At 65.9% G+C, this 224,032-nt stretch carries 223 protein-coding genes, 1 tRNA gene and 1 pseudogene (2 of these 225 only partly in view); 100 read left to right on the top strand and 125 right to left on the bottom strand.

The features are described 5' to 3' along the window. The 5 genes from AC07TU_RS12920 to AC07TU_RS12900 form a co-directional block, all read right to left on the bottom strand. Nucleotides 1-533 carry the beginning of an MFS transporter gene (locus tag AC07TU_RS12920; RefSeq protein WP_495188297.1) on the bottom strand. Its footprint begins 616 nt before the window's first position, so the window shows 533 of its 1,149 coding nt (coding positions 1-533); the start codon lies at nt 531-533; its stop codon lies beyond the left edge, outside the window. Next, nucleotides 523-1,980: an aldehyde dehydrogenase family protein gene (locus AC07TU_RS12915; RefSeq protein WP_495188296.1), complete on the bottom strand. Its 1,458-nt coding sequence runs from the start codon at nt 1,978-1,980 to the stop codon at nt 523-525. The genes AC07TU_RS12920 and AC07TU_RS12915 overlap by 11 nt, the downstream gene beginning before the upstream one ends. Further along, complete coding sequence (locus AC07TU_RS12910) at nt 1,977-3,572, bottom strand: GMC family oxidoreductase (protein WP_495188295.1); 1,596 nt, start codon at nt 3,570-3,572, stop codon at nt 1,977-1,979. The genes AC07TU_RS12915 and AC07TU_RS12910 overlap by 4 nt, the downstream gene beginning before the upstream one ends. Beyond that, nucleotides 3,569-4,753, bottom strand: coding sequence for an amidohydrolase (locus AC07TU_RS12905; RefSeq protein ID WP_495188294.1), 1,185 nt, complete (start codon nt 4,751-4,753; stop codon nt 3,569-3,571). The genes AC07TU_RS12910 and AC07TU_RS12905 overlap by 4 nt, the downstream gene beginning before the upstream one ends. A gap of 106 nt (nt 4,754-4,859) precedes the next feature. Further along, complete coding sequence (locus AC07TU_RS12900; protein ID WP_495188293.1) at nt 4,860-5,795, bottom strand: helix-turn-helix transcriptional regulator; 936 nt, start codon at nt 5,793-5,795, stop codon at nt 4,860-4,862. Between the two features lie 263 nt (nt 5,796-6,058). On the opposite strand from AC07TU_RS12900, the gene AC07TU_RS12895 reads away from it, so the two are divergent. The 4 genes from AC07TU_RS12895 (at nt 6,059) to AC07TU_RS12880 (ending at nt 11,240) form a co-directional block, all read left to right on the top strand. After that, a complete protein-coding gene (locus AC07TU_RS12895) occupies nt 6,059-8,380 on the top strand; it encodes a TonB-dependent receptor (RefSeq protein ID WP_495188292.1) in 2,322 nt (773 codons plus the stop codon). Further along, the gene (locus AC07TU_RS12890) at nt 8,381-9,574 is read left to right on the top strand and encodes a DUF3089 domain-containing protein (RefSeq protein WP_495188291.1); all 1,194 of its coding nucleotides are present in this window, start codon (nt 8,381-8,383) and stop codon (nt 9,572-9,574) included. 88 nt (nt 9,575-9,662) lie between these two features. Further along, nucleotides 9,663-10,808 carry a DUF3089 domain-containing protein gene (locus tag AC07TU_RS12885; RefSeq protein WP_495188290.1) on the top strand — a complete coding sequence of 382 codons (1,146 nt, stop codon included), beginning with the start codon at nt 9,663-9,665 and terminating at the stop codon, nt 10,806-10,808. A gap of 30 nt (nt 10,809-10,838) precedes the next feature. Then, nucleotides 10,839-11,240: a hypothetical protein gene (locus AC07TU_RS12880; protein ID WP_495188289.1), complete on the top strand. Its 402-nt coding sequence runs from the start codon at nt 10,839-10,841 to the stop codon at nt 11,238-11,240. A gap of 8 nt (nt 11,241-11,248) precedes the next feature. Here AC07TU_RS12880 and AC07TU_RS12875 read toward each other — a convergent pair whose 3' ends face one another. The 3 genes from AC07TU_RS12875 to AC07TU_RS12865 are packed head-to-tail and all read right to left on the bottom strand — an operon-like array spanning nt 11,249 to nt 15,403. Continuing rightward, entirely contained in the window at nt 11,249-12,778 is a 1,530-nt protein-coding gene (locus AC07TU_RS12875; protein ID WP_495188288.1) for a DHA2 family efflux MFS transporter permease subunit, read from the bottom strand. Nucleotides 12,779-12,789: 11 nt separating this feature from the next. Beyond that, the gene (locus AC07TU_RS12870; RefSeq protein ID WP_495188287.1) at nt 12,790-13,938 is read right to left on the bottom strand and encodes an HlyD family secretion protein; all 1,149 of its coding nucleotides are present in this window, start codon (nt 13,936-13,938) and stop codon (nt 12,790-12,792) included. Further along, nucleotides 13,931-15,403, bottom strand: a complete 1,473-nt coding sequence (locus AC07TU_RS12865; protein ID WP_495188286.1) for an efflux transporter outer membrane subunit — start codon at nt 15,401-15,403, stop codon at nt 13,931-13,933. Before AC07TU_RS12865 ends, AC07TU_RS12870 begins: the two co-directional genes overlap by 8 nt. A gap of 89 nt (nt 15,404-15,492) precedes the next feature. Here AC07TU_RS12865 and AC07TU_RS12860 point away from each other — a divergent pair, with 89 nt between their 5' ends. Continuing rightward, on the top strand, nt 15,493-16,122 hold the full coding sequence (locus AC07TU_RS12860; protein ID WP_495188285.1) for a TetR/AcrR family transcriptional regulator: 630 nt from the start codon (nt 15,493-15,495) through the stop codon (nt 16,120-16,122). Between the two features lie 34 nt (nt 16,123-16,156). Here the strand turns inward: AC07TU_RS12860 and AC07TU_RS12855 are convergent, their stop codons facing one another. From AC07TU_RS12855 to AC07TU_RS12845, 3 genes are all read right to left on the bottom strand, one after another. After that, nucleotides 16,157-17,461 (bottom strand): choice-of-anchor tandem repeat GloVer-containing protein, encoded by a 1,305-nt coding sequence (locus AC07TU_RS12855; protein ID WP_495188399.1) that lies wholly within the window; start codon nt 17,459-17,461, stop codon nt 16,157-16,159. A gap of 212 nt (nt 17,462-17,673) precedes the next feature. Further along, nucleotides 17,674-18,117: an Lrp/AsnC family transcriptional regulator gene (locus tag AC07TU_RS12850; protein WP_495188284.1), complete on the bottom strand. Its 444-nt coding sequence runs from the start codon at nt 18,115-18,117 to the stop codon at nt 17,674-17,676. Then, entirely contained in the window at nt 18,117-20,036 is a 1,920-nt protein-coding gene (locus AC07TU_RS12845; protein ID WP_495188283.1) for an isoaspartyl peptidase/L-asparaginase, read from the bottom strand. The genes AC07TU_RS12850 and AC07TU_RS12845 overlap by 1 nt, the downstream gene beginning before the upstream one ends. 153 nt (nt 20,037-20,189) lie before the next feature. Here AC07TU_RS12845 and AC07TU_RS12840 point away from each other — a divergent pair, with 153 nt between their 5' ends. Further along, complete coding sequence (locus AC07TU_RS12840; RefSeq protein WP_495188282.1) at nt 20,190-22,931, top strand: TonB-dependent receptor domain-containing protein; 2,742 nt, start codon at nt 20,190-20,192, stop codon at nt 22,929-22,931. Nucleotides 22,932-22,973: 42 nt separating this feature from the next. On the opposite strand, the gene AC07TU_RS12835 is transcribed toward AC07TU_RS12840, so the two are convergent. From AC07TU_RS12835 to AC07TU_RS12825, 3 genes are all read right to left on the bottom strand, one after another. Then, nucleotides 22,974-24,209, bottom strand: coding sequence for a serine hydrolase domain-containing protein (locus tag AC07TU_RS12835; protein WP_495188281.1), 1,236 nt, complete (start codon nt 24,207-24,209; stop codon nt 22,974-22,976). A gap of 745 nt (nt 24,210-24,954) precedes the next feature. Further along, entirely contained in the window at nt 24,955-26,172 is a 1,218-nt protein-coding gene (locus AC07TU_RS12830; RefSeq protein WP_495188280.1) for an ATP-binding protein, read from the bottom strand. Continuing rightward, complete coding sequence (locus tag AC07TU_RS12825; protein ID WP_495188279.1) at nt 26,169-26,864, bottom strand: response regulator; 696 nt, start codon at nt 26,862-26,864, stop codon at nt 26,169-26,171. The genes AC07TU_RS12830 and AC07TU_RS12825 overlap by 4 nt, the downstream gene beginning before the upstream one ends. Nucleotides 26,865-27,075: 211 nt before the next feature. Here AC07TU_RS12825 and AC07TU_RS12820 point away from each other — a divergent pair, with 211 nt between their 5' ends. The 6 genes from AC07TU_RS12820 (at nt 27,076) to AC07TU_RS12795 (ending at nt 33,188) form a co-directional block, all read left to right on the top strand. Then, the gene (locus AC07TU_RS12820) at nt 27,076-28,962 is read left to right on the top strand and encodes an autotransporter domain-containing protein (protein ID WP_495188278.1); all 1,887 of its coding nucleotides are present in this window, start codon (nt 27,076-27,078) and stop codon (nt 28,960-28,962) included. 1,412 nt (nt 28,963-30,374) lie between these two features. Beyond that, nucleotides 30,375-30,506 (top strand): hypothetical protein, encoded by a 132-nt coding sequence (locus AC07TU_RS12815; RefSeq protein WP_495188277.1) that lies wholly within the window; start codon nt 30,375-30,377, stop codon nt 30,504-30,506. 1 nt (nt 30,507) lies between these two features. Beyond that, entirely contained in the window at nt 30,508-30,768 is a 261-nt protein-coding gene (gene infA / locus AC07TU_RS12810) for a translation initiation factor IF-1 (RefSeq protein ID WP_495188276.1), read from the top strand. Then, the gene (locus tag AC07TU_RS12805) at nt 30,765-31,043 is read left to right on the top strand and encodes a hypothetical protein (protein WP_495188275.1); all 279 of its coding nucleotides are present in this window, start codon (nt 30,765-30,767) and stop codon (nt 31,041-31,043) included. The genes infA (AC07TU_RS12810) and AC07TU_RS12805 overlap by 4 nt, the downstream gene beginning before the upstream one ends. Before the next feature lie 701 nt (nt 31,044-31,744). After that, nucleotides 31,745-31,936 (top strand): hypothetical protein, encoded by a 192-nt coding sequence (locus AC07TU_RS12800; RefSeq protein ID WP_495188274.1) that lies wholly within the window; start codon nt 31,745-31,747, stop codon nt 31,934-31,936. A gap of 508 nt (nt 31,937-32,444) precedes the next feature. Then, nucleotides 32,445-33,188, top strand: a complete 744-nt coding sequence (locus tag AC07TU_RS12795; protein WP_495188273.1) for a LuxR C-terminal-related transcriptional regulator — start codon at nt 32,445-32,447, stop codon at nt 33,186-33,188. 124 nt (nt 33,189-33,312) lie between these two features. On the opposite strand, the gene AC07TU_RS12790 is transcribed toward AC07TU_RS12795, so the two are convergent. From AC07TU_RS12790 to AC07TU_RS12780, 3 genes are all read right to left on the bottom strand, one after another. Beyond that, the gene (locus AC07TU_RS12790) at nt 33,313-34,416 is read right to left on the bottom strand and encodes a calcium:cation antiporter (protein ID WP_495188272.1); all 1,104 of its coding nucleotides are present in this window, start codon (nt 34,414-34,416) and stop codon (nt 33,313-33,315) included. Nucleotides 34,417-34,475: 59 nt separating this feature from the next. After that, on the bottom strand, nt 34,476-34,631 hold the full coding sequence (locus tag AC07TU_RS12785; RefSeq protein WP_495188271.1) for a hypothetical protein: 156 nt from the start codon (nt 34,629-34,631) through the stop codon (nt 34,476-34,478). A 314-nt stretch (nt 34,632-34,945) separates the two neighbouring features. Next, nucleotides 34,946-35,245, bottom strand: a complete 300-nt coding sequence (locus tag AC07TU_RS12780; RefSeq protein ID WP_495188270.1) for a YegP family protein — start codon at nt 35,243-35,245, stop codon at nt 34,946-34,948. A 220-nt stretch (nt 35,246-35,465) separates the two neighbouring features. Between AC07TU_RS12780 and AC07TU_RS12775 the strand changes: the two genes are divergently transcribed. Together AC07TU_RS12775 and groL are read left to right on the top strand one after the other, a co-directional pair. Then, the gene (locus AC07TU_RS12775; protein WP_495188269.1) at nt 35,466-35,711 is read left to right on the top strand and encodes a hypothetical protein; all 246 of its coding nucleotides are present in this window, start codon (nt 35,466-35,468) and stop codon (nt 35,709-35,711) included. Nucleotides 35,712-35,860: 149 nt separating this feature from the next. Next, nucleotides 35,861-37,438 carry a chaperonin GroEL gene (gene groL / locus AC07TU_RS12770; protein ID WP_495188268.1) on the top strand — a complete coding sequence of 526 codons (1,578 nt, stop codon included), beginning with the start codon at nt 35,861-35,863 and terminating at the stop codon, nt 37,436-37,438. A gap of 35 nt (nt 37,439-37,473) precedes the next feature. On the opposite strand, the gene infA (AC07TU_RS12765) is transcribed toward groL, so the two are convergent. From infA (AC07TU_RS12765) to AC07TU_RS12755, 3 genes are all read right to left on the bottom strand, one after another. Continuing rightward, complete coding sequence (gene infA / locus AC07TU_RS12765) at nt 37,474-37,737, bottom strand: translation initiation factor IF-1 (RefSeq protein WP_495188267.1); 264 nt, start codon at nt 37,735-37,737, stop codon at nt 37,474-37,476. A gap of 5 nt (nt 37,738-37,742) precedes the next feature. Further along, complete coding sequence (locus AC07TU_RS12760) at nt 37,743-37,997, bottom strand: hypothetical protein (protein ID WP_495188266.1); 255 nt, start codon at nt 37,995-37,997, stop codon at nt 37,743-37,745. A gap of 364 nt (nt 37,998-38,361) precedes the next feature. Beyond that, nucleotides 38,362-38,583 carry a hypothetical protein gene (locus AC07TU_RS12755; protein WP_495188265.1) on the bottom strand — a complete coding sequence of 74 codons (222 nt, stop codon included), beginning with the start codon at nt 38,581-38,583 and terminating at the stop codon, nt 38,362-38,364. Between the two features lie 492 nt (nt 38,584-39,075). Between AC07TU_RS12755 and AC07TU_RS12750 the strand changes: the two genes are divergently transcribed. After that, nucleotides 39,076-40,266, top strand: coding sequence for a tyrosine-type recombinase/integrase (locus tag AC07TU_RS12750; protein WP_495188264.1), 1,191 nt, complete (start codon nt 39,076-39,078; stop codon nt 40,264-40,266). Nucleotides 40,267-40,427: 161 nt separating this feature from the next. Here the strand turns inward: AC07TU_RS12750 and AC07TU_RS12745 are convergent. The 6 genes from AC07TU_RS12745 to AC07TU_RS12720 form a co-directional block, all read right to left on the bottom strand. Continuing rightward, nucleotides 40,428-40,503: transfer RNA gene (locus AC07TU_RS12745), tRNA-Lys, on the bottom strand. A gap of 102 nt (nt 40,504-40,605) precedes the next feature. Beyond that, nucleotides 40,606-41,727, bottom strand: a complete 1,122-nt coding sequence (gene rodA, locus AC07TU_RS12740; protein WP_495188263.1) for a rod shape-determining protein RodA — start codon at nt 41,725-41,727, stop codon at nt 40,606-40,608. Beyond that, the gene (mrdA, locus tag AC07TU_RS12735) at nt 41,724-43,748 is read right to left on the bottom strand and encodes a penicillin-binding protein 2 (protein WP_495188262.1); all 2,025 of its coding nucleotides are present in this window, start codon (nt 43,746-43,748) and stop codon (nt 41,724-41,726) included. Before mrdA ends, rodA begins: the two co-directional genes overlap by 4 nt. Continuing rightward, on the bottom strand, nt 43,745-44,257 hold the full coding sequence (locus AC07TU_RS12730) for a rod shape-determining protein MreD (RefSeq protein ID WP_495188261.1): 513 nt from the start codon (nt 44,255-44,257) through the stop codon (nt 43,745-43,747). Before AC07TU_RS12730 ends, mrdA begins: the two co-directional genes overlap by 4 nt. Next, a complete protein-coding gene (gene mreC / locus AC07TU_RS12725; protein ID WP_495188260.1) occupies nt 44,254-45,135 on the bottom strand; it encodes a rod shape-determining protein MreC in 882 nt (293 codons plus the stop codon). The genes AC07TU_RS12730 and mreC overlap by 4 nt, the downstream gene beginning before the upstream one ends. A 15-nt stretch (nt 45,136-45,150) precedes the next feature. Next, entirely contained in the window at nt 45,151-46,194 is a 1,044-nt protein-coding gene (locus AC07TU_RS12720) for a rod shape-determining protein (RefSeq protein ID WP_495188259.1), read from the bottom strand. 159 nt (nt 46,195-46,353) lie between these two features. On the opposite strand from AC07TU_RS12720, the gene mutL reads away from it, so the two are divergent. Continuing rightward, on the top strand, nt 46,354-48,138 hold the full coding sequence (mutL, locus tag AC07TU_RS12715) for a DNA mismatch repair endonuclease MutL (protein ID WP_495188258.1): 1,785 nt from the start codon (nt 46,354-46,356) through the stop codon (nt 48,136-48,138). Between the two features lie 23 nt (nt 48,139-48,161). Here the strand turns inward: mutL and AC07TU_RS12710 are convergent, their stop codons facing one another. The 5 genes from AC07TU_RS12710 to AC07TU_RS12690 form a co-directional block, all read right to left on the bottom strand. Beyond that, a complete protein-coding gene (locus AC07TU_RS12710) occupies nt 48,162-49,712 on the bottom strand; it encodes a phospholipase D family protein (protein ID WP_495188257.1) in 1,551 nt (516 codons plus the stop codon). A 132-nt stretch (nt 49,713-49,844) separates the two neighbouring features. Next, entirely contained in the window at nt 49,845-50,444 is a 600-nt protein-coding gene (rplI, locus tag AC07TU_RS12705; protein WP_495188256.1) for a 50S ribosomal protein L9, read from the bottom strand. Between the two features lie 12 nt (nt 50,445-50,456). Beyond that, nucleotides 50,457-50,681, bottom strand: coding sequence for a 30S ribosomal protein S18 (gene rpsR, locus AC07TU_RS12700; RefSeq protein WP_069321915.1), 225 nt, complete (start codon nt 50,679-50,681; stop codon nt 50,457-50,459). A gap of 11 nt (nt 50,682-50,692) precedes the next feature. Next, nucleotides 50,693-51,094 carry a 30S ribosomal protein S6 gene (rpsF, locus tag AC07TU_RS12695; protein ID WP_495188255.1) on the bottom strand — a complete coding sequence of 134 codons (402 nt, stop codon included), beginning with the start codon at nt 51,092-51,094 and terminating at the stop codon, nt 50,693-50,695. A 339-nt stretch (nt 51,095-51,433) separates the two neighbouring features. Continuing rightward, entirely contained in the window at nt 51,434-51,799 is a 366-nt protein-coding gene (locus AC07TU_RS12690; RefSeq protein WP_495188254.1) for an RcnB family protein, read from the bottom strand. 304 nt (nt 51,800-52,103) lie between these two features. Here AC07TU_RS12690 and fabD point away from each other — a divergent pair, with 304 nt between their 5' ends. The 6 genes from fabD to AC07TU_RS12660 all read left to right on the top strand — a co-directional run bounded on the left by fabD (nt 52,104) and on the right by AC07TU_RS12660 (nt 58,513). Next, a complete protein-coding gene (fabD, locus tag AC07TU_RS12685) occupies nt 52,104-53,039 on the top strand; it encodes an ACP S-malonyltransferase (protein ID WP_495188253.1) in 936 nt (311 codons plus the stop codon). A gap of 133 nt (nt 53,040-53,172) precedes the next feature. Continuing rightward, complete coding sequence (fabG, locus tag AC07TU_RS12680) at nt 53,173-53,910, top strand: 3-oxoacyl-[acyl-carrier-protein] reductase (protein ID WP_075151899.1); 738 nt, start codon at nt 53,173-53,175, stop codon at nt 53,908-53,910. A 102-nt stretch (nt 53,911-54,012) separates the two neighbouring features. Next, the gene (locus tag AC07TU_RS12675; protein WP_066575645.1) at nt 54,013-54,249 is read left to right on the top strand and encodes an acyl carrier protein; all 237 of its coding nucleotides are present in this window, start codon (nt 54,013-54,015) and stop codon (nt 54,247-54,249) included. Between the two features lie 169 nt (nt 54,250-54,418). Beyond that, nucleotides 54,419-55,678, top strand: a complete 1,260-nt coding sequence (gene fabF / locus AC07TU_RS12670) for a beta-ketoacyl-ACP synthase II (protein ID WP_495188252.1) — start codon at nt 54,419-54,421, stop codon at nt 55,676-55,678. A gap of 25 nt (nt 55,679-55,703) precedes the next feature. After that, on the top strand, nt 55,704-56,672 hold the full coding sequence (mltG, locus tag AC07TU_RS12665) for an endolytic transglycosylase MltG (RefSeq protein ID WP_495188398.1): 969 nt from the start codon (nt 55,704-55,706) through the stop codon (nt 56,670-56,672). 92 nt (nt 56,673-56,764) lie between these two features. Further along, nucleotides 56,765-58,513 (top strand): cellulase family glycosylhydrolase, encoded by a 1,749-nt coding sequence (locus AC07TU_RS12660; RefSeq protein WP_495188251.1) that lies wholly within the window; start codon nt 56,765-56,767, stop codon nt 58,511-58,513. 42 nt (nt 58,514-58,555) lie between these two features. On the opposite strand, the gene AC07TU_RS12655 is transcribed toward AC07TU_RS12660, so the two are convergent. Beyond that, on the bottom strand, nt 58,556-59,164 hold the full coding sequence (locus AC07TU_RS12655; protein WP_495188250.1) for an NAD(P)-dependent oxidoreductase: 609 nt from the start codon (nt 59,162-59,164) through the stop codon (nt 58,556-58,558). A 55-nt stretch (nt 59,165-59,219) separates the two neighbouring features. On the opposite strand from AC07TU_RS12655, the gene AC07TU_RS12650 reads away from it, so the two are divergent. Together AC07TU_RS12650 and AC07TU_RS12645 are read left to right on the top strand one after the other, a co-directional pair. Continuing rightward, nucleotides 59,220-59,630, top strand: a complete 411-nt coding sequence (locus AC07TU_RS12650; RefSeq protein WP_495188249.1) for a winged helix-turn-helix transcriptional regulator — start codon at nt 59,220-59,222, stop codon at nt 59,628-59,630. A 77-nt stretch (nt 59,631-59,707) separates the two neighbouring features. Further along, complete coding sequence (locus AC07TU_RS12645) at nt 59,708-60,775, top strand: alpha/beta hydrolase family protein (protein WP_495188248.1); 1,068 nt, start codon at nt 59,708-59,710, stop codon at nt 60,773-60,775. 172 nt (nt 60,776-60,947) lie between these two features. Here the strand turns inward: AC07TU_RS12645 and AC07TU_RS12640 are convergent, their stop codons facing one another. The 9 genes from AC07TU_RS12640 to AC07TU_RS12600 form a co-directional block, all read right to left on the bottom strand. After that, nucleotides 60,948-61,472, bottom strand: coding sequence for a putative immunity protein (locus AC07TU_RS12640; protein WP_495188247.1), 525 nt, complete (start codon nt 61,470-61,472; stop codon nt 60,948-60,950). Between the two features lie 20 nt (nt 61,473-61,492). After that, entirely contained in the window at nt 61,493-62,101 is a 609-nt protein-coding gene (gene eda, locus AC07TU_RS12635) for a bifunctional 4-hydroxy-2-oxoglutarate aldolase/2-dehydro-3-deoxy-phosphogluconate aldolase (RefSeq protein WP_495188246.1), read from the bottom strand. Further along, entirely contained in the window at nt 62,098-63,069 is a 972-nt protein-coding gene (gene glk / locus AC07TU_RS12630; protein ID WP_495188397.1) for a glucokinase, read from the bottom strand. The genes eda and glk overlap by 4 nt, the downstream gene beginning before the upstream one ends. 132 nt (nt 63,070-63,201) lie before the next feature. After that, nucleotides 63,202-65,028 carry a phosphogluconate dehydratase gene (gene edd, locus AC07TU_RS12625; RefSeq protein WP_495188245.1) on the bottom strand — a complete coding sequence of 609 codons (1,827 nt, stop codon included), beginning with the start codon at nt 65,026-65,028 and terminating at the stop codon, nt 63,202-63,204. 7 nt (nt 65,029-65,035) lie between these two features. Beyond that, nucleotides 65,036-65,743: a 6-phosphogluconolactonase gene (pgl, locus tag AC07TU_RS12620; RefSeq protein ID WP_495188244.1), complete on the bottom strand. Its 708-nt coding sequence runs from the start codon at nt 65,741-65,743 to the stop codon at nt 65,036-65,038. 42 nt (nt 65,744-65,785) lie between these two features. Further along, nucleotides 65,786-67,243: a glucose-6-phosphate dehydrogenase gene (gene zwf, locus AC07TU_RS12615; RefSeq protein ID WP_495188243.1), complete on the bottom strand. Its 1,458-nt coding sequence runs from the start codon at nt 67,241-67,243 to the stop codon at nt 65,786-65,788. 190 nt (nt 67,244-67,433) lie between these two features. Then, nucleotides 67,434-68,366 (bottom strand): N-acetyl-gamma-glutamyl-phosphate reductase, encoded by a 933-nt coding sequence (gene argC / locus AC07TU_RS12610; RefSeq protein ID WP_495188242.1) that lies wholly within the window; start codon nt 68,364-68,366, stop codon nt 67,434-67,436. Continuing rightward, nucleotides 68,363-68,647 (bottom strand): SH3 domain-containing protein, encoded by a 285-nt coding sequence (locus AC07TU_RS12605; RefSeq protein WP_495188241.1) that lies wholly within the window; start codon nt 68,645-68,647, stop codon nt 68,363-68,365. Before AC07TU_RS12605 ends, argC begins: the two co-directional genes overlap by 4 nt. A 25-nt stretch (nt 68,648-68,672) precedes the next feature. Then, nucleotides 68,673-69,032 carry a MarR family transcriptional regulator gene (locus AC07TU_RS12600; RefSeq protein WP_066575589.1) on the bottom strand — a complete coding sequence of 120 codons (360 nt, stop codon included), beginning with the start codon at nt 69,030-69,032 and terminating at the stop codon, nt 68,673-68,675. A 309-nt stretch (nt 69,033-69,341) separates the two neighbouring features. On the opposite strand from AC07TU_RS12600, the gene secG reads away from it, so the two are divergent. Next, entirely contained in the window at nt 69,342-69,713 is a 372-nt protein-coding gene (gene secG / locus AC07TU_RS12595; protein WP_495188396.1) for a preprotein translocase subunit SecG, read from the top strand. Between the two features lie 83 nt (nt 69,714-69,796). Further along, on the top strand, nt 69,797-71,434 hold the full coding sequence (pyrG, locus tag AC07TU_RS12590) for a CTP synthase (protein WP_495188240.1): 1,638 nt from the start codon (nt 69,797-69,799) through the stop codon (nt 71,432-71,434). Between the two features lie 18 nt (nt 71,435-71,452). Here the strand turns inward: pyrG and AC07TU_RS12585 are convergent, their stop codons facing one another. Then, entirely contained in the window at nt 71,453-72,532 is a 1,080-nt protein-coding gene (locus tag AC07TU_RS12585) for a winged helix-turn-helix domain-containing protein (RefSeq protein WP_495188239.1), read from the bottom strand. A gap of 269 nt (nt 72,533-72,801) precedes the next feature. On the opposite strand from AC07TU_RS12585, the gene AC07TU_RS12580 reads away from it, so the two are divergent. Next, on the top strand, nt 72,802-73,638 hold the full coding sequence (locus tag AC07TU_RS12580; protein WP_495188238.1) for an alpha/beta hydrolase: 837 nt from the start codon (nt 72,802-72,804) through the stop codon (nt 73,636-73,638). Between the two features lie 87 nt (nt 73,639-73,725). Here AC07TU_RS12580 and AC07TU_RS12575 read toward each other — a convergent pair whose 3' ends face one another. Further along, a complete protein-coding gene (locus tag AC07TU_RS12575; protein WP_495188237.1) occupies nt 73,726-74,199 on the bottom strand; it encodes an Hsp20 family protein in 474 nt (157 codons plus the stop codon). A 251-nt stretch (nt 74,200-74,450) separates the two neighbouring features. Here AC07TU_RS12575 and AC07TU_RS12570 point away from each other — a divergent pair, with 251 nt between their 5' ends. The 9 genes from AC07TU_RS12570 to AC07TU_RS12530 all read left to right on the top strand — a co-directional run bounded on the left by AC07TU_RS12570 (nt 74,451) and on the right by AC07TU_RS12530 (nt 88,984). After that, on the top strand, nt 74,451-76,922 hold the full coding sequence (locus AC07TU_RS12570) for a TonB-dependent receptor (protein WP_495188236.1): 2,472 nt from the start codon (nt 74,451-74,453) through the stop codon (nt 76,920-76,922). A 636-nt stretch (nt 76,923-77,558) separates the two neighbouring features. Next, a complete protein-coding gene (locus AC07TU_RS12565) occupies nt 77,559-78,809 on the top strand; it encodes a lipoprotein-releasing ABC transporter permease subunit (protein ID WP_495188235.1) in 1,251 nt (416 codons plus the stop codon). Beyond that, nucleotides 78,802-79,476 carry an ABC transporter ATP-binding protein gene (locus tag AC07TU_RS12560; protein WP_495188234.1) on the top strand — a complete coding sequence of 225 codons (675 nt, stop codon included), beginning with the start codon at nt 78,802-78,804 and terminating at the stop codon, nt 79,474-79,476. The genes AC07TU_RS12565 and AC07TU_RS12560 overlap by 8 nt, the downstream gene beginning before the upstream one ends. A gap of 86 nt (nt 79,477-79,562) precedes the next feature. Further along, nucleotides 79,563-80,195 carry a DUF937 domain-containing protein gene (locus AC07TU_RS12555; RefSeq protein ID WP_495188233.1) on the top strand — a complete coding sequence of 211 codons (633 nt, stop codon included), beginning with the start codon at nt 79,563-79,565 and terminating at the stop codon, nt 80,193-80,195. A gap of 21 nt (nt 80,196-80,216) precedes the next feature. Beyond that, the gene (locus tag AC07TU_RS12550) at nt 80,217-80,696 is read left to right on the top strand and encodes a glutathione peroxidase (RefSeq protein WP_495188232.1); all 480 of its coding nucleotides are present in this window, start codon (nt 80,217-80,219) and stop codon (nt 80,694-80,696) included. Then, nucleotides 80,693-81,379 (top strand): hypothetical protein, encoded by a 687-nt coding sequence (locus AC07TU_RS12545; RefSeq protein ID WP_495188231.1) that lies wholly within the window; start codon nt 80,693-80,695, stop codon nt 81,377-81,379. The genes AC07TU_RS12550 and AC07TU_RS12545 overlap by 4 nt, the downstream gene beginning before the upstream one ends. A gap of 80 nt (nt 81,380-81,459) precedes the next feature. Continuing rightward, nucleotides 81,460-84,942, top strand: coding sequence for a DNA polymerase III subunit alpha (dnaE, locus tag AC07TU_RS12540; RefSeq protein WP_495188230.1), 3,483 nt, complete (start codon nt 81,460-81,462; stop codon nt 84,940-84,942). 240 nt (nt 84,943-85,182) lie between these two features. Next, complete coding sequence (locus AC07TU_RS12535; protein ID WP_495188229.1) at nt 85,183-86,778, top strand: long-chain fatty acid--CoA ligase; 1,596 nt, start codon at nt 85,183-85,185, stop codon at nt 86,776-86,778. Nucleotides 86,779-87,034: 256 nt separating this feature from the next. Then, nucleotides 87,035-88,984, top strand: coding sequence for an AAA family ATPase (locus AC07TU_RS12530; RefSeq protein WP_495188228.1), 1,950 nt, complete (start codon nt 87,035-87,037; stop codon nt 88,982-88,984). A 17-nt stretch (nt 88,985-89,001) separates the two neighbouring features. Here the strand turns inward: AC07TU_RS12530 and AC07TU_RS12525 are convergent, their stop codons facing one another. From AC07TU_RS12525 to AC07TU_RS12500, 6 genes are all read right to left on the bottom strand, one after another. Further along, a complete protein-coding gene (locus tag AC07TU_RS12525; protein ID WP_495188227.1) occupies nt 89,002-89,538 on the bottom strand; it encodes a DUF4199 domain-containing protein in 537 nt (178 codons plus the stop codon). 101 nt (nt 89,539-89,639) lie between these two features. After that, the gene (locus tag AC07TU_RS12520) at nt 89,640-90,095 is read right to left on the bottom strand and encodes a helix-turn-helix transcriptional regulator (protein ID WP_495188226.1); all 456 of its coding nucleotides are present in this window, start codon (nt 90,093-90,095) and stop codon (nt 89,640-89,642) included. A 133-nt stretch (nt 90,096-90,228) separates the two neighbouring features. Continuing rightward, on the bottom strand, nt 90,229-90,666 hold the full coding sequence (locus tag AC07TU_RS12515) for a hypothetical protein (RefSeq protein WP_495188225.1): 438 nt from the start codon (nt 90,664-90,666) through the stop codon (nt 90,229-90,231). Between the two features lie 69 nt (nt 90,667-90,735). Further along, nucleotides 90,736-91,806 (bottom strand): PA0069 family radical SAM protein, encoded by a 1,071-nt coding sequence (locus AC07TU_RS12510; protein ID WP_495188224.1) that lies wholly within the window; start codon nt 91,804-91,806, stop codon nt 90,736-90,738. Between the two features lie 62 nt (nt 91,807-91,868). Next, nucleotides 91,869-92,285 carry a hypothetical protein gene (locus AC07TU_RS12505; protein ID WP_495188223.1) on the bottom strand — a complete coding sequence of 139 codons (417 nt, stop codon included), beginning with the start codon at nt 92,283-92,285 and terminating at the stop codon, nt 91,869-91,871. Nucleotides 92,286-92,300: 15 nt separating this feature from the next. After that, nucleotides 92,301-93,290: an alpha/beta hydrolase gene (locus AC07TU_RS12500; protein ID WP_495188222.1), complete on the bottom strand. Its 990-nt coding sequence runs from the start codon at nt 93,288-93,290 to the stop codon at nt 92,301-92,303. 152 nt (nt 93,291-93,442) lie between these two features. On the opposite strand from AC07TU_RS12500, the gene AC07TU_RS12495 reads away from it, so the two are divergent. Genes AC07TU_RS12495 through AC07TU_RS12480 form a run of 4 tightly spaced genes read left to right on the top strand, consistent with a single transcriptional unit; the run spans nt 93,443 to nt 98,660 of the window. Continuing rightward, complete coding sequence (locus AC07TU_RS12495) at nt 93,443-94,648, top strand: saccharopine dehydrogenase family protein (RefSeq protein WP_495188221.1); 1,206 nt, start codon at nt 93,443-93,445, stop codon at nt 94,646-94,648. Nucleotides 94,649-94,685: 37 nt separating this feature from the next. Beyond that, nucleotides 94,686-95,867: a carboxynorspermidine decarboxylase gene (locus tag AC07TU_RS12490; protein ID WP_495188395.1), complete on the top strand. Its 1,182-nt coding sequence runs from the start codon at nt 94,686-94,688 to the stop codon at nt 95,865-95,867. 28 nt (nt 95,868-95,895) lie between these two features. Further along, nucleotides 95,896-97,767: an ABC-F family ATP-binding cassette domain-containing protein gene (locus AC07TU_RS12485; protein ID WP_495188220.1), complete on the top strand. Its 1,872-nt coding sequence runs from the start codon at nt 95,896-95,898 to the stop codon at nt 97,765-97,767. Further along, the gene (locus AC07TU_RS12480; RefSeq protein WP_495188219.1) at nt 97,764-98,660 is read left to right on the top strand and encodes a histone deacetylase family protein; all 897 of its coding nucleotides are present in this window, start codon (nt 97,764-97,766) and stop codon (nt 98,658-98,660) included. The genes AC07TU_RS12485 and AC07TU_RS12480 overlap by 4 nt, the downstream gene beginning before the upstream one ends. Here the strand turns inward: AC07TU_RS12480 and AC07TU_RS12475 are convergent. Then, the gene (locus tag AC07TU_RS12475) at nt 98,657-100,528 is read right to left on the bottom strand and encodes a hypothetical protein (RefSeq protein WP_495188218.1); all 1,872 of its coding nucleotides are present in this window, start codon (nt 100,526-100,528) and stop codon (nt 98,657-98,659) included. The genes AC07TU_RS12480 and AC07TU_RS12475 overlap by 4 nt on opposite strands. Beyond that, nucleotides 100,521-101,213 (bottom strand): GNAT family N-acetyltransferase, encoded by a 693-nt coding sequence (locus AC07TU_RS12470; RefSeq protein WP_495188217.1) that lies wholly within the window; start codon nt 101,211-101,213, stop codon nt 100,521-100,523. The genes AC07TU_RS12475 and AC07TU_RS12470 overlap by 8 nt, the downstream gene beginning before the upstream one ends. A 202-nt stretch (nt 101,214-101,415) precedes the next feature. Between AC07TU_RS12470 and AC07TU_RS12465 the strand changes: the two genes are divergently transcribed. The 6 genes from AC07TU_RS12465 (at nt 101,416) to AC07TU_RS12440 (ending at nt 107,661) form a co-directional block, all read left to right on the top strand. After that, nucleotides 101,416-103,293 (top strand): 2-oxoacid:acceptor oxidoreductase subunit alpha, encoded by a 1,878-nt coding sequence (locus AC07TU_RS12465; RefSeq protein ID WP_495188216.1) that lies wholly within the window; start codon nt 101,416-101,418, stop codon nt 103,291-103,293. Next, nucleotides 103,293-103,616: a DUF6572 domain-containing protein gene (locus AC07TU_RS12460; protein ID WP_495188215.1), complete on the top strand. Its 324-nt coding sequence runs from the start codon at nt 103,293-103,295 to the stop codon at nt 103,614-103,616. The genes AC07TU_RS12465 and AC07TU_RS12460 overlap by 1 nt, the downstream gene beginning before the upstream one ends. A 15-nt stretch (nt 103,617-103,631) precedes the next feature. Next, the gene (locus tag AC07TU_RS12455; protein ID WP_495188214.1) at nt 103,632-104,663 is read left to right on the top strand and encodes a 2-oxoacid:ferredoxin oxidoreductase subunit beta; all 1,032 of its coding nucleotides are present in this window, start codon (nt 103,632-103,634) and stop codon (nt 104,661-104,663) included. Further along, nucleotides 104,663-105,160, top strand: a complete 498-nt coding sequence (locus tag AC07TU_RS12450) for a hypothetical protein (protein WP_495188213.1) — start codon at nt 104,663-104,665, stop codon at nt 105,158-105,160. Before AC07TU_RS12455 ends, AC07TU_RS12450 begins: the two co-directional genes overlap by 1 nt. 74 nt (nt 105,161-105,234) lie before the next feature. Further along, nucleotides 105,235-106,488 (top strand): class I SAM-dependent methyltransferase, encoded by a 1,254-nt coding sequence (locus tag AC07TU_RS12445; RefSeq protein ID WP_495188212.1) that lies wholly within the window; start codon nt 105,235-105,237, stop codon nt 106,486-106,488. A 12-nt stretch (nt 106,489-106,500) separates the two neighbouring features. Further along, nucleotides 106,501-107,661 (top strand): serine hydrolase domain-containing protein, encoded by a 1,161-nt coding sequence (locus AC07TU_RS12440; RefSeq protein ID WP_495188211.1) that lies wholly within the window; start codon nt 106,501-106,503, stop codon nt 107,659-107,661. 3 nt (nt 107,662-107,664) lie between these two features. Here the strand turns inward: AC07TU_RS12440 and AC07TU_RS12435 are convergent, their stop codons facing one another. Further along, on the bottom strand, nt 107,665-109,968 hold the full coding sequence (locus tag AC07TU_RS12435) for a hypothetical protein (RefSeq protein WP_495188210.1): 2,304 nt from the start codon (nt 109,966-109,968) through the stop codon (nt 107,665-107,667). A gap of 81 nt (nt 109,969-110,049) precedes the next feature. Between AC07TU_RS12435 and AC07TU_RS12430 the strand changes: the two genes are divergently transcribed. Continuing rightward, on the top strand, nt 110,050-110,343 hold the full coding sequence (locus AC07TU_RS12430; RefSeq protein WP_495188209.1) for an Hpt domain-containing protein: 294 nt from the start codon (nt 110,050-110,052) through the stop codon (nt 110,341-110,343). A gap of 189 nt (nt 110,344-110,532) precedes the next feature. Here the strand turns inward: AC07TU_RS12430 and AC07TU_RS12425 are convergent, their stop codons facing one another. Both AC07TU_RS12425 and AC07TU_RS12420 read right to left on the bottom strand, forming a co-directional pair. Next, complete coding sequence (locus tag AC07TU_RS12425) at nt 110,533-111,045, bottom strand: hypothetical protein (RefSeq protein ID WP_495188208.1); 513 nt, start codon at nt 111,043-111,045, stop codon at nt 110,533-110,535. 81 nt (nt 111,046-111,126) lie between these two features. Next, nucleotides 111,127-111,663: a nuclear transport factor 2 family protein gene (locus AC07TU_RS12420; RefSeq protein WP_495188207.1), complete on the bottom strand. Its 537-nt coding sequence runs from the start codon at nt 111,661-111,663 to the stop codon at nt 111,127-111,129. An 85-nt stretch (nt 111,664-111,748) separates the two neighbouring features. Here AC07TU_RS12420 and AC07TU_RS12415 point away from each other — a divergent pair, with 85 nt between their 5' ends. After that, nucleotides 111,749-112,588 (top strand): hypothetical protein, encoded by an 840-nt coding sequence (locus AC07TU_RS12415; protein ID WP_495188206.1) that lies wholly within the window; start codon nt 111,749-111,751, stop codon nt 112,586-112,588. Between the two features lie 26 nt (nt 112,589-112,614). On the opposite strand, the gene AC07TU_RS12410 is transcribed toward AC07TU_RS12415, so the two are convergent. Together AC07TU_RS12410 and AC07TU_RS12405 are read right to left on the bottom strand one after the other, a co-directional pair. After that, on the bottom strand, nt 112,615-113,793 hold the full coding sequence (locus tag AC07TU_RS12410) for a vWA domain-containing protein (RefSeq protein ID WP_495188205.1): 1,179 nt from the start codon (nt 113,791-113,793) through the stop codon (nt 112,615-112,617). A gap of 177 nt (nt 113,794-113,970) precedes the next feature. Then, nucleotides 113,971-114,549 (bottom strand): CHAP domain-containing protein, encoded by a 579-nt coding sequence (locus tag AC07TU_RS12405; RefSeq protein ID WP_495188204.1) that lies wholly within the window; start codon nt 114,547-114,549, stop codon nt 113,971-113,973. Nucleotides 114,550-114,670: 121 nt separating this feature from the next. Here AC07TU_RS12405 and guaA point away from each other — a divergent pair, with 121 nt between their 5' ends. From guaA to AC07TU_RS12385, 4 genes are all read left to right on the top strand, one after another. Further along, a complete protein-coding gene (guaA, locus tag AC07TU_RS12400; RefSeq protein ID WP_495188203.1) occupies nt 114,671-116,227 on the top strand; it encodes a glutamine-hydrolyzing GMP synthase in 1,557 nt (518 codons plus the stop codon). Between the two features lie 24 nt (nt 116,228-116,251). Next, entirely contained in the window at nt 116,252-116,857 is a 606-nt protein-coding gene (locus AC07TU_RS12395) for a hypothetical protein (protein WP_495188202.1), read from the top strand. Next, a complete protein-coding gene (locus tag AC07TU_RS12390; RefSeq protein WP_495188201.1) occupies nt 116,854-117,201 on the top strand; it encodes an arsenate reductase in 348 nt (115 codons plus the stop codon). The genes AC07TU_RS12395 and AC07TU_RS12390 overlap by 4 nt, the downstream gene beginning before the upstream one ends. 71 nt (nt 117,202-117,272) lie before the next feature. Then, nucleotides 117,273-117,710, top strand: a complete 438-nt coding sequence (locus AC07TU_RS12385; protein ID WP_495188200.1) for a hypothetical protein — start codon at nt 117,273-117,275, stop codon at nt 117,708-117,710. A 66-nt stretch (nt 117,711-117,776) separates the two neighbouring features. On the opposite strand, the gene AC07TU_RS12380 is transcribed toward AC07TU_RS12385, so the two are convergent. Together AC07TU_RS12380 and AC07TU_RS12375 are read right to left on the bottom strand one after the other, a co-directional pair. Beyond that, the gene (locus AC07TU_RS12380; protein WP_495188199.1) at nt 117,777-117,992 is read right to left on the bottom strand and encodes a helix-turn-helix transcriptional regulator; all 216 of its coding nucleotides are present in this window, start codon (nt 117,990-117,992) and stop codon (nt 117,777-117,779) included. Between the two features lie 7 nt (nt 117,993-117,999). Next, nucleotides 118,000-118,464, bottom strand: coding sequence for a hypothetical protein (locus AC07TU_RS12375; protein WP_495188198.1), 465 nt, complete (start codon nt 118,462-118,464; stop codon nt 118,000-118,002). A 126-nt stretch (nt 118,465-118,590) separates the two neighbouring features. Between AC07TU_RS12375 and panB the strand changes: the two genes are divergently transcribed. From panB to AC07TU_RS12345, 6 genes are all read left to right on the top strand, one after another. Then, entirely contained in the window at nt 118,591-119,451 is an 861-nt protein-coding gene (gene panB, locus AC07TU_RS12370) for a 3-methyl-2-oxobutanoate hydroxymethyltransferase (RefSeq protein ID WP_495188394.1), read from the top strand. 70 nt (nt 119,452-119,521) lie between these two features. Continuing rightward, nucleotides 119,522-120,226, top strand: coding sequence for a tetratricopeptide repeat protein (locus AC07TU_RS12365; protein ID WP_495188197.1), 705 nt, complete (start codon nt 119,522-119,524; stop codon nt 120,224-120,226). Then, a complete protein-coding gene (locus AC07TU_RS12360; protein WP_495188196.1) occupies nt 120,223-121,545 on the top strand; it encodes an outer membrane protein assembly factor BamB family protein in 1,323 nt (440 codons plus the stop codon). Before AC07TU_RS12365 ends, AC07TU_RS12360 begins: the two co-directional genes overlap by 4 nt. 26 nt (nt 121,546-121,571) lie before the next feature. After that, the gene (gene der, locus AC07TU_RS12355; RefSeq protein ID WP_495188195.1) at nt 121,572-122,933 is read left to right on the top strand and encodes a ribosome biogenesis GTPase Der; all 1,362 of its coding nucleotides are present in this window, start codon (nt 121,572-121,574) and stop codon (nt 122,931-122,933) included. After that, a complete protein-coding gene (locus tag AC07TU_RS12350) occupies nt 122,929-123,138 on the top strand; it encodes a sulfurtransferase TusA family protein (protein ID WP_495188393.1) in 210 nt (69 codons plus the stop codon). The genes der and AC07TU_RS12350 overlap by 5 nt, the downstream gene beginning before the upstream one ends. A gap of 104 nt (nt 123,139-123,242) precedes the next feature. Beyond that, on the top strand, nt 123,243-123,638 hold the full coding sequence (locus AC07TU_RS12345) for an Hpt domain-containing protein (protein WP_495188392.1): 396 nt from the start codon (nt 123,243-123,245) through the stop codon (nt 123,636-123,638). A 57-nt stretch (nt 123,639-123,695) separates the two neighbouring features. On the opposite strand, the gene bfr is transcribed toward AC07TU_RS12345, so the two are convergent. From bfr to AC07TU_RS12320, 5 genes are all read right to left on the bottom strand, one after another. Continuing rightward, nucleotides 123,696-124,178, bottom strand: coding sequence for a bacterioferritin (gene bfr / locus AC07TU_RS12340; RefSeq protein WP_495188194.1), 483 nt, complete (start codon nt 124,176-124,178; stop codon nt 123,696-123,698). A 111-nt stretch (nt 124,179-124,289) separates the two neighbouring features. Further along, nucleotides 124,290-124,460, bottom strand: coding sequence for a (2Fe-2S)-binding protein (locus AC07TU_RS12335; RefSeq protein ID WP_254292333.1), 171 nt, complete (start codon nt 124,458-124,460; stop codon nt 124,290-124,292). A gap of 55 nt (nt 124,461-124,515) precedes the next feature. Continuing rightward, entirely contained in the window at nt 124,516-125,793 is a 1,278-nt protein-coding gene (locus AC07TU_RS12330) for a DUF418 domain-containing protein (RefSeq protein ID WP_495188193.1), read from the bottom strand. Between the two features lie 48 nt (nt 125,794-125,841). After that, the gene (locus AC07TU_RS12325) at nt 125,842-126,279 is read right to left on the bottom strand and encodes a hypothetical protein (protein ID WP_495188192.1); all 438 of its coding nucleotides are present in this window, start codon (nt 126,277-126,279) and stop codon (nt 125,842-125,844) included. A gap of 22 nt (nt 126,280-126,301) precedes the next feature. Next, complete coding sequence (locus AC07TU_RS12320) at nt 126,302-126,709, bottom strand: hypothetical protein (protein WP_495188191.1); 408 nt, start codon at nt 126,707-126,709, stop codon at nt 126,302-126,304. Between the two features lie 185 nt (nt 126,710-126,894). Here AC07TU_RS12320 and AC07TU_RS12315 point away from each other — a divergent pair, with 185 nt between their 5' ends. Beyond that, the gene (locus tag AC07TU_RS12315) at nt 126,895-128,427 is read left to right on the top strand and encodes a GGDEF domain-containing protein (protein ID WP_495188190.1); all 1,533 of its coding nucleotides are present in this window, start codon (nt 126,895-126,897) and stop codon (nt 128,425-128,427) included. 4 nt (nt 128,428-128,431) lie between these two features. Here AC07TU_RS12315 and purL read toward each other — a convergent pair whose 3' ends face one another. Next, a complete protein-coding gene (gene purL / locus AC07TU_RS12310; RefSeq protein ID WP_495188189.1) occupies nt 128,432-130,651 on the bottom strand; it encodes a phosphoribosylformylglycinamidine synthase subunit PurL in 2,220 nt (739 codons plus the stop codon). A gap of 91 nt (nt 130,652-130,742) precedes the next feature. On the opposite strand from purL, the gene AC07TU_RS12305 reads away from it, so the two are divergent. Then, the gene (locus AC07TU_RS12305) at nt 130,743-131,489 is read left to right on the top strand and encodes an energy transducer TonB (RefSeq protein WP_495188188.1); all 747 of its coding nucleotides are present in this window, start codon (nt 130,743-130,745) and stop codon (nt 131,487-131,489) included. A 43-nt stretch (nt 131,490-131,532) separates the two neighbouring features. Then, nucleotides 131,533-131,904 carry a PAS domain-containing protein gene (locus AC07TU_RS12300; RefSeq protein ID WP_495188187.1) on the top strand — a complete coding sequence of 124 codons (372 nt, stop codon included), beginning with the start codon at nt 131,533-131,535 and terminating at the stop codon, nt 131,902-131,904. On the opposite strand, the gene arsC is transcribed toward AC07TU_RS12300, so the two are convergent. Next, a complete protein-coding gene (gene arsC / locus AC07TU_RS12295; RefSeq protein WP_495188186.1) occupies nt 131,901-132,236 on the bottom strand; it encodes an arsenate reductase (glutaredoxin) in 336 nt (111 codons plus the stop codon). The two genes, AC07TU_RS12300 and arsC, sit on opposite strands and share 4 nt — an antisense overlap. Continuing rightward, entirely contained in the window at nt 132,233-133,342 is a 1,110-nt protein-coding gene (locus AC07TU_RS12290) for a radical SAM/SPASM domain-containing protein (protein ID WP_495188185.1), read from the bottom strand. Before AC07TU_RS12290 ends, arsC begins: the two co-directional genes overlap by 4 nt. A 103-nt stretch (nt 133,343-133,445) precedes the next feature. Between AC07TU_RS12290 and AC07TU_RS12285 the strand changes: the two genes are divergently transcribed. Next, nucleotides 133,446-134,357, top strand: a complete 912-nt coding sequence (locus tag AC07TU_RS12285; RefSeq protein WP_495188184.1) for a cyclase family protein — start codon at nt 133,446-133,448, stop codon at nt 134,355-134,357. Between the two features lie 14 nt (nt 134,358-134,371). Here AC07TU_RS12285 and AC07TU_RS12280 read toward each other — a convergent pair whose 3' ends face one another. The 4 genes from AC07TU_RS12280 to aroQ form a co-directional block, all read right to left on the bottom strand. Then, the gene (locus AC07TU_RS12280) at nt 134,372-134,917 is read right to left on the bottom strand and encodes a hypothetical protein (protein WP_495188183.1); all 546 of its coding nucleotides are present in this window, start codon (nt 134,915-134,917) and stop codon (nt 134,372-134,374) included. After that, nucleotides 134,914-136,278, bottom strand: a complete 1,365-nt coding sequence (accC, locus tag AC07TU_RS12275) for an acetyl-CoA carboxylase biotin carboxylase subunit (RefSeq protein WP_495188182.1) — start codon at nt 136,276-136,278, stop codon at nt 134,914-134,916. The genes AC07TU_RS12280 and accC overlap by 4 nt, the downstream gene beginning before the upstream one ends. Before the next feature lie 6 nt (nt 136,279-136,284). Beyond that, nucleotides 136,285-136,764: an acetyl-CoA carboxylase biotin carboxyl carrier protein gene (accB, locus tag AC07TU_RS12270; protein ID WP_495188181.1), complete on the bottom strand. Its 480-nt coding sequence runs from the start codon at nt 136,762-136,764 to the stop codon at nt 136,285-136,287. A gap of 99 nt (nt 136,765-136,863) precedes the next feature. Continuing rightward, on the bottom strand, nt 136,864-137,298 hold the full coding sequence (aroQ, locus tag AC07TU_RS12265; protein ID WP_495188180.1) for a type II 3-dehydroquinate dehydratase: 435 nt from the start codon (nt 137,296-137,298) through the stop codon (nt 136,864-136,866). 63 nt (nt 137,299-137,361) lie between these two features. Here aroQ and thiS point away from each other — a divergent pair, with 63 nt between their 5' ends. After that, nucleotides 137,362-138,372 (top strand): sulfur carrier protein ThiS, encoded by a 1,011-nt coding sequence (thiS, locus tag AC07TU_RS12260; RefSeq protein WP_495188179.1) that lies wholly within the window; start codon nt 137,362-137,364, stop codon nt 138,370-138,372. A 13-nt stretch (nt 138,373-138,385) separates the two neighbouring features. Then, nucleotides 138,386-139,084 (top strand): ankyrin repeat domain-containing protein, encoded by a 699-nt coding sequence (locus AC07TU_RS12255; protein WP_495188178.1) that lies wholly within the window; start codon nt 138,386-138,388, stop codon nt 139,082-139,084. Nucleotides 139,085-139,088: 4 nt separating this feature from the next. Here the strand turns inward: AC07TU_RS12255 and AC07TU_RS12250 are convergent, their stop codons facing one another. After that, the gene (locus AC07TU_RS12250) at nt 139,089-139,685 is read right to left on the bottom strand and encodes a class I SAM-dependent DNA methyltransferase (RefSeq protein WP_495188177.1); all 597 of its coding nucleotides are present in this window, start codon (nt 139,683-139,685) and stop codon (nt 139,089-139,091) included. A gap of 282 nt (nt 139,686-139,967) precedes the next feature. On the opposite strand from AC07TU_RS12250, the gene AC07TU_RS12245 reads away from it, so the two are divergent. Next, on the top strand, nt 139,968-140,291 hold the full coding sequence (locus AC07TU_RS12245; protein ID WP_495188176.1) for a helix-turn-helix domain-containing protein: 324 nt from the start codon (nt 139,968-139,970) through the stop codon (nt 140,289-140,291). A gap of 6 nt (nt 140,292-140,297) precedes the next feature. Here the strand turns inward: AC07TU_RS12245 and AC07TU_RS12240 are convergent, their stop codons facing one another. Further along, a complete protein-coding gene (locus tag AC07TU_RS12240; RefSeq protein ID WP_495188175.1) occupies nt 140,298-141,956 on the bottom strand; it encodes a thiamine pyrophosphate-binding protein in 1,659 nt (552 codons plus the stop codon). 99 nt (nt 141,957-142,055) lie between these two features. On the opposite strand from AC07TU_RS12240, the gene AC07TU_RS12235 reads away from it, so the two are divergent. Further along, complete coding sequence (locus AC07TU_RS12235) at nt 142,056-142,451, top strand: GFA family protein (protein WP_495188174.1); 396 nt, start codon at nt 142,056-142,058, stop codon at nt 142,449-142,451. Here the strand turns inward: AC07TU_RS12235 and AC07TU_RS12230 are convergent. The 3 genes from AC07TU_RS12230 to rimO are packed head-to-tail and all read right to left on the bottom strand — an operon-like array spanning nt 142,448 to nt 146,103. Further along, nucleotides 142,448-143,836: a leucyl aminopeptidase family protein gene (locus AC07TU_RS12230; RefSeq protein ID WP_495188173.1), complete on the bottom strand. Its 1,389-nt coding sequence runs from the start codon at nt 143,834-143,836 to the stop codon at nt 142,448-142,450. The two genes, AC07TU_RS12235 and AC07TU_RS12230, sit on opposite strands and share 4 nt — an antisense overlap. A gap of 39 nt (nt 143,837-143,875) precedes the next feature. Then, nucleotides 143,876-144,775 carry a hypothetical protein gene (locus AC07TU_RS12225; protein WP_495188172.1) on the bottom strand — a complete coding sequence of 300 codons (900 nt, stop codon included), beginning with the start codon at nt 144,773-144,775 and terminating at the stop codon, nt 143,876-143,878. Beyond that, nucleotides 144,775-146,103 carry a 30S ribosomal protein S12 methylthiotransferase RimO gene (gene rimO / locus AC07TU_RS12220; RefSeq protein WP_495188171.1) on the bottom strand — a complete coding sequence of 443 codons (1,329 nt, stop codon included), beginning with the start codon at nt 146,101-146,103 and terminating at the stop codon, nt 144,775-144,777. Before rimO ends, AC07TU_RS12225 begins: the two co-directional genes overlap by 1 nt. Before the next feature lie 251 nt (nt 146,104-146,354). Here rimO and AC07TU_RS12215 point away from each other — a divergent pair, with 251 nt between their 5' ends. Together AC07TU_RS12215 and AC07TU_RS12210 are read left to right on the top strand one after the other, a co-directional pair. Continuing rightward, complete coding sequence (locus AC07TU_RS12215; RefSeq protein ID WP_495188170.1) at nt 146,355-147,626, top strand: sulfotransferase domain-containing protein; 1,272 nt, start codon at nt 146,355-146,357, stop codon at nt 147,624-147,626. Between the two features lie 18 nt (nt 147,627-147,644). Continuing rightward, a complete protein-coding gene (locus AC07TU_RS12210) occupies nt 147,645-149,018 on the top strand; it encodes a lipopolysaccharide biosynthesis protein (RefSeq protein WP_495188169.1) in 1,374 nt (457 codons plus the stop codon). Here the strand turns inward: AC07TU_RS12210 and AC07TU_RS12205 are convergent. The 3 genes from AC07TU_RS12205 to AC07TU_RS12195 are packed head-to-tail and all read right to left on the bottom strand — an operon-like array spanning nt 148,970 to nt 150,777. Then, a complete protein-coding gene (locus AC07TU_RS12205) occupies nt 148,970-149,473 on the bottom strand; it encodes a nuclear transport factor 2 family protein (RefSeq protein ID WP_495188168.1) in 504 nt (167 codons plus the stop codon). The two genes, AC07TU_RS12210 and AC07TU_RS12205, sit on opposite strands and share 49 nt — an antisense overlap. A gap of 55 nt (nt 149,474-149,528) precedes the next feature. Continuing rightward, on the bottom strand, nt 149,529-150,335 hold the full coding sequence (locus AC07TU_RS12200) for an SDR family oxidoreductase (RefSeq protein ID WP_495188167.1): 807 nt from the start codon (nt 150,333-150,335) through the stop codon (nt 149,529-149,531). A 37-nt stretch (nt 150,336-150,372) separates the two neighbouring features. After that, on the bottom strand, nt 150,373-150,777 hold the full coding sequence (locus tag AC07TU_RS12195; RefSeq protein ID WP_495188166.1) for a GlcG/HbpS family heme-binding protein: 405 nt from the start codon (nt 150,775-150,777) through the stop codon (nt 150,373-150,375). Nucleotides 150,778-150,894: 117 nt separating this feature from the next. On the opposite strand from AC07TU_RS12195, the gene AC07TU_RS12190 reads away from it, so the two are divergent. Further along, nucleotides 150,895-151,785: a LysR family transcriptional regulator gene (locus AC07TU_RS12190; RefSeq protein WP_495188165.1), complete on the top strand. Its 891-nt coding sequence runs from the start codon at nt 150,895-150,897 to the stop codon at nt 151,783-151,785. Between the two features lie 17 nt (nt 151,786-151,802). Here the strand turns inward: AC07TU_RS12190 and AC07TU_RS12185 are convergent, their stop codons facing one another. Both AC07TU_RS12185 and AC07TU_RS12180 read right to left on the bottom strand, forming a co-directional pair. Then, nucleotides 151,803-153,029 (bottom strand): NAD(P)/FAD-dependent oxidoreductase, encoded by a 1,227-nt coding sequence (locus AC07TU_RS12185; RefSeq protein WP_495188164.1) that lies wholly within the window; start codon nt 153,027-153,029, stop codon nt 151,803-151,805. Nucleotides 153,030-153,084: 55 nt separating this feature from the next. Next, the gene (locus AC07TU_RS12180; protein WP_495188163.1) at nt 153,085-153,345 is read right to left on the bottom strand and encodes a hypothetical protein; all 261 of its coding nucleotides are present in this window, start codon (nt 153,343-153,345) and stop codon (nt 153,085-153,087) included. A 125-nt stretch (nt 153,346-153,470) separates the two neighbouring features. Between AC07TU_RS12180 and AC07TU_RS12175 the strand changes: the two genes are divergently transcribed. Further along, a complete protein-coding gene (locus AC07TU_RS12175; protein ID WP_495188162.1) occupies nt 153,471-153,875 on the top strand; it encodes a DUF1761 domain-containing protein in 405 nt (134 codons plus the stop codon). A gap of 22 nt (nt 153,876-153,897) precedes the next feature. On the opposite strand, the gene AC07TU_RS12170 is transcribed toward AC07TU_RS12175, so the two are convergent. From AC07TU_RS12170 to serS, 6 genes are read right to left on the bottom strand one after another with little or no spacing between them, the layout of a single operon-like run. After that, the gene (locus tag AC07TU_RS12170; protein WP_495188161.1) at nt 153,898-154,953 is read right to left on the bottom strand and encodes an alpha/beta hydrolase; all 1,056 of its coding nucleotides are present in this window, start codon (nt 154,951-154,953) and stop codon (nt 153,898-153,900) included. A 37-nt stretch (nt 154,954-154,990) separates the two neighbouring features. Beyond that, nucleotides 154,991-156,010, bottom strand: coding sequence for an NADP-dependent oxidoreductase (locus AC07TU_RS12165; RefSeq protein WP_495188160.1), 1,020 nt, complete (start codon nt 156,008-156,010; stop codon nt 154,991-154,993). Next, entirely contained in the window at nt 156,007-157,032 is a 1,026-nt protein-coding gene (locus AC07TU_RS12160; RefSeq protein WP_495188159.1) for a potassium channel family protein, read from the bottom strand. The genes AC07TU_RS12165 and AC07TU_RS12160 overlap by 4 nt, the downstream gene beginning before the upstream one ends. 43 nt (nt 157,033-157,075) lie before the next feature. Further along, nucleotides 157,076-158,146 carry a peptidoglycan DD-metalloendopeptidase family protein gene (locus tag AC07TU_RS12155; RefSeq protein ID WP_495188158.1) on the bottom strand — a complete coding sequence of 357 codons (1,071 nt, stop codon included), beginning with the start codon at nt 158,144-158,146 and terminating at the stop codon, nt 157,076-157,078. A gap of 16 nt (nt 158,147-158,162) precedes the next feature. Then, on the bottom strand, nt 158,163-158,927 hold the full coding sequence (gene surE, locus AC07TU_RS12150) for a 5'/3'-nucleotidase SurE (protein ID WP_495188157.1): 765 nt from the start codon (nt 158,925-158,927) through the stop codon (nt 158,163-158,165). Continuing rightward, nucleotides 158,924-160,201 carry a serine--tRNA ligase gene (gene serS, locus AC07TU_RS12145; RefSeq protein ID WP_495188156.1) on the bottom strand — a complete coding sequence of 426 codons (1,278 nt, stop codon included), beginning with the start codon at nt 160,199-160,201 and terminating at the stop codon, nt 158,924-158,926. Before serS ends, surE begins: the two co-directional genes overlap by 4 nt. An 86-nt stretch (nt 160,202-160,287) precedes the next feature. Here serS and AC07TU_RS12140 point away from each other — a divergent pair, with 86 nt between their 5' ends. The 4 genes from AC07TU_RS12140 to AC07TU_RS12125 all read left to right on the top strand — a co-directional run bounded on the left by AC07TU_RS12140 (nt 160,288) and on the right by AC07TU_RS12125 (nt 163,048). Continuing rightward, nucleotides 160,288-160,749 carry a host attachment family protein gene (locus AC07TU_RS12140; protein ID WP_495188155.1) on the top strand — a complete coding sequence of 154 codons (462 nt, stop codon included), beginning with the start codon at nt 160,288-160,290 and terminating at the stop codon, nt 160,747-160,749. Nucleotides 160,750-160,795: 46 nt separating this feature from the next. Beyond that, nucleotides 160,796-161,458, top strand: a complete 663-nt coding sequence (locus tag AC07TU_RS12135) for a hypothetical protein (RefSeq protein WP_495188154.1) — start codon at nt 160,796-160,798, stop codon at nt 161,456-161,458. Between the two features lie 629 nt (nt 161,459-162,087). Then, complete coding sequence (gene dksA, locus AC07TU_RS12130; RefSeq protein WP_495188153.1) at nt 162,088-162,552, top strand: RNA polymerase-binding protein DksA; 465 nt, start codon at nt 162,088-162,090, stop codon at nt 162,550-162,552. Nucleotides 162,553-162,646: 94 nt separating this feature from the next. Continuing rightward, nucleotides 162,647-163,048 carry a PilZ domain-containing protein gene (locus tag AC07TU_RS12125; RefSeq protein ID WP_495188152.1) on the top strand — a complete coding sequence of 134 codons (402 nt, stop codon included), beginning with the start codon at nt 162,647-162,649 and terminating at the stop codon, nt 163,046-163,048. 103 nt (nt 163,049-163,151) lie between these two features. On the opposite strand, the gene AC07TU_RS12120 is transcribed toward AC07TU_RS12125, so the two are convergent. Further along, a complete protein-coding gene (locus tag AC07TU_RS12120; RefSeq protein ID WP_075152121.1) occupies nt 163,152-163,307 on the bottom strand; it encodes a YdcH family protein in 156 nt (51 codons plus the stop codon). A gap of 151 nt (nt 163,308-163,458) precedes the next feature. Between AC07TU_RS12120 and AC07TU_RS12115 the strand changes: the two genes are divergently transcribed. Continuing rightward, entirely contained in the window at nt 163,459-163,656 is a 198-nt protein-coding gene (locus AC07TU_RS12115) for a DUF465 domain-containing protein (RefSeq protein WP_495188151.1), read from the top strand. Between the two features lie 103 nt (nt 163,657-163,759). Continuing rightward, nucleotides 163,760-164,224 (top strand): DUF1465 family protein, encoded by a 465-nt coding sequence (locus tag AC07TU_RS12110; protein WP_495188150.1) that lies wholly within the window; start codon nt 163,760-163,762, stop codon nt 164,222-164,224. Between the two features lie 3 nt (nt 164,225-164,227). Here AC07TU_RS12110 and AC07TU_RS12105 read toward each other — a convergent pair whose 3' ends face one another. Both AC07TU_RS12105 and AC07TU_RS12100 read right to left on the bottom strand, forming a co-directional pair. Beyond that, on the bottom strand, nt 164,228-165,211 hold the full coding sequence (locus tag AC07TU_RS12105; RefSeq protein WP_495188149.1) for an NAD(P)H-dependent flavin oxidoreductase: 984 nt from the start codon (nt 165,209-165,211) through the stop codon (nt 164,228-164,230). Between the two features lie 83 nt (nt 165,212-165,294). Continuing rightward, the gene (locus AC07TU_RS12100; protein ID WP_495188148.1) at nt 165,295-165,819 is read right to left on the bottom strand and encodes a gamma carbonic anhydrase family protein; all 525 of its coding nucleotides are present in this window, start codon (nt 165,817-165,819) and stop codon (nt 165,295-165,297) included. Nucleotides 165,820-165,935: 116 nt separating this feature from the next. Between AC07TU_RS12100 and AC07TU_RS12095 the strand changes: the two genes are divergently transcribed. After that, nucleotides 165,936-166,202: a GlsB/YeaQ/YmgE family stress response membrane protein gene (locus tag AC07TU_RS12095; RefSeq protein WP_495188391.1), complete on the top strand. Its 267-nt coding sequence runs from the start codon at nt 165,936-165,938 to the stop codon at nt 166,200-166,202. A gap of 102 nt (nt 166,203-166,304) precedes the next feature. On the opposite strand, the gene AC07TU_RS12090 is transcribed toward AC07TU_RS12095, so the two are convergent. Beyond that, the gene (locus AC07TU_RS12090; protein ID WP_495188147.1) at nt 166,305-166,529 is read right to left on the bottom strand and encodes a hypothetical protein; all 225 of its coding nucleotides are present in this window, start codon (nt 166,527-166,529) and stop codon (nt 166,305-166,307) included. Nucleotides 166,530-166,731: 202 nt separating this feature from the next. Between AC07TU_RS12090 and AC07TU_RS12085 the strand changes: the two genes are divergently transcribed. The 5 genes from AC07TU_RS12085 to AC07TU_RS12065 all read left to right on the top strand — a co-directional run bounded on the left by AC07TU_RS12085 (nt 166,732) and on the right by AC07TU_RS12065 (nt 172,638). Then, nucleotides 166,732-167,451: a CoA transferase subunit A gene (locus AC07TU_RS12085; protein ID WP_495188146.1), complete on the top strand. Its 720-nt coding sequence runs from the start codon at nt 166,732-166,734 to the stop codon at nt 167,449-167,451. Further along, on the top strand, nt 167,448-168,395 hold the full coding sequence (locus AC07TU_RS12080; RefSeq protein ID WP_495188145.1) for an HAD family acid phosphatase: 948 nt from the start codon (nt 167,448-167,450) through the stop codon (nt 168,393-168,395). The genes AC07TU_RS12085 and AC07TU_RS12080 overlap by 4 nt, the downstream gene beginning before the upstream one ends. Nucleotides 168,396-168,414: 19 nt before the next feature. Continuing rightward, the gene (locus AC07TU_RS12075; RefSeq protein WP_495188144.1) at nt 168,415-169,065 is read left to right on the top strand and encodes a CoA transferase subunit B; all 651 of its coding nucleotides are present in this window, start codon (nt 168,415-168,417) and stop codon (nt 169,063-169,065) included. A gap of 91 nt (nt 169,066-169,156) precedes the next feature. Next, nucleotides 169,157-170,863: an Hsp70 family protein gene (locus AC07TU_RS12070; protein ID WP_495188143.1), complete on the top strand. Its 1,707-nt coding sequence runs from the start codon at nt 169,157-169,159 to the stop codon at nt 170,861-170,863. After that, the gene (locus AC07TU_RS12065) at nt 170,860-172,638 is read left to right on the top strand and encodes a hypothetical protein (protein WP_495188142.1); all 1,779 of its coding nucleotides are present in this window, start codon (nt 170,860-170,862) and stop codon (nt 172,636-172,638) included. Before AC07TU_RS12070 ends, AC07TU_RS12065 begins: the two co-directional genes overlap by 4 nt. A 51-nt stretch (nt 172,639-172,689) precedes the next feature. Here AC07TU_RS12065 and AC07TU_RS12060 read toward each other — a convergent pair whose 3' ends face one another. Continuing rightward, entirely contained in the window at nt 172,690-174,054 is a 1,365-nt protein-coding gene (locus AC07TU_RS12060; protein ID WP_495188390.1) for a class II 3-deoxy-7-phosphoheptulonate synthase, read from the bottom strand. Between the two features lie 331 nt (nt 174,055-174,385). Here AC07TU_RS12060 and AC07TU_RS12055 point away from each other — a divergent pair, with 331 nt between their 5' ends. Both AC07TU_RS12055 and AC07TU_RS12050 read left to right on the top strand, forming a co-directional pair. After that, nucleotides 174,386-175,030, top strand: coding sequence for an HD domain-containing protein (locus AC07TU_RS12055; protein ID WP_495188141.1), 645 nt, complete (start codon nt 174,386-174,388; stop codon nt 175,028-175,030). 83 nt (nt 175,031-175,113) lie between these two features. Then, on the top strand, nt 175,114-175,524 hold the full coding sequence (locus tag AC07TU_RS12050; protein ID WP_495188140.1) for a hypothetical protein: 411 nt from the start codon (nt 175,114-175,116) through the stop codon (nt 175,522-175,524). 1 nt (nt 175,525) lies between these two features. Here AC07TU_RS12050 and trpE read toward each other — a convergent pair whose 3' ends face one another. Further along, nucleotides 175,526-177,052: an anthranilate synthase component I gene (gene trpE, locus AC07TU_RS12045; protein WP_495188139.1), complete on the bottom strand. Its 1,527-nt coding sequence runs from the start codon at nt 177,050-177,052 to the stop codon at nt 175,526-175,528. A 5-nt stretch (nt 177,053-177,057) separates the two neighbouring features. Beyond that, the gene (locus AC07TU_RS12040; RefSeq protein WP_495188138.1) at nt 177,058-179,031 is read right to left on the bottom strand and encodes a SurA N-terminal domain-containing protein; all 1,974 of its coding nucleotides are present in this window, start codon (nt 179,029-179,031) and stop codon (nt 177,058-177,060) included. A 134-nt stretch (nt 179,032-179,165) separates the two neighbouring features. On the opposite strand from AC07TU_RS12040, the gene tpiA reads away from it, so the two are divergent. Then, nucleotides 179,166-179,912 (top strand): triose-phosphate isomerase, encoded by a 747-nt coding sequence (gene tpiA, locus AC07TU_RS12035; RefSeq protein WP_495188137.1) that lies wholly within the window; start codon nt 179,166-179,168, stop codon nt 179,910-179,912. A 39-nt stretch (nt 179,913-179,951) separates the two neighbouring features. On the opposite strand, the gene AC07TU_RS12030 is transcribed toward tpiA, so the two are convergent. From AC07TU_RS12030 to AC07TU_RS12010, 5 genes are all read right to left on the bottom strand, one after another. Continuing rightward, on the bottom strand, nt 179,952-180,380 hold the full coding sequence (locus AC07TU_RS12030; RefSeq protein WP_495188136.1) for a hypothetical protein: 429 nt from the start codon (nt 180,378-180,380) through the stop codon (nt 179,952-179,954). 64 nt (nt 180,381-180,444) lie between these two features. After that, a complete protein-coding gene (locus AC07TU_RS12025; protein ID WP_495188135.1) occupies nt 180,445-180,573 on the bottom strand; it encodes a hypothetical protein in 129 nt (42 codons plus the stop codon). Nucleotides 180,574-180,617: 44 nt separating this feature from the next. Beyond that, on the bottom strand, nt 180,618-180,833 hold the full coding sequence (locus AC07TU_RS12020; protein WP_495188134.1) for a SpoIIAA family protein: 216 nt from the start codon (nt 180,831-180,833) through the stop codon (nt 180,618-180,620). A 193-nt stretch (nt 180,834-181,026) separates the two neighbouring features. Further along, nucleotides 181,027-182,379, bottom strand: a complete 1,353-nt coding sequence (locus tag AC07TU_RS12015; protein ID WP_495188133.1) for a hypothetical protein — start codon at nt 182,377-182,379, stop codon at nt 181,027-181,029. A gap of 27 nt (nt 182,380-182,406) precedes the next feature. After that, entirely contained in the window at nt 182,407-184,758 is a 2,352-nt protein-coding gene (locus AC07TU_RS12010) for an ATP-dependent helicase (protein ID WP_495188132.1), read from the bottom strand. A gap of 123 nt (nt 184,759-184,881) precedes the next feature. Here AC07TU_RS12010 and AC07TU_RS12005 point away from each other — a divergent pair, with 123 nt between their 5' ends. Further along, nucleotides 184,882-185,094, top strand: a complete 213-nt coding sequence (locus AC07TU_RS12005; protein WP_495188131.1) for a hypothetical protein — start codon at nt 184,882-184,884, stop codon at nt 185,092-185,094. A gap of 36 nt (nt 185,095-185,130) precedes the next feature. After that, nucleotides 185,131-186,396, top strand: coding sequence for an MFS transporter (locus tag AC07TU_RS12000; protein ID WP_495188130.1), 1,266 nt, complete (start codon nt 185,131-185,133; stop codon nt 186,394-186,396). Here AC07TU_RS12000 and AC07TU_RS11995 read toward each other — a convergent pair. The 3 genes from AC07TU_RS11995 to AC07TU_RS11985 form a co-directional block, all read right to left on the bottom strand. Then, nucleotides 186,393-186,701 carry a hypothetical protein gene (locus AC07TU_RS11995; RefSeq protein WP_495188129.1) on the bottom strand — a complete coding sequence of 103 codons (309 nt, stop codon included), beginning with the start codon at nt 186,699-186,701 and terminating at the stop codon, nt 186,393-186,395. The genes AC07TU_RS12000 and AC07TU_RS11995 overlap by 4 nt on opposite strands. 68 nt (nt 186,702-186,769) lie before the next feature. Beyond that, complete coding sequence (gene rsmD, locus AC07TU_RS11990) at nt 186,770-187,306, bottom strand: 16S rRNA (guanine(966)-N(2))-methyltransferase RsmD (protein ID WP_495188128.1); 537 nt, start codon at nt 187,304-187,306, stop codon at nt 186,770-186,772. After that, on the bottom strand, nt 187,303-188,643 hold the full coding sequence (locus AC07TU_RS11985; RefSeq protein WP_495188127.1) for a pseudouridine synthase: 1,341 nt from the start codon (nt 188,641-188,643) through the stop codon (nt 187,303-187,305). The genes rsmD and AC07TU_RS11985 overlap by 4 nt, the downstream gene beginning before the upstream one ends. Before the next feature lie 122 nt (nt 188,644-188,765). Here AC07TU_RS11985 and AC07TU_RS11980 point away from each other — a divergent pair, with 122 nt between their 5' ends. Together AC07TU_RS11980 and AC07TU_RS11975 are read left to right on the top strand one after the other, a co-directional pair. Further along, complete coding sequence (locus AC07TU_RS11980) at nt 188,766-189,197, top strand: response regulator (protein ID WP_495188126.1); 432 nt, start codon at nt 188,766-188,768, stop codon at nt 189,195-189,197. Between the two features lie 526 nt (nt 189,198-189,723). Continuing rightward, on the top strand, nt 189,724-191,028 hold the full coding sequence (locus tag AC07TU_RS11975) for an AmpG family muropeptide MFS transporter (RefSeq protein ID WP_495188389.1): 1,305 nt from the start codon (nt 189,724-189,726) through the stop codon (nt 191,026-191,028). Here the strand turns inward: AC07TU_RS11975 and AC07TU_RS11970 are convergent. The 8 genes from AC07TU_RS11970 to AC07TU_RS11935 all read right to left on the bottom strand — a co-directional run bounded on the left by AC07TU_RS11970 (nt 191,025) and on the right by AC07TU_RS11935 (nt 197,198). Beyond that, on the bottom strand, nt 191,025-191,453 hold the full coding sequence (locus AC07TU_RS11970; protein ID WP_495188125.1) for a DUF6628 family protein: 429 nt from the start codon (nt 191,451-191,453) through the stop codon (nt 191,025-191,027). The two genes, AC07TU_RS11975 and AC07TU_RS11970, sit on opposite strands and share 4 nt — an antisense overlap. A 71-nt stretch (nt 191,454-191,524) precedes the next feature. Continuing rightward, nucleotides 191,525-192,856: a bifunctional folylpolyglutamate synthase/dihydrofolate synthase gene (locus tag AC07TU_RS11965; protein WP_495188124.1), complete on the bottom strand. Its 1,332-nt coding sequence runs from the start codon at nt 192,854-192,856 to the stop codon at nt 191,525-191,527. A 2-nt stretch (nt 192,857-192,858) separates the two neighbouring features. Then, entirely contained in the window at nt 192,859-193,242 is a 384-nt protein-coding gene (locus AC07TU_RS11960; RefSeq protein ID WP_495188123.1) for an endonuclease domain-containing protein, read from the bottom strand. A gap of 46 nt (nt 193,243-193,288) precedes the next feature. Then, nucleotides 193,289-194,149 carry an acetyl-CoA carboxylase, carboxyltransferase subunit beta gene (gene accD / locus AC07TU_RS11955; RefSeq protein ID WP_495188122.1) on the bottom strand — a complete coding sequence of 287 codons (861 nt, stop codon included), beginning with the start codon at nt 194,147-194,149 and terminating at the stop codon, nt 193,289-193,291. After that, nucleotides 194,146-194,946, bottom strand: a complete 801-nt coding sequence (gene trpA / locus AC07TU_RS11950) for a tryptophan synthase subunit alpha (RefSeq protein WP_495188121.1) — start codon at nt 194,944-194,946, stop codon at nt 194,146-194,148. The genes accD and trpA overlap by 4 nt, the downstream gene beginning before the upstream one ends. Then, nucleotides 194,943-195,275, bottom strand: a complete 333-nt coding sequence (locus AC07TU_RS11945; RefSeq protein WP_495188120.1) for a hypothetical protein — start codon at nt 195,273-195,275, stop codon at nt 194,943-194,945. The genes trpA and AC07TU_RS11945 overlap by 4 nt, the downstream gene beginning before the upstream one ends. Then, nucleotides 195,272-196,504, bottom strand: a complete 1,233-nt coding sequence (gene trpB / locus AC07TU_RS11940; protein ID WP_495188119.1) for a tryptophan synthase subunit beta — start codon at nt 196,502-196,504, stop codon at nt 195,272-195,274. The genes AC07TU_RS11945 and trpB overlap by 4 nt, the downstream gene beginning before the upstream one ends. Nucleotides 196,505-196,562: 58 nt before the next feature. After that, complete coding sequence (locus tag AC07TU_RS11935; protein ID WP_495188118.1) at nt 196,563-197,198, bottom strand: phosphoribosylanthranilate isomerase; 636 nt, start codon at nt 197,196-197,198, stop codon at nt 196,563-196,565. Nucleotides 197,199-197,308: 110 nt separating this feature from the next. Between AC07TU_RS11935 and AC07TU_RS11930 the strand changes: the two genes are divergently transcribed. Beyond that, entirely contained in the window at nt 197,309-198,013 is a 705-nt protein-coding gene (locus AC07TU_RS11930; RefSeq protein ID WP_495188117.1) for a hypothetical protein, read from the top strand. A 12-nt stretch (nt 198,014-198,025) separates the two neighbouring features. Here AC07TU_RS11930 and AC07TU_RS11925 read toward each other — a convergent pair whose 3' ends face one another. The 10 genes from AC07TU_RS11925 to purM form a co-directional block, all read right to left on the bottom strand. After that, complete coding sequence (locus AC07TU_RS11925; RefSeq protein WP_495188116.1) at nt 198,026-199,585, bottom strand: leucyl aminopeptidase family protein; 1,560 nt, start codon at nt 199,583-199,585, stop codon at nt 198,026-198,028. Between the two features lie 72 nt (nt 199,586-199,657). Next, nucleotides 199,658-200,164 carry a GNAT family N-acetyltransferase gene (locus AC07TU_RS11920; protein WP_495188115.1) on the bottom strand — a complete coding sequence of 169 codons (507 nt, stop codon included), beginning with the start codon at nt 200,162-200,164 and terminating at the stop codon, nt 199,658-199,660. After that, nucleotides 200,161-200,496 carry a hypothetical protein gene (locus AC07TU_RS11915; protein ID WP_495188114.1) on the bottom strand — a complete coding sequence of 112 codons (336 nt, stop codon included), beginning with the start codon at nt 200,494-200,496 and terminating at the stop codon, nt 200,161-200,163. The genes AC07TU_RS11920 and AC07TU_RS11915 overlap by 4 nt, the downstream gene beginning before the upstream one ends. 86 nt (nt 200,497-200,582) lie before the next feature. Then, complete coding sequence (gene pyrF / locus AC07TU_RS11910) at nt 200,583-201,257, bottom strand: orotidine-5'-phosphate decarboxylase (RefSeq protein ID WP_495188113.1); 675 nt, start codon at nt 201,255-201,257, stop codon at nt 200,583-200,585. Further along, nucleotides 201,254-201,598, bottom strand: coding sequence for a lipopolysaccharide assembly protein LapA domain-containing protein (locus AC07TU_RS11905; protein WP_495188112.1), 345 nt, complete (start codon nt 201,596-201,598; stop codon nt 201,254-201,256). The genes pyrF and AC07TU_RS11905 overlap by 4 nt, the downstream gene beginning before the upstream one ends. A 63-nt stretch (nt 201,599-201,661) precedes the next feature. Further along, on the bottom strand, nt 201,662-203,965 hold the full coding sequence (locus tag AC07TU_RS11900; RefSeq protein WP_495188111.1) for a patatin-like protein: 2,304 nt from the start codon (nt 203,963-203,965) through the stop codon (nt 201,662-201,664). Then, nucleotides 203,962-204,657: an endonuclease/exonuclease/phosphatase family protein gene (locus AC07TU_RS11895; protein ID WP_495188110.1), complete on the bottom strand. Its 696-nt coding sequence runs from the start codon at nt 204,655-204,657 to the stop codon at nt 203,962-203,964. Before AC07TU_RS11895 ends, AC07TU_RS11900 begins: the two co-directional genes overlap by 4 nt. Before the next feature lie 40 nt (nt 204,658-204,697). Next, nucleotides 204,698-205,087 carry an MmcQ/YjbR family DNA-binding protein gene (locus tag AC07TU_RS11890; protein WP_495188109.1) on the bottom strand — a complete coding sequence of 130 codons (390 nt, stop codon included), beginning with the start codon at nt 205,085-205,087 and terminating at the stop codon, nt 204,698-204,700. Then, nucleotides 205,072-205,593: a phosphoribosylglycinamide formyltransferase gene (gene purN, locus AC07TU_RS11885; protein WP_495188388.1), complete on the bottom strand. Its 522-nt coding sequence runs from the start codon at nt 205,591-205,593 to the stop codon at nt 205,072-205,074. The genes AC07TU_RS11890 and purN overlap by 16 nt, the downstream gene beginning before the upstream one ends. Before the next feature lie 126 nt (nt 205,594-205,719). Beyond that, nucleotides 205,720-206,820 (bottom strand): phosphoribosylformylglycinamidine cyclo-ligase, encoded by a 1,101-nt coding sequence (purM, locus tag AC07TU_RS11880; RefSeq protein WP_495188108.1) that lies wholly within the window; start codon nt 206,818-206,820, stop codon nt 205,720-205,722. Nucleotides 206,821-206,949: 129 nt separating this feature from the next. Between purM and AC07TU_RS11875 the strand changes: the two genes are divergently transcribed. From AC07TU_RS11875 to AC07TU_RS11855, 5 genes are all read left to right on the top strand, one after another. Further along, a complete protein-coding gene (locus tag AC07TU_RS11875; RefSeq protein WP_495188107.1) occupies nt 206,950-208,212 on the top strand; it encodes a heavy-metal-associated domain-containing protein in 1,263 nt (420 codons plus the stop codon). Continuing rightward, nucleotides 208,209-208,832 carry a P-loop NTPase family protein gene (locus AC07TU_RS11870; protein WP_495188106.1) on the top strand — a complete coding sequence of 208 codons (624 nt, stop codon included), beginning with the start codon at nt 208,209-208,211 and terminating at the stop codon, nt 208,830-208,832. The genes AC07TU_RS11875 and AC07TU_RS11870 overlap by 4 nt, the downstream gene beginning before the upstream one ends. Before the next feature lie 9 nt (nt 208,833-208,841). Beyond that, a complete protein-coding gene (locus AC07TU_RS11865) occupies nt 208,842-211,016 on the top strand; it encodes an RNA degradosome polyphosphate kinase (protein ID WP_495188105.1) in 2,175 nt (724 codons plus the stop codon). A gap of 2 nt (nt 211,017-211,018) precedes the next feature. Next, nucleotides 211,019-212,515 carry a Ppx/GppA phosphatase family protein gene (locus AC07TU_RS11860; protein WP_495188104.1) on the top strand — a complete coding sequence of 499 codons (1,497 nt, stop codon included), beginning with the start codon at nt 211,019-211,021 and terminating at the stop codon, nt 212,513-212,515. A gap of 78 nt (nt 212,516-212,593) precedes the next feature. Beyond that, on the top strand, nt 212,594-213,664 hold the full coding sequence (locus tag AC07TU_RS11855; protein ID WP_495188103.1) for a serine hydrolase domain-containing protein: 1,071 nt from the start codon (nt 212,594-212,596) through the stop codon (nt 213,662-213,664). A 3-nt stretch (nt 213,665-213,667) separates the two neighbouring features. Here the strand turns inward: AC07TU_RS11855 and AC07TU_RS11850 are convergent, their stop codons facing one another. Both AC07TU_RS11850 and rnd read right to left on the bottom strand, forming a co-directional pair. After that, the gene (locus AC07TU_RS11850; RefSeq protein WP_495188102.1) at nt 213,668-213,949 is read right to left on the bottom strand and encodes an I78 family peptidase inhibitor; all 282 of its coding nucleotides are present in this window, start codon (nt 213,947-213,949) and stop codon (nt 213,668-213,670) included. A gap of 11 nt (nt 213,950-213,960) precedes the next feature. Then, nucleotides 213,961-215,139, bottom strand: coding sequence for a ribonuclease D (rnd, locus tag AC07TU_RS11845; protein WP_495188101.1), 1,179 nt, complete (start codon nt 215,137-215,139; stop codon nt 213,961-213,963). Between the two features lie 111 nt (nt 215,140-215,250). Here rnd and aspS point away from each other — a divergent pair, with 111 nt between their 5' ends. From aspS to AC07TU_RS11825, 4 genes are read left to right on the top strand one after another with little or no spacing between them, the layout of a single operon-like run. Beyond that, nucleotides 215,251-217,047, top strand: coding sequence for an aspartate--tRNA ligase (aspS, locus tag AC07TU_RS11840; protein ID WP_495188100.1), 1,797 nt, complete (start codon nt 215,251-215,253; stop codon nt 217,045-217,047). A 52-nt stretch (nt 217,048-217,099) separates the two neighbouring features. Further along, entirely contained in the window at nt 217,100-218,491 is a 1,392-nt protein-coding gene (locus AC07TU_RS11835; RefSeq protein WP_495188099.1) for an L-serine ammonia-lyase, read from the top strand. Between the two features lie 27 nt (nt 218,492-218,518). Beyond that, nucleotides 218,519-219,529 (top strand): 2-hydroxyacid dehydrogenase, encoded by a 1,011-nt coding sequence (locus AC07TU_RS11830; protein WP_495188098.1) that lies wholly within the window; start codon nt 218,519-218,521, stop codon nt 219,527-219,529. Then, nucleotides 219,529-220,173, top strand: coding sequence for a hypothetical protein (locus tag AC07TU_RS11825; protein WP_495188097.1), 645 nt, complete (start codon nt 219,529-219,531; stop codon nt 220,171-220,173). The genes AC07TU_RS11830 and AC07TU_RS11825 overlap by 1 nt, the downstream gene beginning before the upstream one ends. Here the strand turns inward: AC07TU_RS11825 and AC07TU_RS11820 are convergent. Beyond that, nucleotides 220,124-220,843: a DUF2306 domain-containing protein gene (locus tag AC07TU_RS11820; protein ID WP_495188096.1), complete on the bottom strand. Its 720-nt coding sequence runs from the start codon at nt 220,841-220,843 to the stop codon at nt 220,124-220,126. The two genes, AC07TU_RS11825 and AC07TU_RS11820, sit on opposite strands and share 50 nt — an antisense overlap. Between AC07TU_RS11820 and AC07TU_RS11815 the strand changes: the two genes are divergently transcribed. Continuing rightward, nucleotides 220,830-221,369 carry a helix-turn-helix domain-containing protein gene (locus AC07TU_RS11815; protein WP_495188095.1) on the top strand — a complete coding sequence of 180 codons (540 nt, stop codon included), beginning with the start codon at nt 220,830-220,832 and terminating at the stop codon, nt 221,367-221,369. The two genes, AC07TU_RS11820 and AC07TU_RS11815, sit on opposite strands and share 14 nt — an antisense overlap. A gap of 6 nt (nt 221,370-221,375) precedes the next feature. Here the strand turns inward: AC07TU_RS11815 and AC07TU_RS11810 are convergent, their stop codons facing one another. The 3 genes and pseudogenes from AC07TU_RS11810 to AC07TU_RS11800 all read right to left on the bottom strand — a co-directional run. Further along, the gene (locus tag AC07TU_RS11810) at nt 221,376-222,608 is read right to left on the bottom strand and encodes a TonB-dependent siderophore receptor (protein WP_495188387.1); all 1,233 of its coding nucleotides are present in this window, start codon (nt 222,606-222,608) and stop codon (nt 221,376-221,378) included. A 454-nt stretch (nt 222,609-223,062) separates the two neighbouring features. After that, a pseudogene (locus AC07TU_RS11805) lies at nt 223,063-223,509 on the bottom strand (TonB-dependent receptor plug domain-containing protein); the annotation flags it as partial. A 146-nt stretch (nt 223,510-223,655) separates the two neighbouring features. Next, nucleotides 223,656-224,032 carry the final stretch of a TonB-dependent siderophore receptor gene (locus tag AC07TU_RS11800; RefSeq protein WP_495188094.1) on the bottom strand. 1,768 nt of this gene lie beyond the right edge of the window, so the window shows 377 of its 2,145 coding nt (coding positions 1,769-2,145); the start codon falls outside the window, past its right edge; it ends in the stop codon at nt 223,656-223,658.

Here is a 224,032-nt window from a genome sequence, read left to right as displayed (position 1 = left end):
CAGGCAAGGCCGATCAGCGCGACACCGGCCAGCACCGCTACGATCCCCGCCAGCCCGAAAGTCTGGGCGATCCACCCCGACAGGGTCAGCAGCAGCGCGGCATAGGTGAGGTTGACGAAGGTCGCGATCGCCCAGACGCGCTGCGGATCGGCGCGGCCGGCATAGGCGGCGAACACGGTCGACGCGGTGAAGCCCATTGCGAGGCCGAATGCAGCGCGGATCGCCAGCAGCGGCACGAAGCCGCCCGCTTTGGCGGTCAACAGGCTGGTGACGATCATGACCGCCAGGCCGATCGCGGCCAGCATCGGCCGCCGGGCCCGGTGCAGCACGAGGTAGAAGAGCAGCAGCCCTAGCGCATAGGCGCCGTTCTCGGCGGCGAGCGCGAGGCTCGCCTGCGAGGCGGTGAGACGCAACTCGTCGATGAACAGGCCGAGCATCACCGGGCTGAGCGTGGCGCTGGTCATCGCGCCGGTGCCGATGACGATCAGCGCGGCCAGCGTCGTCCGGGATTCCTTCTGCACTTCAGCCTGCATGATTGATCGCCTGTGGGGTGGTGAAGGCGGCGATGCCGGCAAGCCCCCCCTCGATCCCGAAGCCGGATTGCTTGCGCGGTTCGAACGGCGTGCCGAGCGCCAGGCCCGGCCGGGCCGCGGGCGCGGTGATCACGTCGACCGATCCGGTGGACAGGCCGGCGGCGATCCGCCCGGCGGCGTCCCGGTCCGCGCCCCAGATGGTCGCGCCAAGGCCATAGGCGCTGTCGTCCGCCAGCCTGACCGCCTCGTCCAGATCGGCATATTCCTGCACCGCCAGCAGCGGACCGAAAATCTCCTGCTGCACCAAGGCGCCATCCTGTGGCGCGCCGAGCGCCAGCTCCGGTGCGGCGTAGAAACCGTCCGCATCGGGCGCAGCGGACAGCGGCACGACTTGCGCGGTTTGCCGGGCGATCTCACGATAGCCCTGCACAGTCTCATACTGCCTGCCGCTGGCGAGCGGCCCGAGCCGCGTCGCCGGATCGCGCGGATCGCCGATCGGCCAGTCCGCTGCGGCTGCCCGCAACCCTTCGACGGCTGCGTCGAGCCCGCCTTTGGGCACCAGCAACCGGGTGCGTGCCGCACACCATTGCCCGGTGTTCCAGAAGGCGGCGTGAAAGACGCCGGGCCAGATCTCGGGCTGATCGATCATGTCGGGCAGCACCAGCTGCGGCGACTTGCCGCCGCATTCCATCGTCAGCGGCTTGATCGATCGCGACGCGGAGGCCTGGATGATCGCCTGGCCGGTCCGGGTCGAGCCGGTGAAGGCGAGCATATCGACGCCCGGATGCGCCGCGAGTGCGGCGCCGGTCGCGGGCCCGCTACCCGGCACCACGTTGAACACGCCGGGCGGCAGGCCCGCTGCGCTCGCCAACTGCGCGAGCAGGACCGCGGATCGCGGCGACAGCTCCGACGGCTTGAGCACGAGCGTATTGCCCGCCGCCAGGATCGGCACCGCGCGGATCAGCACATTGGCGGTGGGGAAGTTCCATGGCGTGATCGCGCCGACCACGCCGCGTGCACGCCGCGCAGCGCCGTCCGCGGGCTCTTCGAGTGCCGAGATCAGGCTGGCATAATAGCCGATCAGCAATGGGCCCTGCGCGATCAGCGCACGCGCATCGGCGATCGGGCGGCCGACCTCCAGCGTCTCGAGCCAGGCCAGCTGTTCGACCTCCTCGGCGATGCGCGCGGCCCAGACCAGCAGCAGCGCGGCGCGGCCGTCGCCGCCGATCCGCCCCCACTCGCCACGAAAGGCCGAGCGCGCGCTGGCCACCGCGGCGTCCACCGCCGCGGCGCCGCCGTCGCCGAACTCGCCCCAGATTTCGCCGGTCGCCGGATTGACGCTGGCGATCGGGGCATCGCCGGACCTGCGGGTCTCGCCGTGAATCCAGCCATGGTCGAGCGCCTCCGGCAAAGGGGCATCCCATGCGGGAAGGGCCGGGGAATTCATGAATGTGTTCCGATCAGGTCTGCGGCCCTGTCGCCAATCATCATGGCGGCGGCCTGGGTGTTCCCGCTGATGTGGCGGGGCATGATGGAGGCGTCGGCGACGAACAGCCCGTCGACGCCGCGAACCTTGAGCGCGGGATCGACCACCGACGCGGCATCCGATCCCATCCGGCAGGTACCGACGGGGTGATAGATCGGCGCCGCGAGGCTGCGGATCTGGCGATCGGCCTCGTCACCCCCGGCGTTCAGATCCGGCCAGCCGATCCGTTCGACGACATAGTCGCGGAAGGCCGGTGCATCGGCGATGCGGCCGCACAATTCGACGCCGCGGCGCAGCGCCGCCACGTCCTCTGGCGCTTCGAGTAGTCTGGGAAAGATCAGCGGCGCGGCGGCGGGGTCGGCGCTCGCCAGATCGATCTGGCCCCGGCTCAGCGGATGGTTGACGCTGGCGACCACGCTGACCATCGGAAACGGCGCCAGCTTGCCGCCGTCGCCGCGGCCGAACGGGGTGAGGTGAATCTGGATGTCGGGCGAGGACAGCCCGGGCAGGGTTCTCGCAAAGCCGACGGCCTGCGCGGTCGGGTTGGCGGCGGGGCCCCTGCCAACCAGCCATTGCAGCATCGCGCGCGCCATCCCGGCGAGATTGACCTGCTGGTTGAGCGTCGGGACGGTGACCTTGAGTCCCATCCAGAGACCGGCATGCTCCATCAGGTTTCGGCCGACCTCGGGCGCGTCGACCACCACCGGAATGCCGAGTTCGCGCAGCCGCGCGGCGGGGCCGATGCCCGACAGCATCAGCAGCTGCGGCGAATGGATCGCCCCGCCTGACAGGATCACGCCCCTGCGCGCGGTCACGGTGCGGACCACGCCATCCTGCTCGAACTCGACGCCGGTCGCCCGGCCATCCGCGACGATCACCCGCCGCACGCGTGCGCCCTGCAGCATCCTGGCCGAGCCGTTGGCGATCGCGGGTTTCAGAAAGGCGGTGAAGCTGTCGTGCCGGCGGCCGTTGCGCGCGGAACTCTGCACATAGCCGATGCCGTCCTGCCGCTCGCCGTTGATGTCGGGGTTGAACGGCAGCCCGGCTTCCGCCGCCGCCGCGATGAAGCGGGGCGTCAGCGGATGGACATAGGGCAGGGGGGAGACGTGCAGCGGGCCGGTGGCGCCGCGAAGCTGGGATTCGCCGTCGGTGCTGGTCTCGATCCGCCGGAAATAGGGCAGCACGTCGCGATAGCCCCATCCCGTGGCGCCGAGATCGCGCCACGCGTCGTAATCCTCCGGCGCGCCGCGCACGAAGATCATCCCGTTGATCCGCGTGCTGCCGCCTGGGCCTAGTCCGCGCGGCCAATCCTCGGTCCGGTTTAGCCGGGTGGGATCCGGCTGCGACACCAGCTTCCAGTCGTAAAAGGGGTGGCCGTTGGTGTGGATCGTCGCGGCGGGAATCGCCTCGATCCGCAGCCGGCCCGCGCGCCCGGCTTCGAGCACCGCGACCCGTACGCCGGGCATCGCCGCCAGCCGCCCGGCGACCGCGCAGCCGCTCGCGCCTGCACCGACCACGATATAGTCGAACTCCCCTGTGGCGCCGTCACTCATGCCGGGCCGGACCCCGAACCGAGCTTGAGCTCGACCATCTTGAGAAAGAAGCTCGCCCCGATCGGCAGCAGCCGGTCCTCGAAATCATAGTCGGGGCTGTGCAGCATCGGGGTGTCGTCGGCGACGCGGGTGCCGAGCAGCACATAGGCGCCGGGCAGCCGTTCCAGCATATAGGCGAAATCCTCCGATCCGGTGACCGGCGGCATGTCGCGGATCACCGCATCGATGCCCAGGATCGCCTCCAGTGCGCCGGCTGCGATCCCGGCTTCGCCTGCATGGTTGACGGTGGGCGGGAACAGGATCTCGAAGCGCGCGTCGCAGGTTACGCCATGCGCCGCGTCGACCCCCGCGCAGCAGCGGCGAAGTTCCGCTTCCAGTGCCTGCATCGTGGGTGCGTCGAACGCGCGTGCGGTCCCGGTCAGCATGACGCTGTCGGGCACGACGTTGAACGCGTCGCCGCCGTTGATCGACGCGACGCTCATCACCGCCATGCGGCTGGCCTGCACCCGCCGTGCCGGGATCGCTTCGATCAGCGCGACGAGCGCTGCGGCGGCAGAGACCGGGCTGGCGGTGAGGTGGGGCGTCGCGGCGTGGCCACCATGTCCGCGCACCTCGACCTCGAAGCGTGCCGCGCCGGCGCAGGCCGGGCCGGAATGAACCGCGGCAGTGCCGAGGCGCAGCGGCGGGGCATTATGCAGCGCGAACACCGTGTCGCAGGGGAAACGTTCGAACAGGCCGTCGGCGATCATCGTCCGCGCGCCGCCGAGCCCTTCTTCCGCGGGCTGGAAGATCAGATTGACCGTCCCCGCGAAATCGCGCCGCTCCGCCAGCACCCGGGCAGCACCGAGCAGCATCGCGGTATGGCCATCATGGCCGCAGGCATGCATCAGCCCCGGCCGGACCGAACGGTGCGCGGCGTGCCCCTGTTCCGCGATCGGCAGCGCGTCCATATCGGCGCGCAGGCCGATCGCCGGGCCGGATCCACGGTCGCCGCGGATCACGCCGACCAGGCCGGTGCCGCCCAGCCCGTCATGCGTTTCGATGCCCCATTCGCGCAGCCGCTCGGCGACGAAGGCGGCTGTCTCGACCTCCTCGAACCCCAGCTCGGGATGCTGGTGAAAGTGCCGCCTCCATCCGGTCATCTCCGCGACGAGCGGGTCAATCTCTCGATCCAGGTTCATGGCCGGGTTCATCATGGCTCCAGTAATCGGACGCCCGCCTGCGCGAACGAACCCCATGATCCTAGGCGGTTATGCCGGCGCGGTGCTTATGCGGGCGGCGGAAGGATTATGCCGGGCGCACTATTTGCGTGGCCGCGCCGCGCGCGATCGACGGGCTCATGCCGAAATAGGCCTTGTAGGCGAGCGAGAAGTTGCTGAGGTGGCCATAGCCGCAGCGTTCGGCGATCTCGCTGATCGACAGCATGTCCTCTCCAAGCAGAAGGCGGGCGCATTCCATCCGCTCCTTCTGCAGCGCCTGTCCGATGGTCTCGCCATAATAAGCGCGGAAGGCGGTGTTGAGCCGGGTGCGGTTGGTGCCGACCGCCCGGGCCAGCTCCGCGACGCCGAGTGGCTGGTCGAGATGCTCGGCGATGATCGCGCGGACCTGACGCACCCGGCGCACCTCGCGTTCGGTCAGCCCGTGATCGTCGGCGCGCTTGAACTGGCTGATGAAGAAATCGAGCAGCAGACAGGTCAGCTCGTCGATCTTCGCGCGCTTGAACCGTTCCTGCGTCCAGGGCGAGCGGCGCGGGTCGAGGATGTCGGCGGCGCAGAGCGCGGCGGCGCGCGGCAGCTGGTAGCGGCGGAACACCAGCCGCTGGGCGAGGAAGTCGCTCGCCGCGCGGACTTCTTGCCCGTCATCCTCGAAGCCGGCGATGCGGCCGTTGCCGAGGCGCGGGAAGAACAGCGTCACCGAACGCTCCTCGGTGTCGTCGAGGATGATCTGGCGCTTGATCACGCCCGGCGGCTGGTGCGCGATGACGAGGCACTCGCCGGCGATCTCGGAAGTCGGCGCATCGTTGAACTGATACTCGCCGGCGCCGGTCAGCTGCACCTTGAAGGTCAGCCGGTCGTCGCCGACCATCTGCTCGTCGATCCGGCCGCGCGAACGCCCGTCGATCACCACGCCGCTGATCGCGTCGTCATGCAGGAACGGCTCGAAGCGTCCGTTCACGTAGAGCGGGACCTTGCCTTGCGGCCCCTGCAGGTCTGCGGTCGCCATGGATATTGCCTCGGCTAGCAATGTGCGAAAGCGCAGCTTCGCACGGAAGCGGTGCCATGCCAAATCGCTCCGCCGGCGCATTCATGCCGCCGCGGTCGATTTTCTGCGTGCGGCATAAGCAGGCGATGCCCGCGCATAATGATGTCACGACAAAAGACGTGAATGAGTGATTCCATTGCATTCCCATGACGGCGGCGTGACCCCCAATCGGGCGCGGCGGATGATGCTGACGGCATCCGCATGGGACGGGAGGACAGGTTAGAATGCGACATTATCTCTGCGGCACTGCGCTGACTGCACTCGCACTCGCAACGGCGGGCACGGCGCTGGCTCAGACCCAGGCCCCGGCAGCCGAACCGCTTCAGGCAGAAGAGGATACGACCTCGAACGAGATCGTGGTCACCGCCCGCAAGCGCAACGAGCGTTTGCAGGATGCGCCGCTCTCGATCTCCGCTTTCTCCGAGGACGATCTGCGCGAGGGTAATGCCCGCGACTTCAAGGACGTGTTGCGCAAGGTGCCGGGCGTGTCCTTCTCGGGCGCCGAGCTGGGGCAGAGCCGGTACAGCATTCGCGGCGTCAGCACGACTTCGCCCAGCCCGACCGTCGGCATCTATCTCGACGACATCTCGCTGCTCGGCGCGACCAACGCCTTCAGCGGCGCCGCGGACCCGGTGTTCTTCGACTTCAGCCGGGTCGAGATCCTCAAAGGGCCGCAGGGCACACTCTATGGCGGCAGCGCGATGGGCGGCGCGATCAAATATGTGAGCCACGCGCCCGAACCGGGCACGACCACGCTCGACACCGCGGCGGGGATCGCCACCACTGCGCATGGCGGCATTTCCTACAATGGCGAGGCGGTGCTGAACCTGCCGCTGTCGGACAAGCTCACGGTGCGGACCGGGGTGCTGTATCGCAGCAATGCCGGTTACGTCGACAATGTCGCCAACGCGCCTGTCGTCGATGTGCGGACCAGCACGACGGCGCCGCCCGCAGCGCTGACTCCGCTCGTGCGCCCGTCGGGCAGCACGCGGGCCGACGACAATCAGAATTCGGACCGCGTCGCCGTCGTCAAGGCGGCGTTGCTCTGGCAGCCCGACGCCACGCTCGACATCACCCCGTCCATGTTCCGGCAGGTCTACCGCCAGAAGAACACCGGTGCCTTCTTCACCAATCTTCCCGGCCTGCAGAGTTCGTTCCGGCTCGCGCAGCCGACCGACGATGAACTGGGGGTCTATTCGCTGAACATCGTCAAGCGGTTCGGCGACGTCGAGGTCACCTCGCTGACCGCCTATGCCGATCGCTCGGTCGCGTTCGACCGTGACTATTCCTTCTACATCGCGACGCTGGTGCCGCCGTTGTTCGGCGTCAACTCGCCCAATTCTTCCAACAGCAGCACCCGGACGTTCAGCCAGGAACTGCGCGCGGGATCGGCAAATCCCGCTGCGCCGCTGCGCTGGACCGCCGGCCTCTATTATGCGCACCAGCGTGACGAGCTCGACCAGACCGTCAACTCGATCGGGGTCGGCACGCTGCTCGGGCTCGGCACCGACACGGTCTATCACGGCAACAGCGTGAGCAAGCTGCGGCAATATGCCGCCTTTGCCGCGCTGACGTACGAGATCCTGCCGCGCCTCGAAGCCACCGCCGGGCTGCGCTATTTCAGCATCAAGCAGACGATCGACACCCGGGGCGACGGTGTGCTCAACGGCGGCAACACCAAGGGCAGCGCCGAAACCCGTGAGAGCGGCGTCAATCCCAAGCTCGAACTCGCCTATCGCGCCACCCGCGACAATCTGGTCTATGCCAGCGCGGCCAAGGGCTTTCGGCCGGGCGGCGGCAATCCCTTCGCGGTGGCGCCGGGGCTCTGCCAGGCCGATCTCGCCAATCTCGGCCTCAACGCGGTCCCGGTCGCCTTCAAGTCGGACCGGCTATGGACCTACGAGATCGGCAGCAAGAACCAGTTCCTCGGCCGCCGCCTGACCGTCAACGGCGCAGCCTTCTACACCGACTGGAAGAACATCCAGCAGAACGTCTTCCTGCCTGGGTGCGGCTTCTCGTTCAGCGGCAATGTCGGCGGCGCCGAGATCAAGGGCGCTGAGCTGAGCGCGCAATTCGCCACCGGCGGCCTCACGCTCGGCGCGGCAGCGAGCTACACCGATGCCAAGATTTCGAAGAGCGCGCCCGGGGTGTCGGCCGCGGTCGGGCAGCCGGTGCTCGACACGCCGAAATGGATCGCGAACGCCAACATCGCCTATCGCATCGCGCTTGGCGGTGACGCGAGCCTGACGGCGCGGGCCGATTACCAGTATCGCAGCTCGAGCCTCAGGATGTTCGAGGACAGCTTCACCGTCGCCACACCGGCGGGGCCGGTGTCCGCGCCCAATGTCACCCAGCGGCAGCAGGCCTATGACATCGTCAATCTCGGCCTGACGGTCGATACCGGGACGTCGTGGCAGGTCGATCTCTACGTCAACAACCTGACCGATGCGCAGCCGCTGCTCGACCACAATGTCGTCAGCGGGATGCAGGCCGCGGTCACGCTGCGGCCACGGACGATCGGTCTCGGCCTGCGCCGGCAATTCTAGATGCGCCGCCGGGGGATCTGGAAGAAGGCCGGGCTGGTCGCCCTGACCGGGATCGGTGCGCTCGGCCTGCTGGGGATGCTCGGTGTCGGCCCGGTCGCGACGCTCATTGCGACCTTCGGATCTCCCTCCCAGCCCTTCGATCCTGCGCTGGTGCCGCCTGCGCCCGACTATGGCCGGGCGGACGCCTGGCTGGCCTTTCCCGGGCGCAACGGGCTCGAGCGCTCAACGCCCCCCGGCATGGCGGCGATCGATGAGGCAAAGGCGCCGGTCGACGTCTTCTTCATCCATCCCACGACCTATCAGCAAAGCGATGTCTGGAACGTCGCCTATGACCATGCGTCCGAGTTCGATCCGGCGGTGCTGCTCGGCCAGGCCAGCGTGTTCAACGGCTGTTGCCGCATCTTCGCGCCGCACTACCGTCAGGCCTCGCTGCGTGCGCTCGATCGCAGCCGGGAAGCGGTGGCGCTGGCCTATGGCGATGTCGCGCGCGCGTTCCGGCATTTCATCGCGCATGAGAATCGGGGCCGCCCGTTCCTGATCGCCGCGCATAGCCAGGGCGCGATGCACGCGGTGCGGCTGCTCCAGGCGGAGATCCTCGGGACGCCGCTCCAGCCGCGGCTGGTCGCTGCCTATGTCATCGGCGCCTATGCGCCATCGGACTTCGGGACGATCGGCCTCCCGGTCTGCGACGACGCCCGCCAGACCGGCTGCATCCTTTCCTGGAATACCAGCCAGACCGGCCGCACCGGCGCGCTCCAGCTGATCCGCGACAAGGCCTATTGGTGGCAGGGCGGCGAGAAGAATAGCGGCCAGCCGCCGGCGATCTGCGTCAATCCGCTGACCTGGCGCCGCGAGGGCGCCGCACCGGCGACCGCCAATCCGGGCAGCCTGCCGTTTCCCACGGGCAAGGCCGATGAGCCGGGCAGGACGCTTGCCGCGCTGACGCCGAACCTCACCGGCGCGGTGTGCCAGGAGGGGCTGCTGAACGTCGATATCCCGCGGTCCGCGCCAAGCGGTTTCCGCGACATGCTCAGCCTCATCTACGGCAGCTATCACCTGGGCGACTACGGCATTTTCTACGCTGCGATCCGGCACAACGCGAATGAGCGCGTGAAGGCCTGGGCAGCGCAATCCAGTGAAGGTGCGGCCGGAAGGCCCGCCGTCACCGAGCAAGCGATCCCGAGCATGAATTGAAACGACACAGAGCGGGAGGGGAGGTTTTATGTTGAAGCAATCCAAGCGGCCCAACTGGTTCCGACGCATTCTTACGGCCATTGCCTGCGTGACAGCCACGGCGGGGATCAGCCCGGCAACTGCCCAGACCCCGCCGCCCGCTACAGCCAAATATGCCGATACCAATCGATGGGTGTGCCTGCCGGGGCGCGACGATGTCTGTTCGCGCGACCTGCAGGCGAAGCAACTGCTCGCGGATGGATCGGCGGTGCCGGTTCCGGCATGGCCGCCGGCCACGTCGAGCCAGGTCGACTGCTTCTACATCTATCCGACGGTGACGCTGAACCTGATCCCGGGCAACGCCGACCCCTATAATGGCGACACCAGCACGATCGAGGCGGCAACCGCAGCACAGGCGGCGTCCTTCGGCAGCACATGCCGCGTCTTCGCGCCTCAATATCGCCAGGCGACCATCGGCGCCTACGCGCTGCCGGAGTTCGTCCGGCAGATGTATATCCAGGTGGCGGCGTCCGATGTCCTGGCGGCCTTCGACTATTATCTGGCGAACTATAATCAGGGGCGGAAGATCGTCCTGATCGGTCATTCGCAGGGCGGCGAGATGCTGATCAAGCTGCTTCAGGCGCGGTTCGAGACTTCGTCCGAGCTGCGTGGAAAGCTGCTGATCGGGATCCTTGCCGGCATTCCGGTCAATGTGCCGGTCGGCCAGAAGGTCGGGGGGACGTTCGGCAACGTTCCGGTCTGCACCCTGCCCGGTGAAGTGGGCTGCTTCATCGCCTTCGGCAGCTATGCCGAAGGGGCCAACCCCGGAACGGATTCCCGTATCCCGACGCCGGCGGGGCAGGAGCGGGTGTGCATCAACCCGGCCACGCTTGATGATCCGGCACTGTCGCCCGAGGCGCGCCGGAGCGGGCGCAAGCTGCTGCAGGGGACGCTGTTGATGCCGGCAAAGGACTCCTCGGGCTTTGTCCGCGACGACGCCCAGACCAAGTCCTTCACGCGCCTGACCGGAGCGTATAGCGGCGCCTGCACGACGGCGTCCGACCCGCGCATGCGCTTCTTCTCGATCCGGGAGGAACTGCCGGTCGGCGATCCGCGCCGCGGCATCGTCAAACTGTCCGATACGCCGCTCGATCTGATCCTCCAGCTCCTGATCGGCGACAATGGGCTTCATGTCCTCGATATGCAGTTTTCGATGCAGGAGATGGTCTCGCTCGTCGCAGCGCGCAGCAGCTGAGATTGCGGCATGCGGGATGAGCGTCATCGCATGAAGACGGCGAGCAGGATGCCACGCATTATGCTCGCCACTGCCGCCCTGCTTGCCGCAACCGGCCTGGCATGGTGGCTCGCCGGCGGGGATCCGGAGCCGGGAGGGGGCGTCGTACGGGCTGCGGAGAGCCTGGCGGCCCTGCACGGCTCACCGCAAGCAAGAATCCCAGCCTCAATGGAAAATCAGATCCTGGAGGCCATCGGCAAGCCGGGCGTGCGCATTCGCGACGTGCGCATCGTCGATCAGGAACGGCAGATCGCGTGCGGGGAGCGGATCGACCCGGGTTCTGAAACTCCCCGCCGCTTCGTATGGCTGAGCCAGCTGCGCCAGCTGGTGACGGACGATGGCGGTCAAGACTTCGCGATCCTGATCAATGTCTGCACACCGCCGCCGGCCTGAAGGACAGCCTAGTGCGCTGCACCGGGTCCGACTGCGCGGCGGGGTCTCGGCGTAAGCCAGATGATCATTGCCGCGCCGACGAAGACGAAAGCCGAAAGGAGGAAGATATGGCTTGTCGCCAGCGCAAACGCCTCCTTGTCGACCAGCTGCGCGATCACGCCCCGTGCCTGGTCGAGTGAGAAGCCCTGCGCCGCCAGTGCGTTGACCGTGCCGTCGGTATTGAGCTTGGAGACAAGCTCGTTGCGCGCGACGCGGGCGCTGTCGTCCCAGGCGGTGGTCGAGATCGACGTGCCGATCGCGCCCGCCATGGTCCGCAGGAACGCCATCACACCGGCCGCCGACGCGGTTTCCTTCGGTTCGACCGAGCCGAGCGCAAGCGTGGTCAGCGGGATGAAGAAGAAGGGCATGCCGAAGCCCTGAAGCATCTGCGGGAGGGCGAGGCTCCAGAAATCGGCCTGGCTGTTCCAATGCACGCGCAGCAGCGAGGTGAAGCCGAGCCAGAGGATGCCGAAGCAAACCAGCGCGCGCGGATCGACCCGGGTGCTCATCTTGGCCACGATCGGTGACATGATCACCGCCGCCACGCCGGTGAAGGCGGTGGCATAGCCGGCATAGGTCGCGGTGTAGCCCATGCTGGTCTGCAGCCATTGCGGGATGATCACCGCGGACGCGAAGAAGGTGCCGAAGGCGAAGGATAGCGACAGGACGGACACGGTGAAGCCGCGATGGCGGAACACCCTGAGGTCGACGATCGGCTGGTCCTCGGTCACTTCCCAGGCGAGGAAGACGAGGAAGCCGATCAGCGCGATCACGCCGAGCATCACGATCGTGCGGTCGTTGAACCAGTCATGCTCGCGGCCGAGGTCGAGCATGATCTGCAGCGCGCCGATCCACAGCAGCATCAGCATCAATCCGATCCGGTCGACACGCAGCCTTTCGGTGGGCGTCTCGACCTTGGAGAGCAGCCGCATCGCGCCGAACGCACAGAGTCCGGCGACGGGGATGTTGATGAAGAAGATCCAATGCCACGACCAGCTGTCGGAAATGGTGCCGCCCAGGATCGGACCCAGGATCGGGGCAACGACGGTGGTCATTGCCCAGACGCCCATCGCCTGGGCGCGTTGCTCGGGCGGGAAAATCCGCATCAGCAGGGTCTGCGAAAGCGGCATCAGCGGGCCGCCGCAGAGTCCCTGGCCGATGCGGCAGGCGACGAGCATGCCGAGCGAGGTCGACAGGCCGCACAGTGTCGAGAAGACACCGAAGCCGATCATCCCGAAGGTGAAGGTACGCACCGTCCCGAAGCGGCTGGCGAGCCAGCCGGTGAGCGGCACGCACACCGCTTCCGCCACGGCATAGGAGGTGATGATCCACGTCCCCTGGCTGCCCGAGATGCCCAGGCTGCCGGCGATGTGCGGGACCGAAACGTTGGCGATGGTGGTGTCGAGCACCACCATGAAGTTGGTGAGCGCGAGCACCACGCCCGCAAGGATCAGCGGCAGGCCTTTCAGCGGCGCCATTTCCTCGGCCTTGCCGTTCATGGCGTTGATCCTCAGCTGTTCGAGACGTCGATCTCGGCGTCCATGGAGAGCCCGACCCGCAGCGGGTGCTCGGCAAGTTCCTTCGGGTCGAGTGCAACGCGCACCGGCAGGCGCTGGACCACCTTGATCCAGTTGCCCGTGGCGTTCTGCGCCGGGATCAGCGCGAAGGATGAGCCGGTACCGCCCGACAGGCCGACGACCTTGCCGTGATATTCGACGCTGCCGCCGTAGAGATCGGACTTGAGCGTCACCGGCTGGCCCACCTTCACGCGGGTCAGCTGGCCTTCCTTGAAGTTGGCGTCGACATAGAGCTGGCCGACCGGGACGACCAACATCAGCTGGGCGCCGGGCGCGACGCGCTGACCGACCTGGACCGCGCGGCGTGTGACCACCCCGTCGATCGGCGCGCGGATCACGGTGCGATTGAGGTCGAGCCGCGCCTGCGCGACCTTGGCCTGCGCCGCGAGCACTTCGGGCGCCGAATTGGCGGTGGTGCCGCTGATCAGCGCATTGTTCGCTGCGAGCTCGCCGCTGGCCGCGCCACGGGTCGAACTGGCCTGAGCGACGCCGGCGCGCGCCAGCTCGAGATTGGCCCGGGCCGAGGAGAAGGCGTTGGTCGCCGAGGTGAGCTCCTCGCCCGACACCGCGCCGTTGGGGGCGAGGCGCTGGCGCCGGGCGAGGTCCACCCGTGCCTTCTCGTAATCTGCCTGGGCGGCGACGAGCTGGGCGCGGGCTCGGGAAATATCGGCGCTGCGGGCCTGGACCTGTGCGGCGAGCGCTGCGCTGGTGGCCGATGTCTGGCCATATTGGCGGCGGGCCCGGGCAAGATCCGCTTCGGCCTGGGCGAGCGTGATCCTGGCGTCGCTGTCGTCGAGCTGCACGAGTATGTCGCCCTTCTTGACGGCCTGGGTATCCGAGACCGCGACGCCTGCGACCTGCGCCGCGATCATCGGTGTCACGCTGGCGGTGTCGGCGCCGACATAGGCGTTGTCGGTACTGATATAATGGCTGCCGACCAGCACGTACCAGCTGCCATAGCCGACGCCGGCGAACAGCACCGCGCCAGCGATGCCGCTCAGCAGCCGCTTGCGCAGATTGGGCCTGGCGGGGGTGTCCTTCGCGGCGTTCGCGACATGGATATTGGGTTCGGCGTCAGCCATGGGTCGGATCCTTGCGGGCGGCATTCGCGGCCGCGGTGTCGGTGGAAAAGCCGCCGCCCAGCGCGCGGACCAGCTGGACGTCGAGCGTGAACGCCCGGGCCTGCAGGTCGGCGACGATCTGGCGGTTCTGCAGCACGCCCTGTTCGGCGGTCAGCACGTCGAGGAAGGTCGACAGGCCGCCTTCATAGCGCTGGCGGGCGATCGCATAGGCGGCTTCGGAATCGGCGAGGGCCTGGCGGCTCTCGGACAGGCGGGTGACCAGCGCATTCTTGCTGGTTACGGCGTCGGCGACTTCGCGGAAGGCGGTGGTGACGGTCGAGTCATAGGTCGCGACCGCCTCGTCATAGCCGGCGCGTGCGCCCCTGTACTGGCCCGCGAGCGCGCCGCCGCGGAAGATCGGCAGGCTCACCGCAGGGCCGACCGAGCCATAGGTCGATCCGCTCTTGAACAGATTGTCGAGACCGAAGGCCTGGAAGCCGATCAGCGCGCTGATGTTGATCGAGGGGTAGAAATCGGCGCGGGCGACCTTGATGCGGTTGGCCGCAGCCTTGACCCGGGCGCGCGCCGCGGCGATGTCGGGACGGCGGCCGATCAGGTCGGTGGTGACACCAGCCGGAAGCCCGTGCGTCTCCGCCGGGCCAGCGGGCAGTGCGATGGTGAGGCCTCTGTCCGGGCCCTTGCCGAGCAGTGCGGCGATGCGGTTTCGCGTAAGGCCGATCGCCTCGTCGGTTGCAGCGAGGTCGGCCCGTGCGGCCGGCACCGCGGCATCGGCCTGTTTCAGCTCGGCACGGGTATCGAGGCCGTTGACGACGCGGTCGCTCACCAGCTTCTGCGTCTGAGTGCGCAATTCGAGCGCCTTGCTCTGCACCGCGCGCTGGGCGGCAAGTCGGGCGAGATCGGCATAGGCAGCGGCAATGCTGGTCGAGAGGACGAGCCGCGACTGCTCCAGCTCGATCCGCGCCGCCTCGGCATCCGAGGTTGCGGCGGCGAGCGAGGCGCGGTTCTTGCCCCACAGATCGAGATCGAAGCTCAAATTCGCGGCAACCTGGCCGCTGTCGTTCCATCCTTTGGGCACGAAGGCGGGGGGGATGCCGTTGTTGTAGCTCTGCTTGCCCTCGGTCGCGCCGGCCTGAACGCCGATCGACGGGAGGAGGGCCGCGCCGGCCTGCTGGGCATAGGCCTGAGCCGAGCGCAGCCGCGCGGCCGCGGCGGCGAGATCGGGCGAGTCGGTCAACCCCTCTGCGATGAGGCCGCTCAGCTGGCTGTCGCCATAGGCGCTCCACCAGTCGTTCACCGGCCAGTTGGCGGCATCGGCCTTGCTGCCGAGCGACTGGTCGGCGGCATAGCCCGTCGCCGCGCGCACTTCAGGACGGGCGCCGAGCTGCGGGACCGGCGCGCAGGCGGAGAGAAGCGCGGTTCCGGCGGCCGCAACGGCGAGCAACGAACGGGGGGAGACTCGGATCATGATATATATACCGTACTGTCTGGTACGGCTCGCGAATTGGGCCTGACCTATCGCCTTGTCAACCAAAAATCGTACCCTATAGTACGATTATGAAAAATATCGTGGAGAAGGCGCCCGGCAAGCGAGAGGCACGCAAGGAGGAGCGGCGCGAGATGATCCTTGAGATCGCCAAGCGCGAGTTCCTCGATCACGGCTATTCGGGCGCATCGATGTCGGCGATCTCGGCCGAACTGGGCGGCTCCAAGGGAACCCTGTGGAGCTATTTTCCGTCAAAGGAAGACCTGTTCGCCGCGGTGCTCGACCATGCGACCAGGGAATATCGCAGCCGGCTCGCCGATGTGCTCAAGCCGGGCGAGGACCTGCGCGCCGCCGTGCTGCAATTCTGCCGCGGCTTCATCGCCAAGATTTCATCGTCCGACGGGGTTCGGCTGCACCGGCTGATCGCTTCCGAAGTCGGCCGCTTTCCCGAGGTTGGCGACATCTTCTATCGCCGCGCGCCCCAGCCGACTCAGCAACTGCTCTCCGGTTTTTTCGAGCGCGCGATGGAAGCGGGAACGATGCGCCGCGACGATCCGCTGTTCGCCGCGCGCATCCTCGCCTCGCTTTGCCTGGGCGTGCAGCAGCGCGTGATGTGGGGGCAGCAACTGTCCGCAGCCGAACTCGATAGCGAAGCCGAGCATGTTGCCGAGGTCTTCCTGCGTGCTTTCGCGCCGGAATGACGGGTTGGGACTGATCGCTTGGGGCGGAGCTGCTCTAGTATCCTGTCAATTTGAAGCCGCCCAGAGGCGTGCTGGAACTGGTCACCGGCCACTCGACCATGCCGTAGAGTGCGCCGTCCGCGCCTTCAGTCAGCCCCGTCGGCCTGGTGGATTGCTGAACCGCCGGCCCAAATGAATGAAGGATGGTCTTCACCCCGGCAGGGGTCAGCTTGAAGACCGTCCCGCACGAAGAACACTGACGGGCCCCGCCGGAATAGGTCGTGCCGTAGAGATTCCCGTCACGCCCCAACAAGAGTGACGACGGTCCGTCCCCATCGATCCGTCCGTCGAGCGCGAATCTGTAGATGATGCTTACGCTCCCGCTGGCTGCGATCTTGTAGATCGTGCCGCACCCATATGCCCAGCCGCACCGTCCGTCGCCGCCCGAAACGGTGGCACCGTAGAATTCGCCATTCCTTCCCTTGATGAGAACGCGCGATGGAGCGATTCCATCCTGGCGCGAGCTGCCGAAGGAGTAGAGAATTGAAACCGCGCCAGCCGTAGAGATTTTGAAGACCGTGCCGCAATCATGCGGATTGCTGGCGCACTGATTTGTGCCCCCCATCAACGTCGTTCCGTAGAGGTACCCGTCATCGCCTTCGAGCAATGTGGCCTGCGGCTGGATACCATCAGACGGAGTCGCTCCGAATGAGTGGAGAATTGTTTGCACGCCGGTGGGCGTCATCCTGAAGACGGTGCCGCAGTTCGTCCCAGCCTGAGGGATCATGGCACAAACGTTCGCACCGCCGGACCCGGTGGTTCCGTAGAAATTGCCGTCGCTGGCTTGCATGATCCCGGACGGCGTGTGGCCATCTGTCGGCGAACTCGCGAAGGAATATAAACTTGAGTACTGGCCGGACGTGGTGATCTTGAAGAACGTGCCGCCCCCGCCGAATTTCCCGCCGTTCGAGGTGAGCCCGTAGAGCGCGCCATCCTTGCCGGCGATCAACGCATTCGGCAGGTATCCGTCATTGGCTATCGAACCGAACGCGTAGAAGATCGACTCCGCACCGGCAGGCGTAACCTTGATGATCGCGCCGCAAGAAATAGGTGAGGTCGGCCTGCAGGTGTTCGGGCCACCTTGGGGTTTGATTCCGTAGAAATTGCCATCCGCGCCACGAACCAGGCCCAGCGCGGCGGCGCCGTTTGGAAGCATTTCGCTATAGGAGTTCAATTCGGAGAATGTTGCCGACGGTGTCGGCGTCGGCGGCGAGGTTGTTGGCGTCGGCGTTGGCTGGACAACCGATCCACCTCCGGCGGTGCTACCACCCCCACAGCCTGCAAGTGTCAAAGCTGCCATGCTGCTGAGCACAGCGCGAAATGCTACGCGTGACATAAATCCCCTTCTTGGAAGGGGTTATTGGCAGTCTGCAAGGTCTGTCGCAATGCCCCAATTCCGGCCGTTCAGCCCTCTTGCGTCCGTTACCGGACGCTGCCGTTCGCCCGTGGTGATCAACAGGCAGCCTTGTGAAGGGCAATCCATCATTCGGAGAAGGAGCAAGAGATCGTGGATCAGCGTTCAAGCTTGGTCGCCAGAATGACCGAACTCCTTGTGAACTCGACGCCGTCCAGCATGCCGATCTCGTCGATGAGCCGGTTCAGCTCGACACCGTCCTCGGCCTCCAGCATCGCGATGTAATCGAACTCGCCGCTGATGGCGTGGATCGCCGAGACCTGAACGATCTCGGAAAGAAGCGCTTCGAGCTCGCGGCGGGATCTCGGCGCGGTCTTGATCATGACATGCGCGCGCAGGCGGCTGCGAGCGAACGCGTCGCCCAGCCTGACGGTATAGCCGTCCACCACGCCGCTCTCTTCAAGGCGAGCGAGGCGCGAATAGAGCTGGCCACGGGATATTCCGAGTTCCTTGGCAAGCTGCGCGATCGGCTGACGCGCGTCGTCGCGCAGCAGGCCTAGCAGCCGGACGTCGATCTCGTCGAGGTTCGGCTGGCCCGACATCAGCGTTCCGGGAAGCGCTCGTCGGCGAAGATCGCCGTCTGTGGATCGCCGCCAGGTCCGATCCGGCCGCGATACATTCCCAGATCGTTGATCGCGAACGCCGGCTTTCCATTCGAACCCATCGCGATCAGCCCTCCGTCGCCCCCGATCGATCCCACCGCCATGATCGTCGCCTGAGCAGCATTTGCAAGGGTTTCACCGTTCCAGGCGACGCGGTCGCAGACCTGGCGCGCGGCGCTCTCACGAATGAAGAATTCGCCGGATCCGGTTGCCGAGACGGCGCACTGGCCGTTCTTGGCATAGGTGCCGGCGCCGATGATCGGGGAATCGCCCACGCGGCCCCAGCGCTTTCCGGTCATGCCTCCGGTCGAGGTCGCAGCGGCGAGATTGCCGTCGGCATCGAGAGCGACCGCGCCCACCGTCCCGAACAAATGGGTCCGGTCCACCGCGGCCGCCTGCCGGTTGCGCCACGCCTGCAACTGCTGCCAGCGCTCCTCGGTCCGGAACCATTCGGGAGCGACCTGCTCAAGGCCCTGTTCGACCGAGAAGCGGTCCGCACCCGCGCCGCTCAGCATGACATGGCGGGTCTTGTCCATCACCGCCCGGGCAAGGTCGATCGGATGCCGCGTCCGGGTAACCCCGGCAACGGCGCCCGCCTTTTGCGTAGCGCCGTCCATGATCGCCGCGTCGAGCTCGTTGCGGCCCTCGGCTGTGAACACCGCGCCGCGACCGGCATTGAACAGAGGATTGTCTTCCAGAACGCGGACCGCCGCGGCAACCGCGTCGAGGGCAGGGCCGCCGCGGTCGAGGACCGCACCGCCGGCACGCAGCGCTTCGGCGAGACCTGCCCGATAGGCAGCTTCCTTTGCCGGGGTGAGCGCACCGCGTTCGATGACTCCGGCCCCGCCATGGATTGCGAGCGACCAGCGCGGCATCTCCGAAACCTCGCCGCCGGCCGCCGAATAGCGACGGATTGAGGCGGGGTTGTCGACGCGGCCCGAGGGCAGGTGAAGAACCGATGCGGTGTTCATGATCGTCACCTTGATCCGGTCGGCGACGAGCGCGCCGCGCGACGGTGCGACACGAAGGGCCGATCCGTCGACGATCCATGCGCCGCCATCGGGTTCGGTCGCGTAGACCCGGCCCCGTCCGTCCGCCTCGACCGCGACCGCCGCGCTTTCATCGACACCGACGCCGATCATCGCCGGTGCATCCGACGGGTGCCCGACCTGAGCCTTGGCGACAAAGGCGAACAGGCGGCCGAGTCGGTCGCGCTCCTTGAAATGCGTGTCGGTCACCACGCCCTTGAGCAGCGCGATGTCGAGGAAGTCGCGTTCGATCGTGTTCGCCGGGCCGAACGGATCGGCCAGCGCTTCGGGCGATTTGATGCTGCCGCCGTCCGAGGCACCGTAGAGGGCTTCGCCGAGCATCGCGAGACCGGCGCTGGTGCCCGCGATCGGCTTGCCCGCCGCGACATGTGCGGTGAGCAGGCGCGCGACCTCCGTGCCCTTCCAGTAGCGCACATAGTTTGCCTGATCGCCACCGGCGAGGAAGATGCCGTCGGCACGCCGGAGCGCCGCGAGGATCCGGGGATCGGAGGCGGCGGCGCGGTCATGGAAGACGAAGGTCTCGGCCGAGGCGACCCCGCCAATCTCCTTCACGAATTCCTTGCCGATCTCGCCCGCATAGGAGGCGCGCAGGATGACGATATGGCCGTTCCCGGCTTTTGCGAAGAACCAGCGCATGGCGTCGTGGTTGCGGTCGCCGCCGCCCATCAGGAGGAGCCCGCCCGAGGGCTGCCCCGGCCTCGGTGCGGAAAGCTTGCCCTCGACATAGCGGTCGAACGTCTTGGTCTTGGCGCCTGCCGCGGCAGGGGCAAACCCGAGGGTCGCGATAACCAGAACAAGCAATGCGCGCATCGGGAAGGGCTCCATTGAACAGATTGTACGCAGTTTGATACAGTTTAGACGCTGTATGCAATAATTTGATTGCTAATTTGGACGATATGTTGAACTTTCCGGTCCGTCATCTCGACGGGTGGACGGTCGGCTGGCGTGCAAAAGGGGAGCGACATGACATATTCGATGCGCCGCGCGTTTCGGGTTCATCTGGCAATTGGCTGCTGTGCGAGTGCGCTCGCTGCGCCCGCCTTTGCGCAGGACGCGCCCGCCGAGGAACAGCCCCGCGAAGTGGTCGTGATCGGATCGCGCATTCCCACGATCAAGGAAGGCCCTGCCCCGGTCACTGTCATCGATGCCGACACCATCCGGTCGAACGGCTATACCAGCGTTCCCGAAATGCTGGCCGCCTTGCCGCAGAACAGCGGCGAGACGCAGAGCCCGCAATCGGGCAGCAGTTCCGATTTCACGCCGGGCGCGCAACAGGTCGATCTGCGCGGCCTGGGCCCGAACCATACGCTGGTGCTGATCAACGGCCGCCGCATCGCGGACTTTCCGCTTCCCTATATCGGGCGGAGCAACTTCACCGACATCTCGAACATCCCGGTCAGCCTGATCGAGCGGGTCGAGGTGCTGAGCGGCGCGGCATCCGCCATCTATGGTTCGGACGCGATTGCCGGCGTCATCAACTTCAAGATGAAGGAGAAGCTGGACGGCATCACGCTCGACTATCGCCATGGCCGCACCGAGCATGGCGGCGGCATGTCGCATCGCATCACCGCGACCGGCGGCTGGTCGTCCGGCCGGTTCAACATCGCGGGCGGTATCGAATATCTCGATCAGCGGCCGCTCTGGGCGTTCGACCGGGACATCCAGGACAGCACGCTGGACAATCCGGTGACCACGCTGGCGCGGCGCACCTTTTATCGCGCCAATGAGGATGTGGATTACCTTACGCCCCCGGCGGGCGCCTGCGCAGCGCTGGCGGGGCTCAACCGGGGCACCATCCGCCAGTATAATCGTCCGCGCTATGGCGAGTTCTGCGGCAGCCAGGAGTCGATCGCCTATGGGACGATCGTGTCCGGCCGCAAGGGCTTCAACAGCTTCGGCACCATGTCCTACGAGCTCTCGGACAATGCCAAGCTGTTCGCCGATTTCCAGCTGGGGATCAGCAAGGTCCGCCTGATGTACGACGTGACGAGCTGGTCGTTCGAGCAGGCGTCGAGCAGCGCCGACAATAATTTCTTCAACAGCTTTACCGGTCAGGTCGAGGATTGGGGGCGCCAGTTCACGCCGGAGGAAACCGGCGGCTTCCAGATGCAGCGGATCAAGCAGACCACCTACAGCATCACGCCGGGTATCCGCGGAACGGTCGGCGGTGTCTGGAATTACGAGCTGTCGTTCAACTACAGCCGCTACCAGTCGGTCGTGCGCTGGCCGCAGATCATCAACAGCAAGGCGCAGAAGCTGTTCCTCGGCGACCGGCTCGGCATCGACGCGGCGAGCGGCTATCCGATCTACAATGCCAATCCGGCGCGGCTCTACACGGCGCTGACCCCCGCCGAATACGCCAGCATCTCCGCCGACACCGTCTACCGCCCCTATAGCTGGACCAGCAACGCTCAGGCGACGCTGACCAATGGCGAGCTGTTCCAGCTGCCCGCCGGGCCGGTCGGGTTCGCGGCGGTCGCCGAATATGGCAAGCAGGGCTATGATCTGCGCCCCGATCCGCTGGCGCTGACCGACTATTATTTCAGCTGGAAGGACAGTGACGGGTCGGGAAGCCGTACGCATGGAGCGCTCGGCGGCGAGTTGCGCGTGCCGGTGCTCAATTTCCTCACGCTGACCGGCGCCGGGCGCTACGACACGTTCGGCTTTGCCGGCCGTAATGTCGGCAAGTTCACCTATAATGGCGGGGTCGAGGTGCGGCCGACCAACAGCCTGTTGTTCCGGGCCGCCTATGGCACTGCCTTCCGCGCGCCCGACCTTCATTATGTCTTCACTGGTCCGGGTAACGTCGAAAGCAGCGTGGTCGACTATTACACCTGCCGCCAGGATACCCCGGGGGCAGGGGTCAGCGATTGCGAAGACTATGAGACCGATATCGTCTCCAACCGCACCGGCAACCGCAACCTCAAGCCGGAAACGGCCAAGTCACTGACTGCCGGGCTCGTGTTCTCACCATCGCGCCGCCTGCATATCTCGGTCGATTATTTCCGCGTCACGCTCGACAATCAGGTCACCGATCTCAGCGTCAACCAGATCACCCGTGATGAGGCGGACTGCCGACCCGACGGTGCCGGGAGGACCACGCTCGACCCCAATTCACCGACCTGCCAGGACGCGATCGCCCGGATCCGGCGCTTTGCGAGCGGCGGTTCCGCAGGCGAGATCGAGGCGATCCGCGTCAACCCGATCAATATTTCGCGCGAAACGACGAGCGGGATCGACGTCGCCTTCCGCGGCACGCTGCCGACCGGGATCGGTGACTTCACCCTGTCGCTGGCGCACAGCCACGTGTTCAAGCACACCTATCAGCAATATCCGGGCGACCCGATCGAGAACAAGCTGGCGTACAGCAGCGGCTTCTACCTGCCGCGCGACAAGTCGAGCGGGAGCATCAGCTGGGACCATGACGGGCTGAAGCTCACCGTTTCCGGTACGCGGCTGGGCAGGCTGCCCAATTATGACGAGGACGCATTCCTCAAGGCCAGCACCCTGTTCAACGCGACCGTCCAGTACGACTTCACCGATCATCTGCGCGGATCGCTGACGGTGCGCAACCTGCTCGATACCAAGCCGGTCAAGGACGAAACCTGGTCGAGCTATCCCTATTACAACACCGCCTGGTTCGACAGCGTGGGCCGCAGCGTCTTCATGCAGCTGACCTACAAGATCGGCGGCAACCCGCTGTAAGTTGACTGGGGACGATCGGACGCGGTGCCGAGACCGCGCCGGTCAGACCAGCGACTTCAGCCGGTCGATCCCCGTTGCGTCCCGGACGATCCGGGCCGCGAGCGCATTTCCGTTCGCGGCATTGGTGAGGACGACGATCGCCCGCCCGCGCCGGGCATCGCCGATCCCCAGCGTCTTGAAGATGCCGTAGTTGCTGCCGCTATGCTGGAACAGCGTGCCTGACGGGGATTGCTCGAGCTCCCAACCCAGCGCGCGCGTAATATCGCGCCCGCGCAGTTCGAGCTGGGGCGTGAGCATCGCCTGCCGGGCTGCGTCGCTGATCTCCCACGCCGCCCGGTTCGACCGATCCATCATGAGCACCATGAACCTCGCATAGTCGGACGCGGTCGTCAGCAGCCCGCCCGCCGTATTGACCAGCAGGCCGTGTGTTGACGGCGGTGACTTGGGGTCCGTCTCGCGCATCGCCCTGACCGAATCCTCATAGGTCCAGGACGCGATCGGCTTGTGCCATGTCGAGGCGAGCGGAAGCAGCCGGTCGCCCATCTCGCGCGTGGGCTGACGGGGAAGTTTCTGTTCGCCCTCCGGCGGTTCGGAATGGCCGAAGACCAGCGACCTCGCGATCACCTCGTCCCAGCCGAAGCTGCTGCGGGACATGCCGGCCGGGTCGAACAGCTTCGCCTGCATCACGCTGCCGATGCCCGCTCCCATGATCTTCTCGACGACCATTTGGAGCCAGACGAACGCTTCGCCGGAATAGGTGAAACCGGATCCGGGCAGTTGACTGGTGACGAGCGGCTCGGAAGACCAGTTGGGCAAACCGGTCGAATGTTCCAGAACATGCCGGGCGGTAATGCGCTCAAGATTGGGGTCGTTGCCCGGATTCGCCGGCGGGCGATACGCGACGAGCGGCTTGTCGAGGTCGAGCCGCTTCTCGTCGACCAGCCGCATGACGACATAGGCGAAGACCGGCTTGGTCATCGATGCCGCTTCGAACAGCGTGTCCTCGCGCACGGGGTCGCGGGTTAGGGCGTTCTTCACGCCGAAGCTGCCGCTCCAGATGGGCTTCGCGCGGTCGACGACCGCGATGGCGACGCCGGGCACCCCGGCAATCCGCATCAGGCGCGGAAGTTCGCCGAGCTGGTCCGCGGACGGGATCCAACTGGTCTTACCGTCCGGAGTTCCCCCACGGGCGCGAACGGGCACCGCGCCGCTGGCAATGAGTGCCGCGGATCCGGCCAGCAAAGCTCGCCGCCCGATCACCGTTCCGGAACTGCTCATCAGTACTTGCCCAAGGGCCGGTTTATCGAAGGATCCGGCAAGGCGAAATTTCGAGACGGTTGCCTTCCAGCCGGGATGTCAGGAGTTGCGCGTGCAAAAGCGCCAGCCAAGGATGCCTGCGCGACGCGGGCGGGCGGTACCGAGATTCTCTCCACCATCGATTCCAACCCCTTTCCTCCGGAGCCAAACGATAGGGGTATCTTTTATAAAATCACAGGAAATCGGCTGACTTGACCGCTTCTGCAGGGTTCACGCTTGAAACGGAGAGTCTGCAAAGGGCTCAGTTGATGCTCTTCGTTCCTCGCTGCTCAAGCTTGAAAGCTGAACTCTTTCCGGATGCGATGCGGCCTGCATACACTTCGGCCGCGACCCTTGAAGTGATTACGCGGTGCTTCCGCGGAAATTCCTATCGGGAATCTGACCTAACTTTTGGAAAGGGGTGGTGGACGCACTAGGGCTCGAACCTAGGACCCGCTGATTAAGAGACGCTCCCAGCGTGGCATATTATTCAGCATTAACAGGTATTTGGCTGCATCCGCGTATGATCAGCTGCTCAATATGCCACAATGGGCGACAATTCGCGACAATTCGCAACGACACAAAATCACCTACATTGCATTTGGAGATCTTGGGCAGCTTTGCGCCCCACATTCTTCCCGCTCGGCGCACCCACTGGGAATCCCGAAAGCGGCTATTGGTTCAGGCGATAGCCTGGCGGCGGCTATTGGAAAGTCACTGAGCGTTGTTACCATCCAAAGGTCGGTTGGCGCTGAGACGAAGCCTCAGAATGCCGAGGCAGAGCCAGTTCAATAATCATCCCGCCACCGTGCCTAGGATGCGCAGTGACGGTACCGTTGTGCGCGGCAGCAATCGCCGCGACAACTGACAGACCAAGGCCCGATCCGGCTGAGCCGAGCCGGCGTGCGTCGTCTCCGGACCAGAAGCGTTCGAACAGTCGCTGTTGCGGCACATTGGGCAGGCCTGGCCCGCGATCCCCAACGCGCAAAATTGCCATTTCCGCGGCAGTCTCGACCTCGACTGACAGCGCGCGACCGGATGGCGCATGGCGACGCACATTGTCGATCAGAGCAAGCGCCGCCTGGCGGATTCGCAGCGGGTCGGCCTGAATGGATGTCGCAGGCAGGGAGAGGCTGAGGGCGAAGCCATCAGCCTCCAGTTCCGGGCGCAGCGTCTCGACTAGTTCGGCGACTTCGGTGGCGAGATCCATCCCGCGTGTGCGCAGGCGCAGCGAGCCGTTGGCGGCAAGGCTGACAATCTGCAGGTCGTCGACGAGATGGGATAGCGCATCGACTTGGCCAATCAGTCCATCGATCTCTGCTTCCGTCCGCTCGAACACGCCATCACGCAGGCCTTGCAGTCGCCCACGCAGCACCGTTAGCGGTGTCCGCAACTCATGCGCCACTGCTGCAGAGGCTTCACGCATTTCGCGCTCGTAACGCTCCAGCGAGGAGGCCATCTGGTTGAAGTCATGGACCAGTTGCCGGGCTTCGCCGGCCATCGCGGCATGCGCTGGCGTCGCGCGCGTGGACAGCCGGCCAGAGGCGATCTGGCGTGCGGCCTGAGCCACGGCTTCCATCGGCACGGTAATCCGCCGGGCGAGAAACAGGCTCGCGATGACGCCGACCGCCGCCGCGATCGCGGTGATCGTGACCAACAGCACGCCCTGGAGAATGTCGAACAGGGCCAGCAGCGGACGCTCGGCTTCCACCAGCATCTCATAATCGCGCCGGGAGGGAAGCTTGCCGGCATCGAGCATATGAACCGCGCGTTGCGCATCGGCGGGAAGCTGCGTCAGCAATCGTGCGCTCAGCCATTCGCCGACGGTCATTAGCCCGAGGACACTGCAAATGACGGTGAGGCAGATCGCCAGCACCAGTGCGATTGCGATCCAGGTCCGGATCCGTGTGGGGCGGGGCAGTTTGAATATCGGCTTGCCCGTCATGACGCGAGCAGCCTGTAGCCCACGCCGCGCACCGCGACGATCAGGTCGGGGCCTTCATCGGTAACCAGCTTGCGGCGCAGGTTGCTTACATGGCTGTCCACCGTCCGTTCGAGCGGGTCGCTGGTCGCGGGAAGACATGCATCGAGCAGATCTCCACGCGTGAAAACGCGGCGGGGGGCGGCGACCATATGCGACAGCAGGCGGAATTCGGTGGGGGTGAGGTCGAGGGTGGTCGGGTTACCGTCAGCGTCGATCAGCCGAACGACATGTCCCTCGCGATCGATCTCGAGTGGGCCAGCTCGAAGCGTGCGCAGAATGGGACGGCCTCGAGAACGGCGCAGCACCGACTTGGCGCGGGCGACGATCTCCAGCGGATTGAACGGCTTCACCACATAGTCGTCGGCACCGGCATGGAGCGCAGCGAGTTTCTCGACATCCTCACCCATGGCGGTCGCCATGATGATTGGCGTGTCGGCGTGACGACGGATTTCCGCGAGCACCGCATTGCCGTCTCTCCCCGGCAGTTTCACGTCCAGAATGACGATGTCGGGGCTGAGCCGGTGATGATGCTGGATGGCCGTGTCGCCATCGGACGCGGTCACCGTGCGAAAGCCGGCCCGCTCGAAATAGGCGAGCAGGATATCGGCGATCCGCGGTTCGTCCTCCGCAATCAGCACCAGCGCGTTGTCCATGGGGTTCCGTTCCACGCCGCGCCCACAGCACAGCATTATAGAGATTCGATGGAGAACACGCTCCACCGCCCGACTGGCAAGGGCTGCGAGCCAGCGCAAGCGTACGACGGCGGGACGTGACCTGATCCATCGAAGTTCCATCGATCTGCGAACCGGTCTCCATCCGCCGCGGTCAGCAGGCCGCCACCCAATCACAGAGAGGCATGAATTGATGGTGCGCATGATGATCACCGGCCTAGCCGGAGCAAGCCTGATCGCGTTGGCGGCGCCGGCGCAGGCGGGCTATGCTGGCCGCTGCGTCGCGGGCAGGGGGCTGGAGCGATCCCTGTCCAGTCTGCTCGAGCAGCGCCGCCAGGCCGCTGAATATATCCTGGCTCAGCAGCCGCTCTACGAGCCCGGCAGAGATTCCGCTTATTCCAACGCCAACTATGTCGTGCTCGGCGCGATCCTGGAGAAAGTGACAGGCGAGCGTCTGGAAAAGACGATCGTCGACGGCACGTTCGGCAAGGTCGGCGCGACGGCGGGTTGGGGCATTCCGCGCGATTTCGGCGCCGCCAACCCGTCGTTGCATATCCCCCAGCCCGACGGGTCAGTGCTGGTGGTCGACCGGCCCGAGGGTGCGAGCGACGTGTTTCGCGGCCGCATGCCCGTATCCACCGTATCGGCGGGCGGGATGGTCGCGACGATGCCGGCCTTCGCCAAGGTGGAAACGCAGCTCCTTCGTGCCGCGATGGGGCTGGACCAGGCGCTCGCCTCCAACCGGGCGTTGCAAGGTCTGTTCACGCCACATCTGGGCTATGGCGACGGCGCGATCCTGACGAGCGATATCCTGGGCGAGACCAGCCATTATTTCATCGGCAATACCGCCGGAAGCAGCGCCTATTCGTTCCTGCTGCCCGAATCCGGCGTCGGACTGGTGCTGGCGACCAATATGGGAACCGAGGCGATCCCCAATTTGGCGGGCAGCGAGGCTGCGACTTACCGCCTGCTGGCATCGCTCGCCCGCCGTGCGGCGTTGGGCGTTCCCACCGCCCGCAGCGCCGATCAGGCGGCGATCTTCAATGCCGTCGAGGCTCGCTGCGGCGAGGCGAGCGGCGGAGCTTCCGCGATCGTCGCTGCGTTCGGCGAGCTGAGCGCCGCGCAGGCCTCCGCCCTGGCCGAGGCGATCGCGCCCGATGATGCCCGTGCGCTGGAGCGGCTCGGCTCGGCGCCGCTGGAGGGCATGGCGGATCAGCTCGCGGTGCAGATGGCGCCGGGCGCATTGCGCGGCCGTGCACAGGGGGCAGGCGGCTGGCGCGCCTTCCTGGCCGGTGGCGATATCACCGGGCGCGTTGCGCTCGACGATGCGGGATCGGTCACCGACATGCGCGGCTGGCAGACCACCGCCGGGTTCGACCGGCAGCTCAGCCCGCACTGGAAGCTGGGCGCGGCTTATGGCTTTGCGCGCAATCGCGCGGCCGTCGCCTCGGGCCATGCGACGCTGCGTTCACATCAGATCGGCCTGAGCTTGGCCTATGATGGAGGCGCGGGGCTGTTCGTCGATCTGCGCACCGTGCTGGCATTGCAGCAGGCTGCCACGCAGCGCATGCTGGGCGACTTCGGCACCGCGGCGGCGACGCGTAGTCTGCGCGGCACGCTGATCGACGCCGATATCGGCTATGCGGTGGGCAGCGCGCTGCGCGTCGCGCCGGTCGCGGGGCTGCGCTACCAGTCCATCCATGTCGACGCCGCCAAGGAGCGCGGCTCAATCTTCGCACTGTCGCTCGACGGCCGCACCGCGCGGCGGCTCGATGCGCGGTTTGGCGTCTCGATCGCCGGCGACTTCGACTTGAGCGGCATGGCAATCCGGCCGAGCCTGGAAGCGCTGCACGTTCGTACGCTGACTGCACGCAACCCGGACGTGCTGGCCCGGTTTGTCGAGGGCGGAACCGGCTTCTCCTTTGCGCCGGGATCGCTCGACCGCCGCTGGACCGAGCTCCGCGGCGGTATTGCCATCGTCGGCGGCCCGGTCGGCGTCCAACTGGGCGTGACCGAGACGTTCGGTCGCTTCGGCAGGAACAGCCTGCGTTGGACGGCATCCACCAGTATTGGCTTCTAGAGCGGTTGGATCACAGACACGCCGGTCGTTTCGAAGAATGGCCGGCGTTCCGTGAAGGAGTTCGCTCGACTGGGCCGGCCACCACCTCCGGCTGTATCTGTTCCAAGGAAAAGACTGCAATGATGGCCCGACTGGCAATTGCGGGCTATTGCTCAACCCGCGACCTAGCGGCGCTGCTGGGACGGCCGACGCTCGTCGCCAGTGCCAGCGGAGCTTTGCCAGCGCTCCCCGGGCTGGCTCGGTGCATCCGGTAGCGTTGTTCCAGCCTTTCAGACGCTTACGGTGCAGTCGCACATGGGCCGCGCTAGTCGGCGCGCTCGCACCCGCACCACATTGTAGGGCTCCTCTCCCGTAAGGGAACGACAGTTGATGTCACCTGACAGGAAACCACGCGCCTGAAGTGAAAGCACTGGAGCGGCTGCGGTGACGAGCGCAGCGGGATCTTCCCGGCCATCAAGAGCATTCCCCATCGCTGTCCGTGACCGCATTTGTATCTAAACTGCTAAATGCTGTCAGACCGCTAACGGCCCATTTACCGTCGATCGAACCAACCGGCCGCTACGCGCCCTGATAGCGGTCACTCAGTCTTGTCGCTTCGGCACTCGAAAGCGGACGTTCGATAAATATAGATTGAGCGCGCCAGCAGGCGGCTTGTCGCGTAGGGCTGGCTAGCGCTCCGGGACGGAGCGGAGCGGACCGGACCGGACCGCAGGCGTGGTATCACCCACAGTCCGCCCGCTTTGATGTCGAGAGCAAGATCGCAGTCGGCAAGGAACCCGATACCCAGCCGCCCGTCGCCGTCGCCGCTTCCTCTGTCGGGAATCACCCGGACCTCCACATTCCTGCGTGCGAAGCGGCCCAGCGTGGCGGACGGCAGTACACCTTGTCGACGTTATAGGGTTGGCCGTCGGCGCCTATCTCCGCAGCTATTTCTGCCACCATATAAGCAGCCGCCGGCGGCTGCTGGCGGAATCGAGATGCAAGCGGCGGCGTTCGCGGGTGCGCTGGAAGGCTGTCGCTATGAAAGTCATACCAATGGCGACAAATGCGATCGCAACGGCATATGCAACACTGAGGTAGGGGTAGATGGCGCCTCTCCGACTGGTAAGCGGGAGCGCGCAGAGTCTCTCAGCCATCGGCGCTTACGATAAACGACAGCCGACGATGCCCCTCGATAGCATGAAATCAGCGTAAGCCATCCTTAAAAGGCGCCTCTCGGACGAAGCCCGCTATTTCAAACTATATTTGGATCAGGCTTTCGCCGCGGCGCTGGCGACCCCATATCAGGTGCATCGCTCGCAGGACGGTCACGTAGGCGCGAGCGGCTGAGAGACCATCGCGCTCCCGCTTACATTAGCTGGAGCTATGCGATGGATCTCAATTATCTGCTATCCCGACATCAGATTTCCCTGATGCAAGCCGATGCCGCTTCCTGTTCCGAGGCACGCATCGCCCATCGCGGACGTGCCGGGCATTATGCCGAGCGTATCCGCGAGCTTCAGGGCAAGCTTGGCGCAGCGCCAGCGTTGATCGGGCAGACCTGATTTGCCCAAGGAGGACCTCCTCACCCTTGATGGGCTGGTCGAAGAGATACTTCCAGACGCCCGCTTCCGCGTCCTTCTCGAAAATGGACATCGCATCATCGTCTACACGGCCGGCAAAATGCGCAAATACCGCATACGCACGCTCGTTGGTGACCGCGTCCAGATCGAGATGTCGCCCTATGACATGGAGAAGGGCCGGCTCGTCTACCGCGAACGGGTGGCAAATGCCGGATTAAACGCTCGCACGTCGAGACGCCGATGACCGGCAGCGCATCCATTCCTCCCAAGCCGTCCGCACCAAAGCTCAAGCTGTTTCGCAAGAAATTCGAAGCGCCGCGCCTCTCACCCGAAGCCGTAGAGCGTCAGAGTCGCGCGACACTGTTTGCCTGGAATATCCTTGGTGGCGATGCGGCTATCGCCTTTCTCAACAGATATCATGATGGCCTCGAAGGTCGCCCGCTGGATATCGCAGTTGCGAGTGCGGAAGGTTGCGAGGCGGTCGAGCTCGCCATCGCCGCCTATGCCAAAGGCGACTGACGCGCCGTATGTCGCTGATGATCTGTCACCACCATAGGGCTCGCGGTCGGCATGACGGATGAATTTGCGCGAGCGCATATGACGCTCTGCCGTAGTGCAGATTTCTGTTTCGCTGGCACGGCCCAGCGCGTCGACAAGCGCTTTGCGCCCTATTTCACACCAGCTGCGGTCGAGGGGCATCGGCAACGGCCTGCGTGAGCTGGACCGGTTCCTGAACCTCCTTGTCGACGAAGCCGCTTGCCGGCGGCACTTACCAACCGCTCCCGGCCAACGAAATACCGCGAACAAGCTTCAAGAGTTCTGGAGTAATATCGGAGTGCCGAGCGACGGTCACGTGCGGCTTCGGGCGCTTGGGAGGTCGCGGGATTGCCTGTTCCATTGCGACGGTATCGCCCGACGGGCAGATGTGGGCAGCGCCGGGGTCATGACCTTGGGTTGGCCCGATGAGAATGGCCTCCTTCAGGTAGCTCCCTTGGGAAGCCCGATAATCGTCAAGCCAGCAGATCTCCAAAACGTTCGCGCCTTCTATGGCCAGTTAGCCGACGATTTTCACCTTGCTGCAGGCTCATGTCCAACTGAACTATGCTAGTCGAGAATCTGTCACATAAGCGATCGTGGTCCCCGGCCTATATTTATTTAGGGGCCGCCAGAAACGAATGTGACTAATTGCGCAAGTGCTTGTTGATGCGGCGGAGGTGCCGATGGCCAACAATCGCATTGTCGCCGTCGGTTTACTAACCAGTGCCGACCTCAAGCTGTTGGGAGAGCACTTTGACCGTTATTTCCCAGTCGAGCATGAAGATGTGTTCACAGAGCTCATATCCGAACTCGACAAGATCCAGGCCACGTCTTTCGGGAAGGGTGTTAGCATACAACAGAAATCGCCTGCCTGACGTCGCTCTCTCTGCAGTGCGGTGTCGCCAGGTGCCCGCATTCCCGTCGTTCAGCGCCATGGGTAAAGAGCCGAAAAAGCGGATATTCGCTCACGAAGGCAGCTAATGGCGACCTATGTCTCAATCCTAGCCGCGTTTGTTAAGCAGCCCCGACTAATCCCGCGCATATGTCTGGGTATCGATTCTGCGCCAGCGGCTTCCGAGCATAGACGCCTTGCGCGTTAAAAGAGCATCTCTGATGTGGCCGCGACTCCAAAATGAAAATCGCTGGATTTGTATCGCGAATCACGAAGGTGTAAATTATTTCGCGGAAATAGATCAGAGCGACGCCTGGCCGGGTGAATATCAATGATAAATTATAGAGATACTTTTAGAAAGCTAAACTGAGATGTATTTTCATAGATATTTGAGGCGTAACCCAGAATTGGGTCGATCCTAGAAATATATGTAGCCGCAGCATCCGAGAGACGAGTCGCGTAGGCTGCCACAACTCAACAGGAGGCGGCCTATGGTGAGCCAAGCCATTCGCGTGAACATCGTTAGTAGGAATGAAATCGTCCGCGAAGGTCTGAGGCGCATTCTTGCCGATCAGGATTTTTGCGTGGATCGCGCCGTATCCTGCATCGATGACCTCGAGGCGGAAAGTAGCGCAGCCGTTGTGATTATCGACGCCGACGACATCGACGACGGCCTGCGCACATGCGCCAATGTCCGTGAGCGCTGGCCCGAGCCGCGTATCGCAATCATGACCGATGGATACAGCATTGAGGACGTTTCACGCGCCTTCGCGACAGGATCTGTCGACGGATATCTCGTGAAGGAACTTTCCTGCGACCGGCTTGCCGGCGCCCTGCGCCTCACTGCGCTCGGCGAGAAAGTCCTGCCCTCGCAAATCGCTGGCTTGCTCGCGCGTGCGCCTGCGATCTCACGCTGCTGGGACGGTGCCACGAACGGGTCCAACCTCACTACTCGCGAGGTCGACATTCTGCGATGTCTCGCCGAGGGGGAGGCGAACAAAGTCATTTCGCGTCGCCTGAGCATCGCTGACGCGACGGTCAAGGTCCACATCAAGGCGATCTTGCGAAAGCTGCGTGTCCGCAACCGCACCCAGGCCGCGATCTGGGCGGTCGGCCGTGGCTTGGCGGGTGAAGCGCCGCCGCAACCAATATCGCTCGCCCTTGAGCAGTTGCCGCAGAAGCTTCTCGGCGAGCCTCCCCTCCAAGCCGCGCCGGCAGCGCTACTTGCCATGTAAGGTGCCACGGCTTCGATATGCCCCGATTGGACTATTCCCACTCTCAAGCTGGCCGAACCGCTTCGGGGCGATACCACGGTAAACTGGCAGGCTGGTTTGAGAGAGCGCCGGGCTTTGGAACACTTCAGGGGCTGAAGATCAGCACCAGGAAGACAAAGAACAGGGAGAGGTGTACTGCGCCCTCGAGCATCGTCGTACGCGTGCCGGAGAAGGTCAGCGTATTGAGTATGAGTGTCACGGCGAGCAGGACCATGTTCGCCGGAGACACACCCAGGATGACAGGCTGTCCGGTGACCAAACCGATGAAGAGAACGACGGGCACCGTCAGACCGAGCGTCGAGGTGGCAGCGCCGAGGCACAGGTTGATCGCCCGCGTTAACTGATTGGCGGCGACGGCCTTCAATGCCGAGATGCCCTCAGGTGTGAAAACGATCAGAGCAATCAGAATGCCGCCAAGGGCGGGCGGTGCGCCGAGGACGGCGATGCCATGGTCGAGCAGCTTTGCAAGATGCTTGGAAAGCAGCACGATCGGCAGGATGTTGATTACCAGTATGGCGATCCTCAGCCTGGTTGTACCCGGAGCACGTTCCTGACGCGGCAGCGGCGTGGCTACTGCGTCTTGTGCGTTTCCGCCGGCCGGAAGGAAGAACCCGCGGTGCCTGCCGGTCTGGAGCCAAAGGAAACCGCCATAGAGCGCGATCGTGAAGGCGGAGAAGCTCAAGGCCTGCGGCAGTGAAAGCGCTCCCACGGCGCTCGATATCGTGAAGTTGGGCAGCACGAGCGCGATCACGCTCAGCGGAATGATGACCGCAAGATAGGCGCTTGCGCCCTGTAGATTATAGGCTTGCTGATGGAACCGCAGCCCGCCGACAAGCAGGCAAAGGCCAACGACACCATTGAGGACGATCATCAGCACGGCGAACATCGTGTCGCGGCCGAGTGTTGGCACATGCTGCGCGCTCAGCATCACCGCGGCGATCAGCGCGACCTCGATGATGACGATGGAAAGAGTAAGAACCAGCGTTCCAAGCGGCTCGCCGAGCCGTTCCGCCACTTCCTCCGCTTCGTGAACCACGCCGAACGCCGCCCACAGGATCACGCCCAAAAGCCAGATGAAGAGAAGGGCGGTAATTGCGGGATGCGCGCCGATCAGCCGGACGGGATCGCCAGCATACATGGCCGCAACCGTTGCCCATGCCGCCGCCAGCCGAAGAAACGAGGATTTCATCAGCCTTTCAACGACCACCGTAAGTGAGAGTTGCCAATTGCTGCTGGGGTCTGATGGGTTCAGCCGGGTGGCGCCTGTTCGCGTTCCGCAGCGCGACGCGCCTCACGTTTCAAGTGCCGGGCGTAGCTGTGAGCATGCGTGTGATAACGTAGATAGCCGATGACCGCAGCGACGAAGGCCACAAGCAGGAACATCAGCAGATAGGCGGCGATCAATCTTGGTTCCATGGCGAACCTCTCCGGCCGCAGATCGCGGCCTGGTGTTAGATGGTGAGTGACATGTCGGCGCCTCTTGTCGCCCCAGCACGATCAAAGCGCCGGATATGCGCTCAGCATCACCCGGATCCGGAGCGGAGCCGGGCTTGCAGGATACTCAGACGCGCTTGTCGCGATTGACGACCGGGATGCCCTTTAGCGAGGGATTTGCCACAGGGGCGCTCTCCTCCTTCGCGTTCGAGCCTTTCGGCCAACGCTCTGACCCGGATTGGAGCAGCCACCTGATCTACACCCCGGTCGCTGAAGGCACCAGCTTAATCGTATTCAGCAGGGCCCCGGCTACGGATTGTTGCTGCGCTGGCGCCGACGCGTAGCGCTGCAACGGCATTTGCGCATTCGCGCTCACTGCCATAGCCAACGCTGTTCGCAATCGACCGGCCGTTGGGTGCGCAGAATCGCCAGCGCCAGTCTCCGCCCGAGAACAGGATCGAGGTAAGGCTCACGCGATCGGCGCGATAGATCTCGAAATAGGCTTCGGCGGCCGGTTCGTTGACACTCAGTAAACTGGCCGGTTCCGCAAATGCCGCGAGCGCGCCGGAAATGTCGTCAGGCAAGTTCGTTGCGATGCACCGAGGCTCGTCGAACCCATGATATGCAAAGCTGTTCGTCACATGATTCCTCCCATGAGCAAGCGGGAGCAAATCAGTTTCTCTCGGGCATCGCGTGCTTGCGGAGCGAAGGGCGATGATGATTCCGTCGTACACGCATTCGTGGCGACTGACCATCCCATGCTATAGCGTTGCTGCGGCAAATCGCCGTTTCGGGAGAGTAGCGATGACGATCCGAACGACACGCACAACCGTCACGTTCGGATCGTCGTTCCGGCTCAAGGGCGTTGGAGAAGAGCTCCCGCCCGGTCGCTACGATGTCGAGACCGACGAGGAGGTACTGGAGGGCCGCGACCATAATGCGTTCCGGCGCGTGGCGACCTTGTTGTTCGTACCAACGGCGTCCGGGATGCGCATGTGTACTGTGGATGGCGACGAACTCGATGCGGCGGTTGCAGCCGACGCGCGATAGCCAGCGGCACTTGTCGGCGGGCGCGGCAACGCCCACATGCGAGGGACTGGCGTGTCGTTCCGGCGTGCCCATTCGCATAGGCGGCGCTGGCTTCCGATTGTGAAGGCGACGTATGCGTCGCGGTCCAGCGACCCGAACGGCTCACTTTCATGACAGCAAGAGACATCAGGTTTGCGCGTGACGCACGCGAACGCATCATGCGCGGCGTCGACAGGCTTGCCGACGCGGTACGAGTGACGCTGGGACCCAAGGGCCGCAACGTCCTGATCGATCGCGGCTATGGCGCTCCGCACATCACCAAGGATGGCGTTACCGTCGCCAAGGAGATGCAGTTCAGCGACAAGTTCGAAAATCTGGGCGCGCAACTTCTGCTCGCGGTGGCATCGCGAACCCAGGACCATGCCGGCGACGGCACCACTACGGCGACCGTGCTGGCACAGGCGATCGCATGTGAGGGCATGAAGTCAGTGGCCGCTGGCGCAAGTCCGATCGACCTCAAGCGCGGCATCGACCTCGGGGTTGCACGAGTAATAGCGGACCTGATGGCACGGTCACGGGCGGTAGCCGGCGCCGACGAGATCGCCCAGGTCGGCACCGTCTCCGCCAATGGTGATGCCGAGATTGGCCGGATGATTGCAGCCGCGATGGACAAGGTCGGCAAGGAAGGCATCATCTCGATCGAGGACGCCCGCGGCACCGAGTTCGAGCTTGAGATCGTCGAGGGCATGCAGTTCGGGCAAGGCTATCTCAGCCCCTATTTCATCACCGATACGCACAAGATGGTCGTCGCGCTCGATGATCCCTTTTTCCTGCTTCACGAAAAGAAGCTGTCCAACCTTCATCCGCTGCTACCAGTGCTGGAAGCGGTAGCCCAGTCGGGCCGGCCATTGCTGATCATCGCCGAGGACATTGATGGGGAAGCATTGACCACGCTGGTCGTCAACAAGCTACGCGGCGGGCTCAAAGTAGCGGCCGTCAAGGCGCCCGGCTTCGGCGACCGCCGCAAGGCGATCCTCAAGGACATCGCCATCCTGACCGGCGGAATCATCATATCCCCGGACCTCGGCACCAAATTAGAGCATATCGCGCTCGAAGAGCTTGGTACTGCCCGGCGCGTGACGATCGATCGCAACGACACGACGATCATCGATGGCGCAGGCGACGCCGCGGCGATTGCCGGTCGGGTCGGCGCGATCAAGCAACAGATCGACCTGAGTTCGAGCGAATATGACCAGGAGAAGCTGCAGGAGCGGCTGTCCAGGCTTTCCGGCGGCGTTGCGATCATCCGCGTCGGTGCATCGACCGAGGTCGAGATGCGCGAACGCAAGGACCGGATCGATGACGCGCTGCATGCAACGCGCGCCGCGGTCGAGGAAGGAATCGTCCCCGGTGGCGGCATCGCGCTGCTCTATGCATCTCACGCGCTGGATGGCGTGCCCGGCGCCAATGAGGATCAAACCCGCGGCATCGATATCGTCCGCAAGGCCTTGTCGGCTCCGCTGCGTCAGATCGCCGAGAATGCCGGGTACGACGGCGGCGTCGTTGCTGCGCGCCTGCTCGATGGCAACGACCGTGACATGGGATTCAACGCGCAGACCGAAATCTATGAGAACCTGATCGAAGCGGGGGTGATCGATCCGACATTGGTCGCCCGCTCCGCGCTTCAGGATGCGGCGTCGGTCGCGGGGCTGCTGCTGATGACCGAAGCCGCGATCGTCGAGTTTTAGGCAAGCTCGCCGAGGCTGGCGGCTCCTGCAAAGGGCTAGCGTCGACGGGCGCTGCGCGGCGTACCGAACCCCGATCCCGGTGCTCGTTCGCGATAGATGATGCGCCACTTGTCGAGGTCGTAGGGCGTCATTTTCACCTGGACGCGATCACCGACGACCGAGCGGATACGGTTTCGCCGCATCCGACCCGCCGTATAGGCGACGATCTGATGGTCATTTTCTAGCAGGACGCGAAAGCGGCCATCGGGCAGGATCTCGTCGATCGTGCCGTCGAAGGTCATCAGTTCTTCCTTCGCCATCGCCTTCAGGCCCCCGGGTCCGCGAAGCCGCGATCCGGGTTCTCGCTGAATATGCGATCCTCCAACAGCGGCGGAGAGTGGAGCAGCTCCTGATCCCTGCGCACGCGCCGTTGCTCACGGCGTTCGGCGGTGATCGCCTCCTTTGCCCATGCCGCCGCCGCAAGCATCGCCACGCCCTTGACGTTCGCGAGCGCTGCATCGGCGGCAAGGGTGCGCTGACGTGCTTCCTGTGCGCGGCACATGGCGAGGGTCGGGTTCATGCGATATCCTTTCAAAGAGCACGCCAGGGAAGGCCCGGCAGCCGTATCATGTTGCACCACAATGGACGCAGCAGCTCGCAAAATAGCCCCGATCCCAATGGTTGCGTGCGGGATCAGGAACATGCGTTCCGAACAGGTGGTGCAGGAGGTCCGGCACACGCACCGGCTCGTCCACGCCGCGCGGCGGCGATCGCGTCTTTCAGGCTGCCGTAGCGAAACCCGTTCCAGTGGAAATAGTCGACTGGGATGCACTCAATGCCATAGCTCTCCATCATTGTGGCGGGATCATCGGGAACAGTTGGAGACGGCTGAGAGATGACGGGCGGCATGATGACTCTTCCTTGGTTGCGACGATGTGCCGGCTCTAGTTGATGCGCTGTTGCGTCCACGGTTCGCGGACGACCGTGCCGTTCAGGACGCGACGGCCGAAGGCACGGGCGACAGTTGCTGCGGCTTCACTATTCATGAATACGACGCGCGTACCTTCCGGCAGGAGCGGTTCGATCGCGCTGACAATGGCGTTATGCCTCGCCGCCATCGCGATGACCTCGGCGACGGTCGCGTTGACGTTCACAGCCCGTGACATGACACGTGTTCTCCTTGAACTGCTTTCAGGTCAGGCATCGCGATGCCGGCGGGGAACAGCGAAAGCACAGGCCGATTGCGAACCTGCGCAATTGGAGTGATTCTCAGGGCCGTATGGGGAGGAAGATGCATGCGCAGCTCCACAGAAAGAGCGGGAGCGCACGTATCTCTCAGCCGCTCCGTGCTCGGAAAGAAGCGGAGCGATAGACGTCATATGGGTATGCGTCGCATGCATTGCCAGTGCGCGTCGCTAGCATGTCCCGTGTACACGGCACGATCTACGATCCGATCGTCCGCTTTCTCGGCAGCGCCATCCGAGAGCTGCTAGTCCGCTGTCGGCCCAAAACCCGTCTCGCGGTAGCGCATCGCGAATGGCGTCAGTACGAAACCTGCCATTGACCCGATCCCATAGGAACGACGTTCCTCTGCGCGCCGGTGATTTCCCGGTGCTTACGCGGAGAGAATGGTGTCAACTGACAAGGTGACCACACGAATGGTCGATATGGCGAGGCCGCAGCGCAAGGATGTGTTTCTGTGGGATAGCGAATTAGCTGGTTTCGGTGTCCGAGTGACGCCCGGCGGTACGAAATCCTATATTTTCCAGTATCGGCTTGGCGGCAGAGGGTCGGCTTCCAGGCGCTACACGATCGGCCGGCATCGATCGCCGTGGACAGCACAAACGGCACGGACAAAGGCGGGGCGGCTGGCTAAGCAGGTTGCCAAGGGGAGGGACCCGGTCGCAAAGCGTCGCGAGCGCCGGCGGAAGGAGGCCGAACTCCGTTTCGATGCTTACGTCGATACCTTCACGGAACGGTACCTCAAGCATCGTTGGAAAGACTGGGAACGCATTCGCGCCATGCTGGACAATTACGCCATTCCGGTCATCGGCAGCACGAAGCTCTCCGATATCAAACGAGCGGACTTGGCGGCGATCTACCGGCGCCTCGACAACACACCCTCGGTCGCCCGAGCGATGCACGCGACGCTTCGGAAAATGTTCAATTGGGCGATGAGCCAAGACGATCTCAAACACTCTCCGGCGAAGGGTGCAGAGGCTCCGGCGCCGCCAAAGCCGCGCACCAGATACCTCTCTGACTCTGAATTGGCCTGCGCCTGGACGAAGAGCTTCCGGCTACCGGGAAACTACGGCGCTTTGTTCCGGATAATGATGCTGACCGGCCAGAGGCGGGGCGAGGCCGTGGGCCTGGACTGGTCGGAACTCAGCCGGTCACGAAAGGAGTGGGTCCTCCCGGCGGAAAGGGCGAAGAATGGTTACATGCATGTTGTTCCGCTCAGCGAGTCGGCGATAGCTTTGCTCGACGGTGCAGTGGGTGGGGCGACATGGCCATCGTCCGGCTTGGTGTTTCCCTCGACGTGCGGGACACCGCTCAGCGGGTTCTCCAAGATCAAGCTGCTATGGGACCGCGAGATCGCCAACGCGTTGCGATCACGAGGCGAGGGAACTGCGGTTGCGCCTTGGCGGCTCCATGACCTGCGGCGCACGGTTGCAACTGGCATGCAGGCCAGAAAAGTGCCGAGAGAGGTTGTGGAAGCCGTTCTCAACCACGTCTCTGCGCTCAGAGGAACCATTGCCGGCGTCTATCAGTGCTACGAATATCGCGACGAGAAGCGTGCGGCGCTTAGGAAGTGGGGGCGGCACATCGCGACGATCACTGCGGCGTGACAAATTCGCAGTGATCGATGCGAGCGGGCTCTCGCACTAACTTTTGAGGTCGTGAGATGTAGCGCGCACTTTGTCGGATGCGCCGTGCTTACCCGGTGCTTACGTGGCGCCGAAAATCTTCGGAAACCTTCTGAGGATATATCGATAAGTCGTTGGAAAAATGGTGGACGCACTAGGGCTCGAACCTAGGACCCGCTGATTAAGAGTCAGCTGCTCTACCAACTGAGCTATGCGTCCATCCGGGCGATCAGGAGCGCTGTTGGAAGGGCGCTGCCTCGGTCGGGAGCGGGGCCACTAGCATCGGGTTTTCTGGTTGGCAACACCCGTTTTCGCAAAAAATCACTGCCAGCTGCGCGTGTTGCGATTCAGCCGGTTTTCGCGGTCGAGCGACATCAGGATTCCGACGCAGATCAGCGTCGTCATCTGCGCCGATCCGCCGAAGCTGATCAGCGGCAAGGGGATCCCCACCACGGGCGCCAGGCCGATCACCATCGCCATGTTGATGAAGACATAGAAGAAGAGGGTGGTCGAAATGCCCGCCGCGGTCAGCTTGGCGAAGCGGCTCTGGCTACGGACCCCGACCATGATCCCCCACCGGATCAGCAAGCCGAAGGCGATGATGACGAACAGGCCGCCCATCAGCCCCCATTCCTCCATCATCGTCGCCAGCGCGAAATCGGTATGTCCCTCCGGCAGATAGTCGAGGTGGCTCTGCGTGCCGTTCAGGAAACCTTTGCCGAACCAGCCGCCCGATCCGATCGCGATTTTCGACTGGCTGATATGGTAGCCGGTGCCGAGCGGATCATTCTCGGGGTTGAGGAAGGTGAGCACGCGGTTGCGCTGATAATCGTGCAGGACATAGTTGACGATGATCGGCACCGAGACCGCGAGTGCCAGCGTGCCGCCGATGAACAGGCGGAGCGGAACGCCGGCCAGGAACATGACCGTGAGGCCGCCTGCCGTGATCATCAATGCCGTGCCGAGATCGGGCTGAAGCATCACCAGCGCAGCCGGCAAGCCGATCATTACTGCTGCAGGCCATATCGCCCCGAAACGGCGAATGTCGCTTCCCGGGAGCAGGTCGTAGAATTTTGCGCAGGCGAGGACGATCGCAACCTTCATCATCTCGGAGGGCTGGATGCGGATGAAGCCGAGATCGAGCCATCGCTGGCTTCCGCCTGCGACCGCGCCGAGCAGTTCGACGCCGATCAGCATGACGAGGAAGATGGCGTAGAGCGGGAAGGCGATCATCGACCAGTGGTCGCCCCGCACGCGCGACAGTGCCAGCGCCATGACGAGGAAGACGCCGAAGCGGATGCCCTGTGGCATCGCCCATTTGGGGTCGCCGCCTGCCGCGGAGAACAGCACGATCACCCCGAACCCGCCGATCGCGCAGACGAGCAGAATGATCAGCCAGGGAAGCTGCGCCAGCGGGGCAGGGACGAAACCGGGGCGGCTCATTCGGTGGGTCCCTGAGGCGAGGCGGTGGGAGCGGATGCCGGGCTAGCGGGCGCTTGCGGTGTGGCGCGAGCGGTCGGTGCGGCTGTCGGCGTTGCGGACGGGGTGGCACCGGGTGTAGGTATGGCGGCGGGAAGGCCCTGCGCAGCGCGATAGGCCTTGTCCTTTGCGGCCATGCGGGCGCGGATGTCTCCACCCCATTCGGTCTCGAACCGGGCGAGCGTATCCAGGGCCTGCTGCCGGTCGAACAGATAGGTGAGCACGTCCTTCGCCACCGGCGCCGCGGCGCGGGCCCCCCCCATGCCATGCTCGATCACCACCGATGCGGCGTAGCGTGGATTGTCGACCGGGGCGAAGCACACGAACAGGCCGTGGTCGCGATACTTCCACTCCCCGCCCTGGCCGCGGTTGCGATCCATGATCCGTCGCACCTGCGCCGTGCCGGTCTTGCCGCCCATCCGGATGCCGTCGAGGCGCAGTTTCGATGCGCCGGCGGTACCGTGACCGTTCACCACCTCGTCCATTCCGGAACGGACGATGGCCAGATGCTCCTCGGGGAAGGCAAGGTGCGCAGGCGCGTCGCGCTTCGTCGCGAGCAGCGACGGGATCAGCTCGCGGCCCGACGCGATACGCGCTCCGGAGAGAGCCAGCTGGAACGGGCTGATGAGCACATAACCCTGGCCGATCGCGGCGTTAAGCGTGTCCGCCTGGGTCCATTCCTGCTTGTAGCGGCGCATCTTCCACGCGCTGTCGGGAATGGTGCCATAGCGTTGCGAGGGCAGGGGCAGGTCGAATTCGGCGCCAAAGCCCAGCTTGCGCGCGGCTGCGGCGATGGCCTCGATCCCGATCTCGCGGCCCATGGTGTAGAAATAGGTGTTACAGCTGCGCGCGATCGCGGTGTGCATCGTCATCGGGCCGTGGCGGCCGAGACAGCCGAACCGGCGGTTTCCCAGCTGGTAGCCGCCATTGCAGTAGACCACCCGCTTGGGATCGATACCGGCGCCGAGAATCGCGAGCGCGGTTGCCGGCTTGAAGGTCGATCCGGGCGGGTAGAGGCCCTGGAGCGTCTTGTTCATCAGCGGAAGATGGTCGTCCTCCGACAGCATCTTCCACTCGGTGCGACTGATCCCGTCCGAAAAGGCATTGGGATCATAGGCCGGCATCGACACCATCGCGAGAATGTCACCATTGGTGACGTCGAACACGGTGACGGAGCCGGATTCATTGCCCAGGCGTCGCGCGGTATATTCCTGAAGCCCCGCGTCGATCGTGAGCCGCACCGTCTTGCCCGGCTCGTCGGGGCGTGTGGCGAGCTCGCGGACCAGCCTGCCGCGCGCAGTGACCTCGACCCGCTTGGCGCCTGCTTTGCCGCGCAGTTCGCCTTCCAGCACCTTTTCAAGCCCGTCCTTGCCCAGCTTGAAGCCCGGCGTGACGAGCAGCGGATCCTTGCTCGCCTTGAACTGCTCGGCGGTCGCTGCGCCGACATAGCCGACCAGATGTGCGACCGCCGCACCGGCGGGATAGTTGCGTGCAAAACCGCGGGTTGGGGCCACGCCGGGAAGCTCGGGCAGCCGTACGCTGACCGCGGCGAAGCGCTCCCAGTCGAGATTCTCGGCAACCTGAACCGGCTGGAAGCCGGCGGCCCCCTTCAGATCCTCCTCGATCCGCGTAAGATCCTCGGCGGTGAGCGCCAGCAGGTTCTGCAGCGCTGCAAGCACACGGCCGCGGCTGTCCTTCTCCATGCGGTCCGGGATGATATCGACGCGGAAATCGGTCCGGTTGTTGGCGATCGGTACGCCCGCGCGATCGACGATCCAGCCGCGCCGCGGCGGGATCAGAGTCAGATTGACGCGATTGCTTTCGGCAAGCAGCCTGTATTTGTCATTCTCATAGACCGACAGCCAGGTCATCCGCGCAGCCAGGATCAGCCCACCCGTCACCTGGGCAGCGCCCAGAAACAATGCGCGGCGCGAGAAGCTGTAGCTTTGCTGCACCTCGCTGATCAGGCGTACCGGGCCGTTCACTGTACGCTCCGCTTGCCATCAAGCCGCGCGACGAGGCGCGAAAGGACCGGGAACAGTGCGATCGAGACCAGGATCTGGATCAGTAGCACCGTATCGACATGGGCGCCGAGCGGCGCCGCCACGAGGCGGCCGCCGATCAGGCACAGGCTGATCGCGCCCGCGGCCAGCAGCCAGTCCTGGAGGAAATCCCGCCACACGATGCGCGTATCTAGCACATCGATCGCGATGAACGACACCGTCCAGAACAGCATCGAACTGCCCATCGGCTGTCCGCTGATCAGATCATCGGCAAATCCCAGCAGCACTGGCGCCCAGGGTTTGAGCAGGTCGGGACGATGAAGTCGCCAGGCGAGCAGCATCATCAGCCCGAGCGGCGGAAGGATCGGAAAGGACGCCTTGAACGGCACGAGCACCGTCAACGATCCGATGATGATCGAAAGCGGGGCGAGCCAGCGGGCACGGGTCGAGATATCGACCTTGCCCAGGCCGGCATAGGGCGATCCGCTCACCGTGGTGCGGCCTCGGGTGCACGAACCGCACCGGCCTCGGGGAAATAGGCCTGCTGGACGACCGCATAATCGAGCGTGTCGGGGCTGGCGAAGATCACGCCTTCGGCGGTGTCGCGCGCCCGGGCACGTACGCGTGCAACCGGGGTATTGGGCGGGAAGATGCCGCCGGTGCCCGAGGTGACGAACGCGTCGCCCTGGTCGAAGAGGATCTGCGCCGCGCCCGCCGAGCGGATTTCGATCAGCCCGTCGCCACGTCCGGCGGCGATGGCAGGCAGGCCGTCGCGCACGCGGCGGACGGGGACGACACTTTCGGGATCGAGGATCAGCAGTACGCGCGCCGTGTTGGGGCTTACTTCGACTACACGGCCGATCAGTCCGTCGGCACTGCTGACCGGCTGTCCGGCGCGGACCCCCTGCCACGACCCGGCGTTGAGCGTCGCGAAGCGACGGGTGCTGGAGCCCGTCGAATAGACCAGCCGCGCGGTGACGACCGGCGCGGCGATCCGGTCACGCAGCTTGAGCAGCGCGCGCAGCCGCTTGTTGTCATAAGCGGCGATGCGCGCTTCCTCGACCAGCTTGCGGTTCGCTTCGACTTCGGCGCGCAAAGCCGCATTCTCGCTGCGCACCCCGAAATAGCTGCCGATCCCCGCCGGAATCCCGGAGAGGCCGCGACGCGTCCAGTCGAGCCCCGAAGCCACCGGCGTAACCAGCTCGGAGAAGGTCCCCCGCACCGCAGCGAAGGCGGGCGGGTGAAAGGTGGAGAGCAGCAGAAGGACCACGCCGACCAGCGCGCCGCCGGCAGCGATGACGTAGCTGATGAAGAGGCCGTATTGCGCCCGCCGCGAAAATCCGGGGCGCCGGTTGCGTGGCGGCGCCATCTCCCCTTGCCCTTATCAGACCGCGAGGAGCACGCCGCGGAACACCGGATCCTCCAGTGCGCGTCCGGTGCCGAGCGCGACGCAGGTAAGCGGGTCTTCTGCAACGGTGACCGGCAGGCCGGTCTCGTCGCGCAGCACCTCGTCAATCCCTTCCAGCAGCGCGCCGCCGCCGGTGAGAACGATGCCCTGATCGACGATGTCCGCCGCCAGTTCGGGCGCGGTGTTCTCGAGCGCGATGCGAACGCCCTCGACGATCGTGCCGACCGGCTCGCTCAGCGCTTCGGCGATCTGGCCCTGGTTGATCTGGATTTCCTTGGGCACGCCGTTGACGAGATCACGGCCCTTGATGTGGATCGTCTTGCCGACGCCGTCCGCCGGCGGCTTGGCGACGCCGACTTCCTGCTTGATCCGCTCGGCGGTGCTTTCGCCGATCAGCAGATTGTGGTTGCGGCGGACATAGCTGACGATCGCTTCGTCCATCTTGTCGCCGCCGACGCGGACCGACGTGGAGTAAGCGAGACCGCGCAGCGAGAGCACGGCGACTTCGGTGGTGCCGCCGCCGATATCGACGACCATCGATCCGATCGGTTCGGTCACCGGCATGTCGGCGCCGATCGCGGCGGCCATCGGCTCCTCGATCAGCCAGACCTGGCTGGCACCGGCGTTCGACGCGGCATCGCGGATCGCGCGGCGCTCAACGCTGGTCGAGCCGGAGGGGACGCAGATCACGATCTGCACGCCGAACGGGCGGCGGCGACGGCCGCCATGCACCTTGCGGATGAAGTGCTCGATCATCTTTTCGGCGACGTCGATGTCCGCGATCACGCCATCGCGCAGCGGACGAATCGCCTCGATCGAGCCGGGAGTCTTGCCCATCATCAGCTTGGCGTCGTCGCCGACGGCCTTCACCCTCTGGATACCGTTGAGCGTTTCGACCGCCACGACGGACGGCTCGTTCAGGACGACCCCGCGTCCGCGCAGGTACACAACCGTATTCGCGGTTCCCAGATCGATCGCCAGATCGTGGGACATGAACTTGAAAAGGCGGGAAAATAGCATTTGATCGCACCGTCCTGTTGCGGCTGGGCCCGAGCCGCTTATTCGCACTGAGACTAATCCCGGCCGATCCGGGCGGATCGACTCCGGCCCCGATCAGGCGGACTCAAATCTGGCGGATGCGGGTCGCGGAATGGCGCCGCTTGGGCTACACCGGCGTTCATGTCAATACGCCGTCTCCCAGAGCATCTTGTCAACCGAATTGCCGCCGGCGAAGTGGTGGAACGCCCTGCCAGCGCGCTCAAGGAACTTGTGGAAAATGCCATCGATTCCGGGGCCTCGCGGATCGCGGTCCGTCTCGCGGGAGGCGGTATCGACCTGATCGAGGTGACCGATGACGGATGCGGTATGGACCGCACCGAAATGGCGCTGGCATTGGAGCGTCATGCGACCTCCAAATTGCCTGACGATGCGATCGAAGCCGTCACGACGTTGGGTTTTCGCGGTGAGGCGTTACCCTCGATCGCGAGCGTCGCCCGCCTGACGATCGAAAGCCGGGTGCGCGGCGCCGAGGGCTGGGCGCGGACGGTCGATAACGGCGCGCTGACTGGCGAGGGACCGGCTGCACTGCCGCCGGGTACGCGCGTGCGGGTCGAAGGACTGTTCGAGAAGGTGCCGGCGCGGCGCAAGTTCCTGCGCTCGACCCGCGCTGAATATGCTGCCTGTCTCGATGTGGTGAAGCGGCTGGCGATGGCGCGGCCCGATCTGGGTTTCTCGGTCGAACATGACGGACGCCGGGTGTTGAGCGTGCAGGAAGGGATGACCCGGCCCGAACGCGTCGCCGCGCTGACCGACCGCGATCTGGCCGCCAACAGCGTCGGTGTCGATTTCGAGCGTGAGAGCCATGTGCTGGGCGGCGTGGCGAGCCTGCCAACCTTCAACCGCGGTATCGCCGACCACCAATATCTGTTCGTCAACGGACGCCCGGTGAAGGACCGGCTGCTCAACGGGGCTGTGCGCGGCGCCTATGCCGAGATGCTGGCGCGTGACCGGCATCCGGTGGTGGCGTTGTTCCTCGATGTGCCGGCCGATCAGGTCGATGTGAACGTCCATCCGGCCAAGACCGAGGTGCGCTTTCGCGATCCGCAGCTGGCACGGGGACTGATCGTGAGCGGATTGCGGCGTGCGCTGGATGAAGCGGGGCATCGCAGCGTGCAGCGCGCAGATACCGCCGTGATGGGCCTATGGCAGGCCGAGCAGCCCGCAGCACCCGCACCGGAGCCCCAGCAGAATCTCTGGGGAATCGGTCATGGCGGGGCCGAGACCCTGACCCGCCACAACGCGGTGTTCGACCGCCGCCCGAGCTTCATTGCGCCGCCCCAGGCCCGGGCCGAGCCCGCCGCTGAGCCAGTGCCGGGCGTCACCAGCTTCCCGCTGGGCGTCGCCCGGGGGCAGGTTGCGCGCACCTATATCGTCGCCGAGGCTGAGGACGGGCTGGTGCTGGTCGATCAGCACGCCGCGCATGAGCGGCTGGTGCTCGAACGGATGCGGCGGGCGATGAGCAACGGCGGGGTCGCGGCGCAAGCGCTGCTGCTTCCAGAGGTTGTCGAACTGGACGAACCGGCGTGCGACCGGTTGGAAGCGCGGCTGGCGGAACTGGCCGAGTTCGGGCTGGAGCTTGAGCGCTTCGGGCCTCGCGCCATGCTGGTGCGCGCGACCCCTGCGATGCTGGGCGGGGGCGATGTCACCGCGCTGGTCACCGATATCGCCGACGAGCTGGCCGCGTTCGACGAGGCGCTTTCGCTGAAGGAGCGGCTCGACCATGTCGCCGCGACCATGGCGTGCCACGGTTCCGTGCGCGCCGGGCGGGTGCTGTCGGTCGCGGAGATGAACGCGCTGCTCCGCGAGATGGAGATCACGCCGCATTCGGGCCAATGCAACCATGGCCGCCCGACTTGGGTGAAGCTGGCGCATGGCGATATCGAGAAACTGTTCGGGCGGAAGTGAGACGCGGCGGTGAGGCCCGCCCTCTAGAGCTGCGACTCCAGCGGAAGCCATCCGACGACCCGGGCGGTCAGGCGGCGCCAGAAGGAGGCCTCCGGGTCGCGTTCATAGGTTATGGGCTTTCCGCCATCGCTGGCGCGCCATTGCAGTGCGCCATCCGGGGTCAGGCTGACCGCGAAGCTGTGGTTCGGCGCGGTATCATGCTGCCAGACCGCTTCCATCTTCGCGGCGATCGTCGGGCAGTCGAAGAGCACGCCCATCTCGGTGTTGAGCGAGGCCGAGCGTGGATCGAAGTTCATCGATCCGATGAAGCCCGACGTCCCGTCGGTGGTGAACGCCTTGGTATGCAGGCTGGCGCTGCTCGACCCGCGCAGGGTGAGTTTCCGTCCCGTGGCTTCCGGGCGAAGCTCCCATAGTCTGACCCCGGCCTTGAGCAGCGGAACGCGATAGGGGGCATAGCCGCCATGGACCGCGGCGACATCGGTCGCGGCGAGCGAGTTGGTGAGGATCGAGACCGCGATTCCTTGCGCTGCCAGCCCGCCGAGCGCGGTGGTGCCTTCCACGCCCGGGATGAAATAGGGTGAGGTGATCTCGATCCGTTGCTTCGTTGCGACAAACACGGGCAACAACTCGCGCATCAGCCAGTTCTCGCCCTTCTTGCCGAGGGCCTTTTCCGGGGGGTCGGCGATGACGCGTGCGGTTGGCGTCCAGTCCGGTCGTGTCGCTTCGGGATCGAAGATCGCGATCCGGCTGGCGATGCGATCGAGATAGGCGTGTGCGTCGGTGCGAGCGGCGGTGGCGGCGAGCTCAGGTGTGATCTTCGCGAGCGCCGCATCGGGATTTCGGAGCGGCGAAAGCCGGTCTGCCGGCAGCGCGAGGCCGCTGTTCCAATAGTCGTCGAAGATCCGTTCGGTCTCGCCGACGGCTGCGCCGATCGCGAGGACATCCATGTCGCGGAAATTGGTGCTTTCGGCCGCGTCGAAATAGGCGTCACCAATATTGCGCCCGCCCAGGATCGCGATGCGCCCGTCGGCGATCCACGCCTTGTTGTGCATCCGCCGGGTGACGCTGAAGGTCCGCAGCGCCATCTCGATGCCGCGCCGGAGGCTGCCTGGCCGGGCGCGGGTGGGGTTGAAGATGCGGATCTCGATCAGCGGGTGATGCGCCATGGCGGACATGGCGTCCGAGCTGTGTCCGGTGCCGATATCATCGACCAGAAGGCGGACGCGAACGCCGCGCCCGGCCGCTTCAAGGATTTCGGCCATCAGCAGACGGCCGGTCAGATCGTCGTTCCAGATGTAATAGAGGAGGTCGAGCGAGCGTTCGGCTTGCCGTGCGGAGATGCCTCGCGCGGCAAAGGCGTCGAGATTCTCGTCGAGCAGCAGCAGGCCGGTCTCGCCCGGATGGGCGGCGGTCGCTGCGCCGATGCGGCGATCCAGCGCGGTCTGATCCTCCGCGATCGGCAGGGCGTGGGATGGCTTGCCCTGAACACCGGCTGCAAAGCGGCCGTAGAGCCAGGTCGCGAGCATCGAGGCTGCGATAAACCCCAGACCGGCCAGAACGAGAATCTTGATCATGATCCGGCTTCACCCCTGACAGTCGCGAGGTGAGCAGGCGAAATCCAACTTTGCAAGCGGCACTACAACGGAAAAGGGCCGCCCGGTTTCCCGCGCGGCCCTTCTCTTTGACTTGCCGGAACGGCGAGAGCGTCAGCCCTCGGCCTGCTCCTCGGCGGCCGGAGCCTCGTCCGCGGCGATTTCGCCCGGCTCGAGGTTCGGGTCGCGGTCTTCGACGAAGCCGGTCTCGTCCTTTTCGAACATCGCGGCCATGACGTCGACGCCCTGTGCCTGCATCTCGGCCTCTTCGGGCGAGCGGGCGACGTTGACCTTGACGGTCACGGCGACTTCGGCGTGAAGCGCGACGCGCACCTCGAACACGCCGATCGCCTTGATCGGCTTGTCGAGAACGACCTGCGACTTGGTGACCTTGTGGCCGTCGGCGACCAGCGCTTCGACGATGTCGCGAACCGCGACCGAGCCGTAGAGCTGGCCGGTGTTCGACGCCTGGCGGATCAGGGTGACCGAAACGCCCTCGAGGCCCTTCGATTCCTTCTCGGCCTCGCTGCGCTTCGCGGCGTTGTCGGCCACGATGCGTTCACGGTTGGCTTCGAAGACCTTGCGGTTGGCTTCGTTGGCGCGGAGCGCCTTCTTGTTCGGGAGAAGGAAGTTGCGGGCGAACCCGTCCTTCACCTTCACCACGTCGCCGATGTGGCCGAGCTTCTCGACGCGCTCAAGCAGGATGACTTCCATGAGCTGCGCTCCTTACTTCACGATGAAGGGCAGAAGGCCCAGATGACGCGCGCGCTTGATGGCGACAGCCAGCTCGCGCTGCTTCTTCGCGCTCACCGAAGTGATGCGCGACGGGACGATCTTGCCTCGCTCGGACACGAAGCCCTGCAGCAGACGTACGTCCTTATAGTCGATCCGGGGGGCGTCCTTCGCGGAGAAGGGGCAGCTTTTGCGGCGGCGGAAAAAGGGTCGTGCCATGGTCTTTCTCCTTACTCGCCCGCGTTGCTGAAGCCGGTGGTGTTGCCACCTTCTTCACGATCACGACGGCCGCGGCCGCGCTCGCGCTCCTGGCCCTTGCGCATCATCACGGTCGGACCCTGCTCCAGCTCGTCCACGCGGACGGTCATGTAGCGGATCACGTCTTCGTTGATCTGCGTCTGGCGCTCGAGCTCGGCGACGACACCCGCGGGGGCGTCGATTTCGAGCATCACATAGTGCGCCTTGCGGTTCTTCGCGATCTTGTAGGCGAGCGAACGAAGACCCCAGGTCTCGGTCTTCACGACCTTGCCCTGATTGTCCTCGACGATCTTGGTGGCGGTTTCCGCCAGTGCGTCCACTTGCGCCTGTGCCAGATCCTGGCGCGCAAGGAACACATGCTCGTACAGAGCCATGCGTCTTCTCACTGTTGGCCGATCGCTGACGCCGCCCCGTGCGGACGCCCCTCCGGCTGTCGTTCCAAATACGAAAAGCGGTCAGCCGAAGCTGCCGCTCAACGCCGCGCCTCTACGCGCGGTGGGGGCAAAAGGCAAGTCCGGCCTCGAAGTTGACAGGTTGCTTGACACAAACGCGCTGTTTTTCCGGCGCATATTTCCTCGCATACGTCCTTTGGAATCCTTACTAAGCATCTGAATTCCAACATTGGAAGCTAAGAAATCATGGGCAGGCGAGGGCGGCGGAGTGGTTGACACCCCGCCGCCCGGAGGAAGCTTGATTGACGCTTCTGTCGGACCTTACCGGATCATGTTGGCGAACACCGCGGCGACGATCCCGCTCGTGATGCCGACCAGCACCGCGTCATTGCCCGACTGGACATAGCGGTAGCCGCGCGGCGGCGCCTTGAGACCGCGATAGTGGCGATAGTCGATCTGCCGATAGTTGCGGGCGTAGCGGCTGTCGAACCGCTGGCCGCGCTTCCAGTTGCGATACTCGACCCGCGCCGGGCGGTAGGTCTGCTTCTTCACCACGACCTTGCCGTTGGGCTTGTGCTTCACGACCGTGGTGGTGTGATGCTGGGGCGCGGCGGCGGCCGGAGCGGCCATCAGCACCGGGCTGGCGATCATCGATGCGGCGACCGCCGCGAGCACGAACTTCTTCATATCCTGTCTCCTCGATCTACTGGCGGTCGCCTCAGCGGCCACAGCTGCAATCTGGAGACGGGGTGTCGCGGAAGTTTCGCCGGCAACCCGGAAAATGGTCACCGATTGTCGCAAGTGTGTCGCGTTCGTTCATCTTGCGGGATTGGCCCTGCGGGCATAGGGCGGCGGCTTGTTTGTTGTCAGCTTGCGCTGACGCGGCACCGGCCCGCTCCTCCACCCGGCCACCCATAGGATGCTGTCGCTGGGTGGCCGGGTGGGGGAGTGGGCCGGCGCGGGACCGAACGTAATATGAGGGAGCCATAACATGCGTGCGTTCATCTTTCCGGGCCAGGGGAGCCAGTCGGTGGGCATGGGCCTCGCGCTGTCGCAGGCGAGCGCCGTGGCGCGCGAGGTGTTTCAGGAGGTGGACGAGGCGCTCGGCCAGAACCTGTTCAAGCTGATGACCGAGGGGCCGGAAGGCGACCTGTTGCTGACCGAGAATGCCCAGCCGGCGATCATGGCGCATGCGATTGCGGTGCTGCGCGTGCTGGAGAAGGAGGGCGGCGTCTCGCTGGCCGACAAGGCCGATTTCGTCGCGGGCCATTCGCTGGGTGAATATACCGCGCTGTGCGCCGCGGGGGCGCTGGACCTGGGTGTGACGGCCAAGCTGCTCAAGCTGCGCGGGCAGGCGATGCAGGCGGCGGTGCCGGTGGGTGAGGGCGCGATGGCGGCCCTGCTCGGCGCCGATCTGGTCAAGGCGCAGGCGATTGCCGACGCCGCGGCCGAGGGCGAGGTCTGCACCGTCGCCAACGACAATGATCCGTCGCAGGTGGTGATCTCCGGCGCCAAGGGCGCAATCGACCGTGCGGTCGCCATCGCCAAGGATCACGGCGCCAAGCGCGCAGTGCTGCTGCCGGTGTCCGCGCCGTTCCACTGCCCGATGATGCAGCCGGCGGCGGACGCGATGGAGAAGGCGCTGGCCGACGTCGCGATTCGCGCGCCGCTGGTGCCGGTCTACGCCAATGTGACCGCTTCGCCGGTCCATGATCCCGACACGATCCGCACGCTGCTGGTCGAGCAGGTCACCGGCATGGTGCGCTGGCGCGAATCGGTGGCGGCGATGTTCGATGCCGGGGTGACGGACTATGTCGAACTGGGCGGCAAGGTGTTGGGGGCGATGGTCAAGCGCATCGCGCCCGACGCGGCCGTGACCAGCGTGGTGACGATGGACGATATCGAAGCGCTCGAGAAGGCGCTCTAGAACTGGCCAACAACACGCCGTCATGCTGAACTTGTTTCAGCATCCATCGTGCAACCAGTGGCTCAGTCGCCGGTGACGAACTGGACCCTGAAACAAGCTCAGGGTGACGGAAGAAAGAGGGAATAGAGGGAATATGTTCGACCTTACAGGCATGACCGCGCTGGTGACTGGCGCTTCGGGCGGGCTGGGGACCGCGATCGCGAAGGGGCTGGCGGCGCAGGGCGCGCGGCTGGCGATTTCGGGATCGAATGCCGAGAAGCTGGAGGCGTTCCGCGCCGAGCTGGGCGGGGATCATGTCGCTTTGGTGTGCAATTTGTCGGATGGTGCCGAGGTGGACGGCCTTGTCCCGCGTGCGGTCGAGGCGCTCGGCAAGCTCGATATCCTCGTTAACAATGCCGGCGTCACCCGCGACAACCTCGCCATGCGGATGAAGGACGAGGAATGGGATCAGGTGATCCGCGTCAACCTTGAGGCCGCGTTCCGCCTGATGCGCGCCGCCGCCAAGCCGATGATGAAGGCGCGCTATGGCCGGATGATCTCGATCACCTCGGTGGTCGGTCAGACCGGCAATCCGGGGCAGGCCAATTATGCCGCGTCGAAAGCCGGCCTGGTCGGCATGTCCAAGGCGCTGGCGCAGGAACTGGCGAGCCGCAACATCACCGTGAACTGCGTCGCGCCGGGCTTCATGCGCTCCGCGATGACTGACGTACTGCCCGAAGCGCAGAAGACCGCGTTGCTGACGAAGATTCCCGCAGGCGACCTTGGTACCGGTGAGGACATCGGCGCGGCGGTGGTGTATCTTGCGTCGAAGGAAGCAGGTTACGTCACCGGCCAGACGCTGCATGTGAATGGCGGCATGGCGATGATCTGACGCGGCGCGAACGCTTCGCGACCCCTTGCGCGGGGCCGGGCGGCGTTCTACGTGCGTTCAGGAATTATCAATCCAACGACCCAATTTAAGAAGGAACAGGGTATGAGCGAGACCGCCGATCGCGTGAAGAAGATCGTCGTCGAGCACCTCGGCGTTGAGGCCGAAAAGGTGACCGAGGACGCGAGCTTCATCGACGACCTGGGCGCGGACAGCCTCGACATCGTCGAGCTGGTGATGGCGTTCGAAGAGGAATTCGGCGTCGAGATCCCCGATGATGCCGCCGAGAAGATCACGACCGTCAAGGACGCGATCACCTATATCGACGAGAATCAGGGCTAAGCGGACCTACCGCATGGCCGCCCGCACGGGCAGGAATTGACGAACGGCTCCCGGTCCCGGAAAGGGGCGGGGAGCCGTTTCGTTTTTTGAGACCATTTGCTGCCGCATCGTTGTTCGCCAAAGGCCGGTTCCCGCTCTTTCGGCACGATGCTCTGAACGGAGAGATACTATGCGCCGCGTCGTCGTGACTGGCCTTGGCCTCGTGACCCCGCTGGGTGCGGATGTCGAAACCGCATGGAAGAACATCATCGCGTCGAAATCCGGCGCGGGGACGATCACCCGGTTCGACGCCACCGACTTCCAGAGCAACTATGCCTGCGAAGTGAAGCCCGCCGACCATGAATATGGCTTCGATCCCGCCAAGCGCGTCGATCACAAGATCCAGCGCCAGGTCGATCCGTTCATCATCTATGGCATCGATGCCGCCGGACAGGCGATCGAGGATGCCGGCCTCACCGACATGACCGAGGAGGAGCGCTATCGCGCCGGCTGCTCGATCGGGTCGGGCATCGGCGGCCTTCCAGGCATCGAGAGCGAATCGCTGGTGCTGGCCGAGAAGGGCCCGAAGCGCGTTTCGCCGCACTTCGTCCATGGCCGCCTGATCAACCTGATCTCGGGGCAGGTCTCGATCAAATACGGCCTGATGGGGCCGAACCATGCCGTTGTGACCGCCTGCTCGACCGGCGCGCACTCGATCGGCGACGCCGCGCGGATGATCGCGATGGACGACGCCGATGTGATGCTGGCCGGCGGCGCCGAGAGCACGGTGTGCCCGATCGGAATCGCCGGATTCGGCCAGGCGCGCGCGCTGTCCACCGGCTTCCGCGACGAGCCGTGGCGTGCGAGCCGCCCCTGGGACCAGGCCCGCGACGGTTTCGTGATGGGCGAGGGCGCGGGCATCGTCGTGCTCGAGGAATATGAGCGGGCCAAGGCGCGCGGCGCCAAGATCTATGCCGAAGTGGTCGGCTATGGTCTGTCGGGCGACGCCTATCACGTCACCGCACCGCATCCCGAGGGTTCGGGCGCGTTCCGTTCGATGCAGATGGCGATGAAGAAGTCGGGCCTCGACCTCAGCGACATCGACTACATCAACGCGCATGGCACCTCGACCCCGCTCGGCGACGAGCTGGAACTGGGTGCGGTCCGCAAGCTGTTCGGCAATGCGATCGGCGATCTGTCGATGAGCTCGACCAAGTCGGCGATCGGCCATCTTCTGGGCGGCGCGGGCGCGGTGGAGAGCATCTTCTGCATCCTTGCGATGCGCGACGGGATCGTGCCGCCGACGCTCAACCTCGACAATCCGAGCGAGAATTGCGCGGGCGTGGACCTGGTCCCGCACGTTGCCAAGGAGCGCAAGGTGAAGGCGGTGCTGAACAACTCGTTCGGCTTCGGCGGCACCAACGCATCGCTGGTGATGAAGGCGGTCTGATCTCCACAGGAGAAGCACGGCGATGTTGCGCAAGCTTGGGTGTTTGGGCGTCATCGCCGTTCTGATCATTGGCGCCGCCGCCTTCTGGGCGGCGAACCAATGGGGTGGCGCGGGGCCGGGCAAGGCCAATGTGACGGTCGAGGTGCCGGCGGGCGCCACAATGCGCTCGGCCGCCGAGGCGATGGAGAAGGCGGGCGCAATCAAGAGCGCCGACACCTTCCTGTGGATGGCTCGCCTCTTCGGCGACGATGCGCCGGTTCAGGCGGGCGAATATCGCGTTCCCGCCGGGATCAGCCAGGCCGATGTCCTCAAGATGCTGCAGGGCGGCCGCACGCTCCAGCGCTTCGTGATGATCCCCGAGGGGATGCCCTCTATCCTCGTCCACGAACGCTTGGCCGCGGCGCCGCAACTGGGCGGCAAGACAGTGGTACCCGAAGAGGGCAGCATCCTGCCCGACAGCTATTCCTACAATCGCGGCGACAGCCGGCAGGCGGTGCTCGACCGGATGCAGGCGGCGATGACGAAGTATCTTGAGCAAGCCTGGGCGAAGCGGAAGCCGGGGATTGCTGTGAGCACGCCGGAACAGGCGCTGATCCTCGCCTCGATCGTCGAGAAGGAGACGGGCAAGGCCGAGGAGCGGCGGATGGTGGCGGGGGTCTATTCCAACCGCCTCAAGCGCGGCATGCCGCTGCAGGCCGATCCGACGGTGATCTATCCGGTGACCAAGGGCAAGCCGCTGGGCCGCCGCATCCTGCGCTCCGAACTGCAGGACAAGAACGGCTACAACACCTATGCCAGCGCCGGGCTGCCGATCGGGCCGATCGCCAATCCCGGCCGCGCGAGTATCGACGCGGTGCTCGACCCGGCCGAGACCAACGCGCTCTATTTCGTCGCCGACGGCACCGGCGGGCATATCTTCGCCGACACGCTCGAGCAGCACAACGCCAACGTCCAGAAATGGTATGCGCTGCGCCGGGCGCGGGGAGAAATGTGACCCGCTGACGGCCAAGCCGTCAAACGGCCATTTACGCGGATTTCTGCGATTGATAACGTTCCCAACGATGCAGAATCGATGGGAGGGATGCGATGCGGATGCGCTGGATTGCGGTCGTGGCGGGGTTGCTGGCCGGGGCCGCGCCGGCCGGTGCGCAGGGCTTCGTGCATCGCGAGGGCAAGCAGATCGTCGATGGCGAGGGGCGCCCGTTGCTGCTGCGCGGCATGGGGCTGGGCGGCTGGATGCTGCAGGAAGGCTATATGCTCGAGCTCGGTGGGCTCGAGAAGGGCCAGCAGCATGTGATCCGGCGCCGGATTACCGAGCTGGTCGGCGAGGAGAAGGCGGCGCGTTTCTATAAGGCCTGGCTCGATAATTTCACGACCAAGGCCGACATCGACGCAATGGCGCGCTGGGGTTTCAACTCGGTGCGACTGCCGATGCACTATAACCTGTTCACGCTGCCGGCCGAGCGCGAGCCGGTGGCGGGGCAGGATACGTGGATCGAGGACGGCTTCGCACGGATCGACCGGCTGCTCGAATGGACGCGCGCCAACAACATGCATCTGATCCTGGATCTGCATGCCGCGCCGGGCGGGCAGGGCAACGACCTGCCGATCAGCGATCGCGATCCCGCCAAGCCCTCCCTGTGGGAAAGCGCGGAGAACCGGCGCAAGACGGTGGCGTTGTGGAAGAAGCTGGCCGAGCGCTACGCGAACGAACCGGGGATCGCGGCCTATGACATCCTCAACGAGCCCAACTGGGACTTCGACGGGCCGAAACAGGGCAATGGCTGTTCGTCCAAGGCGAATGCGCAATTATGGGACTTTTATCGCGAGGTGATCGCGGCGATCCGCTCGGTCGATCGCAACCACATGGTGATCCTCGAGGGGAATTGCTGGGGCAACAACTATGGCGGGCTCGACACGCCGCTCGACGCGAACTCCGCGCTGAGCTTCCACAAATACTGGAACCGGAACGACCGCGCCTCGATCGAAGGTCATCTGGCGCTGCGCGACAAGCTCCGCCTGCCGCTGTGGCTTGGCGAGACGGGGGAGAATTCGAACGTCTGGTTCCGTGATGCCATCGCGCTGGTCGAGGGCGAGGGGATCGGCTGGGCGTGGTGGCCGCTCAAGAAGATCCGCTACAACAACCCGCTTCAGCTGGTGCCCAATCCGGGGTGGAACGCGCTGGTCGCCTATTGGCTCGGCAAGGGGCCGAAGCCGAGCGCGGCGGATGCCGAGGCGGCGCTGATGCGGCTGGCGACGCACGACGCGCGGTATGAGAATAATATCCAGCATCCCGACGTGATCGACGCGATGTTCCGCCAGCCACATTCCACCGCGACGCGGGCATTCAAGCCGAACCGTATCGGCAAAAGCGAGGCGCGGATCCCGGCGGTCGACTTCGACCTTGGGCGGCCGGGCTTTGCCTATCGGGACCGGGAGGACGCGAACTATCATGTCGCGACCGGCGGCGAGCGGGTGACCTGGAATTCGGGCATGACCTATCGCAACGATGGTGTGGACATCGCCGCGGACGCCAGGGGCGCACCCTATGTGACGGGCGTACAGACCGGCGAATGGATGCAGTACACCGTGGATGCGGAGCAGGCCGGCGTGCGGAGCGTGAGCGTTCGCGTGCGAGGCGGCGGTGCGGGCGGTACGCTTTCGCTCGCCGCGAACGGGCGAGCACCGGTGTCGATCACGATTCCAGCCGGGCGCGACTGGACAGCGGTCCGCTTTGCTGAAATCGGGCTGGCACCGGGTCAGAACCGGCTGGTGCTGAAAGCCGATGCCTGTACCGATTGCGAGATCGAAAGTCTGATGTTCGCCGGCAAATGACCACGCTGCCCGACGCCAATCGGGCAGCGCGGTCATGCCGGATCAGTAGGCGGCGGTAAAGCGCGCGCGGCTGTGGCGGTGCTGTTCCAGTTCGTCGGCCATTGCGATTGCATAGTCCGCGAAGCTGATCTTGCTCTCGCCATCCGCATCGGTGAGGAGTTGGTCGGTGCCGGTGCGGTAGGTGCCGCGGCGGGGGCCTTCGAACAGCAAGGCAGCGGGGGAGAAATAGGTCCAGTCGACCTGCGTTTCGTCGCGCAGCGCGTCGAGGAAGGCGATGCCGCCCAAGGCCGCGTCCTTCCATTCCGCCGGGAAATCGGGCGTGTCGATGACGCGGACCCCGGGCGCGACCTCAAGGCTCGCCGCGCCGCCGGTGACGAGCAGGCGCGGAACGCCGGCCTGCTTGAGCGCGGACAACAGGGTGTCGGCTGACACATCGAAGTGCAGCGCGCTGATCACTGCATCGGCGGGGCGGATCAGATCGGCCAGCGCGGCGGGATCGGAGGCGTCACCGGCCTTCGCGATAACCCCCGGCAGCTGCGGGATCGCTTCGGGCTTGCGGGCGATGGCGAGCACCTGATGGCCGCGCGCCGAGAGTTCCTTCGTGATTTCCGATCCTGCGCGCCCGCTGGCGCCGAGAACTGCAACTTTCATGTCCGGTGTCCTATATAGTTTCTAATGGATACCAAGTCGGGTATGGATACCGATCATGCAAGAAGGCACTTTGAAGAACGATAGTCACCCCGAGGGAACCGCCGTGCAACGCGGCGATGTCTATGCGGCCGATTGTCCGACCCGGAAGCTGCTCGACCGGATCGCCGATAAATGGAGCGTGCTGATCCTCTTGCTGCTCGGGCAGGAGGACCTGCGCTTCAACGCGCTCAAGCGGCGGATCGAGGGCGTGTCGCAGAAGATGCTGAGCCAGACGCTGCGATCGCTGGAGCGCGACGGGCTGGTCAGCCGGACGGTGGTCGCGACGGTGCCGGTCACCGTCACCTATGCGATCACGCCGCTGGGGCAGGGGTTGATCGGGTCGCTGCAATCGATGATCGACTGGGCCGAGACGCATATGCCCGACGTGGCCGAGGCCCAACGCGGCTATGACGGCGGCTCGACCTGAAGTCGTTCGTCGAGACGGCGTTGACGAGGCGGCGTCGCTCGGCAACCCAACCTTTCCCTTCCGAGGAAAGGCCATCGATGCGCTCCACTGCCTTTTGCGCGCTCGCGCTGACCCTGGGTTTCGTCCAGCCTGGATTGGCGCAGGAGAAGCCCGCGAGCCCGCCGTGGAGCGCGCCTGCGACGCTTGAGATCATTACCGAGGCGCGGCGCTTTACCAGCGGCGGGGTCGAGCTGGGCGGCACGCTCTACCTGCCGCGCAGCCGCAAGCCGCTGGCGGCGGTGGTGGTGACGCACAGTGCATCCTCGCCGCTTGGCGATGCGTCGCTCTACGAGCATCTCAAGGTGATGCTGCCGGCAATGGGCATCGCGGTGTTCACCTATGACCGGCGCGGTTCGGGGCGGTCGGGGACCAAGGCGGCCGGTGGCGACTATACCGTGCTGGCCGACGACGCGATCGCGGCGGTGCGCAGCCTCAAGGCCGATCCGCGCATCGATGCGCGGCGGATCGGGACGTGGGGGTTGAGCCAGGGCGGGTGGATCTCGCCGCTCGCGGCATCGCGCAGCCCTGAGATCGCCTTCGTCATCGCGGTGTCGGCGCCGGTGGTCACCGCCGACGTCCAGATGATCTTCTCATCGATCAATCACCTGCGCGCCAATGGCCATTCGCAGGCCGAGATCGATGAGATGGTCGCGACGCGCAAGGCCGTGGACACCTATATGCGCGGGACCGGGACGCGCGAGGCCGCGCAGGCGATGATCGACGTCGCCAGGACCCGGCCGTGGTTCAAATATACCTATATGGGCGAGACGATCCGCGACCGCGCGGTCTCGGGATGGCGCAAGGAGATCGAGAATGATCCGCTGCGCAACCTGACCGGGGTGAAGGTGCCGATGCTGGTGCTGTTCGGTGCCTATGACGCGGTGGTGCCGGTCGCGACCTCGGTCGAGCGGCTCAGGGAAATCGCGCCGCGGATGCCGAAGATGAAGGTCCATGTCGTCGCCGGCGCCGACCATTCGATGCATATGGCGGCCGACCAGAGCATTACGCTCGACCCCAAGCATGACGGGACCGAGACGGCGGATTCAGCCGAGTATATCGCGGTGCTGTCGAGCTGGCTGGCTGCGCGGGGGTACACGGGGAACTAGGCGCGCGTTCCGATTCGCCGTGTCGGGGATTACTCCCTTCGTCACCCCGGCCTTGTGCCGGGGTCCACTCAACAGCACGAGCTGAGCTGGAGCCTCTTGTCCAGCCGCTGCCTCCCGGTGGACCCCGGCACAAGGCCGGGGTGACGGCTGGGTGCAGTGGATGCGGTTGGGTCTAGCGGCGCAAGCCGGTGTCGAGGCGGTGGAACAGCCGGCCGAGCGCGGTGCGGCTGGGAGCGCGCGGGGGGAGTTGGGCGATCAGGCGGCGCACGGCGGAGGGCGCGCCGGCGATGGCGCTGTCGATCTCCATGTCCCCGATACGTACCGGGTCTTCCGAGCGCAGGGCGAGCGCATGTGCGGCATAACCGGCGGGGGCGAGGATGTGGTTGAGCTGATGTACGGTCGCGATCGGGTGCAGATAGGCGGCACCGGCTGCCGCAGCAGCGGCGCGCGCGGCGGCGGTCGCAGCGGGGGCTGAGGTTTCGCGGGCAGCGGCCTGAGCAGCCCAGGCAGCCTTGCGCAGCGCTCCGGAGCGCTCGGCGCCGTCCGCGAACGCCAATGCTGCCATCAGGGCCTCGCGCGGGCGCGGGTCGTCCGAACAATGTGCTTCGAACACCGAAAGGGCGCGGCCCGCGCAACCCTCGGCCCAGCGAGCGAGGTGCCGCAGATCGTCCGGCGTCAACGGGAGCGCGCTCGTCATCGCCCGCTCCCGGTCAGATTTCAGCGTGCGAGGCCGGCCGCGTCGCGGGCGAGCTGCTCGACTTCGGCATAGCTCGCGCCCTTGGGCGTGACCCAGCTGCCGCCGACGCACAGGACAGGGTTGAAGCCGAGCCAGTCGGGCGCGGTCGCGGGGCTGATGCCGCCGGTGGGGCAGAACTTCGCCTCGTAGAATGGTCCGGCGAGCGCCTTGAGCGCCTTGAGGCCGCCCGAGGTTTCGGCCGGGAAGAATTTGAAGTGGCGCAGGCCGAGGTCGTAGCCGCGCATGATGTCGCCGGCATTGGCGACGCCGGGCAGGAAGGGGACGCCGCTCTGGACGATGACCTGACCCAGTCGCTCGGTCAGGCCCGGCGAGACGATGAATTCGGCGCCCGCGTCCATCACCTGAGCGAACTGGTCGGTGTTGACCACGGTGCCCGCGCCGACGATCGCGCCCGGGACCTTCTTCATCTCGCGGATCGCGTCGAGCGCGGCGGCGGTGCGCATCGTCACCTCGAGTACCTTGAGCCCGCCCGCGACCAGCGCCTCGGCCAGCGGCTTCGCGGTGGCGGCATCTTCGATCACCAGGACGGGAATGACCGCGCTGGTGCGCATGATGGTTTCGATGCTCACTGGGTATGCTCCTGGGCGTAGGCCGCCGCGGCGCCATAGAGGCCGGGCTGGGGGTGGGTGATGAGCTTGACCGGGATCGACGACATCAGCGCCTGGAACCGCCCCTTGGCGATGAAGCGCTGGCCGAAGCCCGAATTGACGAGATGGTCCTTGAGCTTGAGGCCAAGGCCGCCCGCGATGACCACGCCGGTCGGGCCATGGGCGAGGGCAAGATCGCCCGCGACCGCGCCGAGGCTGAGGCAGAAGCGGTCGAGCGCGGCGACGGCGAGGCTGTCCTTCCCCTCGAAGGCGAGGGTCCAGATTTCCTTGTCGTTGAGGCGATGCGTGCGCTTGCCCTCGATCTCCGCAAGCGTCTCGTAGATCGGGACGATTCCGGGGCCGGCGCAGATGCGCTCGGCCGAGACGCGGGTGTAGGTCGACCGCAGCCGCTTGACGATCGAATCCTCGATCCCGTCGAGCGGGGCGAAGTCCATATGACCGCCCTCGGTCGAGATGACGTGGTAGCTGAGCGGGCCGGTGCGGAAGACCTGCGCGACGCCAAGCCCGGTGCCGGGGCCGCAGACGGTGATCGAGCCCTTTTCCGCGAACGGTGCGTCGGGACCGCAGAGGTGCAGGAAATGCTCCGACGGCAGCTGCGCTACGGCATGGCCGACCGCGCCGAAATCGTTGATCAGCGAATAGCTGTCGACCTCGAGCCGTTCCTTGATCAGCGGCGGGCGGATGATCCACGGATTGTTGGTGAGCTTGATCAGTTCGTCATTGATCGGCGAAGCGATGGCGATCGCCGCGGCGCGCGGCATCTCGCGCCCGAGTGCGCGCGCCGAAGCCTGCCAGGCGAGCTGGAAGCTGCCATGCTCGGCGGTCTTCTGGGTAACCGGTTCGCCGATTGAGACGACCCGGCCCCCTTCCACTTCGGCGATGGCGAAACGCGCATGGGTTCCGCCGATATCGACCGCGACGACTTCCAAATTCATTCTCCTTCTCAAGCCCCTCCCCTTTAGGGGAGGGGTTGGGGGTGGGGACTGCAAGTCTCATCGAGACCATCGCCCGGGGCGACTGCCCCACCCCAACCCCTCCCCTAAAGGGGAGGGGCTATGACGTTACAGTTCCGCCGCGGCGAGCATCGCAGAGCCGCCGGCTTCGGCTTCGCTCGCGCCGGCGCGCATCATCGCGAACAGCTCGCGTCCCGTGCCGAGGTCCGGCGGCGGGGCGGCGGCGAGTTCGCGCGCTTCCCATTCGGCCGGCTCGACCAGCGCCTGGAGGATGCCCTCTTCGGCGCAGAGGCGGACGACATCGCCGTCGCGCAACTTGCCGATGGGACCGCCGCCGATCGCCTCGGGCGAGAGGTGGATCGCCGCGGGCACCTTGCCCGACGCGCCCGACATGCGGCCGTCGGTGACCAGCGCGACGCGGAAGCCCTTGTTCTGGAGCACGCCGAGCGGCGGGGTGAGCTTGTGAAGCTCGGGCATGCCGTTGGCGCGCGGCCCCTGGAAGCGGACGACGACGACCACGTCGCGGTCGAGCTCGCCTGCCTTGAACGCGTCCTGCACCGCCTGCTGGGTGCTGAACACGCGGCACGGGGCCTCGATCGTCCAGCGGTCACGCTCGACAGCGCTGACCTTGATGCAGGCGCGGCCGAGATTGCCCGAGAGGATGCGGAAGCCGCCCTCGTCGGAGAAGGGCGCGTCGATCGTGCGGAGGATCGTATCGTCGCCGCTCTTCTCGCCATGATCCTTCCAGACGAGCGTGTCGTCCTCCAGAACCGGGTGCTTCACATAGTCGGCGAGGCTGTCGCCCGCGACGGTGAGCGTGTCGCCGTGCATGACGCCGCCCTTGATCAACTCGCGGATCACGAAGGTGGGGCCGCCGGCATCCTCGAACCCGTTCACGTCGGCCGATCCGTTGGGATAGACGCGGGCGAGCAGGGGCACGACGCGCGAGAGGCGGTCGAAATCGTCCCAGTCGATCATCACCCCGGCGCAGCGCGCAATGGCGGGCAAATGGATGAGATGATTGGTCGAGCCGCCGGTGGCGAGCAGGACGATGGCAGCGTTGACGATGGCGCGCTCGTCGACGATCTCGCCGATCGGGCGATAGTCGTTGCTGTCCCAGCCGATCTGCGGAAGCCGCTGGACGGCAGCCTTGGTCAGCTCCTGGCGCAGCTTGGTGCCCGGGTGGATGAAGGCGGCGCCGGGCATATGCAGGCCCATCGCCTCGACCATCATCTGGTTCGAATTGGCGGTGCCGTAGAAGGTGCAGGTGCCCTTGCCGTGATAGGCGGCGATTTCGGAGTCGAGCAGCTCTTCGCGGCTCGCCTTGCCCTCGGCATAAAGCTCGCGGACTCGCGCCTTTTCCTTGTTGGCGATGCCGGTGGGCATCGCACCGCCCGGGATCAGCACCATCGGCAGATGGCCGAAACGCAGCGCGCCCATCAGCAGCCCCGGCACGATCTTGTCGCAGATGCCGAGCAGCGCCGCGCCCTCGAAGGTATTGTGGCTGAGCGCAACCGCGGTCGACATGGCGATCGTGTCGCGGCTGAACAGCGACAGCTCCATCCCGGCATAGCCCTGGGTCACGCCGTCGCACATCGCAGGCACGCCGCCCGCGACCTGCGCGGTGGCACCAGCCTCGAGCGCCCAGATCTTCATCTGCTCGGGATAGCGGTAATAGGGCGCGTGCGCCGAGAGCATGTCGTTATACGCGGTGACGATGCCGATGTTCATGCGGCGACCGTCCTTCATCAGGTCGCGCTGCTCGTCGGTGCCGGCATAGGCATGGGCGAGGTTGGCGCAGCCGAGGCGGCCACGGCTGCTGCTGCCCGCCTCGCGCTGGGCGATCATCAGCGCACGATAGGCGTCGCGGCGCTTTCTGGAGCGTTCGATGATGCGATCGGTGACCGCGGCGATCTCGGGGAGGAGGTTGGTCACGCCGGTTCTACTCCAGCCAGTGGACGTCGACCGGCAGCTCGGTCTCGGCGAGCACGCGGCCGATGGGATAGGCGCTCGACGCGCCCTGCTTGATCGCGGCTTCGAGCACCTTGCGCTTCTCGGCGCCGGTGATCGCGACCATCAGCGATTTGGCGTTGGCGATCGCCGCACCCGACAGGGTGACGCGGGCGACCGGAGCCTCGGGCGGGAGCGGATCAGGCAGCACACCGAGCGCGCGGCGCTCCTTGGGGCCGTTCAGCGCCTCGTCGAAATCCGGGCCGGGGAAGATCGAGGCGGTGTGCCCGTCTGCGCCCATGCCGAGCAGGACAAGGTCGAGCGGCCAGTGGAAATCGGCAAGCCGCGCATCGGCGGCGCGGCCGGCGGCCTTGTAGTCGTCGGCCTTCTCGCTGACGAGCGGGATCACGCGCGCGCCCTTGGGGATGAAGGTCTTGCCGAGGCCGGTGACGTTCGACAGCGCGTCGCCTAGCGGGACGATACGGTCGTCGGTGGGGACGATCGTCACACGTTTCCAGTCGATCTTGGCGGCGGCGAGCTTCTCATAGACCGGGGCAGGGGTGCGCCCGCCCGCCAGCGCGATCACCGCACCGCCGCGCGCATCGATCGCGCTTTCGATGATGAAGCCGATGTCGCCGGCGAGGGCGTCAACCCACTCCTCGGCTTCTTCGTACTCCCACCATTCGATTTCTTCGGCCATTTCAACAACTCCAGTGGGAAACTTCAATCTTAGAACAGGGTGTCATTCGTTCCAGGTGACGCCGTCGCGTTCGGTCAGCGCGATGGCGGCGCTCGGACCCCAGGTGCCGGCGGCATAGGGCTTTGGCTTGACGTCGGCGGTGTCCCAGCCGGCGCGGATCGCGTCGATCCAGGCCCATTGCGCCTCCACCTCGTCACGGCGCACGAACAAGGTAGGATCGCCCTCGAGCAAGTCCAGCAGCAGACGTTCATAGGCGATGCGGCGGCGGGTGCCTGCGAACTCATGCTCGAGGCTGAGGTTCAGCGGCACCTCGCGCAGGCGCACGCCTTCACGGTCGAGGCCCGGCTCCTTGGCCATCACCAGCAGGCGGACATATTCCTCCGGCTGGATGCGGATGATCAGCTTGTTCGACTGGAGCACACCGCCGCGCTCGGCGAAGATCGAGTGCGGGACGGGCTTGAATTGGACGACGATCTCGGAGCGCCGCTCGGTCATGCGCTTGCCGGTGCGCAGATAGAAGGGCACGCCCTGCCAGCGCCAATTGTCGACATGCGCCTTGATCGCGACGAAGGTTTCGGTCCGCGACCCCTTCTCCAGCTCCTCGGCATAGCCTGCGACGATCTTTCCGGTCGATGCGCCACCCGTATATTGTCCGGTAACGGTCAGGTTGGCGGCTTCGTGCCCCTCGACCGGGCGGAGCGAGCGGAGGACCTTGACCTTCTCGTCGCGGATCGAGGTACCATCGAAGCGGGCAGGAGGCTCCATCGCGATGAGCGCGAGCAGCTGCAGAATATGGTTCTGGACCATGTCGCGCAGCGCGCCGACATCGTCATAATAGCCGGCGCGCCCTTCAAGGCCCACAGTCTCGGAGACGGTGATCTCGACATGCTCGATCCCCGCGGCGTTCCAGACCGGCTCGAACAGCGAATTGCCGAAGCGCAGCGCAAGGATGTTCTGGACGGTTTCCTTGCCCAGATAGTGATCGATGCGGAAGGTTCGGTCCTCGGGGAAGACCGACGCGACGGCGTCGTTGATCTCGCGGCTGGTGGGCAGGTCGGTACCGAGCGGCTTTTCGAGGCCGATGCGGACGTTGTTGCCCGCCAAGCCCGCCGAAGCGAGGCCCTTGATCGTCGGCTCGAAGAATTTGGGCGCGGTCGACAGGAAGATGGCGAGGCCGTTCGAGATGTCGCCCAGCTTCTCGGCAAGCGTCGCATAACCCTCGATGTCCGCGGCATCGAGCGCCTGATATTGCAGCCGGTCGAGGAACGCGGCGATCGCGTCGGCATCCTTGCGGTCCGCAGGCAAATGCGTGTCGAGCGCCTTGGCGGCGAAATCCCGGAACTCGGCATCTGACAGCGTTGACCGTGCGGTTCCCGTGATCGTCAGATCCTTGGGGAGCAGACCATCGGCATGAAGGCCGTAAAGCGACGGTATCAGCATCCGCTGCGACAGATCCCCTGTCGCTCCGAACAGCAGCAGTTTGCCGAATGGCTGTCGCATCGATCCTCCCTAATCGCGTTGCGCGCCCGCCCTAGCAGCGGATTTCCGGGTTGCGAAGCACCTTGCGCTTTTGGCGACTAAAGTCTGGTTCGGCAAAGCCGAACTGGCTGCGGTACCGGCCCGGCCACCCATATCGTGCCACCGCTGGTGGCCGGGTGGGGGAGTGGGCCGGTACCGCGACAATAGCGATCTAAAGCACGAGCCCGGCGGTCTGATCGAACCCGGCCATGATGTTCAGGTTCTGCACTGCCGCGCCGCCCGCACCCTTGCCCAGATTGTCGAGCGTGGCGATGAGCCGCGCCTGACCGCGCTCGGCATTGCCGAACACGCGGATGGACAGACGATCGGTACCTGCATCGTCCTCGATCCGGACCAGCGAGACATCGTCCGACGGCAGCACGCGCACGATCGGCGAATCGCGATAGGTGTCGGCCAGCACCTGTTCGATCTGCGCAGGCGAGGGCTTGCGCGGCAGCGCCTGGAGCGGCAGCGGCACCTCGATCAGCATGCCGCGATAGGCGCGCGCGACCGCGGGCTGGAAGATCGGCGCATGATCGATACGGGCATGCTTCTGCATCTCGGGCAGATGCTTGTGCTCCAGCCCGAGACCATAGGCGCGGAAGCCGGTGGCCTCGTTGCCGCCTTCGAACTCGGCGATCATGCTCTTGCCGCCGCCCGAATAGCCCGATGCGCCGCTGATCGTGAGCACCCAGTCGGGCGGGATCAGGCCAGCGCGGACCAGCGGGCGCACCAGCGCAAGGAAGCCGGTCGGCCAGCAGCCGGGGTTGCTGACATAGCGCGCCTCGGCGATTGCGGCGGCATGCGCCGGCTCCAGTTCGGCAAAGCCATAGGTCCAGCCATCGGCCACACGATGCGCGGTCGATGCATCGATGACGCGTGTGGTGTCGTTGGTGATCAGCTCGACCGCTTCGCGCGCGGCGTCGTCGGGCAGGCACAGGATGACGAAATCGGCGCTGTTGAGCGCCTCGGCCCGCTTCCCGGCGTTCTTCCGGTCGGCATCGTCGAGCGCGATCAGCGCGATGTCGCTGCGTGTCGCGAGCCGTTCCCGAATCTCGAGACCCGTCGTGCCGGCGGCGCCGTCGATGAAGACCGTGATGCTCATGCCACCACCTTCAGCTGCGCCGCATCGACATAGCCGACCAGTCCCGAACCGGGCGCGCGGCCCCAGGCGTTGCCGGCAGACAGTTCCAGCACCTCGAACACATCGCCTTCGGCCAGCTGCGCGAGAATCTCGGCGTCGGCTTCCTTGGCCGCGCGCAGCGCTACGCGCGCCGTCACGACATGCGCGACCGGCGCGGCATAGTGCGGCGCGAAGACGCGGTCGGCGAGGCGGACGTCGGCAAGGTCACGGCGGGCGGCATCGGTCCGTGGATCGATCTGCACCGACCGGCCGGTCAGCGCGAATCGGCTACGCGCGATGCCTGGCTGGTTGTCCGACGTGGCTGTCGCCGGTGACGAATTGCCCGAATTCTGCAAGAAACTCCGCCCCTTCAGGTGTACGCGCGACAAAGATGTTCCGCTTGTCGGTTTCGTCGCGCTGGCGGCGCAGATAGCCGAGGGCACCCAGTCTATTCAAGGCGCGCGTCACGACCGGCTTCGAGACGTTGAGCGCCTTGGCCAATCCGCGCACCGTATGCGGGCCGGAATCGAGGTAGACGAGCAGCATCAGCGCCATCTGCCTGTTCGTGAGATCGGGTTCGCCTGACCGGACGTAATCGATCAGTGTGTTCTTCCAGTTATATAGCGACTGGTCGCTCACGGCGTTCATCGCATGGCACTCGTTTCTAGTTACAGGCGTTTTAGTTACAGGCCCGCAAGGAGCCGTGGTTTCCGGGGCATCAACGCCCCGAGATGCCTTCAGGTTTCAGTGCTGCGCCGAAATGTTCCGGATATGTGACATTCGTTTGGTTTGGCGGTTCCAGCCCGCTCCCCCACCCGGCCACCCATAGGATGCTGGCGCTGGGTGGCCGGGTGGGGGAGCGGGCTGGAACCGAACTTCCAATAAGGCGCACTTTGAGCGGTTGATCGCGGCGGCCACCTCCACTATGTCGCCGCTTTCCCGCGAAAGACCGACATGCTGTTCACCTTCCTCCTCGTCGTCCATGCCATCATCGCCGCGCTGCTCGTGGCGACGATTCTGATGCAGAAGTCCGAAGGCGGCGGCCTGACCACGGGCGGCAGCCCGTCGGGCCTGATGTCGGCGCGCGGCGCCGCGAACTTCCTGACGCGCGCGACGGCGATCCTGGCAGGCATGTTCATCGTGATGAGCATCGTGCTGGCAGTGCTGGCCGCCACGCGTGGCGGTGACACGATCGACACCAGCCGCGCGACCGCGCCCGCGCAGACGGCACCGGCTCCCGGGCCGGCTTCGGGACCGGCCCCGGTGGCGCAGCCCAGCGCCGCTCCGGTGGCGCCGGCGGACAACAGCGCCGTCCCGCTCGCCAAGTAAGCGGCTATCGACAGATTTTTTCGGCGGCGCCCGGAGTCGGGCGCTTGCCCCAACTCGTGCATAAAGGCTAAGCGGTGACTCCCATGACGCGGTATATTTTCATCACCGGCGGCGTGGTCTCCTCGCTTGGCAAAGGCCTGATGGCGGCAAGCCTTGCCGCGCTCCTCCAGGCGCGCGGCTACAAGGTCCGCATCCGGAAGTTCGATCCCTATCTCAATGTCGATCCGGGCACGATGAGTCCGTATCAGCATGGCGAGGTCTATGTGACCGACGACGGGGCCGAGACCGACCTGGACCTTGGCCATTACGAGCGCTTCACCGGCGTCGCTTCGCGCCAGTCGGACAACGTCACCTCGGGCCGGATCTACAAGACGATCATCGAGCGCGAGCGCCGCGGCGACTATCTGGGCGCGACGGTGCAGGTGATCCCGCACGTCACCGACGCGATCAAGGATTTCGCCCAGGCCGAGACCGACGACCTCGATTTCGTGCTGTGCGAGATTGGCGGCACCGTCGGCGACATCGAATCGCTGCCGTTCATCGAGGCGATCCGCCAGCTCAAGAACGAACTGGGCCGTGGCCGCTCGATCAGCGTACACGTGACTCTGGTGCCGTACATCGCGGCCGCGGGCGAGCTGAAGACCAAGCCGACCCAGCACAGCGTGCGCGAGCTTGCCTCGCTCGGGGTGCAGCCGGACGTGCTGGTGTGCCGCGCCGAAAAGCCGCTGCCCGCGGGCGAGCGCGCCAAGATCGCGCAATTCTGCAACGTCCCGGCCAGCGCGGTCATCCCCGCGCTCGACGCGCCGAGCATCTATGCAGTGCCGCTGCAATATCATGCCGAGGGGCTGGACAGCGAAGTGCTGCGCGCCTTCGGGATCGAACCCGGCCCGAACCCTGATCTCAGCCGCTGGACCGAGATCACCGATCGCCTGTTCAACCCCGAGGGGGAGGTGACGGTGGGCGTGGTCGGCAAATATGTCGGCCTGCCGGACGCGTACAAGTCGCTCAACGAAGCGCTGGTCCATGGCGGGATCGCCAACCGCGTGAAGGTCAACATCCGCTGGATCGACGCCGAGCTGTTCGAGAATGGCGACGATGCCGAAGTCGCGGCGAATCTGGAGGCGTGCCACGCCATCCTCGTCCCGGGCGCGTTCGGATCGCGCGGCGCCGAAGGCAAGATCGCCAGCGTCCGCTTCGCACGCGAGCGGAAAGTACCCTATTTCGGCATCTGCTTCGGCATGCAGATGGCGTGCGTCGAAGGCGCGCGTAACGTGGCGGGGATCGCGGACGCGTCCTCGACCGAATTCGGCCCGACCAGCGAGCCGGTCGTCGGCATCATCACCGAATGGATGAGCAAGGACGGGATCGAGACGCGCGAAGAGGGTGGCGACCTTGGCGGCACGATGCGGCTGGGTGCCTATCCGGCGAAGCTCACCGGCAATTCGGTGGTCGGTTCGATCTATGGCAGCGAGAATATCAGCGAGCGGCATCGTCACCGTTACGAGGTGAACACCGGCTATCGCGACGCACTCGAGCAGGGCGGGCTGGTCTTTTCGGGCATGTCGCCCGACGGGATGCTGCCCGAGATCGTCGAGCGGCCCGACCATCCCTGGTTCGTCGGTGTGCAGTTCCACCCGGAGCTCAAGTCCAAGCCGTTCGACCCGCACCCGCTGTTCGCGAGCTTCATCGAAGCGGCGGTGCGGCAGAGCCGGTTGGTCTGAAGAGCCGGCTGGTTTGCGCTAGCCCCGCCGCTCGCGGCGGGCGAGCGCAATCACGCCAGTCACGCAGGCGCCGAACAGCGCGCCTTCCAATGTCGCGGACACGGCCTGGCTGAGCGGGCCGAAGCCGGCTTCGCCCATCAGAGCGCCGATCTGATCGATGCGCAGGCGCGCGGCGGGGAATTGCCCGGCGAGCAGCGCGAGGCTGCCCGCGAGCAGCCGTCCGCCGAGCAGCGCGACGAGGAGTCCGGCAACGCCCCCGCTGAGCCCGCCCAGCAGTGCTGCATCGCGAAAACGGGGTGTGCCGCGGCGATGGGCGAACCAGACTCCCAGCCCCACCGCGGCACCGAGCGCCGCCCCCTCCGCGCCGCCGGTGATATTGCCCGGCGACTGGCCGAGCAGCAGCGAGAAGGCGTCCAGCCCGAGCATCTTGCCGAGCGCGCCGACGATAAGCCCCCCGGCCGCGCCGCCGGCGACGCTCCAGCGCCACGCCCGCTCCGACAGCGCGTTCGCCACGGCGATGCCCGCGCTGACCCCGGCGGCGCCGACGGTGGCGAGCAGGATTGCGACGCAGAGCAGCACCAGCAGCGTCGAGGCCGCGCCAGCCTGTGCCGGCTGCGACGCGGCTGCGAGCCCGTAGATCAGTCCGCCGATCAGCCCGGCGATGCTGCCGCCCAGAACGCCGAAACCGGCGGTCAGCGCAGCCTCATCCCAGCGCCCGGGCAGGCGCGGCAACGGTTCGGGCAGGGGGCTGGCCAGGGGTTCCGGTAAGGCGGTTTCCTCTGCCGGCTGGACGGGGGCGATGAAGCGGTAGCCATGCTTGGGCACGGTTTCGATGAAGCGCGGGTTGGTCGCATCGTCGCCGAGCTGGCGGCGCAGGGTGCGGATGCACTGGGTCAGCGCCTCGTCGGTGACGGGGATGCCGCGCCATACCTCGGCCATGAAGCGGTCCTTCGAGACCAGCTGGCCGGGCGCGCGCACCAGCAGCAGCAGCGCGTCGAGGTACCGCGCGTTAAGCTCGACCGGCATGCCGTCCTGCGTCAGCCGTCGGTTGGCGGGGTCGAGGTCGAAGCGTTCGAAGCGGAAGCCGGTGGCGGCCATGTTCTTTTGCGAAGCCCCAAGCTGGAATGCGACCCATCGATGCCCTAGCGTTCCGGTGGAGGCAAGGCGGCGATCCGTCGCGCCTGCGCAACGATCAGCCGGTTTGCATGCGCGGCGGCGTTGTCCGCCCTCGACGATGCGCTAGCGGCAGGAACAGCGAAAACACGGGGGGAAGCTTGAAACAGGCCTTATTCGGCGGCGCGATAGCCGCATTGACCTTGTCTGCGTGCGGAAATGCCGCTCCGCAGGCGATACCCACGGCGACGGGTGTGCCGGCGCAACGCGGTGAAGGGCAGGCCTATGAGCTGCTGGGCACAGAGGTGTGGGATGTGCCCGATCCGGCGACGGGGCGGACCTACCAGCTCTTCGTCAGCCTGCCACCCTCCTATGGCACGGAGCCGGCGCGCCGCTATCCGGTGCTCTACGTCACCGATGCCGACTATGCCTTTCCGGTCATCCGCCAGATCGCTCGGCGCCTGAATGTCGAGGGGCCGAAGGTCGAGGAGTTCATCCTGGTCGGAATCTCCTACGCCAAGGGCGGCGATCCGGTCGCCAGCCGGCGGCGGGACTATACGCCGACGCCGAACGGCCCGAGCGATACGCCGCCCGGCACCCGACATGGCGAGGGCGCGAAGCACCAGGCCTGGCTGCGCGATCGGGCGCTGCCCTTCGTCGCCGGCCGCTACCGTACCGCGCCAGGGCGCGGCATCCTGCTGGGGCACAGCTATGGCGCGCTGCTCGCCGCGCAGATCCTGTTCAGCGAGCCGGAGCTGTTCGGCGGCTATGTCCTGGGCAGCCCGTCGCTCTGGTACGACAAGCGCCACATGCTCGGCGTTGAGGCCGCCTATGCCGCGCGACATCGCGATCTGAAGGCGAAGGTCTTCATCTACACCGGCGAGTATGAGGCGCTGCGCAAGGGCGATCCGCGCTACAACCAGAGCGTGGACCTTGTCGCTGACAGCCGCGCGCTGGCGGACACGCTACGCAAACGGGGCTATCCCGGGCTGACGCTTGAGGCCGAGATATTGAACGGCGAGGACCATGTTTCGGTCGCGCCGCGCGGTTTTACCCGCGCACTCAGGTTCCTGCTTCCGGCGCAGAAATAGAAAAGGACGCCCGGACGGATATCCGGGCGCCCTCCGGGGGCGGTGCGCAAGGGGGTAGAACGCGCCGCCCTTTGGGACTTCGGCTGCTCAGCCGACCGAGCGATGCTCGATCGCGGTGCCGTCGTCGGACTCGTTGCCACTGCCGATGGCGATCTTCTTGGGCTTCATCGCCTCGGGCACCTCGCGGACCAGCTCGATCACGAGCAGACCGTCATTGAGGTTGGCGCTTTCGACCAGCACGAAGTCGGCCAGTTCGAAACGGCGCTCGAACCCGCGATTGGCGATGCCGAGATGCAGCATCTGCGCGGCGTTGTTGTCCTGCGACTCGATCTTCTTGCCGGCGACCAGCAGCAGGTTCTGCTGCGCGGTGATCTCGACCTCGTCAGGCTTGAAGCCGGCGACGGCGATCGTGATCCGGTAGCGGTCGTCGGAGATTCGCTCGAGGTTGAAAGGGGGGTAGTTCTCGCTGCCCGACTGGCGCGCGGTCGCTTCGAGCATATCGAAGAGCCGGTCGAAGCCGATCGTCGAACGGCGGAAGGGGGTGAGATCGATCTGACGCATAAAGCGAATCCTCTATTGAGCAATTTCAACGTCTTGTGGCATCCAGTTGAACTGCGATGCCAGGTCTGCGCGGCCCCGAAGGCACCGTGCAGCGTTGATTTGGGAAGCCGGTGACGGGTTTCAAGAGCGCGGTGAAATGTGTGGCAATTAAGGTGTAAAGCCTATTGATCAGGTAGGAATAGAATCGCTTTCTGGCTAAACCCTATCGACCTAGTGGAGTTTAACCCCGACACCACGAGGGGAGCCAACCAGTGAGCCTGAACACTTTATCATTCCTGCTGCTTGCCAGCGCGTCGCCCGCGGCGCTCGCGCAGGAAACGCCGCCGGCCGACGTCACCGTCCAAGAGCCCGCGCCGCCGACCGTGCCGGGCGAAACCGGGCGCGATGCCGAGGACGTGCAGCGCAGCTCGGCGGCCTCGGACATCGTCGTCACCGCGCGCCGCCGTGCCGAGCAGGTGCAGAACGTGCCGATTCCGATCAGCGTGGTGGGCGTGAAGGAGTTGGACAATACCGGCAGCTTCAACGTTTCGCGTCTGGCGCAGCTTCAGCCGACGCTGCAATTCTACTCGACCAACCCGCGCAACTCGTCGGTCAACATCCGCGGGCTCGGCGCGCCTCTGGGCCTCACCAATGACGGCATCGACCAGGGCGTCGGCGTCTATATCGACCAGGTCTATCTGAGCCGCGTCGCGGTCGCGACGCTCGACTTCCTCGACGTTTCGCAGATCGAGACGCTGCGCGGGCCGCAGGGCACGCTCTACGGCAAGAACACCGTCGCCGGCGCGATCAACATCACCAGCAAGGCGCCGAGCTTCAATTTCGAAGGCCGTGCCGAACTGTCGGTCGGCAATCTCGAGTTCAAGCAGGCCAAGGCGTCGATCAGCGGCCCGCTGAGCGAGGACGTCGCGGTCCGCATCGGCTTCGCGGCGACAAATCGCCGCGGTACCGTGTTCAATGTCGCCACCGGCAACTACGTCAACGAGCAGGACAATATCGGCCTGCGCGGCGCGCTGCTGTGGCGCGCGACCGACAATCTCAGCCTGACACTGAGCGCCGATTACAGCCGCCAGAACCCGGAATGCTGCGCGCAGATCTACATCAAATACGGTCCGACCCAGCGCGCCGCCAACCGGCAATATCCGGCGCTGACCGCGGCGCTGGGCTATGCGGTGCCGAGCACCAATCCGTTCGACCGGCTCACCGACCTCGACGCCGATCTCAATGCCAAGAATGTGCTGGGCGGCGTCTCGCTGCGCGCCGAATGGCAGCTTGGTTCGGGTACGCTGACCTCGGTCAGCGCCTGGCGCTTCTGGGACTGGCTGCCCGCGAATGATCGCGATTTCACCGGCCTGCCGATCACCACTTTGTCGCAGAACCCGACGCGGCAGGACCAGTTCACCCAGGAATTCCGCTATGCGGGCGAGGGGAGCGGCTTCGACTATGTCATCGGCGCCTTCGGCTTCTACCAGAAGATCCACACCACGGGGACGCAACGCCAGGGCCCGGCGGCGAGCCGCTGGCTGATCAACCCGTCGAGCGCGCTGGCCAACGATCCGACGGTGCTGGACGGGCTGACCGCGGCGAACGACATCCAGCTCAAGAACTTCAGCGGAGCGCTGTTCGGCAAGCTCAACTGGAAGGTGACCGATGCGATCACCCTCTCGCCGGGCGTGCGCGTCAACTATGACGACAAGGTCGGCAGCTATGTCAGCATCGTGCGCGACGGGCAGGGCAACCTCGTTCCGGCGACCGGCGGCACGCCGCGCCAGGTGGAGCAGCGCACCGCGCTGACGCCGCAGGCCTTCACCGACGAGGCGTATCGCGCGTGGAACGTCACCTATGACTTCACGGCATCGTACAAGCCGTCGCGCGATATCCTTCTCTATGCGACCTACGCCCACACCTTCAAATCGGGTGGTCTCAACCTGAACGGCGTGCCCGTCGCCAACGGCGTCGCCCAGACCCAGTTCGCTCAGGTCGATCCGGAGAAGGTCGATCATTTCGAGCTGGGCGTGAAGACCCAGTTCTGGGACCGCAAGGCGACGTTCAACGTCACCGGCTTCTGGACGGTGATCAAGGACTATCAGGCGCTGGTCAATGACGGCCAGAACTCGACCCTGCGCGGCTATCTCGCCAATGCCGGCGAAGTGCGGGTGCGTGGCGTCGAGGCCGATTTCTCGATCCGGCCGAGCGAGCGGTTCAATTTCTACGTCAACGGTGCCTATACCGACCACGAATATGTGAAGTTCACCAACGCGCCGTGCCCGCCAGAGCGCTCGGGCGGCCCCGCGGCCCCCGCGGGCAGCCCCGGCGGCGCGCCCGGCGTGCCGGGTGCACAGAGCCCGCTGGTCTGCGATATCTCCGGCCAGTGGCTGCCGGGCATCTCCAACTGGGCTTTCTCCTATGGCGCGGAATACAATGTACCCGCCAAGGTGTTCGGCAAGGACGGCGAGATCTATCTGGGCGCCGACGCCAACTCGCGGTCCAAATTCTCGTCCAACGCCTCGCGCTCCATCTACACCGACATCGACGGCTACACGCTGGCCAATTTCCGCCTCGGTTTCCGCACCGACGAGGGGCTGAACATCTTCGGCTGGGTGCGCAACGCGTTCGACAAGAAGTATTTCGACGTGCTGGCGACGACGCCGGGCAACACCGGGCTGATCTCAGGCAATGTCGGCGATCCGCGCACCTATGGCGTGACCGCGGGGCTGAGCTTCTAGCCCCGCACAACGAGACGTATCTGCCCCCGCGATTGACTTTAGGAACAGGCCGGCGCGGGCGGCAGATGCCAGGGGAGGGGCCGCAACCAGGCTCCTGCGGTTCCTCCCCGACCTGATGGGCCGCCAGCGGCGCCAGACAGGCCTGCAAAGCGCGATTTGCTCCGCTCCGGTGCTCACGTACTGAAGTACGCTGCGCTCCGGTGCTCGCAAATCACCCTTTTCGGCTCCATCTGGCGCCACTGGCGGCCCATCAGGCATTTACGGATCTAGGCGTCGCGGGGGAATCTGGTCCAGAAACGCGAAACGCCCGGGCCGTTTCCAGCCCGGGCGCCTGCGTGACGATGCCTCGTCAGCCCCCTTGTGGCTTTCCTGCCCACACATCCTTCCGAGAAAGAACGGGACGGGAGAGCCTCCCCGAACCACGGCCATTGCCTGCGCTTCGTGGGGACGTGCTAGGATGGCGGGTGCCGCTTGTCACGGGGCGATGACGTCACCGCAGCGCTTTGCATTCATCCTGTGTTTATTTGGCAACAGCGCGGGTTTGTGCCCATCCGTTACGAATGGGCTGCGGGGCGTCCCCGCCAACGAAATTCGCTTCTTTGCGAAACCGCAAACACCCCCTAACACCGCCGCCCTATGCTTCTTTCCCGATATGAGCGGATGATTGCCCGCCGCTACCTCCTGCCCGGGCGGGGGGAGGCGTTCATCTTCCTCGTCGCCTCGATCAGCCTGGTCGCGGTGATGCTCGGCGTTGCCGCGCTGGTGATCGTCATGAGCGTGATGAACGGTTTCCGCGCGGAGCTGTTCGACAAGATCACCGGCCTCAACGGCCATGCCGTGGTGCAGGGCTATGGCGGCCAGCTGCGCGACTGGCGCGAGATCGTTGCGCAGGCGAAGAAAACCCCGGGCGTGACCAGTGCCACCCCGCTGATCGAGCAGCCGTTGATGGCGAGCTTCCAGGGGCGGGTCGAGGGCGTGCTGGTGCGCGGCATGAACGTGTCCGACATCCGCATCAATCCGACGCTCAACAAGAATGTGCTGATCGGCGATCTGAAGCAGCTGACCCCGGGATGCGAGTGCATCGCGATCGGATCGCGACTGGCGCAATCGCTCGGCGCGACGCCGGGGAGCAGCGTCTCGCTCTTGAGCCCGCAGGGGCTGACCAGCCCGTTCGGTACGGTGCCGCGCATCGTGTCCTACCGCGTCGCCGCGATCTTCGAGATCGGGGTGTACGACTATGACAAGGCGTTCGTCGTGATGCCGATGGAGGATGCCCAGACGCTGTTGCTGATGGGCGATACGGTGGGGATGGTCGAGCTCGACACCAGCAATCCCGACAAGGTCGGCGAGATCCTGGCCCCGCTGGCACAGCAGGTCGCCGGCGTCGGCCAGCTGACCGACTGGCGCACGCTCAACGCGACCTTGTTCGAGGCGCTGGCGGTCGACCGGCTGGTGACCTTCACCGTGCTGTCGATCCTGATCCTGGTCGCTGTGTTCAACATCCTTTCCTCACTGATCATGCTGGTGCGCGCCAAGACGCGCGACATCGCGATCCTGCGTACGATGGGCGCGACGCGAAGCGGGCTCATCAAGATCTTCGTGACCGTGGGTACGGTGATCGGATCGCTGGGCATCCTCGCCGGGCTGATCTTCGGCTTCATCCTGCTCTATTTCCGCCAGGGCGTGCTGACCTTCCTCGGCTTCGTCACCGGGCAGGAGATTTGGGATCCGTCGATGCGTTACCTCACCGAATTGCCCGCCAAGACCGATCCGGTCGAGGTCGCGGGGATTGCGCTGATGGCCCTGGTGTTCAGCTTCCTCGCCACGCTCTACCCCGCCTTCAAGGCGGCGAGCACCGATCCCGTGCAGGTGCTGCGCTATGAGTGAGATGGTCCTTCAAACCACGGGCCTCAAGCGGACCTTCAGCCAGGGCGGCGCGGATATCCACGTCCTGCGTGGCATCGACCTGACCGTGGGGCAGGGCGAGATCGTCGCGCTGCTCGGCCCTTCGGGCTCGGGCAAATCGACGCTGCTTCAGGCGGTCGGCCTGCTCGAAGGCGGGTTCGAGGGTTCGATTCGCATTTCGGGCGAGGAAGTCGGCAAGCTCGAAAGCCATGCGCGCACCGTCACGCGGCGCGACAAGTTGGGCTTCGTCTACCAGTTCCACCATTTGCTGCCCGACTTCAACGCGCTCGAGAATGTCGAGCTGCCGCAGCTCATCCAGAACGCCACGCTTGCCGATGCGCGGGCGCGGGCAGAGGGGCTGCTCACCGCGCTCGGCCTCGGCGCACGGTTGACGCACCGGCCGAGCCAGCTGTCGGGCGGCGAGCAGCAGCGCGTCGCGGTGGCGCGGGCGCTGGCCAACCGGCCGGCGCTGGTGCTGGCGGACGAGCCGACCGGCAATCTCGACGAGAACACCGCCGATGTGGTGCTCGCCGAATTCCTGCGGCTGGTGCGCGGCGAGGGCGCGGCGGCGCTGATCGCGACACACAATGAGCGGCTGGCGGCGAAGATGGATCGCGTGGTGCGGCTGCATGAGGGCGTGCTGGAGTGAAGTAACTCGCATGCCATCTCCGCGCTGCTATAGTGCGCCGCACGCGGATGACCCTCATCCGGGAAATGCAGGCTCGGGAGAAGGCAATGAATCTGACCGACATCCTCGCACAGGCGGGCGGCATCGAATCGATGGCCCGCGATCTGGGCGTTTCGCCCGACACCGCGAAGGCGGGCGCCGACGCGCTGCTTCCGGCGATCCTGGGCGGCTTCAAGAAGCAGGCGCAGACCGGCGGCGGGGTTGAGGGACTAGGCGGACTGCTGGGCCAGCTGGGCGGTGGCGGGCTGCTCGACGCGGTGCTGGGTGCACAGCCGACGCCGGTCGATCAGGGCAATGACGTGCTCGGCCAGATCTTCGGATCGAAGGATGTGAGCCGCACGGTCGCGGGCCACGCCGCGGAGCAGACCGGCCTCGATTCCGGCCTGCTCAAGAAGATGCTGCCGATCCTGGCGATGCTGGTCGCGGGCTATCTGGCGAAACAGGGCGGCGGTCAGCAGGGCGAGGGCGGCGGGCTGGGCGGTCTGATCGGCGGAATGCTCGGCGGCGGCGGTTCGGGCGGACTGGGCGGCGTGCTCGGGAATGTGCTCGGCGGCGGAGCCAGCAGCGGCGCGCAGGCGCCTGCGGGCGGGCTGGGCGGCCTCGGCAAGCTCATCGATCTCAACGGCGACGGCAATCCGCTCGACGATATCATCGGTATGGCGGGCAAGCTGACCCGCTGACGCTTGCGGGAGGAGAAGGTCATGGCCGCGATCACCGATATTCCCGTCACCACGCCCGAAGGGACTCAGATCGACCTGTCGGACTATGCCGGCAAGGTGCTGCTGATCGTCAACGTGGCCTCCAAATGCGGCTTTACACCGCAATATGAGGGGCTGGAGGCGCTGCACCGGCGCTATGCCGATCGCGGGTTCGAGGTGCTGGGCTTTCCCTGCAACCAGTTCGGCGGGCAGGAGCCGGGCGACGCGGCTGAGATCGCGAATTTCTGTTCGCTGACCTATGACGTGACCTTCCCGGTGTTCGGCAAGATCGACGTCAACGGGCCGGACGCCGCGCCGCTCTATCGTCACCTGAAGAAGGCGGCGCCCGGGCTGCTCGGGACCGAGGGGATCAAGTGGAACTTCACCAAGTTCCTGATCGACCGCACCGGCAATGTAGTCGATCGCTACGCCCCGCAGACCAAGCCCGACGATATCGCTGCGGATATCGAGAAGCTGCTTTGATCCTCTGGCGCCGGATGGGTTCGGGCGTTCTTGCCGGCCTGTTTCTGGCGATGGCAGCGCCCGGCCATGCGCAAGAGACGGAGGAGCCTGCTCCTGCCGCGGCAAGCCTGGCCGGCGACTATGACGCTTCCGAAAGGGAGATGGTGGCCAGCCTGCGGCTGGGCAAGGACGGGCGGTTTCAATATGGTCTGACCGTCGGTTCGCTCGATCAGATGGCGCAGGGGCGATGGGAGGCGGATGGCAAGCGGGTTCGCCTGATCAGCGACCCGCGCCCCGTCGCGCCGACGATCAAGGCGGGACGGGTGGAAGCGACGTCGCCGGACAAGCCTTTCGCCATTCGCCTTGTAGGGCCGTCGGGGAACGACGTGCCGGGCGTCGACCTGCGGATCGAATTCGACGGCGGAGCACCGCTGGACAGCTACCTGCCCGGCAGCCCCTGGTCGCTGCCGGAGGACGAGAAACGCATTCCGCGCTTCGTCACCTTCAGCATCCCATCGCATCGGATCGAGTTTCCCCGCCTGCCGCTCGAGCCCCGGCCGGGTACGACGGCAGTCTTCGACCTTACGCCCAATGATTTCGGGGTGGCGGATATGACCGATGCCGTGGTGACGGTGGAGGGCGACACCCTGACGCTGACCTATACGCTTGGGACGCTGCGGATGAGGCGGCGCAAGGAGGACTAGGCGAGCGCTGGCCTGCGATTAGCTGTGGAAAACCCAGGTGCTTCCTTTGACCCTTCGGCACCCCCATTTATAACGATCCTATGCCCCATTCCGGCTTCGTCCCCCTCCGCATTTTTTCCGCCTACACGATGCTGGAAGGCGCGATCGAACCCAAGGCGATCGCCGGACGCGCGCGCGAGCTCGGGTTCCCGGCGGCCGCGCTCTGCGACCGCAACGGCCTCTATGCCGCCATGTCCTATGGCGACGCCGCCAAGAAGGCCGGCGTCCAGCCGATCGTCGGCGCCTTGCTGTGCGTCGAGCGGCCCGATGTGCCCGAAGGCGTCACCCCGCCGCTCGACTGGCTGGCGCTGCTCGCGCAGGACCAGCGCGGCTACGAGAATCTATGCGATCTCGTCTCGCGCGCGCATCTCGAGCGCCCGATCGAGAAGGATGCGCATGTCCTCTTCTCCGACCTTGAGGGCCGCACCGACGGCCTGATCGCGTTGACGGCGGGCAAGGAAGGCGGGCTTACCCGGCTGTTCGCCGAAGAGCAGGACACGGCCGCCTTCGCCTACGCGGACCGGCTTCAGGCGCTGTTCGGCGACCGGCTCTATATCGAGCTCATCCGCCGGCTGGACGAGGTCGAAGGCCGCGCCGAGCCGAAGCTGCTCGACCTTGCCTATGACCGCGGCATTCCGATCGTCGCGACCAACCCGGCCTGCTACGCCGAGCCCAATTTCCATCAGGCGCATGACGCGATGTTGTGCATCGCTGGATCGGCCTATGTCGCCAGCGACGAGCGTGCGCGTTCCTCGCCCGATACATGGATGAAGCCCGCGACCGAGATGAAGCGGCTGTTCGACGATCTGCCCGAGGCGATCGAGAACACGCTCGTCGTCGCGCAGCGCTGCGCCTATGCCGCGCCCAAGCGCAAGCCGATCCTGCCCAGCCTCGCCGGCGATCTGGAGGGCGAGGCCGCCCAGCTGCGCGACGATGCGCGCGCGGGGCTGGAGGCGCGGCTGGCGACCGCGGGGATTACCGACCCCGCCAGGCGCGAGGAATATTTCGCGCGGCTGGCGTTCGAGACCGACATCATCATCCAGATGGGATTCCCCGGCTATTTCCTGATCGTCGCCGACTTCATCAAATGGGCGAAGATCAACGGCATCCCGGTCGGGCCGGGCCGCGGATCGGGCGCGGGCTCGGTGGTCGCCTGGGCGCTGACCATCACCGATCTCGACCCGCTCGAACTGGGCCTGCTGTTCGAACGCTTCCTCAACCCGGAACGCGTGTCGATGCCCGACTTCGACATCGACTTCTGCGAAACCCGGCGTGGCGAGGTGATCCGCTACGTCCAGGCGAAGTATGGCCGCAACCAGGTCGCGCAGATCATCACCTTCGGAACGATGAAGGCGCGCGCGGTGCTCAAGGACACCGGCCGCGTGCTGCAGATGAGCTATGGCCAGGTCGACCGCCTCGCCAAGCTCGTCCCCAACCATCCGACCGATCCCTGGACGCTGCCGCGCTCGCTTAACGGCGTCAGCGAGTTCAAGGCCGAATATGACGGCGACGAGGGGGTGAAGCACCTCATCGATCTCGCCATGCAGCTCGAGGGGCTGCCGCGTCACTCGTCCACCCACGCCGCGGGCGTGGTGATCGGCGACCGCCCGCTCGCCGAGCTGGTGCCGCTCTACCGCGACCCGCGTTCGGACATGCCCGTCACCCAGTTCGACATGAAATATGTCGAGGGCGCGGGGCTGGTGAAGTTCGACTTTCTCGGCCTCAAGACGCTGTCGGTGCTGCAGAAGGGCGTCGAGCTGCTTGCCGCGCGCAACATCCAGATCGATCTCGCCGCGCTCGGCTGGGACGATCCGGCGGTCTATGAGCTCCTCCAGCGCGGCGACACGGTCGGCGTGTTCCAGCTGGAATCGGAAGGCATGCGGCGCACGCTGACCGCGGTGCGGCCGACCAATTTCGGCGACATCATCGCGCTCGTCTCGCTCTACCGCCCCGGTCCGATGGACAACATCCCGATGTTCGGGCGGCGCAAGCAGGGGCTGGAGCCGATCGAGTATCCGCACCCGGCGCTCGAGGGCATCCTGAAGGAGACCTACGGGATCTTCGTGTATCAGGAACAGGTGATGCAGGCCGCGCAGATCCTGGCCGGCTATTCGCTGGGCGGCGCCGATTTGCTGCGCCGCGCGATGGGCAAGAAGATCAAGGCGGAGATGGACGCCCAGCGCGCCTTGTTCGTCGAGGGCTGCGCCAAGGTGAACAACATCGCCGAGGGCAAGGCGAACGAACTGTTCGACTTGATCGACAAGTTCGCCGGCTATGGCTTCAACAAGTCGCACGCCGCCGCCTACGCGCTGCTCGCCTATCACACCGCCTGGCTCAAGGCGCATTACCCGCACGAATTCTACGCCGCCTCGATGTGCTTCGAACTCGGCCAGACCGAAAAGCTGGCGATCTTCGTTGAAGACATGAAGCGGCTGAGCATCGCGTGCCTGCCGCCCGACATCAATTCGAGCGAGGCCGAATTCTCGGTCGAGGCGGTCGATGACGGGTTCGCCGTCCGCTACGCGCTCGCCGGCCTCAAGGGCGTGGGCGAAAAGGCGATGGAGCTGCTGGTCGAGGAGCGCCACGCCAAGGGCCGCTTCCAGAGCCTCGACGATTTCGCGCGCCGCGTCGATCCGCGGCTGCTCAACAAGCGGCAGGTCGAGGCGCTGGCCGGGGCGGGGGGCTTTGACAGCATCGCGCCCGACCGGCCGGGTGTCTACGCCGCCGCCGAGACGATCCTGGCCGTTGCCCAGCGCACCCATGCCAATCGCGAAAGCGGGCAGGGCGGGTTGTTCGGCGAGGCCGAGCCGGTCGGTTCGGCGATCCAGCTGCCCAAGAGTGCGCGCTGGACGCTGGGCCAGAAGATCGAGGCCGAAAAGGATTCCTTCGGCTTCTTCTTCTCCGCCCATCCGCTCGACCGCTACCAGCACCTCGCCCGGCTCCACGCGGCGCGCAGCATCGTCAGCCTGAACGACATCGATATCGCCGAGGGCGGCCGCGCCGGTGCGACGATTGCCGCGCTGATCGAGGATGCGCGCTGGCGGACTTCGGCGCGTGGCAAGCGCTATCTGATGGCGACACTGTCCGACGCCAGCGGCACCGTGCCCTGCACCTGCTTCGACGACCATACGGCGAAGGAGATGGAGGACGCGTCGCGCGCCGGCGGCTGCGGCATCCTGACGCTCGAGCTCGACCGGCGTGCGGGCGAGGATTCTGCGCGGGTGACCGTGCGCAAGGTGCAGCCGTTCGAGGGGATGGCGAAGGACGTTCGTCTGACGCTGCGCCTGACGGCGACCGAGCCGTCCGCACTGGCGGTAATCGCCGCACAACTCGCGGATGCACGGGGCGGGCGGTGTGAAGTGGTGCTCGACGCGCCACTTCCTGGCGGCGGGGAGGCGGAACTTGTTCTGGGCCGCAACTTCCGCATCGACGGCGAGCTCGCCGCACGGATCGAGGGGCTGCCCGGAGTCTCCGCTTGCGAGCTCAAGCCGACCGAACTGCCAAGGCTCGCGCTGGCGAGCTGAAATTCCTCCCCTGAGCTTGCTCAGGGGAGGGGGACCGCGCCCGAAGGGCGTGGTGGAGGCGCCGCCGCGCAGACGGCGGTGCTCGATTGAAGCGTTTCCGCCCTCTTCGGGGCGGCCCCTCCGTCATCGCTGCGCGATGCCACCTCCCCCAGGGGGGATAGCCACCCCCTTGCATCCGCTCCTTCAAATCCGCAGGATGCCCTTACGGACACGGAAACCCGTGCGGATAAGGAGAGTGTGATGCTGGGCGCGATGCAGGATTTCGAGCTTCGGGTACCGCGGCTGATCGAGCACGCCGAGCGCGAATATGGCGATCGCGAGATTGTGAGCCGCTGGTTCGACGGCAGCGAGACCCGCACCAATTGGGCCGGGGTTGCGCGGGATTCGCGCAAGCTGGCTCAGGCACTTGAACGCATGGGGATCAAGCCCGGTGATCGTGTCGCGACGATGGCGATGAACCACAGCCGTCATCTCGTTGCCTGGCATGGCACGATCGGCATGGGCGGGGTGATCCACACCATCAACCCGCGCCTCTTCGAGGACCAGCTCGCTTTTATCGGCAACCATGCCGAGGATCGCGTGCTGATGTACGACCGGATGTTCCAGCCGATCATCGACAAGATGAAGCCGCAATGGAAGACGATCGAGCACTATATCGTCTTCGATGGCGACGGCCCCGACAGTTTCGAGGCGGTGATCGGCGCCGAGGACGGTGATTACCGCTGGGTCGAGGGCGACGAGCGCGAGCCGTGCATGCTCTGCTATACCAGCGGCACCACCGGCAATCCCAAGGGCGTGCTCTATACGCACCGCTCGTCGGTGATCCACGCGATGGCCGAGATCCAGCCGGCGGTGTTCGACCTGTCGACTCAGTCGGTGGTGTTGCCGGTCGTGCCGATGTTCCATGCCGTAGGCTGGGGTCTGCCTTTCGCCGCGCCGATGGTCGGGGTGAAGCTGGTCATGTCCGCGATCAACGAGGGCAAGGTGCTGTGCGGCCTCATGAACCGCGAGAAGGTGACGCACACTGCGGGCGTACCGACCGTGTGGTTCGCGATGTTCCAGCATATGGACGAGACCGGCGAGGTACCCGAGCATCTCAAGGTCGTGACGATCGGCGGATCGGCGGCGCCGCGCGCGATGATCGAGCGGATCATGAAGATGGGCGTGCGGGTCAACCATGCCTGGGGGATGACCGAGACCTCACCGATCGGAACGATGGGCGCGCCGAGCCCGGATTGGGACGAGCTCGATTTCGATGCGCGGGTCGACAAGATGGTGTTCCAGGGCCGCGCGCCGTTCGGCGTCGAGCTGCGCACGGTCGATGATGATGGCAATCTGCTTCCCCGCGACGGCGAGAGTTCGGGACGGCTGCAGATCCGCGGGCCGTGGATCATCAAGCAATATTTCCAGGATAGGGGCGGCTCTTGCCTGACCCCTGACGGCTGGTTCGATACCGGCGACGTCGCGGTGCTGCATCCCGACGGGATCATGCAGATCACCGATCGCGCCAAGGACGTGATCAAGTCGGGTGGCGAGTGGATCAGCTCGGTAGAGCTGGAGAATGCCGCGGTCGGCTGCCCCGGCGTGGCCGAGGCCGCGGCAATCGGCATCCACCACCCCAAATGGGACGAGCGCCCGCTGCTGCTGGTGGTTCGCAAGCCCGGGAGTGAGGTGACCGCCGATCAGGTCCAGCAGCACCTCGCCAGGCATGTCGCGAAATGGTGGCTGCCCGACGAGATCCACTTCGTCGAGGCGCTGCCGCATACCGCTACCGGCAAGCTGCTCAAGACCGCGCTGCGCGACCAGTATAAGGGGTTCCAGTTCGCGGCCGCGTGACGGCCGCGGACCCCTAACCTTGCGATAGCGCAACGAATCCGCTATTCGCCCGCGCACCCGGATTACGGTCCGGGGCGAACGGAGACATGAATTGCTGGACTTTAACTTCCTATCGGGGTCGAACCCCAGGATCGCCAGCACCCTTCCGTAACGCGCCTGCCCAGGCGCTGCGGGGGTGAAGGCGCCCCTGCGGAAATCCCAGAATTTTTGGACAAGACCCACGGGACCTTTGCGTCTGCCGCGGGCAGGGATGGGTATGTTGCACGAACATGATGTGGCCCGCGCGATGTTGCTGCGGGCCGGGCGGGAGGTGCCGGGCACCTCGCCGCTCGCAAAGGCGATGCTGGGCTGGGCGCGGACGAACGCGCTGTGGCTGTTCGGCGCGCCGGTGAAGACGCTCGGCTGGATCGAGCTCAAGCGGCGCGCGGCGGGGCTCGTCGCGCGGGGCGGGGACGCGCCTGCGCTGGGTCTCAGCGCGCGCCTCGCTGAGGCGCTGTGCCTTGGCGAGGCGGACATGCGCGTGTTGGTCGGTGCGGTCGCGATCGAATTCGGTTCGCGGGTGCGCACGCTCGCCAAGGTGATGCTCGAGCATGAAGCCGATCTCGGCGTGATGCTCGCGGAGGTCGCCGGGATCGAGACGCTGGCCCTGCGCCGCGCTCAGCCGTTGCGCCTCGGCCTGGTGCGCCTGCGCGACCGGCGCGGCGGCGGGGTGGAGATCGAGATCGGCTGGACGCTCGAACGGCTGTTCGACCGGCCCGCGAACGATGCCGACGAACTGCTCGAGATCGTCGTCGGCCCGCGCCAGCAGGCACGGCTCGCGGTGGGCGATTTCGCGGGCCGGGCGCAAGAGGTCGACTTCCTCGTACGCCTGCTGCGCGGGGCGCTCGATCAGCGCGCTACGGGCGTCAATATCCTGATCCACGGGCCGCCCGGAACCGGCAAGACCGAGCTTGCCCGGACGCTCGCGGCCGCGTCCGGCGCGACGCTGTTCAGCGTCGGCGAAGCGGACGAGGACGGCGAGGAACCCAATCGCTGGGAGCGGATGAGCGCGCTTCGCCTCGCCCATCGCATGCTCGCGAGCCGCGACGGTGCGCTGCTGCTGTTCGACGAGATGGAGGACGCGATCGGCGACGCCAGCGTGGCCGAGGGCGGCTGGATGAAGGGCCGGCAGGGATCGAAGCTGTGGATCAACCGGCTGATCGAAACCAATCCGGTTCCGGTGATCTGGACCACCAACGCGGTCGGCAACATCGATCCCGCGATCCTGCGGCGGATGAGCTTCATCCTGCGCCTCGATCCGCCCGCCGGGCGCGGCGCGGCGGCGATGATCGATCGCGTTGCCGAGGAGGAGCGGGTTGCGATGCCCGCGTCGGTCCATGCGCTGGCGCAGGCGGCGCCCGAGACGACCAGCGTCGCGCGCGTTGCGGCGCGGGCAGGGCAACTTGCCGGTGCGCCCGACGATATCGGGCTCGCCGCGGCGTCACTCGTCACCGCGCTGCGGCATGGCGAGCCGGCCCGCGCGGTCGAGGAAGCGATCGACCTCGACCTGTTCGAGGCGGATCGCGACATCCCCGCGCTGTTCGCCGCGATCACCGCTCGCGGTGCGCCCGTCGATGTGTCGCTGCTGCTCACTGGTCCGCCGGGCACGGGCAAGACCGGGCTTGCCACGCATCTTGCGCGCGGGCTGGGGCGGCAGTTGATCGTCAAGCGCGCCTCGGACCTGCTCTCAAAATGGGTTGGCCAGACCGAGGCGAACATCGCCGAGGCGTTTCGTGAGGCGGAGCAGCGCGAAGGGATGCTGTTCTTCGACGAGGTCGATTCGATCCTGTTCGATCGCGGCAACGCCAAAGCGAACTGGGAGGTCAGCCAGGTCAACGAGCTGCTGACCTGGCTCGATCGCCATCCGCTGCCCTTCGTTGCCGCGACCAATCATGGCGGCAAGCTCGACCCCGCGGCGCTGCGGCGCTTCGTGTTCAAGCTCGACCTGGGCCCGTTGGAACCGGCGCGGGCGGCGCGCGCGTTCGAGCGGTTCTTCGCGATGCCGGCGCCGGCCGGGCTCGCGCACATCGCAGGACTGACGCCGGGGGACTTTGCGGTGGTCAAGCGGCAGCTGCGTTTCAGCGGCGGCGATGCCGGCTGGATCCTCGATCGCCTGCGCGACGAGGTGGCGGCCAAGCCCGGCGGGATGGGGCGGATCGGGTTCTGATCCGCCCCGTCCGGGGTCTAGCGCCGCAACGGCATGAAGCGCGGGTTGCGCAGCAGCACGGCCGAGATCAGCGAGACGAGCAGTCCGACCGGGAAGATCTCGCTGAAAGTGATCGGCATGCGGATCAGCGGGTTGGCATAGCTTTTGAGGAAGTCCGCGATCCATGCCTGCAGTTCCGCCAGCTCCGCCGCACTGGCGCCTGCCGCGCGCTTCCGCTCGACCTCGACCGCCATCATCGTCTCGAGATAGCCGGTGCCGTGGATCGCGAGCAGCGCTTCCCAGGTCAGCACATACAGCAATCCCGCGACCGCCGAGATTGCGACCCCAAGGCCGAAGGCGGGCCAGAAGCGGATCGCGCCGCCCAGATCATGGTCGCGTCGCCGCTTGATCGCGACGAACACGGCGCTCAGCGCGATCAGCATGGTGAGGTAGCCGATCACCATGCCCAGCGGGCCGGTCGGCGGATTGTCGCCGAACAGCGTGACGATCAGGAAAAGCTGGATGCCCACCACCACGCCGGCGATGAGGCCATAGGTCAGGATCAGGCGCTGCATGTCATGTCCCCTTATGCGTTCGATGGCGGATTGATCGGTAGCGAACGGAGATGCGGCAATCGCCCAAAGGGGTGATTTGGGCGGTTTCGCCCGAAATCATGTCAGGGCAGCAGGCCGAGTTCGCGGGCCCGCGCCAGCGCATCGGTGCGGCGGCGCGCGCCCAGCTTCTCGAACAGCCGCGCGACATGGGTCTTCACCGTGTTGGGCGAGATGTCGAGGTTGCGCGCGATCTGCTTGTTGGCGTGCCCGGCGGCAAGTTCGCGCAGCACCGTCATCTCACGCTCGCTGATCCCGAGCGATTGCTGAGCCGCCGGATTGCCCTCCGGCCGCGGCTGTGCGGTCGGCCCCATCACCCGCGCGCCGATCAGCAGCCCGAGCGCAAGGAAGCCGCCTGCGACGAGCAACAGGTAGAATTCGGTCGAATGCGCCCGCATCAGCCAGCGATAGTCGAGCCATTGCAGCAGCGCAGTGCCCAGCGCGAGCAGGCCGCCATAGAGCAGCACCTGCCGCCACCAGCCGGATCGGGGAAAGCGCAACGCCCGCATGTCCGCGATCATCGCGCGGGCAGAAGCTACGTGCAACTATGCTGCGAACGCGTGAACGGCTGCGATTGTTAGAGCGGAATGTTTGGAATTGAGTGGGGAACGGTTGCTGCCTTGAGCCACCGTCGAGAGCGGCCGCTACGACTGCTTAATCACAGTGATACGGGAGCACCCCGAGGAAGATCGGATCATCGCTGATTGCGCGCGACACCCGAGAAGGGTCGTAAGCAAAGTCATACTGAACCACGACTCTCCGCGCTTTCTCAATGCCCGCAGCCTGGGCAAGCGCTATTGCCCGGCTTTGGAAGGAGGGGGCGTACGAAATTTGAGAGAGAAGTGAAGTGACATCCGCTGCGTCGGCAGAAGACACCGCCTCTTGGTTGTCTGGATCGTAGTACCCGACACCACACAAATCTTGAAGCGTGTCAGTCTCTGGATTCCCGCCGGGCTTCGCCAAGCTCACCCAAATCGACACGACTCCTTCCCTGTCAAAACCCTGCGAGTAGAAATCTTCCTCGCCTGAGTAATCTCGCAAAGCCATGAAGGTTTCACCCGTCAGAGAATCTCGCCGGGTAATATGTACCATATCCAACCTCGACGCTAAGCGACAGCCATGGGCTCGTTTCCAGCAAGCTCGCCATCTTGAGACTGCTTCCTAGAACAGCTCCCCCTGCGCCCCCGGCGGCGGCCGGAACAGGTCGCGGCGCAGCGGGATATACTCCTTGTCCAGCCCGAAGCGCCGCGCCGCGATCTTGAAGCGGGTGCGCAGCAGCTCCGCCCATGGGCCCTTGCCCCGGAACCGGCTGTGGAAATCGGGATCGTTGTCGCGCCCGCCGCGGATCGACTGGATCGTCGCCATCACTTTCCCCGCGCGATCCGGGAAATGTTCGTCGAGCCATGCACGGAACAGCGGCGCCACCTCATGCGGCAGCCGCACGGGCAGATAGAAGCAGCCCAGCGCCCCGGCCTCCGCCGCGCGCTCCATGATATGCTCGATCTCGTGATCGGTGATCTGCGGGATCACCGGCGAGAGCGAGACATAGGCCGGGATGCCGGCTTCGCGCAGCTTTGCCACCGCCGCCAGCCGCCGCTCGGGATGCGGCGCGCGCGGCTCGACCGTGCGGGCGATCTTCGGATCGAGCGAGGTGACGGACACCATCACCGCCGCCAGTCCGCGCTCCGCCATCGGGGCGAGCAGATCGATGTCGCGCGTCACCCGGTCTGACTTGGTGGTGATGGTGATCGGGTGATCGCATTCCGCCAGCACCTCGATGCAGCCGCGCGTGATCCGCCACTCGGCCTCAATCGGCTGATAGGGGTCGGTGTTGGTCCCGAACGCGATCGGCTGGCAGACATAGCCGCGCTTGCCCAGCGCCGCGCGCAGCAGGGCAGGGGCGTCGGGCTTGGCGAAGAGCTTCGTCTCGAAATCCAGCCCCGGCGACAGGTCGAGATAGGCGTGGGTCGGCCGCGCAAAGCAGTAGATGCAGCCATGCTCGCACCCGCGATAGGGGTTCACCGACCGGTCGAAGGCGATGTCCGGCGACTGGTTGCGCGTCAGGACCGTCTTTGCCTTGTCGATCGCGACAGTCGTGCGCAGCCGGGGCGGTTCCCCGTCGATCCCCTCGCGCGCGTCCAGCCAGTCGCCATCGGCCTCCCGCGCGGGCAGGTTGAAGCGGGCGCTTTCGCGATTATGCGTGGCCCCGCGCACGGGGCGGGTCTTAGCCATAAGCGAACGCTAGGCTCGTGAACGGAACATTTCAAGAACAAATGACCTCGCGGAATGAGGCGCTAAATTGCGAAGGCAGCCACTCCCGTGACATGAAACATGTTCGGACACGGTGGTTTGTTCCGGGCAAGAGGGTCGCCAACAAAGCCCAGGCATTTCAGCCGCAGGTCGACCGGATGACGGTTCTCCTTTTGCTCGAACAGGCGCTCCTTGAGCGTCGGGCGGAGAGGTTCGGCTTCCTGTGCATGATGGCAAACCGCGACCAGGTCGAGTTGACTAAGCCAACGGCATTCAGGGTTGGAGCAGCAGGAGAGGTCTTCGGCATGGCGTGCCGATACCCAGTCAATGATGACCCCACGAGCGAAATCGGGGAAGTCGTCGGCGTTTGTATTGATCTTCAGATCAAGGCGGACGAGGCCGGGAAACAAGCGCCGCATCTCCTCGCGTGACTGGGCCGCGAAAACCTCATCCATCGCCATCGCAACCTCCCGGGGCTATTTCACATGCGTTGCGGTCCACGCCGCATACCAGTCCATCCACTTCGCCGCGGGGTTGGTCTTGGGCAGGCTCGCCGCGCCGAAGCCATGGCCGCCGCGCTCGATGAAATGCGCCTCGACCGGCACCTTGTGGCGCCGCGCCGCCTCCATCAGGCCGATGCTCTGCGAGACGGGGACCGTCTCGTCGTCCATCGCGTGGAGCAGGAACAGCGGTGGCAACGCCGCGCTCGCTCGTGTAATCAGGTCGAACCGCGCGGCCGCGCCCGGCGCCGGGTTGGGGCCGAGCAGATTGGGGCCTGACCGGGCGTTGGGCCCGACGGTCGCGAATTGCGTGACCGGATAGATCAGCCCCGAATAGGCGGGCCGCGCCGACAGCCGGTCGGCGGCATCGATCGGGCGATAGACCGGATCGTCATGTCCCACGGTCAGCGTGCCGCCCAGATGTCCGCCGGCGGAAAAGCCGCAAATGCCGAGCTTCGCCGGATCGATGCCGAACTGCGCCGCGCGCGAGCGGATCAGCCGCATCGCGCGCTGCGCGTCCTGCAGCGGCACGTCGCTGCGGTTGAGCCAGCCTTCGGGCGGCAGGCGATAGGCGAGGACGAAGACGGTGATGCCCAGCGGGTTGAGCGCGCGGGCGACGTTGATCCCCTCATTGACCAGGCTGACGATGCCATAGCCGCCGCCCGGAATGACCAAAGCGGCGCGCCCGTCAGGGCGGGCCGCACGGAATACGCCGACATAGGGGTTGCGGATGCCCTTCTCCCATCGCTGCGGCGTGCCGGGCGGGAGCGGGACGGGGAAGCTGGATGGGGCGAACCCCGGCGGGGCACCGGGCGGCAGGCTGGGCCACAGCATGAAATACTCGTGCGGCGGCCAGGGTGGGGTAGGGGCGAAGACCTTGGGCCGGCTCTGCGCGCTCGCCGGTCCTGCGAATCCCAGCGCCGCTGCGCCCCCGATAAATGCCCTGCGGCCGATCGTCGTTACCATGTCACAATGCTAGGGCGGATTGTCGTTCGGGTTCAATCCTCTCCTTGGCGGGCCGGATTGATTGCAGCTGCTACCATCGCCCTTTGCATCCGGGGCGCTGCTCAAATATGGGGGCGCCATTCCCCATGGGGCATTAGAAGGAAGGACAAGGCGTGAAGGACGTTCTCGTAATCGGCGCAGGCGGCGTTTCGTCGGTCGCAGTGCACAAGATGGCGAAGAACCCGGATCTGTTCGGGAAGATCACGCTCGCCAGCCGCCGCAAGTTCAAGTGCGATGCGATCGCCGAATCGGTGAAGGCGCGCTTCGGCGTCACCATCGACACGGCCGAGGTCGACGCCGACGATGTCGCGGCGACGAGCAAGCTGATCGAGGCAGTGAAGCCCAATCTGCTGGTCAATCTGGCGCTGCCCTATCAGGACCTCAACCTGATGGACGCGTGCCTCAACACCGGCACCGACTATCTCGACACGGCCAATTACGAGCCGCGCGACGAGGCGCGGTTCCATTATGGCTGGCAGTGGGATTATCAGGAGCGCTTCAAGTCGGCTGGCCTGATGGCGCTGCTCGGCTCGGGCTTCGATCCGGGCGTCACCTCGGTCTTCGCGACGTACATCAAGAAGCACCTGCTCGACAGCATCCGCACGCTCGACATCCTCGACTGCAATGGCGGCGATCACGGCCAGCATTTCGCGACCAACTTCAACCCCGAGATCAATATTCGCGAGATCACCGCGCCCACGCGGCACTGGGAGAATGGCGACTGGGTTGAGACCCCGGCGCTGTCGTCGCGTCAGGTGTTCGAATTCGATCAGGTCGGCGCCAAGAACATGTACCTCATGTACCATGAGGAGCTGGAGAGCCTGGTCAAGTTCATCCCCGAGATCGAGCGCGCGCGCTTCTGGATGACCTTCGGTGAGCAGTATCTCACGCACCTGCGCGTGCTGCAGAATGTCGGCCTGACCTCGATCGAGCCGATCATCTACGAGGGCCGCGAGATCGTCCCGCTCCAGTTCCTCAAGGCCGTGCTGCCCGAGCCGTCGACGCTCGGCACCACCACTAAGGGCAAGACCAACATCGGCGATATCGCGACCGGGACGAAGGACGGCGAAGAGAAGACTTTCTACGTCTACAATGTCTGCGATCACGAAGACGCGTTCGAGGAGACCGGCAACCAGGCGGTGAGCTACACCACCGGCGTTCCGGCGATGATCGGCGCGGCGCTGATGCTGAACGGCACCTGGAAGGGTGAGGGCGTGTTCAACATGGAGCAGTTCGATCCCGATCCCTTCATGGACATGCTCAACCAGCACGGCCTGCCCTGGCAGGTCCATGAGCTCGCCGAACCGCTGAAGTTCTGATCGAATGAGCACGGACACGCGCGCAGCCCCGCCGGTCATGTCGACCAAGGCCGGCGATCCGGGTGCTTTCTCCCGGTTCGACCTGTCGCGCGTGCCGTCGCCCTGCTTCGTCGTCGATGCGGCGGCGGTCGAGCGCAACCTCGCGACCATCGCCGATGTCCGCGACCGCGCGGGGGTGAAGATCCTGCTCGCGCTCAAGGCCTTCTCGATGTGGTCGCTCGGCGATCTCGTCGGCAAATATCTCGATGGCGTCGCGACGTCGGGCCTTCACGAAGCCAAGCTCGCCGCCGATCACTATCACGGCGAAATCGCGACCTATTGCTCGGGCTACAAGGCCGCGGACATGGCGGAGGTCTGCCGGATCTCCGACCACGTGATCTTCAACACCCCCAGCCAGCACGCAGCCATGAAGGGTGAGCTCGCCGCGGCCCGTGCGCGTGGCGAGACCTTCGACGTCGGTCTGCGCCTCAACCCGATGCATTCGGAGGGCGAGGTCCAGAAATACGACCCCGCCCAGCCGCACAGCCGCCTCGGCTTTCCCGCCGACCAGCTTCGCCCCGAGCATTTCGAGGGCGTCGACGGCATCCATGTCCATTCGCTGTGCGAGCAGGATTTCCCGCCGCTGCGCCGCACCTGGGAAGCACTGCGCCCGCGTCTCGCGCCGTATCTCGGCCAGCTCAAATGGCTCAACTTCGGCGGCGGCCACCACATCACCCGCGCCGACTATCAGCGCGACGACCTCGTCGCCTTTCTCCAGGAAGTCCGCGCCGAAACCGGCCTTGAGGTGATCCTCGAGCCGGGCGAGGCGATCGCGCTCGACACCGGCATCCTCGTCGGCGAGTTTGTCGATATCTTCGACAACGGCATGCCGATCGGCGTGGTTGATATCTCCGCCACCTGCCACATGCCCGATGTGATCGAGGCGCCGTATCGTCCGGCGATGCTGGGGGAGGCCAAAGGAGACGATGCCGACGTGCTGGTCCGCCTCGGCGGCCCGTCGTGCCTCGCCGGCGACATCCTCGGCGATTTCCGCTTTCCCGAGCGTCCGGTGCCCGGCCAGCGCTTCGCCTTTCTCGATCAGGCGCATTACTCGATGGTCAAGACCACGACCTTCAACGGCGTGCCCTTGCCCACCATCGCGCTGTGGGACAGCCGCAGCGACGATCTGCGCATCGTGAAGTCGTTCGGCTACGCGGATTTCGAGGGCCGGTTGTCCTGAGGCACCCGGCGGTGCTAGGCGCCCCGCCATGCTGAACCTTTCTGCCATTACCGTCCGCCTCGGCGGTCGCGTCATCATCGACCGCGCCAGTGCCGCGCTGCCCCCGCGCGGGCGTATCGGGCTGGTCGGGCGCAACGGCGCGGGCAAATCGACTCTGGTCAAGGTGATCGCTGGCCAGATCGACCCGGACGAGGGCAGCGCCGACATGCCGCGCGGCGCGCGCATCGGCTATGTCGCGCAGGAAGCGCCCGCCGGAAAGACCACCCCGTTCGAGGCCGTGCTCGCCGCCGACATCGAACGCGCCGCGTTGATGGAGGAGGCCGAGGGTCTCGAAGATCCCGATCGCCTGGGGGAGATCCACGAACGCCTCGGCGCGATCGACGCCTATTCGGCGCCGTCTCGCGCCTCGCGCATCCTCGTCGGCCTCGGCTTCGACGAGGACGCGCAGCACCGCCCGCTCGACAGCTTCTCGGGCGGCTGGCGCATGCGCGTCGCGCTCGCCGCGCTGTTGTTCAGCCAGCCCGACCTGCTGCTCCTCGACGAGCCGTCGAACCATCTCGATCTCGAAGCGGTGCTGTGGCTGGAGGACTTCCTCCAGAGCTATCCGGCGACGATCGTCATCGTCAGCCACGAGCGCGATTTCCTCAACAACGTCGTGGACCACATCCTCCACCTCGATCGCGGCAAGCTCACCCTCTACCCGGGCGGCTATGACAGCTTCGAGCGCCAGCGCGCCGAGCGTCAGGCGCAGCAGGCCGCCGCGCGTGAGAAGCAGCTGGCCGAGCGCGCCAAGCTCCAGGACTATGTCGCGCGCAACTCCGCCCGCGCCTCGACCGCCAAGCAGGCGCAGTCGCGCGCCAAGGCGCTCGCCAGGATGCAGCCGATCGCCGCAGTGGTCGACGATCCCACGCTGGCGTTCGGCTTCCCCGATCCCGATCCGCTGCGCCCGCCGCTGATCACGCTCGATCACGCCAGCGTCGGCTATGACGGCAAGCCGATCCTTCAGCGCCTGAACCTGCGCATCGACCCGGACGATCGCATCGCGCTGCTCGGCCGCAACGGCAACGGCAAGACCACGCTTGCGCGCCTGCTCGCCGCCCAGCTCACCCCGATCGACGGCGACAAGGCCGCCTCGGCCAAGATGCGCGTCGGCTATTTCACCCAGTATCAGGTGGAGGAGCTGCACAGCGACGACACGCCGTTCGATCACATGCAGCGGCTGATGGAAGGTGAGAAGCCGTCCTTCGTCCGCGCTCAGCTCGGCCGCTTCGGCTTTGCCGGCGACAAGGCGATGACCAAGGTCGGCAAGCTGTCGGGCGGTGAGCGCGCTCGCCTCGCGCTGGCATTGATCACCCGCGACGCGCCGCACATGCTGATCCTCGACGAGCCGACCAACCACCTCGACGTCGATTCGCGTGAAGCGCTGATCCAGGCGCTGACCGCCTATACCGGCGCGGTGGTGATCGTCAGCCACGACCGCCACATGATCGAGATGACCGCCGACCGGCTCGTGCTGGTCGATCAGGGCACCGCAAAGCCGTTCGAGGGCAATCTCGACGACTATATCGCCTTCGTGCTGGCCAAGGAGCCCAAGGGCGCTTCGACGGCGGAGGCCAAGGCCAACCGCAAGGACGCGCGTCGCGAGGCGGCCGAGGCACGCGAGAAGGGCAATGCCCTGCGCAAATCGGCCAAGGCGGCAGAGGCCGAGATGGCCAAGCTCGGCGAGAAGCTCAGCGCGATCGACCGCGCGATGTTCGATCCCGCCAGCGCCGCGCCCGACCTCGCCAAGCTCACCATGACCGAGCTGATGAAGCAGCGCGGCGCCGTGGCGAAGGCGATCGAGGCCGCTGAAGCCGCGTGGGTGGAGGCGAGCGAGGCGCTGGAGGCATTGGCGGCGTGAACAGGCGGCCGGTCCCGGTCGTCCACCACCCGCTCTACGTCGCCCCCGCGCCTGCGCGCAGCCAGTATCAGTGGAACAAGAACGGGCTGGTTCGCGACCTGCTGCGCGACAGCGGCGCGGACCTCGACTGGCATGAGCCGGAGCCGATGCCGCGCGCGTGGATCGAGGCAGTGCACGACCCCGACTATGTCGCCGAGGTGATCGAGATACGGGTTCCGCACGAGAAGGAGCGGCGCATCGGATTTCCGGTGACCGAGGCGGTGGCGCTGCGTTCGGTCGCGGTGCCGGGCGGCACCTATCTCGCGGCGAAGCTGGCGCAGCGGCACGGTTTTGCGGCGAATACTGCGGGCGGGAGCCATCACGCGCTGCACGATACCGGCGCGGGCTATTGCGTGTTCAACGACCTGGCCATCGCCGCCAACCGGCTGGCGGCGGAGGGCGAGCGCGTACTGATCGTCGATTGCGACGTGCATCAGGGCGACGGCACCGCAGCGCTGATGGCGGGGCGGAGCGACGTGGCGACCTATTCGATCCATGCCGAGAAGAATTTTCCGGTGCGCAAGGCGCGTTCGACGCTGGATGTGGCCCTGCCCGACGGCACGGATGATGTGGCGTACATGGATGCGCTGACGACGAGCCTGCCGGCGCTGGTCGAGGATTTTGCGCCGACGCTGATTCTGTATCAGGCCGGAGTCGATCCGTGGGAGGGAGACCGGCTCGGCCGGCTGAAGCTCAGCCGCGAAGGACTGGTGGTACGCGACAAATGGATCGCCGCGCTGGCGAGGGTGCGAGGGCTGCCGCTCGCGAGCGCGCTGGGCGGCGGATATGGCGTCGATGCGATGGAGGTTTCAGCGCGGCACGTCGCGTCGATCCTGGCGCTGGGCGGTGCCTAGCGCTGGCGCGTGATACGCCTGCCGCTCCGCCAATGTGCCAGGAACCACCATAGCAGCGCGCCGAGCAGCACGACCGAGGTGCCGATGAACCAGCCCTTGTGAATCCCCGTCACGCCCAGCGTTTCGAGGAATTCCTTCACGCTCTTCGGAATGCCGATTACACCGACGATTGCGAGCAGGAGCAGCAGGCCGTTGGTCCGGCGCGAGGCATAGGCCGATTTGAGGTTTGCCACATCTTCGACCAGCGATTCCATGCGATCGATGGTGTTGTGCGCGCGATCGAACCGGGTTCCGGTTGCCATCGCTTTCTGGATCGCTTCAAGTGCACCGCGTTCCTTGGGATAACGGAAGATGTTGCCCGAGCGATGCACGCTGCTCCACCGGAACAGCTCAAGCCGCTGGTGGAGATTGGCCTGCAGGATGGCCTCCTGCCCGCCGAACATCGCCTTTGCGTGGATCAGGATGCGGTGCACATCCGACATCGGGTAGGAACGCGTGCGCTGATCTCCATGCGCGCCCGGGCGATAGATCAGGTCGTCGATCACGCGTTCCATCCTGGCGACCACCAGTTCGTCGTGCAGCGAGACGACGAACATCAGCAGCAGATAGGGACAGGTGCCGATCGCCGGGCGCGCCGCGTTGAACGAACGCCAGCTCTTTGCGACCTCGAGCACGAACCGGGGATGGGTGTAGATCGCGGATTCGACGGACATGAATGCCGGGCGGGTCGAGTCATGGACCTCCGATTCGTCCTGATAGGGGAAGTCGGGGATGCCCTGCGCCAGGCCGGCGAATACCAGAAAGTCGCGGTCGAACGCATTGTCCGGATTGTCGTGCGTGCGGCGCCCTTCGCGTGGGGGGGTATTGCCGAACATTCCTTCCCATCGGCCGCGTACATCCTCGATTTCCTGATCATGCGCGATCCAGCCCATCCGGCTGGCAGCCGCCTGATCGGGCGGGAGGAACTTGCGGTTCACGCGATCGGCCGTGTCGAGCAGGGTGTCGCTTTCGATCCCGATCGCAAGGCGCTGAAGCGAAGCCGCTGTCAGTGGCCGGCGGCCATAGTCGCTGCCGATCATGTCGCGTGCGCGCATCACATCGGCGACCCCGTTGGGGCGGGCGGCGTTCTTCGCCTCCAGCTCCTGCAGCCGCTGCTCGGCAAGTCCGATGAGCGAGAGAAAGCCGGTCGTATCCGCCGGGCGTTCCTTGTCACGGCAGAAGGCGAGATAGCCTGCGTCGTCGGCGTAATCGTCCGGATTCAGCGCGAGCTGCTGGAGCTGGAGGATCGTGTATTCGTCGATCGGCAGGCGCTGCGTGTTGCATGCCATGTCGGGATCGGCCGCGTCGCTTTCTCCTTTGCGCGTGGCCTCGTCGCCGGGTGCCTGCTGGGTCAGCGTGAGCAGATAGAAGATTCGCCCGCTTTCGAACGCAGCGAAGCTGTCGCGCAGCCGGAAGTGGTGAAAACGTTGCGTTGCCTCGACCGCGAGCTCGCTGACCTCATTCTCGTATTCGTACCGCCAGGTTTCCGGGCGGCAGAGCCAGACGCTCCGGCTCCGGGCATTGGGCCGCGCGCCCGATGCGGCGAACAGCGCCGGGCGCCCATTGGTGCCCGCCGGCCCCATGGTGACGTCGTCGAGGAACGAGCGGATCGGCTGGACCAGCGTCTTGAACGCCTCGTGCTCCTGTTCCGTGCCTTCGCGGCTGCGGCTCATCGCCTTGCTGATTCTGCGGAGCCGGAAGGCGCGTTCGACCGGATTTCCGGTCTCGCCGAGATAGGTCAGCTCGAACGCGAAGGTGAAGGCGGGATCGAGATCCCGGAAGGCCGGGGTCTCGAAAAAGAGACGATCGGGCGGCTGCGCCTCAGCCACGGCCGCTTGCGGGCAGGGGTTTGACCGCGAGCATGCCCGTGTCGGCGAGCCATGACGCCATCGCCCTGGTATCCTCGAACGCATCGAGCCGCGTGCCCAGCGCGCGCGCCAGTTCGTCGAGCAGTGCAAGGATGGTCGCGGCCGGCACGCGATCGGGGCCGCCGAACAGCATCAAATGGAGGCGGTGGGGCAGCGTGTCGGCCCGCAAGGGCGGCATGACATAGTCGAACTCGACCCAGCGTGCGCCCATGCCGGCGAGTTGGCGCTGGCGCAGGACGGTTGCGGTGCGCTCGGCTTCGTCCCGTGCATCCTCAAGCCGTTCGGTCTCTGCGAACATCAGCGTTGCGGCCGACCCCATCCGGTCGAGCGCCGTACGCGCCTCCGCGATCAGCCGCTTGCCGAGTCCCTGACCGCGGCGATTGGCATCGACCGAGATATAGGTGAGTAGGCCGGCGTCCGCCCCGCGGTAGAGCTCGATCGTGACGCCGCCGGCGACATCGCCCGTGGAATCGACGAGCAGCAGAACTTCGATCAGCGGCTGGGGCGGCGGCGGGTAGGGATCGGCGTCGAGCAAGCCGCGCCAATAGGCAGGGTCCTCACGAATCTCGGCGTCGGGGAAGGCAGGGCTATAGACCTGGACCTCGTAACGCCGCAGCAGTTCGGCGCGCGTTGCAGAGTCCACCATCGAGAGGCGCACCGCCTGCAACTTTGGTCTGTCCAAACGATCCGCCAAGACCGGCCCCCTTCGCTACAGCGGGTAGCACCGGTTCGGGACGCCGCCTAGATGCCCGCAAAAGAAGCGGTTGCAACCGCCTCCCATCATTCTACCTTCTGTCATGACCACCCCGAGGCGTAGAGGGTGGATAGACATTGCAGGAAGAGACTGAATGGCCACAGCCGTCCATCAGGTCACGCCCGAAGAGGCTTCCGCTAATCCGCCCCCCGAAGCGGTCGTCGTCCGCTTCGCCGGAGATTCGGGCGATGGCATGCAGCTTACCGGTGGCCAGTTCACGCTTTCGACCGCGCTGGCGGGCAACGACCTCGCCACTTTCCCCGATTTCCCCGCCGAGATCCGCGCCCCGCAGGGCACGTTGTTCGGGGTCTCCGCCTTCCAGATCAATTTCGGTTCGGCCGCGATCGAGACTGCCGGCGACGCGCCGGACGTGTTGGTCGCGATGAACCCCGCGGCGCTCAAGACCAATGTCGGCGACCTGAAGCCCGGCGGCCTGATCATCGCGGACGAGGGCGAGTTCAACAAACGCAACCTCGAAAAGGCCAAATACGCCGACAATCCGCTCGAGGATGGCAGCCTCGCCAAATGGCAGCTGCTCAAGCTCAACATTTCGCAGCTCACCCTCGATGCCGTGAAGCCCTTCGGCCTCGGCAACAAGGAGGCGCTGCGTTGCAAGAACATGTGGACGCTGGGTCTCGCGCTCTGGATGTTCGACCGCGAGCGTGGGCCGCTGATCGACTGGCTCAAGACCAAATTCGCCAAGGCGCCTGAACTGGCTGAAGCCAACATCGCCGCGCTCAACGCCGGCCATGCCTATGGCGAGACCGCCGAACTCGGCGCGCAGGGGGTAGGGCAGCTCCACGTCCCCGCCGCGCCGGTCGAGCCCGGCCTGTATCGCACCGTCACCGGCGCGGATTCGATCAGCCTCGGCCTCGTCGCGGGCGCGCAGCTCGCCGGGCTCAAGCTCTTCTATGGCGGCTATCCGATCACCCCGGCCTCGGCGATCCTCCACCATCTCGCGCGCCTCAAGGAATTCGGTGTCACCACCTTCCAGGCGGAGGATGAGATCGCGGCGGTCGCCTCGGCGCTCGGCGCTGCCTATGCGGGCAGTCTTGGCGTCACCTGCTCCTCCGGCCCCGGAATCGCGCTCAAGACCGAGGCGATCGGCCTTGCGATCATGACCGAATTGCCGCTGGTGATCGTCAACGCCCAGCGCGGCGGTCCTTCGACTGGTCTGCCGACCAAGACCGAGCAGTCGGACCTGTATCAGGCGGTCTATGGCCGCAACGGCGACGCCCCGGTTCCGGTGATCGCGACTCGCTCGGCCGCCGATTGCTTCGACTGCGCGATCGAGGCGGTGCGGATCGCCACCCAATATATGACGCCCGTGATGCTGCTCACCGACGGCTACCTCCAGAACGCGGCCGAGCCGTGGAAGGTGCCGGACATGAGCGACTACAAGCCGTTCCCGGTCGAGTTCCACACCGAGCTTCCGGCGGAGGGCGAAAAGTTCCTGCCCTATGCCCGTGACGACAAGCTCAAGCGCCCGTGGGTCAAGCCGGGCACGCCGGGCTTGCTCCACCGCATCGGCGGGATCGAGAAGGCGCTGGGCACCGGCAACATCGACTATGCCCCCGACACCCATCAGGCGATGACCAACATCCGCAGGGACAAGGTCAACGGCATCGCGGTGCCCGATCAGGAGCTCGAGCAAGGCGAGGCCGGCGGCAAGCTGGTGGTCGTGGGCTGGGGATCGACCTATGGCCCGATCACTCAGGCCGTGCGCCGCGCCCGCCGCAAGGGGCTCGACGTCAGCCATATCCATATCCGTCACATCTGGCCGATGCCGAAGAATCTTGGCGATCTGCTAAAGGGTTACGAACGTATCCTTGTACCCGAAATGAACACCGGCCAGCTCAAGACGGTGCTGCGCGACCAGTTCCTCGTCGATGCCCGCCCGCTCAACAAGGTCAGCGGCCAACCCTTCCGCATCCATGAGATCGAAGCCGCGATCGAGGAGGCATTGGCCTAATGGCGGTCGATGATCCCAATGTAGTGGACGGTTTGGGAACCGACAAAGTGACCGGGGAAACCGTGCTCACAATATCAGACCATCTAGATTGGTCTGATGAGCATGCTCACCTTGAAGCTCTCCAAGCCAAGCTCAACGCCTATCTGGAGTTTGTGGGGAGCGAGCAGGTTTTCGAACATGCGCCGCGAGCACCTGTCCGGATTGACGTCATTGGAAAGTTCCTCGCGCCTGAAGGTGTTCGTTGGTTTTTCGAGAAGGTCGATGATGTAGCCGAGCAGAGCGGCATCACATTCAGTTATCGACAGCTACCGGCTGGCTACTAGCCGAAGGACGATAAGATGAACGAGATCACCACCATCAAGCCCTCGACGCCCAAGGATTGGGAGACCGATCAGGAGGTCCGCTGGTGTCCGGGCTGCGGCGACTATGCGATCCTCAAGGCGGTTCAGCGGACGATGCCTGAGATCGGCGCGACGCCGGAGAACACCGTGTTCATCAGCGGCATCGGCTGCTCGTCGCGCTTCCCTTATTATATGGAAACCTATGGCTTCCACACCATCCACGGCCGCGCGCCGGCGGTGGCGACCGGGGTCAAGCTCGCCAATCCCGATCTCGACGTGTGGATCATCACCGGCGACGGCGATGGCCTGTCGATCGGCGGCAACCATACGATGCACCTGCTGCGGCGGAACCTGAACTGCCAGGTCCTGCTGTTCAACAACGAGATCTACGGCCTGACCAAGGGCCAATATTCCCCGACCAGCCGCGAGGGGACGCGTTCGCCCTCGACACCCTTCGGTTCGGTCGATCACCCGGCCAAGCCCTGCGCCTATGCGCTCGGCAGCGGCGCGCGCTTCATCGCCCGCGGGATCGACGTCCACAAGAATTTGCCGTCGGTGCTCAAGGCTGCCCACGCCCATCAGGGCGCGGCGTTCGTCGAGATCTTCCAGAACTGCATCGTCTACAATGCCGATGTCTTTGCGCCCTTCACCGAGAAGGCCAACGCCGGGCATCAGCTCTGGTTGGAGCACGGCCAGCCGATGGTGTTTGCGAGCGGGACCAGGGGGATCGCGCTCGATACCGAACGGCTGACGCTCAAGGTCGTCGATGTGGTGGAAGGTGACTGGCAGAGCGCCGGGGTGATCGTCCACAACGTCACCAACCGCGCCATCGCACATATGCTGGTCGAGATGCCCTTTGGCCCGTTCCCGATGGCGCTGGGTGTCCTCTACGACGATCCTGCACCGACCTTCGAGAGCGCGGTGGTGGCGCAGAATGCCGCGGCGAGCGAAGGCAAGGTGGCGGATCTCCAGAAGCTGGTCAGCAAGGGGCAGACCTGGATGGTCGACAAGGAGCCCCACGCGATCTGATGCCGGCCGGCGCTCTCCCGGCGGTGGCGATGCTGTTTGCCGCCCCGAGTGCGGAGCCCACGCCGGAGTTTGCCGTGATGGTCGTCGAGTTTCGCGAAGTCGCGAAGTTCGCGGGCTTTCCCAGAACTTGTCCCGGCACTGCCCCCGGCGAAGCCAGTGAGGACGATCTCTGCATCGCCGAACTCTATGATGTGCCGGTCCGGACGGTACGCCGGATTTCGGGATCGCCGAAGGTAACGGGCCGGATGCTCCGCTACACCGCGCACAACCTCTATGGTCCTGCAGGCAGGCGGCTGCTGGTACAGGCATTTTTGTGGAAGCGCGAATGGCTGGTCGCGGGCTGGTGGGCCATTCCCGATGAACGCGGCGAGGTATGCCTCGACGCGCAGGATGCCGAAAACCTTCAGATCAAGGCACGATGGTCGCGCTGGCGTGAGCGGGTGACGATCGGCAAAGGGGATGGCAAGTCCTATTCGAGCCGGTGTCTGCGACTATAGCCGTTCGACGAAAGTCGTTACGGGCACGCTAGTTGCCCCTTGCCCGACTCAACCGCGCGTGCATTGTTCGCGATATGCAAGCACCGGCTAAAAATCGAGGCCGCCGGGATGGCTGGGGGAGCGGCGCGCAGGCGGGCGGGATGCTCATCGCCCTTGCCACGCCGCTGCTGCACAAGTTGCTCGACCGGATCGATGCTGGGCTCGCTTACGGCGCAATCGAATTGACTTTGCCCGGCGGCAAGGGACGGCGGCTCGGCGGGCGTGCACCGGGGCCGGAGGCGCTGGTCGATATCCGAAACTGGCGCGCGTTGTGGCGGCTGGCCACCGGTGGGTCGATCGGCTGGTACGAGGCATGGCAGGCGCGCGAATGGACCAGCCCCGATCCCGTTCCGCTGTTCGACCTGTTCATGCGCAACCGCGCGACATTGGGCGATGCTGGCCGGGCGCAGGGAATTTCACGGCTCGCAAAGCGGGTCTGGCACTGGATGCGTCGCAACGATCGAGACGGCGCGCGGCGCAACATCGCCTATCACTATGATCTGGGGAATGATTTCTACGCGCCCTGGCTAGATGCCGGCATGACCTATTCCAGCGCGTTGTTCGGCGAACCCGGCATGTCGCTGGAAGACGCGCAGGCGGCGAAATTGGCGGCGATCCTCGAACGGACAGGTACCAAGCCGGGCGACTCGATCCTCGAAATCGGCTGTGGCTGGGGTTCGTTCGCGGAGATCGCGGCGCGGGGCGGCCGCAAGGTCCATGGTCTCACCCTTTCGACCGAGCAGAAGGCCTATGTCGATACGCGGATGAACGCAGCCGGGCTGAACGGCGTCGAAGTCTCGCTGACCGACTATCGCGATGTGGGCGGCCAATATGATGCGGTTGCGAGCATCGAGATGGTAGAGGCGGTGGGTGAAGCCTATTGGCCCGCCTATCTTCAGGCGATCGCCAAAGCCCTGAAACCCGGTGGCCGCGCCGCGATCCAGTATATCGCGATCGATGACGCGATCTTCGATGCCTATGCCCGCAACGTCGACTTCATCCAGACCTACGTGTTCCCTGGTGGCCTGCTGCTGTCGGAGGACCGTTTCCGCGCGATCGCGGCGGAGCAGGGGCTGAGCTGGCATGATCGCCGTGAATTCGGGCTGGACTATGCCGATACACTGAAAATCTGGCGCGAACGGTTCGACGATGCGGTTGCATCAGGCCGGATACCGGCAGAATTCGATCCGCATTTCATCGATTTGTGGCGATTCTATCTCATGTATTGTGAAGGCGGGTTCCGCGGTGGCGGGATCTGGGTGGCGCAGGTGACGTTGATAAAGGACTGAAGGGAGAGGGGCATGCGGACGGTCGGGATCGCGCTTTCGGCGCTGGCGTTGTGGGGTTGTGCGCCCACGGCCCAGACAGCGGCACCTGCTCCCGCCGCGAAGGATGAGGCCAGGCTGCGGCAGGTCGGGGCCGCGGTGCTGTTCTGGTCGGCCGAGGAGCGGCTGAAGAATTTCCCGGCGATGGAGAAGATCTTCCCCGGCCATGTCGTGAAGGCCGGTGGCAAGGTGAGGCCGCTGCCTGAAGGCGCGCCGCTCCCGATTGCGGAGGCCGACGTCGATGCCTTCATGGCGGCGCAGAATGTCGCCGGGCTGCTGGTGCTTCAGGACGGCAAGATCCGGCTCGAACGCTATGCACTGGGCTATTCGCGCGAGGGGCGCTGGACGAGCTTCTCGGTCGCCAAGTCGGTGACATCGACGCTGGTCGGTGCGGCGATCAAGGACGGTTATATCAAATCGCTCGATGAGCCGGTGACCAAGTACATCCCCGATCTTGCCGGCGGCGGCTATGACGGAGTGACGATCCGCCAGATCCTGACGATGACCTCCGGCGTGCGATGGAACGAGGATTATACCGATCCCAACAGCGACGTGGCGCGGATGTTCGCCGAGGCGGTTCCGCCGGGGCAGGATCCGACCGTCGCCTATATGCGCAAGCTGCCGCGTGCCGATCCGCCGGGCAGCAAGTTCGTCTACAAGACCGGTGAGACCAACCTGATCGGCGTGCTGGTGCGGCGCGCGACGAAGAAGAAGCTGTCGGACTATCTGAGCGAGAAGATCTGGCGCCGCTACGGCATGGAGCGCGACGCCTTCTGGATGACCGATCAGAGCGGCGCGGAAGTCAGCGGCTGCTGCCTCTCGGTCTCGCTGCGCGATTATGGGCGGATCGGGCAGATGACGCTGGAAGGCGGGAAGGGGATCGTCCCCAATAGCTGGTTCGCGGACGCGACCAAGAGCCATGCGACGCATCCGGGCGGCGGCTATGGCTATCAATGGTGGACTCTCCCCGGCGGCTATTATGCCGCGCAGGGGATCTTCGGGCAGGTGATCCTGGTCGATCCCGCGACCAGGGTCGTCATGGTGACCAGCGCCGCCTGGCCCAAGGCGAGCGACCGTGCGCTGTACATGCAGCGGCTGGCGTTCGGGATGAAGGTGCTCGAGGCAGCGAAGAAATAGCGGTCAGGTGCGCAGGCGCTCGATCGCCTGCGCCAGCGCGACGTAGAGCTTGCCCATGTCGGAGGAGAGCAGGGTGACGCCGAGCGGCGAGCCGTCGCGCAGCGCGAGCACCTGACGCAGCATTGCCTCGAAATCGTGGATGTAGCGGTTCACTTGCTCACGGAAATGCGGGTCGCTGTCGTAGAGGCCGGCAATCTCGCGCGCGTCGCCGCTGTCGAGCAGGCGGACGGCGCGGCGGGTGAAGACGCCGCGGTCACCCTTCAGATAGGCCGACCACGCGCTGTCGGAAACCTCGTGCGCGAACGCCTTGGTGATGTCGATCGCGGCCGAGTTGAGCGCCTCGACCAGCAGCGAGACGCGGCGGGCGAAATTGTCGCGATCGGCTTCTTCGCGCTCGGCGCGCCCTTCCTCGATGCGGCGCTCCACCGTGGCGGCGGCTTCGCCGATGTTCATCATCTGCTGGGTGAGATGTTCCGAGGCGCGCCCGGCGGTCGCGACCGCATTCTCGGACACGAGGCTGAGCTCGACCAGCTGCTGGCGGACGCCTGCATCGACTGCGCGGCGCATTGCGGCGCTGCCGGCTTCCTCCAGCCGCCGTTCGGCCTCGGGGACGAGGCCCGAAAGGGTCGCACGTGCCTGTTCGGCGGCGGCTGCGGCAGTCTCGCGGATGCGGAGCAGCGCATCGACCAGCTGCGGCGCCGCGTCGTCGGCAAAACGGCGGGCATTGGCGATGGCGCGATCGACGATCTCTTCGAGCTGATCGGTCTTCTCATGTCCCGAATCGAGCGTTTCGATGAGCGCGGCCTGAGTCTTGATCAGCGTTTCGCGCTGGCGCGAGACGACGTCCGCAATCGCCTCGATCGCGTCGTGCGTGCTCTCGGCGGCGGTGACGAGGGCAAGCAGCTCGGGCTTGGCGCCGGTGATGACGGTGCGGGTGGCGCTGATGCGATCCTCGAGCCGGGTCAGCGCCTCGGGCATCGTCTCGTCGATCTCGCGCGCCGAGGAATCGAGGGCGGTAAGCAGGTCTTCGGCGGTGGCGATGACGCGGCGCGCGGTCTCGTCGCCGACCTTGAGCGTCTCGGTCATCGCGGCGGTCGAGCTGTCGAGTGCGCTGACCGAGGCGGCGAGCGCCTGGGTGCGATCCATGCCCGCCGAATGGAGTGCGGCCATCGCGCCGTCGGCCTGGGCGATCCCGCCGGTGACCGAAGCGAGCAGGATGTCGATCCGCGTCTGCTCTTCGCCGAGCTTCTCGGCGATGCGGCTGATCGTCTGCTCGACTTCGCCGATGCGGGTGCCGACGGTCTCGATGCTCTCGCGGCCGGCGGCGTCGAGCGAGGCCTGATTGGCGGCGAGCATCGCCAGCATGGCTTCGCCCTGCGTTGCGATACCCTTGCGCGCCTCGTCCACCGCGGCAGCGGTCCGATCCAGCATCGCATCGACCGTGCCCGACATCTGGTCGGCGACGCCCTCCAGCCGGGCGCCCGCGGTCTCGCTGGTCGCTTCCATCTTGGCGATGTGGGCGGCAAGGCGCTGGGCTGCGCCGCCCGCGACGGTATCAGCCTCACGGCCCCGTTCAGCGAGCGCGGAGAGCTGGGCATCGAGCGCGGCGGCATGCTCGCCCGCCTTGAGGCCTGCGGCGTCGAGGGTGGCGGCCATGCCGGTCATGCCTTCATGTGCCTTGGGCAGCGAGGCGAGGACGATGGCGACGCTCTTTTCGGCGGTCGCCGCGCTTTCCATCAGGATCTTCGCGCTGGCATCGACCGAGCGGGCCTCTGCGGCCATGCCATTGGACACGGCCTGGAGGCGTTCGGCAGCGCCGTCGCCCATCGCCATCAGCGCGGTCGTCTGTGCGGCGAGCGCGGCGCGGTTCGCCTCGATCTTGCGGGCAAGGGTCGCGACGACACGCTCGAGGCTCGCGGCTTCCTCGCGCATCGCACGCGCCGTGTTGCCGAAGCGGCGCGCCTCGGTGCGGCTCGACCGGCGCGCGAGCAGCCAGAGGATACCGATCAGGATCGGCGGAATGCAGAGCGCGGCGATCAGCTGGACGAGCTGAACCGCGGGCATGCCGGCGGCGAAGGCGGGTTGGAGCAACCAGCCCATCACGCCGAACCAGGCGAGGGTGAGGCCCGCGGCGAGCAGGGGCACCAGCCATTCACCGGGTGCGCGGTAGATCTCTTCCGGCTCGATATCCTCGGCCGGATCATAGGCCGGGTGCGCGGCGCTGGCCTGCGCAATGGGCTCCTCGACGAGCATCAGCTCGTCTTCCTCGTTCGCCGCAAAGCCGGCTGCTTTGGTTCCCCCGTTCATCGTCCCAATCTAGCACGGTTGGGCGCGATCGGAATAGCGCTGAGAAACCAGTCGTTAAGCACAGCCCGATACACGCACGGCATGGCTTATGATCCCGGTGCAATCGATGCGACTCTGGCGGCGGCGGTGGGCGACGAGCCCGGCCTGATCGCCGAGCTTCGCGGAGCGTTTCTGGACAGCGCGAAGCGCGGGCTGAAGGCGCTCGCTTCCGCCAACGACCCGGAGGCGTGGCGCACCGCCGCGCTCCGGCTGAAGGGGCTGTCGGCAAGCTTCGGCGCGGTACGGCTGATGGCGCTGGCGCAGGAAGCGGCGGATGCGCCTGCGGGGGATTCGGGAATCCTGCGCAAGCTGCAGCGCGCGGTGGAGCGGCTCTGAACGCCACGCGCTGAACGCGAAAAGTCCCAAAAGTCACACTGCCACGCGCGCGGGGCGGTTGACGAAGCCGACATATTTCGCGGGTTTTCGCACGCATGTGTCAAGCGGGGCTGGTTGACGATCTCAAAGAGCGGGATCGAGCCAAGCAGTCGAAATCCAACATTTCAAGCATCTGCGCCGGTGCGGGGATCAATTCTTGAACGGGTCGCTCGGGTTCGTCTTTGCCCTGGCTTCCGCGCATCTGCGCAGCGCCCAGACATGGCCGCCGCTGCCATAGGAAATATCGATATCGGCGACGTTCACGTCTCCCCGATTGATCTTGAGCCGGGATGCGTTCTCCGTATGCGCCAGAAAATCGCGGCCATTGAGCGCGTCGGTCAGAATGCTGGTCGATTTATCGACCACGCCTTCGAACGGAACCCCCGGATATTCGACGCTCCTGCCATCCTTGAGCGTGAGCACAACGCCGAGCTTGTAGATCTCGCCGTCTTTGAGACTGCGGAAGCTCGGGTCGCCGATCGCGAGGCGCAGATCGTTGCGGCGCTCGTCAAACCCGATACCGATGACGACATCGCGCTCGAACGCCTTGAGGATCATGCAACCATTGTCGGTGGGAACCAGCTTCCAGCCATTATAGTGGGTCGCGAAGCCGGGAACCTGCTGGGCCGCCAACCCCAGCGCCAATGCGGTCAACAATACCATCTCTTCCCCTGAAAGCTGGCGTCTGCACAGGTGAGCGTGCCAGCGATCGGGCCGGCTGTCCACGGACCGGCAAAGCAGATGCTAGCCGGCGGTTCGGGTCACCTGAATATGGATGGCCCGCCATTCGCCCGCGATGCGGCGGAAGGTGTCGGTGAAACGGAAGCTGCTTGAAAAACGCTTGCCGCCGGAGGTCCCGCTGAGCGTGGTCGCGGCGCTGACCATGAACGCGTCCGGGCCGAGCCGGACGACCACCCGATCGACGAGCTTCACCGGATCATAGCGGTCGCCCGAGGCGGTCCAGCCGTCGATGAACGCCTTCTTGCCTGCCCGCTTGCCGTCGGATTGGATGAAGACCAGTCCGTCATCGACCATGCGTTCGAGCGCCGCCCGGTCCTGTGTGAGCTGAGCGCGGTCGAATGCATCGGCGACCGCGATGAGATCTGCGTTGCGCGGCCCGGTGACGATGGTTTCCGCAGCCGGGGCCGCGGATGCGGCCAGCGGGGCGGCAAGGGTGAGAAGGCCGACGTCGCTTTGCACTACCGGTGCGGGCGATGCCTGGAGCGATGGCACCGGTGCCGCTAGCAGGGCGATGAAGAAGAGGCGGATCCGAATGCGCATGCGCTGATTTCCCTGGCTTGCCGATGCCTTGCCGCGAGATGATTCTCCGCTACATTTCCAGCCCGTTCATGGGGGAGGAAACACGATGTCGCGCAGGCTGATCGCTTTGGCAATCTGCATAGGCCTGGCCGGGCCGGCTCAATCGGAGAAGCTGACGGCATCACAGAAGCCGGCTCCCAAGTGGCAGGTCAATATCGCACCCGCGCAATGCACGCTGACTGGCGCCGTCGAACATCCCGTGGCGAGCAGGATCGCGGTATCGACCGTCCCCGGCTCGGGCGACTATGTCGTGACGCTTGCCGGTGGCGCCCTGCATCGGCGAACCAACCTGTCCCAGGCACCTGTCCGCGTCGGTTTCGACGTGGCGGGCGAGCAGCTTCCAGGTTTCGCGACCTTCCTTCGTCTGAAGGAAAATGGCCGAGCGATCCGTATCGCCGGATTGCCAGCCACGTTTCCCGAGCGATTCGAACGCGCATCGACGATTTCGGTCGAGGGCGCCGGAGGGCCGATCGGGCCCGTCGCGATTTCGGGAGCGGCCAAGGCCAAGGCGATCAGCGCGCTGAAGACTTGCGTGACCGATCAGCTGGTGGAATGGGGCGCGAATCCCGAACAGTTCAAACCGGGCGGCACCCCGGCGGCGGCCAAGACTGACCCCGACAGCTGGCTCACCCCGGCGCAGCGCACGAAGCTGCCGTTCGTCGAGGACGACATGGATCTTGTGCTGAAGCTCTCGATCACACCGGAGGGCGTCGTGGACGGCTGCGAACAGGTGGCCGGGCTGACGAACGCACCCGCGAGCAAGATGGCGTGCGGAATGCTGCAGACGCGCGCGCTATTTGCACCCGCGCGCAATTCCGCCGGCGTTCCGGTCCGGGGCGCGGGCGCGTATCGGATCCAGCAAGCCCGGCGCGTCACCATCGGCTAGCGGCGAACGCGCGGCTGCGGCCAGAATCAGGTTTTCCGGCTCAGCTCGCGCATCGCGTCGTCGAGACCTGCGAGCGTGAGCGGATACATTCGGTCGTTCATCAGCTCACGGAGGATGCGGACCGACTGCGAATAGCCCCATTGCTCCTCGGGGATCGGGTTGAGCCAGACGGCGGCGGGATAGGTGTTGGTGACGCGCTGCATCCAGGCGGCGCCCGCTTCCTCGTTGAAATGTTCGACCGAACCGCCGGGGTGACTGATCTCGTACGGGCTCATCGAGGCGTCGCCGACGAAGATCACCTTATAGTCGTGGCCATATTTGTGGAGCACGTCCCAGGTCGGGGTACGTTCGGTGAAGCGGCGGCGATTGTCCTTCCACACGCCTTCGTAGAGGCAGTTGTGGAAGTAGAAGAATTCGAGATTCTTGAACTCCGACGTCGCGGCGCTGAACAGTTCCTCGCAAAGCTTGACCCAGGGGTCCATCGACCCGCCGACATCGAGGAAGAGGAGGAGCTTGACCGCATTGTGCCGCTCCGGGCGCATATGGATGTCGAGCCAGCCCTGGCGGGCGGTGCCGTCGATCGTCGCGTCGATATCGAGCTCGTCCGCCGCGCCTTCGCGGGCGAACCGGCGCAGGCGGCGCATCGCGACCTTGATGTTGCGGGTGCCGAGTTCGCGGGTAGAGTCGAGATTCTTGAACTCGCGCTGATCCCAGACCTTGAGCGCGCGCTTGTGGACGCTCTCGCCGCCGATGCGGACGCCTTCGGGATTGTAGCCCGAATTGCCATAGGGGGAGGTGCCGCCGGTGCCGACCCATTTGTTGCCGCCCTGATGCCGGCCCTGCTGCTCCTCGAGCCGCTGCTTGAGCGTCTCCATGATCTCGTCCCACGAGCCGAGCGACTTGATCGCCTCCATCTCCTCGGGGGTGAGGTATTTCTCGGCGACGGCCTTGAGCCAGTCTTCGGGAATGTCGGCGGTCTGGGTGCCGAAGGTAGTGGAGATACCGCGGAACACCTTGGCGAAGACCTGATCGAAGCGGTCGAGCAGCCCCTCGTCCTTCACGAAGGTCGCGCGGGCGAGATAGTAGAAGGCCTCTGGCGTGCGGTCGATCACATCGCGGTCGAGCGCTTCGAGAAGGATCAGATGCTCCTTCATGCTGGCGGGAATGCCCGCGGCGCGGAGCTGGTCGACAAAGCTGAAGAACATGCGGGGAGTGTGGCGGAGGCAAGCTGGCGCGTCCAGCCTTCTCCCGTCATCCCCGCCTTGTGCCGGGATCCACCGGGCGTCGGGCGGCGAAGCTAGAGGCTCAAGGGCATAGCTTGAGGCACCGTGGACCCCGGCACGAGGCCGGGGTGACGACCCTAGTTTGGGGTTGGCGGGACCTTACCGCGCATAGGCGTCGATCAGCGAGCCGACATAGTCGGGGCGATCGCCGGTCAGCTCGGCGGCAGGGCGGGCACGGGCGACCTTGGCGCCGCTCGCGGGGCGGCCGTAAATGAAGCCGTGAACGGGGTAGGTGGTGCTGCCGAGACCGCGGGTGTCGCGGTACCAGACCTTGACCTGGCTCCAGTCGCCGTGCGGCGAAACGTCGAACAGGGTTACGTCCTGCTCGACCTGTCCGCGCTTGCCGTCGAAGCGCGACCAGTTGGCGTGGGTGACCATGATGACGCGCGGTTCGATGATGCGGCTGACCACCGAAACATGGCCGAGGCGAAGGGCGTTCGACTTGGCGAAGGCGACGACCGAGCCGACCTCCGGCACGTCACCGCGCTGGTATTTGCCTTGCGCCTGACCCCACCAGGTCCAGGCGTCGCCCCAGATCTGGATGCCAGAGGCCTGGCGCGCAAAGGGCACGCATTCGCCGACATAATCGAGGATCGATGCCGACGCTGGCGCCGCGAGGAGGGATGCGGCGCCGAGCATCGACAAGACGATCCGGCGGGGGGTCCGGTTCGACTTCATGCATCCGGAGCTACGCCAATCCGCGCTTCGGAAGGGTTTGCGATCATGGTTAACGCGACATCGGCCATAAGTGCGGCGCCGACGCCTTTACACTCCGCGCGCACCTGCCTATCGCCCCGCCATGACACAGCCGGGCGAATCCATCCTCATCGTCGATTTCGGCAGCCAGGTGACCCAGCTCATCGCGCGCCGCGTGCGCGAAGCGGGCGTCTACAGCGAAATCGCTCCTTTCAACGCCGCCGCCGAGGCCTTTGAGCGGATGAAGCCGGGCGGGGTGATCCTGTCGGGCTCGCCGGCTTCGGTGCTCGAGGACGGGTCGCCGCGGGTTCCCGACGCGATCTTCGAGAGCGGGCTGCCGGTGCTGGGCATCTGCTACGGCCAGCAGGTGATGATGCAGCAGCTGGGCGGCAACGTGCAGCTGGGCGACAGCGGCGAATTCGGCCGCGCCTTTATCGAGATCGCCGACAGCTGCGTGCTGTTCGACGGCCTGTGGACCGAGGGCGAGACGCATCAGGTGTGGATGAGCCATGGCGACAAGGTGACCAGCCTTGCCCCCGGCTTCCGCCCGGTCGCGGCAAGCTCCGGCGCGCCGTTCGCGGTGATCGCCGACGATACGCGCCGCTATTACGCGATGCAGTTCCACCCGGAAGTGGTGCACACCCCGGACGGGGCCAAGCTGCTGGCGAATTTCGTACGGCATGTCTGCGGGCTCAAGGGCGACTGGACGATGGCGGAATTCCGCCAGACCAAGATCGAGGAAATCCGCAAGCAGGTCGGCACGGGCAAGGTGATCTGCGGGCTTTCGGGCGGCGTGGACTCGGCGGTCGCGGCGGTGTTGATCCATGAGGCGATCGGCGAGCAGCTGACCTGCGTGTTCGTCGACCACGGCCTGATGCGCAGCGGCGAGGCCGATCAGGTCGTGTCGCTGTTCCGCGGCCACTACAACATCCCGCTGGTGCATGTGAACGCGGAGACGCTGTTCCTGAACGGGCTGGCGGGGGTCACCGATCCCGAGGCCAAGCGCAAGTTCATCGGCAAGACCTTCATCGACGTGTTCGAGGAAGAGGCGAAGAAGATCGGCGGGGCGGAGTTCCTGGCGCAGGGCACGCTCTATCCCGACGTGATCGAGTCGGTGTCGTTTACGGGCGGGCCTTCGGTGACGATCAAGAGCCACCACAATGTCGGCGGCCTGCCCGAGCGGATGAACATGAAGCTGGTCGAGCCGCTGCGCGAACTGTTCAAGGACGAGGTCCGCGCGCTCGGCCGTGAGCTGGGGCTGCCCGATGTGTTCGTCGGTCGCCACCCGTTCCCTGGACCTGGTCTCGCGATCCGTATCCCGGGTGAGGTGACCAAGGAACGCTGCGATATCCTGCGCAAGGCGGACGCGGTGTATCTGGAAGAGATCCGCAACGCTGGCCTCTATGACGCGATCTGGCAGGCATTTGCGGTGCTGCTGCCGGTCAAGACCGTCGGCGTGATGGGCGACGGGCGCACCTATGACTCGGTGTGCGGCCTGCGCGCGGTGACCAGCACCGACGGCATGACCGCCGACGTCTATCCCTTCGATGCGAGCTTCCTGACGCGCGTGGCGACGCGGATCGTCAACGAGGTGAAGGGCGTCAACCGCGTGGTCTACGACTATACGTCGAAGCCGCCGGGCACGATCGAGTGGGAGTGAGTCGCTAGCTCAAGGAGACGGACGGTGCGGAACGCGTTTCTGGTCTCGACATGCCTGTTGCTGGCCGCCTGTGGCAGCGAGCCTGCCAACGTCACGTTCGAGCCGTCGAACGCTGTGGCGGAGCAGGTCGAGGCCTCCCCGGCGAACAACGCGACCGAAAGGCTCCTGGTCGAGGACAAACCGCTCCTGAACCTGTCGTCCGGCGCGTTGAGCCTGGTCGATCCCGTTAGCGGGCGTTCGCGCGAACTGGCGTTCGGCGCCGGACGGGCCGAGGTGGAGAGCGCAGTTGAGCTCGCTCTGGGCAAGGCAGCCGAGCGCGGATTGAATCGCGAATGCGGCGAGGGCGCGATGGACTTTGCGCGGATGCCGGGCGGGCTGCTGGTCTGGTTTCAGGAAGGCAAGTTCGTCGGCTGGTTCACCGACGATGCGACGACGAAGCTGACCACGGCGTCGGGGATCGGCATCGGATCGACCCGCAAGGATCTGACCGGCGTCTATGACGCTGAGATCAGCGAAAGCTCGCTCGGCGAGGAATTTACCGCAGGCGAGCTGTCGGGGCTGTTGAGCGGGCCCGGGCCAGCTGCCAAGGTAACCGCGATCTGGTCAGGACAGGTGTGCAACTTCCGATGACAATCTCCTTCTACGGCATCCCCAATTGCGACACGGTGAAGAAGGCGCGGGTTTGGCTCGACGCCAACGGGATCGCCTACGCTTTCCACGACTATAAGAAGGAAGGCGCGGACCCCGCCCGGCTGGCGAAATGGGCGCAGACGACCGGCTGGGAGAAGCTCCTCAACCGCGCCGGGACGACCTTCCGCAAGTTCGACGAGGCGGACAAGGCCGATATCGACGAGGCCAAGGCGCTGCGGCTGATGGCGGCGAACCCGTCGGTCATCAAGCGGCCTGTGGTCGAGTATCGCGGCGGCGTGCTGGTCGGGTTCAAGGCCGAGGAATGGGCCGCGGCGCTGCTCTGACGAAATGATTGGAAACTTCGTCATTTAGGGTAATCTGTTACCATCGAACGACCCTTGGGGGAGAAGTTCCGATGGCAACGCAATTTGCTCGGAAGCCGCCTGTCTGGTTCTACATCGTCGGCATCATCCTGCTTCTTTGGGGCCTGGCAGGATGCTGGGCCTTCTACATGCACATCACATTGGGCCCGGCTGCGAATCCGCAGGCGACGGATTGGGATCGCGCCTATTTCGCCGCCTTGCCCGGCTGGTTCGCGATCGACTTCGCGATAGCGGTTGGGGCCGGCGTGCTGGGATCGATCGCGCTGTTGCTGCGATCGAAATGGGCGGTGACGCTCTACTGGCTGTCGCTGATCGCGGTCGTCATCCAGTTCGGCTATATCTTCCTGGCGACCGACATGCTGGCGGTGAAGGGCGTATCGACGACCTTCTTCCCCGCCTTCATCTTCGCGATGGCGCTGTTCCAGCTCTGGTTCGCCGGCTTCGCGAAGAAGCGCGGCTGGCTCGGCTGAATCGCCGGCAAGGCCGGAACCGCGCATAGGGGAACGCGGCTCCGGCCAGTCAGCGGCCGCTGACGTTCACTTCCCCTGCCACTGGAACACTTCCTCCAATGGCTTTTTGAATATCTGGGCGATGCGGAACGCGGTTTCGAGCGTGGGCGAGTATTTGCCCTGCTCGATTGCGGCGATCGTCTGGCGTGTGACGCCGACGCGCTCGCCCAGCTCGGCCTGCGTCATCTCGCCCGCAAGGAAGCGGAGCGTGCGGATCTGATTGGTGATGGGGGGCATGGCCATGACCCGCTCACGCCTGACGACGATAGAGGACGAGCTGCCAGACCGAATGGACGATCGAGGCGAACACCAGCGCAGCCAGCAGGGCGTTGCCGACAAGCATCGCAGCGGCCGCACCGCCCGGCTGTCCCAGTGCCGCGGGGCCGGCAACGGTCAGTAGCGGCGTCGCGAGCATGACCGTGACGACGGCTACGCACAGCACGATATAGCCGGCGACAGCGGCGCGTCCTTCGATCTCGCGTTCGCGCGGGTCGGCGGGAAGCTCGGCTTCCGACGGGCGATGGACGGCGATGGCGATGATGGCTGCGATCTGGAGGATGACGAGCACGATCACCGCGCCGATGAATCCGCCCAGGGCGTCGCCCGGCTTGGGTTGCCCCGCAGCAAGCGACACGGCGAAGTGCGCGAAATAGATGCCCCAGACGAGTAGCCCCGTCGCGAGCGACGCCCATTGCACTTTTTCCCGATACGACATGATTGCTCCTCAATGTTCGATCAACGCGACTCGATGTAAAAAATATCGAACATTGAGTCAATGATATCGAACATTGCACGTGCCGTTTCGCTGGCACGGCCCGGAACGATCGGCTATCGCCGCGCCATGTCCACGACCTTCACGCTCGACACCTCCACCAGCCGCGCGCACCCGACTCCGGCCCCGATGAAACGGCTGACCGTGCCGGCGATCCAGGGACGCAAGGGCAAGGAGCCGGTGGTGATGCTCACCGCCTACACGGCGCGGATGGCCCAGCTGCTCGATCCGCACTGCGACGTGCTGCTGGTCGGCGACAGCCTGGGGCAGGTGATCTACGGCCTGCCCTCGACGCTGGCGGTGACGCTGGAGATGATGTGCGCGCATGGCGCCGCCGTGGTGCGGGGCAGCTATCATGCGGTGGTCGTGATCGACATGCCCTTCGGCAGCTACGAGGCGAGCCCGGAACAGGCGTTCGCGTCGGCGTCGCGCATCCTGGCCGAGACCGGCGCGGCCGCGGTGAAGCTCGAGGGCGGGGAGGCGATGGCCGAGACGGTCGCGTTCCTCACCGCTCGGGGTATCCCGGTGATGGGGCATATCGGCCTGACCCCGCAGGCGGTGAACGCACTGGGCGGCTATGGCGCGCGCGGACGCGGCAACGCCGAATATGCCAAGATCATCGGCGACGCGAAGGCGATCGCCGAAGCGGGAGCCTTCTCAATCGTCGCCGAAGGCGTGGTCGAGACGCTGGCGAACGAGATCGTCGCGGCGGTGGCCTGTCCGATCATCGGCATCGGCGCTTCGAACCAGTGCGACGGGCAGGTGCTGGTGACCGAGGACATGCTGGGCATGTTCGAGCGCACCCCGCGCTTCGTGAAGAAGTTCGACGATCTGGCTGGCCGCATTTCCGCCGCGGTTGAAACCTATGCCACCGCCGTGCGCGACCGGAGCTTCCCCGGCGACGAACAAGTCTATAAGCCCAAGGACTGATCCGCTTTCGTTTCCCGGAGACCGCGGCTAAGGTCCGCGCCCGAAATCCCTTACCCCGATGGAGTGACCCTTGGCGCTGAGCCCGCAAAGCAACGAAGCCTTTCTGCGCGAGGTCGATGAAGAACTGCGCAAGGATCAGGCGTTGCACGTCTGGCAGAATTACGGCCGCTGGATCATCGCTGCGGTGGTGGTTGGGCTGATCGCGTTCGCCGGCTGGCTCTATTGGCAGAGCCATAGCGACGGACGCCGCGGCGAAGAGGGCGAGAAGCTCAAGGCCGCGGTCAAGGCGCTGAGCGAGAACAAGGGCCAGGAAGCGGAAGGCCCGCTCAAGGAACTCGCCGGATCGAGCTCGACCGGGTTCAGCTCGGCTGCGCGGTTCGCGCAGGCCGATGCGCTGCTCGCCAAGAACGACCTGAAGGGCGGCGCAGCCGCTCTGGCGGCGATCGCGGCGGACAGCGGCGTGCCGCAGGAGTTCCGCGATCTGGCGCTGATCCGGCAGACCGCTGCCGAATATGATTCGCTGAAGCCCGATCAGGTCGTCGCGCGGCTCGGCAGCCTCGCGGTCAAGGACAGCCCCTGGTTCGGCAGCGCGGGCGAGATGGTCGCGATCGCGCAGCTTCGCCTGGGCAAGCGCGCCGAAGCGGGCAAGCTCTATGGCGAAATCTCGAAGACGGATGGCGTTCCGCGGGCAATCCGCACGCGCGCGCTCCAGATGGCGGGCGTTCTCGGCGTAGATGCCGTTGTGGACGCCGGAGAGGACAAGAAAGCGAAATGATGAAGTCGGTACGGGTTCCCGTCGCAATGGCGGCGCTGGTTGCGTTGAGCGCCTGCGGCATCTTCAAGGGTGGCGACAAGAAGACCCCGGTCCTGGGTCAGCGCGTGCCGATTCTGGCTTCGGAGACGAGCATCGTCGCCGATCCCACGATCGCCGAGGTGCAGGTTGTGGTGCCCGCGGCGGCATCGAACGAGGCATGGGGCCAGCCGGGCGGCAGTGCGGCGAAGGCGCTGGGCCATCTGGCATTGAGCGAGACGCCGGCCCGCATCTGGACCGCACGGATTCCGGGCACCAGCGGCCGTACGCGGCTTGCCGCTGCGCCGGTGGTTGCGAATGGCACGCTGTTCGTGATGGATACCGAAGGCGCGGTGCACGCATTCGACGCTGCAACCGGCGCCCGGCGCTGGCAGCTCTCGACCGTCAAGGGCGAAGAAAACCGCCGCGCGGCCTTTGGCGGCGGCGTGAGCGTCGATGGTGCGCGCCTCTATGCGACCAACGGCCTGGGCGACGTGGTGGCGATCGACGCCGCTGCGGGCAGCGAAGTGTGGCGCAAGAAGCCCGGCGGCCCACTGCGCGGCGCGCCGAGCGTCTGGGAAGGCAATCTCTACGTCGTTTCGCAGGATAACCAGCTCTTCGCGCTCTCGGCTGCGGACGGCAACACGATCTGGACCCAGTCGGGTACGCTCGAATCGCAGGGCGTGTTCGGAGTCGCTGCGCCTGCAGTGGCGCAGGGCACGGTCGTGGCCGGCTTCTCCTCGGGCGAGCTCAACGCCTATCGCTACGAGAATGGCCGCACATTGTGGAGCGACACGCTCTCGCGCTCGACCATGTCGACCTCGGTTTCGAGCCTTGCCGATATCGACGCAGAGCCGGTGATCGACCAGGGCCGCGTCTACGCGGTCGGGCAGGGCGGACGCATGGCAGCGGTCGAGCTCGCGACCGGCCAGCGCCTGTGGGAGCAGAATATCGCCGGCATCTCGACCCCGTGGATCGCGGGCGAGTGGCTGTTTGTCGTCACCGACGACGCGCGGCTCGTCTGCGTCGCGCGCGGCACCGGCAAGGTCCGCTGGATCTCGCAGCTTCGCGGTTTCCGTAACGAGGAAAAGAAGAAGAACGCGATCACCTGGGTCGGTCCGGTTCTGGCGGGGAACAAGCTGTGGCTTGCCAATTCGCGGGGCGAGCTGGTGTCGGTATCGCCGACCGACGGCGCTGTCGGTGCGACGATCGAGGGCAAGGACGCGGTGAGCCTCAGCCCCGTGGTCGCCGGAGGTGTGCTTTACCTCCTCAGCGACAAGGGTGAGATCACCGCCTATCGCTGAGCGCCGCGTTGGGATAGGAGGCCAAGATGTCCCGTCCCACCGTAGCAATCATCGGCCGGCCCAATGTCGGCAAATCCACGCTGTTCAACCGTCTTGTCGGGAAGCGCCTGGCGCTGGTCGATGACCAGCCGGGCGTGACCCGCGACCGGCGTGAGGGCGATGCCGAGCTGCTCGGCATACCCTTCCGCATCATCGATACCGCCGGTTTCGAGGACGAGGACGCCGCAAGCTTGCCCGGCCGCATGCGCGTGCAGACCGAAGCCGCGGTGCGCGAGGCGGACGTGGCGTTGTTCATGATCGACGCACGCGCCGGCGTGACCCCGCTGGACGAGGAGGTGGCACGCTGGCTGCGCAGCTCGGGCACGCCCATCGTGCTGCTCGCCAACAAGGCGGAAGGGCGCGCCGCGGAGCCGGGTATCCATGAAGCGATGGCGCTGGGTCTGGGCGACCCGGTACCATTCTCCGCCGAGCATGGCGAAGGCATTGCCGATCTGTTCGAGGCGCTGCTGCCCTTCATCGATCGTGAGGAAGAGGAAGAGGCGGAGGATCCCGACGCGCCGGAGGGACCGCTCAAGCTGGCGGTGGTCGGCCGCCCCAATGCGGGCAAGTCGACGCTCATCAACCGGCTGATCGGGCAGGATCGCCTGATCACCGGCCCGGAGGCGGGAATCACCCGCGATTCGATCGCGATCGAATGGGAATGGGAGGATTTCGAGGGCAATCTACGCCCGGTCCGCCTGATCGATACTGCGGGGATGCGCAAGCGCGCCAAGGTGCAGGAGAAGCTGGAGTCGCTGTCGGTCGCCGACGCGCTGCGCGCGATCGACTTTGCCGAAGTCGTCGTGCTGTTGCTCGATGCGACGCGAGGGCTGGAGGTCCAGGACCTCAAGATCGCCGACAAGGTGCTTCAGGAAGGCCGCGCGCTGGTGATCGCGCTCAACAAATGGGATGTGGCGGAGAACGCTTCCAGCCTGTTCAACGGCGTCAAGGGCGCGCTGGACGAAGGGCTGGCACAGGTGAAGGGCGTGCCGCTGCTCACCGTCTCCGCCGCGACGGGGAAGGGGCTCGACACGCTGATCAAGGTCGCGTTCGAGACACGTGAGGCATGGTCGCGGCGCATCACCACCGGCCAGCTCAACCGCTGGTTCGAGCGCGCGATCGAGGCGAACCCGCCGCCTGCGCCCGGCGGCAAGCGGATCAAGCCGCGCTATGTCACCCAGGCCAAGACCCGGCCGCCGAGCTTCATCCTGTTCGGGACGCGCGTCGACCTGCTGCCCCAGAGCTATGAGCGCTATCTGGTGAACAGCATGCGCAAGGAGTTCGATTTCGGCGCGGTGCCAGTGCGGCTGACGATGCGACCGTCGAAGAATCCGTACGACCGTGATTGAACCGGCGCGGATCGACGCGCGCGGGCTGCGCTGTCCGTGGCCGGCGCTACGGCTGGCGCGGGCGCTGCGCAGCGGGCTGTTGCCGGTCGAGATCCTGGCCGACGACCCGGCCGCCGAGCGCGAGATCCGTGCGCTGGCGGCGGCACGCGGTACCGGCGTCGAGGCGCTCGAAATCGATGGCGATCCTGCGTTTCGCATCGGCTGAATCGTATCGCGTCAACCGGTCGTTTACCGATTTGCCCTTATTCATCATACAGATGGGACCGCATATCGCGGGAGGGTGAATTGGCGGCGGACGATCCGAACAGACTGGTGGACTGGGCCGCGTTCTCGCAGGCACGCACCGAGCTGGGCGCCAATTTCGTGCGTATCCTCGGCTATTTTCATGAGGATGGCGTCAAGTCGGTCGCGCGGATCGAGGAGGCGATGCGCGCGAACAATGCCGCGGCGCTGGTGTTGCCTGCGCATACGCTGAAGGGCGAATCGCATCAGTTCGGTGCCGAACCGCTCGCCGAATGTGCGGCTGCGATCGAGACGATCGCGCGGCACTGTATCGAGAACCGGTACGAGCCGAGCGAGGCGCTGCCGCATGTGGTTGAACTGCGTCCGCTGTTCGAAGCGACGCTGGCGCTGCTGGAGCGCGAGGCGAACCCGCTGGTCGAGCGGCGCCCGGTTTCGGCCTTTGGCCGCCGTCCCGGATTGTAGAGTCCCCTGACTGACGGGACGGCATCATCGCCGTCCCGCCTTTCGTTCCTTCAGAAGTTATTCGGCCTCTTCGGGCTTCGAGTTGAGCTGGATATAGTTCTGGATACCCATGCGTTCGATCATCTCGAACTGGGTTTCCAGCGTATCGACATGCTCTTCCTCGCTGTCGAGGATCTGGCGGAACAGGTCGCGGCTGACATAGTCGCGGACCTTCTCGCTATGCTCGATCGCATCCTTGAGCACGGCGACCGCTTCATACTCCAGGTCGAGATCGGCCTTGAGGATTTCCTCGACCGTCTCGCCGATGCGCAGCCGGCCGAGCAGCTGGAAGTTGGGGAGGCCGTCGAGGAACAGGATGCGCTCCGACACCATGTCGGCGTGCTTCATCTCGTCGATCGACTCGTGCCGCTCGAACTCGGCGAGCTTCTTGACGCCCCAGTGGTTGAGCATGCGGTAGTGCAGCCAATACTGGTTGATCGCGGTGAGCTCGTTCTTGAGCACCTCGTTGAGATAGTCGATGACCTTGGGGTCGCCCTTCATGGCTGTCGTGCCTTCCGTTCTTCTGAAAATCGGGCACGGTTATAGCGCCGAAACGGCGCTTCATACAGCTGAAAAATGGCGGATTTCTGCGGTTTTTCTAAGCTGCGAACGCTACGCAGCTGCACGCTCTGCGTCGATAATGGCTCGCGCAAACGGCACGCACTGACCGCACTTCGCCTGCCGCCCGAGCGCGCGATAAGCCTGGCACGCGCTCATCGCACCGTCACGCGCCGCAGCGCGGACATCCTTCTCGCGGATTGCATTACAGACGCAGACGACCATCGAAACCCTCTCGCAGTTCGCAATAGTTAGGGCGACTGAGAGTGATTCGCAATGGTTATTGCGTTGCGTTCGCAACTGGTCGTGCAAGCGCGCCGCCGGCCATCGGTTGGAAGCTGCCCCGCGCGAGGCTGCGCCAGAGCCATTCGAGCGGGCCATAGGCGAATCGCTCGAGCCAGGGTTTCGACCAGAGCAGCATGCCCGCCCAGACCGCGAAGACGACGAGATAGACCTGGGCGCGCGAAAGTTCGCCATACCAGCCCAGCCCGTAGCCGTAGAAGACCGTGGTGCAGATCAGGCTGGTGGCGAGATAATTGGTGAAGGCCATTCGACCCGCCGCCGCGATCCGCATGGTGAGCCCGCCGCCGGGACGCATCAGCAGGATGATCAGGCTGGCCCAGGCCAGGACCATGAGCGGGCGGACGGGAATGGTGAGGACGATGACCCCGAGCATGACCGAACTCATCGAGAAATCCGAATCGATGATGAGCGCGGCAAGTGCGGCATAGGCCGGGATGCCGACGCCGAATCCGATCAGAACCCAGCGCAGATAACGGCGGCGTTCCCATGAACCGGTAAGCAAGCCGGACCGGAATGCAGCCATGCCGAACAGCATATAGGCCAGCGTCTCGAAGCCGAAGATGAACAGCGAGCCGAGCGGCGCCATGGCAGCGGTCTTGAACCGTTCACGCGCGATTTCCAGCCAGCTCCCGCCATGGGCCGCGACATCCTTCGCCAGCACCGCTTCGCCTGGAATGCCGAACGTGTGCTTGAAGCCCGTGAGCATCTCCCGCGCGTCGCGCGCGGTCTGCGCGTCCGGACTGGCGAGGCCGGCCCTGCCGGATTCGAGGGTCATGAGCATCAGCAGCGCGACGAGAAACTGCAGGACCACAAAGATTATGCCGAAGCCGATCAGGCGCTTCACCGCCGTGTTGCGGAAGAAGAAGGCCAGCATGCCGATGAGCGCATAGTGGTTGAGGATGTCGCCCCACCAGATCAGCCAGCAGTGCAGCAGGCCGAAGACCAGCAGCCAGACCATCCGGGCGTAATGGACGCGCGCCGCGCTCTCTCCCTTTGCGGTCGCGCCTTCGATCACCAGCAGGGTCGAGGCGCCGAATAGGAAGGAGAAGAGCCCGCGCATCTTGCCGTCGAACAGGATGAAGTTGCCGAGCCAGACAGCGAGGTCGAGATCTTCGGACCCGCCAAAGGCGCGGGGGTTCATATAGGCGGACGGGGGCATCGAGAAGGCGATGATGTTGAGGAGCAGGATGCCCATCACGGCCACCCCGCGCACGGTATCGAGCGTCAGGATACGGTCGCGTGTCGTGGCTGCCATCAATTCCCCCTGTTCTCGGCGCTTGCTACCCGGCGCTGTGGCGGGACGCTAGCGCCGAGCGATCAGCGCGATGGGGATACCGACAAGCAGGATGTGGAACAGCAGCTGGCTGGCGATGCCGACGGCGCTGGGGGTGGTGCCGAAGCGGAGCGGCACGACGATCAGGTTCATCGCGACATAGGTGACGAGGCCATAGGCGACGCCCCAATAGACGGGCTGGGCCTTGAGCCGCGGGAGCCGGTTCGCGGCGAGTACGAAGACCGCCGCCATGATGGCCATCAGCGCGAAATGCACTGCCAGGCCGAGCGCAGCACCCGAAGCGCCCCATTGCTTTGCGCCAGGGAACGGGCCGGAAGCGACATAGCGCAGCATCGCATCGATCGGCCGCCCATAGGCGAGCGTCATGCCGACCGCCGCAAGAATATCGAGCGTGCCTGCGACGAGCGCGGCGACGGAAATGCGCTTTGTGGTACTCCAGTTCGACATCATTCCCCCCTTGCGCCCATGTTCAGCGCAGTTCCTTGCGGATCATCAGTTTCAGCCCCGACCAGATAGGGTCCACCGCACAGACCTTCACATCGACAAGCCCGAGCGGCAGCGCGAGTTCGCGGATCACGTCTTCGGTGACGTCGGTATCAACCCCCGCCGCCTTCTTGGGCCAGGAGACCCAGACGAAGCCGCTGGGCGCGATGAGCTGGCGCAGCGCGGACAGTTCGCAATCGAGCCGCGTGCGTTCGGTGACGAAGACATGCGCCGCGTCGATGCCGGCTCCAGGCGCTGCGAGCAGTTCGAGTCCGAGCGAGTCGAGCGCGATCTCGGCGCGGACGCTGGCCGGCATGTCGGCGATGAAGGCACGCATCCCGGGCTTGAAACCGAGCTTCTCGGCGAGCGGAGTGGTGGAGTAGCCGGCGGTCACTTGCTGTCGTTCCTCCCTCAGTCCGTTCAGAAAGTCACAAAGGTCACACCCCTAACGCGCGAGGCCGCTATAATGCTCATGAAGCCGGGCCTGCGATGAAGGTGGCACAGATCGGCTCGGTAGGAAAACCCTAAGCCGGGCTCCCGCTATGCAAGTGTTAACTACGTGGGCATAGAATGGGCTGGATGAGTGCGAGCGCGCCAGAGACGGCAGCCGAGCACGGCACGATCGCCGCCGCGCGCGCAGATGCGGTTGCGGCGCGGCTGGCCATCGCCCTGCCGCTGATCTTCATTCCCGCGCACGCCGCGGTGGCGCTCGGCACGGCGAATCCCATCTTTGCCGGCACGCTGATCTGCGAGACGCTGGCGGCGTTGATCGCGGCGCTGGCCTGTGGCTGGCGGGCGCAGAACAGCAGCGGGCGGGAGCGGCGCGGATGGCTGCTGATCGCAGCCGGCATGCTGTGCTGGAGCCTGGGCGTGGGCGGGCAGTTGCTGGGCGCGCTGACACCGGCCGGCGCGAGCGGGACCGGTGCGATTTCGATGCTGTTGTTCGTGCTCTATGGCGTGCCGCTGGTCTTCCTGCTGGCAAGTCCCGATGGCGACCCGTGGCGGGCGCGTCTGGTGGATGGTTCGCTGGCGATCGTGCTGGGCGGGCTGTTCGGTGCGTTCATCTTCAGCTTCGTCCGGCTCTCCGGCGTGCAGGATGAAGCCGGAGCCGCGACGCTGTCGATGATGTTCGACATCCAGAATGTCTTCATCGCCCTGTTCGCACTGGTCCGTTACCGTGCGAGCGCGAACGAGCATGAACGGCGGCTGTTCGGCACGCTGACGGCCTTTGCCTGGGTCTATGCCGCCGCCGCCGCCTATTATAATCATTTCATCGACGAGACTCTGGGCGCGCTGGTCAGCCTGATCGTCGGGGCTCCGTTCATCCTGCTCGGGGTTCTGGCGCTGCGCAAGCCGCCCCCGCCACGCGCCCAGCCCGAAATCGGGATGTTCGTCCGCGTGGTGCATACCGGCAGCCCGTTGATCCTGCCGCTCAGCCTGCTGGTGCTTTCGGCGGCATTGATCCCGCGTACACCGGCGCTCGCAATCGCCGGCTTCGTCGCCGCGACGCTGGGGTACGGCCTGCGCGCGGTGCTGGCCCAGTTGCATGGCATGGGCGAGCGCGACCGGCTGGCCTTGCTTTCCCAGGTCGATGCGCTGACCGGGCTCCCCAACCGTCGCCAGTTCGACGAGGCATTGCGGCGCGAACTGGTGCGGGCGCGCCGGTCGGGGCAGGGGCTGGCGCTGCTGATGATCGATATCGACCATTTCAAGCTGCTCAACGACACGCTCGGCCATCAGGCCGGCGACGAACGGCTGCGCGACGTGGCGGAGGCGCTGCAGGGCTGTGCAGCGCGCGCGACGGATGTGGTCGCGCGCTATGGCGGCGAGGAATTTGCGGCGATCCTGCCCGGCGCCAGCCCGTCCGAAGCGCTTGCGGTCGCCGAGGCGATGCGCGCCGCGGTGGAGGAACTCGCGCTGTCATCCCCGGCGCCGGACGGACGGGTGACGGTGAGCATCGGTGCTGCACGTCTGACCGAAATCGAGACCGATACCGGACCGCGGCTGATCGAACGTGCCGATGCCGCGCTCTATGATTCCAAGCGCGCCGGCCGGAACCGCGTGACCGCGGCCTGGCCGGTGGATGAATCCGTGCGCTCGGTGGGGAGCTAGACGCTCACGCCATTGCCGCGTCCGGCCCCATCAGCGCCGGGAAGAAGCCTTCATGTGCCGTGCGAAGCGTGTCGAGCGACACGCACCAGTCGCCTTCGTCCAGCTCGAAGATCAACCGGTCCTTGATCGTGCGGCCCATCGGATCGGCGGGGACGTCGGCTTCGGCGGCTGCGGTGAGGAATTCGGTCAGCGCCTCGTCGGGAACGGTGACGAGGTAGAGGCCCTGGTCCTCGCCGAAGAACGATCCGGCGACGCCGAACGGCTGCGCCTGATCGATCATCGCGCCGATGCCCGATGCCAGCGCCATTTCGGCGAGGGTGACGGCAACGCCGCCGTCCGACACGTCATGGACCGCATTGACGAGACCGCGGCCGATCATAGCGCGGACGAAATCGCCGGTGCGCTTCTCGGCCTTGAGATCGACAGGCGGGGGCGGTCCTTCCTCGCGGCCATGGATTTCGCGCAGCCAGATCGACTGGCCGAGATGGCCGCCGCGCTCGCCGACCGCGATGATCGCGTCGCCGGTCGCCTTGAAACCGATGGTCATCGACTTGGACCAGTCGGCGAGGATGCCGACACCGCCGATCGCGGGGGTGGGGAGGATCGCCGAGCCGCCGCCGGTGGCCTTGCTCTCGTTGTAGAGCGAGACGTTGCCCGACACGATCGGGAAGTCGAGCGCGCGGCAGGCGTCGCCCATACCCTCGAGGCAGCCGACGATCTGGCCCATGATCTCCGGGCGCTGCGGATTGGCGAAGTTGAGGCAGTTGGTGATCGCGAGCGGGGTCGCGCCGACGCTGGTCAGGTTGCGCCACGCTTCGGCCACCGCCTGCTTGCCACCCTCGACCGGGTCGGCGAAGCAGTAGCGCGGGGTGCAATCGGTGGTGATCGCCAGCCCCTTTTGCGTGTCATGGACGCGGACCACCGCGGCGTCGCCGCCGGGGCGCTGGACGGTGTCGGCGCCGACCATGTGGTCATACTGCTCCCAGATCCAGCGGCGCGAGGCGATGTCGGGCGAGCCCATCAGTTTGACCAGATCGGTGACGATGTCGGCGCTTTCCGGCTCGGCCGAGATTTCGGCGGGCTTGGGCGTCGGCACGTGCGGACGATCGTAGAGCGGCGCTTCGTCGGCCAGCGGCGCGAGCGGGATATCGGCGACGGTATCGCCCTTCCACTTGAGCACCATGCGGCCGGTGTCGGTGACGTGGCCGATGACGGCGAAGTCGAGCTCCCACTTGCGGAAGATCGCTTCGGCGAACGCCTCGCGGCCCGGCTTGAGCACCATGAGCATGCGCTCCTGGCTCTCCGACAGCATCATCTCATACGGCGTCATGCCGGTTTCGCGCTGCGGCACGTCGTCCATGATCAGCTCGATGCCGACGCCGCCCTTGGACGCCATCTCGACCGAGGACGAGGTGAGGCCGGCAGCGCCCATATCCTGGATCGCGACGATCGCGTCGGAGGCCATGAGCTCGAGGCACGCCTCGATCAGCAGCTTTTCGGTGAAGGGATCGCCGACCTGGACGGTCGGGCGCTTGGCATCGGCATCCTCGCCGAAATCCGCGCTCGCCATGGTCGCGCCGTGAATGCCGTCGCGGCCGGTCTTCGAACCGACATAGACGATCGGGTTGCCGACGCCCGACGCGGCCGAATAGAAGATCTTGTCTGTCTGGGCGACGCCCACGGTCATCGCGTTGACCAGGATGTTGCCGTCATAGGCCTTGTGGAAATTGACCTCGCCGCCGACGGTCGGGACGCCGACGCAATTGCCGTAGCCGCCGATGCCATGGACCACGCCGGCGATGAGATGCTTCATCTTGGGGTGATCGGGGCGGCCGAAGCGCAGCGCGTTCATGTTCGCGACCGGGCGTGCGCCCATGGTGAACACGTCACGCAGGATGCCGCCGACGCCGGTCGCCGCACCCTGATAGGGCTCGATGTAGGACGGGTGGTTGTGGCTCTCCATCTTGAAGATGGCGGCCTGACCGTCGCCGATATCGATGACGCCGGCATTCTCGCCGGGGCCGCAGATCACCCAGGGCGCCTCGGTCGGCAGCTTCTTCAGGTGGATGCGGCTCGACTTGTAGCTGCAATGCTCGGACCACATGACCGAGAAGATGCCCAGCTCAGTGAGATTGGGCTCGCGGCCCATCGCGTGCAGGACGCGCTCATATTCCTCGGGGGACAGGCCGTGTTCGGCGACGATCTCGGGCGTGATCTGAGTCATGGCCGCGCGCATAGCGAGGCGCGTCGCGTTCGTCACCCCCACGGAAAGCGCCGGTTCATGCGATTTGTGCGTTTAGGCGGACATGACGGCGATGACGCTCTCGAGTCCGCGCGAACGGGCGGGCGGCGCAATGGCGGCGCTGGCGGTGACCTGCGCGCTGGGCGCGGTGCTGGTGCTCGGGCTGGCGGTGCACCAACGGCTGGCAGGGAATGAGCCGGACGTGGCGCTGTTCGACATCCTTCCCGACCCCGAACCCAAGGCGAAGGTGGAGCGGATGCCCGAGCGCAATACGCGGCCGTCCGGAGAGGCTGCGCCACCGAACCTGCGATCCCGCGCCACAGAGGTGGCGGCGCCCAAGCCGGTCGTGCCGATCGTGATCCCACCGCTGGTGATCGCGGCGGAGAAGCCGGCGGATGCGGCCGAGGCGACGAGCGGCGCGGCAGAGGTGGCCGGGCCGGGAACGGGTGCGGGCGGTCAGGGGAATGGCTTTGGCGGTGGCGGGAGCGGCGATGGCGACGGCGCGGGCGATCCCGACGCCACGCCCCCGATCCAGACGCGCGGGCGTATCCGCGACTCGGATTATCCCGAGGATCTGGCCGATGCGGGGATCGGTGGCAGGGTAACGGTGTTGTTCCTGGTCCAGACCGACGGGCGTGTGCCCGAATGCGATGTCGTAGGATCGAGCGGTATCCCGCGACTCGACGCGCTGACCTGTCGGCTGATCCGCGAGCGGTTCCGCTTCCGCCCCTCACGCGACGGCAGGGGGCGCCCCGTCCCGGCGCTGGTGCGCGAATCGCATGAATGGGTGTTCGAGCGTCTCCCGCCCGAACGGGAGTGAGCCGCTAACTGGACTTTAGGCCTTCTGATGCTAACGCGAACATATGCACGGGACACGCGATCCGCAGGCGCAGGTGATGCCGATTCAGGCCGCCTGGCAATGCGACCTGCGCGATGATTCGCTGACCTGGAGCGATGGGGTCTACGACCTGTTCGGATTGCCCCGCGGGAGTCCGCTGGAGCGCGATGCGATCGTCGCCATGTATCTGCCCGAGTCGCAGGAAGAGCTGGCCCGGTTGCGCAGCGCGGCGATTGCGGCGTGCGGGAGCTTTACCTTCGAAGCACAAATCCGCCGGGCGGACGGCGCGATGCGCTGGATGCGGATCACCGCCGACGTCGTGACCGAGAACGGCGTCGCGCGCTATCTCTACGGAACCAAGATCGACGTCACCGACGAGATGAAAGGCGCCGGTTAAAGGATTTCGCGGATCGCCTCGGGAGGGCGGCCGAGGCGGACGCCCTTTTCGGTCTCGACCAGCGGGCGTTCGATCAGGATCGGGTCGGCGGCCATCGCATCGAGGATGGCGTCGTCGCTTGCGTCTTTCAGCGCCTTGGCGCCGTCCTCGGCCTTGCGCAGCCCGTCGCGGGGCGAGATGCCGGCCCTGGCATAGAGCCGGGCGAGCTCGTCGCGCGACGGCGGGGTCTTCAAATACTCGACCACCGTGACCTCGGCACCGGCATCATTGAGCAGCGCCAGCGCCTCACGCGACTTGGAGCAACGCGGATTATGATAGATCGTGGCTTTCATTGCGCTTCCCATTCGCCCAGCCGCGAAGGCGTGGCAAACAGTTTCGGGCACCCCTCGCAGAAGCAGCCGGCAACCTTGTCGCCGGCGGCGGCCGGATTGCGCATGATGCGTCGCAGGCGGCGGTAGGATTCGCCGTTCCAGATCTCGCGCAACGGGGTCTCGAAGACATTGCCCAGGGCGCGGGGATCGCCTTCGCTATATTGCTGGGCCTCCTGCCATTTGCAGCACGGTATGACGTCGCCGTCATATTTGATCACGGCGCCGCTATAGGGCCAATGGCAATGCGGGATCAGTGCCGTTCCCTTCGGAGCGCCGGGGTTTGCGACGTCGCAATCGGTGTCGACCGCATTGTACAGATCGCCGTCCACGTCGAAATAGATGCCGTCATAGGACGAATAGGTTTCGGCGCCGAGTGCGCGAGCGAGTTCCTCCACCCGCTTGCCCTCGTCAGGCGGATGATGCGGGTGACGGAGATACTGAACCTCGATTACCGGCGTATCGCGCTGGAGCGCACGCTTGGTTTCGGCGATCCGGCGGAGGTTCTCCAGCACCCATTCGAGCCGCCCGCGAACGCGGGTGACGGCATAGACATCCTGGGTCGCGCCATCGACCGTCACGGTGAGGTGGCTCAGGCCCGACTCCACGATGGCCGCGAGCTTCTCGTCCGTCAGTCGGTAGCTGAAATGGGTCGAGGCGTGGGTCGACAGACCGGCGTCGCTTGCGATCCTGACCAGTCCGGCGAAGTCCGGATGGGTTAGCGGGTCGCCGTAATAATAGAGGCTAACCGCCATTGCATGGTCGCGAATCTCGGCGATGATGCCGGCGAATTGCTCGCGGGTCATGCGCTGACGCGCGTGGAACGACTGACGGTCGAGCAGGGGCCGGTTGCGTCCGGCCGGATTGGCGTGGAGACAGGCGGGGCAGGCGAGCGCGCAGACCGGGGAGATGTCGATCTTCACCATCGGCGGGAGCGATCCTGCCCGCTCTCGCTGCAAGGCAAGCGCCGTTCCGGACCGGATCAGGTTGAGCGCCGCGGTCCAGGAGACACGGCCGTGCAACCAGGCGAGTCGACGGCGTATCTGACGCGCGGTGCCGAGAACGCTCATATAACGATAGTAATATGGTGGAGCGTTTGAGCGGCAACGGCGCTTTGGGATAGGAAGAGCGCGGCAGCACCGCTTTTACGGATAGGTGGGTGAGGGAGTGGCGATGACGGAAAAGCGGGTGTGCTTCGATTTCGAGGTGAGCTTCACCAATGGCGGCGGGGTGCAGGGGCAGGATTTCCGGCTGGATATCGAGGGCGACGACATCGATGACGCCGAGCTGGCCCGTTACGTGATCGCCGACCTGCGCCTGCTGATGGTGGGCGAGGTGCGTATCCTCAACAAGCGGATCATCGAGGAGCGCCACAAGCGTGGCGAACTCGCGGCGGCTGTGGCCGCCACTCCGGCAGCGCGGCTGATCGACCTCAGCCATGTGATCGAGGCTGGGATGATCACCTACAAGGGCCTGCCCGCGCCGCTGATCTGCGACCATCTGTCGCGCGAGGCGTCACGTGGCGTCTATGCCGAGGGGACCGAGTTCCAGATCGGCCGGATCGAGATGGTCGGCAACACCGGCACCTATCTCGACACCCCCTATCACCGCTACGCCGACGGGCATGACCTGGCCGACCTGCCGCTGGCGCGGGTGGCGGATTGCGAGGGCGTCGTGGTGCGCGTGGAGGGCGCGGCGGACCGGGCGATCGACTGGGCGGCGTTCGCCGCCAGCGAGGTCCGCGACAAGGCGGTGCTGGTGCACACAGGATGGGACCGGCACTGGCGCACCGACCAGTATTTCGAGGGGCATCCGCATCTGACCGAGGCGGCGGCGGTCTATCTGCGCGATCAGGGCGCGCGGCTGGTCGGGATCGATTCGTTCAATATCGACGACGTTTCAACGAATACGCGGCCGGTCCACAGCGTGTTGCTGGGCGCGGGCATACCGATCGTCGAGCATATGACGCGGCTGAGCGATCTGCCGGCGAGCGGATTCCGCTTCTCTGCGGTCCCGCCGAAGGTGCGGCATATGGGGACGTTTCCGGTGCGGCCCTGGGCGATCTTGCCGGCTGGCGATGCCTAGTCGACGCCCGGCCTTCACGGTTCGACGGGCTTTCCGGTGCGCCATTCAGCAAGCGCATTGCGATATTCACGCGATGCCTTGAGGCGCGGCAGATAGCGGATCGGGCGCTTGCTGGCATAGGGCAGGGTGACCCCGCTCAGCGTGCCGCGGACCCCGCAGTAGTTGGGGGAGCAGCGCGTCAACTCGCCATCGTCGATCGACAATGACCTGCCTGCGTGCCGGATGGTAAGCACACAACGCCCATCGTTGCGGAAGGCCGGGCGCGGATCGCGATAGACGAGGGCGTCGCCCTCGGCTCGGGCCACACCGTAAATTGCACAATAATGCGCATTGGTGAAATCGAGATGCACCCGAACATAGGCGGTGCGCGGGGCGATCGGGACGATCTCGACCACGTCTTCGCCGGTGTACGGCTTCGACTCATAACCGACGATATGAAGCTGCGATTGCTTGTAATATCGCCCGGCAAGGGTCTGCGCGGGATCCGGCGCGGAAGCACCGGTCGCAAGCAACGGAAGAACGAGCGCCGGCCCGAAGAGCAGCCGGCGCCCCGGATTCACGCGGCGTCGCCCTGCTTGGCGAGCCACTCTTCGAGCCACTTGATCGTATAGTCGCCCTGCTGGAACTGCGGATCGTCGAGCAGCGCCTGATGGAGCGGGATGGTGGTCTTCATCCCGTCGCCCTCGATCACGAATTCCTCGAGTGCGCGGCGCAGGCGGCGGAGCGCGCCCTGGCGGGTGGTGCCATAGACGATCAGCTTGGCGATCATGCTGTCGTAATAGGGCGGCACCTTGTAGCCCGAGTAGAGCCCGCTATCGACGCGGACGTTCATGCCGCCCGGCGCGTGATACTGGCTCACCCGGCCCGGCGAGGGCGCGAAGGTGCGCGGATCTTCCGCATTGATGCGGCATTCGATCGCGTGGCCGCGGAACTGGACATCCTGCTGGCGCAGGGTCAGCGGATGGCCCTCGGCGATGCGGATCTGTTCGCGGACGAGGTCGAGGCCGGTGATCGCTTCGGTCACCGGATGCTCGACCTGGAGGCGCGTGTTCATCTCGATGAAGTAGAACTCGCCATTTTCCCACAGGAACTCGATCGTGCCTGCGCCGCGATAGCCCATATCGGCCATCGCCTTGGCGCAGATGCCGCCGATGCGGTCGCGTTCCTCGGCCGAGAGGACCGGGGAGGGGGCTTCTTCGAGCACCTTCTGGTGGCGGCGCTGGAGCGAGCAGTCGCGCTCGCCCAGATGGATGGCATTGCCATTGCCGTCGCCGAACACCTGGATTTCGATGTGGCGCGGATTGCCGAGATATTTTTCGAGATAGACGGTGGCGTCGCCGAACGCGGCCTTCGCCTCGCTGCCCGCCTGCTGCATCAGCGTCTCGAACTGGTCGGGGTCGGTGCAGACCTTCATCCCGCGACCGCCGCCGCCGGACGCAGCCTTGATGATCACCGGATAACCGATCTCGGCCGCGAGCTTCTTGGCTTCCTCGACGTCGCTGATCGCGCCATCCGAGCCGGGGACGAGCGGCAGGCCGAGCGCGCCGGCGGTGCGCTTGGCCTCAACCTTGTCGCCCATGGTCCGGATATGCTCGGGCTTCGGGCCGACGAAGATCAGGTTATGCAGCTCGACGATCTCGGCGAACTTGGCGTTTTCCGAGAGGAAGCCATAGCCGGGATGGATCGCATCGGCGCCCGAGATTTCGGCGGCCGAGATGATGTTGGGGATGTTGAGGTACGAATCGGCCGCCGCGGGCGGCCCGATGCAGACGGCCTGATCGGCGAGGCGGACATGCATCGCGTCCGCATCGGCGGTCGAGTGGACCGCAACCGTCTTGATCCCCATTTCATGGCATGCGCGATGGATGCGCAAAGCGATCTCGCCGCGATTGGCGATCAGGAGCTTCTTGATCTCGGGCAAAGTGCGTTACTCGACCACGACGAGCGGCTGGTCGAACTCGACCGGCTGGCCGTTCTCGATCAGGATCGCCTTGACCGTGCCGCCATGCGGCGCGGCGATCGGGTTCATCACCTTCATCGCCTCGACGATCACCAGCGTGTCGCCGGCCTTGACCTGGCTGCCCACCGCGATGAACGGCTTGGCGCCCGGCTCGGCCGCGAGATAGGCGGTGCCGACCATCGGCGACTTGACCGCATTCTCATGCGCTGGGGTGATCGACGCCGGGTCCGACGGCATCGACGCCGGCGCGGCGGCGAGCGGCGCTGCGGCGACCGGAGCGGGCGCGGCATAGGCAACCGGCGCAGCGCTGACCTTGCGCGCCACGCGAACCTTGCGGTCGCCGTCCTCGACCTCGATTTCGGTCAGGTTGGTTTCGTCGAGCACTGCGGCGAGCTGGCGCACCAGCTCGATGTCCACGTGCATGTTCTTTTTGTTCTCTTCGCTCATGCGACCTCGAAAATCAGAGCGGCCACTTAGTTTATCTAGGCCTGCTTGGAAACGCGCCTCTTAGTGAAGATGAACCCGCTTGCAAACGGGTCCTGGCCGTCAGAGGCGCGCGGCGGCTTCAAGCGCAAGCAGATACGAAAGCGCGCCGAACCCGGCGATCGTTCCTTTAGCGGCACGGCCGACATAGCTCAAATGACGGAATTCCTCGCGGGCGTGCGGGTTCGACAGATGCACCTCGATCACCGGGGTGCGGATCGACTTGATACAGTCGTGCAGCGCGATCGATGTGTGCGTGAAGGCGCCGGCGTTGAGCAGCACGGCCTTGGCGTCGCGGGCCTGCGCCTCGTGCATCCAGTCGACAAGGTGACCCTCGTGATTCGACTGGCGCATGTCGATCGTGAGGCCGAGTTCGCGACCGCGATCCTCGAGCATCCCGGCGATGTCGTCGAGCGTGTCCGAGCCGTAGATTTCCGGTTCGCGCGTGCCGAGCAGGTTCAGGTTCGGCCCGTTGAGTACGTAAATCGTATCCGTCATGCCGACTCCCGCATTTGAGCTTTTGCGCCAGTCCCTATATCGCGCCCCGGCGAAAGGACCAGCATGCAGACTCACAGCGACGGCACGATCACCATCACGGTCAATGGCGAGCATCGCCGCGTTGCGGGCGGTCTCACGCTCGCGCAGCTTGCGGGCGAGCTGGGGCTGGCGCCCGAGAAAGTCGCGGTCGAGCGCAATCTGGAGGTTGTGCCGCGGTCGACGCTGGCGCAGGTGCTGGTCGAGGATGGCGACGAGATCGAGATCGTGCATTTTGTCGGCGGTGGCGATCATGCAGCGTCGGTCAGCGACGACAGCTGGACTGTCGCGGGCAAGACCTTCCGCTCGCGCCTGATCGTCGGGACCGGCAAGTACAAGGATTTCGAGCAGAATGCGGCGGCGGTCGAGGCTTCGGGCGCCGAGATCGTGACGGTGGCGGTGCGCCGGGTGAATGTCAGCGATCCCAACGCGCCGATGCTGACCGACTATATCGATCCCAAGAAGATCACCTATCTGCCCAACACCGCGGGATGTTTCGACGCGGAGAGCGCGATCCGTACGCTGCGCCTGGCGCGCGAGGCGGGTGGCTGGGAGCTGGTCAAGCTCGAGGTGCTGGGCGAAGCCAAGACGCTGTACCCCGACATGGTCGAGACGCTGCGCGCGACCGAGATTCTCGCCAATGAAGGTTTCAAGCCGATGGTCTATTGCGTCGATGATCCGATCGCCGCGAAGCGGCTGGAGGATGCGGGCGCGGTCGCGATCATGCCGCTGGGCGCGCCGATCGGATCGGGGCTGGGCATCCAGAACCTCGTCACCATCCGCCTGATCGTCGAGGGTGCCACGGTGCCGGTGCTGGTCGATGCCGGCGTCGGTACGGCGAGCGACGCGGCGGTGGCGATGGAACTGGGCTGCGACGGCGTGCTGATGAACACCGCGATCGCCGAGGCGAAGGATCCGATCCTGATGGCGCGTGCAATGCGGCTGGCGGTCGAAAGCGGAAGGCTGGCCTATCTGTCGGGGCGGATGGGCAAAAGGCGCTATGCCGATCCGAGCTCGCCGCTGGCGGGACTGATCTAGAACGGAGGCTGCGATGGTTTCCAAGACGAGCTTGATCGAGAGCGTCCGGAACCATCGCTGGCGGGAAGTTGCTCAGGATCTGGCGGCGCGGCCCGACCTGCTGGCGGTGCGCGGCGACAAGGGGCGGGGATGGCTGCATCTGGCATGCATGACACCGCCGGGCGCGGATCCGGCGGACAGCATCCGGCTGGCGGACGTGCTGCTCGATCTTGGCCTTGAGATCGACGATGCGGCGTTCACAGAGGGCGAGTGGCAGGCGACGCCGCTATGGCATGCGATCAGCCGCGGGCGAAATCTCGCGCTTGCCGCGCATCTGCTCAAGCGCGGTGCCAATCCCGACTTCTGCCTGTTCGCGGCGGCGTGGAACGAGGACAATGTGGCGATCCACCTGTTGCTCGACCATGGCGCGAACATCGAGGAAGGCGCCGGACGCGGTGAGACGCCGCTGATCGGCGCGATTTCGTGGAGCAAGTTCGAAGCGGCCGAAGCGCTGCTGGCGCGAGGCGCCAATCCGGATGCGGTGGACTCGGGCGGCCGGACCGCGTTGCATCTGATGCTTCGCAAGGCCAGCGCGCCGGCGCATTTCGAGATGTTCGTGCGCCACGGTGCGCGCGGCGATATCGCCGATCGCGACGGAAACACGGCCATCGCGCTGCTGAAGCGCAAGCGTGACGCGCGTTATCGCGAGATCGCGGAGCGGCTGGCCGCCTAGGCGATCAGGCCTTTCCCACCAGCCAGACGGTCATGCCGCCGCAATCGGGATCCTCGATGCGGTGGGCGATCACGGCAAGGCCGCTGCTGGCGAACAGGGCGCGATATTCGGCGGGAGCGAGGCTGGCGTGGAACAGTTCCTCGCCCTCGAACTCGCCGATTGCCGTGCCGTGCGCGGGACCGGTGTTGAACAGGGCGACGCCGCCGCGCTTGAGCCAGACGGCGATGCGCGGGATCAGCTTCTCCTGCCATTCGACATCGAGGTGGAAGAGGCTGCTCCACGCGATGATGCCGTCATAGGCGTTGGATTCGGCGCCGAACTTGCGCATGTCCGCCTCGAACCAGCGATGACGCGGAAAGCGGGTGCGGGCGAGCTGGATCATGGCGGGCGCGATATCGACGCCGGTGACATGCAGGCCGCGGTCGATCAGGTAGCGCGCGACCGGTTCCCCGCCGCCGCAGCCCAGGTCGAGCAATGCGCCATCCTTGGGGATATGGCGGATGAAACGGTCGAGCCAGAGGCGCTCGGGAAAATTGCGGCGGCGCGCGGCGTCAAAGGCATGTGCGTGGCGTTGATAGAGTTCGGCTATCCGGTCGGGCATCATGTGCTGTCCTGGTTTTCCGCGCGCTCTTCCTGAACCCCTGCATCGCTCATCGGCCAGCCACCTCGATCCGATTGCGCGCGGCGCGATCATGGGCGAGATTCAAGCGAAGATCAAAATGAGTATGCGGGGACGCAGCAAAGGCAGGATTCAGCCGATTCCTGCGGGAAGCGGCCCTTTTTCATGGACGGGCCGATTCGACTCGTTAACTTTCGTTGTGCATTATCCTGTTTCGGGCCGGGCTTTTCCCGGCGCAAGTCAGCCATCCGGGGGGCTCGACTCGTGATCAACACCGTTGCCGAACATCCTGTTCTTCCCTTCGCTCAAGGCGAGTGGCGCGTCGAACCGCGCGGCAGTCTGGGCTACGTCCTCGCACAGGCGCGTCGCGAGCGCGAAATGACGATCGAGCAGATCGCCGCACAGACGCGTGTGCCGATCCGCTATCTTCACGCGATCGAGGATGAGCAGTTCGATATCATCCCCGGGCGGATCTACGCCAAGGGCTTCGTCAAGGCGTTCGCGCGCTCGGTCGGGCTGTGCGAGCGCTGGGCAAGCGAGGCGGTCACGGAAGCGATCGCCGAGAAGCGGGCGCTGGTCGCGGCCTGACGCCCCTTATCCCCGGATCGCGGTGATCGTGGTGCCGGGGGTGATGAACTCCACATCGGTCTTGAGGTGCAGCAGGCGGACTCCCGTCTGTGCGAGCGCGCGGTCGAGCGCGGGGGCGAAGTCCTCCGTGCGCAGAACGGTCTCGGCCCAGCCGCCATAGGCGCGGGCGAGCGCGGCGAAATCCGGATTGTGCAGCGTGGTGCCGGACAGGCGGGCAGGGAACTCGCGCTCCTGATGCATGCGGATCGTGCCATAGGCGCCGTTGTCGATCACCAGCACGAGCATGTTGGCATCATGCTGGATCGCGGTGGCGAGTTCCTGGCCGTTCATCATGAAATCGCCATCGCCGGCGAGCGCGACTGCCAGCCTGTCCTTGCGGCGCAACGCGGCTGCGACCGCTGCCGGGGTGCCGTAACCCATCGCACCGGAGGTGGGGGCGAGCTGGGTGGGCTGGGCGCCATAATGCCAGTAGCGGTGCCACCAGCCCGAGAAATTGCCTGCGCCGTTGCAGATGATCGCATCGTCCGGTCCCAGCCGCTCGCGCATCGCGGCAACGCACTGGCCGAGGTCGAGGGTGACGCCCTCGCGCGGCTTGGGCGTCGACCAGTCGAGCCACTCCGCATGGGCTTCGGCAGCGCCGGTGAAGGGCGTGTCGAGCGGCTTCAGGCTGGAGAGCATGTCGGCGAAGATTCCGACGTCGCAGCACACCGCCATATCGGCGTGATAGACGCGGTTGAGCTCCTCCGGGTCGGGGTGGACATGGATCAGCGTCTGGCCGGGATGGTCAGGTGTGACGAGCGTGTAACCGTCGGTGGTCGCCTCACCGAGCCGAGCGCCGACGACGAGCAGCAGATCGGCGTCGCGGATGCGCTGGGTGAGCTTGGGATTGGGACCATAACCGAGATTACCGGCCCAGGCGGGAGAGGTATTCGCGATCGCGTCCTGACGACGGAAGGCGCCTGCCACGGGAATTCCCCAACGCTCGGCGAAGGCCGCGAAATGGAGGCCGGTCGAAACGTCCCATCCGGCGCCGCCGACGATCGCCAACGGGCGTTTTGCGCTGCGGATGCGCTCGATGATCTGGTGTGCCGCTTCTTCATTGACGTCGGGCATCAGCGGGTAGGAGATCGAGACCGGCCGATCCACCGCCTCGACCTCGTCAAGCAGCATGTCCTCAGGCAGCGCGATCACCACCGGACCGGGGCGGCCGCTGATCGCGACGTTCCAGGCGCGGGCGACATATTCGGGGATACGGCGCGCATCCTCGATCCGCGTCGCCCATTTGGCGAGCGGGGCGAACATCGCGGGGAAGTCGACCTCCTGAAAACCTTCGCGGTCGCGCATCGAACGGTCGACGTCGCCGATGAACAACAGCATCGGCTGCGAATCCTGCATCGCGACATGGACGCCGATGCTGGCGTTGGTCGCGCCGGGACCGCGGGTGACGAAGCACACGCCGGGCTTGCCCGTCATCGTGCCGTCGGCGCAGGCCATGAAGGCGGCGCCACCCTCTTGCCGGCAGGTGACGAGATCGATCTCGGGTACGTCGTGCAGCGCGTCTAGCACCGCAAGGAAGCTTTCGCCGGGAACATGGAAAATACGATCGCAGCCCTGGGCCACGAGGTTGTCGACCAGGATGCGGCCACCGTTACGAAGCGTCGTCATGCCGCCTTTCTGGCGTCCCGTGGCGGCGAAGTCGAGCCGGGTAATGGCGTGGAATCGCGATATTGCTTAGGGTTGGGCACAACAATGGGAGCGTGAGTGATGCGGGTGGCAAGCTGTGGGTGCGGTGCGGTGAAGGCAGTATGCTCCGGGGAGCCTGTGCGGATTTCGGTCTGCCACTGTCTGGCATGCCAGCAGCGCAGCGGCAGCGCGTTCGCCGCGCAGGTGCGCTTTGCCGCCGCCGACGTCGTCACCTCGGGCGAGACCGCGATGTGGCAGCGGACCGGAGACGAAGGCGGCGTCGGCAGCTTTCACTTCTGCAAACGCTGCGGATCGACGGTCTGGTATCATTTCGATGGCCAGCCTGATGTGATCGCGGTCGCTCTTGGTGCGTTCGCGGATCCGCGCGCGTTCAGCGCCCCCTTCTATTCGGTCTACGAAGAGCGCAAGTTCGACTGGGTTACGGTCGATGCGCCCGGGATGGAGCATTTCGACTAGGCTGCGTAGCGCGCCTTGAGCATCGCCCAGACTGCACGGAGGCTCATCGCGTCGCCGCCTTTGGGCCGGCCGGGCTTGGGCACAGGACGCCACGCGAACAGGTCGAAATGCGCCCAGGCGATTTCCTTGGGCACGAAACGGCGAAGGAACAGCGCGGCCGTGATCGGTCCGGCAAAGGGGCCTTCGGGGGCGTTGATCATGTCGGCGATGTCGGACTTGAGCATCTCGTCATAGCCGTCCCACAAAGGGAGCCGCCACAGCGGATCCTTCTGCGCGATACCGTGGTCGAGCAGATCATCGGCCAGCGCGTCGGTGTTGGCGAACAGGGCGGGAAGGTCCGGGCCCAGCGCGACGCGGGCTGCGCCAGTGAGGGTGGCGAAGTCGAGGATCATTTCGGGCTTCGATTCGACTGCCTTGGCCAGCGCATCGCCGAGGATCAGGCGACCCTCGGCGTCGGTATTGGTGTTCTCGACCGTCAGGCCCTTGCGGGTCTTGAGCACGTCGCCGGGGCGGAAGGCATTGCCCGCGACAGCATTCTCGACCGCGGGAACGAGCATGTGGAGGCGTACGGGCAGGCGCTGGGCCATGATGACACCGGCCAGCGCCAGTGCGTGGGCGGCTCCGCCCATATCCTTCTTCATCAGCCGCATGCCGGCGGACGGCTTGATATCGAGCCCGCCGGTGTCGAAGCAAACGCCCTTGCCGACCAGTGCGATGCGAGGATGCTTGGGATCACCCCATTCGAGCTCGATCAGCCGCGGCTCGCGGCCGCGTGCGGCGGCCATGCCGACGGCATGGATCATCGGATAGCCCTGCTCGAGGGCATCGCCGCGGGTGACGGTGAGCGTTGCCTTGTGCGCCTTGGCGAGCGCGGCGGCTTCGGCCTCCAGTTCGGCGGGGCCAAGATCGGCAGCGGCGGTGTTGACCAGGTCGCGCACCTTGAAGGTCGCGGCGGCCAGACGAAGGGTCTCCTCGATCCGGCCCGGCTCCCCGGTCAGCAGGGTGCGGGGACCGGTCGGGTTTTCGTCCTTGCGGTAACGGTCGAAGCGATACTGGGCGAGCACCCAGCCGAGCATCGCGGCCCCCGGCTCGCCGGAAGCGAGACGGTAGGTGCCCTCAGGCAGTTGCTCGCCGAGCGATGCGATGCGGTAGGGCGAAGTCTCCGCCTCGTCGCACACCAGCAGCATCGACCAGTCGTCATCCTTGTCGCCAGGCAACACGGCGCGGTTGCCCGCCTTGCCTGCCAGCTTGTTCGCGGTGATCGCGGTGCGGACGCGTGGCGGCTGACCCTTGAGCCATTCCGTCCATTTGTCGGGGTGGACGACGTGGATGGTGCGTGCGGGCTGGCCGCGATCGGGCTGAAGCAGCGGGGACAGGTCGGTCATTGCGATGATCTAAGCATTCCGGAGCTTGGCCGCCAAGCGCTATCGGCGAAGACAGAGGGTGAGCGCGCGATCGACCATAGCGGTGAGGCGGTTGCGGCTCTCCGCCAGCGCTGCAGGGTCGAGGCCGCGTTCCCGTGTCTCGAAGTTCACATAGTCGAGGCCGCGCAGCAGGGCGTAGTTGGACAATGATCCATCGGTCACGCCGACCCGCTCGAACACGACGTTGAAATCGGCCTTGTCGAGCGTCCGGCCACACCATGCAGTCGCCGGCGATGTGCCGCTGCGCCAGGGGACATAGGCGAGCGTATCGTCATCGTCGAAGGGCCAGTCGCGGCTCCGCGACGGGGATGGCTGCATCACATCATCGCAGAAGCGGATCGAGACTTCGCCCCGGCCGGGGCGGTCGGATTGGTTGCAGCTCGATGCCGAGGTGTCGAAGCCGGGCGAATTGGTGTGGAGCGCGATGATCGGACGGGCACCGCCGCGATAGTCGGCGAGGACGGTATTGGCGTAGCGCGGATAACCGTCGCGGAAATTGCGGTTAGGATCGATCGGGCGACCGCGGTCGACCGCGCCGTTGCGGCGCTTGCCGTCCTCGACGATCCCCGAGTCGATCGCGATCACCACGCCGCCATGTTTGCGAACCCCGGCCAGCGCTGCCTCGAACCCGGCATTCTCGTTATCGTGGGGCACGAACCATAAAGGGCCGCGCGGCTTCTTCGCATTGGCGATGCGGTACAGGCGCCAGGCACCGCGTTCCTCGCGGAACTCGATCTGGGTGACCGCCAAGCCGCGCCATTCCGCCAGGTCGCGGTGGCGGGCGAAATCATCGTCGGCGATGGTCAGCGGATCGACCGGGGTGCGGCGAACCTCGTCGTCCTGCCGCGTGCCGCTCAACGCCAGCCACAGGGCGGCGGCGAGAGCGGCGCGGGCAGGCATCAGGCCAGCGGTACGCCGTACAGATCGTGCTCGTCGGCGTCCTCGATCTCGACCTTGACGATATCGCCCTGCTTCAGATGGCCGGCATCGCGAAGGAAAACGGTGCCGTCGATCTCGGGCGCGTCGGCCTGGCTGCGGGCGTTCGCGCCCTCATCCTCGACCTCGTCGACGATCACCTCAAGCGTCCGGCCGATCTTGGCCTGGAGCTTGGCGGCGCTGATCGCGGCGGTCTTTTCCATGATCCGGGCGTAGCGCTCTTCCTTGACCTCTTCCGGCACCGCGCCGGGCAGATCGTTGGCGGCCGCACCCTCGACGGGCTCGAAGCGGAACGCGCCGACGCGATCGAGCTGCGCCTCGTCGAGCCAGTCGAGCAGATACTGGAAATCATCCTCGGTCTCGCCGGGGAAGCCGACGACGAAGGTCGAACGGATCGTGATGTCGGGCGCGATGCTGCGCCAGTTCTTGAGCCGCTCCAGCACCTTCGCTTCGTTGGCCGGGCGCTTCATCGTGCGCAGCACCGTGGGGCTGGCATGCTGGAACGGGATGTCGAGATAAGGGAGGATCAGCCCCTCGGCCATCAGCGGGATGACCTGATCGACATGGGGGTAGGGGTAGACATAGTGGAGGCGCACCCACGGCGCGATCTTGCCCAGCTCGCGGGCAAGGTCGGTCATGTGGGGGACGATCTCCTCACCCTTCCACATCCGCGGTTCCTTGCGGATGTCGACGCCATAGGCCGAAGTGTCCTGGCTGATGACCAGCAACTCCTTCGTGCCCGCCTCGACCAGCTTTTCCGCTTCGCGCAAAATCGCGTCGGGGCGGCGGCTGACGAGATCGCCGCGCAGCGCGGGGATGATGCAGAAGGCGCAGCGGTGGTTGCAGCCCTCCGAGATCTTCAGATAGCTGTAGTGGCGCGGGGTCAGCTTGAGGCCGCTGTCGGGCACCAGGTTGAGGAAGGCGTTGGGCGGCATCGGCGCCGCGTCGTGCACCGCGCCGACGACTTCCTCATATTGATGCGCGCCGGTGACGGCGAGGACGTTGGGGAAACGGGCGCGGATGACCTCCGCCTCCTTGCCCATGCAACCGGTGACGATGACGCGGCCATTCTCGGCAATCGCCTCACCGATCGCCTCCAGCGACTCTTCCTTGGCGCTGTCGAGGAAGCCGCACGTGTTGACCAGCACCACGTCGGCGCCGGCATAGTCGGCCGACATGGCATAGCCGTCGGAACGGAGCTTGGTCAGGATACGCTCGGAGTCGACCAGATTCTTGGGACAGCCGAGCGACACCATGCCCACCTTGGGGGCTTCAGGAAGTCGCGTTGCCATGATCGGCGGCGCACATAGAGATTTTTGCGGAAAAAGATAGAGGGCGGGCAGCGGGCCGGGGACGGTGTAGTGTCCCGCCGGGGAGTATGAGGCAGATGAAAGCCGGGATTGAAGAGAGGCGCTCCCTCTGTCCTGCGCCGGTTTCGGCCTTGCCGTTCGGATTGAACAGGGTCTGACCCTTTGAAGTAATCCCGATAGTTATTTTTCAGCGCCTTGCACACGTCCTACCGTATTCGGGGAGGTTCGGTGCCATGATTCGGCGAATATCAAAATACACCGCCCGGTATGTTTCCAATGCAGCGGGAATGTCGCGGGTCAGGCGCGACGGCGTAACCCTGCTTGCCTCTTACCCCAAATGCGGAAGAACCTGGTACCGGTTCATTCTTGCGTTCTACATCAACGGTTTGCGGCAGAATGAGAGTGTGGATCTGACAACCATGTTCGGGCTGGTTCCGAACTACGATCTCGATCCTGTTCGTGGCGTTCCTGCATTCTATCGCCGGGAAGCCGATGCGCGGCTTCCGCTCGTCGCGGCGACGCATTTGATGCCGCATCGGCTTGCAGCGGACGGCTGCCCCATATTGTTCATGGTCAGAGATCCGCGCGACGTCGTCGTGTCCTCCTATTTTCACCTGAAATATCACAAGCAAAGCTATGGTGGCGGGATTGCGGAGTTTCTGCCGGACGATCGCCACGGCTTGCCGGCCTTCATCCGATATCTGAACGAGTGGGGGACGGCGATCCGGTGGCATCCCCACCGCGTGATCGCCTATGAGCGGCTGACCGAAGCACCGGTGGAAGAGACGATCGCGACGCTCCGGTTCCTCAACCTTCCTGTGGATCGTGCGCTGGTGGAACGTGCCGTCGAAGCGGCGAGCTTCGAAAGGCTTCGGCGCATGGAGCAGGTGCAGGGCGTGCCCGGCCGCGAGTATGACCGGTCCAATGCCGATGCGTCGAGAATGCGGCGCGGGAAGGTCGGCGGGTTCCGGGACTATCTGGATGCCGAGTCCATCGCGTGGATCGATGACTACTGCGCCCGGCAGCTCAACCAGAATGCGCGCCGTCTGCTTGCGGGAGACGCGCTGCATCTGGCTGCAGCGCGACCGGCGCGATCCGCGCAGCATGCCAACGTTCCGCTCGTGCAGAACATGGGTGAATCAAGCCGTTCTCGTTTCCGGCAACTGGCCGCCGAGGCGCTGATCAGTTTCGGGCTGGTCGCGGCGCTCATTGCTCCGGGGATCTTGCTGATCGAGTGCTGGGAATGGGTAACCGGCGGGGAGTGGCCCGGCTGGTCGGTCGAGGACGGCCTGGGCCTGTTCGGGGTCGATCGCGGTGAGGGGGCGGAGAATCCAGGGCAGCGGCTGACCGACGTGCTGCTGGCGCTCCCGCTCACCTTCACCTTGTTCGTTACGGGAGTATTGGCGTTTCTCAGCGGGCTGCGCATCGGCAACTGGGCGCCGGTCCGTATTTCGAGACCACCCCAACGCGAACTGGCCAAACCCGAGCTGGATGACCAGTCGTGACGGGCGGCCCGGTGTCCGATGCAGGCTGAGCCGGACTCCGCAGGTTCGCGCTTCCGCAAGATCGCGCATCTTCTGACCGGCGGTATGGCAGGTGCGGTCATCGCCATTCCGACGCTTGTGCTTACCGCGCGGGCGCTGGGTGGCGAGAGCTACGGAACGCTCGCGATGATCGTCTCGTACATCGCATTCATCAAACGATTTGCCGACTTCCAGATCTGGCAGCCGATCATCCGCTACGGTGCCGCGCTCCACCCGGAAACCGATCGAAGCAGCTATCTGGCGCTGCTCAAATACGGCCTCGCCGTCGATCTTGCGGCGTCACTGACCGGATGGCTCATCGGTTTGTGCGGAGCGATTGTCGCGCTGGAGCTGTTCGGCCTGGATAGCCGAGCCTTTCAGGGGATGCTCATCTACGCCAGCGTCCTGCTGTTCAACATCAACGGAATGCCGATCGCCGTCATGCGGTTGAGCGGGCGCATCGGTGCTCTGGCCTACAGCCAGCTGGCCGTCGGAGCGATCAAGCTCGCACTTTGCGCGATCGCCTTTGTGGCGCAGGCGGGGCTGCTGGCCTTTCTGGCGATCTGGGCGCTTACCGAAGTCATCGGGGTGCTGCTGATGCTGGGGCTGGCCTGTCGCGAGCTGGGCCGTCGCGATCTGTACCGGCTGGATCAGGGGAGGTTGCGCGATGCCAGCGCATTGTTTCCCGGAATTGTCGGCTTCAGTTTCAGCGCCAACCTCTCGTCCAGCCTGTGGGCCAGTATCCAGCAGCTTGATACCCTGCTCGTCGGCTATTTCGTGGACACGGCATCGGCTGGGCTCTATTTTTTCGCGAAGCGGATTGCCCGTCTTGCCCAGCAACTTGCCCAGCATGTTCAAACCGTCGTCTATCCGGATCTGGCCCGGCTATGGGCAAGTGCGGATCGCCGCGCGTTTCAGCGGGTGATCCTCCAGACGGAAGCGCTGCTGGCGACGTGCGGCATCCTGATGATCCTGGGCACTTTCGCGCTTGCGAGCGAGGCCATCGCCCTGCTGGCGGGCGAAGGATTTCGGCTGGCCGGCACCTACCTGACCGTTCAGATGGTCGCAGTGACGTTCATCCTGTGCGGCTCCGTCCTGCGATCGGGCCTGCTTGCAATGGGCCGCGCCGACATCGTCCTGATCGCGGCGATGACGGCCAGTGGTGTGTTCTATCTGGTCGCAGCGACGCTGCTTCCACTGGCGGGGGTCGTCGGCGCCAATGTCGCCCATATTGCCGCAAGCCTGATCTGGCTGACGATCCAGGCGGTGATGGTGTTCCGGCTACGCCGCAGGCACCATCAGGCGGATGAGGCACTAGGAGACAGTCAGGGCGCGACGCGCGACCAGAGATCGTTGAAGGCGATCGAGTCGTAGAAGGCGTTGGCTTCGACCACGCGGCCGTCCCTCATGCGGAAGAACCAGGCGTAGGTGTTCACGTACGGCTTGCCGTCGCGAGCCTCGCCCCTGGCGTCGAAGAAGATGACGACGCGGTCGGCTTCGGCGGTGATGCTGCGCACCATAGGCTTGATGCCGGCGACCATGCGCGCATTGAACGGCCGGATCACCTCGGCCATGAACGCCGCCTTGCTCGGGTAGCGGCGCGAGGCGGCGGAATTGCCCTCGATCGTCCAGCTCGCTTCGTCCGCGAGCAGGTCGAACGGACTGCCGGTGCCCGCGGCCCAGGCATCGAACTTGGCCGCGACCGCGGCCTCGTTGGCTTCGGCGCTCTGCGCCTGTGCCTGCGGGGCAAAAGCGAGGATGCCAAGGCCCGCAGCGGCGAAGGCGAGTCCGGTGCGGGCAGCGAAACGGGTCCAGAATGTGTCGGTCATCGGTCTTCTCCCGAAGGAAGGGGGAGCGGCGGGTTCGCCGCCGCTCCATGAGGGTTCAGATTTCGGCTTCCCAGGCGGCGGCCTGCGCTTCCTTGAGCATGTCCTCGACCGCCTTGGGGCTGACGTTGCGGACCTTGCCGGTATCGGCGGGGACGATGGCGATCATGCGATCGATCATCTCCTGCGCATCCATATGGCCCATCGGCGAAGCGAGCAGCGCATCGAAGGTGGCGCGCAGTTCGGCCGGCTTGGTGAAGTTCTTCTCGGCATCGAGCCAGCGGAAGGCGGTGTCGGCCATCGTCTCGTTGAAGCCGGTATAATAGGCGCCGGGGTTGATCGTCTGGACCTTGATCCCGAACGGCGCGACTTCCTGGGCGATCGCCTCCGCGATCGATTCCAGCGCATGCTTGGTCGAGACATAGGTGCCCCAGCCCGCCGGCGTGAACAGCCCGCCCATCGAGGAGGTGAAGACGATCTTCGCTTGCTTGCCCTGGTCGATCCACTTGCGGATGAAGGCCTGGGTCAGCTCGAGCGGCTTGAACACGTTGACCTCATAGTTCCTGCGGACGAGGTCGAGCGGGATCTCGCTCACCGGGCCGCTCTCGCCATAGCCTGCGTTGTTCCAGAGCACGTCGACATCGAGTTTCGCGATGAATGCCATGTCATAGGGGTCGGTCAGGTCGAGCTTCTCGACGCGGAGATTGTCGAGGCCGAGCGCGGCGGCCTTCTCACGCAGCGCGGCGACCTGGGGCGAGATCTGTGCGGTGGCGATGATATTGTGGCCGGCCTGGGCCATGCCGATTGCCGCAGCCTCGGCAAAGCCCGAGCCGGCACCGGTGATGAGGATGGTCTTGGTGGTCATGATAGGTCTCCTTGGGTTTGAGTGGTCGCGGGGTTGGTCAGAGGTGAAGCGCGGCGACCGCGGCTTCGGCGATTTCGAGATCCTGCGATGGCGCGCCGCCCGACACGCCGATGGCGCCGAGGAAGCTGCCGTCGGCGGCGATCAGCGGCAGGCCGCCGGGGAAGGGCATCAGCCCGCCATTGCTCGCCTGAAGGTTCGGGGCGGGCGCGCCGGGCTGGCAATAGTCCCAGACGGATGAGCTGCTGATCCGGAACAAGGCCGAGGTGCGCGCCTTGCCCAGCGCGACGTCGATGCTGCCGAGCACCGCGCCGTCCATGCGGAGGAAAGCCTTGAGATGCGCGGCATCGTCGAGCAGCGCGATGTTGACCGGAACGCCGAGCGTCTCGGCATGGGCGGTGGCGGCGGCGAGAAGCTTCGCGGCCTGGGTCTGGGTGAGGGTCATTGTCGGTCTCCCTGGTTCGCTCCCGGCCGGCGCCGGTTGACGAAAAGGGATTTGCGTCATTTCGATTGAGTCGATTAGACGATGAGTTTTCCGAACAATGCTGAGTGAAAATCAGTAATGCGTGCGACCGATCTTTCCGAACTGGCGGCCTTCGACGCGGTCGCGCGGCACCGCAGCTTCCGCAAGGCGAGCGAGGAGCGCGGGGTCACCGCCTCGGCGATCAGCCATGCGGTGAGCAATCTGGAGGCGCGCGTCGGCATCCGGCTGCTCAACCGCACGACGCGCAGCGTGTCGCTGACCGATGCCGGGGCGATGCTGCAGGCGCAGCTTTCGCCTGCGTTCGGCGAGATCGGGTCGGCGCTCGATGCGCTCAACCAGTATCGCGACACGCCGTTCGGCAAGGTGCGGATCAACGCCCCCAATTCGATCGCGCCGTTCGTGCTGGGGCCGGTGATCGGTCCGCTGATCGAGCAGAACCCCAATCTGCAGCTCGAGATCGTCGCGACCGACCGGCTGGTCGATATCGTCGAGGAAGGGTTCGACGCCGGGATCCGGCTGGGCGAGAGCCTGCGCGACGGAATGACCGCGGTGCGGATCAACCCGCGGCTGCGCTTCGCAGTGGTGGGATCGCCTGCCTATTTCGAGCGGCACCCGATCCCGCGCGAGCCGGGGGAGCTGAGCGCGCACCGCTGTATCCGCAACCTGTTCGCCAGCGGCATTGCCTATCCCTGGTCGTTCGCGCGGGACGGACAGGAGATCGACGTCGAACCCTCGGGCCCGCTCGCGCTGCACGATCACGAGCTGATGATCGAGGCGGCGCTGGCAGGGGTTGCTCTCGCCTATGTCATGGAGGAGCGGGCGCGGGCCCATATCGAGAGCGGACGGCTGATCGCGTGCCTGGACGAATGGATCGTCCCGGAGGACTGGCTGTACCTCTATTATCCGACACGGAAGTATTTGTCGGCCGGACTGCGGGCGGTGATCGAGGCGCTGCGCGCCGGGCGGTGAGCCGCTATCTCTTTTGCTTAGCCGAACCGATAGGGATCGAAGCATTCCGCATCGGGGTCGATCTCGCCGGAGAAGCTTCGCTCAAGCAATTGTGCAGCGAGCGCGGCGAATGCGATGCCATTCCCGCCATAGCCTGCGGACAGCCAGATATTGGGCATTGATGACGCCGGGCCGATCGCGGGCAAGCCGTCGGGCGAAGCACCGAAGGTAGCGCCCCATGCTCGGTCGATTGCGATCCTCTTGCCACCGAGCAACTGCTCCAGCTTGGCCGCGATCCGGCCGGCGCTGGCTTCGATCCGGGCGTCGCGCGTTGCCTCGTCCGGCGTTTCGATGTCTTCGCCACCTGCAATGATGCGGCCCTCGGCATTGGTGCGGATGTAAAGATAGGGATCGGCCGCTTCCCAGATCATCGCATTCTCACGCCAGAGCGGCGCCATGCCTGGCGGGGTTGCGATCGCGAAGGTCGAGAGCAGGGAAAATGCCGGCGGCAGGAACAGCCGGGCACGTTCATAGCCGGTCGCGAGCACCACCTTTGCCGCAAGACAGCGATGCCCGGTCGCACATTCCAGTTCCACGCCGTCCGCGACCGGGTGCAACGCAATGACGTCGACCGGGTAGGTGAGGGTAGCGCCGCGTTCGACCGCACGCCGCAGCATCGCGTGGCAAAGGGCGACGGGATCGATCTCGTACCCGCCATCGGACAGGATCGCAGCACGCGGGGCGATTCCGAACCGGCGGGCGGTTTCCGCTCCGTCGAGAAAGACGGACGGCAGGCCGTGACGCTGATGGAGCGCCGCTTCCTGGGCCAACCAGGTTTCGTTCAGGACGTTGCCCGCGAGATAGAGGGTCGGCCGCTCCACGCGCTCGCCGCAATCCCCGAGCGCGTCGATCCGCGCCGCGAGCTCGCGCACCGCCGCGAAGACCCGCGCCCAGCGCCGCGCCGCCTGTGCTTCACCGAGCTTTGCACCAAGATGCATGAGCGGTATGTCCATTGCCCACATGACCTCGGCGGTGGAGGCTGCGGTGCTGCCGCAGCCGGGCGGGCGACGATCAAACAGGCCGACGGTGCGTACGCCGTCCGCCAGCCTTTCGGCGAGGATGGCACCCATGATTCCGCAACCCAGAATTGCGACATCGACGCGCCTCGGAAGCGAGGCGGTGGCGGCCGGAAGGCTCCAGCCGCCCTGATCCCAGGGCACGGCGCCAGTCCGCAGATTTCGGGATTCGCTGAGCGGCAGCTTCATTCAGGGAAACGGGCAAACCCCACCCCGGCGATTGCCGGGGCGGGCTGCTCGACGGTCAGTTGCCGGAACCGGGTTCGCCGGTCTTGGGCGTCTTGCCCTCCTCGATCCGGCCTTCGTTGCGCAGATCGCGCCCCTCCTGGGCCTTCTTCTTGCTTTCCGGGGAGTCGCCATGCTCGAACGCCTCCTCCTTCACATAGCCGGCGGCTTCCTTGATTTTTCCTTCGATGCCCATGACTTGTTCCTTTCTGCCACAGCAGATCGTGACCTGGACAGAGCGTCTGGCGATCGCGTTCAGTTCCGGATGGTCGCGGGACAAACAGGGTTTTCTGTGCCCGTTCGCCCCGGCTGCCTACCGCTTCGGCGCGGGGCGCGGGCTGCCGCACAGTTGCCAGCCGAATCGAAGTGCGATACTCTGCTACAAGTGTAGCAGGGGAGGGTTGCATGGGAACGGAGATTCACTGGCTTGCGGTGCTGGTCGCCGCGATCGCGGGCTTTGCAGTCGGCGCGCTTTGGTATGGTCCGGTGTTCGGCAAGGCGTGGATGGCCGAGCGCGGCGTGACGCCGGAGGACGCCGCCAACGCGAACATGCCGATGATCTTCGGCACGGCATTCGTGCTCAACCTGATCGCGTCGTTCGTGCTCGATCATGTGTTGGGCACCTATGGCACGCCCGATCTGGGGCTGAGCGTGATGATCGCGGGCGGGATCGCCTTGGGCTTCATCGCGACCTCGTTCGGTGTGAACTATCTGTTCTCGCGCCTGTCGATGCGGTTGTTTCTGATCGATGCCGGATACTGGCTGGTGGTCTATTGCGTGATGGGCGTGGTGTTTCAGCTGCTGCGCTGACGCGCCCTCCGCGGCGACAGGCCTAGCCGCCCTGAAAGACCAGGTGCGTGCGGAAGAAGGGCAGCATGTCGGAATAGACCCGGCCCTGTCTGCCCCAATGCCGTTCGCCCCAGCCGCCGCGATATTCCTCGGCCTCATACGGGACGCGATACTCGTCGAGGGTGCGGGTGAAGGCCTGAAGCGAGACGATGTGATCGGGATTGGCATCGCCGCGTGCCCAATCGAACTTGAGGCCGCGCAGGCGCCTCAGATTATCGGCATAGCGCCCGACCTGCCGATCGAGGAAGAAATTGTCCTGCAAGCGCTGGGTCAGCGCGGGATCGACCTGCAGCTGACCGCCGGCCATCGCCGCCGGCGGCGCGAAGAACAGCGGCGGACGATCGGGTGCGGGCAGATGCGCCTGAAAGATCGAGGTGAAGATCTGCGAGAAAGGGTCGGCGCGCAGATCGTCGAGCGACTTTGCATCGGCGAGCAGCGTCCAGTTCGGCCGCGAGAACATCGTCTGCACGCCCTGGCCAATGCCGATCGGGTGCAGGGCATAGACCGAGCCGAAGGTGCCGGGATAGCGCATGCCGAAGCGGATCGCGCCATAGCCGCCCATCCGATCGCCCGCGATGCCGCGCGACTCCGGCCGGGCGAGGGTGCGGAAGTTGGCGTCGATATGGGGTACCAGTTCGCGCACCATGAAATCCTCCCAATTGCCGGTGGCGGGAGAGTTGACGAACCACGATCCACCCGCGGGTGTGGTGAAATCGGCGGTCACGACGATGACGTCGCCGATCACCCCCTCCGCGATCGCCGCGTCGAACAGCTTCGCGGCATCATTGTTGGCGAAAGGCGCGGTCTGGTCCTCGAAGAAGTTCGAGAGGAAGTAGATCACCGGGAAGCGGCGGCTGCGGTCGGCATAGCCGGCGGGAAGGTAGACCGAAATCTTGCGGACCGGGTCTATCCCGATCCGGCTCTGGGCGAAGGCGGCGGAACGGATCTGTCCGGAAACCAGCTGACTGGCAGCGGCCGTGGCGGGAGTCGAGATCAGGGCTGCGATCAGCCCGAGGCCTGCCAGCAGAAGTCGTCGCATTCCGATCCGCTCCTTCCATGCCTGAGATATCGTGCCGTCAGTCTTCCATTCGAACCACCACCTTGCCCTTGGCCCGCCCGGACTCGAGATAGGCGAAGGCGTCGCCGATCTGGTCGAAGGGGAAAACGCGGTCGATGACCGGTTCGAGCATGCCCTGCTCGATCAACTGGCCGAGCTCGGCGAGTTCGCTGCCGCTCGGGTGCATGAACAGGAAGCGGTAGCGGGCGCCATGCTTCCGGGCCTGCGCGCGCAGACGATAGCTGGCGAGCCAGAACAGCGCCGCGAGGGCCGGGCCGCGGTCCAGATCCTTGAGCGCGGTCTGTGGTTCGGGCAGCGCGGCGACCGAGACGATTGTCGCACCGGGCTTGACCACGCCAAATGACTTGATGAGCGTCTCGCCGCCGAGCAGGTCGAACACGCCGTCCATGTCGCGGACATGATCGGTGAAGTCCTGTGTCGTATAGTCGATCACGACATCCGCGCCGAGCCGCTCGACCAGCGCGCGGCCGCGTGGGGAGGCGGTGGTGGTGACTTCGGCACCGAGCCATTTGGCGATCTGGATCGCAAAGGTGCCGACGCCGCCTGCCCCGCCGGGAATGAAGACGCGGCTGCCGGGCTTGAGATGGAGTTCGTCGCGCAGTGCCTGGAGCGCGGTGAGACCAGCGAGGGGGACGCCCGCGGCGGTTTCGAAATCGAGCGCGGCGGGCATCGCTGCCACGACGGTCTCGGGCAGGACGGCATAACCGGCAAAGGCGCCCATCGACCCCTTGGGCACGCGCGCGAAGATGCGATCGCCGGCCGAGAAGCGGGTCACGCCCGCGCCCACCGCTTCGACCACCCCGGCCAGTTCGTTGCCCATCACCGCGGGGAGGGCGTAGCGCTGAATGACCTTGAGCTTGCCTTCGCGCGTCTTGAAATCGACCGGGTTGAGACCGGCGGCGTGGACGCGGATGAGCAATTCCCCTGCGCCGGGAGCGGGACGGGGAACGGTGCGAAGCACTGCAACCTCAGGGCCGCCATAGCGGGTGAGGAGCAGCGCGCGCATCTGGTTGGTCATGCCGCGGCCTTGCCGCCGGTGCGAACCACCTCGACGATCATGTCACCCGGTTGCAGCGCCTTCGCTTCGTCGGTGAAATAGCCGAATGGCGCGCCACCGCGGTAGAGGCGAAGGCCGATGCCGGTGGCGATGCCGGCCAGCGGAATGCCGATCTCTTCGGGTTTCACGGCGCGTTCGCTTAGTGCGACCGGTCCTTCGATCGAGGCAAGGTCCATCATATAGTCGGCGACATGCTGGCTCTTGCACGCGCTGGCGAGGAGCAGGCCGGCGAAGCTGACGGGGTTGATGACCGTCGTGGCGCCCGCGGCCCTTGCGGGGAGCTCATTGTCCTCCGCCTTCACCACCGTGCTGATCTTGAGATCGGGGGCGAGGTGGCGTGCGGTGAGGGTGATGAGTACCGAGGTGTCGTCGCGTCCCGCGCTGACGATCATCGACTGCGCTCTCACGATCTTGACGTCTTCCAGCGTCGCATCGCGCGTCGCATCGCCCTGAAGGATGATGCAGCCGACGTCGCGTGCGCGGTCGAGTGCCTGCGTGTTGCCGTCGATCACGACGATCTGGCCGGGATCGGTGCCGCGCGCGATCAGTTCGTCCACCGCCTCCGACCCGGTGGTGCCGAAGCCCGCGACGATGATGTGGTTGTGGAGGTTCCGTTGGATCAGGGCCATGCGCCACCTATCCCATGTACGCTTGAGGACGAAATTATAGGCGGTGCCGATGAACAGCAGCACCGCGAAGACGCGGATCGGCGTCACCACCAGCGCGTCGAACAGGCGCGCCCGCTCGGTGACCGGGGCGATGTCGCCATAGCCGGTCGTGGTGATCGAGATCATCGTGAAATAGACGATATCGACGAAGCTGATGTGCCCGTCATAATTGTCGCGCAGCCCTTCCCGGTCGAACCAGTGGACGCCGATAGCGAGCGCGAGCAGGCCGAGCACCGCGAGGACGCGCCAGGTGATCGAGACCCAGACGGGAAGGGTCGATTTGCGCTTGAGCGTGGCGTGGGGAAGGAAGCGCATGCGCGGCGGAGCTTAGCTGCTATCGCCGCGCAATCAATGCGCCCTAGGGCCGCGCCGGAAGCCTTGGGAGCGGGTCGACCGGGGTGCGGCCCTGACGCATCTCGAAATGGAGCTGGGCCCGATTGGCGCCGCTGTCGCCCGAGAGTGCGATCATCTGCCCGCGCTTCACGCTCTGGCCGCGCTGGACGAGCAACTGCCCGGCATGGCCATAGACGGTGGTCCAGCCGCCGCCATGCTGAAGGATGACGAGACCGCCCAGCGAAGGGATGTCGCTGCCGACATAGGCGACGGTGCCGTCCGCCGAGGCGAGGATCGGGGTGTCGAGCGGCACCGCGATCTTGAGGCCGTCGCTGCGCTCGCCGCTTGCGACCGGGCCGAAGCGGCGGATGACGTTGCCGCGGACCGGCCACTGGAACTGGCCCTTGAGCGCTGCCGGCGGCGCGACCGCTGCGGTGGGCGGGAGGACGCGGGCCGAGGAAGCGGTCGGCCGGGTCGGGCGTGCCCGCTCGGGGATCGCCGGCTGACTGCCGGTGACGATATCGTCGATGTCGAGGCGGAAGGCGGCGGCGCGCTCCTCGCGCGTCCGCGGGCGTTCGGCGCCGGGGATGAGGACGCGCTGGCCGGTGCGCAGGATATAGGGTTCGGCCAGATCGTTGGCGGTGACGACTTGTCCCCATTCGACGCCATAGGCGCGGGCGATGGCGATGCCCGTCTCCCCGTCGCGGACGAGGTGGTAGCGGCCGCCGGGGATCGACAGGCGCTGGCCGGCGCGGATCACGAATGGACGCTCGAGATCGTTGGCGCGCGCAATGGCTTCGGAGCCTGCGCCGGTCTTGTTGGCGATTCCGCGCAGCGTGTCGCCGGGCTGGACGGTGTAGGTCGAGGCGGAGATCGTGCGCGCATCGGCGGTGACGGGACGCGCTTCCCAGGCGGGCGGCGGCGCGGGGAGGGCGGTGACATCCTCCCTCCGCGGCGCACGCGTCGGATCCTGCGGCTCGTCATCGGCATAGCTGCGCGCGGGCGGCGGGCCGCTGCCCGCCGGGATGCATGCGGAAACAAGCGGCAACAATGCCGCCACGATCACGCCCCGATACCAGGCCCCCCGGCCAACCATCACCTGCCCCCCGGCACTAACGAAATATATCGGTAACCATATCAAGGGATTCGCGGTGCGTCATGTCCAGATGTAGCGGCGTGACGGTGATGTAACCCATTTCGATCGCCTCGAGATCGGTGTTCGCGGCGGGCGTATGGTCGATCCGGCCGAGGCCGAACCAATAATAGTCGAAGCCGCGCGGATCGGTCCGCTTGTCCAGCTTCATCCGGCCATAGTCGCGCAGGCCCTGATTCACCGCCTTGATTCCCTTGACCTCGCTCGCAGCGACCGGCGGGAAGTTGACGTTCATGAGGGTGCGCGGCGCCCATTGCGCATCAAGCAACGGGCGCAGCACACGCTCGCCCCATTGCTCGGCAGCCTCGAAGCTGACGCGCTCGCCTGGTGCAGGCGCGGCATAGCGCTGGCTGAGTGCGATCGAGCGGATGCCTGCGAGCGCGCCTTCCATCGCGGCGGAGACGGTGCCGGAATAGCTGACGTCCTCACCCAGATTGGCGCCGCGATTGACGCCGGAGAGGATGAGGTCGGGCGGCGACTCCTTCATGATCTCGGCCAGCGCCATCATCACTGCATCGGTCGGCGTACCGGTGACCGCGAAGCGGTGCTCGCCGAAGCGGCGCAGGCGGACGGGCTCGGTCAGCGAGAGCGAACGGCCCTTGCCCGACTGTTCCTCGAGCGGGGCGACGATGGTGATGTCGTCCGACAAGGTACGGGCGATACGCTCAAGCACTTCGAGCCCGCGGGCGTGGACGCCGTCGTCGTTGGTGAGGAGAATCCTCACGCGGCGGGTTCCAGCCGGTTGATCCCGCGCAGATAGGGTTTGAGCGCTTCCGGCACCGCGACCGATCCGTCCTCCTGCTGGTAATTCTCCAGCACTGCCACCAGCGTGCGGCCGACCGCGAGGCCCGAGCCGTTGAGCGTGTGGACGAAGGCGGGCTTGCCATCGGCGTTGCGATAGCGCGCATTCATGCGGCGCGCCTGGAAGTCGCCGCAGGTCGAGCAGGACGAGATTTCGCGATAGCGGCCCTGGCCGGGCAGCCACACTTCGAGATCGTAGGTCCGCGTGGCAGAGAAGCCCATGTCTCCGGCGCACAGCTTCATGCGGCGGAAGGGCAGACCGAGCGCGATCAAGATGCCCTCCGCACAGGCGGTCATCCGCTCATGCTCGGCTTCGGAGTCGTCGGGCGTGACGATCGAGACCATCTCGACCTTGTCGAACTGGTGCTGGCGGATATAGCCGCGCGTGTCGCGGCCAGCGGCCCCCGCTTCCGAGCGGAAACAGGGGGTAAGCGCGGTGAAGCGCAGCGGCAGCGTGTCGGCGGACAGAATCTGTTCGCGCACGATGTTGGTCAGGCTGACTTCCGCGGTGGGGATCAGCCAGCGGCCGTCGGTGGTCTGGAAGCTGTCCTCGGCAAACTTGGGCAACTGGCCGGTGCCGAACATCGCGTCCGGACGGACAAGGATCGGCGGATTCACCTCTTCATAGCCATGCTCGCCGGTCAGCGTGTCGAGCATGAACTGGCCGAGCGCGCGGGCGAGCTTTGCGGCATGGCCGCGCACCAGCGTGAAGCGGGCGCCTGCAAGCGATGCGCCGGTCTCGAAATCGAGCCCGAGTGCGGGGCCGAATGCGTCATGCTCCTTCGGTTCGAAGGCGAAGACGGGCTGCGTGCCAATCATATGGACGAGCACATTGTCCTCCTCGTCCACCCCGTCAGGGACGTCGGCGGCCGGGAGATTCGGGATGGCGGAGAGGGCGGTCTTGAGCGCCTCGTCCGCCTCGGCCTGATCGGCGTTGAGCTGTTCCAGCTCATCCTTGAGCGCGCCGACTTCGGCCATCAGCGCCTGGGCGCGATCCTCGTCCTTCGCCGCCTTCGCCTGTCCGACCTGTTTCGACAGGTCGTTGCGGCGGGCCTGCACCTCCTGCTGGCGGGTGGTGAGTGCGCGGCGCGACTCGTCGAGCGCGATCAGGCCGGCAGCGAGCGGTTCGGCACCACGGCGGAGCAATGCCGCGTCAAAGGCTTCGGGATTTTCGCGGATCAGGCGGATGTCATGCATGGGGCAGGGCTATGGCGGGGGGCGATGACTCGCGCAACCCGCGACGCACTGCGCGCGTTCACCTGCAACCAACAAGGAGATGAGCGATGCAGGTTCCGCACAACGCCTTTGTCGTGGTCGCCGACGGCCGCAAGATGCTGTTCCTCAGGAACGAAGGCGATGCAACGCACCCTAATCTTCAGGTGGAACACAAACGCGTCCAGGACAATCCGGCGACGCACGAGCAGGCGGCCGACCTGTCGGGCCGGGCGCAGTCGACACGGATGGAAGGCGGAACCTTCGCTTCAGGCGGCGGGACGATGGAGAATGCCGATTTCCACCAGATCGAGGAGGACCGGTTCGCGGCGGAGGCGGCGGAACTGCTCAACCGGCGCGCGCTGGAGAATGATTTCGAGTCGCTGATCGTCGTGGCGCCGCCGCGCACGCTGGGTGAGCTGCGCAAGAACTACCATAAGGCGGTCGAGAATCGATTGGCGGGCGAGATCGACAAGGATCTCACCCGCCATACGATAGCCGAAATCGAGCAGGCGCTGATCGCCGCCGAGTAATCAGGCCGCCGCGTCGGCTTCCTTTGCCTTGCGGTTCTGGAAGCGCTTGCGCACGACCAGCGCCGCAGCGGCTGCGCCGAACAGGAGTACCATCGGCGGGGCAGGGACCGGATCTGGTCCGCCCGACGAGCCGGTGCTGCCGCTCGACGTGCTGGTCGAGGTCGAGGTGCTGGTCGACGAAGTGCTGCTCCAGCCGCTCGACGTGCTCCAGCCGCTCGAGGTCGAGGACGAAACGTCACCCGACGAGCTGGCCGAGGTGGAGGTCGAGGTCGAGACGTTGCCGCTCGACGAGGACGAGACGTCGCCCGAAGACGAGGCCGAGGTGGACGAGCCGCCCGACGCCGAGCTGGTCGAAGACCCGCCGGTCGAGGAGGTGCTGGTGCTCGAAACGCCGCCGGTCGAGGTCGAGGTCGATGAACCGCCCGAGCCACCCGAAGCCGATGAGGTCGAGCCACCCGAGGTGCTGGTCGATCCGCCGGACGAGGTGGACGAGATCACGATCCCGCCGCTGCCGCCCGAGCCGCCCGAACCGCCGAAGAAGCCGCCCGCGAAGAACCCGCCGCCAAAGCCGCCGCCAAAGCCGCCGCCGCCGATCGCGGCTCCACCGCCGCCACCGCCGCCACCGCCACCGATCGCCGGCATTTCGGCAAAGACCGGCGGAAGCGGCACGGGCGCGCCCTGCGGCGTGACCGTGATGACCTGCGGCTGACACTGCGCCGTGGTGGTGACGGTGCGCCGCACGATCCGCTTGCGGACGGCTGGGCGCTTCACGACGCGCTTCGTAATGACGCGCTTCGCCGCGACCGGCTGCTTCGACATGTAAGACCGCTCAGCGCGGGATTCGGCGACATGCACCGCACCGCCGCCGATCACGGCGCCGCCGCACGCACATGCGCACAATTTAGCCAAGGCCATCCGAACCGACATGATCGTTCTCTCTAATTTCCCCGGAGGCTGCGTGGATGCTGCGGACACAGCGCCTGTGCAGGCTCATGCACAGAAAGTGCAGAACAAACCATTAAGTGCAACGCCGTTAACCACAAATCGACATCAACTTGGGTCGTTTTGTCTCCTGCGATGGCGCGCGCTGTGGTTAATGTGCCACAGCGAGACAGCTCGCCATACCCGATCCGGTTATCGCTATCCGATGTGGTTAATGGGTGCCGCCGCACCCCGTGCGGTTCAGGCCCGTGCAATTTTCCACACATCAAGAACAGTTTGGCCCACAAATCTGTGGATTCGGACGCTTGTGGAGCAGGACGCACCTGCCTATAGCGCCGACGGGCAAAAGTCGGGTTTCGATCGGGGCAACCGCTGAAACCCGGTGTGGAGAGTGGCATGGCGACCGTTTACGAGCACCGCGACGAACCCGAAAAAGCGCCGCCGGCTGCGAATGATCTTCCGGACGGCTATCGGCCAAGCCCCGAAGAAGCCTTCATGAATCCGCGGCAGCTGCAATATTTCCGCGAGAAGCTGCTGGCTTGGAAGGATGCGATCCATCGTGAGGCGGCGGGTACGCTGTCGCAGCTTCAGGTCGATTCGCTGCGGGAGGCCGATCTGACCGATCGCGCGTCGAGCGAGACCGACTGGTCGATCGAACTGCGCACCCGCGACCGGCAGCGCAAGCTGATCGCGAAGATCGATGCGGCGCTGCGCCGGATCGACGATGGCGAATATGGCTATTGCGAAGTGACGGGCGAACCCATCAGCCTGGGCAGGTTGGAGGCGCGTCCGATCGCGACGATGACCGTCGAGGCGCAGGAGCGTCATGAGCGCAACGAAAAGGTTTCGCGCGACGAATAGCGCCGGATCGGACGTGGCTACTCATTTCGATTAACGCTTTGGATAGCGATTCCTGTTCTAATTCGCGCATGAAAGCGGATTTGCAGAACGGCATATGGACCAGTTTCCGACCGATCCCCTGAACGCAAATTTGAGCGACGATCCGTCGCACCAGCGCTCTGCGGCGCGTGACAGCCTGTTGCTGTCGGCGCAGCTGCGAGTCGAGGGTGAGGCGGAGACGACGGTCCGTGTCCGCAACCTTTCGGCGGGCGGCCTGATGGCTGAGTATGCGCAGCCGGTCGAGGTCGGAACCGCGGTCGAGGTCGATGTGCGCGGCGTGGGCTGGGTCGGCGGACGGATCGCGTGGAAGGCGGAAGGCCGGGTGGGCATCGCGTTCGACCGTGAGATCGATCCGATGGCGGCCCGCAAACCTGTCGGCACCGGCACGCATACGCCACGCTATGCCAAGGCGTCGGAGACCGCTCCGCGGCCCGCGCGGCCGCTCTTCAAACCCTGACTGGATCTTGGATCCTGGTGCGCGCCCGTCCGCGGATGGCAGGGGCTGCGCGCGAATGCGGCGCCACCCCGGCAGTTCAGCCAGGGTGACACCAAGCCACGCATCACATGTGCGTGATTTCTTCCTTTACCCTCAGTTTCTGGCGCTTCAGATCGGCGATGATCATCTGATCGGGCATCGGCCGTTGCGACTCGGCGCTGATCTTGCGATCGAGAGTCGCGTGCTTGGCCGTAAGTGCCGAGAGATGCGCATTCTGCATGGAAGCTATCCTCCTGCTCGTGGGTTGCGAGGATCACGGAGTAAATCACGATTCGCAGCGCTTGTCGCCCCTTGCGAATCGCTGCATCGACAGGGCAACGGCTTCATGCGGCGGGCCGAAGCTCGTGCCGCTTTGCGGGGTGCATAAACGGATGGAAGATACCGAGATTCTGCGCCGCCTCGAGCTGCTTCGGGTTGAGCATCGCGACCTTGATGCGGCGATCGCGGCGCTCTCTGCCGCGAGCGCGCCCGACCAGCTCCAGGTCGCACGGCTCAAGAAGCGCAAATTGCGCCTGCGCGACGAGATTGCGATGCTCGAGGACGGGCTGATCCCCGACATCATCGCATGAGCCCCCGTCGCGCATCGCTTTGGGACATGAGATCGCTTTGGGACATGGGATTGCGAAGATTGGCTATTTCGCTCTCTGATCCTTTGTGTCAGCGTTGCCTGTGATGAGCAAAGGCGACGCAACATCACGGATTCACCGGCGGCTGATCGACTCGCTCTATACCGAGTCGATGGTGCTGGCGGATGAGGCGCGCGCCTATTTCGACGAGATGGGGCGGAGTGAGCGCGATACGCTCGACGCGATGACGCGCGTCGTCTTCTCCTGCGAGTCGCTCAAGGTCACGACGCGCCTGATGCATGTGATCGCATGGCTGCTGACCCAGCGCGCGGTCGATGCCGGCGAACTTCCCATGGGTGACGCGATGGATCCGTCGCGCCGGCTGGGCACGGCGCCGGAAACCGATGCGGCCTCGTTCGCCGCGATGCCTCTCGCTGCGCAGGGGCTGATCGCGGCGAGCCAGGATCTCTACCGGCGAGTCGCGCGGATCGACGTTACGGAGAGCGAAGAGGCGCCGGTACCGGTCAGCCCCGCGCGGCGGATGCTCGACCGGCTTGCCCACGCTTTCTAGGCGTCAGGCGCTCCAGCCACCCTGCGAGAGGCCGGCGACCCGCGCACGGGCTGCGCGATATTCGCTGTCGAGGCGATCGACATAGTCGGCGACCGGCGTCACGGCATGGACGGCGCCGATACCCTGACCCGAACCCCAGATGTCGCGCCACGCCTTTGCCTTGGAATTGCCGCCCGATCCGAAGTTCATCTTGCTCGGATCGCTTTCGGGCAGATTGTCCGGGTCGAGCCCGGCACCCTCGATCGAGGCGCGCAGATAATTGCCGTGCACCCCGGTGAAGAGGCTGGTGTAGACGATGTCGGACGCGGTCCCCTCGACGATGCCGTTCTTGTAGCTGGCTTCGGCGTTGGCTTCCGCCGTCGCGATGAAGGGCGATCCGATATAGGCGAGATCCGCGCCCATCGCCTGCGCGGCGAGGATCGCGCCGCCATTGGCGATCGAGCCGGAGAGGATGATCGGCCCGTCGAACCATGCACGGGTTTCCTGCACGAAGGCGAAGGGGCTGAGCTGGCCGGCATGGCCGCCCGCGCCGGTGCAGACGAGGATCAGGCCGTCGGCGCCCTTCTCGATCGCCTTGTGCGCGAACCGGTCGTTGATGACGTCGTGCAGCGTGATGCCGCCCCAACTGTGCACGGCCTGGTTCAGCGCTTCCTGCGCGCCGAGCGAGGTGATCACGATCGGCACCTGCCATTTGCCGCAGGTGGCGAGATCGGCCTCGAGCCGGTCGTTCGAGCGGTGGACGATCTGGTTGACTGCGAACGGCGCGGCCGGCCGGCCGGGATTGTCGCGGTTCCAGGCCGCCAGTTCCTCGGTGATCTGGTGGAGCCATTCGTCGAGCTGGCTCTGCGGCCGCGCGTTGAGCGCCGGGAAGGAGCCGACGATCCCAGCCTTGCACTGGGCGATGACCAGTTCCGGGCCGGAGACGATGAAGAGCGGCGACCCGATAACGGGCAGGCGCAGGCGATCGAACAGAGCGGGTAGGGCCATTTGCGTTTCATACCCGAACTGAATTTCCTGTCCAGCGGGCGCGGGAAGATGGGAATGGATTCCATACCCGATCTTTGAAAAGGCTAATCGATGCGGGTCAGACCCGTGCTGAATCGGCGCTGGCGATCGGCATAGCTGTGTGCGGAGATGAGCAAAGCCGCGCGCGCCGTAGCGTCAAGTTCCCGCACCGCCCGCGCGGGGCTGCCGACGATCAGGCAGCCCGGGGGGAATTCCTTTCCTTCAGTCACCAGCGCACCCGCACCGATCAGGCAGTCGTCGCCGATCACGGCGCGGTTGAGGACGATCGCGCCCATGCCGACAAGGACGCGATTCCCCAGTGTGCAGCCGTGCAGGATCGCATGGTGGCCGACGGTGCAATCGGCGCCGACGGTCAGGGGGATGCCGGGGTCCGAATGCAGCATCGCACCTTCCTGCACATTGCTGCGCTCGCCGATGATGATCGGGGTGTTATCCGCGCGGATCACTGCGCCGAACCACAGGCTTGCCCCGTCCGCCAGCTGCGCGTCGCCGATCACATCGGCGCTGGGCGCGACCCAGGCGCCAGGGTGGATAGACGGCGCTTTGCCTTCAAACGCGTACAGGGCCATCGCTGCGTCTCCTCGTCCTCGTGGGAATCTTTTTCGCGGGCGGAACGTCCCGCCGTTTCAACCGTATATCCGCATGACTCGGCACTGCCGAGCCGGATTGCAGGAGACGGCAGATGATGAATCTCATCGTACTTCTCGTCGTGGGTGGTGTGCTGGGCTGGCTCGCCAGCATCGTGATGCGCACCGACGCCCAGCAGGGTATCTTTCTGAACATCGTGGTGGGGATCGTGGGCGCGGTGCTCGCGGGTCTGATCATCACGCCGCTGATCGGCGGTACGACGATCACGCAGGAGTTCAGCCTGACGTCGTTGCTGGTCTCGTTCCTCGGCGCAGTCGTTCTGCTCGGAATCGTGAACCTGGTGCGGCGCGGTTCCGTGCGCTGACCCGGGCAAAACCTTCCCAAGCACCTGGGCGGCTTCGGCCGCCCTTTCTTTTGGCCGCGCGGCCTCGGCCGCCTGGTTCTTCTTGCCGGGTTCTCTTGTGCGTCAGCGAAGGGCGAGGTGCGCGAGTTCGGGGACATCCATGCCGAGCGCCAGCGCCAGCGCGACGCCGCCAAGCAGCACCGCGAGCGTCGACGACATCGAGAACAGGCCCCAGCCGACCGCGGTCACCATGGCCGGATTGGGGCGCTCAAGACGGCGATTCTGCTCGGCCGACACAAGGACGAAGGCCGTCAGCAGCCCGTACAGGAAAACCGTGAATTCGATCATTGCGCTGACCCGCCCCGAAATGCGGCGCAGAAACTAGGGCGGAAAGATTGACGCTTCAATTTCGGCTCGTCGCAACTTTGCTGCATTGCAGCGCAGTTTCGCTGCTCGCAACTCAAGTTGAAACCCGATTCGGCTTTGCTTGACCGGCACCGGATCGCACGCCTATCGCGCACGCAAACGCACACAGGAGAGAATCGCCGCGATGAAGAAGCTCTATCCCAGTGCCGAGGCCGCGCTCGAAGGCCTGCTCCAAGATGGTATGACGATCTGCGCGGGCGGGTTCGGGCTGTGCGGCATCCCGGAGCGGCTGATCGACGCGATTCAGGCTTCGGGGGTCAGGGATCTCACCATCGCGTCGAACAATGCCGGGATCGACAATGAGGGCCTGGGCAAGCTGCTGCGCAGCCGCCAAGTGAAGAAGATGATCTCCTCGTACGTCGGTGAGAACAAGGAATTCGAGCGGCAGTATCTGGCGGGCGAGCTGGAAGTGGAATTCTGTCCGCAGGGCACGCTTGCCGAGCGCTGCCGCGCGGGCGGAGCGGGTATTCCCGGCTTCTACACCAAGACCGGCGTCGGCACGAAGGTGGCCGAGGGCAAGGAAGTGAAGCTGTTCGACGGCCAGGAATATATCCTGGAACGTGGCATCCGCGCAGACCTTGCGATCATCAAGGGCTGGAAGGCGGACGAAGCGGGGAACCTGATCTTCCGCAAGACCGCGCGCAACTTCAACCAGCCGATGGCGACCGCGGCGAACATCTGCGTCGCGGAGGTCGAGGAGGTGGTGCCGGTCGGCAGCCTCGACCCTGATGCGATCCACTTGCCCGGCATCTATGTGAAGCGGATGATCGTCGGCGCGCCTTACGACAAGAAGATCGAATTCCGGACGACACGGGCGCGGCCGGAAGGCGTCGGCGCGGCGTGAACCGGTTGCGCGCCGCGGTCGCGCTGACGCTGTTGCCGGTGATGGCAGGCGGCTGCGTGGCGGCGGCGATCCCGGTCGTCGCAGGCGGGCTGATCGCGCGCGACCAGCTTCCCGGTCGCGACAAGGCCCGCCGCGAGAAGAAGGGCGATCCGGAGCGGAAGGCGGCGATCCCGGCTCCCGTGCCGCAGAAAACCGAAGCAGGGCAGGTCGCGATCACGGCGATTGACGGACGCGCGGTGATCCAGCCCGGCTTGCGGGTGTTGCCGCCGCCGGGCGCTGCGGGCGAAGCCGCGGCGTACAGCCTGCAAGCCTATCAGGCATTGTGGAATCACCTTGCCGCGCAGGCGGAGCGCCGCCGCCGGGGCGAGGCGCTGCAGTCCGTGGTGCTGGCACCGGGAGCCACGCTTGATGCGCCGGGTTATGCGGCCTGCGGCAGCAAGCCGCTCGCCGTCGTGTTCGATCTGGACGAGAGCGAGGACAAGGCGGCCGATCCCGATGCGCGCTGGCGGCGCTGGAAGGGCGACGGCAGCGATACGGTCACGGCAACCCCGGGGGCGGTGGAGGGCATCGATGCCGCGCGGCGCGAGGGAATCGCGGTGATCTTTACCACGCGGCGCTCGCCCGAAAGCGCGCCTGGCGTCACAGGGCTGCTCGACCAGCTGGGCTTTGGCCGGTTCGAGCCCGGCCGTACGCTGATCCTGGCTGGCGGGGCGGACGCGGCCAAGGGCGACGAGCAGGTGCGCCAGGTCATTGCCGCCGGCTATTGCGTGGTCGCGCTGGTCGGCGACTCGCTCAACGATTTCAGCAGCTTGTTCGAGGCGACGAACGACGCGGGCAAGCGTCAGACTGCGGCGACCGAAACGATGGTCGCGCCGCTATGGGGGGCGGGCTGGTTCATCCTGCCCAACCCTGTGCGCAGCGTCGCGGCACCCCAAAACCAGTGATTTCCGACGGAGAGACATGATGCCCTGGACTCGTGATGAAATGGCCGCACGCGCTGCGAAGGAACTGCGCGACGGCTTCTACGTGAATCTGGGCATCGGCATCCCGACCCTGGTCGCCAACCATATCCCGGAAGGGGTCGAGGTGACGCTCCAGTCCGAGAACGGAATGCTCGGCATCGGTCCGTTTCCCTATGAGGGCGAAGAAGACCCCGACCTGATCAACGCGGGCAAGCAGACGATCAGCGAGCTGCCCCAGTCGGTCTATTTCAGCAGCGCCGACAGCTTCGCGATGATCCGCGGCGGGCATATCGACCTCACCGTGCTGGGCGCGATGGAAGTCGCGTCGAATGGCGACATCGCCAACTGGATGATCCCGGGCAAGATGATCAAGGGCATGGGCGGCGCAATGGACCTGGTCGCCGGCGTCAAGAAGATCATCGTGGTGATGGAGCATAACGCCAAGGACGGGACGCCCAAATTCATCCCCGATTGCACGCTGCCGCTCACCGGCAAGAACGTGGTCGACATGATCATCACCGACCTGGCGGTGTTTCAGCGCGCCGATCACAATTCGCCCTTCCGTCTGATCGAGCTCGCCCCTGGGGTGACTGAAGAGGAGGTCGCTGCGAAGACCACGGCGAAGTACGAGGTGGCGCTGGCAGTCGCCTGATCCGCGCCGGCGCGGCAATTTGGCCCTTGCCGGAAACGGTACCGAAACGATAGCTCCATGGCGCGCGGAGGTTTCGCGCGGGGGGCTTTGAATGATTATCGGTATCGACCTCGGCACGACCAACAGCGCCGCCGCGATCTGGCGCGACGGACAGGCCGTGCTGATTCCCAATTCGGTTGGGGATTTCTTGACTCCCTCAGCTGTCAGCGTGGTGGAGGACGGTGCGATCCTGGTCGGGATCGCGGCGCGCGATCGGCAATCGACACACCCACAACTCAGCGCGACCGCCTTCAAGCGCTATATGGGCACGCGTCAGGTGACCAGGATGGGCAAGGCCAGCTTCTCGGCCGAGGACCTGTCCGCGCTGGTGCTGACCAGCCTGAAGGCGGATGCCGAGGCGTTCCTGGGTGAGCCGGTGACCGGCGCGGTGATCACCGTCCCTGCCTATTTCAACGACCGCCAGCGCAAGGCGACCCGTCGCGCGGGTGAACTGGCCGGGCTTGAGGTCAAGCGGTTGCTGAATGAGCCGACCGCGGCGGCGTTGGCGTTCGGGATTCAGGACAGCGAGGAGCGTGAGCCGTTCCTGGTGTTCGACCTGGGCGGCGGTACGTTCGACGTGTCGATTGTCGAAGTCTTTGACGGGGTGGTTGAGGTCCGGGCGTCGGCCGGCGACAATCGGCTGGGCGGCGAGGACTTCAACGACGCGATCACCGCGATCGCGCGCGGGCGCCTGGACATGGCGGCGATGGGCGCGCTTTCACCGCCGGCCTTGCTCCACGAAATCATGCGCGCAGCTGCGGAGCGCACGCGCCGTGCGCTGACTACGAGCGAGACGGCGCCGTTCACGGTGACCCTTGGCGACGCGCAGTTCGGGACCGGGATCAGCGCCTCCGAGTTTGAGACACAGGCACGCTCGCTGCTCGAGCGGTTGCGTGATCCCGTGCTGCGGTCGTTGCGTGAGAGCGACATCCGCGTCGATGCGTTGAGTGAGGTCGTGCTGGTCGGCGGCGCGACGCGGATGCCGGCAGTGCGGAAGGCGATCACCCGTATGTTCGGGCGCTTCCCCAACTCGACGGTGCATCCCGATCATGCGGTCGCGTTGGGCGCGGCGGTCCAGGCGGCGCTGATCGGGCGCGACGCGGGGCTGGAAGAGATCCGGTTGACCGATGTCTGTCCCTTCTCGCTTGGCGTCGACACTACCGAGCGCGATGCGCGCGGCGTGCTGCATGCCGGACTCTTCTCCCCGGTGATCGAGCGCAACACGCCGATCCCTGCCAGCCGGATCAGCTATTTCAGGACGCTGTCGGACAATCAGCGCGAGGTGCATTTCGGGATCTACCAGGGCGAGGCGCGCGAGGTTTCGAGCAATATCAAGCTCGGCCAGCTGGTCGTTCCAGTGCCTCCGCGACCAGCGGGGCAAGTGGGGGTCGAATGCCGGTTCAGCTATGATTCGAGCGGTCTGCTGGAAGTCGATGTGACGGTCCCGGAGACCGGAGTGACGCGCAACATGGTGATCATCGACGAGGCGGACGCGATGTCGGAACAAGAGCTTGCGAGCCGGCGCGATGCGCTGGCCGCGCTCAAATTCCACCCGCGCGACGACAATGACAATGCCGCGCTGATGGCGCGCGCGGCGCGATGCTACGAGAGCTTCATCGGTGCCCATCGTGAACAGATCGGACAGGGGATTCTGCTGTTTCAGTCGGCGCTCGACCGGCAGGAGCCGCGGGGCATCAAGCTTGCCTATGAGGAACTGACCGGACTGCTCGACGCGCTGGAAGGCGAGCGGTTCCTGTGAAGGCGCCCGATGTCTGGTCAATCCTCGGTATCGACGAGACCGGGGACACGCGCGCGATCCGCCGCGCCTACGCAGCCCAGCTCAAGGCGATCGATATCGATGCGGATCCGGAGCATTATGCGGCGCTGCGAACCGCACGCGAGGAAGCGTTGCGCCGCGCTGCAGAAGGGATCGTGCCGGTCGATCCTCGTGACGCGCGATGGCATGATCCTTTGCCGGAGGACAGCGGCGCGAGCGGGGAAGAGCAGGGGTTGCGGCTCACGGTCTCTCCCTTCCTGCCGGCGACGCTCGACACCGCGCTGGCGGCTGCTGCGACGATCCCTGCAGTCCCCGCGGCAGACGCCCGACGGTACAAGGTCGAGACGGGGGTAGTTGAACTCGCTGCGGCGGCCGATGCAGTCGCGGTCACGCTGCCTTTCACGCCGGCCTGCGCGTTCCGGCCTCCAGAGATCGATACGGCGGGTACCGGCACGATCACCGCCTTCGACCAGCCGCACGACGATGGCGAACAGTATAACGGCATTCTCGCGATCCTGTTTCGGGATGGCAAGCGGCGTGAGGACATGCCGTCGCCCGAAGAGGAAGCGGCGTTGCTCGCGCATTTCAGGGCGATCACGCACGGCGCGCGGATCGGCGAGATGGCCTATTTCGCGGAGGCGGAGCGCTGGTTCGGCGATATCGTCGCGCATGGTGCGCCCGCGTCCAACTGCCTGATGGCGCCGGCGGCGGACTTTTTCCGCTGGCGCGAACGCGCGGGGGAACTGGCCGAGGCCGATACGGTGGCGTTCATCAACCGCCGACTGAAGGTGTTCGAGTTTGTCGAGCAGGTAAGCCGCAAGGATCATGTCTGGCACCGGGCATGGCGTGAGTTGACGGCCTATGCACATGAGCGTTCGAACCGGAGCTGGAACGTCAAACGGCGGCATGTTCGCGAGCTGCTCGAAGCGGTGCGCCGCGATTGCCCGGACGTCGAAGACTATTTCGACGGGACCCGCGTCGCGCTGTGGGAGAATTCGGCAGGGTCATTCAACATACCGTTGGGCTATCTTGTCTTTCCGGGAATGGTGCTGCTTGCCCTGCTTGGGCGTTGCTCGGAGATGGAAGCCGAGCGCAACCGGCGGATCGATGCGCCCGTGCAGCTCTCGGCGCCGTGGATGGCGGATGGCGTCGATCAGCGAGCAGGTATCGACCGGGTGCTGCGCGCGATCGGCTATGAGAAGCTGAACCTTGCGCTGATCGAGAGCCGGAATCCCGAACTGGCGAGCATGCTGAGAAGCAACTGGAATCTCGCCCGGGACAGCGCTGGCGGGATGGCCGAATTCCCGGAACGCTTGCGCACGGCTCTGAACGACCGGAGCCGGCTCGTGATACGGAACGCGCCCTATCGTATCATCGCCGCGTTCAAACGGAACGAGCTGGAGCGGGCCGAGCTGTATCGGCTCAAGAGCACGGTCTATTGCGACGACCTGTTCACGCTTGGCCAGCGGCGCCCGCTGCCGGGAACGGAGGCAATCGACAAGCGCCAGGCCGCCCTGATCGAGGACATGCTGCTCGAGACGACCGACCTCAACCAGTCGTCGTCACGGACCTTTGTCATCCCGGAGCCGGTATTCCAGACGATCCTCCGTAACACGGGGCTGAGCGCTGCGCGCGCGCAGGAGGCATTGGACGGAAAGGCAGATGCGACCGATCGCTGCGACGTGCGGATCGCGCTGTTCAAGGCGGTGCTCGCTTTGCCGCCCGACCAGGGCCTGGCTCTGCTCCGTGTGATCTGATGCGACGGCCTGGCCATCCGCGAGGAGCGGATGGCCAGATGAAGGACGGTGTCAGGCCGCCTTGCGCCGCTCCGCCATCTCCTCGTTGAGCATTTCGGCCAGCAGGAATGCCAGTTCGAGGCTCTGGCCCGCGTTGAGGCGCGGGTCGCAATGGGTGTGGTAGCGATCGGCCAGATCGTGCTCGCTGACATCGATCATGCCGCCGGTGCACTCGGTGACGTTCTGGCCGGTCATCTCGGCATGGATGCCGCCGGCATAGGTGCCCTCGGCGCGGTGCACAGCGAAGAAGCCGCGGACCTCGGCCAGGATTCGTTCGAACGGGCGCGTCTTGTAGCCGTTCGCTGCCTTGACGACGTTGCCGTGCATCGGGTCGCAGCTCCACACCACCGGATGCCCCTCACGCTTCACCGCGCGGACGAGCTTGGGCAGGCCGTCCTCGATCTTGTCGTGGCCATAGCGGGTGATGAGCGTGAGGCGGCCCGGCGTGCGCGCGGGATTGAGCGTATCGAGCAGGCGCAGCAGCGCGTCCGGCTCGAGGCTCGGGCCGCATTTCATGCCGATCGGGTTGCCGATGCCGCGCAGGAATTCGACATGCGCCGATCCGTCGAACCGCGTGCGGTCGCCGATCCACAGCATGTGTGCGCTGGTGTCGTACCAGTCGCCGGTGAGCGAATCCTGCCGGGTCAGCGCCTGCTCATAGGGAAGCAGCAGCGCTTCGTGGCTGGTGTAGAAATCGGTGCCCTTGAGCTGGGGGACGCTGTCGGCATCGATCCCGCAGGCCTGCATGAAGTCCAGCGCCTCGCCGATGCGGTCGGCGACGTCGGCGAACTTGGCGCTCCACGGGCTCTTGCCCATGAAATCGAGCGTCCATTTGTGGACCTGGTGCAGGTTCGCGTAGCCGCCGCTGGCGAAGGCGCGCAGCAGGTTGAGCGTCGCGGCTGACTGGCTGTAGCCCTGGATCATCCGCTGCGGATCGGGGATGCGGCTTTCGGGCGTGAAGGCGATGTCGTTGACATTGTCGCCGCGGTAGCTGGGCAGCTCGACGCCATTGATCGTCTCGGTATCGGCCGAGCGCGGCTTGGCGAACTGGCCGGCCATGCGGCCGACCTTCACCGTCGGCAGCTTCGAGGCGAAGGTCAGCACCACCGCCATCTGGAGGATGACGCGGAAGGTGTCGCGGATGTTGTTGGGGTGGAACTCTGCGAAGCTCTCGGCGCAATCGCCGCCCTGAAGCAGGAAGGCCTCGCCGCGCGCGACCTTGGCCAGTTCCTGGGTAAGCGCACGCGCCTCACCGGCGAAGACGAGCGGCGGGAAGCTCGAAAGCTGCGTGGTCGCGGCATCGAGCGCGGCGGCATCGGGGTAAATCGGGAGCTGGCGCGCTTCGGCCGATTTCCAGCTGTCGGGGGTCCATCCCATGGCCTGCTCCAAATTGCGGACATGGACGTACCAGTCCTGATGATGCGCGATGCCGTTGGCGGCGATCTGGTTGAGCACGGCGGGCGAGGCGCGCTTGCCATCCTCTTCCCAGCCCTGAACGGTGGAACCGGGCGTGTCGAACCACGCACCGAAAGCGGCACGGGACAGAGAGCGTTCTTCGCGGAAGCGGCGGATTTTCGAACCAGCTAGAGTCGTCATAGTGCGAGCGCCTTACCCCCGCCGGGTAAATGGGCGCAAGCGATAAATTCACCCATATGGGGTAAATCGACTTTCGCTCGCTGGCGGCGCATGGATCGGCTAGATCAACGCAATGGATGCCGAGCAGGTCCGGGTAGCGGTTAGCGACATGCCGGCACTATTGCGCGCGGTGGTGGTCGAACGGTTTTCGGCCTCCGGCCTAGCCTATCACAATGCAACGCACATCGCGCACATGCTGGATGGGCTGGAGCGCTGGTTTGCGGCGGACCTGACTTCGCGGGACGCGCGAATCCTGCGCTACGCGATCTGGCTGCACGATCTGTTCTACGACGTCGAAGTGCCGGACAACGAGCGGCGCAGCGCGGATATCGGGCTGGCATTGCTGCGCTGGCCCGACGATGAGCGGCGCGATCTTGAGGCATGCATCATGGCGACCAAGGGGCATGCGGCCGGGGAAGGGCTGCCGGCGCTGATGGTCGACCTGGATCTCGCTATCCTTGCCGAGGACCGCGAACGCTATCGCGGCTACGCGCTCGCCATCCGGGACGAGTATCGGCGCTTTCCCGATGCCGCCTATCGCGCGGGGCGGATCCGCGTGCTGACCGCGTTGACGGCTGTGCCCTTGCTGGCGCGACTGTCACAGGCGATGGGCCTTTCCGAAACGGCCCTGGAGGATCGAGCGCGCGCAAACATGGTATGGGAGATCGAGCGGCTGTCGGGCGGGGCCGCTACGGTCGAGGCTGCGCTGGAACGATGATGTGAGGCGATTGGCCTTAATCCTGCCGTTCAGCGTTCCTACATCCGGGGTGCCGGAAGCCGGCGGGTGAAGGAAGGTGCGTAGTGATCCGATTGCTGATGCTGGCGGCGCTCGCCGCGACTCCCGTGATGGCGCAGGAAGCCGACGACGACAACGCACCGCCGCAGCGGGTGCGCAGCGTGCTGCTGTACGGCGACGATCAATGCCCCAAACCCGCCAGCGAGGACGAAGTCGTCATCTGCTCCAAGGTCGGCGAATCACCCTATCGCATCCCCAAATCGCTTCGAAAGAGCGAGCCGACGCCGGCGAGCACGAGTTGGACGCGGCGTGCCGAACTGGTTGACGAAGTGAACCGTCAGGTACTTCCGGGAAGCTGCTCGCCGATCGGCAGCTATGGCCATACCGGCTGCACGATCCAGATGCTGCAGAACTGGCGTGCCGAACGCGCGGCGCAAAAGGCCGAGCAAGCCGCGATCCCGGGCGGGGAAGAGTAAGCTACTGCCCGAAGCCGGGTTCGCTGGCGCGCGCGACGGCTTCGCGAGCGGCGGCGAACAGGGCACCGGCCTTGGCCTCGCACTCGCGCTGTTCATAGGTTGCGTCGCTGTCGGCGACGATCCCCGCACCGGCGGTGACGTGCATCGTTCCGTCCTTCAGGATCGCGGTCCGCAGCACGATGCAGCTGTCCATCGATCCATCAGGCGAAAAATAGCCGACGCCGCCCGCATAGGGGCCGCGCTGCTCGCGCTCGAGTTCGGCGATGATCTCGCACGCGCGGACCTTGGGCGCGCCGCTGACGGTGCCTGCCGGGAAGCCCGCGAACAGCGCGTCGAGCGCGTCGGCGTCGGAGCGCAGCTTGCCGACCACGTTCGACACGATGTGCATGACGTGGCTGTAGAATTCGACCGTGTAGCTGTCGGTGACCCTGACCGTGCCGGCCTGTGCGACGCGGCCGGTATCGTTACGGCCAAGGTCGAGCAGCATGAGATGCTCGGCGCGCTCCTTGGGATCGGCGAGCAGGCTGGTCCGGTTGGCCTCGTCCTCCGCCGGCGTCTTGCCGCGCGGACGCGTGCCGGCGATCGGGCGGATCGTCACCTCGTCATCGCGGACTCGGACCAGGATTTCGGGGCTCGACCCGGTGAGCGCGAAGCCGGGCAGGTCGAGGAAATAGAGGAAGGGTGAGGGGTTCACCCGGCGCAGCGCGCGATAGAGCTCGATCGGCGGGAGCGCGAAGGGCGCGGTGAAGCGCTGCGCAAGGACCACCTGGAAGATGTCGCCCGCGGTGATGTACTCCTTCGCCCGCGCCACCATTGCGGCATAGTCGCCGTCCGCGAGCGTGGGCTGGGCGGTGATCTCGGTGGCGTCCGCGGCAATCTTGGGCGGGAGCGGCGCGGATGCGAGGCGCGCTGCAGTCGCGTCGATCCGCTCGGCTGTGTCAGCGAGCTGTGCTTCGGGATCGCGGCCAGAGCCGGGCCATACCGGCGCGACGAGGAAGAGCGAATCCGCCAGCCGGTCGAAGATCAGGATCACCGTGGGCCGCACGAAGATCATGTCGGGAAGGCCGAGCGCGTCTTCCGCGGCACGGGGCAGCGTTTCGACCAGCCCGATCGTCTCATAGCCGAAATAGCCGACCAGACAGGCGAGTGCGCGCGGGAGCTCGGCCGGCACATCCATCCGGCAGCTCTGGACGAGCGTGCGCAGCGCCTCGAGCGTCGGCTGACCCGCGGGCGCGAACGCCGCGCGATCGGTGAGCCAGTTGGGGTTGATCTCCGCCTGTTGTTCGTGAGCGCGGAAGACGAGGTCCGGGGCGAGGCCGATCAAGCTGTGACGGCCGCGGACGGCGCCGCCCTCGACCGATTCCAGCAGAAAATCGCCGCGACCCGGCTCGATCAGCTTGAGGGCAGCCGACACCGGCGTGTCGGTATCGGCGAGCTGCCGCCGCCACACCAGCGCAGGGCGACCCTGCGCAAGCGCTGCGCGAGCGGCATCAAGGCCCTCGACCCTCCCCTCGACTCCGGTCGTCATCGCGATCAGTTGCCGCCGGTCGACTGGCCGCCGAGCTGCGCCTTGATCCGCGCGATCGCGGCCTCGTCGCGCTTGACCCCGATCGACTTGCGCGCGGCAGCGACGAACTGCTCAAGATACTCGGCGCCGATCACCTGGGTCAGACCGCCGCGGGTCTGCGCGACGAGCGCCTTGTCGTTGCGCGCATCGCCCGGGGTGATCTCGTCGAGCCAGACCACCCAGTAGCCGCCGCCATTGGGGGCTTCGGTCATCTTGGCCTTCTTGGCGGCCATGCTGAACATCAGGCGCACGGGCGGCGGGATCTGCATCCCGGCCTGGGCAAGCTGGCCGCGTACGGCGTCGAGCGGCTGGAGTGCGGGCAGGACAAGGCCGGTCTTCTTCATCGCGTCGGCGATCGGCGTTCCTTTGCCCACGTCCGCGAGGATCGCCGTGGCGGCCTTGCGTGCCGCCTGAAGCTGGCGATCGCGGATGAAGCCGGCGGCGACCGCTTCGCGGATCTCGGCGAGCGGACGCGGGGCGGCGGCAATCACACGCTCCGGCTTGACCAGCGCGAAGCTGCCGTCCTGATCGATCGGGACGATCTGCGCATCGTCGCCGGTTTCCATCGCGAAGCCCGCCTTTGCGACCTGCGCGATCACCGGATCGGGCGGAGTCGGCGTGGCGGCCTCGGCGGCTTCCTGCGTCCGGCCGTCGCCGAAGACGGCCTGCGTGGTTTCTGCCTTGAGCTTGGCATCGGCAACCGCCTCATCGAAGGTGGCGTTGCCGGCGACCGCGGTATCGATCTGCCCGCGCAGGTTGGTCAGCGCCTCGACCTCCTTGCGCTGAGTGATCGCGGTGGCGAGTTCGCCGCGAACCTGGTCAAGGGTCTTGCCGGCAACTTGCTCGATCTTCTCGACGCGCACGATGTGCCAGCCGAGCGGCGAGCGCAGCGGGCCGATGAGGCCGCCCTGCGCCGCGGCGAAGGCGGCATTGGCGATCTCGGGGCTGCTCGCGCGGGCGAAGCTTTCCTTCTCCGCATTGTCGATGGTCGAGGGCTGGAGGCCCGCGCCCTGTGCCGCGGCAGCCAGGGTCGCGCCGCCCTTGATCTTCGCGGCGAGCGCGTTGGCGGTGTTCTGGTCCGCGACGATCACCTGGGCGAGCGTGCGCTTGGTGCTGGCCGCATATTGGGCGGCGTTCTGCTTATAGGCGGCAGCGATTTCCGCTTCGGTCGCCTTGGCGCCTTCCGCGAACTGCGCCGGGCGGACCAGCGCATAGCGGATCACGCGGCGCTCGGGCAGCGTGTAGCGCGTGCGGTTGCGGTTGTAGAAGGCGGTCAGCTCGGCATCGGTGGGCGGAGCGCCCTGAGCGATCGCGCTGACCGGGACATAGCCGACCGACCCCTTGCGGCGCTCCAGCAGCTGCGAGGCATAGGGCAAGGCGAGTTCGGTGGGGATATAGGTGGCGCCGCGGACGACGCCCACGGTCGGGCCGGCGACCCACTGGGCAAGCGTGCCCTGACGGATATCGTCGCGAATCTGATCCGCGGTGATGCCTTCGCGCGCCAGGATCTGTTCGAAATTGCGCTGGCTGAACTTGCCGGTCAGCGGATCGGCAAAGGCCGGAGCCGACGCGATCTCGCCGTCGATCGCGGCCTTGGACACCGCCATGCTGTGATCGCGGGCATATTCCTCGAGCACCATGCCGTTGACCATATCGTCGAGCACCTGATCGAACCCGCCCATCGCGACGAACTGGGTCATGTCGAGCGCCGGCTGCTGCTGGCGTGCGCGCTCGAGCGCATTCTTGAGCCGCTGCTGCAGCTCCTGCTCGGTGACCTTCTGATTGCCGACCTGAACCAGCGCGCCGCCCGAAGGCCCGCCGCCGCCGGAAAGGTTGGTGATGTCGCCCAGCGCGAAGGCTACCGCGATCACCACGAGCAGCAGAAGAGCGATGATCTTGCCCGTGGTCGAGAACAGGATGCGGCGGAGGAAGGTGAGCATGGAGACCCGATCAAAAGTGAAGGATGGTGCTTTAGGGGGGCAATGCGCAGCCATCAAGCTTGTGAAGCGTGTGGGGCACGCTTAGGGGCATTGTCCGAAAACGGACAAACCAGAAATCGACGAGAGGGAATTGGATGCGGCGCAAGCTGGTGGCGGGGAACTGGAAGATGCACGGCCTGATCGCGGCGCTGCCCGAGATCGAGGCGATCGCACAGGCGGCGGCGGTGACTCCCGGCGTCGATGTGGCGCTGTGCGTGCCGGCAACCTTGATCGCTCCGGCGGTGACGGTGGCGGCGCGGATGCCGATCGGCGGGCAGGATTGCCACGCGGCGGACCAGGGCGCGCACACCGGCTGCATCTCCGCCCCGATGCTGCTGGGCGCGGGCGCGGCGCTGACCATCGTCGGGCATAGCGAACGCCGCGCCGACCAGGGCGAGACCGACGCCGACGTCAAGGGCAAGGCTGAGGCCGCGCACCGCCATGGCCTGAAGGCGATCCTGTGCGTCGGCGAGACGCTGGCGCAGCGCGACGCGGGGCAGGCGGAGGCGGTGGTCACCGCGCAGCTCGCCGGATCGATGCCCGACGGCGCGGCGGCGGACTGGCTATCGATCGCGTACGAGCCGGTGTGGGCGATCGGGACGGGGCGGACGCCGACCGAGGCCGATGTCGCGGCGATGCACGGGGCGGTGCGCGCGAAGCTCGCCGAGCTGCTGGGCGCCGAGACCGCAGCGGCGATGCGGGTGCTGTACGGCGGATCGGTGAACGGGGCGAACGCGGCGTCGCTGCTGGGCTGCCCGGACGTGGACGGCGCGCTGGTGGGCGGAGCGAGCCTGACCGCCGAGAAGTTCGTGCCGATCATCGAGGCGGCGGCGGAGCTGTAAACCGCCTTACGAAGTTGACGAACTTACGCGGAACGCATTTTATTTTGTCAACTTCGCCGCCTTTGTCGGGGGCTGCGGACGATCGGCGAGGACCGCCATGGCGAGGCGAAGGTCGGGACGGTGGATCGTGCCGATCTGGCGGCCCTTGTAATAGCGCGGGATGGTGATGCCGTTGATCGCGCGATCCATCGCCAGTGCGAAGACGCGGTCGTAGCTCAGCGACATGGCGATGTCCCAGGCGGCGGCGAAGCTTTCCGCGCCGGGGCGTTCGCGCAGCTTGTAGAGCGACTGGCGGCTCATCCCGACCGCGCGGGTTGCGCGATGGACGGTGCCGGTGATCGCGAGCGCGGTGATGAAGTCGCGCTGTCGCTGGGGCGTCCAGCCATTATGGCGGTTGGAGGTGGGAACGGGCGTGAAGCCGAGCAACTCGGCTTCGTCCGTGGCGAGCAGGGTGCGTGAGTCGTCCATCCACCAGTCTATGGGCATAACCGGGGCGTGTAGGAAAGTTGTTTTTGTTCCCGATGTGTTCCGGTCAGGCCGGGCGCGGCTGATCGGTCTCACGCAGCAGCCAGGCGCGGGCATGGGCCTCGTCCTTGCGCTCGTACACTTCGTAGTGGAGGCCGGGGATCAGCGCGCTTTCGATCCGGCTGGCGGTGCGCACCCACTCCGCATCCGCGACGATGGCGACGCGATCGATCGCGCGGATCAGGCGGATGATGAGGGGGAGGTGTTCAACTCCTCGGCGATCGCGGACAGCGCGACCGAGGGCGAGCCTCGGACATCGGCGAGGATATCGAGCTGCGGCGTGCTGTCGAGGAGGGCCTCGATCCGGGCGAGCGCGGGCGCGACGTCGGCGACGGTGAAATGGCCTTCCGCGACGATGGCGATGGCGCGGGGGGAGAGGGGGGTGAAGGTTAGCATGTTGGAACTGCCAGCAGCGACAGGCCGGACTACCTCTTTTTCACATCTTCAAACGATTTCACAATTGTGTTTGTGACTCGCTCGACGCTCGCCTTCGCTCGATCCGATGGTGAAGTAGTCGCCAAGCGGTGAGACTGAGCGAATGGCACGGGTTCGCGCTTCTCTGACGCGTGAAGGCTTGTCCAATGGCCGCTCATTCTGAACCTTCCTGATCGGCGCCCTTAGCCGGGCTTGTGGACCCATAACGTCGAAAGAAGTAGCGAGGGTTAAGCTCCGGCTCGAAAAAGTGCTTTCGCTTCACCCAAACAAATCCTTCAGCGCGCGTTATCATTGCCACGTCAATTGGCCCACCCACCGACTCGGCATCGGCTGAAAATTTTCGTTTGAGGGACGTGATCTGAACGAGGCTTTCCGAAAGTGCGGCCAATTCCTGCTTCGGCATCGACCGGATGATGTCTGAAAATTTGGCCTCCGAACTGCTTAGATGATCGGGGACGAGCTTCCTGCGAAACTCCTCCATTATGCCTTCAAGTGAATTTTCGACGGCCTCCTTCAGAGCTGTCGCCACTGGCTCATCCATAGTCGCGGCGACGCCTTCAATTTGCAGGCGCAATGAACTCAAGGCGCCGTCGAAATATCGATCGCACAAGTCAAGGAACTGCTGATCCATTCCGTACATAAATCGATCTACCATCTCCTGCTGCGCAAACGGGATGACGGTCGCGACTGGAACAAGCTTCCGATCAACGTCGAATTTTCGGTCGAATCGATATTTCAGCTTTCCAGCGATCACACCGTAGATCGCATAGGAAACAAGTGAGGGGAAAATCTCGCTTTTTCCAAATCCGGCGAATACGAGGCCAGTGAGTTGTTCGTGCTGATAGTCCTTCAGAAGACAGAGCGCCGAAATGGACTTGATACGATCCAAGGCGGATTGGGAAAGCTGTATGTCCCCGAAAACAATGGAGATCAGCTGGTCAATGGTCTCCCCATGAGCCGCTTGAACCGCAGCCTCATCTAGGCCATTCGCCCATTCAGGTGTGCTTCGCTCCTGTAAAATAAGTAACTCTTGGGTAAGGGCGAGAAAAACCTCGGACTCCATCTTGGCTAGAATTTTCTCGCCAGTCGTGTCTTCTTCTGGAAGCTCAGAGAGTTCGTCGATAACCCTTGACCCGGCTCTGTTATAAAGTTCCCTTAGAGAGTCCATTTTGTGAACAAGGGAACCAAAGATGGCTTCTTCAATTGTAAGGGTTGGCGCTTCGATAGATTCTAGATATGAAAGAAAAGATTCTGCGAAACTAAATACCGTATCAAAATGAGAGTGGCATTTTTGGTCCCGGAAAATCTTGATACTTGCTTCAATAGGAATTCCTTGAAATTCCGGATTGTTATAAACCATTATGCCAATCGGGTCGTGATTGGTTGCCTCGAAGATTTTGTCAGCTGAGTTGTAGACTTTTTGCGTGCCGCCCACTGATAGAGTGACTGCGCTATCGGCGGCTAAAGTCACTGCCAGCTTATTCAGAATGGCGATTTCAGCAGTCACAGGCACCCCCCGTCAGATATTTTAATGTTACCCCACCGACACAAAACTATCCATTACCCGCTTCCGCCCGGCCTGTTCGAACTCGATCTCCAGCTTGTTGCCTTCGATCTCGACGATTTCGCCGTAGCCGAACTTCTGGTGGAAGACGCGCATGCCCAATGACAGGTCGTCGCGGCCCTTGTTGCCCAGGCTCACCGCGCTGGCGCGGCTTTCGACGACGCGCTTGGGGGCGGTGGTGAAGGTCGAGCTGGGGGCGGCGGCGCGTTGCCAGCCGGGGCCTCGGCCGGTGCCGCGGCCGACATGGGCGAAGGGGTCGCTATGCTCGCTCCAGTTGGCGCGCCACAGGCTGGCGCCGCCGGACATGGTCGATTCCTCATCGACATGGTCCTTGGGCAGCTCGCCGACGAAACGGCTGGGGATGGAGCTGGTCCACTGGCCGTAGATGCGGCGGTTGGCGGCGTGGAGGATGGTCGCGAGGCGGCGGGCACGGGTGATCGCGACATAGGCGAGGCGGCGTTCCTCCTCCAATGAGGCGAGGCCGCCTTCGTCGAGCGCGCGCTGCGACGGGAAGATGCCTTCCTCCCACCCCGCGAGGAACACAGTGTCGAACTCAAGCCCCTTGGCGGCGTGGATGGTCATGATCGTGACCTTGGGCTCGTCCGCCGCGGCGTCATTGTCCATGACGAGGCTGACATGCTCGAGGAAGGCGCCGAGGGTTTCGTATTCCTCCATCGCGCGGACGAGTTCGGAGAGGTTCTCGAGCCGGCCGGCGGCCTCGGCGGTGCGGTCCGCCTGCCACATCGCGGTGTAGCCGCTTTCGTCGAGGATGATCTGGGCGAGCTCGGTATGGGGGATTCCTCCCGGCTGCGCCGGGGCCCCTCCACCGTCCTGCGGACGATCCCCCTCCCAGAGCGAGCTCGGGGAGGAATAGGCCATGTCGCGCCAGCGGGCGACGTCGCCGACGAAGTTGCCGAGCGCGCGGCGGGCCTGGGGCGTCAGCTCGTCGGTGTCGAGGATGCGCGCGGCGGCGAGGAGCAGGGGGATGCCCTCGGCCCGGGCGAGCTGGTGGATCTTGGCGATCGCCTTGTCGCCGAGGCCGCGCTTGGGGACGTTGACGATGCGTTCGAAGGCGAGGTCGTCGGCGCCCTGATGGACGATGCGGAGATAGGCGAGCGCGTCGCGGATCTCGGCACGCTCGTAGAAGCGGAAGCCGCCGACGATGCGATAGGGCAGGCCGGTGGCGATGAAGCGGTCTTCGAACTCGCGCGTCTGGTGCTGGGCGCGGACGAGGATGGCGAATTCGTCGAGCGATTTGCCGTCGCGGCGCTGGGCGCCCTCGATCTCCTCGCCGACGCGGCGGGCCTCTTCCGGCCCGTCCCATACGCCGACGACCTTGACCTTCTCGCCCGCGTCCTTCTCGGTCCACAGCTCCTTGCCGAGGCGGCCGCCGTTGTTGGCGATGACGCCGGAAGCGGCGGCGAGGATGTGCGGGGTGGAGCGGTAATTCTGTTCGAGGCGGATCACCTTGGCGCCGGGGAAATCCTTCTCGAACTTGAGGATATTCTCGACCTGCGCGCCGCGCCACGAATAGATCGACTGATCGTCGTCGCCGACGCAGCAGATGTTCTTGCGCTCCTGCGCGAGCAGGCGGAGCCAGAGATACTGGACGCTGTTGGTGTCCTGATACTCGTCTACCATGATGTAGCGGAAGCGCTGCTGGTACTGTTGCAGCACGTCGCGGTGGGTCTTGAGGATCGTCAGCATGTGCAGCAGCAGGTCGCCGAAGTCGCAGGCGTTGAGCGTGCGCAGCCGGTCCTGATATTGCGCGTAGAGCGACTGGCCGCGGCCATTGGCGAACAGCTCGGACTCGCCGGCGTCGAGGTCCTTCGGCGTCAGGCCCTTGTTCTTCCACCCGTCGATCAGCCCGGCGAGCTGGCGCGCGGGCCAGCGCTTCTCGTCGAGGTCGTTGGCGGTGATGAGCTGCTTGATCAGGCGCAGCTGATCGTCGGTGTCGAGGATGGTGAAGTTGTTCTGCAGCCCGACCAGCTCGGCATGGCGGCGCAGCATCTTGGCGCCGATCGCGTGGAAGGTGCCGAGCCACGGCATCCCCTCGACCGCGTCGCCGACCAGCCCCCGGACACGCTCACGCATCTCGCGCGCGGCCTTGTTGGTGAAGGTGACGCTGAGGATCTCCGACGGATAGGCGCGGCGGGTCCAGAGGAGATGGGCGAGGCGCGCGGTGAGCGCGGCGGTCTTGCCGGTGCCTGCGCCGGCAAGGACGAGGACGGGTCCGTCGAGCGTGAGCACGGCTTCGCGCTGCGGCGGGTTGAGGCCGCGCAGATAGGGGGGATCGTCGGGAGAGGCTTGCGGTACGGACATCGGTGAACAGTTAGGGAACGCGGCGAGTCGGGGCAAGCGCGGATGGCGCGCTGAAGCGGTGCCGGGTGCCGTGCGCCCGAGACACCGCTTGCGCGGGCGCGCGGGCGGGTGCAGGGGAGCAGCATGTGGGACAAGATCAAGCGCCGGTTCAATGCACGCCGGCTGTTGCTGCTCGTCGCCCTGGCGGGCGTGGCGCTCTATGTGGGCTGGCGCACCGGCGGGTTCGACCAGACCCCCGAGCAGAAGCCGTGCGAGGCCGGCCGCAAGGAAATCAAGGACGACAAGGGCCAGGTGGTGCAGGTGACTCGCACGACCTGCTTCGAAGACAAGAAGTGACGGCGCGCGAACGCCGCACGATCTGGGGAGTGATGGATGGACGCTGACCGGGCACGGCAACGCCGCGCGCTATGGGCGAGCTTTGTAGGGACGGGAATCGAGTTCTACGATTTCTACATCTACGCGACCGCCGCGGCGCTGGTGTTCGGGAAGTTGTTCTTCATCGGGAGCGAGGCGGAAACGCAGCTCTGGGCGTATCTGACGCTCTCGATCGCATTCTTTGCGCGGCCGGTGGGGGCAGCGGTGTTCGGCCATTATGGCGACCGGATCGGACGCAAGGCGACCCTCGTCGCGTCGCTGCTGACGATGGGGCTTTCGACCACGCTGGTGGCGTTCCTGCCGACCTATGAGATGGCGGGGTGGATCGCGCCGTTCGCTTTGTGCGTGCTGCGGTTCGGGCAGGGCTTTGGCCTTGGCGGCGAATGGGGCGGCGCGGCGCTGCTGGCGGTGGAGAATGCGCCGCCGGGCTGGCGCGCCCGCTTCGGCAGCGCGCCACAGATGGGGGCGCCTGCGGGGTTCATCGCCGCCAACGGCCTGTTCCTGCTGCTCGGCATGATGATGACCCCGGCGCAGTTCGCCGAATGGGGCTGGCGCATCCCGTTCGTGCTGTCCGCGGCGCTGGTCGCGGTGGGGCTATGGGTGCGGCTCAAGCTGGGCGAAACGCCCGAGTTCAAGGCGAGCCTGGCCGAAGCGCCGCCGCCCAAGGTGCCGCTGGGCGAGGTCGTAACCAAGCATGGCGGTGCGCTGCTGGGCGGGACGATCGGCGCGGTGGCGTGCTTCGCGACCTATTATATCGCGACCGCGTTCCTGCTGGGCTGGGGGACCAAGTCGCTCGGCTATCCGATGCAGGACTTCCTGGGGTGCCAGCTGGTCGCGATCCTGTTCATGGCGGCGGGCATCTACCTGGCCGCGTGGATGGCCGACGCCAAATACGATCCGCGGCGCGTGCTGGCGGGCGGGTGCGTGCTGGTCGCCGCGAGCGGGTTCGTGATCGCGCCGCTGATGGCGGGCGGCCTCATCGGGGTGTTCGCGTTCCTGTCGCTGCTGCTGTTCGCGATGGGCTTCGTCTACGGGCCGCTCGGCGCGTGGCTGACAGACCTGTTCCCGCCGCGTGTGCGCTACACCGGCGCGTCGATGACCTTCAACATCGCGGGGGTGATCGGCGGCGGGCTGACGCCGTTCTTCGCGCAGAAGCTGGCGCTCAAGGGCGGGCTGATGCCGGTGGGCTGGTATCTGAGCGCGGCGGCGGTGCTGAGCCTGGTGGCGCTGATCGCGCTGAGAGACCGGCGCGAAACGACCTAGCGTCCGGCGAGGACGAGGCTGTCGAGCCAGCGGTCCGCGCTGGCGGGGCCGTCGCGGAGCATGCGGCGGCGATATTCGGCCTTGTTGCGCGACCACGCCGCCTGACGCTGGGCCTGTGTGACGCGCCCGGCCGGGTGGGTGACCTTGTGCTTCTGCTGCGCGCGTTGGCGCTGCCGCTGCTGATGCTTGCGGAGATTGTCCCAGCGTTGCGCATCGAGCGTGGGGTTGAGCCATTGCGCCTGCACCGATGCAGGGCCGGTGAAGAGCAGGGCAGCTGCGCAGATCGCGACGGGCGTGTATCGCATGTCCGGCTCCGCTGGGTAGCACTTCGTGGCAGAACCACGAAGCAGCGGGCCGGGTTCCCTGACGCGGATCAGGTTGCGCGCAGGATCGTCAGCTTGGCCTTGCCGTGCACGCGTTCGGCGTCGATCTCGAAACCGGCGACTTCGATCGCCTCATTCTTCGCGGTCTCGATGCTGATCCAGGTCGCAGGGCCGGTCCAGCCGAGGCGGGCGAGCTTGTCGAGCGCGACCGAGCCTGCGCCGGTGCCATAGGGCGGGTCCATCAGAATCACGTCCATGGGCTTGGGCGCGGGACCGAGCGCGAGGACCGAGGTGGCGCGGATGTCCGCGCGGACGCCCAGCTTCTCCGCATTCATACGTAGCGCATCGAGCGCGGCCCGATCCTGCTCGACGAACAGGCACGAGGCGGCGCCGCGCGACAATGCCTCGAATCCGAGCGCACCCGACCCGGCGAAGAGATCGGCGACGGCCAGATCCTCGAAGCTGCCGACGCGGCTGGCGAGCATCGAGAACAGCGCCTCACGCGTGCGATCGGCGGTGGGGCGGGTGGCGTCTCCCTTGGGCGCCGCGAGCGGACGGCCGCGCCATTGGCCGGCGATGATCCTCATTTACGCGGCCCCCGCTTGGCGGGCGCCCCCTTGCCCGCCGGCGGGCGGGGGCGGCGATCGTTCGAGCGATAGTGGCGCTTGGGGCGATCGAGCAGCGGACCGGCATCGTCGTCGATCCGCGCGGGCCTGGCCTTGGCTGGCTTGCCTGCCGCAGCCGTGCGCGGATCGGCTTCGCGTCTCGAAGCCTTGTCGGACGCTACGCGCTGGCGCCGGCGCTGCCCGACGCCGAATTTTTCCGGTCCGGCGGGTTTCCGGGCTGCCGGCCTTGCGCGCTCCTCCGAAGGCCGGTCGTCCCGGGCTGCCGGTGCCCGCCGGCCTGCCGTCTTGGGGCGGTCGTCGGAATCCGGACGCACGTGCCGGGCAGCGCCGCGATTGCCAGGCTTTGCGGCGCCAGCGGCCGGACGAGCCTCCGAACGGGGCGCCCCGCGCGATCCAGCCCCGGGTTTCCCCGTCGAGCGATCCGGTGACACCGCCTTGCGGCGTTCGGCGCGATTGGCTGGTGGCGAGGTTTCGGCCGGATCCGTTTCACTGGGCTCAGCGTCGATCTGCACCGCCTTGGGCTTGTTCGACAGTTGCAGATTCGACGCGGCCTTGCCGCCGCCCGGACCCGCGAGTGCCTTACGGAACAGGATCAGGTCGTGCTGGCGAACCTCATCGACCGCGCCCGGGGGCATGTCATCGAGGTGGAAGGGGCCGTAGCGGGTGCGGATAAGACGGCTGACCTTGAGTCCGAGATGCTCGAGTACGCGGCGGACTTCGCGGTTCTTCCCTTCGGTCAGGGTCAGTTCGATCCAGACATTCGCGCCGGTACGGCGTTCGAGATTGGCGTTGATCGAGCCATAGCGAACCCCGTCGATCTCGACGCCGAGCATCAGATCCTCAAGCTGGTCCTGGCTGACTTCGCCATAGGCACGGGCGCGATAGCTGCGCTCGACCCCGGTGGCGGGCAGCTCGAGCGCGCGCTTGAGTTCGCCATCGGTGGTCATCAGCAACAGCCCCTCGGTATTGAGGTCGAGGCGGCCGACCGGCATCAGCCGGGGCAGCCCTTTGGGCAGCTTGCTGTAGATGGTCGGGCGGCCCGCAGGATCGCGCTCGGTGGTGAGCAGCCCGCTGGGCTTGTGGAAGCGGAACAGGCGTGCGGGCGTGGCGGCGGCAACCGCTTCGCCGTCGACGGTGACGCCGTGCAGCGAGGTGAGGATTGTGGCGGGGGTGGTCAGGATTTCGCCGTCGATGGCGACGCGGCCGTCGGCGATCATGCGCTCGATCTCGCGGCGCGACGCGATTCCGGCACGGGCGAGCAGCTTGGCGATGCGTTCGCCGCGGCGAGGCGATTCCATGGGTGATGGCGGGGACATTCGCCGCGCGATACAGCGGGTTGGCGTCCGGCGCAAAATTCTTGTGTGGCGGGAGCCGCTTTCGGCCCTAGTGCGTTCTGGCCGCGTAATCATGTGGGTGGGTCATGTTGTTCGGAAAGAAGAACCGGCGGATCGCGCGGCTGTTGATCGTCGAGGACGAGCCGCTGGTCGCGTTCGACACCGAACATTTCCTGACCGAAGAAGGGTTTGTGGTCGTCGCGACCACCGATTCGGTGGCGGAGGCGATCGGGCATATCGGCGGGCGCAAGGCGATCGACCTGGTGCTGGTCGATCTGGGGCTGCGTGACGGCGACGGCGCCGATGTGGCGCATGCCGCGAAAGCGAAGGGCGTGCCGGCGCTGATCGTGACCGGGCGGCGGCTGGACCAGGTCGAGGCGATCGGCCTTGGCTGCCTGTCCAAGCCCTATCCCCAGCGCGACCTGCTGCGCGCGATCGCGATCGTCGAGGCGCTGCTCGACGGCAAGACCCCGCGCCGCGTGCCGGCCAGCCTGAAGCTGTTCCAGTCCGTCGCCTGAAGGGCTTTGCATCGGCGTTTTTGCCGCTAGGGTCGCCCGATTGCCGGACAAAGGGGCGGGGATGCAGCGTACGGAAGAGAAGAGCGGTTTCGGGTATGTGATCGCTCAGCTGGGGCTGGTGGGGGCGCTGGCGTCGCTGCTGCTGCCATGGATGTCCGCGACCCTGCCGGGCGCTTCGCCGGTGATCGGCCGCGGGATCGACATCGCCTCGGGCGTTACCGGAGCCGGCATCAGCCTGGCGCCGTCGATGACCTTCAATATCGCGCTGCTGGTGGTGCTGATCACGCTGGGCGCGAGCCTGATCTGGCGGCGGCGCGGCGGCGCGTCGATGCTGGTCGCCGGAAGCGTGGTGGCGCTGGCGCTGATCCTGATCGCCGCGCTCTACACCATCTACGCCCCGCCCAAGGCATTGCGCGAGGCGGGGGCGGTGTTCGCGCCGTCCTTCGGCCTGTTCGCGGGCGCGGGCGCGCTGATCCTGGCCTTTTTCGCGGCGCGCGCTGCGGCACCGGCGAACTGGCGTGACGAACTGCCCGAAGCGGTGCGCCCCTATTTCGAGACCGCACCGCTGGCTGCGCTGGCGCTCGGCATCTCCTCGGGCTTCCCCTATGCGATGATCGGCGCGACGCTGACCTCGCGCCTTGCGCAGCAGGGGATCGACAAGTCGACGATCACCGCCTTCACGCTGGCGATCCTGGTCTACAACCTCAAATGGCTTTGGGCCTGGATCGTCGATGGCGTTCGCATCCCGGTGCTGGGCAGGCTGGGGCAGCGTGTATCGTGGCTGATCGTCTCGGCGATCCTCGTGGCCGCAGCGGTCGTGAACCTTGCGCTCACGCCGCCGGACCCGAACAACATCGCACCGATCATCACCGCCGCGATCCTCGTCGGCGTGGCGGGCGCGACCTATGACATCGTCATCGACGGATTCCGTATCGAGATCCTCGAACCGCGCCAGCTGGGCGTCGGATCGGGCATGTCGCAATATGGCTGGCGCATCGGATCGGCGAGCGCGGGTGCGCTGGCACTGGTGATCGCGGCGCGGATGGGCTGGGAAGCGGCCTATATGGCGTGCGCGCTGTTCGTGCTGCCCGCGGTGATCGCCGGCATCGTCGTCGGCGAGCCCGCACGGCATCGCGAGGCAGCGCAGCGCAAGGGCATCGGCCAGGTCGCCAGGTCGATCTGGGGGCCGTTCCAGCAATTCTTCACCCGCGAGGGTGCGCTGGTCGTGCTGCTGTTCATCCTCGTCCACAAGCTGGGCGACACGCTGAGCCAGCTCACCGTGCGGCTGCTGTTCGACGATCTCGGCTTCACCAACGACGAGATCGCCTTCTACGACGTCGGCCTCGGCTTCTTCGCGCTGATGATCGGCATTTTCGTCGGCGGCATCCTCTACGCCCGTATCGGGATGAAGCGGTCGGTGCTGCTGAGCCTGGTGCTGATGGCGGTCTCGAACCTGAGCTTCGCGGGGCTCGCGGCGGCCGGTCATTCGAACCTGATGATGGCTGCGGCCATGTGCTTCGAGAATTTCGCGAGCGGGATCGGCGGCGTCGTGCTGGTCGCCTATTTCTCGGCGCTCACCGACCTGCGCTACACGGCGGCGCAATATGCGCTGATCTCGGCGGCGGCGAGCATCGTCGGGCGGTTCATCACCGGGACCAGCGCGGGGTCGCTGATCGAGGCGATGGGCTATGTGAACTTCTACCTGCTCACCGGCGTGGTCGCGGTGCCGGGCATCGTCATCTTCTGGTGGATGATGCGCACGGGGCTGGTCGATCGTTCGATCGGCAATGCCGGGACCGAGGGCGATGCGCCGGCGGAAACCGCGCGCTAGGCCTCCAGCGGCAAGCCCAGATCGGCGAAGGCGCTGGCGAGCGCGTGGGCGGTGGTGAGAACGCCGTCGGCCTGACGCACGCCGAGCAGGTCGGCGAGCAGGATATGGGCGCGGGCCGGATCATGGGGCGCGCGCGCGATGCTTTCGAGCGTGGCGCTTTCCGCCGCGGTCATGCGCGCGCAGCACCAGGGTGCGATCTGGATCGGTCCGGCAGAGGCGGTCGACATCTCCGCCATCAGCGAGCGAAGCAGGATCAGCGGGCGGCGGAAGTCGCGGCCGAAGGCGGTAACGAAGGCGTGCGCCGCGGCAGCGTCATGAAGACCGCCTGCGCCCATCTGGCGAATGCCGAACAGCAATAGCCGCGCACCGGGATCCTCGGGCTGAAGGCGGGGCAGGGCGTGACCCAGCGTGGCGAGTGCGGACATGCGGCGGACTCCGGATTCGATTCGTCCGGCTATCCTGACAGGCTGTTATTGATAGTCAATCGCAATAAGAATTAGTCGGGGAGCTCGTCGTTCGCGCGGAGCACTTCACCGGCGAGATAGAGCGAGCCGAGGATGAGGATGAGCGGTGCGGGGCCGTCGGGCGCAAGGCTGGCGGCGATGGCGCGAAGGGCTTCGTCCGGAGTCTCGGCAGTACCGGTCGCCGGGATGCCGAGCGTTTGGGCTTCGGCGGCGAGATCGGCAGGCGCGTGATGCGCATGGCCGGGCACCGGGATCGCGGTCAGTGACTCCGCAAGCGGAGCGAAGGGGTTGAGCAGGCCTGCTGCGTCCTTGTTGGCGAGCATGCCGAGGACGAGGTGAACTGTACGTCCCTGCGCGACCTGCGCGAGCGCCGCGCTGACCGATTGCGCAGCGGCTTCGTTGTGCCCGCCATCGAGCCAGATCTGGCCGCCGGGCGGGAGCAGGCCGAGCAGCGGGCCGGGGGACAGGCGTTGCATGCGGGCTGGCCAGCGGGCGGCGGTGGCGGCAGCCGCGAAGGCTTCGGGCGGGATGCTGAGCCGCTGCTGGTGGCGAAGCGTGGCGATGGCGAGCGCGAGATTGCCCGGCTGATGCGGGCCGGCCAGTACAGGCAGTGGGGTTTCGACGGTGCCGTTCGCGTCGCGGTAGCGGAGGCGGCCGTTCGCGACTTCATAGTCCCAGGCCGTGCCGCGTGCGAAGACCGGGGCATCGGCGGCGGTCGCGACTTGCGCGATCCGTTCGGTAACCGATGGGCCATAGTCCATCGTGACAAGCGGGATGCCGGGCTTGGCGATCCCGGCCTTCTCACCCGCAATGACTTCGGCGGTGTCGCCGAGGAAGGCCTGATGATCGATGCCGAGCTGGGCGATGGCGCAGGCGGCGGGCGCGGGGATGACGTTGGTGGCGTCGAGCCGGCCGCCGAGGCCGACTTCGACGATGCAGGCGTCGGCAGGCGTGCGGCTGAAGGCGAGAAAGGCGGCGGCGGTGGTCACTTCGAAGAAGCTGGCGCCGATATCGCCGCCGGCATCGAGAACCTCCTCGAGCAAGACGGCGAGGGTATCGTCGTCGATCAGTTTGCCGGCGAGGCGAATGCGTTCGTTGAAGCGGACGAGGTGCGGGCTCGAATAGACGTGCGCGGTGAGCCCGGCGGTTTCGATTGCGGCGCGCAGGAACGCGCAGGTCGAACCCTTGCCGTTGGTACCGGCGACGTGAAGCACCGGGGGGAGCTTGAGATGCGGATCGCCGACGCGCGCGAGCAGGCGGGTAATCCGGTCGAGCCCGAGAATGTCGGCGCCGGGGCCGAGTGCCCAGAGGCGGTCGAGCTGGCGCTGGACGGCGGGGTGGGAGGAGTTGGCGTGGTCGGGCATCTCTAAGCCCTCTCCACCAAGGGGAGAGGGTTTGGGAGAGGGGGTGAGGCAAGCATATCGCTCAAGATCGTGAGCACCCCTTCGAGATTGGTCATCACCTCGTTGTTCCTGAAACGGGTCACGCGATAGCCTTGCGTTTGGAGATATGCGGTTCGGTGTTCATCGCGTGACGGGGCAGCATGCGTGGCACCGTTGAGCTCGATGATCAGCTTTCGCGATCGGCAGACGAAGTCGGCGACGTAAGGACCGATCACGACTTGGCGGCTGAGCCTTGTTTGTTCGAAGCGTTTGGCGCGCAAGGCTGTCCAAAGCTCGCGTTCAGGTTGGGGCATGTTGCTTCGTAGCTGGCGGGCGCGGTCGAGCAACTTCGGGTCGGTCTTCGCCACTGCCCCTCTCCCAACCCTCTCCCCAGAGGGGAGAGGGCTTTTGCCCTCACGCCGCCGCCTTCTCTCCACCTACCAGCAAGCCGATGAGCTGGCTGAGCTTCTCGCGCAGGTTCTTGCGGTGGACGACCATGTCGATCAGGCCGTGGTCGAGATAATATTCGCTGGTCTGGAAATCGTCGGGCAGCTTCTCGCGGATCGTATTCTCGATCACGCGGCGGCCGGTGAAGGCGAGGGTCGCCTTGGGCTCGGCGATCTGGACGTCGCCCAGCATCGCATAGGCCGCCATCACGCCGCCCGAAGTCGGGTCGGTCAGCACGACGATATAGGGCAGGCCCGCATCGTGGAGCATCTGGATCGCGACGGTGCTGCGCGGCATCTGCATGAGGCTGAGGATACCCTCCTGCATGCGTGCGCCGCCCGAGGCGGTGAAGACGATGTACGGCGCACGCGCGCCGATCGCGGCCTCGACCCCGGCGATGAAGGCTTCACCCACGGCCTGCCCCATCGATCCGCCCATGAAGGCGAAGTCCTGCACGCCGATCACCGCCTTGTGCCCGTCGATCGTGCCGCTGGCGTTGAGGAAGGCGTCCTGCTCACCGGTGCTGGCGCGCGCGGCCTTGATCCGCGCGGGATAGGGTTTCTGGTCGCGGAACTTGAGCGGATCCTCGGTCACGCGCGGGCCGGGCAGGATGGTGTAGCCGGCGTCGAACAGCTGTTCGAACCGGGCCTTGCCGCCGATCCGCTCATGATGGTCGCAGAGCGGGCAGACCGACATGTTCTCCTGCAGTTCGCGGGTGAAGACCATCTGCCCGCAACCCTTGCACTTGTGCCAGAGATTGTCGGGCGTCTCCGCCTTGTTGGGGATGACGCTCGACAGGGCGTTGCGGACGCGGCTGAGCCAGCTCATGCGGGTTCCTTTCGGGCGGCCTTCAACGCGGCCGACAGGGATTGAATATAGGTGCGGACCGCGGCGGGCGCATCGGCGCCGTTGGCTGCGATCAGGTCGATGATCGCCGAGCCGACCACGACGCCGTCAGCGACGCGGCCGATCGCGGCGGCCTGCTGCGGGGTGCGGACGCCGAAGCCGACCGCGACGGGCAGGTCGGTCGCGGCCTTGAGCCTGGCGACCGCGGCCTCGATGCTGTCCTGCGCGGCTTGCTGGAGGCCGGTGATGCCGGCGACCGAGACATAATAGAGAAAGCCGCTCGCGCCGCTCAGCACCGCAGGCAGGCGCGCCGAATCGGTGGTCGGGGTAGCGAGGCGGATCGTGGCGATGCCGTGCGCGGCGAAGGGCGCGATCTCGTCGGCCTCCTCGGGCGGAATGTCGACGATGATCGTGCCGTCCACGCCCGCGTCCACTGCCTTCTGCGCAAAGGCTTCGGGTGTGGGACGGGTCATGGTGTTGGCATAGCCCATCAGCACCAGCGGAACGTCAGGATGCCGCTGGCGGAAGGCAGCGGCGATGGCCAGCACGTCGGCGGTGCGCGTGCCCCTGGCGAGGCTGCGCAAATTCGCGGCCTGGATCGCCGGGCCGTCGGCCATCGGATCGGTGAAGGGCATGCCGAGCTCGATCACATCGGCACCACCCGCAACCAGCGCGTCGAGGATCGCGGCGGTATCGCCGTCTCCCGCGGTGACGAAGGTGACGAGCGCGGCGCGGTGCTGCGCAGCGGCAGCGGCGAAAGCGGAGGTGAGGCGGGTCATCGGCGCGACTTTCGCCATTCGTTGGCAACCTGAAAAATGAAGGCGACGAGACCACAAATGATCACGACATTGATCTCGGAGTCCATGAACTCGTCCAGCGACCCGTGGATGGCACTCAGACCGATTGGAATACCAAGCGCCAGCAGGATGAAGAACGGAATCGCAAAAGGTCGGAACGCCCAACGCCCGTCTTCGTGAAGTTGGAAGAACTGGAAACCGTCGTCGGGCCGATCATAAGCCTTGAGCGCTTCGCGGCTGCACGGGTGTGGGTCGCCGAGCCACCGGTCCGAAGGGCGCGCCCCCATCAGAGAGTCTTGCGCCGCCTTCATATCTCAGCCCCCATCGCCTGGGCGACGGTGTAGATATCCTTGTCGCCGCGGCCGGAGACGTTGACGAGGATGATCTGGTCCCCGTTCATTTCCCGTGCCTTGTGCTCCAGCGCTGCCAACGCGTGCGAGCTTTCGAGTGCGGGGATGATGCCTTCGAGCTTGCAGCAGAGCTGGAAGGCGTCGAGCGCCTGGGTGTCGGTGATCGGGAGGTACTCGACCCGGCCGCTCTCGTGCAGCCAGCTATGCTCGGGGCCGATGCCCGGATAGTCGAGGCCGGCGGAGATCGAGTGTGCCTCGGTGATCTGGCCGTCCTCGTCCTGCAGCAGATAGGTCTTGTTGCCGTGGAGGATGCCGGGCGCGCCGCCGGTGAGGCTGGCGGCATGCTCCTTGGTGTCGATGCCCTTGCCCGCGGCCTCGACACCGACCATCGCGACGTCGCTGTCGTCGAGGAAGGGGTGGAACAGGCCGATGGCGTTGCTGCCGCCGCCGACCGCCGCGATCAGCAGGTCGGGCAGGCGGCCCTCGGCCTCGAGCATCTGGGCGCGGCTTTCGGTGCCGATCACCGACTGGAAGTCGCGGACCAGCTCAGGGTACGGGTGCGGGCCGGCGGCGGTGCCGATGATGTAGAAGGTGTCGTGGACGGTCGCGACCCAGTCGCGAAGCGCCTCGTTCATCGCGTCCTTCAGCGACTGCGAGCCGCTGGTGACGGGGCGCACTTCGGCGCCGAGCAGCTTCATGCGGAAGACGTTGGGCTGCTGACGCTCGATATCCTTGGCACCCATGAAGATGGTGCAGGGCAGGCCGAAGCGCGCGCAGACGGTGGCGGTGGCGACGCCGTGCTGGCCAGCGCCGGTCTCGGCGATGATCCGCTTCTTGCCCATGCGGATGGCGAGCAGGATCTGGCCGATGCAGTTGTTGATCTTGTGTGCGCCGGTGTGGTTCAGCTCCTCGCGCTTGAAGTAGATTTTCGCGCCCCGGCCCGCGGCAGCGCCTTCACGGTAATGCTGCGTGAGCCGCTCGGCGAAATAGAGCGGCGACGGGCGGCCGACATAATGCTTCATCAGCCCGTCAAACTCGGCCTGGAATGCCGGGTCCGCCTTGGCGGCGCGATATTCGCGCTCAAGGTCGAGGATCAGCGGCATCAGCGTCTCGGCGACATAGCGTCCGCCGAACTGGCCGAAATGTCCCCGCTCGTCAGGCAGGTTGCGAAGGGAGTTGGGCGCGGTCATGGTGAGGGGCGTTTAGGCGCGTCTGGCGCGCAGGCCAAGCATTGTTACAGCTGTGCGATTACAGCGTGGCGACCGTCTTGAGGAAGGCGGCGATCTTCGCCTCGTCCTTCACGCCGGGTGCGGACTCGACGCCCGAGGAGACATCGACCAGCCGCGCGCCGGTGATGCCTACGGCTTCGGCGACATTGGCGGGATCGAGGCCGCCCGACAGCGCCCAGGGGAGCGGATGCGCGAAGCCCTGAAGCAGGGTCCAGTCGAAGCGCATGCCCATGCCGCCGGGGAGCTTCGCATCCTCAGGCACCTTGGCGTCGTAGATCAGGCGCTGGACCGCACCGCGGAAGCCGTTGGCGGCATCGAGATCGTTGCGGGTCTTGACCGCGACGGCGGCCCAGACGGGCAGGCGGGTACGCGCGCCGATCGCCGCTGCGCGATCGGGCGTGACGCGGTGAAGCTGGATCGCATCGAGCCGCGCGGCGCGGATCGCCTGATCGAGCAGTGCATCCTCCGGATCGACGAAGACGCCGACCTTGCCGGTCTGTGCGGGGACACGCGCGGCGAGCGATCCGGCCTGATCGAAGGTCACATGACGCGGGGAGGGCGGGAAAAAGACGAAACCGACATGGCTTGCCCCACCCGTGATCGCGGCGTCGAGCGTGGCGGGCGTGGAGAGACCGCAAATCTTGGCTGTGACCACTCGCGTCTACTCCGGCGGTTTGGGTTCGTTTCGGTACCGTTTAGGGCTCCGGAGACAGGGGAGGATCGTGGTATCACGTTTCACCGATTCCGGACCTGGGGGTGGGAAGCATGACCAGCGCGAACAATCAACCCAACATCAACCCGCTACCGGCGATGACGCCGCCGATCACGCCGCTCGATCCGATACCGCAAGGGCGCCGTCAGGCGGTGCGCAAGGTCAATACGCGGATCGAGAACGTCCACCGGCTCTATGAGACGCTCAAGCAGGAAGTGAGCGAGGCGCAGCTGCGCAACATGACGCCCAACATCCATGGGACGATCAACCGGTTCGAACGGGCCAGCTTCTCGCTTTCCGAAGCGATTGCGCGGCTCAACGCGGCGTTGCGTGGTGAGCGCTATCGTCCTGAAACACGCGACCTGCCCGCGCTTTCGGACGAGACCAAACGGCGATGGGCGAGCTATTTCGCGGACGAGGAGAATGAGATCCTCTCGCTCGCGACGGGAATCGACGCCATCGCCGCGCGGCTGCCCGAGGGGCACGGCCTGAACGAGACCGCGATCCGCGGCGATCTGGAGCGCATGGAAGGACATGGGCTGGTCACGCGGACCGAGATCGAGACCACGGGGCATGAGGTCTATCGCCTCACCTCCGCGGGATGGGCCTTTGCCGACCGGAATGGTCGGCGGCGCGGAGGATTCCGGCGCTGGCTGCGGCGCAAGTTCGAGTCGATCTGGGTTCAGCTGTTGGCGGCGGCGTCGATCCTGGCGAATTTTCTCCAGATCGGCGACGCCGCCTTCAAGGCATTCAGCTGATCGCGGCCGCGCCTATTTCTCGTATTCGCGGACCAGCGCGTCGAACAGGCGGACGCCGAAACCGCGTGCACCCTTGGGCATGGTGGGCAACGATTCGTCGGTCCCGTCCACTCCGGCCATGTCGATATGCGCCCAGGGCGTGGGCTGGGGCGTGAGGAAACCGATGAAATGCGCACCGCGGCCCGCGCCGGGGCCGGATTTGGTGGTGCCGTTGGCGATATCCGCGATCGGCGAGTCCATGTCCTTGGCATAGCTGGGGTGGAGCGGAAGGCGCCAGACGGCCTCGCCCGAATGGGTCGCGGCGGTCTGGACGCGTGCGGCCAGCGCTTCGTCGCGCGCGAACAGCCCCGCATAATCGTCGCCCAGCGCCGTGCTGACCGCACCGGTCAATGTCGCGATGTTGACGACGGCAGCAGGCTTGTAGCGGTCGATGGCGTACTGGTTCGCGTCGGCGAGGACCATGCGGCCTTCGGCGTCGGTGCTGATGATCTCGATCGTCTGGCCGTTCATCGTGCGGACCACGTCGCCGGGGCGTGAGGCATTGCCGCCGGGCATGTTCTCGGCCAGCGCGGCGATGGCGACGATGTTCGCCTTTGCCCCGCGCTTGGCAGCGGCGAGCGCGCCGCCCATCACCGCGGCGGCGCCGGCCATGTCGCCCTTCATGTCGCCCATGCCCGCGCCGGGCTTGAGCGAGATGCCGCCGCTGTCGAAGGTGATGCCCTTGCCGATCAGCGCGAGCGGGGCGGCGTTCCCGGCGCCGGTATATTCGACGATCATCATCCGCGCGGGATGGCGCGACCCGGCCGAGACCGAGAGGATCGAGCCCATGTTGAGCTGCCGCATCTGCGCCTCGTCCAGCACGGTGATGCGGACATTGGGCACGCCTGCGAACTGGGCGCGGACGGTTTCCACGAAGCTGTCGGGGGTCTTGGCGTTGGAGGGCAAAGTGATGAGGTCGCGCGCCATGCGGGCGCCCTGAGCGATGCCGGCGAGGTCGCGCGCATAGGTGGTTTCGCCCGCGGCAGCGATGACGGTGATCGGCTGGCTGGCCGGAGCGGTTACGCCGCTCTTGAGACGGTCGAACCGGTACTGGCCGAGCGTTGCGCCCATCGCGACATGCGCGGCGGGATCGGCAACGGTGGCGGGCAGGCTGCCCGCGACGATCGCGACGGGCCGCGCGTTGGCCTTGGTTTCCTGTGCTGCGCGGCCGCCAAAGTCGGCGAGCGCGGCGGCGCTGAGCTGTCCCTGCGGCACGCCGATCAGCACGATGCGGTCATAGCCGCCGGTGCCGTAGAGCGAGAGCGTCTTGTCGGGCGCGGCCTTGAAGTCCGCCGTCGCCACGGCGCGGGTGACGCTGTCGCGTAGCGCGGCAGGGACATGGGCGAGATCACTCGCGCCGGCCATGGGGACGACCAGGACGCCGCCTGCCGGTGCCGTGGCGGCGAAGCGGATCGGGCGTTCGGCGGTGTTGGCGCGATCGCTGGCGCTGACGCCGGTACCGATCGGGGCGCGTTCGTTGGCAAGGGCGGTGCCCGTCGCAAGGATAGAGGCGGCAAGCAACAGAACACGCATCGGCAACAACTCCCAGGACCATTGTGATATCGTCACATGCGTAACGACCCGTCCGGGTGAGGGCAATCGCCGTTAGTCGAAGAGCGGCTTGACCAGCACCACCATCGCCAGCGGCGGATCGAGCGGCACCGGGAAGGGCCGAACCTCGCCCGACGGGGCATAGCCGTGGCGGACATACCAGCCGATCAGTTCGGCGCGGCGGTCGATCACCGTCATCTCGATCTGCGTTGCGACGAAGGTTTCGCGGGCAGTGGCTTCGGCGGCGGCCATCAGCTGCTTGCCGATGCCGCCGGCCTGAAGCGTGGGATCGACGCAGAGCAGACCGAGATAGGCGAGGCTGTCGCCGCGGCTGGACACGTTGACGCAGCCAAGGACCGTCTCGCCGTCGAACGCGATCAGCAGGCGACTGTCGCCGTCGAGCAGCGAGCGCAGGGTTTCGAGATCGGTCCGCTCGCCGGTGACGAGATCGGCCTCGTGCGTCCAGCCCGCACGGGCGCTGTCGCCGCGATAGGCGCGCTCGACGACGGGGTGGAGGCGGGGAAGATCGGCTTCAATGGCCGGACGGATATGGACGTTCAACTTGGCCTCTCAAATGCGCGCGAGGTTGCCACGAGCGTGATGGTTGCGACGATGACGAGCCCGATCCATTGCAGCAGCGGCACGAAGACGAGGACGAGCGCCGAGGTGGATGAAGTCGGGGGGAAAAACGCGTCGTGATAGGCAATCCCCGACATCAGGGATGATGCGACGAGGAAGATCAGCATCGCAACCGGGACGCCGGGACGCCGGCGAAACCGGGCAATCACCCAGGGCAGGACCGCCGGTCCGACGATCCAGAGGCCGAAGGGAATGGTCGTCCACCACCAGTCGATCGATCCGGGATCGCCGACATGCAGGATCAGCGCGGCCAACGTGACTGCCACCACGATCGTGAGCAGCCAGAGAATATCCAGGGCTCGATCCGGGCGGGCCGCAGACGGCGGACGCACCGTGCCGGTCAGAGCGTCGCCTCGATCTCGCGCGCGGCGAGGTCGGGATCTTCGGCCTGGGTGATCGGGCGGCCGATGACGAGGATCGAGGCGCCGGCGTCGAGCGCCGCGCGCGGGGTAACGACGCGCTTCTGGTCGCCGATCACGCCGTTGGACGGGCGCACGCCGGGGATGACGAAGAAACCGTCCTTCCACGCATCATGCGCGGCCTTCACCTCTTCGCCCGAGCAGACGATGCCATCGACGCCCGCGGATTTCGCGAGTTCGGCGAGGCGGACCACCTGTTCATGCGGATCGGGCGAGAGGCCGATCGAGCGGAGGTCGCTCGCATCGAGGCTGGTGAGCATCGTGACGGCGACGACCTTGGTCCCGGTGGGCGCGGCGGCCTTGGCATCCTCCAGCATCGCGCGGCCGCCTGCGGCGTGCACGGTGATGATCGCGGGCTCGAGCGGGCGCAGCGCCTGAACCGCCTTGCCGACGGTGTTGGGAATGTCGTGGAATTTGAGGTCGAGGAAGATCGGCAGGCCGATATCGGCCATTTCGTGCACGCCCTGACGGCCGTTCGCCATGAAGAATTCAAGGCCGAGCTTGATCCCGCCGACATGGTGGCGGACGCGCTTCGCGATCGCCTTGGCGCGCTCAAGGTCGGGCGTATCGAGCGCGACGTAGATCGGGCTGCTCATGGCGTCACCAGCGGCGGCGCGGCGGGGCTTTCCGTAGGCCCCGGGTCGGGCTGGATCGGCATCGCCGGTGTGGCGGAGGCCGTCGCGTGGAGGTTACGCAGTTCCTCGACCGTGCGTTCGAGCATCGTGATCCTTTGACGGCTGCGCCAGCGCGTCGTGTGGTAGATCACGACCATCGGCAGGAAACCGATGAGGAAGACGATCAGCAACAGGAAGGGCAGGTTCACGTCGGCGACCAGGCTGCTCCACAGCTGGATCTCGACCGGGTGCCAGTTGGTGACCGCAAAGGCCGCGATAAGGCCCAGGATCAGGAACCAGAACAATGCCTTCAGAAACTGCATCCGCGCGAATGATCCTCTGTCGTTTCGGGTAGCTTTAGGACGGGTGGGCCAGATTGGCCAGCCTCAGCCGATCTCCGCGCGGAGTTGGGCGAAGAGGGTGGGGATCGCCTTCAGCCGATCCTGCTCCTCGTCGAGGATGGCGTGGAAGATGCTGCGCTTGATCTCCGTCACCCGGCCTGGGCCGAGCGTCGCGCTGGGCGGGAGGGTCGAGAGGAGGATGTCCACCAGCCGCTCGGCACCGTGAAGGCGGCCCCAGAGATAGTCGTTCTCGCGATAGGCGCGGCTGAAGAAGGCGCCGAAATTGTTGAATTGCGTGCCCTTGAGCGTCGCACGCGCGCCGCCCTTGCGGATCGAAGTCGCATCGTCGGGCGAGATGCGATCGACGCGGATCGGATCGAACTCGTTGAGCCCCTCGCCCTGAAGCAATGGGAGGGTGGCGATATCGAAGAAGGGGAAGCCGAGATAGGCGAGCAGCATCGGCCGCCGCATCTCCTTCGACAGCGCGCTGAGCCCTTCGGACAGGCGGGCATCGGTTTCGTGATCGAGCGTACGCAGCTCCATCCGCGCGGCGAGACTGTCGAGTAGCGCGCCGATATCGAGATCGGTGGCACGCACCGCCTCGCGCAGGCCGAGGAAGGGATCCGCGCGCTGGCATTCGAGATAGCCGGCGAGCGATTCGTAGATCGCGTCGCGCATCGGCGTCAGTTCCTGATTCTCATGCTCCTGGTCGAGCTCGGTCAGGCGGCGCGCAAGCAGGCGCAGGCGGCGAATGCGGAAGCCGAGATCGTGCGCGCGCAGCAGATCGAGCGTGGCGGGGCTGGCCGAGCCGGGGTGGCTGGTGCCGAAATCGTCGGCCCCGCGGCGGAGAATCTCCGCGCCGATCGCATCGCGCAGGCGGCGCCAGCGGTCGGGGCCGGGCTGGTCGCCGATCTGGTGGAGGTGGGTGGCGATACGGTCCGCCACCCCCTCGACCTTGAGCATGCCATAGGCGGCATGCCCGTACCCCGCTTTGGCGGCGGCGGCGATCTGCGCGCGGCTGCGCCAGGCGGACAGGCGCTTGGGCGTCGGATAGTCGAGGAACAGGGTATAGCCGAAGAGCGATTCGACCTGGCTCTCGACCTCGGCACGGATGCGTTCGACGATCGCCAGCATCCGTTCGATCCGCCCCGATCGCAGACCGATGGCCTCCAGATTGTCGCGGATCGGCTGCTGTCGGGGGAGCTCGGAGAGCGCGCCGATGATCGTCTGGAAGAAGCCGGGATTGTCCGGCGCCTCGCTGTAGAAGCCGAGGCGGTGGCCGGGGGTGGGATCGATGAAGACGAAGCGGCGGTCGATCTGGCGTCGCGCCGGGCGCTCCTTGAGCGCATCGATCGCCGGGCGGAAGGGCGCGTTGGCAAGGACCGAGCCGTCGATCAGCGTCGCCTTGTCCGCGGAACCGGCTGCATATTGGCGGGGCAGCGCGTGTTCGAGAAACGCTTCGCGTCCCGGCCAGTCCATGCCGCGCGCAGCGAGGACGGCATCGAGCTCACCGACCGTGGCGGGCGGGAAGGCGCCGGGGAAGCTGGAGGTGGCGCGAGCGGCGAAGGCGAGCTCGGCGGGGTGTGCGAACGGCGCGCTGGTGTCGCCATGATCACTGAACGAGAAGACCAGGCGATGCTCGGTCTCAACCACCTCGGGCGGGGAGTTGAGCTTCAGCCGCTCGGGATGGCCGCGGAAATCGGTGACGGTGACGAACAGGTCGAGCGGCTGCCCGGCAGGCAGCAGGCGCGGACCGGCGGGTGCCTTTTCCATGGTGTCGAGCGCGTCGAGCATCATGTCGAGCAGCTCCTTGCCGCCGAAGGGCGGTTCGAACCAGCGCGAGCGGACGAACTTCTCGAGCTTGGCCCGGACCTCCTCGCGCGCGCCGGGCTCAACGGTTTCGTCCACCGTCGAGCCTTCGCGGGTGAGCATCCAGGCGATGGGCAGCGCCCAGACCTTGGCGAGCTTGTGCGACGGACCCTGATCAGGGTTCAGCAGCGCCTCGACATCGGCGACCTTGAGCCAGAGGTCGGTGAGCGGATCGAGCGACTGGCCGGTCGCGACGGCCTGCGCCAGGAACACGCCGTTGATCCCGCCCGCGCTGGCGCCCGCGACGATATCGACCAAAGCGCGCAGGTTGATCCCGGTGCTCTCCCGGATCTCGTCGAGCAGGTTGTGGTAGATTGCCTCGCTGCCCGCACCGGGCGCGTCGCCATCGCGGTGGGCCCGGCTGGCGCGGGCGAGGTGCCAGACCTCCTTGGTAATGCCATGCATGTAGACGGCGAGGCTGATGCCGCCATAGCAGACCAAAGCCAGCCGCAATTCCCGCTCCCGCACCCCGTTGCTCATTTGCGCTCCAGTGACGCCCAGACGGGCAGATGATCCGATGCAGTGCGCGATGCCGGGCTTTCGTGGACGCCGCAATCCGCGACCGACAGGCCGGGCGAGACCATGATCCGGTCGAGCCGCGCGACCGGGCGGCGGGCATGAAAGGAACGGCCCGTCTCGGCAAAGACGAATTGGCGGCCGAAATCCTTGAGACAGCCCGAGCGCGCGGTCCAGTCGTTGAGATCCCCCATCATCACCGTCGGGATCTTGCGTTCGCTGCTGCCGAGATGGGTGAGGATGGCGTGGGCCTGGCGCCGCCGCCACAGCCCCAGCAGGTCGAGATGCATGCCGACCACGCGCACCACTTCACCATGGACCCGCAGATCGGCCATCACCGCGCCGCGCGGTTCGAGCGCGGGCAGATGGATGACCTCGCAATCCAGGATCTGCGCATCCTTGCGCACCAGGATCGCATTGCCGTGCCAGCCCATGCTGCCGGTGCGGACGCCGAACTGCACCGCCTTCCACGGGCTGTGCTCTTCGAGCAAATGCGGGGTGATGACGCCCTGTTTCGCGCCGAAGCGGCGGTCGGCCTCCTGCAGCGCGATGACGTCGGCGTCGATCTCGCGCAGCACTTCGAGCGTGCGCTCAGGGCTTCGCCGCCGGTCGGTCCCGATCGACTTGCGCATATTGTAGCTGGCAACCTTCAGCATCGTCCCTGTTTGGGCAGTGCGATGCGTCAGGGCAAGGGGATCAGCGCCCGCCAACCTCCAGCAGGCGGCGCGGGGCGACGAGTTCCCAGCTGATCGCAACCCGGTCGGCGACGCGGTCCCAGTCAGTATCGGGGCGGTCGAGATGGATGCCGACCCAGCCCGAGGGGCCGAAATAGGGCGGGCGGTAATAGAGATCGGGTTCCATCTCGATCAGCATCGCCTGTTCCTCGGGTCCGCTGGTCTTGACGATCGCGGCCGTCACGTCGTCGCCGTGATGATGGTGCCAGAAATAGGCGAACATCTTGCCCTTCTGGATGAAGAAGGCGGGCATGCCGTGGGAGAGCTTCTCGTCCGCCTCGGGAAGCGCGAGCGCGGCGACGCGGAGCTTTTCCAGCGCCGCTGCCGCCTCCGGTGTCATCTGCTGAGCCATTCCGCAACAATGCGGGGATAGAGACGATGTTCCTCGGCCAGCACGCGCTCCGCGAGGCTTTCGGCGGTGTCGCCGGGCAGGATCGGCACTTCGGCCTGACCCAGTACCTCGCCGCCGTCGAGTTCCTCGGTCACGACATGGACCGAGCAGCCTCCCGCCGCGTCGCCTGCTTCGATGGCACGAGCGTGGGTGTCGAGGCCCTTGTATTTGGGCAGCAGCGAGGGGTGGATGTTGACCATGCGGCCGCGCCAGCGTGCGACGAAATCGTCGGTGAGCAGGCGCATGTAACCGGCCAGCGCGATCGCCTCGACGCCCGCATCGCGGAGGGCGGTGTCGATCGCGGCCTCATAGTCCGCCTTGGGCATGCCCTTGGGCGACAGCGCGAAGGTGGCGATGCCCTGGTCCGCCGTCCAGACGAGGCCGGGCGCGGCGGGCTTGTCCGAGGCCACCAGTGCGATCTCATAGGGGCAGGCGGGATCGCGTGCAGCCTCGGCGAGCGCCATCATGTTGGAGCCGCGGCCGGAGATCAGGATGCCGAGTTTGCGTTTCACCAAAGCGCCGTTCGCCCTGAGCTTGTCGAAGGGCTGGGCTTCGACAAGCTCAGCCCGAACGGGTCCAACTGCCTGAGACTATCAGGCGTTATGCGTCGCGCTCCACGCCGCCCGCGCGCTCCAGACCTCTTCGCTTCCGGAGACGGTGCAACCACGCGGCCCCTCGACCACCTCACCGATGCGATAGACCTTTTCTCCAGATGCTTCGAGAGCGCTCCAGATCGCGGGCATGTGCATCTTGTCCACTACCACGGCCATACCGATGCCGCAGTTGAAGGTACGGGCCATCTCTTCAGGTTCGATGCTTCCTTGAGCTTGCAGGAACGCCATCAAACGGGGCTGCTGCCAAGCGTCCGCATTGATCATTGCATGACAGCCTTCTGGCAAGACACGCGGAATGTTCTCAAGCAGGCCACCGCCCGTAATGTGAGCCAAGCCGCGAATACGGCCGGTCCCGGTCTTAAGAAGGGGTAGCAGGCTCTTCACATAGATGCGGGTCGGCGCCATCAGCGCGTCGAGCAGGATGGTTTCCTGATCGAACAGCGCGGGGCGATCGAGTTTCCAGCCCTTGTCCGCGGCAAGACGGCGGACGAGCGAGTAGCCGTTGCTATGGACGCCGGTCGAACCGAGGCCGAGGATCACATTGCCCGGTTCGATACTACGCCCATCGAGCAGCCGGTCACGCTCGACTGCGCCGACGCAGAAGCCGGCAAGGTCATAGTCGCCATCGGCGTACATGCCGGGCATTTCCGCGGTTTCGCCGCCGATCAGCGCGCAGCCGGCCTGGATGCAGCCATCGGCGATGCTCGCGACGACGCGCTCGGCGACGCCGTTGACCAGCTTTCCGGTGGCGAAATAGTCGAGGAAGAAGAGCGGTTCGGCGCCCTGGACGACGAGGTCGTTGGCGCACATCGCGACGAGATCGATCCCGACGCCGTCATGATGATCGTGCTCGATCGCGAGCTTGAGCTTGGTGCCGACACCATCGTTTGCCGCAACCAGCAGCGGATCGGTGAAGCCCGCGGCCTTCAAATCGAACAGGCCGCCGAACCCGCCGAGATCGGCGTCGGCACCCGGGCGGCGCGTGGAACGGGCAAGCGGGGCGATCGCCTTGACCAGCGCGTTGCCGGCATCGATCGAGACGCCCGCCTGGGCATAGGTATAGGGCTTGGGATCGGTCATGCGCGTGCGCTTAGCGCCGAGTTGCGAGAATCGGAACCCGAATCCTCCCCCGGTGCAGGAGGATTATCGCGGGATAGCCCTTGGCTTCGCCCGCCTGCTTCGCCAAAAGGGCGGCGAATGTTGCGTCGCATGTCCCCTGTTTTCGCCACGACCGCCGCCGTCGCGCTGCTCGCGACCGCGGGTTTCGCGCTTGCACAGGCTGGGAAGGGCGCCGGAAGCGCCGAGCCTGCAGCAGGCAGCGGCGACAGTTCGGGCAGCTTCGAGGTGAGCGGAGTCGAGATCGACGTCCGCGCCAAGGACGCGGAGTCGGCCCGGCTGGGCGGCTGGCGGCTGGCGCAGCGCAAGGCGTGGACGATGCTGGCGCAGCGGCTGACCGGGCAGGGATCGACGATGGGCGACTCGGCGCTGGACGGACTCGTCACCGGCATCATCGTCGAGCGCGAGCAGATCGGCCCGAACCGCTATGTCGCGAAGCTCGGCGTGCTGTTCGACCGCAACCGCGCGGCATCGATCCTGGGCGTAGGCGGGCAGATGATGCGATCGCCGCCGATGCTGCTGATCCCGGTGCAGGTTTCGGGCGGGACGCATCGCGTGTTCGAGGGCAACAGCGCCTTCATCGACGGGTGGAAGCGATTCCGCACCGGCAACAGCGCGATCGACTATGTCCGACCCGCGGGCAGCGGACCGGACCGGCTGCTGATGAACGGCGGGCAGGTTGGACGCAACGGACGCGGCTGGTGGCGGGCGATCCTCGACCAATATGGCGCGGACGATGTGCTGATCCCGACGGTGGAGCTGCGGCGCAGCTATCCGGGCGGGCCGATCGTCGGGGTGTTCACCGCAGGCCACGGGCCGGACAATATCCGGATCGCGCAGTTCGTGCTGCGCGTGAACGACGGCAATGCGCTGCCCGCGCTGATCGATGCCGGGATCCGGCGGATCGACCAAGCCTATCAGGATGCGCTGCGCTCCGGCCGGCTGCGCACCGATCATCTGCTGGGTACCGAGCCGCCCAAGCCCGAGGTTCCGGTCGAGGAGACCGGCGAGGAAGCGCCGCTTGAGCCGACCGACGTGCCGGTCGCAACCACCGGGACGGCGCTGACGGTCCAGTTCGATACGCCAAGCGTCGCGGCGCTCAGCGGCGGCGAATCGGCGATGCGCGGCGTGCCGGGCGTCACCTCCGCCACCACGACCAGCATGGCGCTGGGCGGCATCTCGGTGATGCGCGTGACCTTCGAAGGCAGCCAGGCTTCGCTGAGCGCGGCTTTGCGCGCGCGCGGCTGGCAGGTCGAGGAAGGACCCGGCGTCCTTCGAATCCGGCGCGGGGGAGGCGGGCAGGCGCCCGCGACCCCGGCTCCGCCGCCGCCTGTCGGGAACAGCACGGACGGATGAGCCAGCTTTCCCTGCCGCTCGACCGGCCCGCCGGCGCGCGCGAGGACAGCTTCCTTGTCGGCGAAGGCAATTCCAGAGCGGTCCATATCCTGGAGCATTGGGCGATCTGGCCCGTCATGGCAGCGATCATTACCGGACCGCGCAAGTCGGGCCGCAGCCTGCTGGCGCGTACGATGGCGGTGCGCAGCGGCGGGACGATGATCGACGAGGCCGACCGCCAGAGCGAGACGATGCTGTTCCATGCCTGGAACGAGGCGCAGGCGGCGCATCGGCCGCTGTTCCTGGTGGCGGACGATGCGCCGCCGGTGTGGCAGGTACGGCTGCCCGATCTGCGATCGCGCCTGAACGCCAGCCCGGTCGCGCGAATCGAGCAGCCCGACGACGCTTTGGCGGCTGATATCCTGCAGCAACTGCTCGACCGTCACGAGATTGTCGCAAATCCCGATGTAGTGGCCTGGGTGTTGCGGCGGATCGAGCGGGACTATCTGACGATCCTGCGCACCGCGGAGGCGCTGGAGGAGGATGTCAGCCGCCGCCGCAACCGGCGCTTGTCGATCCCGGCGGCGAAGTCCACACTCACAGCGTCCGGTCTGCTCAAGGAGCCGGGCGCGCAACCCTGACGAGGAAACATGTCGAGCCGCGCGCAACTGAAGCCTGACGAGAATGAGCCGGCGAGCCCGGCGGAAGGCGGAGCGCGCTACTTCAATCGCGAGCTGAGCTGGCTGGCGTTCAACCGCCGCGTGATGGAGGAGGCGGGCAACACTGCGCATCCCTTGCTGGAACGGCTGCGCTTCCTCTCCATTTCGGGCTCGAACCTCGACGAGTTTTTCATGGTCCGCGTCGCGGGTCTGAAGGGCCAGCAGATGCAGGAGGTGGAGGCGCACTCCGCCGACGGGCGCACCCCGGCACAGCAGCTTGCCGCGATCGTCGAGGATGCGAGCGAGCTGGTCGACAGCCAGCAGGCGGTGTGGAACGTCATCCGCCGCGAGCTGGGCGAGCGCGGGATCGAGGTGCTCGATGCCGATGCGATCGTCGGCGAGGTCGCCGACTGGGTCGAGAACCATTTCCGCCTTCAGATCTTTCCGATCCTGACCCCGCAGGCGCTCGACCCCGCCCACCCGTTCCCGTTCATCCCCAACAAGGGGCTGAGCGTGATCTTTGACCTGGTCCGGCAGAGCGACGGCGAGCCGATCCGCGAACTGGTGCTGCTGCCTCCGGCCAGCCCGCGCTTCGTGCGCGTGCCGGGTGAGCGTGCCTGCTACGTGCCGGTAGAAACGCTTCTCAAGCGCTTCTCTTCGCTTCTTTTTCCGGGGTACGACGTCAAGAAGTCAGCGACCTTCCGGGTGCTGCGCGACAGCGATATCGAGCTGGAGGAAGAGGCCGAGGATCTGGTCCTCTACTTCCGCACCGCGATCAAGCGGCGGCGGCGCGGGCGGGTCATCCGTCTCGAGATGGAAGAGGGCATCGATGCCGGGCTCGAGGCGGTGCTGCTCGAGGAACTGGGCGGCAGCGAGGCGCTGCTGACCGAGACCGGCGGCTTCCTGGGTGTGGGCGACCTGTCGATGATCGTCGAAGAGGATCGGCCCGACCTCAAATTCTCGCCCTATGCCCCGCGCTTCCCCGAGCGAATCCGCGAGTTCGGCGGCGATTGCTTCGCGGCGATCAAGGCCAAGGACATCGTCGTCCACCACCCGTACGAGACGTTCGACGTGGTGCTCGCCTTCCTGAAACAGGCGGCGAGCGACCCGGACGTGGTCGCGATCAAGCAGACGCTGTACCGCGCGGGCAAGCAGTCGGCGGTGATCCAGGCGCTGATCGCCGCGGCCGAGGCGGGCAAATCGGTGACGGCGGTAGTCGAGCTCAAGGCGCGGTTCGATGAGGAGCAGAATCTGCTCTGGGCGTCGGCGCTGGAGCGCGCGGGCGTTCAGGTGATCTATGGTTTCACCACCTGGAAGACCCACGCCAAGGTGTCGATGGTGGTGCGGCGCGAGGGCGACGAGTTTCGCACCTACTGCCATTTCGGTACCGGCAACTACCATCCGGTGACCGCGCGCATCTATACCGATTTGAGCTTCTTCACCGCCGATCCGCGGATCGGGCGCGATGCGGCGAAGATCTTCAACTATGTCACCGGCTATGTCGAACCGGAGGATCTGGAGCTGCTCACGGTCTCGCCGCGGCATCTGCGCGACCGGCTGATGGAGCTGGTGGACGGCGAGATCGCGCATGCACTTGCCGGAAGGCCGGCGGCGGTGTGGGGCAAGATGAACAGCCTGGTCGATCCAGCGATGATCGAGAAGCTCTATGAGGCGAGCAACGCCGGGGTCGAGGTCGACCTGGTGATCCGCGGCATCTGCTGCCTGCGGCCCGGGATTGCCGGTATGTCGGAGAATATCACCGTCAAATCGGTGGTGGGCCGCTTTCTGGAGCACAGCCGCATCTGGGCGTTCGGCAACGGCAAGGCGCTGCCCAATGACGGCGCGAAGCTGTTCATTTCCTCCGCGGACTGGATGCCGCGCAACTTCGACCGGCGGGTGGAGTTCATGCTTCCGTTGCAGAACCCCACGGTGCACGATCAGGTGCTCGACCAGGTGATGGTCGCCAATCTGATCGACACCGAGCAGAGCTGGGAGCTGGAAAGCGATGGCCGCTACGTACGCGAAGATCCCGGCCCCAAGCCGTTCAACCTCCACCGCTATTTCATGACCAACCCGTCGCTGTCGGGCCGTGGTGCGGCATTGGAAACGAGCGAGGCGGTGCCCAAGCTGTCGTTGCGCCGGTGGCGCGCGGAGCGTAGCGGGTGAGCGTGACCACGCTTTTGTTCCGCAAACCCCGCGCAGAGCCGGTGCCGTCCGCTCAGCGCACCGCGATCATCGATATCGGTTCCAACTCGATCCGCCTTGTCGTCTATGACGGCGCGGCGCGGCTGCCTGCGACCCTGTTCAACGAGAAGGTGATGGCAGGCCTTGGCCGGTCGCTGTCCGAAACCGGGGCGATCGACGAAGCGGCGCTGACCATGGCGACCACCGCGCTGGCCCGCTTCGCCAGCCTCGCGCGTGAGATGGAAGCCGATTCGATCCGTACCGTCGCTACCGCCGCGGTGCGTGAGGCGTCGAACGGCGGCCAGCTGATCGCGATCGCGCGGTCGCTGGGGCTGGATGTCGAGTTGCTCTCCGGCGAGGCCGAGGCGCTGGCGGCGGGCTATGGCGTGCTGTCGGGCATTCCCGAGGCCGATGGCATCGTCGGCGACCTTGGCGGCGGATCGCTGGAGCTGGTGCGCGTTGTAGCGGGCACGGTGACCGACCGGGTTTCCTTCCCGCTGGGCGTGCTGCGCATCGGCGCGATCCGCGAGAAGGGGAAGGGGACGCTCGACAGGACGGTCGCCAAGCTGCTGAGCGATGCCGGCTGGACCGGACGCGGGGCCGGACTGCCCTTCTATCTGGTCGGCGGATCGTGGCGCGCGCTGGCGCGGCTCGACATGCATCTGACCGGCTACCCGCTGCCGGTGATCCACGAATATGCGATGCCCGCGGCGACGGTGACACGGCTGCAGCGCACGATCCAGCAACTGGGCCGCGGCAAGATCCGCGCCGTACCCAACCTCTCGTCAGGCCGCGTCGTGACGATGGAGGACGCCGCGGCGCTGCTGGGCGTGCTGATCAAGCATCTGGGCAGCCGCGAGACGGTGGCATCCGCCTTCGGGCTGCGTGAAGGGCTGCTCTATGGAGGGCTGACCGCGGAGCAGCGGCAGGAAGACCCGCTGATCGTCGCGGCGCGCGACGAGGCGCAGCGCTCGGGGCGCTTTCCCGAGCATGGCGACCTGCTCGACGCCTGGATCGCGCCGCTGTTCGACGACACGGCCGATCTCGCACGGCTGCGGCATGCGGCATGCCTGCTCGCCGATGTGGGCTGGCGCGCCAACCCTGAATTCCGGGCCGAGCGCGGCCTCGAGATCGCGCTGCACGGCAATTGGGTGGGGATCGACGCACGCGGGCGGGCGCTGCTGGCGCAAGCGCTGTTCACCTCGCTGGGCGGGGGCTTCGAATCGCCGCCGCCGATCGGCCAGCTCGCCAGCCTCGACGATCTCGAGCATGCAAAGCTCTGGGGACTTGCCATGCGGCTCGGTCAGCGGTTGAGCGGCGGCGTGGCCGGGCCGCTGCGGCGCTCTTCGCTTGCGGCGACCGAGGATGAGCTGGTGCTGAGCCTCGAGAGCGACGATGCGGCGCTCTACGGCGAGGCGGTCGAGAAGCGTCACCGCGCGCTTGCGGGTGCGCTAGGGCTGACCGCTGCCGTGGAGATCTGAGGGCGGGCCGCGCCGTCATTTCCGGTTCATGTTTCTCAGGTGAAACGAACGCTTCCGCATCATTTCGAAGGAAGCGTTATGTTCGATCGCCGCACCGTGCTGGCCGGCTTCTTGTGCGGGGGCGCCGCGCTTCGTCCGGCATGGGCGCTTACGCCGAGCGGGAAGAACGATCCGCACGTCGATGCATTCGTTCGCGCGAACAATTTCCACGGCGTCGTGGTCAAGGCGCGCGCGGGACGCATCCATTATGCCCGCGCTTTCGGCATGGCCGACATCGCTGCGAAGCGCCCGGCGACGGTTGATACCGTCTATGCGATCGCGTCGATCTCGAAGTGGCTGACCAGCATCACGCTGCTCAAGCTGATCGAACAGGGCAAGGCGACCCTCGACACGCCGCTTTCCACCCTGTTGCCCGATTATCGTGCGGATACCGGGTCGCGGGTGACGCTCGCCCATCTGCTCTCGAACACCAGCGGGATCCCCAACGGCTTCATCGCGGCGGCGAAGCTCGATTCTTCGCTCGTCACCACCGATCTCGGCACGGCCGAATCGATCCTCCGCTTCTGCCAGGACGATCTCGCCTTCGAGCCGGGAAGCAAGTTCGACTATGCGATGACCAACTGGTTTCTGCTGCTGGCGATCGTCGAGCGGCTGGCCGGCAAGCCGTTTGAAGAGGCGGTGCGCACCATCACGCTCGAACCGCTCGGGCTGCGCCACACCGGTCTGAACGCGGCGGGCGCGGCATCCTCCTATCGTACCACCGAGCCGCCGGTCTTGTGGCCCGATCCGCGTACGCCGGTGATGGCGGCAGGCGGCGGCTATTTCAGCGATGCCGCCGATCTGGCGCGTGCTGCGCACGGGGTCTTCGACCGCGGGTTCCTGAGCCCCGAATCGATTGCGGCGTTGCGCATGATCCGGGTGCCGGATCAGGACTATTCGCTTGGCGGGCGGGTGCGGACGATGACGATCGCGGGCAAGCCGGTGCAGGCGGCGTGGCAGACCGGACGGACCGCCGGTTTCCGGTCCGTCCTTGGCCATCGCTATGACGACCGATCCACCGTCGTGATCCTCAACAATAGCGGGCTGTCGCAGAAGCTGCTCGACGAATTCGCCGATCAGCTGTTCGGTGCGGCACCCCGGACGGGTTGAAGCTCAGCCGCAGTGCACGCGGCGGATATTGTTGCGGTGATCGACTTCGATGTTCAGCCGGTCCGATCGGAAATCCATCGTCACCGGCTGGCCGGGCCGCGTGACGCGGACATCGCGGGCACCCGCACGGCGCTTGGCGTTCTGAATGACGCGGGGCCGCGCCTCACGGCCGACAAGGCCCTGCACAGCCCCTGCATTGCAGCGGATCGGTCCGGGCATCGGCGTCGGATAGGATGCGCAGGCCATCAGGCCGGCGGGCAACAGCAGAACGGCGAAGCGGAACATGGCGTCTTCTCCTACTCTTGTGGCTGTTCGGTGCGAGTCATTTTGAGCTTACCATTGCGCACGGTAAACCCCAACTGCCCCTCGACCAGCGCGAGTGCGTCGCGTCCGAACTGCTCGAACCGCCAGCCTTCGAGGATTGCGAGATTGTCGCGCTGGCCCGCGGCGAGCGCCTCGAGATCGTCCGAGCGCGCGAGCAGACGCGCCGCCACGTTGATGTCGCGCGCGCGAATCTTGAGAAGCAGCTTGAGCAGATCGGCGACCAGCGCGCCTTCCTTGCCGAGCGGGAGCTTGCGGTCGTCGCGCGCGGGCATTTCCGACGCGGGCATCGCGGTGGCGTTCTCGATCGCGGTCATCAGGCGCCCCCCGATATCGTTGCCGCCCCATGAGGCGGAGAGCCCGCGCACGCGGGTCAGGTCGCTCTGCTTGCGCGGCGGATTGGCGGCGAGATCGGCGATCGTCTCGTCCTTGACGATGCGGCCGCGGGGCAGGTTCTTGCCCTGCGCTTCCTTCTCGCGCCATGCCGCCAGGGCCTTGAGGCGGCCCAGCACCTCGGCCTTGCGGCTGGAGATACGGATGCGCTGCCACGCGTGATCGGGATCGTTGCGGTAGTTTTCGGGGTTGGCGATCCGCTCCATTTCCTCGTCGAGCCAGCCGCCGCGCCCGGTCTTGCGCAGCTTTTCCAGCATCTTGGGGAAGATTTCGGAGAGGTGGGTCACGTCGGCGATCGCATAGTCGATCTGGCGCTTGTCGAGCGGACGGCGGCTCCAGTCGGTGAAGCGCGCACCCTTGTCGACCGTGATGCCGAGATAGGTTTCGACCAGGTTCGAATAGCCGATCTGTTCACCCTGGCCGAGCGCCATCGCTGCGATCTGGGTGTCGAACAGCGGATGTGGGGTCTTGCCGGTCAGGTTGTAGACGATCTCGAGATCCTGGCCGCCGGCATGGAAGACCTTGAGCACGTCCTCATTGTTGACGAGCAGGTCGAGCAGGGGTGTGAGGTCGAGTCCTTCGGCCATCGGATCGATCGCCGCAGCTTCGTTCGTGTCGGCGATCTGGATGAGGCAAAGCTCGGGCCAGAAGGTGTTTTCCCGCATGAACTCGGTATCCACCGTGATGAACGGTTGCTGCGCGAGGCGGGTGCAGAGATTGGCGAGACTTGCCGAGTCTTCGATCAGGCCGTGAATATGCATCGCAGGCCCATAGACGCGCGCGAGCGGGTTGACAAAGGGGCGCGTGGGCATGAAGCGCGACCGCCTGTTTATAACTCGCTGCCTGCGGGCGGCGTCATCAGAGATTGCACCATGCACGCCTATCGTTCGCACAACTGCGGCCAGCTGACCGCCGCACAGGTCGGTGAGACCGTCCGCCTTTCGGGCTGGATCCATCGCAAGCGCGATCATGGCGGCGTGCTCTTCGTCGATCTGCGCGATCATTATGGCGTGACCCAGATCGTTGCGGACAGCGATTCGCCCGCTTTGCCGGTGCTGGAAGGGCTGCGCGTCGAATCGGTCGTGACGATCGACGGCGTGGTGAAGGCGCGTTCGGACGCGACGGTGAACGCGAACCTGTCGACCGGCGAGATCGAGGTGTTCGCCAAGGGCGTCACCGTCCAGTCGGCCGCACAGGAACTGCCGATGCCGGTGTTCGGTGATGCCGAATATCCGGAGGAAATCCGCCTTCGCAACCGCTTCCTCGACCTGCGCCGCGAGGGGCTGCACGCCAACATCATGCTGCGCAGCCATGTGATCGCCAGCCTGCGCCGCCGGATGATCGATCAGGGCTTCACCGAGTTCCAGACGCCGATCCTGACCGCGTCGTCGCCGGAAGGCGCGCGCGACTATCTGGTCGCCAGCCGCGTGCATCCTGGCAAGTTCTACGCACTCCCGCAGGCGCCGCAGATGTTCAAGCAGCTGCTGATGGTCGCGGGCTTTGACCGCTATTTCCAGATCGCGCCGTGCTTCCGTGACGAGGACGCGCGCGCCGATCGCTCGCCGGGCGAGTTCTATCAGCTCGATTTCGAGATGAGCTACGTCACGCAGGACGATGTGTTCGCGGCGATCGAGCCGGTGCTGCATGGCGTGTTCGAGGAATTCGCCAACTGGCAGGGCAAGGGCCGCACCGTCAGCCCGCTGCCGTTCAAGCGCATCCCGTACCGCGAATCGATGCTGAAATACGGCAACGACAAGCCCGACCTGCGCAACCCGATCCTGATTTCGGACGTGAGCACGCATTTCGAAGGCTCGGGCTTCGGCCGCTTCGCCTCGATCGTCGAAGCCGGCGACGTCGTCCGCGCGATCCCGGCACCGGGCACGGCGGAGAAGAGCCGCAAGTTCTTCGACGACATGAACAGCTGGGCGCAGGGCGAAGGCTTTGCCGGCCTGGGCTATGCGACGCGCAAGGGCGGCGAATGGGGCGGCCCGATCGCCAAGAACCATGGCGAGGACAAGATGTCGGCGCTGGCCGACGAACTGGGCCTTGGCCCGGACGACGGCATCTTCTTCGCCGCGGGCAAGGAAGCCCAAGCAGCGAAGCTCGCGGGTCTCGCCCGCACCCGCGTCGCCGAGCAGCTGGAGCTGATCGACAAGAGCCGCTTCGAATTCTGCTGGATCGTCGATTTCCCGATGTTCGAGTATGACGAGGACGCGAAGAAGGTCGACTTCAGCCACAACCCGTTCAGTATGCCGCAGGGCGAACTGGAGGCGCTGGAGACCAAGGACCCGCTCGACATCCTCGCCTGGCAGTATGACATCGTCTGCAACGGCATCGAGCTGTCGTCGGGCGCGATCCGGAACCACCGTCCGGAGATCATGTACAAGGCGTTCGAGATCGCCGGGTACAGTCAGCAGGACGTGGACACCAACTTCGCGGGCATGATCAACGCGTTCAAGTTCGGCGCGCCGCCGCATGGCGGGTCGGCGCCGGGCGTCGATCGCATCGTGATGCTGCTGGCCGACCAGCCCAACATCCGCGAGGTCATCGTCTTCCCGATGAACCAGAAGGCCGAGGACCTGATGATGCAGGCGCCGTCCTTCGTCAGCGACAAGCAGCTCAAGGAACTGCACATCCGGCTTGCGCCGGGCGTCGCGCCGACCGAATAAGGCCTCTACGCAGGGGCAGGCGGATCAACCACCGCCCCGTTGGAGGGATTTGATGCTCGACGGTTCGGGAATGGCGGCGCGGCAGCGCGTTGAGGCGACGATCGGCCTGGCCGATCTGTTCACCATCGGCATCGGCCCGTCGAGCTCGCACACCGTCGGGCCGATGCGCGCCGCGTGTGCCTTTTCCGAGGCGGCGCTGGATCGCGGAATCCCGGTTTCGGTATCGTGCGAGCTGTTCGGATCGCTCGCGCTGACCGGCAAGGGGCACGCCACCGACACGGCGGTGATCCTGGGCCTTGCCGGGCACCAGCCAGAGAGCGTCGATCCCGACGCGGTGGCGAGCATCGTTTCGACGATCCAGTCCGAGCAGAAGCTGTCGCTGGGCGGGCAGGTGATCGTGCCGTTCGTCGAGGGCCGGCACCTGATCTTCCGCTCGGACCGCTTCCTGCCCGCACACCCCAACGGCATGCGCTTCGTTGCGCATTATCCCGATGGCGAGCCGTACGAGACCTTCTGGTACTCGATCGGCGGCGGCGCGGTGGTCGAGGGCGGGTGCGAGGCACCGCGATCGAACGTGACGCTGCCGATGAATTTCTCGTCCGGGGCGGAACTGCTCGCGGTGGCGGAGGAGAAGGGCGTGACGATCGCCGATATCGTCCGTGCTAACGAAGCCGCGTGGCGCGACGATACCGAGACCGACGCTTTCCTCGATTCGCTGCGGGCGGCAATGTCGGCGTGCATCGAGCGGGGTATGCGCGGCGAGGGCGAATTGCCCGGCGGGCTCAAGGTCAAGCGGCGTGCCCGCGACCTTCACAACAAGCTGCTCGCGCGCGGGCCGCGATCCGATCCTTCGCTGGTGTTCGACTGGGTGAGCTTGTGGGCGCTGGCGGTGAACGAGGAGAATGCCGCGGGCGGGCGTGTCGTCACCGCGCCGACCAATGGCGCTGCGGGCGTGATCCCGGCGGTGCTGCGCTATTACGAGACCTTCTGCGCCTCACCGACACCCGCTGGCGCGCGGACCTTCCTGCTGACGACCGCGGCAATAGGCTTCCTCTACAAGAAGCGCGCGTCGATCTCGGCGGCCGAAATGGGCTGTCAGGGCGAAGTCGGTGTCGCCTGTTCGATGGCGGCAGCCGGGTTGGCGGCGGCGCTGGGCGCGACCAATGCCCAGATCGAGAATGCCGCCGAGATCGGCATGGAGCATAATCTGGGCCTGACCTGCGACCCGATCGGCGGGCTCGTCCAGATCCCCTGTATCGAGCGCAACACGATGGGCGCGATCAAGGCGATCAACGCCGCCTATCTCGCGATGCACGGCGACGGCAGCCATGTCGTCAGCCTCGACGCGGTGATCGAGACGATGCGCCAGACCGGCGAGGATATGCGGTCGAAATACAAGGAAACCGCGCAGGGCGGGCTGGCGGTCAACGTCGTCGCGTGCTGATCTGGGCGCTGGCCAAGGGGAGCAGCCATGCGCGTCGCGGTGTTCGGGACCAAGGGATATGACCGGCGCTTCCTGAGCGAAGCGAACGCAGCCCATGGCCATGAGCTGATGTTTCTCGAGCCGAGGCTGGATATTTCCACCACACCGCTCGCCGCCGGCTGCGGGGCGGTGTGCGTATTCGTCAACGACTGCGTCGACGGCCGGGTTCTGGAAGCACTGGCGGGGCAGGGCGTAAGGCTGGTCGCGCTTCGCTGTGCAGGGTTCAACAATGTCGATCTGGCGGCGGCTGTGCGGTTGGGGATCGATGTGGTGCGCGTGCCTGCCTATTCGCCACATGCGGTGGCGGAGTTCACCGTCGGGCTGATGCTGGCGGTCGACCGGCATATCCCGCGGGCCTGGGCGCGGGTGCGCGACAACAACTTCGCGCTGGACGGCCTGATCGGGCGCAACCTGCATGGCCGGACCGTGGGTGTGATCGGCACCGGCAAGATCGGGGCGCTGGTCGCGCAAAGCCTTCGCGCCGGGTTCGGCTGCGAGGTGCTGGCGAGCGATGTGGTGACCGATCCGGCGCTTGAGGCGATCGGGGTGCGCTACGTCCCCCGCGCGGCGCTGCTGGAGCAGGCGGAGATCGTCACGCTGCATTGCCCGCTGACACCGGAAACGCGTCACCTGATCGATGCCGCGGCGATCGGGCGGGCGCGCGAGGGGCTGTTGATCGTCAACACCAGCCGCGGCGCGCTGATCGACACCGGAGCACTTATCGAGGGTCTCAAGTCGCGCAAGATCGGCGGCGTGGCGCTCGACGTCTATGAGCAGGAGGCCGATCTGTTCTTCGAGGATCTGTCGAACGAGATCGTCGGGGACGACGTGTTCCAGCGGCTGCTGACCTTTCCCAATGTCCTGGTCACCGGACACCAGGCCTTCCTGACCGAGGAAGCGCTGACCGCGATCGCGGAGACGACGCTGGCGAGCATTGCGGATGCTGAGGCGGGGCGGCCGCTGGCCAACCGCGTCGGCATCGAGCGGGTGGCCGCCTGATGGCGACGCGCACCCTCGACAAATTCGTACGGCGCTACACGACGCTGTCGAGCGCGCTCGACACGCTGGTGCACCAGCGATTGGTGCTGCTGAGCCCCTCTAAATGGGACGACACCAACGACGTCGAGTTCATGGAGCTCTATCGTGCCCATGCCGATGCCAAGTCGGTGCTGGCGCTATGCTGCGCGATGGCGAGCGAGACCTATCACCACTGGCGCGTCTTCACCCAAGGCATGGAAGGCGTGTGCATCGAGTTCGAGAAGGCCGCGCTCGAAACCGCCGTGCTGGGGCATGCCGGGGTGATTGCCGGACCGGTCGACTATCTTCAAATCCGGCAGCTTGAGGAGTTGCCACCCGAAGAGGCGCACCGGCTGCCGTTCGTGAAGCGTGAAGGCTATAGCGATGAGCGCGAATGGCGGATCGTCGCGACGTGCCTGGAGGAACCGGCATTCTCGTTGCCGATCGCGATCGATCTCGGCTCGATCACGCGGTTGGTGTTGAACCCGTGGATGCCGCCCGTGCTGGCCGACAATCTGCGGACGATCATCCGCGGACTCCCTGGCTGCGCGAAGCTCAAGATCGAGGCGTCGGCGCTCACGAACAGTGCGCGCTGGAAGGCGGCGGGGAAGAAGCTGGCGGGCTGATCCGTGGCGGCCATTTGCGGAAGGCTGCGCTGAAGCGGACACGGAAGATCCAGAAGACCATCACGGCAAGCACGAGCAGCGGCAGCGCGTCCCACAGGAAAAAGCCCTGCCACGCCTCCGGGAACTCGTCCCGCTGCCCGCGGAAGAAGGACGAGGTCGCGATCAGCATCGCGGTCGACATGCGCCACAGATGCCGGCCAATGCGCTGAACGCCCGAGAGCTGGCCCTTGCGCAGGAAATTGAGGTCGAGCGCGGCTGCGAGCAGGGCGAGGGAGCCGAAGACGAAATGGACCTGCCAGGGCAGGCTGTCGACCTTCCCGTCGGGATCGTTGAAACCGGCGTAGCCGAGCAGCAACTGCCCGATCGTGCAACCGATCGCGATCGCCAGCGCTGTCCGGTCGAGGCCGGTCGCCTTGCCCGAGCGCTGACGCGCGGCGGTCCATGCGGTCGCTACGAGATAGCAGGTGAAGGTTCCGACAAGCGCAGTTCCGCGCTCCGGCTTGAGGATTGCGATCACCGCGCCGGTACCGGCCATGACGAGCATCGACGCAAAGAAGGCCGTGCCTGCGCGCGCGTGCCAGCGACCGCCTTTGCGGACCGTGAGCGCTGCAGCGCCCGACAGCAGGGCCACGCTTCCCCCGACGATATGCACCAGCATGAATGCATTCATGTGCGCCTCCCTTGTGCTCGATTTCCTGGAGGCGTATTATTCAGACAACACACAGATGCCCATGATCGGGGGGATCAAAAAGATGATCGAAGGTTGCACGGAGCGGGTGTCGGGCCGGTCGAGAGCGGTCGGTGCGCTCCGTTTCATCGCGGCGGAGATCGCCCGCGAGATGCGCAAACGCCGCGCGGGCAAACGCAGCGTGCGGCGCGACGTCGAGCGGCATCTTGAGCCGCTGCTGGCCTTGGGTGCGGCACGGATCGACCGCGTGGCACACGCGATGGGATGCAGCCGTCAGACGCTCTACCGCCGTCTGAAGGCCGAGGGGCTGACGTTCGAACAGGTGCTCGACGGGTTGCGGCACCGGGTGGCGCTCAAACTGATGCGCGGCGGTACGCTTCCAGTGAAGGAAGCGGCCTATCAGCTTGGCTTCTCCGATCCGGCGGCCTTCTCGCGGGCGTTCAAGCGCTGGACCGGACAGAGTCCGGCGATGTTCAAAGCCACCGGGCGCCAGCGCGGCGCCCGGTGAGCCGGATCAGAAGCCGTAGCGCAATGTCGCGCGGACATTCCGGGGTTTGCCGAACACGAAGCCGTCGGACCACATGTCGTTGTTGTAATAGTGTTTGTCGAACAGGTTATCGAGATTGACCTGGAGCGAGACACGCTTGTTGAACGCATATTGGGCCATGCCGTTGACCAGCAGATAGGCCGGCTGCCCGACCTTCTCGGTCAACTGCGTGCCGGGATTGACTGCGGTCATCGGCGGACGGCTCTCCCAGCGCAGCGATCCGCCAAGGCTGAAGCCGTCGAGGGCGCCGCCGAAATCATAGCGGGTGGACATGCGCAGTATCCGGCCCGGGTGTGCCGGTTGCACCGGCAGGCCATCGACATCCTTTGCGGTAAACGCGCTCCAGCCCAGGCTCAGATCCCATCCGGGCAGGATCTTGCCGGCGATCTCGCCTTCATAGCCCTTCGACACGGTGCCTCGCGCTGGGCGATAGGCGGGCAAGGTCGTGCCGGGAATGAAATGCCCCGGATCGACCACTGCGAAGTTATCCTGTTCGATGCGGAAGATTGCGGCTGACGCGCGAAGCCGGCCGCCCATCCATTCGCCCTTCAGGCCCGCCTCGTAATTGGCGCCCTGAACCGGCGGGAGATAGTCGCCGTTCCGGTCCTTGCTGTTCTGCGGATTGAAGATCCGGGAATAGCTGACATAGGCGGACAGATTGCCAGTCACATCGAGGATCAGCCCGGCATAGGGCGTGAAGATGCCGTCCTCGCGCAGGGTGAACGGCACCGGCGTGTAGCGCGCCACCTCTTCGTCACGCCGCCACCAGCTCATCCGAGCGCCAGCGATCAATTTGAGCGGCTTGGCAAGCTGAAGCCGGGTCACGCCGTAAATGGCATATTGCTCGGTCGTGCCCGCGCCGCTCAGCCGATAGCGATCACCCCATCGCGGCTCGGGATAGCTGCCGTCCCAATCATCGAAATTGCCGACGGGGGCGATGGTCGCCGGGTCGGGATCGCGGTTGGTGAAGCCGGTCGATTTCATGTGGCTGTACATCGCACCGACGATGAGCTGGTGCTGCCTGCCCAGCAGATCGAAACCGCCCTTGATCGACGCGCTGGCGCCCCATTGCTTGGAATCGCGCTCGTACCAATAGGGGTCGGCGACCATGCCGAGGCCCGTGCCCCGATCGGGATAGCCCGATGGCAGCAGCATCTTCATATCCTCGACCTTCTGCTGGTAGCTGAGGTCGCTGCGCAGCGACCAGTCGCCTCCATTGCTGCTCCAGCGTCAGAAAGGCCGTTTTCACGGTGGTGTCGAACAGGCTCCAGCGCGCCGCCGTTGCCTTCGAGCGCGGCCAGTCGGTTCGCGTGCCGTCGCTGTACCAATAGGGCAATTGCTTGAACGACAGGCCGTCAAAATCATCCTGCTGGTAGCTGGCGCCCAGGCTGATGCGGGTTGCGGTGCCGAGGTCGGCATCGATCACGCCATAGACGACATAGCCCTTGGACTCTTCCAGATCGACGAAGCTGTCCTGCGAATAGACCTGCGCGACCAGCCGTCCGCGCACTGCTCCGTCCGCCGCGAGCGGCGCGGTAACATCGCCATTCGCGGCGATCCGCCCCCACGACCCCGCCTCGATGCTCATGACGCCGGTGAGGTCACGCGAAGTGGCGTGTTTGCGTACCAGGTTGATCGTCGCTGAAGGTTCGCCGACGCCTTGCAACAGGCCGTTGGCGCCGCGCATCACCTCGATCCGTTCGAAAATGGCGGTGTTGTTCTCTTCCAGCCCGAGGTTGCCGACGAAGAAGGGCGCGCTGTCGAACTGGAAGCTGGTGATTTCGAAACCGCGCGCCGCCAGCGTATAACGCGCCCGATCCAGTGCCTTCACCGAGACACCGGTGGTGTAGGACAGCGCGTCGGCGATGTTGACGGATGCCTGGTCGTTCAACTGCTCACGCGTGATGATGCTGATCGATTGCGGCGTTTCGCGCGGGGAAAGGTCGAGGCCGGTCGCAAGCGAGTTCTTCTGCTCGCCGCGGCCATAGACGACGATTTCCTCCGCCTTCGACGGCTCGTCCGTCGCCGCTCTCTCCTGTCCCGCGAGCGCCGATGTAGGCACGGTCAGTGCGAGCGCGGCGGTGCTCAGCAAGCGATGCATCGTCTTCATGGAAATCCCCAGTATTTGCACCCGTTTGCACCGCCCGGCTGGGTGGGCGAGAGCCGGCGGTGCAGGATCAGGTGCGCGCGATCCTGCACCGCGTGCCGGCGCGGCGAAGCTCCAAGCGGAGCTTCGCCCGCTGCGGATCAGAATCCCAAACGCAGGGTCGCGCGGACATTCCGCGGTTCGCCATAGACATAGCCAGCGAACCAGAGATTGTTGTTGAAGTAGCGCTTGTCGAACAAATTGTTGACGTTGAGCTGGAGCGAGACGTTGTCGTTGATCTTGTAGCGCGCCATGCCGTTGACCAGCAGATAGGCGGGCTGGCCGACATTCTCGCGCAGATTGGTGGCCGGGTTCACACCGGTCTTGGGCGGTTCGCTCTCCCAGCGCGCCGAGCCGCCGATGCTGAACCCGTCGAGCATGCCGCTGAAGTCATAGCGGGTGGCCATGCGCAGGATGCGGCGGGGGTGATGCGCCTGGACCGGGGCTCCGGCGGCATCCTCCGCGCGGAAGGCACTCC

Source organism: Sphingomonas sp. GW821-FHT03E12 (genome assembly GCF_059420685.1).
The sequence above is the reverse complement of the archived record's forward strand: the minus strand, read 5'-3'. Positions and strand labels throughout refer to the sequence as shown.

Coding starts and splice junctions, on each gene's coding strand:
- AC07TU_RS12790 (WP_495188272.1), bottom strand. CDS start 34,416: ATGAAATCCTCGTTTCTTCGGCTGGCGGCGGCATGGGCAACGGTTGCG.
- AC07TU_RS12585 (WP_495188239.1), bottom strand. CDS start 72,532: ATGGCCGCCACCGGCTTCCGCTTCGAACGCTTCGACCTCGACCCCGCC.
- AC07TU_RS12800 (WP_495188274.1), top strand. CDS start 31,745: ATGGCCAACAATCGCATTGTCGCCGTCGGTTTACTAACCAGTGCCGAC.
- AC07TU_RS12565 (WP_495188235.1), top strand. CDS start 77,559: ATGCTTCTTTCCCGATATGAGCGGATGATTGCCCGCCGCTACCTCCTG.
- AC07TU_RS11900 (WP_495188111.1), bottom strand. CDS start 203,965: ATGAGCAACGGGGTGCGGGAGCGGGAATTGCGGCTGGCTTTGGTCTGC.
- AC07TU_RS12415 (WP_495188206.1), top strand. CDS start 111,749: ATGTCGCGCAGGCTGATCGCTTTGGCAATCTGCATAGGCCTGGCCGGG.
- AC07TU_RS12875 (WP_495188288.1), bottom strand. CDS start 12,778: ATGAACGGCAAGGCCGAGGAAATGGCGCCGCTGAAAGGCCTGCCGCTG.
- AC07TU_RS12070 (WP_495188143.1), top strand. CDS start 169,157: ATGATTATCGGTATCGACCTCGGCACGACCAACAGCGCCGCCGCGATC.
- AC07TU_RS12040 (WP_495188138.1), bottom strand. CDS start 179,031: ATGCTCACCTTCCTCCGCCGCATCCTGTTCTCGACCACGGGCAAGATC.
- AC07TU_RS12420 (WP_495188207.1), bottom strand. CDS start 111,663: ATGCGCATTCGGATCCGCCTCTTCTTCATCGCCCTGCTAGCGGCACCG.
- fabG (WP_075151899.1), top strand. CDS start 53,173: ATGTTCGACCTTACAGGCATGACCGCGCTGGTGACTGGCGCTTCGGGC.
- AC07TU_RS12140 (WP_495188155.1), top strand. CDS start 160,288: ATGCAGGTTCCGCACAACGCCTTTGTCGTGGTCGCCGACGGCCGCAAG.
- thiS (WP_495188179.1), top strand. CDS start 137,362: ATGCAGACTCACAGCGACGGCACGATCACCATCACGGTCAATGGCGAG.
- AC07TU_RS12020 (WP_495188134.1), bottom strand. CDS start 180,833: ATGCTAACCTTCACCCCCCTCTCCCCCCGCGCCATCGCCATCGTCGCG.
- serS (WP_495188156.1), bottom strand. CDS start 160,201: ATGCATGACATCCGCCTGATCCGCGAAAATCCCGAAGCCTTTGACGCG.
- der (WP_495188195.1), top strand. CDS start 121,572: ATGTCCCGTCCCACCGTAGCAATCATCGGCCGGCCCAATGTCGGCAAA.
- AC07TU_RS12125 (WP_495188152.1), top strand. CDS start 162,647: ATGGACCAGTTTCCGACCGATCCCCTGAACGCAAATTTGAGCGACGAT.
- AC07TU_RS12230 (WP_495188173.1), bottom strand. CDS start 143,836: ATGACCGACCTGTCCCCGCTGCTTCAGCCCGATCGCGGCCAGCCCGCA.
- AC07TU_RS12205 (WP_495188168.1), bottom strand. CDS start 149,473: ATGACCGACACATTCTGGACCCGTTTCGCTGCCCGCACCGGACTCGCC.
- infA (WP_495188267.1), bottom strand. CDS start 37,737: ATGGCGAAGGAAGAACTGATGACCTTCGACGGCACGATCGACGAGATC.
- AC07TU_RS12880 (WP_495188289.1), top strand. CDS start 10,839: ATGAAGACGGCGAGCAGGATGCCACGCATTATGCTCGCCACTGCCGCC.
- AC07TU_RS12550 (WP_495188232.1), top strand. CDS start 80,217: ATGGCCGCGATCACCGATATTCCCGTCACCACGCCCGAAGGGACTCAG.
- AC07TU_RS12335 (WP_254292333.1), bottom strand. CDS start 124,460: ATGGTCGTCTGCGTCTGTAATGCAATCCGCGAGAAGGATGTCCGCGCT.
- AC07TU_RS12285 (WP_495188184.1), top strand. CDS start 133,446: ATGACGGAAAAGCGGGTGTGCTTCGATTTCGAGGTGAGCTTCACCAAT.
- AC07TU_RS12660 (WP_495188251.1), top strand. CDS start 56,765: ATGCGGATGCGCTGGATTGCGGTCGTGGCGGGGTTGCTGGCCGGGGCC.
- AC07TU_RS12405 (WP_495188204.1), bottom strand. CDS start 114,549: ATGAAGTCGAACCGGACCCCCCGCCGGATCGTCTTGTCGATGCTCGGC.
- AC07TU_RS12795 (WP_495188273.1), top strand. CDS start 32,445: ATGGTGAGCCAAGCCATTCGCGTGAACATCGTTAGTAGGAATGAAATC.
- pgl (WP_495188244.1), bottom strand. CDS start 65,743: ATGGCCGAAGAAATCGAATGGTGGGAGTACGAAGAAGCCGAGGAGTGG.
- rpsR (WP_069321915.1), bottom strand. CDS start 50,681: ATGGCACGACCCTTTTTCCGCCGCCGCAAAAGCTGCCCCTTCTCCGCG.
- AC07TU_RS12555 (WP_495188233.1), top strand. CDS start 79,563: ATGAATCTGACCGACATCCTCGCACAGGCGGGCGGCATCGAATCGATG.
- AC07TU_RS12445 (WP_495188212.1), top strand. CDS start 105,235: ATGCAAGCACCGGCTAAAAATCGAGGCCGCCGGGATGGCTGGGGGAGC.
- rsmD (WP_495188128.1), bottom strand. CDS start 187,306: ATGAGGATCATCGCCGGCCAATGGCGCGGCCGTCCGCTCGCGGCGCCC.
- AC07TU_RS12290 (WP_495188185.1), bottom strand. CDS start 133,342: ATGAGCGTTCTCGGCACCGCGCGTCAGATACGCCGTCGACTCGCCTGG.
- AC07TU_RS12115 (WP_495188151.1), top strand. CDS start 163,459: ATGGAAGATACCGAGATTCTGCGCCGCCTCGAGCTGCTTCGGGTTGAG.
- guaA (WP_495188203.1), top strand. CDS start 114,671: ATGACACAGCCGGGCGAATCCATCCTCATCGTCGATTTCGGCAGCCAG.
- AC07TU_RS12000 (WP_495188130.1), top strand. CDS start 185,131: ATGGACGCTGACCGGGCACGGCAACGCCGCGCGCTATGGGCGAGCTTT.
- AC07TU_RS12435 (WP_495188210.1), bottom strand. CDS start 109,968: ATGAACGGGGGAACCAAAGCAGCCGGCTTTGCGGCGAACGAGGAAGAC.
- AC07TU_RS12385 (WP_495188200.1), top strand. CDS start 117,273: ATGGCAACGCAATTTGCTCGGAAGCCGCCTGTCTGGTTCTACATCGTC.
- AC07TU_RS12890 (WP_495188291.1), top strand. CDS start 8,381: ATGCGCCGCCGGGGGATCTGGAAGAAGGCCGGGCTGGTCGCCCTGACC.
- AC07TU_RS12505 (WP_495188223.1), bottom strand. CDS start 92,285: ATGGCGATGGATGAGGTTTTCGCGGCCCAGTCACGCGAGGAGATGCGG.
- AC07TU_RS11865 (WP_495188105.1), top strand. CDS start 208,842: ATGTCGAGCCGCGCGCAACTGAAGCCTGACGAGAATGAGCCGGCGAGC.
- groL (WP_495188268.1), top strand. CDS start 35,861: ATGACAGCAAGAGACATCAGGTTTGCGCGTGACGCACGCGAACGCATC.
- AC07TU_RS12690 (WP_495188254.1), bottom strand. CDS start 51,799: ATGAAGAAGTTCGTGCTCGCGGCGGTCGCCGCATCGATGATCGCCAGC.
- AC07TU_RS12450 (WP_495188213.1), top strand. CDS start 104,663: ATGCCGGCCGGCGCTCTCCCGGCGGTGGCGATGCTGTTTGCCGCCCCG.
- rnd (WP_495188101.1), bottom strand. CDS start 215,139: ATGCATATTCACGGCCTGATCGAAGACTCGGCAAGTCTCGCCAATCTC.
- rplI (WP_495188256.1), bottom strand. CDS start 50,444: ATGGAAGTCATCCTGCTTGAGCGCGTCGAGAAGCTCGGCCACATCGGC.
- pyrF (WP_495188113.1), bottom strand. CDS start 201,257: ATGAGCAGCCCGATCTACGTCGCGCTCGATACGCCCGACCTTGAGCGC.
- AC07TU_RS12805 (WP_495188275.1), top strand. CDS start 30,765: ATGACCGGCAGCGCATCCATTCCTCCCAAGCCGTCCGCACCAAAGCTC.
- AC07TU_RS12895 (WP_495188292.1), top strand. CDS start 6,059: ATGCGACATTATCTCTGCGGCACTGCGCTGACTGCACTCGCACTCGCA.
- AC07TU_RS11835 (WP_495188099.1), top strand. CDS start 217,100: ATGCTCGACGGTTCGGGAATGGCGGCGCGGCAGCGCGTTGAGGCGACG.
- AC07TU_RS11925 (WP_495188116.1), bottom strand. CDS start 199,585: ATGCGTGTTCTGTTGCTTGCCGCCTCTATCCTTGCGACGGGCACCGCC.
- AC07TU_RS12775 (WP_495188269.1), top strand. CDS start 35,466: ATGACGATCCGAACGACACGCACAACCGTCACGTTCGGATCGTCGTTC.
- trpE (WP_495188139.1), bottom strand. CDS start 177,052: ATGACGACCGGAGTCGAGGGGAGGGTCGAGGGCCTTGATGCCGCTCGC.
- AC07TU_RS12210 (WP_495188169.1), top strand. CDS start 147,645: ATGCAGGCTGAGCCGGACTCCGCAGGTTCGCGCTTCCGCAAGATCGCG.
- AC07TU_RS11855 (WP_495188103.1), top strand. CDS start 212,594: ATGTTCGATCGCCGCACCGTGCTGGCCGGCTTCTTGTGCGGGGGCGCC.
- AC07TU_RS12910 (WP_495188295.1), bottom strand. CDS start 3,572: ATGAGTGACGGCGCCACAGGGGAGTTCGACTATATCGTGGTCGGTGCA.
- AC07TU_RS12425 (WP_495188208.1), bottom strand. CDS start 111,045: ATGGTATTGTTGACCGCATTGGCGCTGGGGTTGGCGGCCCAGCAGGTT.
- rimO (WP_495188171.1), bottom strand. CDS start 146,103: ATGGCAACGCGACTTCCTGAAGCCCCCAAGGTGGGCATGGTGTCGCTC.
- aroQ (WP_495188180.1), bottom strand. CDS start 137,298: ATGACGGATACGATTTACGTACTCAACGGGCCGAACCTGAACCTGCTC.
- AC07TU_RS12835 (WP_495188281.1), bottom strand. CDS start 24,209: ATGAGCAGTTCCGGAACGGTGATCGGGCGGCGAGCTTTGCTGGCCGGA.
- AC07TU_RS11985 (WP_495188127.1), bottom strand. CDS start 188,643: ATGGAATCGCCTCGCCGCGGCGAACGCATCGCCAAGCTGCTCGCCCGT.
- fabF (WP_495188252.1), top strand. CDS start 54,419: ATGCGCCGCGTCGTCGTGACTGGCCTTGGCCTCGTGACCCCGCTGGGT.
- AC07TU_RS12410 (WP_495188205.1), bottom strand. CDS start 113,793: ATGTTCTTCAGCTTTGTCGACCAGCTCCGCGCCGCGGGCATTCCCGCC.
- accB (WP_495188181.1), bottom strand. CDS start 136,764: ATGAGCGAAGAGAACAAAAAGAACATGCACGTGGACATCGAGCTGGTG.
- AC07TU_RS12380 (WP_495188199.1), bottom strand. CDS start 117,992: ATGGCCATGCCCCCCATCACCAATCAGATCCGCACGCTCCGCTTCCTT.
- AC07TU_RS12455 (WP_495188214.1), top strand. CDS start 103,632: ATGAACGAGATCACCACCATCAAGCCCTCGACGCCCAAGGATTGGGAG.
- AC07TU_RS12075 (WP_495188144.1), top strand. CDS start 168,415: ATGCCCTGGACTCGTGATGAAATGGCCGCACGCGCTGCGAAGGAACTG.
- AC07TU_RS12225 (WP_495188172.1), bottom strand. CDS start 144,775: ATGCCTGCCCGCGCCGCTCTCGCCGCCGCCCTGTGGCTGGCGTTGAGC.
- dnaE (WP_495188230.1), top strand. CDS start 81,460: ATGCCCCATTCCGGCTTCGTCCCCCTCCGCATTTTTTCCGCCTACACG.
- AC07TU_RS12030 (WP_495188136.1), bottom strand. CDS start 180,380: ATGGACGACTCACGCACCCTGCTCGCCACGGACGAAGCCGAGTTGCTC.
- AC07TU_RS12825 (WP_495188279.1), bottom strand. CDS start 26,864: ATGGACAACGCGCTGGTGCTGATTGCGGAGGACGAACCGCGGATCGCC.
- bfr (WP_495188194.1), bottom strand. CDS start 124,178: ATGAAGGGCGACCCCAAGGTCATCGACTATCTCAACGAGGTGCTCAAG.
- AC07TU_RS12510 (WP_495188224.1), bottom strand. CDS start 91,806: ATGGCTAAGACCCGCCCCGTGCGCGGGGCCACGCATAATCGCGAAAGC.
- AC07TU_RS12600 (WP_066575589.1), bottom strand. CDS start 69,032: ATGAACGCCGTGAGCGACCAGTCGCTATATAACTGGAAGAACACACTG.
- AC07TU_RS12430 (WP_495188209.1), top strand. CDS start 110,050: ATGGCTTATGATCCCGGTGCAATCGATGCGACTCTGGCGGCGGCGGTG.
- AC07TU_RS12470 (WP_495188217.1), bottom strand. CDS start 101,213: ATGGTGGACTCTGCAACGCGCGCCGAACTGCTGCGGCGTTACGAGGTC.
- AC07TU_RS12240 (WP_495188175.1), bottom strand. CDS start 141,956: ATGACGACGCTTCGTAACGGTGGCCGCATCCTGGTCGACAACCTCGTG.
- AC07TU_RS11945 (WP_495188120.1), bottom strand. CDS start 195,275: ATGAAGGCGGCGCAAGACTCTCTGATGGGGGCGCGCCCTTCGGACCGG.
- AC07TU_RS12105 (WP_495188149.1), bottom strand. CDS start 165,211: ATGGCCCTACCCGCTCTGTTCGATCGCCTGCGCCTGCCCGTTATCGGG.
- AC07TU_RS11995 (WP_495188129.1), bottom strand. CDS start 186,701: ATGCGATACACGCCCGTCGCGATCTGCGCAGCTGCCCTGCTCTTCACC.
- purL (WP_495188189.1), bottom strand. CDS start 130,651: ATGACTCAGATCACGCCCGAGATCGTCGCCGAACACGGCCTGTCCCCC.
- AC07TU_RS11970 (WP_495188125.1), bottom strand. CDS start 191,453: ATGTCCGCACTCGCCACGCTGGGTCACGCCCTGCCCCGCCTTCAGCCC.
- AC07TU_RS12655 (WP_495188250.1), bottom strand. CDS start 59,164: ATGAAAGTTGCAGTTCTCGGCGCCAGCGGGCGCGCAGGATCGGAAATC.
- AC07TU_RS12120 (WP_075152121.1), bottom strand. CDS start 163,307: ATGCAGAATGCGCATCTCTCGGCACTTACGGCCAAGCACGCGACTCTC.
- panB (WP_495188394.1), top strand. CDS start 118,591: ATGTCCACGACCTTCACGCTCGACACCTCCACCAGCCGCGCGCACCCG.
- AC07TU_RS12325 (WP_495188192.1), bottom strand. CDS start 126,279: ATGTCGAACTGGAGTACCACAAAGCGCATTTCCGTCGCCGCGCTCGTC.
- AC07TU_RS12100 (WP_495188148.1), bottom strand. CDS start 165,819: ATGGCCCTGTACGCGTTTGAAGGCAAAGCGCCGTCTATCCACCCTGGC.
- AC07TU_RS12185 (WP_495188164.1), bottom strand. CDS start 153,029: ATGAAGCTGCCGCTCAGCGAATCCCGAAATCTGCGGACTGGCGCCGTG.
- AC07TU_RS12060 (WP_495188390.1), bottom strand. CDS start 174,054: ATGGGATGGACCCCCGACAGCTGGAAATCGGCCGAAGCGCGCCAGCTC.
- AC07TU_RS12250 (WP_495188177.1), bottom strand. CDS start 139,685: ATGCCCGACCGGATAGCCGAACTCTATCAACGCCACGCACATGCCTTT.
- arsC (WP_495188186.1), bottom strand. CDS start 132,236: ATGAAAGCCACGATCTATCATAATCCGCGTTGCTCCAAGTCGCGTGAG.
- AC07TU_RS12820 (WP_495188278.1), top strand. CDS start 27,076: ATGGTGCGCATGATGATCACCGGCCTAGCCGGAGCAAGCCTGATCGCG.
- AC07TU_RS12175 (WP_495188162.1), top strand. CDS start 153,471: ATGGGAACGGAGATTCACTGGCTTGCGGTGCTGGTCGCCGCGATCGCG.
- trpB (WP_495188119.1), bottom strand. CDS start 196,504: ATGACCGCGCCCAACTCCCTTCGCAACCTGCCTGACGAGCGGGGACAT.
- dksA (WP_495188153.1), top strand. CDS start 162,088: ATGGCGACCGTTTACGAGCACCGCGACGAACCCGAAAAAGCGCCGCCG.
- AC07TU_RS12870 (WP_495188287.1), bottom strand. CDS start 13,938: ATGGCTGACGCCGAACCCAATATCCATGTCGCGAACGCCGCGAAGGAC.
- AC07TU_RS11965 (WP_495188124.1), bottom strand. CDS start 192,856: ATGCCCGACCACGCCAACTCCTCCCACCCCGCCGTCCAGCGCCAGCTC.
- rpsF (WP_495188255.1), bottom strand. CDS start 51,094: ATGGCTCTGTACGAGCATGTGTTCCTTGCGCGCCAGGATCTGGCACAG.
- AC07TU_RS12720 (WP_495188259.1), bottom strand. CDS start 46,194: ATGCTATTTTCCCGCCTTTTCAAGTTCATGTCCCACGATCTGGCGATC.
- AC07TU_RS12650 (WP_495188249.1), top strand. CDS start 59,220: ATGCAAGAAGGCACTTTGAAGAACGATAGTCACCCCGAGGGAACCGCC.
- AC07TU_RS12165 (WP_495188160.1), bottom strand. CDS start 156,010: ATGACCAACCAGATGCGCGCGCTGCTCCTCACCCGCTATGGCGGCCCT.
- AC07TU_RS12900 (WP_495188293.1), bottom strand. CDS start 5,795: ATGGCGACCGCAGACCTGCAGGGGCCGCAAGGCAAGGTCCCGCTCTAC.
- AC07TU_RS12095 (WP_495188391.1), top strand. CDS start 165,936: ATGAATCTCATCGTACTTCTCGTCGTGGGTGGTGTGCTGGGCTGGCTC.
- AC07TU_RS12850 (WP_495188284.1), bottom strand. CDS start 18,117: ATGTCGGGCCAGCCGAACCTCGACGAGATCGACGTCCGGCTGCTAGGC.
- AC07TU_RS12535 (WP_495188229.1), top strand. CDS start 85,183: ATGCTGGGCGCGATGCAGGATTTCGAGCTTCGGGTACCGCGGCTGATC.
- trpA (WP_495188121.1), bottom strand. CDS start 194,946: ATGACCCGCCTCACCTCCGCTTTCGCCGCTGCCGCTGCGCAGCACCGC.
- AC07TU_RS12710 (WP_495188257.1), bottom strand. CDS start 49,712: ATGATCAAGATTCTCGTTCTGGCCGGTCTGGGGTTTATCGCAGCCTCG.
- AC07TU_RS11825 (WP_495188097.1), top strand. CDS start 219,529: ATGGCGACGCGCACCCTCGACAAATTCGTACGGCGCTACACGACGCTG.
- AC07TU_RS12645 (WP_495188248.1), top strand. CDS start 59,708: ATGCGCTCCACTGCCTTTTGCGCGCTCGCGCTGACCCTGGGTTTCGTC.
- AC07TU_RS12560 (WP_495188234.1), top strand. CDS start 78,802: ATGAGTGAGATGGTCCTTCAAACCACGGGCCTCAAGCGGACCTTCAGC.
- AC07TU_RS12315 (WP_495188190.1), top strand. CDS start 126,895: ATGAGTGCGAGCGCGCCAGAGACGGCAGCCGAGCACGGCACGATCGCC.
- AC07TU_RS11905 (WP_495188112.1), bottom strand. CDS start 201,598: ATGCAGTTTCTGAAGGCATTGTTCTGGTTCCTGATCCTGGGCCTTATC.
- AC07TU_RS12860 (WP_495188285.1), top strand. CDS start 15,493: ATGAAAAATATCGTGGAGAAGGCGCCCGGCAAGCGAGAGGCACGCAAG.
- AC07TU_RS12160 (WP_495188159.1), bottom strand. CDS start 157,032: ATGCGCTTCCTTCCCCACGCCACGCTCAAGCGCAAATCGACCCTTCCC.
- AC07TU_RS12255 (WP_495188178.1), top strand. CDS start 138,386: ATGGTTTCCAAGACGAGCTTGATCGAGAGCGTCCGGAACCATCGCTGG.
- AC07TU_RS12005 (WP_495188131.1), top strand. CDS start 184,882: ATGTGGGACAAGATCAAGCGCCGGTTCAATGCACGCCGGCTGTTGCTG.
- AC07TU_RS12090 (WP_495188147.1), bottom strand. CDS start 166,529: ATGATCGAATTCACGGTTTTCCTGTACGGGCTGCTGACGGCCTTCGTC.
- AC07TU_RS12190 (WP_495188165.1), top strand. CDS start 150,895: ATGCGTGCGACCGATCTTTCCGAACTGGCGGCCTTCGACGCGGTCGCG.
- AC07TU_RS11820 (WP_495188096.1), bottom strand. CDS start 220,843: ATGAATGCATTCATGCTGGTGCATATCGTCGGGGGAAGCGTGGCCCTG.
- AC07TU_RS11930 (WP_495188117.1), top strand. CDS start 197,309: ATGACCAGCGCGAACAATCAACCCAACATCAACCCGCTACCGGCGATG.
- AC07TU_RS12440 (WP_495188211.1), top strand. CDS start 106,501: ATGCGGACGGTCGGGATCGCGCTTTCGGCGCTGGCGTTGTGGGGTTGT.
- AC07TU_RS11830 (WP_495188098.1), top strand. CDS start 218,519: ATGCGCGTCGCGGTGTTCGGGACCAAGGGATATGACCGGCGCTTCCTG.
- AC07TU_RS12905 (WP_495188294.1), bottom strand. CDS start 4,753: ATGAACCTGGATCGAGAGATTGACCCGCTCGTCGCGGAGATGACCGGA.
- AC07TU_RS12390 (WP_495188201.1), top strand. CDS start 116,854: ATGACAATCTCCTTCTACGGCATCCCCAATTGCGACACGGTGAAGAAG.
- argC (WP_495188242.1), bottom strand. CDS start 68,366: ATGAGCATCACGGTCTTCATCGACGGCGCCGCCGGCACGACGGGTCTC.
- AC07TU_RS12500 (WP_495188222.1), bottom strand. CDS start 93,290: ATGGTAACGACGATCGGCCGCAGGGCATTTATCGGGGGCGCAGCGGCG.
- AC07TU_RS12520 (WP_495188226.1), bottom strand. CDS start 90,095: ATGATCGCGGACATGCGGGCGTTGCGCTTTCCCCGATCCGGCTGGTGG.
- AC07TU_RS12760 (WP_495188266.1), bottom strand. CDS start 37,997: ATGAACCCGACCCTCGCCATGTGCCGCGCACAGGAAGCACGTCAGCGC.
- AC07TU_RS12530 (WP_495188228.1), top strand. CDS start 87,035: ATGTTGCACGAACATGATGTGGCCCGCGCGATGTTGCTGCGGGCCGGG.
- AC07TU_RS12170 (WP_495188161.1), bottom strand. CDS start 154,953: ATGCGACGACTTCTGCTGGCAGGCCTCGGGCTGATCGCAGCCCTGATC.
- AC07TU_RS12055 (WP_495188141.1), top strand. CDS start 174,386: ATGGATGCCGAGCAGGTCCGGGTAGCGGTTAGCGACATGCCGGCACTA.
- AC07TU_RS11815 (WP_495188095.1), top strand. CDS start 220,830: ATGAATGCATTCATGTGCGCCTCCCTTGTGCTCGATTTCCTGGAGGCG.
- AC07TU_RS12640 (WP_495188247.1), bottom strand. CDS start 61,472: ATGACGAGCGCGCTCCCGTTGACGCCGGACGATCTGCGGCACCTCGCT.
- AC07TU_RS12815 (WP_495188277.1), top strand. CDS start 30,375: ATGCAAGCCGATGCCGCTTCCTGTTCCGAGGCACGCATCGCCCATCGC.
- AC07TU_RS12855 (WP_495188399.1), bottom strand. CDS start 17,461: ATGGCAGCTTTGACACTTGCAGGCTGTGGGGGTGGTAGCACCGCCGGA.
- rodA (WP_495188263.1), bottom strand. CDS start 41,727: ATGAGCCGCCCCGGTTTCGTCCCTGCCCCGCTGGCGCAGCTTCCCTGG.
- AC07TU_RS11980 (WP_495188126.1), top strand. CDS start 188,766: ATGTTGTTCGGAAAGAAGAACCGGCGGATCGCGCGGCTGTTGATCGTC.
- AC07TU_RS12840 (WP_495188282.1), top strand. CDS start 20,190: ATGACATATTCGATGCGCCGCGCGTTTCGGGTTCATCTGGCAATTGGC.
- AC07TU_RS12010 (WP_495188132.1), bottom strand. CDS start 184,758: ATGTCCGTACCGCAAGCCTCTCCCGACGATCCCCCCTATCTGCGCGGC.
- zwf (WP_495188243.1), bottom strand. CDS start 67,243: ATGCGACAGCCATTCGGCAAACTGCTGCTGTTCGGAGCGACAGGGGAT.
- AC07TU_RS11895 (WP_495188110.1), bottom strand. CDS start 204,657: ATGCTGAAGGTTGCCAGCTACAATATGCGCAAGTCGATCGGGACCGAC.
- AC07TU_RS12300 (WP_495188187.1), top strand. CDS start 131,533: ATGCACGGGACACGCGATCCGCAGGCGCAGGTGATGCCGATTCAGGCC.
- AC07TU_RS12675 (WP_066575645.1), top strand. CDS start 54,013: ATGAGCGAGACCGCCGATCGCGTGAAGAAGATCGTCGTCGAGCACCTC.
- AC07TU_RS12085 (WP_495188146.1), top strand. CDS start 166,732: ATGAAGAAGCTCTATCCCAGTGCCGAGGCCGCGCTCGAAGGCCTGCTC.
- AC07TU_RS12360 (WP_495188196.1), top strand. CDS start 120,223: ATGATGAAGTCGGTACGGGTTCCCGTCGCAATGGCGGCGCTGGTTGCG.
- AC07TU_RS11870 (WP_495188106.1), top strand. CDS start 208,209: ATGAGCCAGCTTTCCCTGCCGCTCGACCGGCCCGCCGGCGCGCGCGAG.
- AC07TU_RS12755 (WP_495188265.1), bottom strand. CDS start 38,583: ATGTCACGGGCTGTGAACGTCAACGCGACCGTCGCCGAGGTCATCGCG.
- AC07TU_RS12845 (WP_495188283.1), bottom strand. CDS start 20,036: ATGCGCGCATTGCTTGTTCTGGTTATCGCGACCCTCGGGTTTGCCCCT.
- AC07TU_RS12465 (WP_495188216.1), top strand. CDS start 101,416: ATGGCCACAGCCGTCCATCAGGTCACGCCCGAAGAGGCTTCCGCTAAT.
- AC07TU_RS12485 (WP_495188220.1), top strand. CDS start 95,896: ATGCTGAACCTTTCTGCCATTACCGTCCGCCTCGGCGGTCGCGTCATC.
- pyrG (WP_495188240.1), top strand. CDS start 69,797: ATGACGCGGTATATTTTCATCACCGGCGGCGTGGTCTCCTCGCTTGGC.
- AC07TU_RS12195 (WP_495188166.1), bottom strand. CDS start 150,777: ATGACCCTCACCCAGACCCAGGCCGCGAAGCTTCTCGCCGCCGCCACC.
- purM (WP_495188108.1), bottom strand. CDS start 206,820: ATGACCGATCCCAAGCCCTATACCTATGCCCAGGCGGGCGTCTCGATC.
- AC07TU_RS11850 (WP_495188102.1), bottom strand. CDS start 213,949: ATGTTCCGCTTCGCCGTTCTGCTGTTGCCCGCCGGCCTGATGGCCTGC.
- AC07TU_RS12525 (WP_495188227.1), bottom strand. CDS start 89,538: ATGCAGCGCCTGATCCTGACCTATGGCCTCATCGCCGGCGTGGTGGTG.
- mutL (WP_495188258.1), top strand. CDS start 46,354: ATGTCAATACGCCGTCTCCCAGAGCATCTTGTCAACCGAATTGCCGCC.
- AC07TU_RS12375 (WP_495188198.1), bottom strand. CDS start 118,464: ATGTCGTATCGGGAAAAAGTGCAATGGGCGTCGCTCGCGACGGGGCTA.
- mreC (WP_495188260.1), bottom strand. CDS start 45,135: ATGGCGCCGCCACGCAACCGGCGCCCCGGATTTTCGCGGCGGGCGCAA.
- AC07TU_RS12200 (WP_495188167.1), bottom strand. CDS start 150,335: ATGACCACCAAGACCATCCTCATCACCGGTGCCGGCTCGGGCTTTGCC.
- AC07TU_RS12215 (WP_495188170.1), top strand. CDS start 146,355: ATGATTCGGCGAATATCAAAATACACCGCCCGGTATGTTTCCAATGCA.
- AC07TU_RS12235 (WP_495188174.1), top strand. CDS start 142,056: ATGCGGGTGGCAAGCTGTGGGTGCGGTGCGGTGAAGGCAGTATGCTCC.
- AC07TU_RS12750 (WP_495188264.1), top strand. CDS start 39,076: ATGGTCGATATGGCGAGGCCGCAGCGCAAGGATGTGTTTCTGTGGGAT.
- tpiA (WP_495188137.1), top strand. CDS start 179,166: ATGCGGCGCAAGCTGGTGGCGGGGAACTGGAAGATGCACGGCCTGATC.
- AC07TU_RS12830 (WP_495188280.1), bottom strand. CDS start 26,172: ATGACGGGCAAGCCGATATTCAAACTGCCCCGCCCCACACGGATCCGG.
- AC07TU_RS12460 (WP_495188215.1), top strand. CDS start 103,293: ATGGCGGTCGATGATCCCAATGTAGTGGACGGTTTGGGAACCGACAAA.
- AC07TU_RS12110 (WP_495188150.1), top strand. CDS start 163,760: ATGAGCAAAGGCGACGCAACATCACGGATTCACCGGCGGCTGATCGAC.
- AC07TU_RS11890 (WP_495188109.1), bottom strand. CDS start 205,087: ATGGCTCAGCAGATGACACCGGAGGCGGCAGCGGCGCTGGAAAAGCTC.
- AC07TU_RS12330 (WP_495188193.1), bottom strand. CDS start 125,793: ATGGCAGCCACGACACGCGACCGTATCCTGACGCTCGATACCGTGCGC.
- AC07TU_RS12305 (WP_495188188.1), top strand. CDS start 130,743: ATGACGCTCTCGAGTCCGCGCGAACGGGCGGGCGGCGCAATGGCGGCG.
- AC07TU_RS12155 (WP_495188158.1), bottom strand. CDS start 158,146: ATGGTTGGCCGGGGGGCCTGGTATCGGGGCGTGATCGTGGCGGCATTG.
- AC07TU_RS12490 (WP_495188395.1), top strand. CDS start 94,686: ATGTCGACCAAGGCCGGCGATCCGGGTGCTTTCTCCCGGTTCGACCTG.
- AC07TU_RS12865 (WP_495188286.1), bottom strand. CDS start 15,403: ATGATCCGAGTCTCCCCCCGTTCGTTGCTCGCCGTTGCGGCCGCCGGA.
- accD (WP_495188122.1), bottom strand. CDS start 194,149: ATGAGCTGGCTCAGCCGCGTCCGCAACGCCCTGTCGAGCGTCATCCCC.
- AC07TU_RS12915 (WP_495188296.1), bottom strand. CDS start 1,980: ATGAATTCCCCGGCCCTTCCCGCATGGGATGCCCCTTTGCCGGAGGCG.
- aspS (WP_495188100.1), top strand. CDS start 215,251: ATGCACGCCTATCGTTCGCACAACTGCGGCCAGCTGACCGCCGCACAG.
- AC07TU_RS11875 (WP_495188107.1), top strand. CDS start 206,950: ATGTCCCCTGTTTTCGCCACGACCGCCGCCGTCGCGCTGCTCGCGACC.
- AC07TU_RS12575 (WP_495188237.1), bottom strand. CDS start 74,199: ATGCGTCAGATCGATCTCACCCCCTTCCGCCGTTCGACGATCGGCTTC.
- purN (WP_495188388.1), bottom strand. CDS start 205,593: ATGATGGCGCTCGCCGAGGCTGCACGCGATCCCGCCTGCCCCTATGAG.
- AC07TU_RS12515 (WP_495188225.1), bottom strand. CDS start 90,666: ATGGTACATATTACCCGGCGAGATTCTCTGACGGGTGAAACCTTCATG.
- fabD (WP_495188253.1), top strand. CDS start 52,104: ATGCGTGCGTTCATCTTTCCGGGCCAGGGGAGCCAGTCGGTGGGCATG.